Genomic DNA, 228,462 nt, shown 5'->3' with positions numbered 1-228,462 from the left:
GCGCATCGACTTCCATAGCAATGTGCCGGACACGCTGACATATGTCTGCCGTCTGGTTCGCAAGGCCTATGGGGCAGGGCAGAAGGTGGTGGTGCACGGCGCGCCGCAGCAGCTGGCGCAGCTCGACGCGCGGCTGTGGTCGTTTTCGCCGCTCGACTTCCTGCCGCACTGCGGGGTCGACAGCCCGAATGCGGCGGTGACGCCGATCATCCTGGCCGCCGCGCTCGACGCCGTACCGCACCATCAGTTGCTGGTGAACCTGGCGCCGGAGGCCCCGGCGCAGTTCGCCAGCTTCGAACGGTTGATCGAAGTGGTCGGCGCCACGCCCGAAGCCCGGGATTCCGGGCGGGAGCGGTATCGTTTCTATCGTGAGCGAGGCTATCCGCTCACGCACCATGACATTGGCCAGGCCAAGGGAGATGCGGCATGAGCGAACGCACGACTTCGCGGGTCATTCCGCGGCTGGATCCCAATGACAGCGTGCCGCTGCTGACCGAAGTGGTCGAGTTGCCGGACACCGTGTTCGATGCACCTGCGCCGGCACCCGCACCCGCGCCAGCCCAGGCCACGGTGATCGACACGGCGGACATGCCAGAATCTGGCGTGGTCACCGCGGTTGGCGATTTCGGATCGGCGGGAGAGGACGTGCCGGCTGCGACGTCCGACGTGGTCGACACGACCCCGTTCATGCCGGGCGCCGACGACCTGCGCGCGGTGCGCACCGAGTTGCTGACGCGCGTGATGATGCGCTTCCGCACCGAGTGGCCGCAGGTGGTGGAAGCCCATACCGAAGCCACGCTGCAGTCGCGGCTGGCGCCGCTGACGGCGCAACTGGCCAATGAACTGACCCAGGCGCTCGAGGCCCGGCTGGTGGAGTGGCTCGACGCGACGCTGGAGGAAATCGAGCGGGACCCGGGCGGGATGTGAGCCTGGGCCTTGCCACCGGCCCGCGCCGGTATCGGCACCCATGTAAAAAGGCCTGCGATTGAATCGCAGGCCTTTTGCATTGCAGGGGGCTATGCCAGCCGGATCAGTCCGTCACGGCACCCTTGCTGGCCGTGGAGGCCAGCCTCGCGAACTTCGCCAGCACGCCGCGCGTGTAACGCGGAGCCGGCTGCTTCCAGGCAGCGCGGCGGCGGGCCAGCTCTTCGTCGGCCACATTCAGTTGCAGCAGCAACTGGTGCGCGTCGATCGTGATCGAGTCGCCTTCCTGAACCAGTGCAATCGTGCCGCCCACATGGGCTTCCGGCGCAACGTGGCCAACCACCATGCCCCAGGTGCCGCCCGAGAAGCGGCCGTCAGTGATGAAACCAACCGATTCGCCGAGACCCTTGCCGATGATCGCCGACGTCGGCGCCAGCATTTCAGGCATGCCTGGGCCGCCCTTCGGGCCGAGGTAGCGCAGCACCAGGATGTCGCCAGCGTTGATCTTGTCCGCTAGGATCGCATCCATGGCGCTCTGCTCGTCCTCGAACACGCGGGCCGGGCCGGTGATGACAGGGTTCTTCAGGCCGGTGATCTTGGCCACCGCGCCTTCCTCGGCGAGGTTGCCCTTCAGGATGGCCAGGTGGCCTTGCTTGTACAGGGCCTGCGAGATCGGCAGGATCACGTCCTGGTCGGCGCGCGGCTCATTGGGAACGTGCTCGAGTTCTTCGGCCAGCGTGCGGCCCGTGATCGTCAGGCAGTCGCCGTGCAGCAGACCGGCGTTCAGCAGGATCTTCATCACTTGCGGAATGCCACCGGCGCGGTGCAGGTCGGTGGCCACGTAGGCGCCCGACGGCTTCAGGTTGCAGATCACCGGCACGCGGCGACGGATGCGCTCGAAATCGTCGATGGTCCATTCCACTTCGGCCGAGTGGGCGATGGCCAGGTAATGCAGCACCGCGTTGGTGGAGCCGCCCGTGGCCATGATCAGCGTCACGGCGTTCTCGATTGACTTGCGCGTGATGATGTCGCGCGGCTTGATGTCCTTCTTGATGGCTTCCACCAGCACGCGGGCCGATTCGGCGGCGCTGTCTACCTTCTCCTGGTCCGGGTTGGCCATCGTCGACGAATACAGCAGCGACATGCCCAGCGCCTCGAACGACGAGCTCATTGTGTTGGCGGTGTACATGCCACCGCACGAGCCGGTGCTCGGGCAGGCGTTCTTTTCCACGCCTTCGAAGTCTTCCTCGCTCATGCGGCCGGCGGTGAATTCGCCCACGGCCTCGAACGACGACACGATGGTCAGGTCCTTGCCCTTCCAGTTGCCCGGACGGATGGTGCCGCCGTAGACGTAGATGCCCGGCACATTGGTGCGCGCCAGCGCGATCATGCCGCCCGGCATGTTCTTGTCGCAGCCGCCGATCACGACCACGCCGTCCATCCACTGGCCCTGGGCGGCTGTCTCGATGCAGTCGGCAATGACTTCACGCGAGATCAGCGAGTACTTCATGCCTTCGGTGCCCATCGACATGCCGTCGGAGATCGTCGGTGTGCCGAAGATCTGTGGGTTGGCGTCCGAGGCCTTGATCGCATCCACGGCCGCGTCCGCCAGGCGCTGCAGGCCGGCGTTGCAGGGAGTGATCGTCGAGTGGCCGTTGGCGATGCCCACCATCGGCTTGTCGAAGTCTTCCTTCTTGTAGCCGAGCGCGTAGTACATCGAACGGTTGGGGGAGCGCGCCACGCCTTGCGTGATGTGCTGGGAACGTTTGTTGAAAGCCATGGCGGGTGTCTCCGGGGGGCTGGTGGCGGGTGGCCGTGTTGTGGTCAGAAGAATGGCGCTTGCGTTTTATCGTGTCAAATATATGATTCGACCTTTATTGAGTCGATAAAAATATCAAGCTACCCCGTGGACCTGCGCCAGCTACGTTATTTCGTCACAGTGGCCGAAGAGTTGCATTTCGGCCGCGCCGCGCGGCGGCTCGCCATGACGCAGCCGCCGCTGTCGCAGCAGATCCAGGCACTGGAGGAGGAGATCGGCGTCCAGTTGTTCGTGCGCACGCGCCGCTCGGTGATGCTTACGCCGGCCGGCCAGCAATGGCTGCCGGAGGTGCGCCGCGTGCTGGCCGATGCGGCCGCGTTGCCCGGGCTGGCCCAGCGGCTCGCGCGGGGGGAGGTTGGCTCGCTGGCGCTGGCGTTCGTCAGTACGGCCGATTACGGCATCCTGCCTGACCTTCTGCGGCATTTCCGCGCCCGGCATCCGGAAGTCCAGCTACAACTGCGCGAGGCCACCAGCGACGTCCAGCTCGAGGCGCTGGTCGAGGGGACGATCGACGCGGGTCTGGTCATCCGCCCGCAACTGACCGTGATGCCGCACGGGCTCTCCTATTTGCCACTGGTACGCGAACCGCTTGTGCTGGCCGTGCCCGATGGCTGGCGCCCGGCGGGGCAGGCCGATGGCGCGCCACCGCAGACCGTGGCCCTGCGCGACGCCGCGCACGAGCCGCTGATCATCTTCCCGCGCCGAAGCGCGCCAGCGTTTTATGACATCATTACGGGCTATTACGCGCGCGACGGGTTGACGCCGATGATTGCCCAGGAGGCGATACAGATGCAGACGATCGTCAGCCTGGTCTCCGCCGGCATGGGGGTGGCGCTGGTGCCCGCGTCGCTATGCAACCTGCGCCGGACTGGCGTGTCATATCTGGCGTTGCGCGATGCCGGGCCGGAAATCGAAACTGGTCTGGTCTGGCGTGAAGGCGCGGCTGGCGTGGCGCCCGTGCTGCGCTCTTTCATCGATATCGCCATGGACCTCGCCGGCGCCATCGGACTGACGCAAGACAATGGCATAAAGGCCTGACTCCGCTACTCCTCGCTGTCCAGAATACTTACCGATACTCACTCGATCCGACATGCTCGTTCATCCCCAATTCGACCCGGTCGCCATTCACCTCGGGCCGCTGGCCATCCGCTGGTACGGCCTGATGTACCTGGCCGGCTTCATCATGTTCCTGTGGTTCGGCCGACTGCGTATCCGCCAGCCGCATATCGCGGCGCGTGGCTGGGTGGCGCGGGACCTCGATGACATGCTGTTCTACGGGGTACTCGGGGTCATCCTGGGCGGCCGCCTGGGCTACGTGCTGTTTTACAAGCCGGGTTATTACCTCACGCACCCGCTCGAGATCTTCAAGGTCTGGGAGGGTGGCATGGCGTTCCACGGCGGATTCCTGGGCGTCCTGATCGCGATGTGGGTGTTCGCGAAAGTGCGCCGTCGCCACTGGATGGAGGTGACCGACTTCATCGCGCCGATGATTCCGTGCGGACTCGCGGCGGGGCGGATCGGCAACTTTATCAACGGCGAATTGTGGGGGCGTCCGACCGATCTGCCGTGGGGCATGATCTTCCCGCAGGCCGGCGACAACATCCCGCGCCATCCGTCGCAGCTTTACCAGTTCGCTGGCGAAGGCGTGGCGCTGTTCATCATCCTGTGGCTGTTCTCACGCAAGCCGCGGCCGATGGGCGCGGTATCGGGCGTGTTCCTGATCGGCTATGGCGCGTTCCGCTTCCTGGCCGAGTTTGCCCGCGAGCCGGACAACTTCCTGGGCCTGCTGGCGCTCAAGCTGTCGATGGGTCAGTGGCTGAGCCTGCCGATGATCGTGATCGGCGTCGTGATGGTGGTCTGGGCTTACCGTCGTGGCAATGGGGCGACGGCAGCGGCGCGCTGATCGTCAGGCCGTCAGGCTGACTCTCGGTTTGCTTCCCTCTTCCACAAGTGGAATAGGGAAGCATGAAAATCACTCCCCGCCATTCCTGATGGCTTCGATCCGCTCCCGCGTCAGCGGGTGGGTCGAGAAGAAGCCGCTCTCGTCGTCGTCGGCAGCCTGCTTGCCGGCGCCCGTGCGGTGCGCATCCTCGAGTTGCTGTAGCGCATCGGCCAGCGCGGTCACCGGTAGCCGGTTGTCCCGCAGGATTTTCACTGCATAGGCATCCGCCTCGCGTTCGTGCTCGCGCGAATAGCGCATCGACATCATCGCGGCGGGTACCGTGGCCAGCAGCGATGAAACATCGCCGACCATGTACGCCGCCAGCGCGCCGACCACCGATGCCTGGAACACCTGCTGCAGGCCGTGGCGCTCGGCCACGTGGCCGGCCTCGTGGGCCAGCACACCCATCATGCCCGCGCCCGTGCCAATCAGCTTGACCAGCTCGTCGGTGACGACGATCGTGCCGCCCGGTAGTGCCACGGCATTGGCGCCAAGCCGCCCGCCCTTGCGAAACAGGATCTGATAGTGGTGGCCCGGATCGTCCGGGCGGCGCAACGCGGCGAAGTTGTCACGAATGCGCTGCTGGTCGGCCTGTGGCAATTTCGTAGGTTCCACCAGCCCCTGGTCCAGGCTGTCGAGGGTGGCCTTTCCCAACTGAGCCTCGATCGACGGCGGCACAGATCGCGCCACCACTGTGGCCGTCCAAGGCAGCAGGTAGTAGTACGAAAACACCACGAACACGACCAGCCCGAGTAGCGACAGTCCGGCCAGACGCCAGCTGTTCTGCGCACGCGAAACCAGGCCTTCGCGATGTCCAGTTGCCGCGAGCATCGCATCGAACGTGGCCTGGTCCGAGATCTCGCAATAAGCGCCGTCGTCGAACGTGACAAGCCGTGGCGCGCGCTTGATGCGTTCCGACACGCGCAGTGCTGCGAGTGGCGCCCGTCGCAACTCAGCGCCATTCGCATCCTGCAGGATGGCCTCGCCGTTCGTGACGATCAGCATCACCGCGTGCGCGCGTGATGAGCGGGTGTCGAAGTATTGCGCGGCAACCATGACTGTTTTCGGGCGTGTCCGTTGGTGGTGGCTGTCAGAGCGCGATGTCGATGTCGTACCAGTCGACCGCAGCATCACCGAGCGCGCCAACGTTCTGCTGCTCGCCAGCCACGAACTCGTCGAGCGGCCCGACGGCGATCATCGTCATCGCTTCCACGCGATAGCGCGTCGAGCGCACGCGCGCGAATGGATAGAACAGGCCCAGCGTCAGTGCGATGAAGATGAAGTTGGTCAGCACGATGAAGAACAGCTTGCCGGCCCGCACGTCACTGCGAAAGCGGTGCGGCAGCAGGGTGGTGTTGTTCCACACCAGGTTCTGCAGCCGGGCCGTGAAATAGGGGCCGATCATCATCAGGCCGAAGTACAGGCCGATCATCATCATGCCAAAGACAACGCCGACCGCGCCTTTCGATTGCCCAACCGCGCTGGCCAGCGAGCCGCCCACCAGACCGCCGCCGATCAGGAAGATCGCGACCATGCCTGCGGTGCGCAGGTAGACACCGTAGAAAGCGCTGGCCGTGGCGTCGAATGCGAACGGCGCCGTGCCGAACAGCGTGTGGTTGTGCTGGTAGCGCTTGAAACGCTGGTGCGCGAACGGCGCCAGCAGATAGAGCGACAACACGGTCAGGATCGGCCAGAGCAGAAAGACCTGATAACCCTCGGCATCCTTGCCGATAAAGGCGAAACGCAGACCGCGATAGCTCGAGTTCGCCATGCGGAATCGCAGCGAGCGAACCAGCAGAAACGGAAACACGGCAGCCAGCACGACGGCCAGCCCGACAGCCAGTAGCGGCGACGCATGACTGGCCAGGTTGTACGCCAGGGCCAGGACGAACACGATCGCGCGGCCCTTGAGAATCGCGGTTGGACTGCCGTGGTAGTCGAACGTGGCGCCATCGAGCTGCGTATTGCGATAGAAGTACTGCAGCGTGCGGACCTTTGCCCACGCGGAGTAGATGCCCAGCGTGATGATCGACAGCAATGCGTTGACGATCCAGATGCGGAAGTACTCGGACCCCGAGCCAGTGAACGACAGGGGCAGATTGCGCGGCGCGGCCTGCGTTCCGTCGCCGATGTAGTGGCTTCCCTGAAAATTGTCTTCCATGCCTGACCTCTCCGAGAGTTTTGGCAGGGCCGGATGTCGCTTCCCGCCCATGTTTCATGTTTGCAACCGATTGAACACCGGCTTTCGTGCAGTGTGCGGCGCATTTTCGCATCGCGGCGTACCGCCGCCATCACTAATCGCTCGCTGCGGCATATTGGCGACAACCAGCAGGGTAGTCGCGGTCGTAACGAAGGAGAAACATCCTGTTACATGATCTGGCACTTGTAACAAGTCTCGGATCGTCCGCCTCAATAAAATCAATAACTTAGCCAGCGTGGCATGGTCCTCGCTATATAGTCTGTTACAAGAATCAGGTCGGGACAGGAAATGTCCACGGCCGCATCGAAGGGAGAGCGCGCACGACAGATGCGCGGATGCGACCGAAAACGACAGAAAAGCCAAACGGGAAAATCTGCACCCAGACTTGGGTGCTTGAACGGGGGCAGGCGCTGGGCCAGCGCCAGCATGTCAAATCTGACCCACGCGCGCCAGGCGCATCCAGTCCGGCGCCGATGATGTTGTCCAGTGGCGGTTCTTTCTGGCGCGGGCAATTTTCCTGTGGGAGGCAGGAACGTTGCCCGCCGCACCTCTATCCCCTCTATCCGCATCCCATCGTCTTCTTCCGCCTTCATCTCACGGGACTATCCGATATCACCGTGTGGCGCATGGTCGATTCACGACTTCGATGCCGCTTTGCAGCATCGAAACTCCTTGCGGCGCGCGCGTCCTTATTCATAATTATGAATTATTGCGGTGTATGCGCCGCTCGGTGATGTCATCGAAAGGGCTTCATGCGGATCGTCCAGCAGGCGCTTTACCTCGAAGTTGCCGATCGGCTGCGTGCCATGATCGACGATCACACGCTGTTGCCAGGCGCGTGGATCGACGAAGTGGCGCTTGCGGCCGCACTGGGCACATCGCGCACGCCTATGCGAGAGGCGCTGAAGGTCCTGGCCGCGGAAGGGCTGGTGCGGCTGGAGCCGCGTCGCGGATGTTTCGTCAATGCGCTCACCGAGCAGGATCTCGACGAAATCTTTCCGCTGATGGCCCTGCTCGAAGGGCGCTGCGCCTACGAGGCCGCGCGTAACGTCACCCAGGCCGATCTCGATGCGCTCGAAGGCTTGCACGCCGAGTTGGCCCATCATGCGGCGGCGGGCGATATCGACGCCTACTACGAGACCAACTACCAGATTCATGAGGCGATCCAGCGGCTGGCCGGCAACCGCTGGCTGTCGGGCGTGGTCAGCGACCTGCGCAAGGTGCTGCGCCTGTCGCGGCACAAGAGCCTGAAGCTGCCGGGCCGCATTCAGGAGTCATGCGCCGAGCACATGTCGGTGTTCTCCGCGCTCAAGGCCCACGATCCGGAAGGCGCGGAAGCACTGATGAAGACCCACGTGCTGCGCCAGCGCGGCGCGTTGAGCGCGCTGGATCGTGCCGATCCGGAGCCGCCCGCCGTGGCGCCGGGCCAGCTTCGCCTGGCCGGACAGGACTGAAGGTTTGTGATCGATCCGCTCGCCCCCTCCGCAGGAATCTCCATGACCGCCCTCGACACCTCAGATCAACAGAAAGTCAGCGCGCCGCTCGATGCCGCCGAACCCGTGTCCGACACCTTGCTGTCGCGCTTCGGCCGCTGGTGGAACCGGAAGGGCGAGGCGGATGCCACCGCGGCAGGCCCCGCGAAGGCGCAGGACACACCCGCCCTGTCCACGCGCGCAACCAAACGTCAGCGCGACCAGTTGCGGCAGTGCTTCGACGCGCGGCTGACCGATGTCGCCGCCAATGCTGCCGCCCAGGCGTGGCAGGACGAATACGAGGCCGCGGTGGAGCCGGTTCGCCAGGCGATGCTCGGCGTGCTGGCCGAGGTGGCCGCCGTCCGCGATGCGGCTAGCGGCCAGCCGGCTACCGCGTCCGGCTTGTCGCAGGCGCTGTCCAACGCACGCATCCGCTTCTTCAAGCGCTTTGCCGCACTGCATGGGCAGCGTGGCAACAGTGCTTGCGGGCTGCACTTCCTGATCCAGTTGCGCGCGGACATGCTGCGCTGGCACAAGCGCATTCCGGGCTTGCGCGAACTCGATGAGGATCTGGAGGCGCTGTTCTCGAACTGGTTCGACGTGGGTTTGCTCGAACTGCAGCCGATCACGTGGGACTCGCCCGCGTCGCTGCTCGAGAAGCTGATTCGCTACGAGGCCGTGCACGAGATCTCGTCGTGGACCGACCTGCGCAACCGGCTGGATTCGGATCGCCGCTGCTACGCGTTCTTCCACCCCCGCATTCCGCGCGAACCGCTGATCTTCGTCGAGGTTGCGTTCGTGCCCGAGATGGCCGCCAACGTGCAGGCATTGCTCGATGAAGCCGCACCGCTGGAAGACCTGCGGCGCGTGAAGTGGGCCATCTTCTATTCGATCTCGAACACGCAGGCGGGGTTGCGCGGCGTGAGCTTCGGCAACTTCCTGCTCAAGCGGGTGATCGAGGAATTGCAGCGCGAGCATCCCAAGCTCAAGCAGTTCGCCACGCTGTCGCCGATCCCCGGGTTTGCGGACTGGCTACGCAAGCGGGATGGTGAGTCCATCGGCCGCGTGCTCGGTGTCAAGCGCCTTGCGCGCTGGCGCGAGCAGCACGGTGAGGTGCCCGCCGATGGCGCCGCATGGTTCAGCGCGTTGTCAGCGGACACCGAAGACACCGTGATACGCGATACGGCCATGACACTGGCCGCGCACTACCTGGTGCGAGAGGGTGGCAAGGGCGTGCCCGCTGATCCTGTGGCGCGCTTCCACCTCGGCAATGGCGCATGCGTGGAGCGCGTGAACTGGGGCGCAGACATGTCACGCAAAGGGCGTGCGCAATCGTGCGGCATGATGGTCAACTACCTTTACGTGCCCGATGCGCTGGATGACAATCTGGCTCGCCTTGGCGACGGCAATCCCCGCATCAGTCGGGCGGTAGCAAAGCTTCTGTGACCGAGGGTCGAAAACGAGCGGACACGGAGACAGTCAGGGCAATTTTTCGTCGGGTGTATGAGTCGTAGCAAGCGGTACTTTTGATTGACTTTCCAAAGAGAAGAGAGAGGAGACAGTACATGAATCGTCGTCAGCGGAATCTGACCACATTTGCACGCGTGTTTGCAGTGGCTGGCCTGATGGCCGGGACCGGGGTCACCAGTCTTTACGCACCGGCCGCGCAGGCCGATACATGGCCGAGCAAGCCGGTCACCGTTATCGTGCCGTTCCCGGCCGGCGGCGGCACCGATGCGTTTGCGAGGCCGCTTACCGCGCAGTTGTCCAAGCAGCTCGGCAAGCAGTTCGTCATCGACAATCGTGGTGGCGCGGGCGGCACCGTTGGCGCGAGCATCGCCGCCAAGGCGGCCCCCGATGGCTACACGCTGTTCATTGGCGGCGCGCATCACGCGATCGCACCGTCGTTCTACAAGAAGCTCGACTACGACATCGAGAAGGACTTCATTCCCATCACGGTGATTGCCCAGCCGCCGCAGGTGATCGTAGTCAATTCTGGCAAGGTGCAGGCCACCAGCGTGAAGGACCTGATCGCCTATGCCAAGGCCAATCCGGGCAAGCTCAACTACGCCTCGGCCGGCAACGGTTCCTCGCACCATCTGGCGGGTGAGCTGTTCAAGCTGCAGACGCAGACCGATCTGATCCACGTGCCGTACAAGGGCGCGGGCCCTGCGCTGTCGGACCTGATCGCCGGCCAGGTGGATCTGATGTTCGATGGTCTTGGTTCATCGTCGCAACATATCCGCGCCGGCCGCATCAAGGCGCTGGCCGTGGCATCGAAGACGCGTTCCGCCGCGTTCCCGAACGTGCCGACCGCTGCCGAGGCCGGTTTGCCCAACTACGACGTGTCCACCTGGTATGCGCTGTGGGCGCCCAAGGGCACGCCTAAGGAAGTCGTCGACAGGCTCTACGCCGAGACCACCAAGGCGCTGAACAACCCGGAGATGAAGCAGATCTGGCTGCAGAACGGTTCGGACATCCCGCAGTACACGCCGGAGCAGTTCGCGCAATTCGAGCACGCCGAGATCAAGCGCTGGGCAGACGTGGTGCAGCGCTCGGGCGCGAAGATCGACTGATGAGCGGCACCGTCACGTTCTCGCGCGAAGGGTCGACGGCCATCGTCACGCTGTCGAATCCGGGCAAGCTCAATGCAATCTCGGTCGACATGTGGCAGGCGCTGGCCGCCGGATTCGCCACGCTGGCGGCGGACACGTCGTTGCGCTGCGTGCTGGTGCGCGGTGCCGACGGCAACTTCGCCGCCGGCGCCGACATTGCGGAGTTTCCGACCGTGCGCGGCGACGAGGCGGCTGTCCGCCGCTACCACACGGAGATCATCGCACCGGCGCTGCGCGCGATTTCAGAATGTCCGCATCCGACGCTGGCCGCCATCGAGGGCGTTTGCGTTGGCGGTGGCCTCGAGATCGCCTGCAATTGCGACCTGCGCGTGGCCGCTGCCGGCAGCCGCTTCGGCGTGCCGATCAACCGGCTCGGCTTTCCGATGGCGCCCGGCGAATTGCGCGGCCTGCTTGCGCTGGTGGGGCAGGCGGTGACGCTCGAGATCCTGCTCGAAGGCCGTGTGTTCGATGCCGTGGAGGCTGAGCGCAAGGGGCTGCTCACACGAGTGGTGCCTGCGGCAGCCATGCACGACGAAGTGACGGCAACCGTGCAACGGCTGAGCGCCGGCGCGCCGCTCGCGGCCCGCATCAACAAGACGACGATTCGCCGCCTGTCGCCAGATCCCACGCTGCTGACCGACGCCGAATTCGACGCCCATTTCCGTTACGCCACCAGTCGCGACCATGCCGAAGGCGTGGCTGCGTTCCTGGCGCATCGGCCTCCGGATTTCACCGGGGAGTAGCCGGGGGGCGGCCGGGCTATCATTACCGGCCGCACCGTATCGCCAAGGCTCCCTGGGTTCGCTTTTTCCAGCATTCCGTACCTGTCCCGTACTTGTTTCGTACTAGTCCTGCACCATGAACGCCAATCTGTTCACCCTGTTCGAATCCCGCTTTCCCGCCGACCGCACCGCGTGCTGCATCGAAACGCATGACGGGCTCTACTACTCGTGGGACGACCTCGATCGCGCCACGGCCAAGCTGGCCAACCTGCTGACCGCGCTGAAGCTGCCCGCTGGCTCGCGCGTGGCGGTGCAGGTCGAGAAGTCGCCGGAAGCACTGTTCCTGTACTTGGCCACGTTGCGCGCCGGCTATGTGTATCTGCCGCTGAACACCGCGTACCAGGAGGCCGAGATCGACTACTTTGTCGGCAACGCCGAGCCTGCCGTGGTGGTCTGCAGCAGCAACAACTTCGGCTGGGTGTCGAAAGTGGCGTTCCGGCACGGCACCGCTCATGTTTTCACGCTCGACGACAACCGCACGGGTTCGCTGCTGCAACGCGCGGCGGTGCAGCCTGACACGTTCGAGACGGTCGAATGTGCGGACGACGATCTGGCCGCGATTCTCTACACGTCGGGCACCACCGGCCGCAGCAAGGGCGCGATGCTGACGCATCGAAACCTGGCATCGAACGCGCAAACGCTGAACGAGTATTGGGGCTGGCGCAGCGATGATGTGCTGCTGCACATGCTGCCGATCTTCCACGTGCATGGCCTGTTCGTGGCCTCGCATGGCGCGCTGCTCGCGGGCGCCAAGATGATCTGGGCGCCGAAGCTCGACATGGGCCAGATCCTGAAGTACCTGCCGCGTACCACCGTAATGATGGGCGTGCCGACGTACTACGTGCGAATGCTGCAGGAGCCCCGGTTCGACAAGGATCTGTGCAGCAACATGCGCCTGTTCGTCTCGGGCTCGGCGCCGCTGCTGCTGGAGACGTTCGATGCATTCCGCGAGCGCACCGGCCAGGCAATCCTGGAGCGCTACGGCATGAGCGAGACCGTGATGCTGGTATCGAATCCGTATGACCCGGCGCTGGGTGAGCGGATCGGTGGCACCGTGGGCATGCCGCTGCCGGGCGTGTCGGTGCGCGTGACGGACAGCGAAGGCAAGTCGTGCGAACCGGGTGTGATCGGTAACGTCGAGGTCAAGGGCCCGAACGTGTTCAAGGGTTACTGGCGGATGCCCGAGAAGACGGCGGAGGAATTTACGGCCGACGGCTGGTTCAAGACTGGGGACGTGGGCCGCTTTGGTGGCGCGATCGTCAGCCAGGCAGGCGAGCGCATCGTGCCGGACAACTACCTGACCATCGTAGGCCGCAGCAAGGACCTGATCATCTCGGGCGGCTACAACGTGTATCCGAAGGAAATCGAGAGCTTTATCGACGAGATGCCGGGCGTGGTGGAGTCAGCCGTGATCGGCGTGCCGCATGTCGACTTCGGCGAGGCCGTGGTGGCCGTGGTCGTACGCAAGCCAGGCGTGGAGATTGATGAGGCTGGCATGATCGGCACGCTGAAGGGCCGCATCGCCAATTTCAAGGTACCCAAGCGTGTGCACGTGGTTGATGAGTTGCCGCGCAATACGATGGGCAAGGTGCAGAAGAACGTGCTGCGCCAGCAGTTCGGGGCGCTGTGAGTTGAGCCGAGAGGGGCTCGGCCCCCTCTCCCGTTTCCTGGTCTATACACCACGGGAGAGGGGAGTGACCCGCTTACTTCACCATCTGCACCGAGCCGTTCACGGAAACCGTGACCTGGCTCTTGCCACCTTCTACCGGAATCGGCGCGCCAGCGCTATCCGACATGGCCTTCGCGGCATACATGCGCGGCATTGGCATGACACCGCCGGACTCGTTCAGCGAGACTTCGCGGATCGTGTAGCCGCTATAGCCGAACAGCTTGGTCGTGGCCTGTGCCTTGTCGCGGAACGCGGCCACGGCCTGGTCGGCGAGCTTTTGCTCGGCAGCCAGGCGTGTCTCGCGTGACAGCGAGAACGCGATGTTCTGCACCTGCATCTGGCTGGCCAGTTCGCCGGCCAGCTTCGACACGGCGGCGAAATCCTTCGACTTCAGGATCACCTCCGAGCGGCCACGCCACGTGCTGATGCGGCCATTGCGGTCGGTATTCGGATGAATCGTGAAGCCGCCGGACTGGGCTTCCACGCCTGACGTGCGCTTGGCCTGTGCCAGCACGGCCTGCGTGCGCGAAGACAGTGCATTGGAGATGGCCGTCGGCTCGGGGCCTTCCTGTTCGGCAGCCAGGGTCAGGTGCACGACGTCGGTCGGCACCTCGGTCGCGGCTTGCGCGGACAGCGACAGAACGCCCGAGGGAGGTGCAACCGTCTGGGCGGCGGCCATGGCGGCGGTTGTACTCAGCAGCGAGGCAGCCAGCAGTTTCTTCATATTGTTCTCCCGATCAAAGTGATGGCTATCAGACGCACGTGGCGGGCGTTCGTTCCCTGGCTCGCCCGGACGTGACGCATTCGCGCGTGTCTCGCGCACTGGTTTCTGCAAATCAAAGTCGCCGGCGGCGTCGGTGCGCCCCAGTGTTGTTGGGCGCGCAGTGCCGCATTGCCGCGGCGGTGCTTACTTCATCAGCTTTTCGGTGATATAGCGCCACTCGGCCGGCGTGACCGGCGTGATCGACAGACGATTGCCGCGGCGGAGCACGACCATGTCGGCCAGCGCATCGTGCTCGCGCAGTGCCTGGAGGGGGATCAGCGTGCTCTTGCGGACGAAGCTCACGTCGACGAGCGACCAGCGCGGATTGTCCTGCTTCGACGCGCTGTCGTAATAGTCGCTCTTCGGATCGAACTGCGTGGAATCGGGGTAGGGCTGGGAGCAGACCTCGGCCAGGCCGGCGATGCCCGGCTCCGGGCATGACGAGTGATAGAACAGGACGCCGTCGCCGATGCGCATCTGGTCACGCATGAAGTTGCGTGCCTGGTAATTGCGAACCCCGGTCCACGGCAACGTGCCTTCACGGGCGAGATCATCGATGCTGGCTTCGTCCGGTTCGGACTTCATCAGCCAGTACTGGCGGGCACGCTGGGCGGAGGAGGGCATTGTGATACCGATCGGTCCGTCTATGAGCAGTCAAAGAAAAAGGCGGTGGTTCTATCAAACCACCGCCTTTTAGGGGGTCCCCGCCTCGGCCGCTGGGTCGGCATCCTGAACCCAAGTGAGGTTCAGAGTGGCTGCGGAAGTCGTATTTCGGGTACATCGCCCACTCAGGGAGTCCAAGCTAGGCCCAGACTATGAATGCGGTAACGCGCTCGCCCATACGACATGATCCCGCACCATGCAATGCATATCGGTTCAAGGAGTTTATGACCCTCACGAACCAGGCAGGGAAACTGTCAAACGTCTGACTTTTAGTTCCTGTGCGTGCAATACGCTCGGGATGTCAGACGTTTGCCGTTTCAACTAAGGATGGGATGGAAACGGCGGCCAGGCGCGATAACCCGACCATCCAACTGCATCGGTCGCATGCGCCGTGCAGTGGCTACACTATACACCGCGACGACAGTCATACCAAGCTGGACGTACGGCGTCGTTACATTTTCCACAACACTAGCGCGCGGCGCGCGCGATGCGCGGCATCGGCTTCACATCCGGGCAGATGGGGCCGTGGCCGCGCAATGCAAGGGCCGGCGCTTCCGGCCCGCGAAACAGAGCGCAAGCAGGCCGCAAGCAGGCGGCTCAGCGCGTGCCGACGTGCGCGTACTGGCGCAGTGCTTCGTCGGCGCGCTCGTTCAGTTCGCGAATGCGCGCGCGCACTGCGTCGACCGGAATCGCGCCTTCTTCCTCCTGCTTGCGGCGCATCGCCAGCAGGTCCGACGCGATGCTGATCGCCGCCATCACGGCCACCCGCTCCACGCCCTTCGCGGCGACGGTGCCCTTGAGCTTGTTCATCTTGTCATCGACCAATGCCACGGCTTCCAGCAGCGCGGCCTCGTTGTCCGGTGCGATCGCGAAGCGATACGGTTGGCCGGCGATGTTCACTTCTACTTGCTTGTTGCTCATGCGTGTTCTCCGGGGGCCTGCTGCGTACCTTCAGATGTAGCGCGCTTGCCGTCGCCGAGCAGGTCGAGCTGGCGCGCGTCGCTGGCCGTGGGCAGCTTGTCGAGAATCGATTGGATGCGAAGCTGAGCTTCCTCGATCTTGATATTGAGCAGTTCGCGGTCGGCTGCCATGGCTTCGCGATCCGCGCGCAACTGGCTCGCCTCGGCTTGCAGACGCTCGATCTCCGCACGCAGCCGCTGGTTTTCCGCCGCCAGGGTGTCTGCTTGATGCAGCACGCGCCCGATCTTGGCGGCCAGTTGTTCGAGTTCGTTGAGCATAGTGCCTGTCGTGTCCGGTAGGAGTGAAGGTCAGGTTTCGGGATTCTAGCCGATGCAGGCGGCTCGGCCACACCCAGCGAGCCGGTTAAGACGCCCGAGGTGCCACGAAGTTGCATCGTTCTGTAACGATCGGCCCGTCTCCAGATATCAAATCTCGGTTATCGGCAGCTTGACCCGCTGCATTGACGCCAAAGTTGAAACTCCATACACTCGCCCCCGTTCCAGGTGCTCGCGCCCTGCTCATACAGGGCTGCAGTTCAACGGGAAACAGGGAGCCGGGCGCCGAAATCCATATCGGGGCAGGCCAACCTGTGCTGCCCCCGCAACGGTAAGCGACCGCGAACGCCCGCCATGTGCGGCTCGCAGGGCCGGCCAAACGCCACTGAATCTGAATCGTCACGATCTGATCGGGAAGGCGGCCAGCCTGATGTCGTCAGCCCGGATACCGGCCTGCAGAACGAGGGTATGCCGCGCCGAAGGTGCCATGCCTCATCGCCATATGGCCCGCGGGGGAACGGGCTTGGCCGTTCTATTCCATCCCTGCTCATGCGTTCCACGCTATCCAGGTCGACCGCCGCGCTGAAGCCGTCGGTTCGCCCCTCCATGCCCGCCATCCTGGCGGCCATCGCCCTTTTCCCGTCCGCATCGGTCTTCGCACAGGACGCGACGCCCGATGAGTCGTCGACCAGCACGCCGGCCAGCGCATCGACCAGTGCTCCCGCTTCTGCACCGGCAGCCGCACCGGCGGCCGCGCAGGCGACCGGCGGGCAGACGCTGGCGCCCGTGGTCGTCACCGCCTCCCGAACCGCGCAATCGGTGACCGAGGCCCTGCCGCACACCACGGTGGTCACCCAGGAAGACATCGTCAACTCCCAGGCTCCGGACCTGCGCTCGCTGCTGCGCAACCAGGCGGGCGTGGAGTTCTCGACCAACGGCGGCATGGGTACCAACACCTCGCTGTTCATGCGCGGCGCCAATTCGAATCAGGTGCTGATCATGATCGACGGCGTGCGGATTTCCGGCGTCAGCAGCGGCAATGCGCAGATCGCCAATATCCTGCCCGACCAGATCGACCATATCGAAGTGGTGCGCGGCAACGTCTCGGCGCTCTATGGCTCGGACGCCGTTGGCGGCGTGGTGCAGATCTTCACGAAGAGTGGCGCGGGCCAGGCGCCTGCCGCCAACGCGCAGGTGGAGTACGGCAGCAACAATACCCGCCAGGGCACGGTGGGTTACGGTGGCCAGATCGGTGCCACCTCGTTCAACGTCACCGGCTCGATGTACAAGACCGATGGCTTCTCGGCCATCAATGCGGCGCAGTGGAACGCCGACAATCCGAAGAGCGCCGCGCGCGGTATCGGCCCGAATCCCGGCAACAACCCGTACGAGAACAAGAGCATCTCGGGCCAGATCAAGCACCAGTTCACGCAGGACTGGGACGCTGGCGTCGCGACCTACTACTCGAACAGCCAGCTTTCCTACGACAACGCCTACGGCAAGCCGACCGACGACTACCGCATGGACAGCAAGCTCTACACGCTGTCCGCGTTCGTCAACGGCAAGGTGCTACCTGACTGGACCACGCATTTCAAGGTGGCGCAGAGCGAAGACCGCAGCGAAGGTACGATCAACGGCCTGTTCGACAGCCTGTTCAGCACGCGCACCCGCCAGTTCAACTGGCAGAACGAGTACGCGCTGACACCCGACCATACGCTGATGTTTGGCACGGACTGGCTGCAGCAGGAGCTGGCTTCGAGCTCGTACAACGCGCCGTCGCGCAATGTGTTTTCGGTCTATGGTGGCTACGAGGGCCGTATCGGCAAGCACCAGATCCAGTTGAACGGCCGTAACGACCACTATTCCGATTTCGGCGACCAGGGCAGCTTCTACGCCGGCTACGGCTACTACCTGACCAGCGCGGTCAAGTTGCTTGCCAGTGTCAGCAATGCGTTCCGCGCGCCGACGTTCAACGAACTCTACTACCCGAACTACGGCCAGCCGAACCTGCAGCCCGAACGCGCCAAGTCGGCGGAGGTGGGGGTGCAGGTGGAGACGGCGTCGGCCGGCCTGCTGCGCGTGACTGCGTTCGAGACGCGCTACAACGACCTGATCGTCTCCGCGTTGCAGCCCAACGGCCTCTACCTGGCGCAGAACGTCAACAAGGCCAAGGTGCAGGGGATCGAGGCATCGTGGCGCGCCAGCCTGTGGGGCACCGACGTGGGCGCCAGCGTGACGTTCCAGAATCCGCTGGATGAAACCAACAATTCGCAGCTTCTGCGGCGTGCCCGGCGCCATGCGTCGTTCGACGTCGGCCGGAATTTCGGAAACTGGCGTTTCGGCGGCGAATGGCTGGTATCCTCGGCGCGACTCGACAGCGGTTCGCGCACGCTGGGCGGGTACGGTATCGTCAACCTGAACGCCCGCTACAACATCGACAAGCAATGGTTCGTCGCCGCCCGAGTGGAAAACCTGTTCGACAAGAACTACCAGTTGGCCTACCCGTACAACACGCAGGGCAGGGCCGGCTTCATCACGCTGGGATGGCGTCAGAAGTGATGCCGCGCGTGGATGGCCATGGCTGAGCTGCGGCGCGCGCTGATCGTCTGGGGTGTCCTCGCGCTGGCGGGGCTGGCCGTCTTTGGCCTGTCGCTGGCGATCGGCAGCGTGTCGCTCGATGCCGGGCAGCTCTGGCAGGCGCTGAGCGGCGCGGACAATGGCACCGCAGGCGCCATCGTGCGCGAACTGCGGCTGCCACGCGCCGCTGCCGCGTTTGCCTGTGGCGGGCTGCTGGCGCTTTCCGGCGCATTGATGCAGGTGTTGTTGCGCAATCCGCTGGCCGAACCCTACGTGCTCGGCGTCTCAGGCGGGGCGTCCACCGGCGCGCTGCTGTCGATGCTGCTGATGCTTCCGCAGTGGATCGTGCACACCAGCGCGGCGGGTGGTGCGCTGGTGTCCATGCTGCTCGTCGCCACACTTGCCCGCCGTGACCTGCTCAACCCCAAAGTGCAGGGCGGACACCAGGAGGCCGGCGCGCGGTTGCTGCTGACCGGTGTCATCCTGGCCGCGGGGTGGGGCGCGCTGATCACGCTGATCCTCGCCATCGCGCCGGAATCGCGCCTGCGCGGCATGTTGTTCTGGCTGACCGGCGACCTCGGTGGCACGGCCGCCTATGGCGCGGCGTTGGCCACCTTGATCGCCGCACTGCTGCTGGCCCTGCCGATGGCGCGGGCGCTAAACGTGATGCTGCTGGGCGAGACCGTGGCGCAATCGCTGGGTGTTCGCGTTGGCCGCGTGCGCCTGGCTACCTTCCTGATTTCCTCCATTTCGATTGCCGCCGCCATCACGACGGCCGGGTCGATTGGCTTCGTCGGCCTGGTGGTGCCACACATGGTGCGCCTAGCCTGGGGGAACGACCAGCGCCTGCTGCTGCCGGCGTCAGTGCTGCTGGGCGGCACCTTGCTGATGGCTGCCGACCTGATCGCGCGTACCGTGGTTGCCCCCACGCAACTGCCGGTGGGCGTCATCACGGCGCTGCTGGGCGTGCCGACCTTCCTCTACCTGCTGCTGCGGAGACCGCGATGAGCCATTGGTCCGAGCCGCTCACAGACTGTCCGCAGTTGACGCTGCGGCAACTCGGCCTGCACGCCGGGAGCCGCGTGCTGCTCGATGGCCTCTCGATGTCGATCGGCGCGGGGCAGCTCTGGTGCATCGTCGGCCCGAACGGGGTCGGCAAGTCCACGCTGATGGGCGTGCTGGCCGGTCTGCGCGCGCCCGACAGCGGCGCGGCCGAGGTCGACGACATTGCGGTCACGCAGATCGCCCCTGCCACGCTGGCGCGGCAGCGGGCCTATTTGCCCCAGGCTGTGCACGATACGTTCTCGATGCTCGTCGAGGACGCCGTGCGCATCGGCCGGCATCCGCATCTGAGCGGCTGGGGCTGGGGCCAGCGTGACGATGACCGGATCGTGGATGATGTCATCGACGCGCTCGATCTCGAGCCGCTGCGTGGCCGCGACGTGCTGACACTGTCCGGTGGCGAGCGCCAGCGCGTGTCGCTGGCTGCCGCGCTGGCGCAGCAGGCGCCGCTGCTGCTCCTGGACGAACCCGTGGCGCACCTGGACCTGCGGCACCAGATCATGGTGCTCGACCTGCTGCAGCGCCTGACCCGATCGGGCCGCCATGCAGTTGTCGTGATCGTGCATGACCTGACCCTCGCGCATCGCTATGCCACCCACGCGCTGCTGATGGCCGAGGATGGTCACGCGCTGCACGGCCCGGCGCACGAGGTCCTGACTCCCGCGCAGTGCTCCCATGCGCTGCGTACCCCGATTATCAGCATCAGCGACGGCACCCATACCGCGCTGATCCCAGATGGAAATCAGACATGAGCGATACCCCGAATACGAACGATGACGCCGGCCGCGATGCCCGTCACAAGGCACGCATGGTCCGCAAGAAGGAGGTGGTCGATTCCAAGATCGCCGCGGCGCAGACCGAGCGCGGCGTGATCGTGATCACCACGGGCAATGGCAAGGGCAAGTCGAGCTCGGGCTTTGGCATGGTGGTGCGCGCCATGGGTCATGGCATGCGTACCGGCGTGGTCCAGTTCATCAAGGGCGCATTCCCGAGCGGCGAGGAAATGTTCCTGCGGCGCTTTCCGGAGGAGTGCGAGTTCCACGTGATGGGCGAAGGCTACACGTGGGAAACCCAGGACCGCGCGCGTGACGTGGCCAAGGCAGAGGCCGCATGGGAGGTGGCGCGCCGGATGCTGCGCGATCCGTCGTTCGACCTGATCCTGTTCGACGAACTCAACATTGCGCTGAAGCTGCACTATCTTGATCTCGATACCGTCATCGCCGATCTGCGCGCGCGTCCGCCGAAGCAGCACGTGGTCATCACAGGCCGTGGCGCACCGTCCGCGCTGATCGAGGCCGCCGATACCGTGACCGACATGACACCGGTCAAGCACGCGTTCGAGCAGGGCATCAAGGCCCAGCCGGGCGTGGAAATGTAATTCGCGTCATTCGAATCAGCACCATGGCAACCGCAATTTCCGACTACGCACTGACCCTGCCACCGATCGCGCCGCTCGACGCATCGCTGCGCGCCGCGTTGCAGGCCGCAATCGACGACAAGACCAAGCCACCCGGCTCGCTGGGCCGGCTCGAGACGCTGGCCATGCAGATCGGGCTGATCCGTGGCGAGACCGTTCCTGATCTGACCCGCCCGGCAATCATCGTGTTTGCCGGCGACCACGGCGTGGCGGACACGGGCGTCAGCGCATTTCCGGCGGAGGTCACGGCGCAGATGGTGCTGAACTTCCTGAATGGCGGGGCGGCGATCAACGTCTTCACCCGCCTTCACGGGTTGGCGCTCGAGGTGGTGGATGTGGGCGTGCGCGCGCCGCTGCCGGCCTCGCCGAGCCTCGTGAACTGCCGCGTGGCCAACGGCACGCGCAACTTTGTCGAAGAGCCGGCCATGACGCCGGAGCAGGCCGGCGCGGCGATCAATGCCGGCATCGCACGGGTGCTGCGGCACGGCCAGCAAGGTACCAATGTGATCGGCTTTGGCGAGATGGGTATCGCCAACACGTCGGCCGCGGCCTGCGTGATGAGCCGCCTGACCGGCTTGCCGTTGGAGGCATGCATTGGCCGTGGCACGGGCCTCGACGATGCGGGCGTGGCCCGCAAGCAAGAGATCCTCTCGCGGGCGCTGGCCAGGCACTCGGACGTCACCGATCCGCTCGATGTGCTGGCCACGTTCGGCGGCTTCGAGATCGCAGCGATGACGGGCGCATACCTGGCTGCCGCGGCCAGCCGCATGGTGATTCTGGTGGATGGCTTCATTGCATCGGCGGCGTTGCTCGTGGCCGCGCGCATCGACCCGAACGTCCTGCAGTACTGCGTGTTCTCGCACTGCTCGCACGAGCATGGGCACCGCGCGCTGTTGGCCGAATTCAAGGCCGAGCCGCTGCTGGCACTGGACCTGCGGCTGGGCGAGGGTACCGGCGCGGCGCTGGCATGGCCGCTGGTGGCTTCGGCAGTGGCGTTCCTGCGGGAAATGGCCACGTTCAGCGGTGCGGGCGTCAGCAACGCATCGGCGACCTAAAGCGACCTGAAGCGACCTAAAGCGACCTGAGGCGTCATGATGGCCAACGAACTCCGCTTGTTTCTCACTGCCGTCGGCTACTTCACGCGCGTGCCGTTGCCGGCGCGGCTGGCGAGCTGGGTGGGGTTCGAGCCGCACTTCCTGAATGCCGCGTCGCGCTACTTCCCGCTGGTGGGGTTGATCGTTGGCGCGTTCGGCGCGCTGGTGACATGGGGCGCGCTGTCGTTCTGGTCCCCGTCGGTGGCGATCGTGCTCGGCATGGCGGCCACGTTGCTGTTCACCGGCGCGTTTCATGAGGATGGCCTGGCGGATTGCGTCGATGCCTTCGGTGGTGGCTATCGCCGTGAGGATGTGCTGAGGATCATGCACGACTCGCGCGTGGGCGCATTTGGCGCGATCGCCATTGTGGTGGCGCTGTTGCTGAAGTGGCAGCTGCTGGTATCGGTGGCGGAATCGGGCGGTGCGATGGTGCTGCTGGCGTCGCTGGTGGCGGCGCACGGAGCCAGCCGCGCGATGGCGATCACGTTCCTGGCCACGCATGACTATGTGCGTGCCGAGGGCAAGGCCAAGCCGGTGGCGCAGCGCCTGTTTGGTGTCGGACTGGTTTTCGCGCTGGCGTGCGGTGTCGTGCCGCTGCTATGGCTGTCGCCGGTGTTCGCGGGCGTGGCGATTCTGGTGCTGGCCGTGCTGCGTGCCGCGCTGGGTGCGTACTTCGTGCGCCGTATCGGCGGCTATACCGGTGACTGTCTCGGCATGGCGCAGCAGCTTGCCGAATTGTCGATCTACCTTGTGGCGGCGGCATGGAAGTGGTCCTGATCCGGCATGTCCGGCCCGATGTGGCGCCGGGCGTTTGCTATGGCGCGCTCGATCTGAAACTGGCGCAGCCGGTCAGCCCGGCGCCGGAGCGGATCGTGCGCCTGCTCGACGATTTACCGCCCTCACGTCTGGTGACGAGTCCGGCAGTGCGTGCGATGGAAACCGCGGCGCTACTGTCCGCGCATGTCGAGACGCCCATCCGTGAAATCGAGCCCCGGCTGCGAGAGCTGGATTTCGGCGCGTGGGAAGGCAAGGCGTGGAGCGACATTCCGCGCGATGCGCTCGACCTGTGGGCGGCGGACCTGATGGGCGCGCGCCCGCACGGCGGCGAAAGCGCGCAGCAGGTGATGGCGCGGGTGACGGCGTGGGCCGACACGCTCGACGCAAGGTCGGGTGATTGCCTCTGGGTCGTCTCCCATGCCGGGCCGATGCGGATGCTGGCCGCGCACTGGCTTGGGCTGACGCTGTCCCAGACGCTGCAGTGGGAGCTGGAGTTCGGGGCGACCTGTCACTTCCACCTGGGGAAGCGACAGGCCAGACTGGGGTGGTGGAACCGGAGCGCCAAGGCGTAGCGTGCCGGCATCAGCCCGGCCGCCGAGACCTCGCCACGTCCAGATCCTTGCAAATCTCCGCCGCGCCCTGGGCCACGCGCGGGCCAGCGCGATTGACCAGATCGCCGTCGATCACGAACAGATTGTTGCGTGCCACGGCCGTGACCTGCTTCCACTTCTCCCACATTGCAAAGTCCGCGAGCGGCTTGTCAGATCGCGTGGCACCCATGCCGGCGGTCAGCATGACCTCGGGGTTGCCCGCGACCACGGCTTCGACCGAGACCGTTGGCACCAGTGCCGCTTCCTTCCCGAACAGGTTGCGACCGCCGCATAGCGCGAGCAGGTCGCTGACCATGTGTTCGCCGTTCAGCGTCATCAGCGGCTGCTGCCAGACCTGATAGAACACGGTCACGGGCGGGCGGCCCGCGTAGGTTTTGCGCAGCGTGCTTACCTGCTGGCGGAAATCGGTGGCGGCGCGGTGGGCCACGGGCGTGGTGCCCATCAGCGTGCCGAGCTTTTCCAGATTGTCGGCGATGCCGTCGAGCTTGCGTGGCTCGCTGAAGAACAGCGGCATGCCGAGCGCGCGCAGGCGGTCGGTCTGCTTCTGCGCGTTACCGTGGCGCCAGACCACGATGAGGTCGGGTTTGAGCGCGGCGATCCGTTCGAGATCGAGCGCCTTGTTGTCACCCACGCGCGGAATATCGCGTGCCTGCGGCGGGTAGTCGCTGTAGCTGACCGTGCCGACGATGCGGTCTCCGCCGCCTGCCGCGAAGATCAGTTCGGTCACGTGCGGCGCCAGAGAGACGATGCGGCGTGCCGGCTGCGCCAGCGTGACGGTCTCGCCCGCATCGTCGACCACGGAGACCGCGGCATGCGCCGGCAGGGCGGCAATCAGCAGGGCACTTGCTGCACTCGCTACGTAGAAGGCTTTCATCGGAATTCAGGTCAGGGAAGGGAGTGCGTGGCGTGCGTGACCAAGCGCGGCATCCAGCCGTTGCCATGCCGCGTCGTCGTCAGGTGGCAAGCCAAAGCGCAGGCTGGTCGGGCATCCGCCGGCTGCGTCGAACAGGCGTGTCCAGACGCCTTGCCGAGCAAGGGCTTCATGCAGGCTGCCGGCCCGCGCGTCGGGCACCCAGCTGAACAATGGCTGCGACACGGGCGACAGGCCATGGTCGCGTAGCAGTATCGCCAGTCGTTGTCCTGCCGCGCTCAGCGATGTGCGTGTGGCGGCCTGCCACGCGGTGTCGGTCAGCGCGATGCGTGCCACGGCGCGTGCCGGGCCCGATACGGTCCAGTGGCCAAGCTGATCGGCCAGGGCGTCGAGCAGGGCCGGCTGCGCCAGCACGAAGCCGCAGCGCACACCCGCGAGACCATAGAATTTGCCAAGCGAACGCAGCACGATCAGTCCCGGTGCCGTGCTGCTTCCGGCCAGCGATGCCGCACCAGTGCAATCGATAAAGGCCTCATCGACGATCAGCGTGCCGCCGCGCGATGCCAGCCGCTCATGCCAGTGCCGCAGGGTGTCGATGGGCAGCAGCCGGGCCGTCGGGTTGTTCGGATTGACGACGACGAGGTGATCGAGCGCGTTGGCCAGATCGGCACGCTGGAAGTCGGCCTCGTCCAGCGGAGTGACGGTGTGCCCCGCCTGTGCGAAGGCCGGCGCGTATTCGCTGTATCCGAGCGCGGCGATGCCGACGCGTCCCGGGCGCAGCAGTCGCGGCAGGGTGCGGATGGCGGCCTGCGAGCCGGCCACGGGCAGCGCGTGCGCGGCGCCATAGGCCTGGGCAGCGATGCCGGTCAGGCCATCATCGTCCTGCGGCAGGCGCTGCCACGCGTCGGCGGGCAGGGGGGGCACCGGATAGCCGTCGGGATTGATGCCGGTCGACAGGTCGAGCCACGTTTCTGCCGGGCGGCCATAGCGGCGCACGGCGGCGAGCAGGTTGCCGCCGTGGCGGATCGGTGCGTGGGTCATGGCGTGCGCTCCAGCAGTCCGGCGAGCAGGTCGACCAGCGGCACGCTCAGCATCGCCAGACCGAGCCACAGCCACACCGTGCGCTGCACCAGCCGAAGACAGGCGCGGATGTGGATCGCGCCGGGCGCGTCACCGGCGCCGAGCGGCGGTCGCTCTTCCCACTCGCCGTGGTAGCGCGCGCCACCACCCAGGGCCACGCCCACGGCACCCGCGCCGGCTGCCATCACCGGACCGGCATTGGGGCTCGACCACGCGCGTGCCTGGGTGCGCCAGCAGCGCAGCGCCTGCGCCGTTGCGCCGAGCGATGCGTAGGAGAGCGCGGTCAGCCGCGCCGGAACGAAATTGAGCACGTCGTCGATGCGTGCCGCCGCCCAGCCGAACATCAGCCAGCGTGGCGTGCGATAGCCCCACATCGCGTCCAGCGTGTTGGCCAGACGGAACACGATCACGGCCGGTGCGCCGCCGACCAGGAACCAGAACAGCGCGCCGAAGATCGCATCGTTGCCGTTCTCCAGCGCCGACTCGCACGCGGCGCGGGCCAGCGCCTCGGCGTCGGCATCCTCGGTGTCACGCGAGACGATGCGCGCGGTAAGCCGGCGCGCGGCGTACAGGTCGCCGCGTGTCAGGGCGCCGGCGATCGGAGCGATGTGTTGAGAGAGGCTGCGGGCGCCAAGCGCCGCATAGAGCGCCACTGCATGGAGCGCCCAGGCCAGCGCGGGATGCACGGCTTGCGCCAGCGCGATCAGCAACGCCGCGATGGCGGCCGGCACGAGCACGACCACCGCCCACGCAATCAGGCCCGCCACGCGCTGGCGTAGCGCGCCACGTTCGGGACGATTGAGGCGATTGGCGACCGCCGTGGCCAAACGGCCAAAGCCGACCAGCGGATGCCAGCCGCGCGGCTCGCCCAGCCAGCGATCCAGCAGAACGCCGGCAATTGCAGCCGCCACGCAGGCCGGCCAGGACAGCATGATCATGCTGTGGGCGCGTCCTTGACGGCGACGGGGATGCCGGCCACGAGCAGACGCACGCGATCGGCGGTCGCGGCGAGCTTCTGGTTCAGGCGGCCTAGCTCGTCGACATAGAAGCGCGTGATGGCGCCCATCGGTACCACGCCGAAGCCGATTTCGTTGGTAACGAGGATCACGTGCCCCGGCAGCATCGGCAGCGCGGTCATCAGCGCGTCGATCTCCTCGGTGAAGGCCGGTGGCGGCGTGATGACACCGTGCTCGGGATAGTCGCGGCTTTCGCTGAAGATCAGGTTGTTGAGCCACAGCGTCACGCAGTCCACCAGAATGCAGCCGTCGTGACGGGCATGGCCGTAGAGCGCGTCGGCCAGATGCACCGGTTCTTCCACGAGGGTCCAGTCAGCCGGCCGTCGCGCGCGATGCAGCGCTATGCGCAATTCCATCTCTTCGTCGGTGGAATCGACATCGTGGCGCGCCGTGGCGATATAGGTGACCGGGCCACGCGTCAGTGCCGCATGGTCCGTGGCGAGCTGCTCCGCGAAATGGCTCTTGCCCGATCGCGCGCCGCCGATCACGAGTGTCAACTGGCGCGGCATCGACATGCTCGCGTGCGGCTCATGGGTGGGCTGGGCTTCCGGCTCGCCGGCCACGGTGGCGCCCGCCGATGCTGGTTCGGCGGAGGGCGAGATGTTGAGTGCCTGGGCGATGGCCTTGGTCTTCATGCGACGTATTGTAGCCGTCCGCATCGATCTTGCAGACTGGTGCGCCAGACCTCCCGCGCGCCAGGACGATGCTGCGATAATCGCGCGATGCGCGACGAACCTGCTTCCCGAACCGATTTCCTCCCGGCTGGGCGTGCCCTGCACGGCACCCTGATGATCCAGGGCACCACTTCCGACGCGGGCAAGAGCACCGTCGTGGCCGGCCTGTGCCGCGTGCTGGCGCGGGCCGGAGTGCCGGTGGCGCCGTTCAAGCCGCAGAACATGGCGCTGAACAGCGCGGTGACCGTCGATGGCGGCGAAATCGGCCGCGCGCAGGCGCTGCAGGCGCAGGCTGCCGGACTGGCGCCCCATACCGACATGAATCCCGTCCTGCTCAAACCCAGCAGCGATACCGGCGCGCAGGTCATCATCCATGGCCGCGCGCGCATGGATCTGGACGCGCGTGCCTATCACGACTACAAGCCACGGGCGATGGCCGCTGTGCTGGAAAGCCATGAGCGGCTGGCGCAGGCGTACGACGTGGTGCTGGTGGAGGGCGCGGGCAGTCCGGCGGAAGTGAACCTGCGCGATCGCGATATCGCCAACATGGGGTTCGCGGAGCGCGTCGACTGCCCGGTGGTGATCGTGGCCGATATCGACCGGGGCGGCGTGTTCGCGCACCTGGTCGGCACGCTCGATTGCCTGTCCGAGACAGAGCGTGCACGCGTGACCGGTTTCATCATCAACCGCTTCCGTGGCGATATCGCGCTGCTCGAACCCGGGCTGGACTGGCTCACGGCGCGAACCGGCAAACCCGTGTTCGGAGTGCTGCCGTATCTGCATGGCCTGCACCTCGATGCCGAGGATGCGATCGTCAGCGCCCAGGTGGCCGGGCAGGCGGGCGGGAGCGAAGTGCTTCGTGTGATTGTCCCGGTGCTGCCGCGGATTTCGAACCATACAGATTTTGACGCGCTGCGAGCCCACCCGGGCGTCGATCTCCAGTTCATCGGCCCGGGGATGCCGATTCCGCCTGCGGATCTCGTGATCCTGCCGGGCAGCAAGAGCGTGCGCGCGGATCTGGCCTTCCTGCGCGCCAATGGCTGGGATCGCGCGTTGCGGCGGCACCTGCGCTATGGCGGCAAGCTGATCGGCATCTGTGGTGGCATGCAAATGCTGGGCCGGAGCATTCACGACCCTGATGGACGGGAGGGGCCCGCTGGCACGAGCGACGGCCTCGCGCTGCTCGATTTCGAAACGACGCTGGCGCCAGAAAAGCAGTTACGGCGCGTGGCGGGGCGGCTTGCCGATGGCAATGACGCCACGGTGCGCGGCTACGAGATTCACCTCGGGGTTACCGAAGGCCCGGCGCTGGCCCGGCCAGCGCTGTGGCTAGAGGGCGACAAGCCGGACGGCGCCCGATCCGACGACGGTCAGGTACTGGCGACCTACGTCCACGGCCTGTTCGACGATCCCGCCGCGTGCGGCGCGCTGCTGCGCTGGGCCGGGCTCGGTCAGGCCGAAGGTGTCGACCTCGATGCGCTGCGCGAGGCGTCGCTGGACAGGCTGGCCGACAGCCTGGCCGCCAATCTCGATCTGGGAGCGCTGTTCGCGCCGCTGGGTCGTTAGCCCGGGCGGCACGCTACACTTGCGGAGTTGTCGGAGAGTCGGGACGGCCTGCCATGACGCCGTGCGCCCGATGAAGTCGAGAGTCTCGTTGTCGTTCATGGCACCCAATCGGACATTGGAGGACTTTCATGCCGGTAGTCGTGATCGCCAATCCAAAGGGGGGTGTGGGCAAGACCACGCTGGCCACCAACCTTGCCGGATACTTCGCCCGCAATGGGCACGCCGTGATGCTGGGCGATACCGATCGTCAGCAGTCGTCACGCGCCTGGCTGAACCTGCGGCCCGAATCGGCACCGCCGATTTCGACCTGGGACATCGACGCCGACAATATCGCCCGCCCGCCGAAGGGCACCACGCACGTGGTGCTGGACACGCCCGCCGGCCTGCATGGCTGGCGCTACGCCGATGTCATGAAACTGGCGCACCGCGTGGTGGTTCCCCTGCAGCCGTCCATGTTCGACATCCTGGCCACGCAGGACTTCCTGGCCAAGCTGGCCGGTGACAAGCGCGTGCGGCACGGCGAGGTGCCGGTGGGTGTGATCGGTATGCGCGTGGACATGCGCACCCGCGCAGCCGAGCAGCTCCAGCGCTTTGTCGAAGGCTTGGGCCTGCCGGTGCTTGGCTATCTGCGCGATACGCAGAACTACGTCCAGCTTGCCGCGCACGGCCTGACGCTGTGGGACGTGGCGCCGTCGCGCGTGGCGCGTGACTGGGAACAATGGCAGCCGATCCTGCGCTGGCTCGACGGCAAGGGTGGCGTCGTTACCGAGGGGCCGGCTGCAGTCGGCTGACCAGTACTGGCACGTCGTTCCAGGTCACGCGGCGGATCGTTACCATGATGTCGGTCCCCGGAAAGGGGTCGTCGAAACTGTCCGACTCCACACCTCCCAGGCGCCGGTAGAACTCCCGCGCCGATGTGTTGCCATCCAGCACGTACAGGAACAGCGGCTTGCCGGGCCACCGGCGCGCCGTGTATTCGGCCCAATGCGCCAGCAGCAGCTTGCCGTAGCCGTGTCCGTGATACGTTTTGCGCACATGCAGGTTATCCAGATAAATGCCGTAGCCCGGCTCCGCCAGCGGCATCAGACACGCGAAACCGGCGGCCTGACCATCCACACGCAGGATATTGACCTCCAGCGGAGCCTCCGCGCCGTCTACGAGCCGCGCGCGCCAGGTGGCGAGGCGCTCCGCTGGCGTGTGCTGTTCGAGATACTCGGCGGGTATCAGGCCGGCGTAGGTGTCGCGCCAGCTCTCGGCGTGCATGGTGGCAATCAGCGCTACGTCGGCTGGCGTCGCCTGAACAAGTTCGATCTGGTGGGGCATGGAACTGGGCGTCATGGGGCGGTGACGGGTTTGCGCTGCTAGAATCGCGAATCTTTCGCATTTGCGTTTGCGAAGGCTTGCGCCAGGCGGCATTCGGATTGTTTTCTGAAGTGCCTTGCGCGCCTCGTACAAGCATCTACAAATCCTACAATGCTCTCCGGTCGTTTGCGCACGTTTTTCGTAAAACTGCACCTATATATTGGCCTGGTCTTTGGCGTGCTCTTCATCCTGATGGGTCTGACCGGCACGGCCATCTCATGGCGTGACGAGATCGACAAGTGGCTGAATCCGGACCTGCTGCAGGCCGTTTCCGCCACACGCATCCCGGTGGGGGCCGCCACGGTGGAGTCCGTGACCGCGAAGCTGATGGCCGATCCGCACTTCGGCAAGCCCAACCTGCTGATGTTGCCCACCGACGAGCACGACGTGTTCGTGGCGTACTACCCGATAAAGGGGCCCGAGGCCGGCCCCGGACGTTTCCGCCAGGTGATGATCGACCCGATCACGCTGGCCGTAAAGGGCGAGCGACTGTGGGGCGTGCCGGGGCTGTCGCGGCAGGCGCTGATGCCGACGGTCTTCCATCTCCACCGCTACCTGCTGTCCGGCGATACGGGCAAGACGATCACCGGCGTGACCGGCATGATGCTGTTCATCAGCGTGCTGCTGGGCGTGGTGCTGTGGTGGCCCAAGTTCAAGTGGCGCTCGCTGAAGCAGTCGGTGCGCATCACGCATGGCGGCTCGTGGTCGCGGTTCATCTACACGAGCCATCGCGCGGGCGGGATCTTCGTGGCGCCGATCCTGGCGACCATCGCGTTTTCCGGCTGGTACCTGAACCTGCCGAAGTGGGTCACGCCGATCATCGCCAGCGTTGCGACGCTGAGCCCGCAGATCAAGCCGGTTTCGGATCCGGCCCCCGAGGGCACGCATGCCATCACGCCGGCTCAGGCGATGACAGCGGCGCAGAAGCAGTTCCCGGACGCGGCAGTGACGCGCATCAGCTTGCCGCGCAAGCCCGGCGACGCCTATGAGGTACGCCTGCGCCAGGAAGGCGAGGTACGCGCAGATACCGGGGCCACGCGGCTCTGGCTCGACGCCTACACCGGCCGCCCGCTGGCCGTGCGTGACCCGCGCAACGCCGCGTCTGGCGATACCATCATCAACTGGCTGTTCCCGCTGCACACGGGCGAGGCGTTTGGCTCGTGGGGGCGCGCGTTCATTACCGTGTTCGGTCTGGTGCCGCTGGCATTCGCGGTGACCGGCGTGCTGATCTGGTGGAAGCGCCGCAGCGGCCATCGCCGGCATCTGGAGCGCGAACGGCTGCGGCAGGCCTGAGGGTTCAGCCGTTCAAGAAGCCGTTCAAGAAGCAAAAAGCCTGCGGCAAGTGCGCAGGCTTTTCTTATTGCGGGGTCGGATTGCTCTTGCGTTCAGATTCGCGCTCAGATCTCCAGGTTGTCGATCAACCGGGTAGCGCCGAGCTTGGCCGCCGTCAGCACCACCAGCGGAGCGCCGGCCGCGAATTCCTCGCGGGTCGGAGGCTGCAGGTTGTCCTGCTTGCGAATCGACACATAGTCGGGCTTCCAGCCACGGGCCTGCAGGCGGGCCAGTGCGTCGGCCTCGACGGCCAGCAGGTCCACACTATCGCCGCCCAGCACGGTGTCCCGCACCTCGTGCAGCGTCTTGTAGAGCACCGGCGCCTCGGCGCGCTCGGTCTCGCTGAGGTAGCGGTTGCGCGATGAGAGGGCCAGTCCGTCCTCGGCACGGATGGTCTCGGCCGGAATGATGTCCACCGGCAGCGCGAACTGCTTGGCCATCCGGCGCACGATCATCAACTGCTGGTAGTCCTTCTTGCCGAACACCGCCACGCGCGGCTGCACGCAGCAGAACAGCTTCATCACCACCGTGCAGACGCCCTTGAAGAAGCCCGGGCGGAATTCACCCTCGAGGATGTCACCCAGGTCATGCGGCGGGTCCACGCGGTATTCCTGCGGCACCGGGTACATGTCCGACTCGGTCGGCGCGAACAGCACGTAGACGCCTTCGCTCTGCAGCTTCTCGATGTCGTCCTGCAGCGTGCGCGGGTATTTGTCGAAGTCCTCGTTCGGGCCAAACTGCAGGCGGTTGACGAAGATCGACGCCACCACGGGGTCTCCATGCTGGCGGGCCAGCCGCATCAGCGACAGATGGCCTTCGTGCAGGTTACCCATGGTCGGGACGAAAGCGACGCGGTTCTGTCCGCGCAACTGGTCCCGCAGCGCCTGGATGGAGGAGATGACTTTCATGAATGTCGTGTGCGGTCGTGGTAGGGGAGCGTCCCGAAGTCGGACTTCACCCGTGCCTGGCTCTCATGGCAGGCGTCGGCCGGGCTGTCGGCGGATTGTAGAGCATCATCGCGGCTTCAGGCCGCGCGACGCCCTTCGTATTGTCCGATATCCGGGTAAGTCTACGCGGGCGTGTACGCCAATCGCACATAGATTGGCGCGAACGGCTCGGCCTGCGTGATCTCGACCAGCGATTCGCGCGAGAGCTCGAGCATGGCGATGAAGTTCACCACCACCACGGGCACGCCCTTGCCGGACCGGATCGCGTCCTCGAACAGTTCGCTGAATTCCATGAACCGCGCGTGCTGCAGCCGGCGCAGGATCTGGCTCATGTGCTCGCGCACGGACAGTTCCTCGCGCGAGATCTTGTGGTGCTGGTTCAGCTTGGCGCGCCGGAGCACGTCGGCCCATGCGGACTGCAGGTCCACCGTCTCCACTTCGGGGAAGCGGGGCGCCAGGCTTTGCTCGATGAATACCTGCGAGCGCAGGAAGTCGCGGCCGAGCTGCGGCACCGTGTCCAGGCGCTGGGCGGCCAGCTTCATCTGCTCGTATTCCAGCAGGCGCCGCACCAGTTCGGCACGCGGATCCTCGGCTTCCTCGTCGCTGTCGGCCTTCTTCACCGGCAGCAGCATGCGGGACTTGATCTCGATGAGCATCGCTGCCATCAGCAGGTACTCGGCGGCCAGTTCCAGATTGCGCTTGCGGATCTGCTCGATGTACGAGAGATACTGACGCGTCACCTGGGCCATCGGGATGTCCAGCACGTTGAAATTCTGCTTGCGGATCAGGTACAGCAGCAGGTCCAGCGGGCCTTCGAAGGCCTCCAGGAACACCTCGAGCGCGTCCGGCGGGATGTACAGGTCCTGCGGCAGCTTGAACAGCGGCTCGCCGTACAGGCGCGCGAACGCCAGGCCGTCGACCATGTCGGCGGCGCTGGTGGCGGAACCGTCACCAGCCACGCTGGGCAGTTCGACCGGCAGGCTCAGCTTTTCCTGCGCGGCCTGTTCCCGCGGATCGCTTGGGTGCATCGGGGGCATCCCGGCGGGGGGATCAGTTCTCGGAGGCGTACACGTACGGCTTCTGGGCCACGCGCGACGCGTCGGCGCGAGCGCGCTCCTCCAGGTCGATCGGGGCCTTGTCCCACAGCAGGGCGCGGCCTTCGCGCTGTTCAGCGTCCAGCGACGGGCGCTCCTGCTTGAGCGTCTTCAGGAACTGGGTGATATCCGATTCGTACATGGCCATGGTGAAACCTTGTGCCCTTTGGGCGGCGTTAGGGATGTTGGGGCTGGATTTTACCGTATTGGAAGCCGCTAAAAGAATTTTGAAATTTGGTGTCGGACTGACGTGGCCCTTGCGACGGTGTGGTCAAATAGCGACTTTGCGGGTAGACACCGACAGGATGAGGATCGACTTGGGCCACCTGGCCGGAATGGTCGCTGCTGGCAGGACGCCGACTAGCCACCGGAGTGCCGGGCGGGTTGCGCGTCTGGCCGGGCTCGTCCTGACGCTCCTGCTGGCGCTGAACGCGCCCCTGGGCCATGCCGCCAAGGCGGCCTACAAGGTGGAGATCGACGCGCCGGATGCGCTCAAGGGCATCCTGCAGGAACACCTCGATCTGGCCCGCTATACCGATCGCACCGACATTTCCGACGACCAGTTCCAGTACATGGTGGAGACCGTCGATGACCAGGTGCGCCAGTTCGCGTCCACTGAGGGCTGGTTCGATCCGGTGACCAAGGCCACCGTGGAAGGCGAGGGCGACAAACGGGTGGTCCACATTTCGGTCGATCCCGGCGCGCGCACGCTGATCCGCGCCGTGGACGTGCAGGTGACCGGCCCGGCCGCCACGCAGTCGCCGGAGCAGGTGGAGCAGATGCGCGCCAAGTGGGGATTGCCCGTTGGCGAACCATTCCGGCAGTCCGCCTGGGACAAGGCCAAGGAAGACGCGCTCGTGACGCTGCAGAGCCGCAGCTACTACGGCGCGAAGCTGGCTGCTTCGCGCGCGCGGGTCGAACCCGACGAACAGGCCGCCGATCTGTCCGCCCGGTATGAGAGCGGGCCGGCCTATATCCTCGGGCCGCTGGTGGTCGAGGGCACACGGCGCTATCCGGAGCAGATCGTCCGCAACGTGAACCCGCTGAACGTTGGTGAGCCATATCGCGTGGAGCGGCTGCTCGAACTGCAGCGTGCGGTCCAGAACCAGCCTTATTTCTCGAACGTGCAGGTCGACCTGGTGGAGCCGGCCGATGCTGAGGCCGAGGCCAAGGCCAAGGGCGAAGCAGGGACTGCCTCCGATGCCGTGACCGAAGCCGATGGCGCCACGACGACCACCAAGACCACCAAGGCCACGCAGTCCGATACCATCACGACCCCGGTCCGAGTGCGGGTGCGCGAGCAACCGCTGCATCGCCTCAATACCGGCGTCGGTTACACGACCGACACTGGCGCGCAGGTGAGCGGACGGTACTCCTATTACAACCTGTTCAATCGCGCGTGGGTGTTCGACTCCCAGCTCAGCATCGAACAGAAGCGCCAGTACGCCTATCTGGAAACGGCGATGCCGCCGGACACGCGTACCTTCCGCAACAGCATCTACGGCAGCTACGAACGCACGATCGACGTCGAAAGCACCGATCTGACGAGCTGGCGCGCGGGTCTGAAGCGCTCGCGCTCGCGCGACAAGTACGACACCACGTTCTCGCTGGATTTCTACTACGACAACCTGTTGCCGTTCGGGGAACCGGCCCAGATCTCCAAGGCACTGGTGCCGGCGTTCGCCTGGACGCGCCGCGATGTGGACAACCCCGTGTTTCCGCGCCGGGGCAACGTGATCAGCACGCAGATCGGCGTGGCGGGCAAGGGCTTCCTGAGCGATGCCACGTTCCTGCGTCTTTATGGCCGCATCCGGCAGTACATGCCCGTCGGCAACCGCGACCTGTTCGTGGCCCGTCTGGAACTCGGCGCGGATCTGACCAAGGCCGATCCGGCGCAGGTGCCGGCGTCGCTGCGGTTCCGGGCCGGTGGTACCGACTCGATCCGCGGCTACAGCTTCCAGTCGATCGGCACGCCCGAGGGCGCCGCCGTGGTGCCGGCGCGCTACCTGGGCACCGGCAGTCTCGAATACCAGCACTGGTTCAAGCCGGACTGGGGTTTCGCCGTGTTCTGGGACGCGGGTACAGCGTCGAACAGCATCAAGGGCGTCACGATCTATAACGGCGTCGGCGTGGGCGCGCGCTGGCGCAGCCCGGTGGGCCCGGTGCAGCTCGATGTCGGCTACGGCATCCAGCAGAAGCAGTTCCGTCCGCATATCTCATTGGGAGTGGCGTTCTGATGAGTATCCCGGACATGCCCTCCGTCCCGCGCGAGACGCCGAATGCGCCGCGCCCACCACGTCCTCGCCGCCGCGTGTGGCGTGTGCTGGCATGGATCGTCGGTTTGCTGGTGTTCCTGGTGATCGCGGTTATCGGCACGGCCGTGTTCGCGCTGCATAACGAAGCCGGCACGCGCCATCTCTGGGGGCTGGCCACGCGGCTGTCGGCTGGAATGCTGACCGGGCAGTTCGATGGCGGCACCGTGGCGAGCGGGCTGCGTCTGCATGACGTGGTGTACGCCAGCGGCGACACGCGCGTCGCGATCGACCGTATCGACAGCAAATGGAAGATGACATGGTCGCCGATGCGGCTGCATGTGGAATGGCTGCGCGTGGGCAAGATCGACGCCCGACTGCCGGCTTCCGAACCCAACACGCCGCCCGCGCAAATGCCGGCGACGCTCGAGTTGCCGCTTGCGATCGATATCGACACCCTTACGCTGGGCGAACTGTCGCTGCTGCAGGGCCCGCCCGCTACGTCGAGTCCGCTGGTGCTGTCGGGCTTGTCGGGCGCGGTGCATTCGGACGGGCAGCGTCACCGCATCGTGATCGATCGACTGGTCACACCCTACGGCAAGTTGCAGGCGAACGGTCAGATCGCCGGCCGCAAGCCGTTCGCGCTGACCGTCGAGGCGTTGGCGGAGGGCCGCTGGCAGGATGAGTCGTATGAGATGACCGCGCGTGTCGATGGCTCGTTGGAGACGCTGCACGCGCAGGTCGAAGCTAACGGCGACCGGATTCGTGCCCGTGCCAGTGCCGATGTGACGCCGTTTGGCGAGGTGCCATTTACGCATCTGATGGTGGATGGCGAGCGCATCAATCCACGGCTGTTCAGCGCGACCGCGCCGCAGGCGAATCTGAGTGTCCATGCGGACCTGCGTCCGGTGGCGCCGGCCGCTTCCGCGTCAGCGCCAGCCGCGCCTGCTTCTGCCCCTGCATCTGCATCTGCTTCAGTGCCACCAGCCAGCGGCGCGCCCGCGAAGCCCACGTCAAGCGCGACGGCGCCGCTGACCGTGGCGGGCGAAGTGACCGTGAACAACCTCGAACCCGGGCCGCTCGACAAGGAACGCCTGCCTGTCCAGAGCGTGCAGGCCCGCGTCGAACTCAGCGAGGCGACGCAGATTCTGAGCGACCTTCGCATCGCGCTGCTGGGCAAGGCCGAGATCGTCGGCAAGGGATCGTTGCATGATGGGCGCGGCGGCTTCGACCTCGATGTGCGCCGGCTCGACGTGGCCGCGCTCTACACGAGCCTGATGCCGACGCGTCTGTCCGGCCCCGTGAGCCTGCGCCTCGAACCGGGACGCCAGAGCGTGGCCCTGGATGTGTCGGGCGGTGACATCAAGCTCTTTGCCAACGCGAGCGTCGACAAGGATGCGGTGACGCTATCCACACTGCGGGCCGGGCTCGGCAGCGGAACGCTGACCGCCGACGGCAAGCTTGGTCTCAAGGACGAGCAGGTGTTCAGCTTCAAGGGCAAGCTGGCCGATTTCGACCCCGCGCGGCTGGCCAAGGTGGCGCCCGGGCGCATCAATGCAGATTTCTCGACGACCGGATCGCTGGCGAAGGTGCTGCGCGTGGCGGTCGATTTCGCGCTCAAGGAGAGCGAGTACGCGGGCCTGCCGATGACCGGCAGCGGCAAGGTGCGGCTCGAAGGCGAGCGCCTGTTGCCCAGCGAGGCGTCGCTGCTGATGGCCGGCAACCAGGTCAACCTGAGTGGCAGCTTTGGCGCGCGCGGAGACCGGCTCAAGGTCAACGTCGACGCGCCGCAACTCGATCGGCTCAAGTTCGGTGTGGCGGGCCGGGCGAAGCTCGATGCCGAGATTACGGGCACGCTCAAGCGCCCCGAGATCGTTGGCGACTACAGCGCCCAGTCGCTGGTCATCGGCCCGCACAAGGTGGCGAGCGCCAGCGGCCATGCGGAACTGCGTGGTGGGCTCGATGGCACGCTGTCGGCGCAGCTTAGCGCGCGTGACTACAGTGGCCCGCAGGCCAGCCTTCGCACGCTCGACGCCAACCTTTCCGGCACGCAAGTCAATCACACCTTCGACGTGAAGGCCGCCGGCTCGCTGCATGAGCACCCCATGCAACTGACACTGGCCGGGCAGGGCGCGTGGCGGGGCGATCAGGGCTGGAACGGCACGATCCACACCTTCGAGGAACGCGGCACCGTCAATCTCCGACTGGCCGCGCCGACGCAGTTGCTGGTGGCGGACCAGCACATCCGACTCGGCCAGACCCGGCTGGTGCTGGACCGCTCGACGCTGAGTATCGACGGATTCGAGTTTGATCACGGGCGCATCCGCACGCAGGGCAACCTCGACGGCGTGCAGGTGGCCCATGTGCTTGAGGTGTTGGAGGCGCTGACGGGCGAGCCGCCACCGATCCGGTCGGATCTCGTGCTCGACGGCAAGTGGAATCTGAACCTCGCCGAGACCGCGACCGGGTTTGCCGAAATTCGTCGCCGCAGCGGCGACGTCTCGGTCAATGCGGGGCGGGGCTGGGCCACGCTCGGCCTGGGCGAAACCGCGCTGCGGGCGGAGTTCGCCGGCAATCGTATGACGCTGCGTGGCGGCACCACCTCGCAGCGGATTGGCAAGCTCGATGTCGATGCGTCGGCGGGGCTGATCAGCGAGCAGGGTCTGCTGACGATTGGGTCGGCGTCCACGCTGGCCGGCACGGTGACCGCCGACATTCCGCGCCTGAAATCGCTGGAGGCCCTGAGCGGACCGCAGTTCGCGTACGACGGCAAGATCGCCGCCGCGGTGCGCCTGGGCGGCTCGGTCGGCAGTCCGTTACTGACCGGGACGGTCGATGGCAGCGACATCGCTGTCACGCTCTACGACCTGGGCATCCGCCTGACGGATGGCGTGGTGCAGATCGCGCTGGACCAGAACACGGTGGAACTCAAGCAGGTGCGCTTCCGTGGCGGCGACGGCACGGTGACGGCGACAGGCGCGGTCAAGCTCGGCGAGGCTGATCCGAACCTGACGGCCAAGATCGTGGCCGACAAGCTGCAGTTGTTCGCCAGCCCTGAGCGCACGCTGATCGTGTCCGGCGAAGCCGGCATTGCCAACGAGAATCGGAAGATCGCGATTCGCGGTAAGTTCCGCGTCGACCGAGGCCTGTTCGACCTACCCAAGGCCGGCGCGCCGGTGCTTGGCGACGATGTCGTGGTGGTGCGCAGGCGCGACCAGCGCGAAGTGAAGACGGCTGCCACGCAGGCACCCGAGACCAAGCCAGCCAGTCGTTTCAGCCCGCTGATCGATCTTGCCGTGGATCTGGGCGACAACTTCCGCTTCCGTGGCGCCGGCGCCGACCTTTTGCTCGCCGGCCAGCTTGGCGTGCGCAGCGAACCGCTGACGCCAATGCGCGCCACCGGCACGGTTCGCGTGGTAACCGGCACGTACGAGGCCTTCGGCCGCAAGCTGGAAATCGAGTACGGCTATATCAACTTCAACGGCGCGGTAGACAACCCGGGCATGAATATCCGCGCGATGCGCCGCAACCAGGAGGTGGAGGCCGGTGTCGAGGTGACGGGAACGGTGCGGTTGCCGCGCGTGCGGCTGGTGTCGGAACCGAACGTGCCTGACGAGGACAAGTTGTCATGGCTGATGTTCGGCTACGGCGCCGAGGGCGCCGGGTCGAGCCAGCAGAAGCAACTGAGCGGCGGGGCGCTCGGCGGTGCGGCGCTCGGCATGATTGGCGGCAAGGCCGGCAAAAACGTGGTGTCGCACTTCGGCATCGATGAGTTCTCGATCGGGCCGAGCACGGCCGGCCTGAGCGACACGCAGGTGGTGAGCGTCGGCAAGGCCGTGACCGACAAGATATCGGTGGGCTACGAACAGAGCCTGACGTCGGCATCCAACGTGGTCAAGCTGACCTGGGCCTTCTCGCAACGATGGTCGTTGCTTGCCAAGGGCGGTTCGATCAACGGGCTCTCGGTGCTGTTCAACCGGCGCTTCAACAACTGGGGTAACCTGTTCTCCGGCGGTGGCGGGTCCGGCAGGCGCGCCGCCGAGGCAGCATCCGCGGCAGCTGCATCGGCCGCAGCAGCCGCAGCGGCCGCCGCCGCCTCAGCTCCCGATACGGGCAAGCCCGCCGAAGCCCAGGACGACGCTACCCAGCAATGACATCCATGAAACTCCGACTCACTGACGCGTCACGCCGACGCCTTGCCGCCATGGGACTGATAGCCAGCCTGCTTGCCCTGTTTGGTTGCGACCAGCAGAAGGTCGACGAAGCCATGAAGAAGGCCGGCGACGCCGCGCGCGGCACGTGGAACAGCGTGAAGCCCGACAGTCTGCTGTTCAAGGGCATCGAGATCGGCAAGTCCACCGAGGAAGATGTGCGCCGTCAGGCCGGCAAGCCCGAGATCGTGTGGGAAGAGGCAGACGGCGGACGCCGGCTGGAGTACCCGCGTGGCCCGGAAGGCACCACCACCTGGATGGTGACGACGGGCCCGGACGGTACCGTGCGCAAGATCGAACAGGTGCTGTCCGCCGAGTCGTTCTCGCAGGTGCGGACCGGCATGAACAAGGACCAGATCCGGCGGATGCTCGGCAAGCCGACCAAGGTCGAGGCGTTCGCGCTGAAGCAGGAAGAGGTGTGGGGATACCGCTGGTATGAGAACCCGACCGAACGCGCGTTCTTCAACGTCCACTTCAACAACGACGGCATCGTTACCACGACGTCGCGAAGTGACGATCCTTCGAAGATGGGTGGCGGCTAACCAGGTCTGAGGGGGGAGGTGGTGCCGGCGATCGGGGAGACCGCCGGCACGCGGGCCGGGAGGTTGCTACCGGTTAGCGGATACGCATGCCGGGCACGGCGCCGCTGTGCGGTTCGAGGATGTACAGACCCGGGTTGGCCTTTTCATCCGCGGCCGATGCAGCCAGGACCATGCCTTCGGACATGCCGAACTTCATCTTGCGCGGGGCCAGGTTGGCCACCACCACGGTCAGCTTGCCCACGAGTTGCTCGGGCGTGTAGGCCGACTGGATGCCCGAGAACACGTTGCGCGTCTTGCCTTCGCCCAGGTCCAGCGTCAACTGCAGCAGCTTGTTCGAACCTTCGACCTTGTCGCACGCCACGATCTTCGCCACGCGCAGGTCGATCTTCGCGAAGTCGTCGATCGTGATCGTGTCGGCAACCGGCTCGATGGCCGAAGCGCCCGCGGCGCCAGCTTCGGCGGCCGGCGCTGTAGCCTGCAGCGAGTCCCGGTTCGCAGCCAGCAGTGCATCGATCTGTTTGGCATCCACACGCGTCATCAGGTGCTGGTACGGCTGCACCGGGCGGTCGGCCGAAAGCTGCTTGTCGATGGCGCGCCAGTCGAGCGGATCGACGTTCAGGAAACGCTCGACGCCAGCGGCCATGGTCGGCACCACCGGCTTCAGATAGATCGTCAGCAGGCGGAAGGCTTCCAGCGACACCGAGCAGGCGGCGTGCAGCGCATCGCGCTTGCTTTCGTCCTTGGCCAGTTCCCACGGCTTGTTGGTGTCGACGAACGCGTTGACCGCGTCGGTCAGTTCCATCACCAGACGCAGTGCCTTGCTGTACTCGCGGCTTTCATAGTACTGGGCCAGTTGCGGTGCGGCCTGGCGCAGTTGCTCCAGCAGCGGGTTGGCCAGCGCGGCCTCGTTGACCTTGCCGTCGAAGCGTTTGACCAGGAAGCCGGCGGCGCGGCTGGCGATGTTCACGTACTTGCCAATCAGGTCGCTGTTCACGCGGGCGACGAAGTCGTCCAGGTTCAGGTCCAGGTCTTCCATGCTCGCATTGAGCTTGGCGGCGAAGTAGTAGCGCAGCCATTCCGGGTTCATGCCGGTATCGGTATAGCTCTGCGCGGTGATGAACGTGCCACGCGACTTGCTCATCTTGGCGCCGTCGACGGTCAGGAAGCCGTGCGCGAACACGTTGGTCGGGGTGCGATAGCCCGAGAAGCGGAGCATCGCCGGCCAGAACAGCGTGTGGAAGTACAGGATGTCCTTGCCGATGAAGTGGTACTGCTCGGCCGTCGAGTGCGGGCCGACCCAGGCGTCGAAATCGATGCCGCGCTTCTCGGCGAGGTTCTTGAAGCTCGCGTAGTAGCCGATCGGGGCGTCGAGCCACACGTAGAAATACTTGCCCGGCGCGCCGGGGATCTCGAAGCCGAAGTACGGGGCGTCGCGCGAGATGTCCCAGTCGGACAGCGTCGAGGCTTCGCCTTCGGCGCCCAGCCATTCCTGCATCTTGTTGCTGGCTTCCGGCTGGGCCAGATCGGCCACCCATTCGCGCAGGAACGTTTCGCAGCGCGGGTCGGAAAGCTTGAAGAAGAAGTGCGTCGACGACTTGCGCACCGGCGTTGCCCCGGACACCACCGAGTACGGATTTTTCAGATCCGTCGGGACGTAGGTTGTGCCGCAAACCTCACACGAGTCGCCGTACTGGTCCTTGGCACCGCACTTTGGGCACTCGCCCTTGATGAAGCGGTCCGGCAGGAACATGTTCTTGACCGGGTCGTAGAACTGCTCGACGTCGCGCTCGGTAATCAGATCCTCGGCCTTCAGGGCCAGGTAGATCTTCTCGCAAAGCTGGCGGTTTTCTTCGGCGTCGGTGCTGTAGTAGTTGTCGAACGACACCAGGAAGTTGTCGAAGTCGCGCTTGTGTTCGGTCCAGACGCGGTCGATCAGCTGCTTCGGGGTGATGCCTTCCTTTTCGGCGCGCAGCATGACCGGGGTGCCGTGGGTGTCATCGGCGCCCACGTAGTAGACCTCGTTGCCCATCATGCGCTGGAAGCGCACCCAGATGTCGGTCTGGATGTACTCCACCAGGTGGCCGATATGGATCTGGCCGTTGGCATATGGCAGGGCGGAAGTGACGAGGATGCGGCGTGCGGTCATGAAAAGAGCCGTTCAGAGGGGTTTTGCGCCAGGAGCGCCGGCGGTGACCGGCAGGAGGCACGGGGGTAAAGGCGCTATTTTAGCAATTGCCCCGCGTCGGTGCGCGGTTTGCGTGTGGATTGGGCGCGAACGGGGGGCGAACTTGGGCCGAATTGGGGCGAATATCGCCGAAAACAGCCCGGAAACCGTTAATTCACGAGGCAAATGGGCAAAAAAAAGCGCCGGTTAGTCACCGGCGCAGCTTTCCACAACGGAAAAGGAGGAGAAATCAGGTACCGCCCGGGAGGTCAGCCACCCATCGCGAGCCAGCAACGGTGGCAAGCGGTACCTGAACTCTATGACTGGTCACCCAGAAATTGGTTTCAAGAAAATTTCGACACGACGATTTTGGGCACGGCCAGCCTCGGTCGAATTGTCCGCGACGGGCTGGGTTTGGCCCCGGCCTTCGGCGCTCAGGCGGGTCCGGGCGACGCCGCGGTCACCCAGGTAGCCGGCCACGCTCTGGGCGCGGCGTTGCGAGAGCTGCATGTTGTATTGCGGGTTGCCGGTGCTGTCCGTATGGCCAACGACGTTGGCCGACACGTCCTGGTGCTGCGCCAGCGTCTGGGCCACCTGGTCGAGCACGTTGCGGAACGACGGCTTGATCGTCGAGCTGTCCGTGTCGAACGTGACCTGGCTCGGGATGTTGACCTTCAGGGAGCCGTCCGGCTGCTCGGTGATCTGGGTGCCGGTGCCCGCGGTGTCCTTGTTCAGCTTGCCGCGGATGGCATTCCAGTTGTAACCGGTGGCGCCGCCGAGCGCGCCGCCCACTGCCGCGCCGACCAGCGTGCCAGTGGTGTTGCCGCCGATCAGGTTACCGATCCCCGCGCCTACCGCCGCACCGACTCCGGTGCCGACCGCCGTATTGGTCTGTTGTTCGGTGGCGCAACCCGCCAGGGCCGCAGCCGCGACGAGCGAGACGGTGACGAGCTTGAAATTCATGCTTTCTCCTTCTGGTGATTCCCGTAAATGTTTTGCCAAAGCCATCCTGCATGTTAACGCCTGGCGCGTAATGCCGCGCACAGGCAGTACAACTTTCATCATGCAATCAAAAACACTCAGGACGATCCCGCATACCGCCTGTCGGCACGCGGGATCCCGGGATTGGCGCACTACAATAGGCATATGGCGGCGCGTGCACAAGCCCGAGACTGTGAGAGATGTAATTGTCTGTAATTCCGCACTCGGCAAAGGGGTTTCCCGGCGGCGCAGGCCACAAGACCATATCGTGTGGGCGACTTTGTTAGCATTGCGTGCCTCAACCCCACATATCCATATTAGAAGCGGAGTCTGTCTTGAGTCTCACCATTGAACAGGTAACCGAAGTCCTGCGGACCGTGATCGACCCCAACACGGGCAAGGACCTCGTGTCCACGCGCTCGGCGCGCAACGTGCGGGTCGATGGCGGCGACGTTTCCGTGGAAGTGGAGCTCGGATACCCCGGCAAGAGCCAGTTCGAGCCCATCCGCAAGCTCGTGATCGGCGCGCTGCGCAATCTGCCGGGCGTAACCAATGTCAGCGTGGCGATGTCGATGAAGATTGTCGCCCACGCGGTGCAGCGCGGCGTCAAGCTGCTGCCGGGCGTGCGTAATGTGATCGCCGTGGCCTCTGGCAAGGGCGGGGTGGGCAAGTCCACCACCGCCGTGAACCTGGCGCTGGCGCTGGCCGCCGAAGGCGCGCGCGTCGGCATGCTGGACGCCGATATCTACGGCCCGAGCCTGCCGATGATGCTGGGTATCGACGGCCGGCCCGAATCGACCGATGGCCAGACCATGGAGCCAATGGAGGGTCATGGCCTGCAGGCCAACTCGATCGGTTTCCTGATCGAACAGGATAATCCGATGGTATGGCGCGGCCCGATGGTCACGTCGGCCCTGGAACAACTGCTGCGCCAGACCAACTGGCACGACCTGGACTACCTGATCGTCGACATGCCCCCGGGCACCGGCGACATCCAGCTCACGTTGTCGCAGAAGGTGCCCGTCACGGGCGCCGTGATCGTGACGACCCCGCAGGACATCGCCCTGCTCGACGCCCGCAAGGGCCTGAAGATGTTCGAAAAGGTCGGCATTCCGATTCTCGGCATCGTCGAGAACATGGCGGTCTACTGCTGCCCGAACTGTGGCCATGTCGAACACATCTTCGGCGAAGGCGGCGCGGAGCGGATGAGCACCGAGTATGGCGTGGACCTCCTGGGCAGCCTGCCGCTGAACCTGTCGATCCGCGAGCAGGCCGACTCCGGACGCCCGACCGTCGTGGCCGAACCGGACAGCCCGATCTCGACGATCTACCGCGAAGTGGCGCGCAAGGTGGCGATCAAGGTTGCCGACAAGACGCGCGACATGAGCAACAAGTTCCCGAGCATCGTCGTTCAGAACACCTGACCTTCACCGGAGCCCGCCGTGGACCAACCCGCTGTTCCCGAGCCGGAAGCCTTGCCCGCTGGCAGGCCGTCGGTGACGATGGCGGTGGTCATGCGCCGTGTTGCGCTGACCAACCGCTGGCAACCCTGGAAGTGGGAGCTCGATGCCGTGCTGCCGGATCTCGGCGAGTTCGGCACGGCGCCGAAGCGGCTCGACGCGGACGAGCACGGTGAGCACTGGGCGCATCCCGGCTATGCGGTCACGCTGTACCGCGACGAGGGTGAGGGCTACTACCTGAACCTGACCTCCACCGCGCCATGCTGGTTCGTGCTCTGGCGCATGGCCGAGGAGCCCGACGAGGATGGCGAGACGCGCCCGGTGCCGGTTACGGTGAGCCTGTCGTATAACGAGGCGGGGCGCTGGCTCGACGCAGGCGAGAACGTCGAGAACGTGCCGCTGGAGCCGGAGCAGCGCGCGTGGCTCCAGGCGTTCACGGACCAGCACTATCGGCCCGAACCCAAGAAGCGGCGCCGGCCGGAATCGTTCAAGGCGCCCGAAGAACGTGCGCGCTATTGAGGGATGGCGATGAGCGACGGCGATAGCTCCTTCCTGTCCCGCTGGTCGCGCCGCAAGGCGGCGGTCCGCGAGGGCAAGCCCGTGCCGGAGGAACAGGTACAGGCGCCGGCTGCGTTGCCGTCCCCCGTCGCGACATCGCCGGACGTGGCAGCGGCTGTTCCAACGCCCGCCGCATCCCCAGTACCGATGCCGACGCTTGCGGACGTGGCCGTGCTGCGCCCGGGCGACAACATCGCCCGCTTCGTGGCACAGGGGGTCGACGAGTCCGTCAAACGTGCGGCATTGAAGACCTTGTTCGCCGATCCGCACTTCAACGTGATGGACGGACTGGACACTTACATCGACGACTACAGCAAGCCCGACCCGATTCCGCCCGAGATCCTGCGCAAGCTGCGGCAGTCGGAGACGCTGGGGCTGTTCGATCCGGTCGAGGAGGCCGAAGACGTCGCGGAAGTCGCGGAAGTCGCGGAAGTCGAAGAGGCTGGAAAGGCCGTGGATGACGCGGCGGCTTCCCAGGCACCGCAACCCGGGCAGGGACAGCAGGCAGCAGTGGCCGAGGAGCCCACGGCCTCGTCCGGGCCGGACGAAGATCCTGCTGCGGACAAACACGCGTAGCCGCTGACCCGGCACGAGCCTAGAATAGGCCACTCCCACAAATCCGCCGACGCATGATCCTTCCGCGACGAGAAGGCGCGCATCGGCCGCTGCGCAAGTCCAAATGCCGACGCTGATCTGCAATTGCAATGACACCATGCCGCTCGACGGCGCGGCGCTGGCCAAGGCCAGTGGCGGTAACCAGGATGCGACGCAGGGCACCGCGCCGCTGAAGGTGCATCGCCTGCTGTGCCGCCGCGAGATCGGCGATTTCCGGAAGGCGCTCGATGGCACGGACGACGTGATCGTCGCGTGCACGCAGGAAAGCCCGCTGTTCACCGAGGTGGCCGCGCAAACGGCCAGTGAGCAAGGTGTGATGACCGCGCCGGTCCGCTTCGTCAACATTCGCGAGACCGGTGGATGGTCGGCCGGGGCGCGGCGTGATCCGGCCACGGCCAACGCCAAGATCGCCGCGCTGCTTGCGGTGGCGGCGTTGCCCGATCCCGATCCGGTGGCCACGGTCGATTACCGCTCCGAAGGCACGGTACTGATCATGGGACCCGCCGCTCGCGCACTGCCGTGGGCGGGTCGCCTCAGTGAGGCGGGGCTCGATGTGACCGTGCTGCTGGGCCAGGCCGACGGCGTGGTGGACAGCGGCGCGAATCCGGCGGATCGCGCGTGGCCGGTTCACAGTGGCAGGCTCGCGTCGCTGGCTGGCTGGCTGGGCACGTTCACTGCCACCTGGGAGACCGGTGCCGGCAAGAGCAATCCGATCGACCTGGATCTGTGCACGCGCTGCAATGCCTGCATCGCGGCCTGCCCCGAGCAGGCGATCGACTTCAGCTACCAGATCGACCTCGACCGTTGCCGAGATCATCGCGAGTGCGTGAAAGCGTGCGGCGCGGCGGCGGCCATTGATTTCGATCGCCCGGCTGCGACCGAATCGGGCCGGTTCGACATCGTCTTCGATCTCAACGATTCACCGGCTTTCGCGATGCATCAGCCGCCGCAAGGCTATCTGCATGCGGGTGGAGATGTCGCGCGCCAGTACGCGCTGGCGCTGACCGCGCAACAGCTGGTCGGCGAATTCGAGAAACCGAAGTTCTTCCGCTACAAGGAAAGCCTCTGCGCCCACGGCCGCAACCAGACGACGGGCTGCACGACTTGCATCGACATCTGTTCGACGCAGGCGATCAGTTCGCACTGGCGCGACGGCAAGGGCCGTATCGAAGTCACGCCGAACCTGTGCATGGGCTGCGGCGCGTGCACGACGGTTTGCCCGAGCGGTGCCATCAGCTATGGCTACCCTGGCCCGGAGACGTTTGGCGAACGCCTGCGCACGCTGGTGACCACTTACAGCCGTGCCGGCGGCCGTGATGCCGTATTGCTGATCCACGGCGCGGAGCACGGTACGCCGGCCATCCTCGCACTGGGTCGCGCCGCGCGGGCCGGGCGGGCACGGGGCGTGCCGCCGAACGTGATTCCGGTTTCGGCATTCCATCCGGCCTCGACGGGCATCGAGTTGTGGCTGGCTGCCCTGTGCTGGGGTGCCGGCGGCGTGGCCGTGCTGCTGACTGGCGACGAAGCGCCGCAATACCGTGCGGCGCTGCTCGAGCAGATGGCTGTGGCCCGGGCCATCCTGGAGGGCTTCGGCTATCGTGGCCAGCGGCTGGCGCTGATCGAGGCGAGCGACGTTGCCGCGCTCGATGTGGGGCTGGGCGCGATTTCCACGCCGGCCGAACCGCTGAGTCCGCTGCCAGTCGCGGGATTCCGCGCCGCGCTGGCCAAGCGCGAGACTCTGGATTTCGTTGTGGATCACCTGGCGCGCAATGCTCCGGTGCCCGCCGAAACGATGGCGCTGCCTGCGGGCGCGCCGCTTGGGGCCGTGCAGGTCGACACCTCCCGCTGCACCCTGTGCATGGCCTGCGTGGGCGCGTGTCCGACGCAGGCACTGCGCGACAACGCCGAGCGGCCCGTGCTGGCCTTTGTCGAGCGCAACTGCGTGCAGTGCGGGCTATGCGAGAAGACTTGCCCCGAGGACGCGATCACGCTGGTGCCACGTCTGCTGGCGGGCGATGCCGCGCGCCGGCCCGTCACGCTCAACGAAACCCAGCCGTTCCATTGTGTCCGTTGCGGCAAACCATTTGGCACGGCGCAGATGGTGGAATCCATGCTGGTCCGGCTGGCTGGCCATCCGGCGTTTGCTGGTGCGGCGGCTGAGCGGCTGAAGATGTGCAGCGACTGCCGGGTCGTCGACATGGTGGAAAAGGATAGCGGCGCCGCCACGGGCGCGACGCTGCAATAGGGCAGCGCACGGCATAGAGCCCTACAGAAGGGATAAACGGAAGGGATGCATCACAATATGAGCGATTTCCAGCCGATTCAGCTTACCGCCCAGGCGCCGGCGCACGGCGAGCCCGATCCCGAGGACACCGCGCGCGCCGATCTCTACGGTCTGCTGGCCACGCTGTTCTATCAGGCGCCCGATGCGACGCTGTTGCACCATATCGCTGCCAATCGCGCGTCAGGTGCAGATGCCGATACCGTGCTTGGTCGCGCGTGGAATATGTTGTGCGACGCAGCATCGATCACGACCGCCGCGGAAGCCGCGGACGAATACGCGCAGCTGTTCGTCGGCGTCGGCAAGCAGGAGATCTTTCTCTACGGCTCGTTCTATCAGGCCGGCTTTCTCAACGAGCGGCCATTGGTGGCATTGCGTGACGATCTGGCCCGCTACGGGCTCACGCGGCACGATAACGTCAGCGAAACCGAGGACCACGTGGCCGCGCTGTGCGAGGTGATGCGCTATCTCGTGGCCGGCGATGACCTGGCGGTGTCGAATCTTGGCGAGCAGCAACGCTTCTTCGCCCGGCATCTGCAGCCTTGGGTGGACCGGTTGTGCGACGCCCTCGAGAACCATCCGCAGGCCCGCTTCTACCGCAGTGCCGCAGGACTGTTACGCGCGTTTTGCAGCGTCGAGGCTGTCGCGCTCGAGATGCACTGAGCGGGGGCGAGGTCGGGGTTTGTCCGATATTTACGGATTTTGCGGCCGCGTGCGTGGTCATTCGGTGGTGTTGCAACTAGAATATGCAAAACACGTCATAAATAAATCATCCATCGGTACGGCATAGCCGAGGAGTCCTCATGGAAGATAAACAACCCCGGGTCGCACGTCGCACCTTTCTGGCGGGTGCCGGCGTGGTTGCCGCAGCCGGCGCCGCCGTTGTGGCCACGCGCGGACAGCCCGCGCTTGCCGAGGCCGTCGCCGCCAAGGCCGATCCCGCGCCGGGCAGTGATGGCTACCGGGTCTCTGCCCATATCCGCAAGTACTACCGGACCACGCTGGTTTAGGCATGTTGCCCCGGGCGTGCTGGCGCGCGCCCGAGTTGTCGCACACGCCAACCGCTCTGATCGAGGCAAGCCATGACCCCCCTGACCCGCAAACGTGCGAACAACGGCGCGAACGACGGCGCCAACCATCGCGCGGACCAAGGCCAGACCGGCCGGCTCAGCAGCCGGCTCGCTGATTCCAGTTCGCAATCCCAGTCCCAGTCATCAGGACGCCTGTCCGCGCGCCTTGCCGCAGGTCTGGCCGGCGCCATGCCGACCATGGACCGCCGCAGCTTCCTCAAGCGTTCGGGCATCGGCGTTGGCGCGGGGCTGGCTGCCACGCAACTGACGATGATGCGTCGCGCCGATGCCGACGACGGCAAGAGCGGAGCAGGCGGCAAGGGCGATATCGTCGTGCGCCGCACGGTCTGCGGCCACTGCTCGGTGGGTTGCGCGGTCGACGCGGTGGTGCAGAACGGCGTGTGGGTGCGGCAGGAGCCCGTGTTCGATTCGCCGATCAACCTGGGCGCGCATTGCGCCAAGGGCGCCGCGCTGCGCGAGCATGGTCACGGCGAATACCGGCTGAAGTACCCGATGAAGCTGGTCAACGGCAAGTACCAGCGCATTTCCTGGGATCAGGCGCTCGACGAGATCAGCGCGAAGCTCAAGCAGATCCGCCAGGAAACCGGACCGGATTCGTTGTTCTTCATCGGCTCGTCCAAGCACAGCAACGAACAGTCCTACCTGCTGCGCAAGTGGGTCTCGTTCTTCGGCACCAACAATACCGACCACCAGGCGCGCATCTGCCATTCGACCACCGTGGCTGGCGTGGCGAACACCTGGGGCTACGGTGCGATGACCAATTCGTACAACGACATGCAGAACGCCAAGGCGGCGCTGTATATCGGTTCGAATGCGGCCGAGGCGCATCCGGTGTCGATGCTCCACCTGCTTCACGCCAAGGAGAGCGGCTGCAAGGTGATCGTGGTCGACCCGCGCTACACGCGCACGGCGGCCAAGTCCGATCACTATGTCCGCATCCGCTCGGGCACCGATATCGCGTTCCTGTTCGGCGTGCTGTATCACATCTTCCAGAACGGCTGGGAAGACAAGAAGTACCTGGCTGACCGCGTCTACGGCATGGACAAGGTCAAGGAGGAAGTGCTGGCCAAGTGGACGCCGGACAAGGTCGAGGAAGTCTGCGGCGTGCCCGAGGCCGAAGTCCGGTACGTGGCCGAGACGATGGCGAAGAACCGCCCGTCCACGCTGGTCTGGTGCATGGGCCAGACGCAGCACACAATCGGCAACGCCATCGTGCGGGCATCGTGCATCGTGCAACTGGCGCTCGGCAACATCGGTGTGTCGGGCGGCGGCGCCAACATCTTCCGTGGCCACGACAACGTGCAGGGCGCCACCGACGTGGGGCCGAACCCGGATTCGCTGCCGGGCTACTACGGCCTGGCTGCCGGCGCGTGGAAGCACTTCGCGACGGTCTGGGGCGTGGACTACGAATGGATCAAGAAGCAGTTCGCCTCGCAGGCGATGATGGAGAAGTCCGGCACCACGGTGTCGCGCTGGATCGACATCGTCACCGAGAAGCCGGAACTGATCGACCAGGACCACAACGTGCGTGGCGTGTTCTTCTGGGGCCACGCGCCGAACTCGCAGACGCGCGGCCTGGAGATGAAGCGCGCGCTCGACAAGCTCGACCTGCTGGTCGTGATCGACCCGTATCCGTCGGCTACGGCCGCCATGGCCAACATGCCGGCGACCGAAGGCGATACCCCCAACCCGAACCGTGCCGTGTACCTGCTGCCGGCCTGCACGCAGTTCGAGACCTCGGGTTCGTGCACGGCGTCGAATCGTTCGCTGCAATGGCGCGAGAAGGTGATCGAGCCGCTGTTCGAGTCGATGCCCGACCACGCAATCATGCAGGCGTTCGCCGAGAAGCTGGGCTTTGCCAACGAACTGTCGAAGAACTACAAGCTGGTCGAGGTCAAGCGCGCAGGACGCACGTGGCGGGAGCCCGAGACCGAATCGATCCTGCGCGAGATCAACGCCGGCAACTGGACCATCGGCTACACGGGCCAGTCACCCGAGCGACTGAAGGCCCACATGCGCAATATGCACATGTTCGATGTGCGCTCGTTGCGCTGCAAGGGCGGCAAGGACCCGGTCACCGGCTATGACATCACCGGTGATTACTTCGGCCTGCCATGGCCCTGCTACGGCACGCCGGAGCTGAAGCACCCGGGCTCGCCGAACCTCTACGACACCAGCAGGAACGTGATGGACGGTGGCGGTAATTTCCGCGCCAACTTCGGTGTGGAGCGTGATGGCGTGAGCCTGCTGGCGGCCGATGGATCGCACTCGCTGGGCGCGGACATCACCACCGGGTATCCGGAATTCGACGCGGTGCTGCTCAAGAAGCTCGGGTGGTGGGACGAACTGACCGACGCCGAGAAGAAGGCGGCCGATGGCAAGAACTGGAAGACCGACCTGTCGGGCGGCATCCAGCGCGTGGTGATGAAGAACCACGGCTGCCACCCGTTCGGCAATGCCCGCGCGCGGGCCGTGGTCTGGAACTTCCCGGACCCGATCCCGCAACACCGCGAGCCGCTGTACTCGACGCGCCCGGACATGGTCGCCAAGTACCCGACCCACGACGACAAGATGGCCTTCTGGCGCCTGCCCACGCTCTACAAGACCGTGCAGCAGCGCAACATCGAGAACAAGGTCTACGAGAAATTCCCGATCATCCTGACCTCGGGCCGTCTGGTCGAGTACGAGGGCGGTGGCGAGGAAACGCGCTCGAACCCGTGGCTGGCCGAGTTGCAGCAGGAGAACTTCGTCGAGATCAACCCGACGGCGGCATCCGAACGCGGCATCCGCAACGGTGACTACTGCTGGGTCAAGACGCCGACCGGCGCCAGGATCAAGGTGCGCGCGCTGGTGACCGAGCGCGTGGGCGTGGATACGGCGTTCATCCCGTTCCATTTCTCTGGCTGGTGGCAGGGCAAGGATCTCAAGCCCTACTACCCGGAGGGCGCGATGCCGATCGTGCGCGGGGAGGCGGTGAACACCGCCACCACCTACGGCTATGACTCGGTGACGATGATGCAGGAAACCAAGACCACCGTTTGCCAGATCGAGCGGTTCGCATAAGGACGGAGACGCAAATGGCCCGCATGAAATTCATCTGTGATGCCGAGCGTTGCATCGAGTGCAATAGCTGCGTCACCGCCTGCAAGAACGAGCACGAGGTGCCCTGGGGTGTGAACCGGCGCCGCGTGGTGACGGTCAACGATGGTGTGGTCGGCGCGGAGAAGTCGATCTCGGTGGCCTGCATGCACTGCTCCGATGCGCCGTGCATGGCGGTCTGCCCGGTCGATTGCTTCTATCGCACCGAAGACGGCGTGGTGCTGCACGACAAGGATGTCTGCATCGGCTGCGGCTACTGCTCATACGCCTGCCCATTCGGCGCGCCGCAGTTCCCGAGCGAAGGTACCTTCGGCGTGCGCGGCAAGATGGACAAGTGCACGTTCTGCAACGGCGGCCCGGAAGCCAACGGCAGCGAGGCAGAGTTCGAGAAGTACGGCCGCAACCGCCTGGCCGAAGGCAAGCTGCCGCTGTGCGCGGAAATGTGTTCGACCAAGGCGTTGCTCGGCGGCGATGGCGACGTGATCGCCGACATCCTGCGCAATCGCGTGATCAAGCGCGGCAAGGGCGGCGACGTCTTCGGCTGGGGCACGGCCTACGGCGGCGTCAAGGCGCAGCCGGCAGCGGGCACGCCGCCCGCGGCGCCGGGTGGCGCACCCACCGCGCCCGCCGCGCCAGCCAGCGAGGGGGGCGCATCATGAACCGCGCACTGCTGATTGCCCTGAGCCTCGCGGGCCTGCTGATCGCCGGCTGCGGCGAGAAGGCGCAGACATCGACCGCTTCGTTCAAGAAATCGGATACGCCGGCCTGGCAGGGCGCCCCCGGCGATCCGTTCGTCGCCAAGGGATGGACGCCGGGCGACAGGGATAGCTGGGTGCGCCAGATCCATGAGCGCAACCAGTACCAGAACGAGTACAACAAGACGCCGTGAGCGCCGGCAAGGAGGGCTTATGACGCGGCTTTCACGTACAGGACGGTGGCTAGCCGGCGCGCTGATGACGCTGGCGATGGCCGGCGCGTTCGCGCAGGCGCCAGCATCGGCACCGCAGGCGCAACAGGCCGCCGCGCAGTCCGCCTCGCAGTCCGATAACGCGAACAACCCGGCTACGCACCCCGCGCAGCCGCTCGCGGGCATCGCGAGCGAGAACATTTTCAATGTGCCGCGCCGCGACATGGCCGCCGAGGCGCGCGCGCAGCAGGAACGTTCGCAGACGCAGCCGGGCAACAATGCGCCGGTCTGGCGCGAGGTGAACTCCGACCAGCCGAACTACAGCAGCCTGCCTGCCAAGGAGGCCGGTGTGCTGATCCAGCGCACGGGCCAGAAGTGGCGCCTGTTCCGCAATGGCGTGATCACGGTGTGGGGTGGCTGGCTGGTGGTGGTCGTGCCGCTGGCGATCCTGGCGTTCTTCGCCTGGCGAGGCACGATTCCGCTCAAGACCCCGCGCACGGGCCGTTTGATCGAACGCTTCACGCCGCTGGAACGCATCGTGCACTGGACCATGGCGATCTCGTTCTCGATCCTGGCGATCTCGGGCCTCGTGATCCTGTTTGGCAAGCACGTCCTGCTGCCGATCTTCGGCCATACGCTGTTCGGATGGCTCACGTACATCCTCAAGAACCTGCATAACCTGAGCGGGCCGGTGTTCACGGTCGCGATCGTCGTTGCCTTCGTGCTCTTCGTGCGCGACAACCTGCCCAGCCGCGACGACCTGACGTGGATCGCGCGGGCAGGGGGGCTGCTCACGGGCAGCCACGTGCCGAGTCACCGTTTCAACGCCGGCGAAAAGCTCTGGTTCTGGATCGGACTGGTCTGTTTCGGACTGATCCTGTCTGCGTCGGGCTGGGTGCTCGACATGATCGTGCCGGGCCTGGAGTACTACCGCGCCACGATGCAGATCGCCAACGTCATCCACGCGATCGCCGCGGTGCTGATGATCGCGCTGGCCTGCGGCCATATCTACATGGGCACGATCGGCATGGAAGGCGCCTACCGCGCCATGCGCGATGGCTACGTGGACGAGGCCTGGGCCCAGGAGCACCATGAGCACTGGTACGACGATATCAAGGCCGGCAAGATCCCAGCGCAGCGTTCCACACCGCCGGAGGACGCGGGCCGTAGCCGCCAGCGTCCGGGGCAGGCTTGATCATGCGCATTGGTACGGGGTTGTAGTTTGAGGCACTCGCGTGTGCGGGTCGGGCGTACAATCGCCGGGCTCTTAACCGCAAGAGGAGGCTCGGCATGAAACGTGTACTTTTTGGTTTGACGATGGGCGCTGCCGCACTGGCTGTGGCGGGTTGCTCGAACTGGGGCTGGGGTTCGTCCAGCAGCAGTAGCAGCAGTGGCGCGGCGGCAACCAGCGCGTCCATGAAAGCCGCCGCGGCGCTGAGCCCCAAGAGCGGCACGAATACCGCGGGACGCGTCACGTTCGACCAGCAGGCCGGCGGTGGCGTGATGGTGGTGGTATCGGTGACCGGTCTGCCGCCAGGCACGACGCATGGCTTCCATGTCCACGAGAAGGGTGACTGCTCCGCGCCCGACGCGATGAGCGCGGGTGGGCACTTCAACCCAGCAGGCAAGCCGCACGGCCAGATGACGATGCCCGATCATCATGCCGGCGACATGAACAACCTCGTGGCGGACTCCAGCGGCAACGCGCGCGTCCAGTTCATCATGCCGGACGTGACCGTGGCGCCTGGCCCGAACAGCGTGGTTGGCCGCGCCGTCGTTGTCCACAAGGATCCCGACGACTACCGCACCCAGCCCACCGGCAACTCGGGCGGCCGCATCGCCTGCGGTGTGATCGCCGCCTCCTGATCCCTCCAGATAGCTTCCGCTGTAGCTGGCCCGACCTTCGGAAGGGCCAGCCCGCCTCCCCCACATGTCCCTGCGCCCCGAACTGACCCATGCCAGCGTACCCCTGATCGAAGAGGTGGCTGTCCTCGACGAGCAAGGCAGGGAACGTCCGGCCTGGCTGCCAGGCGAGCGTCCGCTGACGGTCTATCTGGACAAACGCGAACTGGTCACGCTGATGACGCTGGGCGGCGCGCCGGAGCATCTCGTCCTGGGTTATCTGCGTAATCAGCGACTGGTGGAGTCGATCGAGCAGATTGCTTCGGTCCAGGTGGACTGGGAAACCGAGTCGGTGGCCGTGACCACCCGTTCGGGGGTCGATCGCATCGAGGAGCGCACCGCGCGCCGCGTGGTGACCACGGGCTGCGGGCAGGGCACGGTGTTCGGCTCGCTGATGGACGAGGTCGACACCATCGCGCTCCCCCCGGACGCCCGGCTCGAGCAGGAAACGCTGTACGCGATCGTCGATACCATCCGGCTTCAGCAATCGGTCTACAAGCAGGCCGGCTCGGTTCACGGCTGCGCCTTGTTCCGGGGCAGCGAGTTGCTGACCTTCGTCGAGGACGTGGGCCGCCACAACGCGGTGGATGCCATCGCCGGGTGGATGTGGCTCGAGGACATGAGCGGCGCCGACAAGATTTTCTACACCACGGGCCGACTGACGTCGGAAATGGTCATCAAGGGCGCCCAGATGGGCATTCCGTTCCTGTTATCGCGTTCGGGTGTGACGCAAATGGGTTACCAGATGGCCAAGCGTGTCGGAATGACGCTATTCGCACGCTGCACCGGCAAGCATTTCCTGCTCTACACCGGGCGGGAGCGGTTCCGCCACACACCGGCCGAGACGCTGGCGCCTGCGGTCTAGGAATTCCGCTGCGCGGCACCAGATCGCAACAGAAGCCGGAACAAGAGCGCCAGAAGCGATTGGTTGTACAATGCGCCCCAATCCAGCGGCAGCCCGCCGCCCGACTTATCCGCCCACGCCTTTATGAGCATCAAATCCGACAAGTGGATCCGCCGCATGGCGGAGCAGCACGGCATGATCGAACCGTTCGAGCCCGGCCAGGTACGGGAGTCGGACGGCCGCAAGATCGTGTCCTACGGCACGTCGAGCTACGGCTACGACATCCGCTGCGCCGACGAATTCAAGATCTTCACGAACATCAACAGCACGATCGTCGATCCGAAGAATTTCGACGAGAAGTCGTTCGTGGACTTCAAGGGCGATGTCTGCATCATCCCGCCGAACTCGTTCGCGCTGGCCCGCACGATGGAATACTTCCGGATTCCGCGCAGCGTTCTGACGATCTGCCTGGGCAAGAGCACCTATGCCCGCTGCGGCATCATCGTCAACGTGACACCGTTCGAACCCGAGTGGGAAGGCTATGTGACGCTTGAGTTCTCCAACACCACGCCGCTGCCCGCCAAGATCTATGCCGGCGAAGGTTGTGCGCAGGTGCTGTTCTTCGAGAGCGACGAAATCTGCGAGACCTCGTACGCCGACCGTGGTGGCAAGTACCAGGGCCAGCAGGGTGTCACACTGCCGAAGACCTGATCGCATTACAATGCCGGCGTCCGTCGCCGGGGGCGCCGCCGGCCATGAACCGGTCAGGCGCCAGACCTGACGAAAGAGCCACATGCCGCCGTTTGCGGGGAAATCCCCGCCGGCCATGTGGCTCAAGTTCTTTCCAAGCACGCTCATCAAGGATGCCCGATGAAATTCCGCTTCCCCGTCATCATCATCGATGAAGACTTCCGCTCCGAGAACATCTCCGGCTCGGGCATTCGCGCGTTGGCCGAGGCCATCGAGAATGAAGGCATGGAAGTGATGGGTCTGACCAGCTATGGCGACTTGACGTCGTTCGCCCAGCAGTCCAGCCGGGCATCCACGTTCATCGTGTCGATCGACGACGACGAGTTCGTGCGCGCCGACGATCAGCCCGAAGCGGCCGCCATCGAGAAGCTGCGCGCGTTCGTGACCGAAGTGCGTCGCCGCAACACGGATCTGCCGATCTTCCTGTATGGCGAGACGCGCACGTCGCGCCATATTCCGAACGACATCCTGCGCGAGCTGCACGGCTTCATCCACATGTTCGAGGACACCCCCGAATTCGTGGCGCGCCACATCATCCGCGAAGCCAAGGTCTACCTGGATTCGCTGGCCCCGCCGTTCTTCAAGGCGCTGATCGACTACGCGCAGGACAGTTCGTACTCGTGGCACTGCCCGGGGCACTCGGGCGGCGTGGCGTTCCTGAAGAGCCCGGTGGGCCAGGTGTTCCACCAGTTCTTCGGCGAGAACATGCTGCGCGCCGACGTCTGCAACGCGGTCGAGGAACTTGGCCAGCTGCTGGACCACACTGGCCCGGTGGCGGCGTCGGAGCGCAACGCCGCGCGCATCTTCAATTCCGACCACATGTTCTTCGTGACCAACGGCACGTCGACGTCGAACAAGATGGTCTGGCACGCCAACGTGGCGCCGGGCGACATCGTGGTGGTGGACCGTAACTGCCACAAGTCGATCCTGCACGCGATCATGATGACGGGCGCAATTCCGGTGTTCCTGATGCCGACGCGCAACCACTACGGCATCATCGGCCCGATTCCGAAGAGCGAGTTCGACCCGGAGACGATCCGCAGGAAGATCGAGAACCATCCGTTCGCGAGCAAGGCGAAGAACCAGAAGCCGCGCATCCTGACGATCACGCAGGGTACGTACGACGGCGTGCTGTACAACGCCGAGCAGATCAAGGAAATGCTGACGTCGGAAATCGACACGCTGCATTTCGACGAGGCTTGGCTGCCGCACGCGGCGTTCCACGATTTCTATCGCGACATGCACGCGATCGGCCGTGACCGTCCGCGCAGCAAGGATGCGCTGGTGTTCGCCACGCAGTCCACGCACAAGCTGCTGGCTGGCCTGTCGCAGGCCTCGCAGATCCTCGTGCAGGATTCGGAAACGCGCAAGCTGGATCGCTACCGCTTCAACGAGGCGTATCTGATGCACACCTCGACGAGCCCGCAGTACTCGATCATTGCCTCGTGCGACGTGGCCGCAGCGATGATGGAAGCGCCGGGCGGCACCGCGCTGGTCGAGGAAAGCATCCAGGAAGCGCTGGACTTCCGCCGTGCCGTGCGCAAGGTGGAAGCCGACTACGACGTCGCCAACAATGGCGACTGGTGGTTCAAGGTGTGGGGCCCGGACGCGCTGGCCGAAGATGGCATTCCTGACCGCGAAGAGTGGATGCTCAAGGCCAACGAGCGCTGGCATGGCTTCGGCGATCTGGCCGATGGTTTCAACCTGCTGGATCCGATCAAGGCCACGATCATCACCCCGGGCCTCGACGTGGACGGCGAGTTCAGCGAGCGCGGCATCCCGGCGGCAATCGTTACGAAGTACCTGGCCGAGCACGGCATCATCATCGAGAAGACGGGTCTGTACTCGTTCTTCATCATGTTCACGATCGGCATCACCAAGGGCCGCTGGAACTCACTGGTGACCGAGCTGCAGCAGTTCAAGGACGACTACGACCAGAACCAGCCGCTGTGGCGCGTGCTGCCCGAGTTCGTGGGCAAGCACCCGCAGTACGAGCGACTGGGCCTGCGCGACCTGTGCGACGCGATCCACAGCGTCTACAAGGCCAACGATGTGGCGCGCGTGACCACCGAGATGTACCTGTCGGACATGGAACCGGCGATGAAGCCGTCGGATGCCTGGGCGATGATGGCGCACCGCGAAATCGAGCGTGTGCCCGTCGACGAACTGGAAGGCCGCGTGACTGCGATCCTGCTGACGCCGTACCCGCCGGGCATTCCGCTGCTGATCCCGGGCGAGCGCTTCAACCGCACGATCGTGAAGTACCTGAAGTTTGCACGCGAGTTCAACAAGCTCTTCCCGGGCTTCGAGACCGACATCCACGGCCTGGTCGAAGACGAGGTCGATGGCCAGAAGGCGTACTTCGTGGATTGCGTGAAGCAGTAAGGCTTCACAGCAAGGCTTCATTCGATCCAAACAAAAACCCCCGTGCCGCGAGGCCGGGGGTTTTTTGTGTCCTGCGTGATCTGTGGGGATAGGGTCAGCGCATCACCCTCCAGCCCCACTTCAATCCAGTTACTTGCTCTTCTCGAACTGGAACGAAGGCGCCACCGGTTCACTCGAGTCGCCGCCGCTCGGCAACTCCAGCGTGCCGGGCGAGGACGCCCCCCCGGGCTTGCCGTCGTCCTGTCCGCCAAGCGGGATACTGACCTCGGCGGAATTACTGTGCTTGAGCGATCCCTTGTCGAGCAGGCCAGTCACCATGCCCGGCCAGAACATCACCAGCAGCACCATGACGAGCTGCAGGCCCACCCACGGCAGGGCGCCCCAGTAGATGTCCGAGCTCTTGACTTCCTTCGGGGCGATGCCGCGCAGGTAGAACAGCGCGAAGCCGAACGGCGGGTGCATGAACGATGTCTGCATGTTCACGCACAGCATCACGCCGAACCAGACCAGCGCGGCCGTGGCGGCGGCTTCGGGGTTGCCGCCCATCGAATCGGCTACCACCGGGGCCAGCACCTTGACCGCAACCGGCGCCAGCATCGGCACGACGATGAACGCGATCTCGAAGAAGTCGAGGAAGAACGCCAGGAAGAAGATGAACAGGTTCACCACGATCAGGAAGCCGATCCAGCCACCCGGTAGCGAGGTGAACAGGTGCTCCACCCATGCGCCGCCGTCCACGCCCTGGAACACCACCGAGAAGCAGGTGGAGCCGATCAGGATGAACACGACCATGGCGGTGATGCGCGCGGTGGACTGGTAGGCATCCACGATCAGCAGCCGCAGGTCGGTCAGCTGGCCGGCGCGGATCAGGAGCCACAACACCACAAGGTAGGCAATCGCCAGCGGGATGCGGAACGCATGGGAGCCGAACGCGAAGACGCCCACCGCAGCGGCCACCAGCGTTGCCAAGAGGCCCAGTCGATAGATGTTGCGGTCGATCTTGTTGAAGCCCTTGTCGCGGATCACGGCTAGCACCAGGGCGCCAACCGCACCCATCGCTCCGGACTCGGTCGGCGTGGCGATGCCGAGCATGATCGTGCCGAGCACCAGGAAGATCAGCACGGCGCAGGGGATGATGCCGCGCAGGCAGGTGCGCCACAGCGCCCAGCCGCGCAGCGTGCGCGCTTCTTCCGGTACCGGCGGCAGCCAGTCAGGCTTGATGCGGGTCAGCACGAAGGTGTAGAGCGCGAACAGCGCGATCTGGATCACCGACGGGCCCCAGGCGCCCAGGTACATGCTGCCGACGTCGGCGCTACCGGCCGGGGTCTTCAGCTGGTCGGCCAGCACCACCAGCACCAGCGACGGCGGCACCAGCTGGGTGATCGTGCCCGATGCGGCCAGCACGCCCGTGGCGTACTTCATGTTGTAGCGGTAGCGCATCATCACGGGCAGCGAGATCATCGCCATGGCGATCACCTGCGCCGCCACCGTGCCGGTGATCGCACCCAGAATGAAACCGACGATGATGACCGAGTAGCCCAGGCCGCCACGAACCGGGCCGAACAACTGACCCATCGAGTCGAGCATGTCCTCCGCGAGTCCGCATTTCTCCAGGATCGCGCCCATGAAGGTGAAGAACGGAATCGCGAGCAGCAGTTCGTTGGACAGCACGCTGCCGAACACGCGGCTCGGCACGGCCTGCAGGAACTGCACGGGGAAGTAGCCCCATTCGATGGCCAGGAAGCCGAAGGCCAGACCTACGGCCGACAGCGAGAATGCGACCGGGAACCCGATCAGCATAAATACCACCAGGCCGCCGAACATGAGCGGCGGCATATATTCCAATGGAATCATTATTGCACCGGCCTTTCGTATTTCGATTCGATGCGCAGCAGGCCCTGCAGGGCGGCGAAGCGCTTGATCAGTTCGGAAATCCCCTGCAGCGTGAGCAGGGCAAAGCCGATGGGCACGACGAGCTTGATCGGATAACGGGGCAGGCCGCCCGAATTGCCCGATTGCTCGAGGATGCGCCACGAAGGCAGGAACAGCGATTCCCACGACAGCCACGTGAACAGGATCGTGGAGGGCAGCAGGAAAACGACGATGCCGAAGATGTCGATCCAGTGCTGCGCACGCTCGGACACGCTGCCGTAGATCAGATCCACACGCACGTGCTCATTGCGCTGGAACGTGTACGACGCGCCGAACATCACGGCAATGGCAAACATGTACCACTGCAATTCCAGTGGCCAGTTGTCGCTGAGGTTAAAGCCGTAGCGGAGCAGGGCGTTACCTGCACTGATCAGACACGACAGCAGGATCATGATGTTTGCAAGCCTGCCCGTATGCTGATTCAACCTGTCGATCTGTCGTGACAGACCAAGCAAGTAATTCATGGGTTGTCTCCCCGGTTTTTGCGCCAAATAGTGTATCTGTCACAATTTGTAAGGGCGCTAGGGGATTGTCCTAACAGGCGGACATGGCGTGGGTTCTCTTCTCTTTCTGCCCTTTCCCGCGCTTGGCCGGGCGAGGAAAGCTGGAAACAAAAAAGCCGCTGGCCTGACGGCACAGCGGCTTTTTTACGACAAAGACTTACGCGAAACTTACAGCGCCTTGCGTGCGGCGGCGATGGCGGCGCGTACCTGATCCGGCGCGGTGCCGCCGATATGGTTGCGCGATGCCACCGAGCCTTCGAGCGTCAGCACGCTGTGTACATCGTCGCCAATCAGCGAGGCCTTGTCGCCCAGACCCGAGACTTCGCGCAGTTGCTCGACGGTCAGGTCGGCCAGGTCGCAGTGGCGGTCGTCGCAGGCGCGCACGGCGTGGGCCACGGCCTCGTGCGCGTCGCGGAACGGCAGGCCGCGCTTGACCAGGTAATCGGCCAGGTCGGTGGCGGTGGCGTAGCCCTGCAGTGCGGCGGCGCGCATGTTGTCCGGCTTGACGCTGATGCCGGGCACCATGTCGGCGAAGATGCGCAACGTGTCGACCACGGTATCGACCGTATCGAACAGCGGCTCCTTGTCTTCCTGGTTGTCCTTGTTGTACGCCAGCGGCTGGCCCTTCATCAGCGTCAGCAGACCGGTCAGGTGGCCGTACACGCGGCCAGTCTTGCCGCGGGCCAGTTCGGGTACGTCCGGGTTCTTCTTCTGCGGCATGATCGAGCTGCCGGTGCAGAAGCGGTCGGCGATGTCGATGAAGCCGACGCGCGGGCTCATCCAGATCACCAGTTCTTCAGAGAAGCGCGAGACGTGCGTCATGATCAGCGACGCGGCGGCCAGGAATTCGATCGCGAAGTCGCGGTCGGACACGGCGTCGAGCGAGTTGCGGCACACGCCGTCAAAGCCCAGTTGCGCGGCCACGAACTCGCGGTCGATCGGATAGCTGGTGCCTGCCAGCGCGGCGGCGCCCAGCGGCAGGCGATTCACGCGGCGGCGGCAATCGGCCATGCGCTCGGCGTCGCGCGTAAACATTTCCACATAGGCCATGAGGTGATGGCCGAACGTGACCGGCTGGGCCACCTGCAGGTGGGTGAAGCCGGGCAGGATCGTGTCGGCGTTCTTCTCGGCCAGGTCGAGCAGCGCGCCGCGCAGGTCGCCCAGCAGGCCGACGATGCTGTCGATCTCGCTGCGCAGCCACAGGCGGATGTCGGTTGCCACCTGGTCGTTACGCGAACGGCCCGTGTGCAGGCGCTTGCCGGCGTCGCCCACCAGGGCGGTCAGGCGCGCCTCGATGTTCAGGTGCACGTCTTCGAGGTCCAGCTTCCACTCGAACGCGCCGGACTCGATCTCACCGCGGATCTGCGTCATGCCGCGCTCGATCTCGGCGCGGTCGGCTTCGGCGATGATGCCCTGCTTTGCCAGCATGGCCGCATGGGCCAGCGAGCCCTGGATATCGAACAGCGCCAGGCGCTTGTCGAAGAAGACCGACGCGGTGTAACGCTTCACCAGATCGGACATCGGTTCGGAGAAGCGGGCGGACCAGGCTTCGCCTTTCTTGGCTAGTTGGGAGGTCATGGCGGGGCAGGGCGGAAAATCGGAAACGGCGATTATATCGCCAGAGGCGGGCAGAACTGCTGCGGACCGGTTCCCCTCTCCCGCACGTGGGAGAGGAGTCAGGGGAGAGGGCAGGCCGTGCAAGGCACGTTAGCCGCATTCAGGGCCGCCGCACCCTCTCCCCCGCCCCTTCTCCCGCCTGCGAGAAAAGGGAGAAAACCGGCGGATACAGCACATGTCGGCGACGAATTAACCGCTATTACGCAACCCGGCCGCCACCCCGTTGATCGTCAGGTGGATTCCGCGTCGCACGCGCACGTCGTCGCCATCCTTGCCGGCCCGGTACCGCTTGAGCAGTTCCACCTGCAGGTGGTTCAGCGGATCCAGGTAGGCAAAGCGGTTCTTGATCGAGCGCGCCAGCAGCGGGTTGTCAGCCAGCCGTTCCTGCCGGCCGGTGATCAGCCCGAGCATGTCACTGGTCAGGTGCCATTCGGCGCTGATGCGTGAGAACACGGCCTTGCGTAGCGCGGTGTCCTCGCACAGCCCCGCGTAGCGCGACGCCACGGCCAGGTCGGTCTTGGCCAGCACCATATCCATGTTCGATAGCAGCGTGCTGAAGAACGGCCACGACTTCACCATCCGCTTCAGCGTGGCCACCGTGGCCTTGCGCGACTTTTCGTCCGACGCGGCGTCCAGCAGGGCCTGCACGGCACTGCCGAAACCGAACCAGCCTGGCAGCAGCAGACGGCACTGGCCCCACGAGAAGCCCCATGGAATCGCCCGCAGGTCTTCGATGCGGCGGTGCTTCTTGTCCATCAGCTTGCGCGATGCCGGCCGCGACCCGAGGTTCAGGTCCGCGATCTCGGTGATCGGGGTCGTGGCGAAGAAGTAGTCCTTGAAGCCCGGGGTCTCGTAGACCAGGTCACGGTACGCGGAGAACGCATGGTCGGACAGCTGCTGCATGACGCCTTCGAACGTCGCCAGGTCCTTCGGCGCGTTCTGGGTGGGCAGCAGCGATGCTTCCAGCGTGGCAGCGATCACCGTTTCCAGGTTGCGCCGGCCGATCTCGGCATTCGCGAACTTGCTGTTGATGATTTCGCCCTGTTCCGTCAGGCGGATCTGGCCGTTCACGGTGCCGGGCGGCTGCGACAGAATGGCCTGATAGGTCGGGCCACCGCCGCGACCCACCGTGCCGCCCCGGCCATGGAACAGGCGCAGCTTCACGCGGCGTTCCTCGAACAGTTTCACCAGCGCCAGTTCGGCCTTGTAGAGTTCCCAGTTCGACGTCAGGAAACCGCCATCCTTGTTCGAATCCGAATAGCCGAGCATCACTTCCTGCTCGACGCCATGGTGGGCGATCACCGAGTCGAAGCCCGGCAGATCCAGCAGCGACTGCATGATGCCGGCCGCATTGCGCAAATCCTCGATGGTTTCGAACAGCGGGATGACCATCAGCTCCATGCGCGCCGGATCGGTCTTGCTGCCCAGCGTGCCGCGCAACATGCCGGCTTCCTTCTGCAGCAGCATCACCTCGATGAGGTCGGACAGCGTCTCGGTGTGCGAGATGATGTAGTTGCGCGCGATGCGGGCGCCATAGCGGGCGCGCAGGTCGCGGGCCATCGCGAAGATCGCCAGTTCGCTGCGTGTCTGTTCCGTGTAGTCGTGCCACGGCAGCGTCAGCAGGCGCGGCTGGCGCAGTTCGGCCAGCAGCAGTTCCAGCTTGCGTGCTTCCGGCAGCGCAGCGTAGTCGGACTCGATGCCGGCTGTCGCGAACAGTTCGGCGATCACGGCCTCGTGCACGTCAGATACCTGGCGCATGTCGATCGAAGCCAGGTGGAAGCCGAAGACCGCGATCGCGCGCACCAGCGCGTCGACGCGGCCGCGGGCCAGCGCCTCGCCATGATGGGTGCGTAGCGAATCGACCACGATCTGCACGTCGGCTGCGAATGCTTCGGCGTTCTCGTAGGGAGCGACGTCGGCCACCGGATGGCGTTGCGCGATATGGCCAGTCAGCAACTGCGAGGTGGCCGCCAGGCGCGCATACATTCCGATCAGCGCGCGGCGGTAGGGCTCGTCCGCACGGTGTTCGGAGTGGTCCGGCGAGGCTTCGGCCAGCGCCAGCAGTTCGGGGCTGGCATCGACCATCAGCGACGACAGCGGCAGCTCGGCGCCCAGCGCGTGCAGTTCATCGAGGTACCAGTCGAACAGCAGGGTGGCTTGCTGGCGCGCCGCGTGCTCGAGCGTTTCGGCCGTGACGTTGGGATTGCCGTCGCGGTCGCCGCCGATCCACGAGCCCATCTGCAGGAACGGCGCCAGCGGCGCGGGCGTGGCGCCGGTCTTGGAACGGCGCGGGAAGACTTCGGCGATGTCCTCTTCCAGTTCGGCCATCAGGCGCGGAATACCCTGGAGGAACGTGGTGCGGTAGTACGAAAGCGCGTTCTCGATTTCATCGACCACCATCAAGCGCGTGTTCCGCAACATGCGGGTCTGCCACAGCGTGGTCACGCGCGCGCGGAGCTGGGCCGTGTTGTGGTCGCGCTCGCGGGCGGTCATCGGCAGGTCGCGCTCGGCCAGCAGGCGGGCGATCTCGCGCTCCGCGTCCAGGATGCTCTTGCGCTGGACTTCGGTCGGGTGCGCGGTCAGCACCGGCACGATCAATGCGTCGTCGAGGAATTCGCGAAGTTGCTTGCCAGTCACACCGGCGGCGTCAATGGCCTGCAGCGCACGCGCCAGGCTGCCCGGCTGCGGGGGAGATCCGGCCAGTGCGTGCACCCGGCGGCGGCGGTTGTGGTGCTGGTCTTCGGCGATATTGGCCAGATGCGAGAAGTAGCTGAAGGCGCGCACCACCGAATTGGTCTGGTCGCGCGACAGGCGTTTCAGCAGGCGGTCGAGTTCGGTGCCGGCGGCGCGGTCGTTCTCGCGCCGGAAGCGCACGGCGGTCTGGCGAATCGTCTCGACCAGGTCGAAGGCGGCATCGCCTTCCTGCTCGCGCACACAGTCGCCCAGCAGGCGGCCAAGGAAGCGGATGTCCTCGCGCAGCGGCAGGTCCTTGTCGGCGGTGCGGCGGGCGGGGGCAGTGGCGGCCGCGGCAGTTGCGGCCGTTGCGGCGGCGCCCTCGGCCGTCACGACCGCGAGCTTGGGCCTGACTGCCGCTTTGGTACGGGGTTTCGTGGCTTTCGGGGTCTTGGGGGATGCGCCTTTGGGGTCAAGCTGGCCTGAGGCTGGCATAACAGACTTGCGGCCGGTAGAGCGTGAACGGCCGGTGGGGCGCGCAGCAGGCTGCGTCATCAACAATCTCCTCTTTATCGCTTCGTAGCTTTTCTATATTGACCGGCCGCAAAGCCTTGCCGGATCGTACTTTTACGGCTGATCAGGGGCCAGAGGCTACCAGCCTGCGTGCTAACATGCGCGGATGCAAGCACCCGCCAATCCGTCTTCTTCGTCCGCTGCAGTATCAAGCAGCATGCCGCACAAGCTGGTCATCGCCTCGCGCGAAAGCCGGCTGGCGATGTGGCAGGCTGAACATGTTCGTGCTGCGTTGCAACAATACTATCCCTCCTGCGATGTGTCCATTCTGGGCATGACGACAAGGGGTGATCAAATTCTCGATAGGACCCTGTCCAAGGTAGGCGGCAAGGGCTTGTTCGTGAAGGAGCTGGAGGTCGCCATGGCCGAGGGACGCGCCGACCTGGCCGTTCACTCGCTCAAGGATGTGCCGATGGAGCTGCCCGAAGGCTTCACGCTGACGGCGGTGATGGAGCGCGAGGACCCGCGCGATGCGCTGGTTTCGGCGCAATTCGCCTCGCTTGAAGAGATGCCGGCCGGAACCGTGGTGGGCACTTCGAGCCTGCGCCGCGAAGCCGCGCTGCGCAGCCGCTTTCCGCATCTGGTGATCAAGCCGCTCCGGGGAAACCTGGACACGCGCCTGGGCAAGCTGGACCGTGGCGAGTACGGCGCCATCATCCTGGCCGCGGCCGGGCTCAAGCGACTGGGCCTGGGCGATCGCATCCGCGCGCTGATCGCGCCGGAAAGCTCGCTGCCGGCGGCCGGACAGGGCGCCCTGGGCATCGAGATCCGTGCGGATCGTCCCGAACTGGCCGAATGGCTGGCGCCGCTGAACCATCTGCCCACGCTGCTCGCCGTATCGGCCGAACGGGCCGTCTCGCGCCGCCTGGGCGGCTCGTGCCAGGTGCCCCTTGCCGCGCACGCGCGCTGGCGTGACGCCAGTCTTCAACTCGACGCCTTCGTGGCGCTGCCCGACGGTTCGCGTCAGGTGCGCGCCCATGCCACGGGACCCGTCGCCACGGTAGCCGACGCCGAAGCGATCGGAACTGCCGTCGCCGGCGACCTGCTGGCCCAGGGCGCGGACGGCGTGCTGGCCGCGCTTTCCACGGACTCCACCGCCGGACCTGTTTGAGGAACCCGCGATGCCTCGCCCGACCGTCGTAGTAACACGACCCGCCGGGCAGTCCCGGCAACTGACCGAAGCGTTGCAGGCCGCGGGGCTCGACGTGCTCAGTTTCCCGCTGCTGGCGATCGGGCCCGCGGCCGATGACGCGCCGCTGCGCACCGCGCTTGGCCGGATCCAGGACTACGCGCTGGTGGTGTTCGTGAGCCCGAACGCGGTGTCCTACGGACTGGACACCCTTGCCCAGGTCCAGAACGCTCCGGGCGGAGCCCGGTGGCCGGAAAGCGTGCCGGTGGCCGTGGTGGGGCCATCGAGCGTGGTCGCGTTGGCGGAACGGGGTATCGCCCCGCCCGCGTATCGTGTGATCGCGCCTGCTGGCGCTCAGGGCAATGACACGACCGGCGACGCAGCGCGCTTCGATTCAGAGGCGCTCTGGTCCGAACTCGACACCTCGCCGGGCGCGTTTGCCGACCGCAAGGTCCTGATCATCCGGGGCAGCGGCGGGCGCGAATGGCTAGCCGATCGTCTGCGCGACGCCGGCGCGACCGTCGAAGCCGTGGAAGCCTACAGCCGCACCCTGCCCGAGCCGAGCGGCATGCAATGGCAGGCCGTGCGCGACAGCCTCAAGCCCGATGCGCCGCCGTACGCGTGGCTGCTGACCAGTTCGGAAGCCGTGCGCAACCTGGACGGGCTGGTGCGTTTGCATCTGTCGCCTCAGGAACACGAACGTCTGAAGCAGATGCAGTGCATCGCACCACATGCGAGAATTGCCGCGCAGGCTCAGTCGCTGGGATTTGCCCACGTGCTGCCCGCCGCGCCCGGAGATGCCGGGCTGCTGGCCGCATGCACGCAATGGGGCGAAGCCTATGCTGGGCCGGCCACGCCAGCGCCCGCCCCCGTATCGCCTGCACCCGCCCCGGTGGCCGTGCAGCCGGAACCGGAGCCGACACCGGCGCCAATGGCACCCAAGGAACCCACGTCAACCAAAGTCGAACGCGTGACGACAGACACCACGTCCCCCTCGCCGAATCCGGGCGGTAACCCCGGTAGTTCCGGCATGTCCGGCGCATTTGTGACACCCGCGCGCCGAATGAATCCATGGTGGCTGCTTGTCGCCGTGCTGGTGGTCGCCGTTGCCGGGGGCTTCTGGTGGTTGCAGATGCGGGTCGAGCATCTGACCCAGGAACTGGCGCGTCGCCAGCAGAGCGCGGACACGCTCGTGCAGGAAACGCGGGTGCTGTCGCGCGATGCGCAGGAGACGGTCAAGGCGTTGCAGGGCAAGGTCGGTGCGCTCGACGGCCAAATCACGGAGACGCGCGACAAGCAGGCCGCGCTGGAACAGGTCTATCAGGACCTGATGCGCAACCGCGACGACTGGGAAATCGCCGAAATCCAGCAGTTGCTGACCAACGCCGGCCAGCAGCTTCAACTCACCGGCAACGTGCAGGTGGCGCTGGCCGCGCTGCAAAGCGCCGATGCGCGCCTGGCGCGTTCGGACAAGCCGCAATACAACCAGCTTCGCCGCGCCATTGCGCGGGATATCGGCCGGATGAAGGCCGTGCCGGATACCGACCTGACCGGGGCGGCGATCAAGCTTGACGAGGCGATCAACCAGATCGATTCACTGCCGCTGCTGTCGGGCGAGCGGATGCTTGACCGCACGCCGGGCGAGGGCAACAAGCCGGCACCGGCCGCGCCGAAGGGGGCCTCGACGCCCGCGGCGGCCAGCGCGGCGGGTGGCAATATCGTGTCGCGACTGTGGACGTACGTGCTCGACGAGCTTGGTCAGGTGATCCGCGTGCGCAAGGTCGATGACACCAACGCGCTGCTGCTCTCGGGTGACCAAGGCTGGTTCCTGCGCGAGAACATCAAGCTGCGCCTGCTCAACGCGCGGCTGGCGCTACTGTCGCGCAACGAACCCGTCTTCCGGAACGATCTCGCCGCCGCGCAGGGCATGATCGCGCGCTATTGCGATACCCGTTCGCGCCGCGTGCAGGGCGTGCTGACGATGCTCAAGCAGGCCCAGGCCAGCGCGGTGACGGTATCCCTGCCGACCATGGCGGAGAGCCTCGGCGCGCTGCACGCCCTGAAGAAGGAGTAGCCGCCATGCGACTCCTTTTCTGGGTAGCTGTTTTATTCGGCGGCGCCGTCGGCCTGGCACTGTTTACGCAGTTCAACCAGAGCAATGTGGTGCTGTTCTATCCGCCGTACCGGGTGGAAATGTCGCTGAACCTGACACTGGCGCTGCTGTTGCTGGCCTTCTTTATCGTCTGGACGGTGCTGTCGACCTTCCGGCACTTGTCGGAGATGCCGAAGCGTGCCGCCGCCTATCGCGAGCGCAGTCGCATGAGCAAGGCGCAGGCCGCGCTGCGCGAGTCGATCGAGAATCTGTTCGCGGGACGTTTCGCCCGTGCCGAACGCGCTGCCCACGAAGCCCAGGCGTGGCCCGAGCAGGCGCAGACCGCCGCGCTGGTGGGCGCCCGTGCCGCGCACCGGATGCAGGAGTCGGAACGCCGCGACGCCTGGATGGCGCAGGTCACCGACCCCGAGCGCGAACAGGCGCGACTGGTCTCGATGGCCGAACTGCTGGTCGACGCGCGCGACGCCGAAGGTGCCTTGGCGACGATCGCCCAGTTGCAGGAAAAGGGTGGCCGCCAGATCCACGTGCAGCGTATTGCACTGCGCGCGCATCAGCATCTGAAGAACTGGAGCGAGGTCCTGCGACTGGCGCGCTCGCTGGAGAAGCGCAACGCGCTGCACCCGGTGCTGGCGCTGCGCCTGAAGCAGATGGCCGTGGAAGCGATGCTCGAGGAGCGCCGCCACGACGCCGAGGCGCTGTTTCATTTCTGGCGCTCGCTGACGGCCGATGAACGCCACGCGGTGCGCATCGCCGAACTGGGGGCGCGCTACTTCTCGTCGCTCGGCAAGCAGAACGAGGCACGCCGCATCGTCGAGGAAGCACTCAAGGTCAACTGGGACAGCCGGCTGGTGCAGCGCTACGCCGACTGCGCGGAGCCGGGCAAGGCGCTGCCGCAGATCCAGCAGGCCGAGAAATGGCTGGTTGACCACCCGACCGATGCCGACCTGTACTACACGCTTGGCGTGCTGTGCCTGGGCGAACAGCTCTGGGGCAAGGCGCAATCGAACTTCGAACGCACCCTGAAATATGCGGATCGCGACGCGCAACGCCGCATCTGCATTCGCGCGCATCTGGCGCTGGCGCGGCTGTTCGAAGAAACCGACCGCGCCGAGGATGCGCAGCGGCACTATCGTGAAGGCGCGATGCTGGCGGCTTGAGGGGCCTCGGGTGTCCAAGGCATCTCAGACGTCCCCGTTGCCCCGGGTTTTCTCCTTCACCACGCCATACCTCTCCAGTGTTTCCTTCCGCGCCACATCGTGCTGAACGATCGGGCGCGGATAGTCTTCTCCAAGCTTCACGCCCGCTGCCCGTAGCACCTCTTCCGGCGCCGTCCACGGCGCATGGACGTATCTGTCGGGCAGCGCGGCCAGCATCGGTAGGTACTTCCGGATGAACTGCCCCTGCGGATCGAATTTCTCCGACTGCGTGACCGGATTGAAGATGCGGAAGTACGGTTGCGCGTCGCAGCCTGTCGACGCCGCCCACTGCCAGCCGCCGTTGTTGGCGGCAAGGTCGAAATCGTTGAGCTGGTCGGCGAAGTACTGTTCGCCACGGCGCCAATCCACGCCCAGGTCCTTGACCAGGAAGCTGGCGGTCACCATGCGCAGGCGGTTGTGCATGTAGCCGCTCTGGCGAATCTGGAGCATCGCGGCGTCGATCAGCGGATAGCCAGTCTGCGCGTCGCACCAGGCTGCGAAGTACCGGTCGCCCGTGGCTGGCGCGATCCACCGCAGCGCATCGTATTCGGGGTGGAACGACTTGCCTTCCGCCACGCGCGGATGGTGATGCAGGATCATGAAATAGAAGTCGCGCCAGATCAGTTCCGAGAGCCAGACGGCCGCGCCTTCGCTCGCGGCACCGCCGCGCAGCATGGCATCATGCGCGGCGCGGGCGAGTGTGCGGATCGAGATCGTGCCGAAGCGCAGGTGAACCGAGAGATAGCTTGGCCCCCGCACAGCCGGAAAATCGCGCCGACGGCCGTAGTCGCCAATGCGGGGCAGGAACTCGTCGAACAGCGCGTGGGCGCCGTCACTGCCCGTTGGCATGGCGATCCCCGCCAGGTTGGTGGCAGTGAAACCGAGGTCGGCCAGCGTCGGCCATTGCCCCCGGTATCGTTGCGGAACAGGTGCAAGCGCTTCCAGGTACTTCCCGATCGGATATGGCCGCAGGTCGAACGGCCGCACCGTGCGCAGCCAGGCGTTCTTGTAAGGCGTGAACACGCTGAAGGGGCGGCCCTGGCCAGTCAGGATCTCGTCGCGTTCGAAGATGACCTGGTCCTTGAACGTGAGCAGCACCCGGCTGTCGGCGGCCAGTGTCCGGCGCACGGCGTCGTCGCGAGCGTTGGCGGCCGGCTCGTAATCGTGATTGGCGAAGACGGCCTCCACTTCAAGCTCGGCGGCCAGCCTCGGAATCGCCTGCCGCGCGGTGCCGTCGAGCACGATCAGGCCGCCGCCCGAATCTTCCAGCGCCCGGCGCAATGGCGCCAGCGTGCGCAGGATGAACTCGACGCGGCGATCGGCGTGCAGCCCCCGCGCCAGCAGCGGCGCCAGGATTTCCCGGTCGAACACGAATACGCACCATACCTGCCGGCAGTGCTTGAGGGCATAATGCAGCGCCGCGTTGTCATCGGCGCGCAGGTCGCGCCGGAGCCAGACCAGGCCGCGGGTAAAATTCCGGTCGATCCGGTAGGGCAGGCGCGCGGCGTCGGCTTCAGATTCGGGGGAGGGCGATCCAGACATCGCCGTAACCTAACATAGCAACCGGGGCTCCAGCAGTCCCATCCAAGCAGCAGAAAGATATTCCCATGGCCACGACACTCGACCGCATCCTGCAATCCCAAGGCTTCGGCACCCGCCGCTATTGCGGCGATCTGGTGGCAGCCGGGCTCGTCGAGGTCAACGGTGAACTCTGCGAGGACCCGGGTGCGCGTTTCGAGGTGGACGGGCTGCGCCTGATGGTCGACGGCGAGGAGTGGCTGGCGTGCACCAAGGCCTACGTGATGCTGAACAAGCCGACGGGCTACGAATGCTCCCAGCGTCCGCGCCATCATCCAAGTGTGTACAACCTGCTGCCGGTGCCGCTGCGCCAGCGGGAGGTCCAGGCCGTGGGGCGGCTCGATCACGACACCACCGGATTGCTGCTGCTGACCGACGACGGCCAGTTCATCCACGCCCAGACCTCGCCGAAGAAGGAGGTGCCGAAGGTCTACGAAGTGACGACCTTCGATCCGGTCACGCCGGAACAGGTGGAAGCGTTGCGCACTGGCGTGAAGCTCGACGACGAACCGGCGCCGATCGCCGCCGATGCGTGTGAAGCGACCGGCGAGCGCAGCCTGCGTCTGACGCTGCTGCAGGGCAAGTACCATCAGGTCAAGCGGATGGTCGCTGCGGTGGGCAATCACGTGACCGCATTGCATCGCAGCGCGATCGGCGGGCTCGTGCTCGACCCCGCGCTGGGCCCCGGAGAATGGCGCTGGCTCACGCCGGAAGACCTGGCCGCGCTACGCGGCTGAGCGCGTTGAGGCAGCAACAAATGTTGCATTGCAGCATGTCGCCGGACGCCGAAGTTTTACGGGAAGTCGCAGCGGTGATTTGGTAGAATGCAAGCCATGGCGACGTCCGAAGCTCCAATCAATCTCACCAATCAGTTCCTGATTGCCATGCCTGGCATGGCCGATCCGACGTTTTCAGGTTCCGTCGTCTATCTTTGCGAGCACAACGAGCGCGGCGCGCTCGGCCTGGTGATCAACCGGCCGATCGACATCGACATGGCCACGCTCTTCGACAAGATCGATCTCAAGCTCGAAATCCAGCCAGTTGCCCACCAGCCGGTCTACTTCGGCGGCCCGGTGCAGACCGAACGCGGCTTCGTGTTGCATGACCCGGTCGGCATCTATGTGTCGTCGCTGGCGGTGCCCGGCGGGCTGGAAATGACCACCTCCAAGGACGTGCTCGAAGCTGTGGCCAATGGCAGCGGCCCGCACCGGTTCCTGCTCACACTCGGTTACGCGGGGTGGGGCGCCGGCCAGCTCGAGGACGAACTGAGCCGCAATGGCTGGCTGACCGTTCAGGCTGATCCCGAGATCATTTTCAGCGTGCCCCCCGAGGAACGTTTTGCAGCGGCCATTCGCCTGCTCGGCATCGACATCTCGATGCTTTCGGGTGACGCGGGACATGCCTGAGCAGCTGGGGCGCGAGACGCCCCGCGACGGCACGGTGCTTGCCTTCGACTATGGCGAGAAAAAAATCGGCGTGGCGCTTGGTAATTTCATCACCCGGCAAGCCAGCGCACTTACGATCCTTCCGAATGTGACGGTCGAGGCCCGCTTCGACGCCGTTGGCGAACTGATTCGCCAGTGGACGCCGGTGCGACTCGTGGTCGGGATGCCAGTCAATCCGGAAGCTGGCCCCGATGACGAGGAGCAGCCCTCGATGCGGCTTGCGCGCCGCTTTGGCAACCAGTTGAACGGACGCTTCAATCTGCCCGTGGAATGGGTGGACGAACGCTACTCCTCGCGCGCCGCCGCCATGGCGGGCGCCAAGCGAGGCGCGCTCGACGCCGAGGCAGCCCGGATCATCCTGCAACAGTATTTCGACGAACTCCCGCTATGACCCAGACCTCTACACCCGACGCCGAGGCGCTGTATCACGCGCTGCGCGACCAGGCCCAGGCCCTGATGCCCTCCAGCGAGCGTGCGCGCTGGTCCGTCGCGGGGATCTACTCCGGAGGCGCCTGGATCGCCGAGCGGCTGGCGTCCGACCTGCAACTGGGCGGGCACGGCGTGATCAACGTGGCCTTTCACCGCGACGACTATGCCAAGAAGGGCCTGCACAGCCAGGCGCAGTCGACCACGCTCCCGTTTGAGGTGGAAGACCGCAATATTCTGCTGATTGACGACGTGCTGGCCACGGGGCGTACGATTCGCGCCGCCGTCAACGAACTGTTCGACTACGGCCGTCCGGCCCGCGTGGCGCTGGCCGTGCTGGCCGATCGTGGTGGCCGGGAGTTGCCGATCGCCGCCGAATTTGCCGCTGTTACCGTCGCGCTGCCCCAGGACAAGACCCTGGTGCTGTCGCGCCAGGGCGAGGGTGCGGACACCCGCTTTGCCTTTGCCACTGAAGTCCGTAGCTGAACCCGCAAGCACGCAAGTACCACACAGATAGAACCCGCGCCCGACCTGCCATGACCAAGACGTTTCGCAACCCGCAGCTCACCAAGAACGGCGAACTGAAGCACCTGCTGTCGATCGAGGGGCTGTCGCGTGACATGATCACGCACATCCTCGATACCGCCAGCCAGTTCGTATCGCTCTCCGACTCCGACCGCGAGGTCAAGAAGGTGCCACTGCTGCGCGGCAAGAGCGTGTTCAATCTGTTCTTCGAGAACTCCACCCGGACTCGCACGACGTTCGAGATCGCGGCCAAGCGGCTGTCGGCGGACGTGCTGAACCTGAATATCAACGCGTCGTCCACGAGCAAGGGCGAATCGCTGCTCGATACGATCAACAACCTGTCGGCGATGTCGGCCGACATGTTCGTGGTGCGCCACGCCAGCTCGGGCGCGCCTTACCTGATCGCCGAACACGTGGCGCCGCACGTGCACGTGATCAACGCCGGCGATGGCCGCCACGCGCACCCGACGCAGGGCCTGCTGGACATGTACACGATCCGGCATTTCAAGAAGGACTTCACGAACCTGACGGTGGCGATCGTCGGCGACATCCTGCACTCGCGCGTGGCGCGCTCGGACATCCACGCGCTGACCACGCTGGGCGTGCCGGAAGTCCGCGCGATCGGGCCGCGCACGCTGCTGCCGTCCGGCCTGGAGCAGATGGGTGTGCGCGTCTTCCACAACATGGAAGAGGGCCTGAAGGGCGTGGACGTCGTGATCATGCTGCGCCTGCAGAACGAGCGGATGACCGGCGCGCTGCTGCCGTCGGCGCAGGAGTACTTCAAGGCCTACGGTCTGACCCCGGAGCGCCTGGCGTTGGCCAAGCCTGATGCCATTGTGATGCACCCGGGCCCGATGAACCGCGGCGTGGAGATCGACTCCGCCGTGGCAGACGGTCCGCAATCGGTGATCCTGAACCAGGTGACGTTCGGCATCGCCGTGCGCATGGCCGTGATGGGCATCGTCGCGGGCAATAACGATTGAGCCGAACCCCGGATACCACGAACCGCACACACCGACAGAACATGAAGATCCATATCCAGGGTGGCCGCCTGATCGACCCGGCCGCGAACGTCGATGCCGAACAGGACCTGTACATCGCCGCCGGCAAGATTGTCGGCGTGGGCCGCGCGCCCGCTGACTTCCATGCCAACAAGACCATCGATGCGAAGGGCATGATCGTGTGCCCGGGGCTGGTCGACCTGTCCGCCCGCCTGCGCGAGCCGGGCTACGAATACAAGGCGACGCTGGAATCCGAACTGGCCGCCGCCACTGCCGGTGGCGTGACCAGCCTGGTCTGCCCGCCTGACACCGACCCGGTACTCGATGAGCCGGGGCTGGTGGAGATGCTCAAGTTCCGCGCTCACAAGCTCAACCAGACGCATGTGTACCCGCTGGGGGCCCTGACCGTCGGCCTGAAGGGCGACGCGCTGACCGAGATGGGCCAACTGACCGAGGCGGGTTGTGTTGGCTTCAGCCAGGCCGAGGCGCCCATCCACGACACCAAGGTGCTGCAACGCGCGATGCAATACGCGCAGACGTTCGGCTTCACGCTGTGGCTGCGCCCCGAGGATCCGTTCCTCGGCGGAGGCGTTGCCGCGAGCGGCGCCGTGGCGTCGCGACTGGGTCTGTCTGGCGTGTCCGTCATCGCCGAAACCGTGCGTCTGCATACGATCTTCGAATTGATCCGTGCCACGGGCGCACGCGTGCACCTGTGCCGCTTGTCGTCGGCTGCCGGGCTGGAACTGGTGCGTCAGGCACGCAAGGAAGGCCTGCCGGTCACGTGCGACGTGAATATCCATCACGTCTCGCTGACCGACATGGACATCGGCTTCTTCAATAGCCAGATGCGCTTCACGCCGCCGCTGCGCGGCGCTCGCGATCGCGACGCAATCGTCGCCGCGCTGGCCGACGGCACTATCGACGCACTCTGCTCGGATCACACCCCGGTGGACGACGACGAAAAGCTCCTGCCTTTCGCCGAGGCCTCGCCGGGCGCTACAGGCTTGGAACTGCTGCTGCCGCTGACGCTGCGCTGGGCCAGCGAGCACAAGGTGCCGCTCGTGCGCGCGCTGGCTCGCATTACCAGTGAACCCGCGCGGGTTATCGGTCTGAATGCGGGATCGCTGACCACGGGCAGCATGGCCGACGTGTGCGTGTTCGACCCGAAGCAGCTCTGGAAGGTGGAGCGCAGCGCGTTGAAGAGTCAGGGCAAGAACTCGCCGTGGCTCGGCTACGAGATGGAAGGGCGTGTGCGTACGACGCTGGTCTGCGGCCAGGTCGTCTACGAGCAGCGCTGATTTACCCTCGCACAACATAACCGGGTTGCGGCGATGAATTGGGTACGCAAGGGACGTTTAGGGATACACCTGATGCGGGGCATGCTTTTTTGCTCCCTTGTATTTCCCTGGCTGGGTTCTGAGGCGCGACATCATCATATCCGGCGATGGTCAAGGATGCTCCTCGGCCTTTGCGGCATTACGGTGGAGATTCCAAAAGATATACATCCATCACATGGCGTGCTGGTGGTGGCGAACCATATTTCGTGGCTCGATATCTTTGTGCTGAATGTGTGGTGTCCGTTTCGATTTGTTGCAAAGTCGGAGATTCGCGCCTGGCCTTTGATAGGGTGGCTCTGCGTGCAGACAGGTACCCTTTTCCTCGAACGGGGGAAGAAGCGGGATACGCATCGGATTCTTCACCGTATTGCAGAGTGCCTCGGGCAAGGCGATACCGTGTGCGTGTTCCCGGAAGGGACCACAAGCGATGGCACTGCGGTCTTGCCATTTCACGCCAACCTTTTGCAGGCTGCTGTTTCTGCCAAAGCCCCCGTGTTACCGGTCGCACTGCGTTATTTGGATACGTCGACCAGAAGCTTGACGCTCGCGCCTGCATACATCGGCGACCTTTCGCTGATGGACTCGCTGAACAGCGTTCTTGATGCTTCGCCGATAACAGTGCAGGTCCTGTCGGGCACCGAGATTGCCCCCGGTGGTTGGGATCGCCGAGAGCTCAGTGGGGCATGCCAGATGGCTGTTGGACAACTGCTCGGTGAAGTCGCGAAGAGCGAAGTGGCAAAGAAAAGTGACGTTGGTGGGGGTTTCCCTGCGTGTCAGCCCAGTGTATCTTACGGCGCTGGTCGTGAAGCTGCTCCCATGAGCAATGAGTAACGTAATCTAGCTGATCTCTTTCCGGGAGTCGGTTTGCGCCCCCGACATCACGAAACCGTCGACATAAGGCGGTGAACATACCACATCATGATTCTTAGTGAGATCTACAATTATCGCCAGATCGTTTCACAGCTGGTGATGCAGCAATTGCTGACCCGTTATCGACGTACCATCTTCGGTTACCTGTGGACTGTACTGAATCCATTGCTGATGATGGGCATCACGGCGGTGGTTTTTTCACATATTTTCCGCTTCGGTCTGAGAGATTATGCGGTTTTCCTTCTCGCGGGCACGGTTCCCTGGACTCTGTTCTCTAGTACGCTGGTGCAGGCCGGTGCATCAATTGTTGGAAATGAAGGGCTGCTGAAGAAGATCTATATCCCCAAGATTGTTTTCCCGGTTGCGACGTCGACTGGCATCCTGTTTGATTCGCTTTTCAGCCTTTGTGCGCTTTTCGTCATTGCCTTTTTTGTCGGGGCAAAAATCAGCGTCGCGCTGATTTTTCTTCCAGTGGCATTCGCCTTGCTTTTTATATTCTCGCTCGGCCTTTCATTTGCGCTGGCGGTGATTATGGTTTACTTCCGTGATATGCAGCATCTGATTGGCGTAATGCTGCAAGCCTGGTTCTTCGTGACGCCGATTATGTATCAGATGGATGCAATTTCGCCGAAATTGCAGAAGGTGATTGTGCTGAATCCAATGCTCTATTTCATTGAGCTATTTCGTGCGCCGATCTATGCTTCTCAATTCCCCTCGCTGCATGCGGTGGGGATCGCAACCGCACTGGCTGCTCTCAGCTTTGTTATCGGTCTGAAAATCTTCCGCCTGTACGAAAACAAGTTAATTTTTAGGCTATAAGCGATGTCTCGAATCGAAGTGTCGGATGTCTCTCTCCGATTCCGTCTCTATCACGACAAGAGTCCCGCTTTAAAGGACTATGTTACCAATTTCTTGCGTGGCAAGAGTCACGGTGGCTACACAGATTTCTGGGCTCTGAAAAATGTTAGCCTGACCATTGAGCGTGGCGATCGTGTCGGTATCATTGGTCATAATGGTGCTGGCAAGAGTACGCTTTTGAAGACAATCTGCAGGATCTATTCTCCGCAGCAGGGTTCTGTTCACGTCGATGGGAGAGTTGCTCCATTGCTTGAAATTGGTGCTGGCTTTAATCTCGAATTCACCGGCCGCGAGAATATCTATTTCAGTGGCGGGATTTTGGGGTATAGCAAAAAGCAACTGGAGAATCTTGAGCAGGAAATCATCGATTTCACGGGATTGGAAGAATTCATCGATACGCCGGTTAAGTACTACTCGACCGGTATGTACATGAAGCTCGGCTTTGCGATTGCAACAGCTGTACATCCCGAGATCTTGATTCTTGATGAAGTGTTTGCTGGTGGCGATGCGACTTTTGTGCAACGTGCACAGAAGCGAATGACGGAGTTCATCGATCGTTCGAATATCATGGTTTGCGTATCACACGACATGAACCTCCTGCAATCGATCTGCAACCGGATGATCCTGCTGAAGCGTGGCGAGGTGATCGGGGATGGTTCGCCCGACGAGGTTATTGAACTTTACAAGCGGACACAGGGAGAGTCGGGGGCGAATGGATAATTGTCAGCGCCACAGGCAGGCTCCGGGGGCCCCACGACCGTTAAATCTGAAAAACAATGCGTAGTTTCTTTCACTGGATCAAAGGATGTCTTGAGGTTCGCTCCGAACCCCTGCCGCAACCCAGTGCAAGTGTCGTTGCGGAACTGGTTGATACCGAGTACTACCGGCGTCGGTATGGGGCCGAACTGGGTTCGGAGGCGCCACGTGAGCACTTTGTCCGAGTGGGCGCGCGGTCCGGCTTTGATCCTAATCCCGTGTTTGATTCTGCATTCTATTCTGCCCAACTGGAGACATCTCCCGCTCAACCCGGTCAGGCGCTCCTTGAGCACTATCTTGAGCTCGGCGAGAAATCTGGCCTGCGGCCATCTCCAATTTTCGATCCCAAGGCCTATCTGGCGATGAATCCCGACGTGGCTGCCGCCGGGGTCAATGCACTCGAGCATTTTGTTCGTTGGGGGTACAAGGAGGGACGGCAGTTCATAAACGTCGACGCTCCAGATCTCGATGAGGCGATTGCCCAGATACTGGCCAACGACCAGGGGAACCCCGTGGCGCTGGCATTGCGCACGATCCGGAACGTTGCCCAGGGCGATCTTGAAGCGGCCCGCTTGGCGGCTGACATGTTGCCGGCATCGTATTGCGAACAGATTCTACCGCCATTATTGAACTCTCTCGCCGAACGATTCTGGGTGCAGGGCGAGTTGAACAAGGCGGTCGCGGCCTGGCAGCAGAGCCGCCGCATCGCGCCCGCCAGCTTCTCGAGCAACGGGTATCTAGGGCTTGTCCTGCGTGCGTTGGGATATCTGGATGAAGCGCTTGCTGCATTGCAGGACGCAGTGGATCAGGGTGACCAAAGGCCAGCGATTTCCGACGCTCTACAGGCACTGCAAGCCGAGTTCGCTGCGATGGAGGCAACGGGAGGCGTATCCGGTGAGCCGGCGCCGATAGATGCAATTCAGCTATTTGATACGAGCTTCCCTTCGCGACTTTCCAGCTTCCGATTCGGAGAGTTCTCAGCCTATTTGCGGGAACTGCCAGGAAGTAGGATGTATTCATCGATCTGGGATATCAAACACCTGCATGGATCAGATACGTTCACAAGCATGGCGCACCGTTTTGCTGCTGATCAAGGCATGGCTCCCGGTCGCGTCCAGCTCCATGCCAAGCAGTCAGTAGCAGCCAGAGTCGGATATTGTGTATTCTTGAACAACGCAAATCTATTTTTCTCGGAGAATCGTCACCTCAATGTCGATGCATTCGCGTTCACCCTTTATCCAGGTGGTGGATTTGAGCTCGCGGATCCAAACTCGGATTACAAGCTTCGACGTCTCTGTGATGACTCTCGACTGGGCAAAATCATAACCACGCAGAATCTGACCTATCGATATCTGTTGGATAATCAGTTTTGTGAGCCTAACAGGCTATTGCATCTGTTTGGTGGTGTGGTGCCCATGTGTTTCGATCGCGTCGGCACGGAAGCGATTCTGACGACCCGGAATCCACAACGAGAAATCCTACGTGTCTGTTTTGTGGCGCAACGCTACAGCGCTACGGGCGTTGAGAAGGGATACGACGTCTTCGTCGCGCTTGCAGAGCAACTACGCGACAGGGATGATATTGAGTTTCACGTAGTAGGCGGATTCGACGCCGACACGATTCCTTTGAAAGTCGGCACGAATATTCGGTTCCATGGCATACAGCCGAGTGATTTCTTCCCTGGATTTTATAGGGAAATGGATATCATTGTCTCCCCGAATGTATCCGGGTTCCGCCTCAATGGAGGGAGGGGCTCCTTCGACGGTTTCCCTACGACTTGTTGCGTGGAAGCCAGTCTCTGCGGCGTGGCGATGTTCCTTTCCGATTTCGAGGGCTTGAACTCTGATCTGCGAGGTAAGCCAATATTTGAAATGGGGCGGGATTTCGAGAAAATCGATCGTGATGCGGAGGTGATTGCCGATAGGGTGCTTCACTACGCGGCCAACAGAGAGTCGCTTTGCATATTGGCGGGAAGAGGTAGAGATGTGATATTGCAAAGTATGAGCTACGAGGCTCAAATTTTGCCGCGAATCACCACATTGCAAGATCTCGGCGCGCGTGCGCGGCCACCCGCTCAATGAGAAAGTACATTGTTAGTATCGCGCGAAACTTGCGCAACGGGCTTCGCGTATTTGTAGCCTCGAAAGGAGCTGGCATCTGGCCGATTGATACCGCTTACTACAGAAGGCGGTACGGTGGCCTGCTGGCGGGAAAATCACCGAGCTACCACTACACGCTGAACGGGCGTGGTATTGCGTTCGACCCACTGCCTCTGTTCGATAGCGAGTTCTATGCAGCTCAATTGCGCGGGTGCCATATCCCCGTAGGTATGACCTTGCTTGATCACTACTTGGCGGAAGGTGCGGCGCAAGGGTTTGACCCTTCGCCGCTTTTCAGCACATCAGCGTATCTGATGTTCAACCCTGATGTCGCTGCTGCAGGAGTAAATCCACTGGAGCATTTCCTCAAGAGTGGGGAGCGCGAAGGCCGACGGTGGTTCGATAGCGAGGCACCGGAGATGCTCGCGATCGCGCGCGGCGTCTTGAACGGAGATCAGGGAAACCGCTACGCACGATGGATCATTGCGACGCGGCTCTCGTATTTTATTGATGAAGCATATTATCGGTCTCGCCATGGAGTAACTGAGTCGCCGCTGGCGCACTATGTCAACCACGGCGGCGATCCGGAGATGAGCCCGCATCCGATGTTCGATGCCAGGCACTACCGTATGGAAACGGGTCTGAACGAACTGCCGACAGGCGTCACATGGATCGAGCATTTCCTGACTGCCGAGATTACCAAGCGCCAGGCTCCGTCCCTGCTCTTTGATCAGGCTGATTATCTGGCGATGAATCCTGATGTGGCGATGTCCGGCGTCGACCCGTTTGAGCATTTTGTACGTTGGGGCGAGAGGGAAGGTCGTTTCCCGATCTCGCTCGAGCGTGCCGATCTAGAGGCTCGGATCTTGCAGGTGCTGACAGAAGTGCCCAATCATCCTTATGCACTACGCCTGTGGATCGAGTGCTTGCTGGCACGTGGTGAAGGATCCGGCGCCGTGGCGGCGCTTAATGAACTAGAAGACAAACTGCCGCGGCCGCTTCTGGAGAACCTGCTTGGCCAAGCTTTGCAGCAGACGGGGAACATCGACGCTGCCGTCACTTCATACTCGCTTTCGGAGTCGCTATCGGGTACAGACGCCCTTCATATCGATGCGAATGTCGCCTCGGTGCTTGCCCGTGAGGGCTATCGGGCGGAAATGCGTGGCGAGTTGAAGATCGCCGAGGCGAGCTACAGAATGGCGCTGACCAAGGGCCTCAAGGAAGCCCAGTTGATCCGCGAGCGCTTAGCAAATCTGGTGTTCGCCAGCGGGGACCGGGACATGGCCATGAACTTGCTGGCAGCGCGCGCAAAGGACGGTTCGACCCGGGTAATCGATATGCCGCTGACATCGGTCACGGAGCATTGCGCCCAAGGTATTGGGAGATACTTCGAATTGTTCCCGGAAAGGCCGATCGAACCGATTGAGCCAGAGTTTCTGCGTCCCCCGACCGCCCTCGAATCTGAGTCAGGCACGTTGACTGCCCCCCCGTTCTACCTTGCCGTACTTGATGAATGTACGGCTGCGAGCCGCTGCAATGTAGTCCTGCATCAAGGTACGTTAGTCTCGGACCAGGCAACGCACCCTCGAAGCGGGAAGGCGGTCTTCGGAGACCGGCTGAACGAGCATCAGGTAATCCGTGCGCGCCATGGCGGAAACGTTCTGATTGAGTGGCCGACCAAGGAGTCGCTGCACATTCCGTGCGGATTGATGATGTTCGGCGTCCAAAGTCGTAATTTTGGCCACTGGGGCTGCGAATACCTCCCACGGCTGCTCGCCTATGATTCTTTGCCCGAGCTTCGTGAATTCCCGATCATCGTTGATTCGGGAATGCCGAAGACCCATCTGGAAAGTCTGAGCCTTTTAAACGAGTTCGGGCGCGAGGTTATTACCTTGGAGCCGGAGCAGGTGGTGACGTTTGGCCAGCTTGCGATGGCGCCCGTACCCACCTACTTCCCCCTTGATGGTGTTGGTGGCTATTCATATGACGCGGTATGGCCGAGAGACGTGCTTCGGGCGATGAAAGAGATGGTGCTCAAAGCCGTGGAGCGACGTTTGGGCGTGCCAGCCAGACGCGGGCGGCGACTCTTCATCTCCCGGCACGCGTTTGCGAGCCGTCAAATGCTTAATGAAGCCGAGGTCCGCTCCATGTTGACTGATCATGGATTCGAAACCATATATCCGGAGGAAATGTCGTTCATTGAACAGGTCGATACCTTCCGGTCTGCATCCATGGTTGTGGGGTCGTGCAGTTCTGCGCTTTCAAATACGCTCTACTGTCCGGATCGCACGCCGGTGATCGGCCTCATCCATGACGAACCGAGCTTCAATTTTCGAGGCTACTCGAGCTATAGCGATGCTGGCGGCGCGTCGATATTGTTCGTTCAGAGTCCCGTGGCGCCTGGCCAGCACGCAGTGCATGCATTTCATCGCAGTTACAGCGTTGACACTGCCGTGCTTCGCGCGGCCTTGATCTGGGCGGAGCGCAGGGGGAACTCCAGAGCAGCGCTTACTCTTTGATCTCAATTGGCAGTCCTTCCTCACTGCAGTTGACCTGGATTGCGTTCCTGATCGAAGGATCGGTATCCAGGTTGACTGCCGTGAGTTTTCCACCCCAGACGCAGCCCGTATCAATCGCGATGATATTTGGACGAAGCATCAGGCCCAGGGCTGACCAGTGTCCGCACACTATCGTCGCATTTGACGATCGCCGGTTTTGGACGTCAAACCAGGGGACATAGCCTTGGGGCGCATCCGCGGGCGGACCATTGAAGGAAAACTCCATTTCCCCCGCTTCCGTGCAAAAGCGTAGGCGCGTGAGCGCATTAATCACGACCCGAAGACGTTCGGTACCCTTCAGCGTCCCTTTCCATTTGAACGGCTGATTCCCGAAAATGTCCCCAATCCGGGATTGCCAGTTTTCCGAGCGCAGCAGTTTCTCCGCTTCCCTGGCCAATTCCAGAGTCTGCTCCACGCTCCATTGAGGGAGCACGCCGGCATGGACTAAAAGAAACCCATTCTCCTCAATTGCAAGCGGCCGGTGCCGAATCCAGTCGAGAAGGTCGTCACGATCCGATGCGGCGAGAATGTCGTTGATGGTATCCCTCCGCCCGGGCTTTCGTACACCTGCGGCAACCGCGAGCAGATGAATATCATGATTGCCGAGAACGCATCTGGCGCGCTCACCGAGCGACATCAGGCGCCGCAGGCTTCCTAGTGAATCGGGTCCCCGATTGACGAGGTCGCCGACGAATCGCAGCGGTGCGTCAGCCAGCTGGGGAAGCTCGAGCAGTGCATCCAGTGAAGAGGCGCAACCTTGAACGTCGCCGATGGCATAGGGGGTTTTTCGTGTCATTTTGTAAAGGAGAGAAAGTGGCACCGTGCGCAGTGGTGCACTAGTCTACCTGTCGGGGGGAGCATTCTGCGAAAGCTCCTACCACAGACGCGGAAGGAGGCAATCCTCAGGAAGGGGCAGTTACACTTTTTTCTCATTCCCCTCCTTTTGAATGCAAGGCAGTGGCTGCTGTGCGATAGAATCCCGCTTCATTCAGATGCCGGAGCTCGCTTCGCGCCTACGATGTTTCGCACGGGCAAAGAGCGGTGATAAGAATAAAATTAAGTGCCCCATAGATCTCTTTTAAGAATTCCTGTTTGTCAGATGTTCCCCTCGGGAGAAGATGTTGAGTAAGGTCTTTGTTACTGGAGGCGCTGGCTTTATCGGCGCTAATTTCGTCCTGGACTGGCTGTCCGACGCGCATGGCGCAGTGGTGAACATCGACAAGCTCACCTATGCGGGGAACCTGAAGACCCTGGCGAGTGTTGCCGACAGCCCGAAACACGTTTTTTCGCGGACGGACATCAACGACCGTACCACGCTCGACCAGCTGTTTGCAGAGCACCGCCCCCGGGCCGTGGTGCATTTTGCGGCGGAGAGTCATGTTGATCGGTCAATTCACGGCCCCGCTGACTTCGTGCAGACGAATGTGGTGGGTACGTTCACGTTGCTGGAGGCTACACGCCAGTACTGGTCGGCCCTGGATGGCGCCGAGCGCGAGGCGTTCCGCTTCCTGCACGTGTCGACCGACGAAGTGTTCGGCTCGCTGGGGCCGACGGACCCGCAGTTTTCCGAGACCACCCCGTATGCACCGAATAGCCCTTATTCGGCGAGCAAGGCAGGGTCCGATCATCTCGTACGTGCTTACCACCATACTTATGGTTTGCCAGTACTGACCACGAACTGTTCCAACAACTACGGCCCGTATCAATTTCCCGAAAAGCTGATACCGCTGGTGATTGCCAATGCACTGGCTGGCAAGCCGCTGCCGATCTATGGAGATGGTCAGAATGTGCGGGATTGGTTGTATGTTGGGGATCACTGCACCGCTATCCGTACGGTTCTGGAGCGAGGTCGCCTCGGCGAGACCTATAACGTTGGTGGCTGGAACGAGAAGACCAACCTCGAAGTCGTTCACACAATCTGTGATCTGCTCGATGAGTTGAAGCCAACCCCGACCGGCAGTTATCGGGATCTGATTACCTTTGTGAAAGATCGCCCAGGTCACGACCGGCGCTATGCCATTGATGCACGCAAACTCGAACGCGAGTTGGGCTGGCGTCCCGCTGAGACTTTCGAAACCGGACTGCGCAAGACGGTCCAGTGGTACCTGTCGAATCAGAGCTGGGTGGCGGATGTCACCTCGGGCGAGTATCGCAAATGGGTAAGTGAGCAGTACAGTGCGTGAGTTGCCTGATCATCCAAGGATTCTGCTGATCGGTGCCACTGGCCAAGTCGGTTTCGAACTGGCCCGGAGCCTTGCACCGCTCGGCCGGTTAGTACTGGCTGATCGTGCCCGTTGCAACCTCCAGGACGCTGTGGCGATCGCCGGGCTTGTCAATTCGGAACGTCCGGATCTGATTGTCAACGCTGCCGCATACACGGCCGTGGACAAGGCAGAATCGGAAGCGGACCAGGCCTTTGCGATCAACGCGCGTGCGCCAGGGTATCTGGCACAGGCCGCCGCTCGAACGGGTGCACGGATGATTCACTATTCCACCGACTATGTCTTCGACGGAGACAAGGCCGGCTGGTATGTGGAGGAGGACCCGACGTCGCCACGCTCAGCCTATGGCCGCAGCAAGCTTGAGGGGGAGCGGGCGGTGGCGAATGCTGGGTGTCCTTACTGGATTTTCCGCACGAGCTGGGTGTTCGGACTGCACGGCGGAAACTTTGCGAAGACGATGTTGCGTCTCGCATCCGATCGCGACGTATTGCGGGTGGTGGCAGATCAATTTGGTGCTCCGACGTCGGCCGCGCTGATCGCGGATGTGACAGCGCAGGCAATCTCCCGTGGATGGTCGCGCTTCGCGCCAGCCCGCGCTGCCGACGGCGTCTATCACCTGTGTGCGGCGGGCGAAACGTCATGGCATGGGTATGCACAGACGTTGCTGGACAGGGCCGAACAGCGCGGGGCATCACTGCGCGTGACCGGCGGGCAAGTGCAGCCGATTCCTGCCTCCGAGTATCCGCTACCGGCGGCCCGTCCATTGAATTCGCGTTTGGACACGTCGAAGCTCAAGGCCACTTTTGGGCTGACCATTCCTGACTGGCGCGATGGTGTTCATCGCCTGGTTGACCAGATCTATTCCTGAGGGGCGCTCATCATGCGCAAGGGCATTATCCTGGCCGGTGGTTCCGGCACACGCTTGTATCCAATCACTCGGTCTGTCTCGAAGCAGTTGCTGCCAGTCTACGACAAGCCAATGATCTACTACCCGCTGAGCACGTTGATGCTGGCGGGCATCCGGGACATTCTCATCATCTCCACGCCCTCGGATACACCGCGGTTTCAGGAGATGCTTGGCGACGGCGCCCAGTGGGGCATGAATCTGAGTTATGCAGTGCAGCCGTCGCCTGACGGGCTGGCGCAGGCATTCATTATTGGCAAGGATTTCGTCGGCAACGATCCGTCCGCACTGATCCTCGGCGACAACATCTTCCATGGCCATGATCTGCAGGGCCAGTTGACGCGTGCGTGTGAACGGCAGGATGGTGCAACCGTGTTTGCCTATCACGTGCACGATCCTGAACGCTACGGCGTAGTGGAATTCGACAGTGCGTTTCGCGCGTTGTCGATTGAAGAGAAGCCTGTCAAGCCGCGTTCGAACTACGCGGTGACAGGTTTGTACTTCTATGACAATACGGTCTGCGATATCGCGGCCTCCATCCGCCCGTCCGCGCGAGGCGAGTTGGAGATCACGGATGTTAACAAGCACTACCTTCAGACCAACAAGCTCGATGTGGAAATCATGGGGCGTGGGTATGCCTGGCTAGATACAGGCACGCATGATTCGCTCCTAGAGGCCGCCACCTTCATTGCGACGCTGCAGCACCGCCAGGGGTTGATGGTGGCTTGTCCTGAAGAGATCGCGTACCGCAATCGCTGGATTGGTGTCGAACAGATCGAGGTTATGGCGGCCCAACTGGCAAAGAACGGATACGGTGCTTACCTCCGTCAGATTATCGAGGATGTCGCGCCATGAAGCTCAACGTGATCTCAACCAGCCTGGAAGGGGTCTTGGTACTTGAGCCGAAGGTTTTCGGCGATGCACGTGGGTTTTTTTTCGAGAGCTTTAATGCGCGCGAGTTTGCCATCGCTACCGGGATGGATGCTCCATTCGTGCAGGACAATCACTCTCGTTCGTCCCGCGGCGTCTTGCGTGGATTGCACTATCAAGTTCGCCAGGCACAGGGCAAGCTGGTTCGCGTGACTGCGGGCGAAGTTTTTGACGTTGCAGTCGACGTGCGGCGTTCGTCGCCTACATTCGGCAAATGGACCAGTGCGCTGCTGTCGGCGGAAAACAAGCGACAGATGTGGGTGCCCGAGGGATTCGCCCACGGTTTTGTTGTGACCTCGGAAGATGCCGAGGTGCAATACAAGACGACTGACTACTGGTATCCGGAGCATGAGCGAAGCATTCGCTGGAATGATCCGGCACTTGCCATCGCGTGGCCCAGCGTCGGGGAGTTGCTGCTGGCTGAAAAAGACCGTAATGCCCCCCTGCTCGAGGCAGCTGAGGTTTTCGAGTAACAACCCGCTAAGCGGACCCGCTGGCCGTCGGCTGCGGGTCTTCCTGAGGATGCTGGTGGATTTCACAGATGAACATTAACGTCACGAAACCTTTCTTGCCTGCCAAGGCAGATTATCAAAAATACGTCGACGAGATCTGGGCTCGCGAATGGCTGACCAACAATGGTCCGCTGGTCAATGAGCTTGAATTGCGTCTGAAGGAATGGCTCCAGCTCGATCACCTGTTGTTCGTCTCAAACGGTACGGTGGCCCTTCAGATCGCCATCAAGGCACTGAACCTGAGCGGCGAAATCATTACGACGCCCTTCAGCTACGTTGCCACCACCTCCAGCATTGTCTGGGAAAATTGTGTCCCGGTCATGGCGGATATTTGTCCGCATACGTTCAATATTGATCCGGCTCGTATCGAAGATCGCATCACCGAGAGAACATCCGCCATTCTTGCAACCCACGTGTATGGCACGCCATGCGATGTGGAAAAGATCGAGCGTATTGCGCAGCGTCACAATCTCAAGGTGATCTATGACGCTGCTCATGCCTTTGGTACGACATATCGTGGCAAATCGCTATTCGCGTTTGGAGACATATCCACGACGAGTTTCCATGCCACCAAACTTTTCCACACGATCGAAGGTGGTGCGGTTGTAACGCAGGATCCCGAGTTGCTGAAGGTGCTCGCCCGTATGAGGAATTTCGGGCATGTATCTCCGACTGCTTTTGATGGCGTGGGCATCAACGGAAAGAACTCCGAGTTCCATGCTGCGATGGGTTTGTGCAACCTGAACCATATCGAGGATATCCTTCAGTCGCGCCGGATTCTCTCTGAGCGATATGACGCAAACCTGCGCGGCCTGCCGGTTCGGCGTCCGCAGCTGCCGGACAACTGCGGCTACAACCATGCCTATTACCCGGTGGTATTTGAAAGCGAGGCGACGAACCTTGCCGTGATTGAAGCGCTCAATCTGCATAGCGTCTTCCCACGCAGGTATTTCTATCCGTCACTGGGGTCGCTGAACTACGTTGCGGACAAGGCGCCGACGCCGGTGTGCGACGACATCGCGTCACGTGTGCTTTGCCTGCCGCTCTATCACTCCCTGTCGTTCGAGGAGATCGATATGATCTCCCGGCTGATTCATCGTACGCTCAAGTATTGAGTGGGGGCATATTGCCCTACGTCGATTTGAAAAGGAGCACGGATTGAAGCTTAGCGTTCTGCTGATTACATATAACCACGCCAGGTACATTCGTGAGGCGCTGGACAGCGTGCTTTGGCAGGACATCGACTTCCCGTTCGAAGTTGTGGTGTGCGACGATGCGTCGACCGACAATACGCGCGAGCTTGTTGCCGAGTATGTCGGCAAGGATCCAAGGATAAGCTTCAGGTTTCTGGCCGATGCTCCAAACATGGGCGTGACCCGCAATTACCAGCGCGGATTCGCGGCCGTGGAATCGGAGTACGTGGCGACTCTCGAGGGTGACGACATCTGGTGCAGTCCGCAGAAGCTGTCTCAGCAACTGGCATTCCTGGAGGCGCACCGCGAATGTTCGGTTTGTGGCTGCAACTATTTCGTGTATCTGGAAGAGGAAGCTCGCTACACGGAACGCGTTGAGCGCGGAGAGGGGTTCCGCTATCTGGACAGTCGCCAGCTGATCGCGGACAACCTGATCGGAAATTTTTCGACCTGCATGTACCGTGCAGACTCGCTGAAGCGATTGCCGGCAAAGCTATTCGACATGCGCGCCTATGACTGGGCCGTCAATATCGTAATGGGCAGGTTCGGCCTGATTGGTTTCCTGAACACGCCAATGTCGATCTACCGCATTCATGGTGCCGGCACCTGGAGTCTCCTTTCGCATCGCCAGAAGCTGACCTCGCAGCTAGAAGTGCTGCCTCAGTACGATGCCATTACCGATGGCGTGTTCGCGGAGGATTTCAACGCACTCGCGGCGCGGCTACGTGCCGCCGGCGCCGGAGAGGGGCACGTTCCAGCTTTCCAGCTTCGGCGAATAGCTCGGCGGGGAACCAGTCTGCTGATTCAGTTCATTCCCCCTTTGCTCGTGACGATTCTGAAGCAACTGGTGCCGCCAGTCTGCTGGCGCGTGGTGTACAAGTTTATTGGAAGGCGTGCATGAAGTTGCCTACTGTTTCGGTCATCATGCCGGCGTATAACCATGCGCCGTTCGTGGTGGAGTCAGTTCGAAGTGTCCTGTCTCAGGATTTCGGTGACTTGGAGTTGCTGATTGGTGATGATGGCTCAAGCGATGGAACCGCGGATGCAATCCGCACTGTTTCAGATCCGCGTCTCCAGCTGTTTGCCCACGAGGTGAACCGTGGTGCGGGCGTTGTGACCAATGACCTCATCTCCCGCTGTCGGGGCAAGTACATTGCGTTGATCAACTCGGATGACGCCTGGCTGCCAGGAAAGCTGTCGTTTCAGGTTGGGATGCTCGAGGAGAATCCTGAGTTGGGCGCTGTCTTTGGTCGTGCCAGATATGTCGATCGAGACGGTACGCCGATCGACAAATCGACCATGCAGTTCGGCCACATTTTCGATCAGGAGAACCGGTCACGCGGTGAATGGCTGAAGCGGTTTTTCGATCACGGTAACTGCCTTTGCCACCCGTCAATGCTGATTCGCAGCGAGGTGTACCGACAGGTAGGCGCTTACGACAATCGGTACCGCCAACTTCCGGACTTCGAAATGTGGGTGAGATTCATCCGCCACTGGCAACTCCACATTTCGCAGGAGGAGCTTGTTTTATTCCGCATTCTCCCGGGAGAGAATGCCAGCAGTCACACGCCTGCGAATTCGATCCGCACGATGAATGAGCATTACATGATTGCGCGGAGCTTTTTCGAGGGGGTCTCTGCTGACTTGCTGAAGGAAGCATTCGCGGATCGCCTTGTTTGTGACCCGACGACGTCGCCCGAGCACGCCGATATCGAGAAGGCGCTGATGTTCTTCGGTTACAACCAGTGGCTCGGGCACATGTACCGGATCGTTGGCATCGACAAGATTTTCGATCTGCTGGCCAGCCAGCCGCATTGTGCTGTGCTCAAGCGCGACTATGGCATTGATGATCGCTCGTTCCATCGGATGACGGGGGAGGCGGATGCATTCCGACCGGGTAATCCACTGCAGACGGTGTCCGGCAGGGATCTGCTGCGAGAGTTGAAGCAGCGGATTCGCAAGCGGTTTGCATGATGTCTGAGGCATCCTCTTCCAACCGCGAGACGCATGCTGTACCGGAAGTCGTGACTATGGCGGTTCACGAGGAAGCCGGCGCTGAGGAGTCGGCAATCAGTTCGGTAGGCGCGGTTGTCGTAACGTACAACCCGGATGTGTTGCATCTGATGCGGCTCCTGCAAGCGCTGGGTCCGCAAGTTGCACAGATCGTGGTGGTGGACAACGGCTCGAGCGTTGTACCTGACATAAGTGGGGGGAGCTTCGGTGCACCCGTCACGCTGATCGAGTGCGGCGGCAACCTTGGCATTGCGGCCGCGCACAACAAGGGCTTGATGCGCCTGAAAGCCAACGGCGTTTCGTATGGGCTATTGATGGACCATGACAGCTTGCCATTGGATGGCATGGTCGAGAATTTGTTGTCCGCCGACAAGGCGTTGAGGCTTGAGGGAGTCAAGCTTGCGGCCGTGGGGCCGGTCACAATTGATCGGCGTACCCATGCTCGCTCAAAGTTTGTCAAGATTCGCGGCGGCATCGTTGGCCGGGTGGAATGTGCCGAAGGCAAGAGGTGGGTGGAGGCAGATTTCCTGATCTCCTCGGGGACCCTTATTCGCCTAGATGTTCTCGCCGACATTGGGCTCATGAACGAGGCGTATTTCATCGATCATGTTGATACGGAGTGGTGCTTACGGGCGTTGAACAAGGGGTACCGCATCTTCGGTATCTGCGATGCGCTGCTGGACCATTCTTTGGGGGATCACGTGGTTCGCGTCTGGTTTGGCCGGATGCGCGAAGTGCCCGTGCATTCGCCGTTGCGTAACTATTACATCTTCCGGAACACGATCGCGATGTTGCGAGACGTGCCGATGCCACTAGGCTGGCAGAGTGCGCACCTGTATCGGCTGCTGCAGTTCATGGTGTTCTTCGTGATCGGCATACCGCCACGCGGTTTGCGCGCACGTTTGATGATGAAGGGAATTGGGCATGGCATCGCGGGGCGTACAGGCAAGCTCTGACGCGGCGACTCTAGCGTCGAATGCGCAAATCACTGTATCCGTTATCAGTCACGGGCAGGGTGATCTCGTGTTGCCGTTGTTACAGCAACTCGCCGAGCTTGAGGGCGAGATAGCACTGCGTGTAATTGTGACCGAGAACCTGCCAGCATCCGTAGGGGCTTTCAAACCAACGGCGTTGCCACTTTACGATGCACTGATCGTTAATCCGGAGCCCAAGGGATTCGGTGAGAACCATAACGCAGCGTTCGCAAACTGCGACACTCCGTTCTTCTGCGTCATCAATCCTGACATCCGGCTCGGCCCCGTGGAGCCATTCAGCGCCCTTGTGGCCGCCTTGCAAAGGGCATCTGGTGTTGCAGCCCCGTGCGTGAGGAATTCCACAGGTGGGCTCGAGGACAGCGCGCGCCAGGTTCCGACGCTGTGGCGCCTCGCCCGACGGGCGATCCTTCGAAAGCGGGAAGCGGATTATGCGCCAGGCGGCGCAGAGAAAACCGTGGACTGGGTAGCCGGCATGTTGATGCTTTTCGATGTGGAGGTTTTCCGGAGGCTTGGGGGATTTGACGAGCGATTTCACCTCTATTGCGAGGACGTTGACATATGCCTGCGTACGCACCTGGAGGGTTTCACGGTGCACTGGGTGACCGCTGCCTGCGTTTTGCATGACGCGCAGCGCGATAGCCGAAGGAAGTGGAAATACCTGGCTTGGCATGTCGAAAGCATGACGCGCCTGTTCCTGTCACGTAGTTACTCTGCCTTCCTACGCCAGCGTGCTGGCGCAAGGCAGGCTGCCACGTAAGCCTTCATTGTTATGTTTGACTACTTCTGGGTGCCCGCATCCTGCGGGTTGATTTGCCTGGTCGCGCTGCTGGTGCTGAGGCCGTACGCTGTCAGGATTGGTCTGGTCGATAGTCCGGGCGGGCGCAAACGCCATGTCGGAGAAGTTCCGCTGATCGGCGGCGTCGCGGTCCTTGTCGCTGTCTGGGTCGGGTCACTGATGTATCTGCGAACCTTTGACCGGTACGTTGCGCTGTACGCCGGGGTAACCCTGCTCGCAATCGTCGGATTGGTCGACGACCTGCGTGGCATGCGCCCATTGACCAAGCTGGCGTTCCAGTTCTTTGCTGCGATCCTGATGACGTCATGGGGCAACGTCTACCTGTCGTCGTTGGGCGACCTGTTTGGCCGTCGCGAGATCGAGCTGCTTAACTGGGGTATTCCACTGACCATCTTCGCGGTCTTGTCAGTGGTCAATGCGCTCAATATGAGCGATGGCCTTGATGGACTGGCCGGCGGTCTCAGCGTGATCGTCCTCGGATGGATGGCATATCTTGCGGGAGTCGTCGGCAACATGATGGCTTTGCGTATCGCAATGATCTTCTGCGGTGCGCTGGTCGGCTTTCTCTTGTTGAACGTGAACCATCCGCTGCGTGGCGCCAGACGTGTTTTCCTCGGTGACGCGGGCAGTCTCTTGCTTGGCTACGTCATGGTGTGGTTTGCAGTCGAACTTTCCCAAACCACATACAACCCGTCGGGGCATGTGCCGCCCGTAGTCATGCTGTGGGTACTCGGCCTGATTCTTGTGGATCTTCTGGCGGTTGTCCTCAGGCGAATGATCAAGGGGCGCAATCCGTTGGCTGCAGACCGCACGCACCTGCATCACGTACTGGTGCGTCTGGGGCTCAATCCCACTCAGGTGGTTTGTGTGATCTGGCTGGCAAATGCGCTGTTTGGTCTGGTTGGCGTCACCGCGTGGAGGCTCGGCATGCCGGAGCAGTGGATGTTCCTGCTCTTTCTGGGGATGAGTGCCGGGCATTTTCTGATGGTACGCAACGCCTGGAAACTGTTGCGGATTGGTCGGCGATTTACGCGGCAGCGAGGCCTGTAACATTTGCTGGTGCCATACGGGGTGTTACCTGCTGTAAGGATTGTTGCCGTTGGCGGCGTCGGACTTCGAGGCTTACTGAATAGATTACAATTGCGAGTCCATTGCGCCTCTTGCGTGCCGGGGTTGTGAGCCGGCGCGTCGGGTGGCGCTGCCGATGGCGTTTCAAAGTCAAGCCGATAATTAATCAAGTCATGAACAACAGCGAGAAGCTCTACAGCGTATTTGCGCAATCACTCAACATTGGCCTGGACAAGGTCACTGATGAACTGACCTATAACACGATCCCCGAGTGGGATTCGGTTGCACACATGGCGCTCGTGGCTGAAATCGAGAATGCTTTCGAGATCATGATGGACACCGATGACATCGTGGATATGAGCTCCGTGGGCAAGGCCAAGGAAATTCTTGCCAAGTACAACGTAACCTTTTGAAGGACGTCATGCTGCTCAAGGACAAGATCGCGCTGGTGACGGGGGCCGCCCGCGGTATCGGTTATGCGACCGCGGAACTGTTCGCCCATGAGGGAGCCCATGTGGTGCTGTCTGGCCGGTCAGTCGAGCATCTTGAAGCTGCGCAAGCTCGCTTGGGCGAGGCGGTGCCTGGTGTTCAGACTACTTTGCTGCAGCTTGATGTTGCGCGCCCGGACAGCGTGCGCGACGCATTCCAGGCGCTGTTCAAGCAGACCAAGCGACTTGATGTGCTGGTTTCCAATGCAGGAGTCTTGGACGATGCGTTGATCAGCATGGTGACCGAAGCGCAGATCCAGCGGGTGTTTGAGCCGAATACTTACGGTGTGCTGTATTGTTCGCAATACGCAAGTCGTCTGATGGCGCGCAACAAGGGTGGCAGCATCATCAACTTGGCATCGATCATCGGCACGAATGGCAATGTTGGACAGGCGGTGTATGCCGGCAGCAAGGCGGCGGTGATTGGTATCACCAAATCGCTCGCGAAGGAACTTGCCCCACAGAACATCCGTGTCAATGCAATCGCGCCGGGTTTTATCGACACGGACATGGCGCGTTCCATTGGCGCGGAAAAGTTCGCTGAACGAGTCGCGTCTGTACGCATGGGGCGCGTCGGTACACCTGAAGAAATTGCCAAGGTTGCGTTGTTCCTGGCATCTGACCTTTCGTCATACGTTACTGGCCAGGTCATTGGCGTCGATGGTGGGATGCTGATCTGATGTTCGCAAAGAGCTTAGAGTCGTTCGGGGATCGCACCGCACTTATAGCCGAAGATGGGCAGAGTCTGGCCTACTCAGAACTGGCTGCCCGTGCGGATGGCCTCTTCACTGAGGCGACATTCGCACCACGCCAGCTGCTCGCGCTGGAATGCGAAAATAGCGTCGACTCCGTACTGGCCTATCTTGGGGCCCTGCGCAACGACTTCCCGGTCTTGCTGGTAGATGGGCAATTGGATGCTGCCCTGCGTGAACGGCTCTACTCGCATTTTTCCGTGTCATGTGTTCGAAGGGCAGGTGAATGGAAGACGCTGGGTCATGCTACGCCCGTAGTGCATCCTGATGTCGCTATCCTGCTCTCGACGTCGGGGAGCACGGGTTCGCCGAAGCTCGTCAAGCTTACGGCGGGGAGTCTTGATGCCAATGCGCGTTCCATTGCGCAGTACCTTGAGCTCGACGAACACGAGCGACCCATTACGACGCTCCCCATGCATTACTCGTATGGGCTTTCTGTGCTCAACAGCCACCTCTCCGTTGGCGCAACTATCGTGCTGACGGGGCAACCAGTCACCGCACGCAAGTTCTGGGATATGTTCCGGGAGCATGAGGCCACTAGCCTTGCTGGCGTGCCGACGATCTATACGATGCTCAAGCAGTTGCGATTCGAACGCATGAATTTGCCGTCGCTGCGCACCATGACGCAGGCTGGCGGCCGCCTCGCACCGGAAACCATCCGTTGGTACGCCGAGCTCGCCGCCTCGCGTGAGCAGCGCTTTTTCGTCATGTACGGCCAGACCGAAGCGACCGCGCGTATGTCGTATGTTCCCGCGCACAGGGCACTGGAGAAGTCTGGCTCGATCGGCATCTCCATCCCCGGGGGTTGCTTCGATCTGGTTGGTGAAGATGGGCGCCCTGTCGACACGGCTGGTGAAACCGGTGAGCTTCGCTACAGGGGCCCGAACGTCATGATGGGGTATGCGGCCTGCGCCGCTGATCTGGCGGATGCGGATGGTCAAGGCGGTGTTCTGTTGACGGGTGACCTAGCACGTCGTGATGATGATGGCTATTACCACATCGTGGGTCGCCTCAAGCGTTTCATCAAGGTGTTCGGCAATCGTGTCGGCCTGGACGAGGTTGAAGCCCAGTTGCGTGAGGACGGCTATGACGTCGCCGTCACGGGCCGCGATGACTTGATGGTTGTTGCCTGGCTTGGTGAAGGTAACGACACAGGTGCGCTTGGGTCGCATATCAGCGCGAAGTATCGGCTGCATCTTTCGGCAATCCGGGTGTATGCAGTAGACAAGTTCCCGCTGTCGACATCAGGCAAGGTCCAGTACGCTGAATTGCTCAAGACCCTTTGTCCTTGAGGTCCAAGACACTACAAACGACATGACAACCGAACGCCCGTACTTCAATTGGCCTGTTTATGGCATGGCGCACGGCGACAAGTCTCGCTATCTTGCCGAATCGCTGACTTCGCTGACTTGGCAGCATGCAGGTCGCTGTGAGCCATATGGCCGGATCCTGCGCGCACATGGCTACCAGGAGGGGCAGCAGTTCGAGCTTGAAGAGATTCCATTCATCCCCGTTCGGCTGTTCAAGGAATACGAGCTCAGCTCCGTTGCAAAGGATGACGAGTTCAAGGTGCTGACATCGTCCGGTACGACGTCGCAGCGCGTTTCGCGGATTATCCTGGATCGCGATACCGCTATGGCACAAACCAAGACGCTGGTGCTGATTCTGCAGCAGTTCCTTGGTAAGGCACGGCTGCCCATGCTGATCATCGACCATCCGGGCGTAATCAAGAACCGTCAGTCGTTTTCTGCTCGCGGCGCGGGGATCCTGGGGCTCTCGAATTTTGGGCGTGATCACACATACGCCTTGCGTGACGAGGACATGGCTCCCGACGTCGAGGTGATTCGCGCATTTCTTGAGCGGCATCGGGGTCAGCGTGTCTTTATCTTCGGCTTCACCTTCATGGTCTGGAAGTACTTCTACCAAGCGCTGAAAGACATGCCGGATGCGCCGTGTTTCGACGACGCTATCCTGATCCACAGTGGCGGATGGAAGAAGCTGCTGGAAGAAGCAGTCGATAACGACACATTCAAGGCAGCACTCGCGGACAAGCTGAACATTCGTGCCGTGCACAATTTCTATGGCATGGTGGAGCAGGTCGGTTCGGTATTCATGGAATGCGAGCATGGGCGGCTGCATGCTCCCGTGTTTGCCGATGTGCTGATTCGTGACGCTCGTACCTGGGAGGTGCGGCCGAAAGGCAAGACAGGCTTGATCCAGGTGCTGTCGGTACTACCCACGAGCTATCCCGGCCATAGTCTGCTGACTGAAGATATCGGCGAGTGGACTGGCGTCGATGATTGCCCATGCGGGCGTCTCGGACGTACGTTCCGCGTGCACGGACGTGTCGCCAAAGCTGAATTGCGCGGATGCAGTGACACCCATGCGGCCGACGCGCAAATGCAGAAAGTGAGTGCCTGATGGCTGACTACGAATCGTTGATCCCGAGGGCGCCAGAGCCTGAGGCTCTGGCCGACGTGCCGCCGCTGTCCGCCTTCGCGCAGGCATCGCTTGATTTCGTGGAGGCGTTGTCGGGCCTGCTGGTACGGATGCCCGAAGCACGGACGTTTCCCGAGCTTACCGCTCTGGGTTTCTGGATGCGGCGTGCGAACCTTGTGCGTCTGCGTGCCGAGATGGAGCAACGCGCAGGTGGTGCGTTGCTGGTCCCCCGCGGCACGGTGCTTCACATTGCGCCGTCCAACGTCGACACCATTTTCGTGTACTCGTGGTTCCTGTCGCTGCTGACGGGGAATCGGAATATTGTCCGTCTCTCGTCGAAGCCTTCGCCGCAAGCCGATCTACTAATCGGGGCGATTGCCAAGCTATTGCAGGAACCGGCACATTGTGAGATTGCTCGTCGAACCCTATTGGTACGCTATGCTCCGGACGACCGTGTCACGACGCGCTTCTCTTCCGTGTGCGATGTCCGGGTGATCTGGGGCGGTAACTCGACGGTGGAGCAGATTCGCAGGCTGCCGCTACCGGGCACGGCTACCGAGGTCGCATTTGCGAACAAGTACTCACTGGCGCTGATTGGTGCAGCAGGCTGGACCGAGGCAACGGAAAGCAAGCGGGCCCAGTGGATCGAGGCGTTTTACAACGATGCCTACTGGTTTGACCAGATGGCGTGCTCGTCACCGCGGCTCGTGCTTTGGCTTGGAGACTCGACACTTGTCAAATCTGCCTCCGCAGACTTCTGGGCGCGCTTCGAGCAATATCTGGCTGGCAATCAGGAGCGGTTTGGGGATGCCGACTATGTGAACAAGCGCGTAGCCGAGGATGCGCTCGCAATCGAGGCCGATGTGTCCATCCAGGCCACGTCGAGCAACGATCTGGTGCGGGTCTGGCTTGACAAGCCTGCTCTGCACGATGCACTGCATTGCGGCGCTGGCTTGTTTTTCGAGTCTTCAATCGACAGGCTCGAGGCAATGCGACCGTTGTTGAGCCGGACGGTGCAGACGCTTTCCTATGCTGGAATCGAGACTCGGGCGTTGAGCGAGTTTGTTGCCGCGGAACCGCTGGCGGGCATCGACCGGATTGTTCCGTTCGGTCGTGCGCTCGATTTCGCACCCGTATGGGATGGCTTTGATTTGCTTCGCGTGTTTATGCGCGAGATTACTGTTGCCTGACGGCACACCTGGCAACCTTTTTCTGTCGACAGTTGTCGCATTTCGCTATGCCTTTGATTCACTCCTCGCCGATCTCCTCCGTTGTAATCGCTGGCGCCGGTGGTTTTGGACTGGAACTGTTTGATTACCTGCAGGAAGAAGCCGCCAAGGGTGGCGTGCCTATCGCTGGTTTCATCGATGACACGCCTGGTGGAAAAGTGCCTGCCGGTATCGACGTGCCGCACCTGGGTGGCATCGGCGATTTCCGTTCGGCTGCGGGGCAGGTCGTTGTCGTCGCCATCGGTTCGGTGAAGGGCCGCAAGCTCGTGCTCGGAAAACTGGCCGAGAACGGCGTTGCCACGCCCGCATATGTCCACGGGTCAGCCATTGTGTCGCCAGCCGCGAAGCTTGGATCGGCCGTTCTGATCTGCCCCTATACGATTGTCAATCGCGACGCAATCATGGACGATGCATCGGTGGCCAACGTGCATTGCAGCATTGGCCACGGCGCGCGCGTGGGTGCTTATTCAGTGCTTTCACCGTATGCTGCGCTCAACGGCGATGCCGTTGTTGGCGCGGGCTGCTTCCTTGGGACCCGGGCAACAATCTATCCGCGTATCAGTATTGGTGACGATTGCATCGTGGATTCGCACACGGGTGTACGGGCGAATGCGGAAGCCCGGCATTTGATCTCGTCACGTGGCACCTACCAGGTCAGTGCGCTTCGCGTTCGCTGAGGTTGTAAACTCGATTCAGTAACACCTCCCATCGGTCCACTATACCGTTCAATTCGAACGACATGGCGCATGCCAGTGCACCGCTTGAAAGCTGGGCGGCGAGCTTTTCATCGCGCATGAGCGTTAGCAGAGCCTTTGCTAGGGCTTGTGCATCGTCGACAGGAACGACCAGCGCGTTCCTTCCGTCTTCCAGCAGGGCCCGAGGACCTGTTTCGCAATCGGTCGACACCACGGGCAGGCCAAACGCCATTGCTTCAATGAGCACGAGGCCGAATCCCTCGTAGCGCGAACTCAGGCAAAATATCGACGCTTGCTGATAGGCATCACGGATATCGCTACGCGCGCCCGGTAATTGGACGAATCCAGTCATGCCAAGTGACTCGCGAAGCGCTTCCAACATGGGGCGGGCTTCACCCTCTCCAACGATGACCAGCGTCCAGTCTGGCGCTAGCGGTGCAATCTCGGCCCACGCGCGTATCAGAATATCGAACCCTTTTGCGTCGACCAGCCGGCCTACCGCCAGCACCTGCTTGGCAGAGCGAATCGACGGCGAGTCGGGAAGCGGAAATGGCAGTGGATTGGGCAGCGCGAGTACGTCACCGCGAGGACGTGCGGCATCAATCCAGCGCTTCCGATCCGACTCAGTCAGTACGATGACGGCATCGTGAAAGCGCGCGGTCAGGTGTCGGGCCACTCGGCGGGCCCGATGCCCCAGGTCTTCGTCGTAATGGCAGTGCTCCCAGCCGATACGGCGGATGCCTAACCCCAGTGTTGCTGGCAGGGTGAACCAGGCCAGCATGGTGTCGACTTCGATCAGCGTGTGAACGTGATGCTTGCGCAATAATGCGCGAAGCTTGCGAAGCGTCGCAGGATACTGTGCCCGGAGCGACGGGCGTTGCGCGAACAGTGCAATGTGCGTGACCGCTGGATGAAGCGGAAAGGCACTACGCGCATCCCATAGGCTGATGATAATGATGCGGTGCCCACGTTCGGCAAGTGCATTGCCAATTGTTGCGGTCATGCGCTCGGCGCCGGCTAACGCATTGAGGGTGCCGGTCAGGAAGGCAATCGAATCTTTCATGAATTCGTGCGGAGCTCAGCGGTACCTGGTTGCCTGGCAACTATAAGCCAGAGAATCACGCCGAAGGCAACGGCCACGCTGTTGGCGATGGCGTAGCCGAGCACCGCGCCAGTGGTTCCCAGGTGCGGAATGGCGATGACGTCCACAATAATCGTGGTCAGCAGCACCGATACCCATTTCAGGGCAATCCAGCGGGGCTTGCGCAAATAGACCGGCAGCAGGCTCAGGCCGACGTCGGCGAAGACCAGGGTCGAGGCCAGCGCCGCCAGCCGCAACAGGTCGGCGGTGGCGCCGAATGCGGAGCCATACAGCAGCCTGACCACCCATTCGGCGGACAGTGCGAGAGCAACGGCGCCGAAGAGCCCGACAGCCGTCATGGCACCTGCGACGTAGAGGATGTTGCGGCGCGCAGCCGCAGCGCTTGTCTGTGCATATACATACATAGGCGCGAGGCCTGCCGCCAGAATCGCGGCCACAGTGGTGAAGTTGTCCATTATCTGCATCGTCGCCGAATAGGCGCCGAGATCAGCCACATGTACGAGTGGCTTCAGGATCAGCTGATCCGCGCGACGTGCCGCAAACATCAGTATGAAGCTGATCCAGAACAGGGCGCCATCGCGAACGAGCTCTCGCGTCAGCCTGGGCGCAAGGAGCGGGAAGCTCCTCGATGCACGGGAGAGGTAGTACCAAGTTAGCAGCAGGGCGGCGATAACTGCCTCAAGCGCAAACGCACTCGCGTAGGGGGCAGTGGACCGAATGCCCAGGATAAACAACGTGCCCACCATGGCGGCCTTGGCGGCAAGTGCAATGAGATTGAAGACGACGTTCGGCCGGTTATGCGTCCGAGCCTGCATCCACGCGGTCACGACGCCAAATGGCTCGCGCAGCATGATCATGGTGCCGAGAATCATGGCAGGCACCCATGTATCGACGGACTGCCGTGTCAGGAACAGATAGGCGCCGATCAGTGCGTATCCGCATACGCCAGCCGCGAACCTGATCATGAATGCATGCGCGATGAGCGAATGCTTGTCTTCGGCCGTCTGCGATGCAACCAGTCGCGGCACAACCACTTCTGCTGAGCAAATCAGTGGTATCGCTGCTGCAATATAAACCAGTGACTGCGCGTACTGGAAATGCCCAAAGCCTTCGGTCCCCAGTGCCCGGGCCAGCATGCCGACTACAGCGATTCCCACGCCGACCTGAATGCCACGGTCAGCGAGCATCCAGAGAAGATTGCTTGCAACTACGCGGCGCATCTGCAACCTTCCATCAATCGTCGGTACTGTGCCAGCCAACGTCGGGCGATGGTGGTGACGTCGAAATTTTCAATGATGCGTTCGCGATAGCGTGCGCGCATGCCGGGTGCGGTGGGCAATCGCGAGATCGCTCGCTGCAGTGCCTGGGCGAGTGTTATCCGATCGCCGACCGGAGTGATGATCGCCAGATCGCCAGCGATCTCCCTGACGCCCGCGGCGTCAGTAGCCACCACGGGCAAGCCAGTCGCCATGGCCTCGCAGACCACCAGCGGCATGCCCTCGATGTTTGATGAAAGCACAAAAACGTCCGCAGAGCGCAGGAGGTCCGGAATATCTTCTCGGGATCCGAGCAATTGCACGGAGTGACCCAGCTGCAGCCGCCCTATCTGCGCCTGCAGTTCGTTACGCAAAGGGCCGTCCCCAGCGATCAGCAGGCGGATCTGGAGATCGGTGCGCAGCACCTCGGCAAATGCATCGATCAACAGCGCATGATCTTTCTCGGCCACCAGCCGGCCGACACTAAGCAGGACGATCTCGCTCGCATCAAGCCCAAGACTTTGCCGGACGCGTTGGCGCGCCGAGGGTTCGGGCGCAAAGCGCGATGTGTCGATACCATTGGGCATCACGGTAATGCGATCCGCGCGAATCGCGCCGCCCTGGACCATGGCGTTGCGACCTGCCTGGCTAACGTGCGTTGTCAATGCGCACCACCGATCCGTAAGGCGATACGCGAGCGCACGCAGTCGGCCGCCCTCGCGTGCACTATGCGCGGAGCAGACGAGCGGAGGCATCGAACCGAAGCTTGTCAGTGCGCGCGCGAAGAGATTGCCATGAATCATGTGCGCGTGAATGATGTCTGGACACCATTGGCGTATGAAGCGTCTGGCGCGGCCGATTGCATGGAGCATCGATAGAGGTGATTTGCGCATTCCCAGCGAAATGACAGTCACTTCCGATGGCAGTTTGACTTCGCACCCGTCTGTCAGACTTAAGACCGCAATCTTGTGGCCGAGATTGACAAATGCTTGTGCCAGCGCGGCAATCTGCTGCTCCGCGCCGCCTAATTTCAGACCTGTGGTGATGAACAAAATTCGCATCTGACAATCAGCAGAGGTGTTCGCTCTCTTGAGTATGTCAGCGAGCCCCATAGCCGGTGACAAGTGTTCTCACCGTTTTCACTGCAATCAACAGATCCAGCGCGATGGAGCAGTGCTTGACGTAGTACAGGTCGTAGCTCAGCTTGGTCACAGTCTCTTGTTCCGATCCCACATATCCTTGCTGTACCTGAGCCCAGCCCGACAACCCCGGACGTACCAGGTGACGGTACGGATAGTACGGGATTGATTCCGTGAACGCCTCTACCATAGGCACCTGTTCTGGGCGCGGGCCGATAAAGCTCATGTCACCCACAAACACGTTCCAGAGCTGCGGAATCTCATCGAGCCTGTACTTGCGGATGAAGCGACCCACGCGAGTGACGCGCGGGTCCATGCGGCTAGCGAACTGTGCTGGGGCCTGATTGTCAACGCTCATGCTCCGAAACTTGAGCATCGTGAATGGCTTGCCCAACAGGCCCACGCGGCGCTGACGGAACAGGGCGCCGCCCTCTGTTTCCATGAGGACGACCAGTGCCACGATAACCCCGATCGGCAACGCGAACGGCGCCAGCACTATGACACCAACGATGTCGATCAGCCGCTTGGCAAAGCCGTAGAGATAGTGGTCGGCGTAATCGTCAAAAAAATTCTCGTCGATGTGGTCCAGCCCGACACGGCCGGTCAACATCTCGCCGATACGCTCCACGGAATACATTCGCAGGTGTCCAAGCTTATATTGGGTCAGCATCCGGGTGCGCGCCGGGTCCGCAGTCACTCCACGTTCGACCATGATACCGTCACAATGCAATGCATCTTCGATCGACCGGATGTGTTCGAAGCGGGTTACGTTTGGCGGATTGGCACCTGGCATCGAGACTATCTTGTCGAGCTGCGTCAGTATGGCCGGATCCATGTAGCCATAAACAGGCACATACTTTTGCACATAGCGACGGTATCCGAACCAGATCCAGGCAAGCGTGGTGACGTAACTGATCAACACGGCGCCGCGCGAGTATTCGATATGGAATCCGGCATAAACGATCAGCAATAGCGCAAACGGCAAAGTTGCGGCCAAGCCGACGATGCTATTGCCCTCCATGGGCGGAAGATGTAGCGAGCGGTGCAACAAGACAAAAGCCGCGAGGTAGGGGAGGGCGGACCAGAGCAACGTGCGCGGGAAGACGTGCGTCACAAGGCCAGCATGGTGTGCAATTTCGGATAGCGCCGCATTGATGCCAAACAATGCGAGGCCTATCACCGCCCATCCGATCATTCGGCTCGCTCTGCGGATTGTCTCCGACCTAGCGGTGCGGGCATGACGCAAGTTGCGTCGAATGGGGGTGCTGTCGGTGGAGCTCATAATACGGATGTTCGCATGCGTTGGGGCTTGCGTTCGGCGAGCACTTGCTCGTAGACATTCCAGGTTGCACTCACCATTGGCGTCAGGCCGAATTGCTCCTCCCAGCGAACCCGAGCCGCATTTGCCAGTGCCGCACGTTGTTGGGTGTCTTCGGCCAGTCGTTCCAAAGCCTGGGCGAATGCTTGGGGTTCGTTGCCTTGCACCAGTATTCCGCAACGTCCGCCGGCGAGCTGCTCGCGGATGCCTGGCAGATCGCTGGCGACTACCGGGAGTTCAGCCCGCATGGCCTCAAGAACTGATATTGGGAAGCCTTCGTGGTCGGACGCCAGCAAAAAGACCTGTGCGCTAGCAAGCAGATTCGGAATCTCGCTGACGCTTCCTACAAAACGGACTCGCCCTGGTACCAGTTGACCGGCCTGTTCCTCCAGCGTGTCACGAAGCGGGCCGTCCCCGGCAATGACAAGTTCGCAATCCGGTAGTTGCGCGGCGAAAAATGCACTAATGACGACATCCGGGCGTTTGGGGGCAGCCAGGCGCATCACTGTCACGATCCGGTTCACATGCTCTGTCGGCGTGCTGCGGATCGCGACATCGGCAATGCCGTTCGGGATGACAATGATCCGCTCGCTGGGAATAGGAAGGCCGGCTGCCAGTGCGCGTTCGGCGTCGGCAACACAAATGACGCGGCTGGTAAGAGGCGCCAGACACCATTCGACGATTCTGGCAATGGTGCGCTGCTTCCATGGCGCTTCGGGTTTGAATGCGAACCCATGAACCGTGTAAATCACGGGGATGCGGAGCAACCAACCAGCGACGCGTCCGAGCGCGCTTGCCTTGGCGCTGTGCGTATGTATGACATCCGGCGAGATTTGCCGTAGTGCCCGCATTAGCTCCTGCATGGCCATGATGGCCTTGACCGGCGACAAGGCATTGTCCATCGTTGCCAGCCGTACCGTCGGAATCCCCAGATCCACGGCGAGATCAAATAATGGCCCTCCGCCTCCCGCGAGCAGCGTGACGTCCGCCCGATCGTGCATCGCGCGCAATAATTCCGCGACATGGGCCTGAGCGCCGCCGATCTCGGAATTCGTTATTAGGTAGGCGATGCGTGGCCGTCTGGGCAACGTGGGCAAGGGCAATGGTGGGTGGTGGAAGTGTTGAACAGGGAAGTCCCGTCGCAAAGCAACTGCTTCCAATCAGCCGCCAGTCAGGTAGGGCGCATGTGGCGCATGCTCAGACAGTCCGAAAGCGGGGAGGAGAGCGCGAACAACCCACGGTTGGGTGGCGGCTTCGCATTATACCGCCTGTGTCGCCCGCAATCCGGCACAATACGAGTTTTTGGCGCCCTGCCCGCGCCCCGTCCGGCTAGCTGTTGCCGGTCGGTATCGCATCGTGAACTTCAGACATGGGAAGCCATATGCAAATTGAACCTTCGATCTTCAAGGCCTACGACATCCGCGGCATCGTGGGCAAGACGCTGACCCCGGAAGTGGCCCGTTTCATCGGCCTGTCGTTTGGGTCTGCCGCAGCCGAGCAAGGCGAGCGCGCAGTCGTTGTCGGCCGCGACGGCCGTCTGTCGGGCCCTGACCTGCTTGGCGGGCTCGTCGAAGGCCTGCGCGCCGCCGGGCTCGACGTGATCGATCTGGGCATGGTCGCCACGCCGATGGTCTACTTCGGCACCAATATCGAGCTGGACGGCCGCCGCGCCACGTCCGGCATCATGGTCACGGGCAGCCACAACCCGCCCGACTACAACGGTTTCAAGATGGTGCTCGGCGGCAAGGCGATCTACGGCGAGCAGATCCAGGCGTTGCGCCAACGCATCGAGGCGGGCAACTTCACCAAGGGCAACGGCGGCTACAAGCTCGTCGATGTGCGTCAGCAGTACCTGGACCGCATCGTTGGCGACGTGAAACTGGCGCGCCCGATGAAGATCGCGCTCGATGCTGGCAACGGCGTGGCCGGCGCGTTCGTGGGCGACCTGTTCCGCGCGCTCGGTTGCGAAGTGACCGAACTGTTCTGCGACGTCGACGGCCATTTCCCGAACCACCATCCTGACCCCGCCCACGTGGAGAATCTGCAGGACCTGATGCAGTGCCTGCGCGACACGGATTGCGAGCTGGGTCTGGCGTTCGATGGTGACGGCGACCGCCTGGGCGTGGTCACCAAGGACGGGCAGGTCATCTTCCCGGACCGGCAACTGATGCTGTTCGCGGAGGAGATCCTCTCGCGCAATCCCGGCGCGCAGGTGATTTACGACGTCAAATGCACGGGCAAGCTGGCCCCGTGGATCCGCCAGCACGGTGGCGAACCGCTGATGTGGAAGACGGGCCATTCGCTGGTCAAGGCCAAACTCAAGGAAACGGGCGCGCCGATCGCCGGCGAAATGAGCGGTCACGTGTTCTTCAAGGATCGCTGGTACGGCTTCGACGATGGCCTGTACACGGGCGCGCGGCTGCTCGAGATCCTGTCGCGCCATGCCGACGCCAGCGCCGTGCTCAACGCACTGCCGAACTCGAATTGCACGCCCGAGCTGCAGCTCAAGTGCGCCGAGGGCGAGGCGTTCACGCTGCTCGACAAGATCCGCGCCAATGCGAAGTTCGACGGGGCGAAGGAAGTCATCACGATCGACGGCGTTCGCGTCGAGTACCCGGACGGCTTTGGCCTGGCGCGTCCGTCCAACACCACGCCGGTGGTGGTGATGCGTTTCGAGGCCGACAACGATGCTGCGCTGGCCCGAATCCAGGCCGAATTCAAGCGTGTGATCCTGGCTGAGAAACCGGATGCGAAGCTCCCGTTCTGACGTAGTGCAGGCATCGAACCAGGAGACACCGTCGCCGCAAGCGGCGGTGTCTCCGTTTGGGCTGCCCGCGCGGCCTCGTATCCTGATCGTCAAGGTGTCGTCGCTGGGCGATGTGGTGCACAACATGCCGCTCGTGCACGATCTGCGCGCGCGCTGGCCCGATGCCGAGATCGACTGGGTGGTCGAGGAAGGCTATGTCGATCTGGTGCGGCTGCTGCCCGATGTGGGCCGCGTGATTCCGTTCGCGCTGCGCCGCTGGCGCAAGCGCTTCTGGCGTGGCGAGACCTGGGCGGAGATCGGCGCGCTGCGCGATGCCATCCAGGCGAGGCCATATGACGCCGTGCTCGAGACGCAGGGGCTTCTGAAGACCGCCATCGTGGCCCGCACCGCCGCGCGCGCGGCCGGGGCACCGGTGATCGGCCTGGGCAACGCCACGCAAGGATCGGGCTACGAGCCGGCCGCCCGGTTGTTCTACACGGCCCCCGTCAAGGTACCGCGCCAGACCCACTCGGTGCGGCGCTCGCGACTGCTTGGCGCCGCGCTGACCGGCATCACCCCGCCCGAGCCGCCACGCTTTTTCGGCCCCGCGGCCAATACGTTGAGCGTCGATGATCCGCTGTGGGCGGACCTGCCCGCGCGTTATGCGGTCTGCTTCCATGCGACGGCTGGCGCGAAGAAGCGCTGGGCGGTGGAGAACTGGCATGCGCTGGGGCGGAGGCTCGAAGCGGAGGGGCTGGCCGTGCTGCTGCCGTGGGGCAGTGAGTCGGAGCGCCGCGACGCCGAGGCGCTGGCCGCCGGTATTCCCGGCGCGCGCGTGCTGCCGCGCTTCTCGGTCATGCAGGGATTCGGACTGATCAATCGCGCCGAGGTTGTCATCGGCGTCGACACGGGGCTCGTGCATATCGCCGCCGCCTTGTGCCGCCCGACCGTCGAGATCTACACGGCCACATGGCGCTGGAAAACTGAAGGCTACTGGTCCGATCGTATTGCCAATGTCGGTGACGATGGCATCGTGCCGACCGTCGACGAAGTCCATGAGGCAGCGATGCGCGTGCGCGGAGTGACTGCGTGATGCTGCGTTTCGTCTATTCATTGCTGTGGCTGCTGATCTTGCCACTGGCGTTGTTGCGGCTGGTCTGGCGTTCGCGCAAGGAGTCCGGCTACACCCAGCATGTTGGCGAGCGACTGGGGCGCTATGGCGATCTATCGGCTGCCGGCCCATGGCTGTGGGTCCACGCGGTGTCCGTTGGCGAAACGCGGGCGGCGCAACCGTTGATCGACGCGCTGCTGGCGGCCTATCCGCGGCACCGGCTGCTGCTGACGCACATGACGCCGACCGGCCGCCAGACTGGCGCGCAGCTCTACGGTGCCAACCCACGCGTCCAGCAGTGCTATCTGCCGTATGACCTGCCCTGGCTGGTCCGACGCTTTCTGGCCTACTTCCAACCGGATGCCGGCCTGATCATGGAAACGGAAGTCTGGCCGAACCTGGTGCACGTCACGCGCCGCGTGGGCGTGCCGTTGTTCCTGGTCAACGCTCGGCTGTCGCCGCGCAGCTATCGGCGTACCGCGCGATTCGGTAGCGCCGCCGCAGCGCTGTACAACGACTTCACGATGGTGCTGGCCCAGACCGCTGGCGACGCCGAACGCTATCGCGCGCTGGGTGTGAAGTCGGTACAGGTCACGGGCAACCTGAAGTTCGATATGCAGCCGCCCGAGGCCGGCGTGGCACGCGGACAGCTTCTGCGGCAGGCCTTCGGCAACCGGCATGTGCTGGCGGCAGCGAGCACGCGCGAGGGCGAGGAGCCGTTGATTCTGGAGGCGTTCTCGCGCTGGCCGGGCACGGATCGCCCCGCATTGCTGCTGGTGCCGCGTCATCCTCAGCGCTTTGACGAGGTGGCCGCGATGGCGACGCGCGCCGGCTTCAGCGTGCAGCGGCGCAGCGCGCTCGACGTCGAACATCTGGCGGGGCCGATCACCGCCGACGTCGTGCTCGGTGACTCGATGGGCGAGATGGCGATGTACTACGCTGCCTCGGACATTGCGTATATCGGCGGCAGCCTGATCCCGCTCGGCGGTCAGAATCTGATCGAGGCCTGCGCCGTGGGCACACCGGTGCTGATGGGGCCGCACACGTTCAACTTCGCGCAGGCGACCGAGGACGCGATTGCCGCGGGCGCGTGCCAGCGCGTGGCTGACGCGGACGAACTGATAGTCGCCGCTGCTGCCATCCTCGGAGACGCAACGCGGCTTGCGGACATGCGCGAGCACGCGCTGACCTTCGCCGGCCTCCATCGTGGCGCAACCGCACGCACACTGGGTGCGCTGGCACCGGTGTTGCGCTGATGCGGCATAAGCGCCGTTCCACTAGACTGAGTGTTGCCTGAGGCTCTTCAAGCGCTTGCGTTCTCTCCCGGATGTCTCCCATTCGGCGAGAAGCGCGCAAGGCATTCGAGCCACAGGCGTTTCAAGCAAAGGAGTCGACCCATGCAGAAGATTCTTCGTCCCCTGGCCATGACTTTGGCCCTTGCTTCCGCCACGATCATGTCAGCTTGCGCTAGCGGCCAACCTCCCGATACGCCATCGGCCAATACCAGCCTCAGTGAAACGCGCTCGGGCGGTCCGAGCCGCTGGGAACTTGTGCGGTGGCAGCGTCCCGACGGCACGTTGCGCGATATTCCCCACGGCGACAATGGCCAGCCGATCATCTTCGACTTCAACGACGGCATCGATTCCCCACAAGGCACGGTAAGCGGCACCAGCGGCTGCAACCGCTTCACGGGCGGCTATGGCAAGACCAGCACCGGCATTCGCTTTGATCGCATTGCCGGCACGCGAATGGCTTGCCCGGGGCCGCGTATGGAGCTCGAATCGGCGCTGCTCAAGGCGATGGCGTCGCCGTTCACCACGGTCGGCACGCAGCCGTCGGCGGGCTCGACCGGGCGGCAGATCGTCTGGAAGACGGCCGATGGCGATCTGCTGCAGTTCGTCGAGCGTGAAGGCGTGGGCCGGCGCGGTGCGAAGATCGATGCGGCATCCGGCAAGGAAAAGATCGTCTATATCGATTCGCAGCGCGTGGAATGCTCGGGCGTGGGCAAGATGCAGTGCTATCGCTGGCGCGAGTCGCCCGATGCCCCGTGGCAGCTCTGGTACGGGGCGATCGAGGGGCTCGATTTCGAGCCCGGCGTCAGCTACAAGCTGCGCGTGCGGGAGTATCAGGTGCCGAATCCACCCGCAGATGCCTCGTCGATCCGCTGGCAATTGATCGATGTGGAAGAGCGCACGCGGGCAAAGTGATTGGCTCAGGGCCGGTCGGATGAGACGCCTGCTGGGGGGCGGGGCGCCTGATCAGATAGAATCCGGCCTGTTTTCAGGAACGCCACGGCGCAGTGGCGATACCGGCGCATCAAGTATCCCACTATGACCGATAGCAGCAAGCTCCTGTCGAGGATGGCTACCATCCTCGTCTTCGCCTTCCCCGTGTTGATCCTATGCGTGCCGCGAGGCGCGGGCGTGTTCCTGGCGGGGGTCGGCGTACTGGCGCTGCTCGGCTGGCGGGGCATGGGACGGGCATGGCGCGAGTATTCCAAGGTCCTGACACCGCTGGCCATCGCCGTGCTGGCCTTCATGCTTGTCTACGTCGGCTCGAAGCTCTACTTCCACACACCGTGGAACGTTATCGACAATCCCTCGCGGATGTTGCTGGCTATTCTGACGTGCTGGGTGATCGTGCGCGCGGCGCCGAATTCGACGTGGCTCTGGCGCGGGATTACCGTCGGCTTGTGCTTGGCACTGGTGATTGTTACTTATCAGTATTTCATGCTGGCTGATGGACGGCCGTCAGCGTTTGTTCAAGCCATTGCGTTTGCTAACATTGTGGCCGCGCTCGCGTTGGTTGGTTTCTCACGCCCTGGGTGTAGTTTCGGAACGCATGCGGAGGCTTGGTTCAACGTGCTTTGTGCCGTACCAATCCTGGTCATGAATAGCACTCGGGGTGGCATGGTCGCGCTGCTCGTGACGCTATTCCCGCTACTACTTGTCCGTTATCGGCGGTTCAGTTTGCGCATGTTCCTGATAGCAGCCCTTGGGATCGTTGTGCTGGTGACTGGCCTGTACATGCTTCCTGGGGGCCCGGTAGCAAAACGTGTCGACCAGGCGGTTTTGGAGGTCCAGCATTTCCGGCAAGGGGACGCGGAAACTTCGGTAGGTGCTCGGCTACAGATTTGGGAGATCGGTTTCAAATACTTCGCTGACCACCCATGGACGGGCGTGGGTGTAGGACAATTCGCCCGAATCTTGCATGCCGCGCCGTATTGCGAGCACCGTACCGAGTCTGTTGCATGTGTTCTCGAACATGCTCATAACGACGTGGTCGAGGCTGCGTCCACGACCGGGATTCCGGGACTCTTAGTCATGCTGGGACTCTTCCTGGTGCCAGCGGCGTTGTTCTGGCGGATTCTGCGTGCTTGCCGAACTGACCACAGCGATTCGGGTACGAGTCTGGCCGGCGCCGGCTTGGGGGTGGTACTCGCTTCGCTGATTTCTGGTCTGACACAGGTGACGATGGCGCATCAGGCCAACGTTGTGTTCTACGCTGGCCTGATCGGTCTGTTGCTAGGCATGGCAGGGCGCGAAGCTCGAGCGGCATATCGCGGTGCGACTCTGGCTCCTTCTGATACGTCTGCCGTCGTCAAGAACGGGGCGTAGCCACCGGCGCCAGACTCTCGCGCCGACCGCGTTCGCCGCGTGCGGACTTGGTGGGAGCGGGTGCGGCACCCAAGCTCGTTTTCCGCGGCAACTTGTACATTGCTCCTGGCGCCAACGTCAGCAGCGTATTGATCTGCACCACGTCGTCTTCCGACAGCGCGCCGGTGGAAGCTTTCAGGCGCATGCCATTCATGATCGTGTCGTAGCGCGCCTTGGCCAGGTCGCGGCGGGTCTGGAACAGTTGCGCCTCCGCGTTCAGCACGTCGATATTGATGCGCACGCCCACTTCATAGCCAAGCTGGTTCGATTCCACCGCGCTTTGCGCCGAGCGTTCGGCTGCCTCGAGCGCCTTGACCTGCGCCAGCCCGTTGTACACACCCGAGTAGGTCTGCCGGGCGGTCTGCGCCGCGGTACGGCGAGCGAATTCGAGATCGCTTGCGGCCTTGTCGGCAAGCGCCAGGGTTTCGCGCACGCGCGACTGGATCTGGCCACCGGTGAAGATCGGGATGCTCAACTGCACGCCCACCACGCCCGAGTTGTAGCGGCTGCCCACGTTACTGAGCTGCGTGGCCGTGCCCTGGGCGTTGGTGTAACCGTATGACGCGACGAGGTCGACGGAAGGCAGGTGGCCGGCCTTGGCCTTGTTCGTTTCGCGCTGCGCGGTTTCGAGGTTGTATCCGGCCAGGCTGACTTGCGGATTGGCCTGTTCGGCCTGGGCCGCCCATGCGTTGACATCGGCCGGCGCCGGGCCCGGAATCGCTGCTTCTGAGCGCAGTCCCATCAGTTCGTCGACGGATTTGCCGGTGATCTGTTGCAGCGTGGCGCGGGACACCTCGAGCGCGCTTTGTGAAGCAATCTCCGTGGAGGTGGCCAGATCGTAGCGCGCCTGGGCATCGTTGGCGTCGGTAATGGTGGCGGTGCCTACCTCGAAATTGCGCTTGGCCTGCTCGAGTTGCTCGCCAATGGCCTTCTTCTGGGCACCTGCCAGGTAGAGGTTGTCCTGCGCGGCCAACACATCGAAATACGCCTGCGAGGCGCGTGTGATCAGATCGAGCTGTGCCTGCTGGAAGGTGATCTCGCCCGCCAGTGCGGCCAATTCTCCCTGCTTGTAGGTTTCCCACCGATCCCAGCGGAACAGCGGCTGTGTCAGCTGCAGCTGCCAGGTGTTGGCGTTGAAGTAGCGGGTGACGTCGACCGGCGACGTGTAGTCTGCCTGGGTCCGCTGCGCACCTGCCGTGCCAAAGATCTGCGGCAACAGGCCGGAGCGCGCCTGGGGCAGCTTCTCGCGCGTGGCGACGAGCTGCGCGCGTGCGCTGGCGAACTGGGCGTCATTGGATTGCGCATCGCGAAACACCTGCAGCAGATCGGCTGACTCCGCGGCCGGCAAGTGCAGCAGGGCCACAAGAGCAGCCGCGAGCGGCAGGGATCTCCTGGCCGCACCGGGCACGGCGGAAAGCGGAAAACTCATGACATCTCCAGCGCGGCCTGCGACGCGGCGCGGCCAATGTTCGGTTACATCGACGGGTGGTACGGCAAGGACTGCGGAGGTGCTGCAGGGCGGGATGGTCCCGGGGCGGTGTTGCCGTCCCGGGGCCGGTTCCCGGGTCAGTACTGCGGGACTGACGGGTCGACTTGCGTCGACCAGGCGTGAATGCCGCCGGTCAGGTTGTAGACCTTGGCATAACCCTGGCGCTCAAGGAAGTTCGCCACCTGCATGCTGCGCGCGCCGTGATGGCAAATGCAGACGATTTCGGCGTCTTCGTCGAGTTCGTTCAGCCGGCCAGGAATCTGGCCCATCGGGATATGCGTGATGCCGGGCATTGCGGCGGTCCGGATCTCGATGTCCTCGCGTACGTCGAGCAGCACCGGTTTCGCGCGGGCGGCATCCGCCAGCCATTGGGCGAGTTCGGGAGCGGTAATGACTTGCATGTCTGGCGTCTGATCAGAACTTGAAGCGCGACGGCTGGACGGCGCCTTCCAGCGGCTTGGCCAGCGTCTCGAACAGGTCGACAACCTGGTACTCGGTCTCGGAGGCGCGCGTGATGATGCGGGCTTCCATGACCGGAGCCGTGCCGACGATGGCAGCGATACGACCGCCGACCTTCACCTGGGACAGGATCGCGCTCGGAATTTCCGGCACGGACGCCGAGATGCAGATCACGTCGTACGGCGCGGCGACCGCCCAGCCTTCGGCGGCGTTGCCTTCTGCCACGTCCACGTTGGTGATGCCGGCGTTGGTCAGGTTCTGGCGAGCCAGGGCAACCAGTTCGGGATGAACGTCCACGGTGAGCACGTGACGGGCGCGGTTGGCCAACAGGGCGGCCATGTAGCCGGAGCCCGCGCCGATTTCGAGCACATTCTCATGCTTGCGCACGTTCAGGTCCTGCAGGAGTCGGGCCTCGACGCGCGGGGGCAGCATGTTCTCGCCGCACGGCAGCGGAATCTCCATGTCGACGAAAGCCAATGCGGCGTAGGCCTGCGGTACGAACTGCTCACGCTTGACCACGGCCAGCAGGTCCAGGATTTCCTGGTCCAGCACGTCCCATGGGCGGATTTGCTGTTCGATCATGTTGAAGCGGGCTTTTTCGAGATCCATCTTGCCTTTCCTTCCAAATGCTTGCGGGGTTGCGCTGCCGGTTAGCGGGTGATGCTGCCGTCAGCGCTGTCGTTGCGGTTGATGCCGGGTGACGTCCCGACGGGTGCCGAAGCCGCCGCCTGCCGGGAAGTTACGCAAAAGCCCACTATTTTACCCTCTTGCACCCGAATGGCATGTTTACAAAACATTAGAAGCGAGCGGCGGGATGCGTTTGCGCCACGGTGGTGTCGAGACGCCATCTTGCGGGCGACAAGGTCGGTCATTGGCCCCTCTCCGCAGGTGGCGCCAGGTCCGCTGCGCGTTCGGCCAGCAGCTCGTCGCGGATCCTTTCCCATATGTATGGGCCCTGGACCGGCGGTAGCGGCGTATCGCGCGATGGCCCGGTGGTCAGGCCGAACAGCAGTACCTGGAGCAACTGGTCGACGAACGCCTCGGGGTCGATGACCCGGCAGTCCAGTTGTCCGAATGCGCTCCGCCAGAGCATCAGGAATACCAGCGGGGCGCAGATCAGCGTGGTGGTGGGGTTTGCCGGCGCGGCGCGGAACTCGCCGCGCGCCACGCCACGGGCCAGCACGCGAGCGAACAGTTCGTCGCCGGGTCCCATGACCTCGTCCTGGTAGAACTGGGCGATATCGGGGAAATTGTGCGATTCGGCCATGATCAGCTTGGTCAGGCCGGCCACGGGCGTGGCGCCGATCAGGCCCCACCAGCCAAGCAGCAATTCGCGCAATAACTCGGGCGTGGAGCCCTCGTAGCGATCGACCAGATCCGTGCCGCGCACGAGCGCGGGCACCATGTTCTCCCGGACCACGGTCTTGAACAGCTCTTCCTTGTTGGCGAAGTAGAGGTAGACCGTGCCCTTGGATACGCCCGCGGCGGCGGCGACATCCTCGAGCCGTGTTGCCGCGTAGCCGCGCTCGACGAAGAGGTCCAGCGCCGCGGCAACCAGTTCCTGGGGGCGGGCAGCCTTGCGCCGGCTCCAGCGCCGGGTGTCAGGGTCTTTCTTTGGCAGGGCGGCGGTCACGGTGTGCGGGAATGGCAGGGGCCCCAGGCGGAGCGAGGCGTCGCGGGGACCGATATTAATAACCTATGGGTCAGTAATGTAGGGGGGCGCTTACGTATGGTCAAGCAGACAATATGGACAAGGCGACGGCTTGTTTAAAAGTGACCCATTGGATACATTCGATCGAAGTTGCCCTGTGTTTCAGGTACTCGCGCCAGCCTGGGGCACAATTGCGGCTTTCTTAGGTCTGATCGGCTTCGAATGCTGTTTTTCGGCAGTTGCCGCAGAAATCTTCACCATGACGTGCCAATCCGCTTTGACCTGCCGCGAAGGCTGTGGCGCCTGCTGCATCGCGCCGTCGATCACGTCCCCGTTGCCGGGAATGCCCGCTGGCAAGGCCGCAGGGCAGGCATGCGCCCAGTTGCTGCCCGACATGCGTTGCGCGGTGTTTGGGCGGCCCGAGAGGCCGGATTTCTGCGGCGGGCTGCGTCCCTCGCACGAGATGTGCGGCGAATCGCGTGAGGCGGCGCTGCTGTGGCTGACGCAGCTGGAAGCGATGACGGCGCCGGCATCCCGTTCGGATGGTGGCCATGCTTGACGGAGGTAAATCGATGATTGGCATAACGCGCCGGCGCTGGCTGGCGGCTGCAGGTGTCGCGGCGCTTGCCACGGCCGGATGGCTGGGTGGATGTAGTGTGTTCCGCGACGAATACACCTTCTCGCAAAGCCAGTTGCAGTCGGCGCTGGAGAAGAAATTTCCGTTCAACAAGCGGTATATGGAGTTGTTCGATATCCAGCTTGCCAATCCGCAGCTCATGCTCGACGCCACGCGCAATCGTGTGACGGTGGCATTCGATGCGACGATCGACAATCGCCTGTTCTTCCGGCAGCCGCTGACCGGGCGCTTCGCGCTTGACAGCGCCCTGCGGTACGACCAGCCAACGCGGTCCCTGGTCCTGCAGGACCCCGAGGTCAAACAGTTCGACGTGCAGGGGCTGCCAAGCCAGTTTTCTCGCCAGCTCAATGCGCTTGGCGGTATTCTCTCGGAGCAGTTGCTGCAGGGCTATCCGCTCTATACGTTCAAGCCGGAACAGCTTCGGCTGGCCGGCACTAACGTCGAGCCCGGTACAATCACGGTCCTGCCGGACGGTATCAACGTCAAGATTAATCGGCCATAAATCCGAATCAACAATAATGCTCGTGCCCGCGCCCATACCGGCGGGTCTTGCGCAGACTTTTCGCGCCTCCCTCTCCTGATTCCGCATGGATATTGCACTCGCCCTGAAAGCCGTCATCCTTGGCATTGTCGAAGGACTGACAGAGTTCCTTCCCATCTCCAGTACTGGCCACCTGATCCTCGCGGGTCAGTTGCTCGATTTCAACGACGAGAAGGGCAAGATTTTCGAGATCGTGATCCAGTTCGGCGCCATCCTGGCTGTTTGCTGGGAATTCCGACAGCGCATCGGCACCGTGATCAGCGGCCTGGCCAGCGATGTCAAGTCGCAGCGCTTTGCGATCAACGTGATCGTGGCCACGGTACCGGCCATCGTGCTGGCTCTGGTCTTCGGCAAATGGATCAAGGCCCATCTGTTCAATCCGATCACCGTGGCGACGGCGTTCATCATCGGTGGCGTGGTGATCCTGCTGGCTGAATGGCGCGAGGCGCGTCGCGGCACGGTGTCAGCCCCGCAAGGCAATGCGTTGCTGGAGGCCGCCAAGGCGGGCGCGCCGCGCATCGAATCGGTGGATGACCTGAACTGGCGCGATGCGCTGAAGGTGGGTCTGGCCCAGTGCTTCGCGCTGGTGCCTGGTACCTCGCGCTCCGGTGCGACGATCATCGGCGGCATGCTGTTCGGTCTGTCGCGCCAGGTGGCCACGGAGTTCTCGTTCTTCCTGGCGATTCCGGTGATTTTCGGCGCCACGGTCTACGAACTCTACAAGGCGCGCGCGCTGTTGTCCGCTGACGATCTCGGCATCTTCGCAGTGGGCTTCGTTTTCGCGTTCCTGTCGGCGTTCCTTTGTGTGCGCTGGCTGCTGCGTTTCGTGGCCACGCATGATTTCAAGCCATTCGCGTGGTACCGCATCGCCTTTGGCATCATCGTGCTCCTGACCGCGTGGACCGGGGTCATTTCCTGGCACGCCTGATCGCTGCCGGGCTTGTCCCGGCATCGGAAATGCAAAGAGGGGCGATTGCCCCTCTTTTGCTTTGTTGCGATTCGATGGTCGATATCCGCTTACTTCTTCCGGAATACGACGTCCCACACGCCATGGCCAAGGCGCAGGCCGCGCTTTTCGAATTTGGTCACAGGCCGGTAATCGGGCCGTTCCGCGAATCCGCCATCGGCCTTCGAGGTGTTTTCGAGGGCCGGCTCGCCGGATAGCACTTCCACCATCTGGTGGGCGTACTCTTCCCAATCGGTCGCGCAGTGAATGTAGCCCCCCGGCTTGAGCCGGCTGGCCAGCAGCTTCACCAGCGGCGGTTGCACCAGCCGACGCTTGTTGTGGCGCTTCTTGTGCCACGGGTCGGGAAAGTAGATGTGCACGCCATCGAGCGAGTTCTCGGTGAGCATGTGCGCGGCGACTTCGACGGCATCGTGCTGCATGATGCGCACGTTCTGAAGGCCACGTTCCCCGATCAGCTTGAGCAGGGCGCCAACGCCGGGCTCATGCACCTCGCAGCCCAGGAAGTTGTCCTGTGACCGGAGGCCGGCGATATGCGCCGTCGTCTCGCCCATGCCAAATCCGATTTCGAGTATCGAGGGCGCCTCGCGTCCAAACGTGGCCGTCCAGTCCAGTGGCTCGGGCTGGTAGGGAACGATATAGGTCGGTCCCAGCTCGTCCATCGCCCGCTGCTGTCCGGTCGAGGTGCGGCCGGCACGCCTGACGAACGAGCGGATTCTGCGCGGATGCGCGACTTCGTCGCCCGGGTTGGGGGTGCCTTGGGAGGCGTCGGCGGGCTTTCCAGAAGCGCTTTCGGCATCGTCGCCCGGCAGCGGATCGGTGTTCATGTCTTGGGGAAGCATGGCAACAAAAAGCCGCCGGGCGGATCGCCGATCATCGTTTTGACCGGGTGCCAGAGGCGGCTTGCGTAGTGAGAGTGGAGCGGGCGATGGGAATCGAACCCACGTCTTTAGCTTGGGAAGCTAAGGTAATGGCCATTATACGACGCCCGCTATGGCTTACTGGGGGCGGATTGTAGCATGACGGGGCCGAGAGGCCAGCCCGCGCCGCGATCTATGGCCGCGCAGTAGATAGCCCCCGGCACACAGCCGGCACCTATTGTTCAGCCGAGTAGATATCTCAGCCGCTCATCGATGTGTGGTCCCCGGAGGTGCCTGCGCGCAAGCTCGATCTCAGCGTTTCGGGCGGCGATATCTGCAAGCCGGCCTCTTTCATCTAGCGCCTGTCGATAGATTGCCCGCCGCTCGGCCAACTCGAAGATTCGTTGGGTGATTCCAGGCTGCAGGCGCTTGCATTCGGCAAGGGTATCGGGGGCCGGCATGGGTCCGTGATGAAGTGTCGTTTGCGGCGCATGGCTGATGGCTGGCGAATGGAGGAGGGCGGTCCTGTGTCCATGGGAAGACTGGTCCATCCAGGCCGTTCAAGAGTTCGCGCACGAAGGCGGCGTGGAACACTGCCATCAGGAGATCCTTCGGTCGCCCGATTCCTTCGGCCGCCCGACTTTGCCGAATCATTGCCCGGCACGATCTCGCCCAGTTCGCGACTCAATCTCGTCCTTATCAAAAACCTTACTGTCACGGCCAACCCAGCGCACAATACCGCCTACCTCTACGCAAGCGCCCCCGCTCCCGTGCATCCGATTCCTGCCCATCGCTTCAACGCGGAGTTCCTGCCCCGCATCGCCGAGCGCGTGCAATCGATATTCCATGGCACGCTGAATGTCGAACTGGTTCCTCACACATCGGCAGACCAACCCGCGCGGCTTCGTATCTGGGCCATGGCGCGTGCTGGTGGCGGGCGCTACGCGTGCCCGCTCGATATCACGTTGTCGTGGGATAGCTACGAAGTCGACCGCTTGTTTGCCTCGGGTGGCGATCAGCGGTTTGCCGAGTACCTGGGCGCCTTGGCGGGCAAGCTCAATGCGTGGCAGGACGCGCGACAGATCGACTTCAATTCGCGTACGCAAGCCGACCCCACCGTGCTGCTTGGCGGACTCGATTTCGAGCACCTGCTTCGGTAACCACCGCCAGATTCTTGCGTCAGATGTGCGCTGAGGGGCCGTTCAGTGGGTGTCCAAATGCCACTCTTCTGATGCGATTGGCTCAGTGCCTCACGTCCAGCCTGCAGGTCGCGCGGGCTTCAGTGTTGGCGTCGAGCCAACGCAGTCCTTGCCCGTGGGCGATTGCGTTCGGCAGGCCGAGCCACGGCTCCACGCAATAGAAGTCGGATGCGTTGTGTTCGGTCCATGTGGTGACCGCATACCAGGGCGTGTCGCTTTCCCTTTCAGTGACCAGTTCGATATCAATCGTGCGGGATGGCATCGCGAGACAAACGGACCCCGCCGCCTGGAGGAGGTGAAAGGTGTCCTGCAGGTGCGGGTCGGCGATGGAGTAGGTGCTATCGCCAGCTTCGGTGGCGGTTAGGTTTCCATCGTCCTTCTGGCGCACACGTGCGGACGGTGGCATCGACAGGCGGCTTTGCGCGCGTTGCTCGTGTGGCAGGGCGAAGTAGAAGTGGTGACCTGCGTAATAGGGCAGGGGGTGGCTGCCCAGATTGCGTGTGGTGAGTGTGACCTCGAGCCCGTTGGTCGTCAGGCGATAGGTGACTGTGAACGCGAAATCGTAGGGATATCCCGCGTGGGTGGCGTCGGATGACGTCAATGTCAGGCTGATGGACGAGTCCGAGTGCGCGGTCACCGTGAACGGCAGATCGCGGGCGAAACCGTGCTGGGGCAGGCTGTGCACCGTGCCGTCGGGGTCGCGCCACTTGCCCGCTTCGCCGTCGACGAAATGGCGTCCGATAAATGGAAACAGCAACGGATTGCCACCACGGATCTTGGCTACGCGCGACCAGTCGGCGTCATCGGGCCAGAACAGGATGTCCTGCCCATGATGGACCCAGCGCACCAGCCGGCCACCATGCTCGGGGGCGAGCAGCAGATAGCTGTGGTCGTTACCGATCCTGAGAAGATCCTGGCCCTGGTATCGCTGCGTGGAGGTGGTGGGCATGTCGACTGCGGAAGATAGGGGGAAAACCAAAGGTTAGCACCCTGCCTCTTCGGCCCATTTCGTCGGCCCATGCAGGCGCCATCGCTCAACCAAACATCTCGTCGCTCATGTGGATGGTCTCTCTCAGCAGCGGGTAGACCTGCGATTCCCAGCGTTTGCCGTTGAACACGCCGTAGTGGCCCACGCCGGTCTGGATGTGGTGCATCCGCATATACGGGCGCAGGCTGGCGCAGAGGTCCTGCGCGGCCATGGTCTGGCCGATCGCGCAGATGTCGTCGCGCTCTCCTTCCACGGTTAGCAGGGTGGTGCGGCGGATCGCGTCGGTCGATACGCGCCGGCCCGCCACGTCGAGCAGCTTCTGGGCCAGCAGAAAGCGCTGGAAGACCAGGCTGATGGTCTCGAGATAGAACTCGGCCGTCAGGTCCATGGTCGCGAAGTACTCGCTATAGAACGTCTGGATTTCGTCGGCCTTGCCATGCTCGCCGCGAGCCCGCAGGTCATACAGATCACGCAGCGCCTGTTCGTGACGCTCGCGGTTCATGCTCATGAACGCGATGAGCTGGACGAAGCCCGGATACACGCGTCGCAGCGCGCCGGCGAAACGCAGCGGCACGTATCCGATCAACGTGTTTTCGAACCACTCGATTGGGCGGCTCGTAGCCAGCGCGTTGACGCGGGTGGGATTCACGCGCGCATCGATCGGGCCCGCCATCAACGTCAGGCTCGGCGGCTGTGCCGGGTCGCTGTCCTCGGCCATCAGCGCGACGGCTGCCAGCGCCGCCACAGTCGGCTGGCACACGGCCACGACATGCGTGTTGCCACCCAATACGTGGAGGAACGTGATCAGGTGATGCACGAATTCGTCGAAACCGAATCGGCCACAGACGAGCGGGATGTCACGAGGGTTATGCCAGTCGGTAATGTAGACGTCATGGTCGCGGAGCATCGTTTCCACGGTACCGCGCAGCAGCGTTGCGAAGTGGCCGGACATCGGCGCCACCAGCAGCACACGCGGTTGCTGGGGCGCGCCCTCGCGGCGAAAACGCAGCAATGTGCAGAACGGCGTACGTATGACGATTTCTTCGGTCACGGGCACATACTCGCCACGACCATTGATACGCACGCGGTCGATGCCGAAAGGAGGGCGGTAGTGAGTCAGACGTGCCAGTGCCAGCACTTCGCACCAGGCGCGTAGCGCGCGCAGCGTCTCGCTGTTGTCGGCGCGACGGTATCCCGAGATGAGCGTGGAGGCGATGTCGGCCAGCGAGCAGGCCGGCTGCATCATATCCGCGTAGAGCTGATAGGTCTGGTAGAGCATGGCTCGGTCCCCCCACGTCCGTCGAGCCCCATTGCCGCAATATATATGCCACGGGCGTCGATGTTGGCACGCCGTTTGCAAATTTTGTCTGGCTTGGTGGGTGAGGGCACGCAAAGGGTGCGGAGTGGCGGAGCGGCCCCGTAGCGGCGGCGACAGGCGGCCTCGCACTGGTGCCGGACGCGCCGGCGGCACGCACCGCGCGGGTGCGTGCTGGCATTAGGTCCGCACGCCGCCGATACTGCAAGCGAACATCGCACAATGCCCCGGGGGCAGAGGAGGCACGATGTCGAAGACAACGCTGACGATCAGCAGCAAGACGTATTCGTCCTGGTCACTGCGCGGATGGTTGCTGGCCCGGTTTGCGGGGCTTGAATTCGAGGAAGTGCTGGTGCCGCCGGATGACCCGGCCGCGCGGGCGGAGATCCTGCTGCTGTCGCCGTCGATCCTGGTGCCGTGCCTGCGCCATGAGGGCGTGACCGTCTGGGACACGATGGCGATTGCGGAGTACCTCAACGAGATCCGGCCCAAGGCGAAGCTGTTGCCGGACGATCTGGTCGCGCGCGCCCACTGCCGCGCGATCTGCGGCGAAATGCACTCCGGCTTTGCAGCCATGCGCGCGGCGCTGCCGATGAATCTGAAGGGGCATTTCCCGGGGCTGAAGGTCTGGTCGCGCGCGCAGGCCGATATCGACCGCATTACCGCGATCTGGGCGGAGTGCCTGCAACGCTACGGCGGCCCTTACCTGTTCGGCAAGCGCCGCACCATTGCCGATGCGATGTACGCGCCGGTGGTGACGCGTTTCATCACGTACGGCGTGAAGCTCGACGCGCCACTCGTCGAGTTCTGCAAAACGATCCTGGCCATGCCCGAGATGCAGGAATGGATCCATGCCGCCCGCGAGGAGCCCGACGAGATCAGCGAGCTCGACGTCGAGTTCTGACGTAGCGCCTTACGCCGGCTGCGCCGCGCGCGTCAGGTAGTCCTCCGCATACGCGAAGTACCACGTCAGGCACTCGGGATTCGCCATGGCATCGCGGTTGGCGATCTTCTCGGGTGCATGACCGAGCAGCAGCTTCTTGATCGGCACTTCCATCTTTTTGCCCGAGAGCGTGCGCGGCACGCCGGGCACCTGCAGGATCTCGTTCGGCACGTGCCGAGACGACAACGCAACGCGAATGCGCGCGCGCAGGGTGTCACGCAGGGCATCGTCCAGCGCCATGCCCTCTCGCAGCACCACGAACAGTGGCATATACGATTCGCGGCCGAGGTATTCGAGATCGACCACCATGCTGTCGAGCACTTCGGGCAACTCTTCCACCACGCGATACAGCTCGCTCGTGCCCATGCGAATGCCGTATCGGTTGATCGTCGCATCGGAGCGACCGTAGATGATGGCGCCGCCGCGCGGCGTGATGCGAATCCAGTCGCCGTGGCGCCACGCGTTCGGATAGGTGTCGAAGTAGCTGTCGCGGTAGCGCTTGCCGTCGGCATCGCCCCACAGGAACAGTGGCATAGATGGCATCGGCTCGGTGCAGACCAGTTCGCCCACTTCGTCGATCAGTGGCTTGCCGTTGTCGTCAAAGGCTTCGACCTTGGCGCCCAGGCAACGGCACTGCATTTCGCCCTGATAGACCGGCAGCAGGGGGCATCCGGCCACGAACGATCCGGCGAAGTCAGTACCGCCGGACATCGGCGCTAGCCAGATGTCGGCGCGCACGTGCCCGTAGATCCAGTCGTACGCTTCCTCCGGCAGTGGCGATCCCGTCGAGCCCAGACCGCGCAGGCGTGACAGATCGGCGATCTGCGCCGGTTCTACGCCAGCCTTCATGCAATTGGTGAAGAATGCGGCGCCAGCGCCGAACATCGTCACACGCGCCTGATCCACGAATCGCCAGAGCACGCCGGCATCGGGCCACGCCGGGTTGCCGTCGTAGAGCGCGATGGTGGTACCCAGCAGCAGGCCAGCCACCTGCGCATTCCACATGATCCAGCCGCTGCTGCTGTACCAGTGAAACACGTCTTCTGTGCCCAGGTTGTTGTGGAATGCCATCAGCTTGAGCTGCTCGATCACGATGCCGCCGTGCCCGTGGACGATTGGCTTTGGCATACCGGTGGTGCCGGATGAATAGACGATCCACAAGGGATGATCGAACGGCACCGGCGTGATCTCGAGCGGCACGTCGTGCGCCAGCACGTCGGTCCAGGTGTGGCGCCGGGCATGTGGCTCGGGCGTGACGTTGCTGCCGATCGACGGCACGATCACGAGGTCGGTCAGCGAGGGCAGCGCGGCAACCAGATCGGCGACCACAGGCGCTCGATCGTACGTCTTGCCGCCGTATCGGTAGCCATCAACAGCGATCAACACCTTTGGTTCGATCTGGCGGAAGCGGTCGATCACAGCCACCTGGCCCATGTCCGGCGCGCAGCCGGACCAGATCGCGCCTACGCTGACGGTTGCCAGGAATGCGACGATCGTTTCCGGCACGTTGGGCAGGTAGCCAGCCACGCGGTCACCGCGCGTTACGCCCATCTGGCGCAAGGCGTGGGAAACCGAGGCGACTTGTGATTCCAGCGTGTCCCAACTGATATCGGCTAGCGGTTGCGCCTCGCCGGCATGGCGAATGGCGGTGCGCTGGCGTGCCAGGCCAGTGCCGGCGTGGCGGAAGATCTGCTGCGCGTAGTTGAGCGTCGCGCCCTCGAACCAGCGCGCGCCCGGCATGGTGCGGCGATCCAGCACACGCTGCGCGGGCGTGTCGAAGCGTACGTCGAAGTAATCGACGATGGTCTGCCAGAACGCTTCGATGTCGGTGACCGACCATTGCCAGAGGCTGGCGTAGTCACGGAAGTCGAGGCCGCGCGCGCCGCGCAACCACTTCATATAGGCGGCCAGATGGCTGCTTTCGGTGAATGCCGCGGACGGCGTCCATGCCGGCTGTCCGGCCTGGGTTGCAAGCGTCATTTGTCTCCTCCGGAGCCCGTCTGCGCGGGCCATGAGAGTGTTGTCCTGGATTGCCGGTCAAAAAGCGATGATAGCGGGCAATCGCGCTACTTGCCGGGGCCTTCCTCGAACAGCGAGCCCCACATCTGATCCACGCGGGCCTTGATCTCCGGGGTCATGGTGATCGGCGTACCCCATTCGCGCGTGGTTTCGCCGGGCCACTTGTCGGTGGCGTCGATACCCATCTTCGATCCCAGGCCCGAGACCGGCGAGGCAAAGTCGAGGTAGTCGATCGGCGTGTTGTCGACCATCACGGTGTCGCGGGTCGGGTCCACACGCGTGGTGATCGCCCAGATCACTTCCTTCCAGTCACGCACGTCGATGTCGTCATCCACCACGACGATGAACTTCGTATACATGAACTGGCGCAGGAAGCTCCACACCCCGAACATCACGCGCTTGGCGTGGCCGGCGTACTGCTTCTTCATGCGGACCAGTGCCATGCGGTAGCTGCAGCCCTCCGGCGGCAGGTAGAAGTCGGTGATCTCGGGAAACTGCTTCTGCAGCAGCGGCACGAACACCTCATTCAGCGCCACGCCGAGCACTGCCGGCTCGTCGGGCGGCTTGCCCGTATAGGTGGAGTGGTAGACCGGGTCACGGCGCATCGTGATGCGATCGATCGTGAAGACCGGGAACCAGTCCTGCTCGTTGTAATAGCCAGTGTGATCGCCATACGGGCCTTCCAGCGCGTGCTGGTAGCCAGACGGGTGGTTCGGATCGGGCTGGATGTGGCCCTCGAGGATGATCTCCGCCGATGCGGGCACCGACAGTTCGGACAGCGTAGGCGTGATGCAGCTGGCCAGCGCAGTGCGGCTGCCGCGCAGCAGGCCGGCGAATTGGTACTCGGAGAGCGTATCGGGCACGGGTGTGACGGCGCCGAGGATCGTGGCCGGATCGGCGCCCAGCGCCACGGCGATCGGGAACGGCTTGCCCGGGTTGGCCAGCGCGTGCTCGCGGAAATCGAGCGCGCCGCCACGGTGGGCGAGCCAGCGCATGATGACCTGGTTACGGCTGATGACCTGCTGGCGATAGATGCCCAGGTTCTGGCGCTTCTTGTGCGGGCCCTTCGTCACGACCAGGCCCCATGTAATTAGTGGTGCCGCATCACCGGGCCAGCACGTCTGGATCGGCAGGCGCGCGAGATCGACGTCGTTGCCTTCCCAGACGATCTCCTGGCACGCGGGGCTGTTCACGCGCTTGGGCGCCATGTCCCATACGGACTTGGCCAGCGTAAACAGTTTGCCGGCTTCACGCAGGCCGCGCGGCGGCTCCGGTTCCTTGAGGGCCGAGAGCACGCGACCAATGTCGCGAAGATCCTCAAGCGACGATGCGCCCATGCCCTGCGCCACCCTCTGTGTCGTGCCGAACAGATTTGCCAGGACAGGCACTTTATAGATATCGCCATTGTCACGGCGCGGTTGCTCGAACAGGACGGCCGGGCCGTTTGCGCGTAGCAGGCGGTCGCAGATCTCGGTCATTTCGAGGTTCGGTGACACCGGTGCTGCCACGCGTTTCAGCTCGCCACGCTGCTCGAGCTGGCTCATGAAATCGCGCAAGTCTTTGTATTGCATAGTGAAATCGATTTGGGGTGCGGTGTCGCGAGGGGTCATGGCGCGACGTTTCCAATGTGTGTGACGATACACACGCCACCGCAAAGGCGCAAAAAAATCGTGCCAGCGACTGAGTTGAAATTGTAAGTAAATTGCGAGTTCGGTCAGGTCGGGGAGGGGGAGCAATACTAGGCCCGGCTTATGATTCCGGGTTTGCGGGTGCGCTGACGGCCGCCCGGAGGCCGCTGTTACATATATATAAAAGTAGTGTTAATTTGTTTTGTTATGCTTGACGGGTTATAAAAGCGTTCCTACAATCCGGTCTGCTCTTCGAGGTGTTGCGCCGCAACATGGCTTTTTGTCCTCTGTCAATAGGATGTCTGCCGAATCGCTGCGAATACAACACCTCAATTGATTGCGATCACGAGGCTGCCGGGAGTGGCCCGATCGACGATCACCCTGGCGGGATGCCGGGGCATGAATGAGTGCTTAGTGGCAGGGTGCGGCTCCCCAGGTTCGTACCCTGTTTCTCGTTGGGCGCATGGGGAGCGCCCGCCAACAGGTGCTGGACACCCCTGCTAGGTGACGCAGCATCCTTACTTGAGTACGTTGAGATCGGGCTCGCGCAGTTGTCAGGCGCGCGCAGCGGGCAGCGGATGGAGGTAAGCATGAGCGGTTGGAAAACCCTTCATCTTCCCGGTATCGGGCGGGCATTGCAGGTCCGCTTCAGACAACCGGTTCCCGGTGTGAGCCGCGCACTGCAAGTGCGACTGGCCCATCCGGTGGCAGGCCGCGCGTTGCTGCGCGGCAGCCGCACAACCTTGAAATACACCCTGAACAGTCTCGGGGTGCTGTCGGTGGCCGCAGCGGTCACCTTGACCGTCAGCCAGCAATGGCGGACCTCGCTCGCCGGTGCGCTGGCAGGCAACGAAGCCCCTGCCGTGCTGGTGGATGCTGCCATGTCGAAGGATTCGATCAGCCATGTGCCGCCCATGTCGGCGGATGTGGCCGCGTCGCGCCTGATGGCCGCCGTAGCCAGCCATGGCAGCTCGGGCCTGCCGACCGTGTCGGGCGTGGACGAATGGAGCCAGACGGCTGCCGGCAAGGTGCCGTCCGTGGCGCATCTGGCCGCGCAGATTCCGGTCCAGCGCGTGGCGCTGGACGCCCGCAACACGGCTGCGCTTGGCTCCGCGCGTGAGCAGGCTGCCGTGGCCGAGTACATCGCCCGCAAGTACCGCGTGGCGACGCAGGCGACTGCGCAGCTCGTGAAGGCCGCCTATATGACGGGGCGCGAGGTCGGTATCGATCCGCTGCTGATCCTGGGCGTGATCGCGATCGAGTCGAGCTTCAATCCGTACGCGGAAAGCGGCGTTGGCGCGCAGGGCCTGATGCAGGTCATGACGAAGGTCCACCAGGACAAGTACGAGGCCGTGGGCGGCGTGTCCGCCGCGCTGAATCCGTACGCCAACATCAAGATTGGCGCGCTGGTGCTCAAGGATTGCATCGCGCGTGCCGGTTCGATCGAAGGCGGGCTGAAGTACTACGTGGGTGCCACGACCAATACCGACGGCGGCTATGGCGCAAAGGTGCTGGCCGAGCGCGCGCGTCTGCGTGCCCTGCTGGGTCTGCCGAGCACGGAGAAGGCACCGGCCGTTCCCGACACCAAGACGCAGGCCGAGCATCATCAAGGCACCGAGAAGCTCGAGGCGTCCGGCAATACGGCCCAGTCGGCCTGAGCCGCGGATTCTCGTCGCTCATGAAAAAGGCACCCCTTGGGGTGCCTTTTTCGTTTGATGCCTGTGGAACGGTGAGCAACCCAGGCAATCCGCGCAGGCGCTACCTCTACCTCTACCGCAGGAAATGATGCAGTCGCTGCATCGCCTCCTCGATGTTCTGCATCGACGTCGCGTATGAAATCCGGATGTAGTCGTTGGCGGTATGCGGGCCGAAGTCCGTGCCAGGCACCATGACCACGCCGGCATCGTGCAGGATGGCCTGCGTCAGACGGTCGGCGTTGCCGGCAGCCGGATGATTGACGTGGCGGCAGTTGGCGTAGACGTAGAACGCGCCGTCCGGCTTGACCGGTACGCGCAGGCCGAGTGCTTCGAGCGCGGGGACGATGGCATCGCGGCGGCGGCGGAATTCCGCCTTGCGCTCGTCATAGATCGCCAGCGCCTCGGGCGTGAAGCAGGCCAGCGCGGCGTGCTGCGCCACGGCCGACGCGCAGATGAACAGGTTCTGCGCGACCTTTTCGAATGCCGGCACCAGCGAGTCGGGCACCACGAGCCAGCCCAGGCGCCAGCCGGTCATATTGAAGTACTTCGAAAAGCTGTTAACGGTCACGACGTTGTCGTCGAGCGAGAGCGCCGAGACCGGCGGCGCGTCGTACGACAGCCCCTGGTAGATCTCGTCGAGAATTGCGAAGCCTTGGCGCTTGCGAACCTCGGCCAGGATGGCCTTGAGTTCGTCGGGCAGAATCGACGTGCCGGTCGGGTTCGACGGCGATGCCAACAGCACGCCCCGCGTGTTCTCGCCCCAGTGCTCGACCACCTGGGCCGCCGTGAGCTGGAAACGTTCTTCCGGGCCGCTCGGGATCATCTTCGCGTGGCCGTCAAACGCCGCCACGAAATGCCGGTTGCACGGGTAGCTCGGATCCGGCATCAGTACCTCGGCGCCGATCTCGACGAGCACGGCGCAGGCCAGCAACAGCGCGCCCGAGGCGCCGGCCGTGACAATCACGCGCCGGGCCGGGACATCGATTCCATAGGCCGTCTTGTAATAGCCGGCGATCGCCTCACGCAGCGCGTGGATGCCAAGCGCGCCCGTGTACTGCGTGACACCGCGGCGCATCGCGGCTTCGGCAGCGTGAATGACCGGCGCGGCAGCCGTGAAGTCCGGCTCGCCGATACCCATATGGATGATGTGGCGCCCGGCGCGTTCGAGTTCGGCGGCCTGCTTGGCCAACTCCATCACGTGGAAGGCGTCGATGTTGGCGAGGCGGGAAGCGGTGGCAAGGCGCTGGAGATCCATGGCAATCGGGACTGGCCCGTCAGAGAGTCAGAGAAGGGGTGGCATGGCGCATCGTCATCGGCTACGCCCGCCGAACATCGGGTGACCAAACAAAAACACCCGCCGGGGCGGGTGTCTTGCCGGTGCTGAGCATATTCGAATGCCACGCACCGAAATGCAACATCTGTTTTAAATGCTCGAATTAACGACGAGCTGATACTTCCGGCGCCCGCACCTGCGCGGCCAGCTTGTCGAGCACGCCGTTGACGTACTTGTAACCTTCCACGCCGCCGAAGGTCTTGGTCAGTTCGACAGCTTCGTTGATCACGACCTTGTACGGAATGTCCAGGCAGTGCACGAGTTCGTAGCTGCCAACCAGCAGCGCGGCGCGCTCAACCGGCGACAGTTCGTCGACGGTGCGGTCCAGGAACGGCTCGAAGGCCGCCGTCAGACGTGCTTCCTCGCGCACGGCGCCACCCAGCAGGGCGTCGAAGTGCTCGCGGTCGGCCTTGTTGAAGCCTTGGGCATCGTGCAGATGGGCCTGGATGGCGCCGATATCGTTGCGATTCAGCAGCCACTGGTACAGGCCCTGCAAGGCCAGTTCGCGCGAACGGCGACGCGCGCTCTTCGGCGGTGCCTTCGGCTCGGTGCGCGGCTTGGCGCCAGCCGGCTTGCCGGCTGCCTCGCCCTTGTCGCCGGTGTCGGGCGCGTCACTCATCATCTTCCTCGTCTTCTGCGTCTTCGGCGCCATGCTCGCGAAGCGAATCGAGCGCGACCACCAGGTTGGCCATTTCCACTGCGGCGCGGGCGCAATCGCGGCCCTTCTCGCGGGTGCGGGCATGGGCCTGGGCGTCGGTGTCGACGGTCAGGATGCCGTTGGCGATGGGCACGTTGAAATCGAGGCCCACGCGGGTGATACCGGCGCCGGATTCATTCGAGACCAGCTCGAAGTGATAGGTTTCGCCACGCACCACCGCGCCCAGCGCGACCAGCGCGTCGAACTGGCCGCTCTCGGCCATCTTCTGCAGCGCCAGCGGCACTTCCAGTGCGCCCGGCACGGTCACCAGCAGCGTGTCTTCGCCTTCGACGCCCAGCTTTTCCAGTTCCGCCATGCAGGCCTCGCGCAGTTCGTCGCAGACGGGCTCGTTGAAGCGTGCCTGCACGATGCCGATACGCAGGCCTTCACCGTCGAGGTTGCTCTCGTAGAAGCCGTGATCCATTGTTATTTCTCCAGTGATTCGGTCAGGCAGCCGCGCGGATGCGCCGCTGCCGGGTCAATCGGTACGATCCGTTCCCGGTCAGCCGCGATTCGACTCGCCGCTCATCGGCTGGCAGCCAACGATCTCGAGTTCGTAACCGGTCATGCTCGGCATCTTCTGCGGCGAACCCAGCACGCGCATCTTGCCCACGCCGACGTCGCGCAGGATCTGCGCGCCCACGCCGTAGGTGCGCAAGTCCGGCTTGCGGCGCGGACGGTTCTCCGGGGCCTCCAGCGCGGCGAATTGCTCGAACAGCATTTCCGGCGAGTCGCCGCAGTTCAGCAGCACCATCACGCCATGTTCGGCGCCATGCAGCACTTCCAGCGCGGCGGGCAGGCTCCACGAATGGGTGGTGTGGCCGGCTTCCAGCAGGTCGAGCACCGACAACGGCTCGTGCACGCGCACCAGCGTCTCGCGCTCAGGCTGGGGCTTGCCCTTGATCAACGCCACATGGGCGCGGCCGGACGGCTTGTCGCGATACAGCACGCTGTGGAACGTGCCCCACGGCGTTTGCATGTCGCGCTCGCCCACTCGTTCGATGATGCTTTCGGTGCGGCTGCGGTAGTGGATCAGGTCGGCAATCGTTCCGATCTTGAGGTCGTGCTCGCGCGCGAACTCGATCAGGTCCGGCAGCCGGGCCATCGTACCGTCGTCCTTCATGATTTCGCAGATCACCGCGGCGGGCGTCAGGCCAGCCAGGGTGCCAAGGTCGCAGCCGGCCTCGGTATGGCCGGCGCGGATCAGCACGCCGCCGGGCTGGGCCGTCAGCGGGAAGATGTGGCCGGGCTGCACCAGGTCGCTCGCGCGGGCGTCACGGGCCACGGCGGCCTGGACGGTGCGGGAACGGTCGGCTGCCGAGATGCCGGTGGTCACGCCTTCGGCGGCTTCGATGGATACCGTGAAGTTGGTGCCATGCACGGTGCCGTTGCGCGACACCATCGGATACAGCTCGAGCTGGCGGCAGCGTTCGGCGGTCAGCGTCAGGCAGATCAGGCCGCGGCCGTACTTGGCCATGAAGTTGATGGCTTCCGGCGTGACGAAATCGGCCGCCAGGACAAGGTCGCCCTCGTTTTCACGATCTTCCTCGTCCACAAGGATGACCATGCGGCCGGCACGAATGTCGGCAATGATGTCTTCGATACGAGAGATAGTCATGGTTGGGGCGACGTATGAATGGCGAGCGGGATGCTTTTCGGCGGGCAGGGCCGGCGGCGGGATGCGACGATGCCGGCGAAATCAAGGCCGCTATTGTACGCCAAGCCGTGCATGGCGGGCCGGCTCCGGCCCCGGGCGCCCCGACGCCACCGCATCCGGGTTGGTCCCGGTTGCATCGGTGTGCGCGAAGCGCCATACCTAGAGCCATGATTTTTGCCATCCAAGGAGATCGCGCATGACACCGCCGCTGCAGGGCATCCGCATTGTCGAATTTGAAGGAATCGGCCCTGGGCCGCTGGCGGGCCGGATGCTGGCCGACATGGGGGCGGAAGTGACGGTCATCGCGCGGCGCCAGCGTGTGGCCGTGGCCGACCAGCTAGGCGGTGACAAGCCCAGCCCGCTGCGGCGCGGCAAGGTCATCGTGCCACTCGATCTGAAGCAGCCCGACGATCTGGCCGAGGCAATGCGGTTGGTGGACGGCGCCGATGCCCTGATCGAAGGAAATCGTCCGGGTGTGATGGAGCGGCTGGGCCTGGGCCCGGCCGACTGCGCCGCCCGCAATCCGAAGCTGGTCTATGGGCGCATGACGGGGTGGGGCCAGTCCGGCCCGCTCGCGCAGACCGCCGGACACGACCTCAACTACGTGGCGCTGACGGGCATGTTGTCGCTCTCGGCCCGCCCGGGTGAGGCGCCGATGATCCCGCCCACCGTGGTCGGCGATGCGGGCGGCGCGCTGGGGCTGGCGTTCGGTATCGTCTGCGCCCTGCTTGACGCCCGTGCCTCGGGGCGCGGGCGTGTGGTCGATGGCGCCATCGTCGACATGGTGGCGATGCTCGGCAGCATCGCGATGTGGGTGCGCAATAACGGCCAGCTCGATGGCCCGACACCCAGCCCGTTCCATCAATCGCCGTTCTATGATGTGTATGGCTGTGCCGATGGTGGATTCATCACGATCGGCGCGCTGGAGCCGCAGTTCTATGCGTTGTTGCTGGAGCGGCTCGGCATGACCGACGTCGATCCCGCCGCGCAGTATGACCACGCGGCCTGGCCCGCGTTGAAGCAGCGTTTCACCAGGCTCTTCGCGAGCGAGCCGCGCGCGCACTGGGACGCGCTGCTTGGCGGCACGGACGTTTGCTATGCACCGGTGCTGAGCGTCGCGGAAGCGGCGCGGCACCCACACAATGTGGCGCGCGGCGTGTTCATCGCCCAGGAGGATGGGGCGCTGGACGTGGCGGGCGCGCCGAGGTTTGCGCCGTCAGGGGCGGCCTGACTGGAGCGAATGCGCACGGCGCGCATCGAGCGGAGAGGGGGAGAACATGAGATACGTAATGACGATCGTCGCACTGTGTCTGGGTGTCTTCATGAGCCCCTGCACGATGGCGCAGGAAGCCGCGCTCGATGAGAGCGTCACGACGGTAAGCCTGCCGCGAGGCACCGAGCTGAGTCTCGTGGTCAGCAAGAAGCCCGGCTCCAGCCCTTCGACGGCGGCGCTACTGTTCCCGGGCTATCCCGGCGTATTGCGGGTCGAAGTCCAGAACGGGGCGCCGGTCTATCAGCTTCGCGGCAACTTCCTGGTGCGCGCGCGCCGGCATCTGGTGAGCGATCAGGTGATGACGGTGATGGTCGACTGCCCGAAGGACCACTGGAGCAACTGCGATGACGAATACCGGACGTCGGACCAGTATGCGGTCGACGTAGGTGCGGCGATCGACAAGCTCAAGGCGAACTTTGGCATTGGCAAGGTCTATCTGGTCGGCACGAGCTATGGCACCGTGTCGAGCGCCTTCCTGGCGCGCAAGCTCGACGGTCGCATCGACGGCGCGGTGCACACGTCCACCATTACTGACCCTCGCGCAGGCCGCAATCGCAATGCGCACGGTCTGCCGATGTGGAACTTTGACTGGACGGCGACGCATGTCGATCAGTTGTTTGTCCATCATCAGGATGACCCGTGTCCGCTGACGCAGTACCGGAGTATCGCGGCCCGGCGTGGAAACATTCCATTGATCACGGTGCAGGGGTCGAAGGGGGCGCGCGGAGAGCCTTGCGAGGCGTTCTCGCAGCACGGCTTCGTAGGGCGCGAACAGGTGGTCATGCGGGCGATTGGCGACTGGATTAGCACGCGCAAGGTTGTGGAGACGGTGGGCGAGAAGGGCGACGAGTGAAAGACCCGCGCTCAAGTCATGCCGGAATTCTGCCGACAACATGGATGCGGCTGAATGGCGCAAGTGCTTGTGCCTGCCGTGCCGCACTTGTCAAACTTGAATCAGGCAGAACCCAATGATCAATTCCATCGTCAGTTCGCTGAACGCCTCAGACCCAGGTAGCGATCCCGTCGGGATCACGATGTTGCGCAAGACGCTCGACATGCAGTCGCAGGGCGTGGCTCAACTGCTGCAATCCATGCCCGGTGTTGGATCGGCTGGCAGCAATCCGCCGCATCTGGGTCAGAACATCGACATCAAGGTCTGAGCCTCAGGCAGCGCAGCAAGTGCGAACGGCCACTGGCAATCGAATTGCCAGTGGCCGTTCTGCATTGCGCCGGTGGCCGTCGAGTGGGCGCCGGGAGGAGGCGCCGGCAGCTACCGGCGCCATCGATTGTCAGACGAGCGGTTGTCCCGCCTCGGCGGAGGCCGACAGCATTCGCTCCACGTACCGCGCGATCAGGTCGATCTCGAGGTTCACGCGCTTGCCCGGTGCCAGTTCGTTGAGCGTGGTGACTTCCACGGTATGCGGAATCAGGTTGATCGAGAACACGCAGCCGTCGGCTTCATCGCTGACGCTGTTGACGGTCAGCGACACGCCGTTGACCACCACCGATCCCTTGTAGGCCAGATAGCGGCCCAGCTCGCGCGGCGCACGGATACGGAGTTCATGCGATTCGCCCACCGGTGCAAAGCGAACGACCTCGCCAAGTCCGTCCACGTGACCCGACACCAGGTGCCCGCCCAGGCGGTCGGCCAGACGCAGCGCCTTTTCCAGATTGACGCGGCCTGGCTGGTCGAGGCCGACGGTCTTGTCGAGCGATTCGCGTGAGACGTCGACGTCGAATTGGCCCGCGCCCAGCGTTACCACGGTCATGCACGCGCCCTGGATGGCGATACTGTCGCCGATGCCGACGTCTGTCAGGTCGAGGTCGCCGGCCGCCACGCGCAGGCGCACGCCTGCGTTGACGTCACCGAGCGGGGAGACGGATTCGATGCGGCCAACCGCCGCCACGATGCCAGTAAACATGCTTGCCTCTTCGATGTGTGTGTGTTTGTTCAGCGTTGGGTGTCGGCGCGGCGCGCGATCAGGCGCAGATCGTCGCCAATCTGGCGCACTTCGTGCCAGCGGAATTCGGTCGCGTCTTCAAGCTTCGACAGCGGCGGCAGATTGAACATGCCCTGCGCGTCGCCAAGCAGCTTCGGCGCCAGGTAGACCAGCAGTTCGTCCGCGCAGCCTTCGCGGATCAGTGAGCCATTGAGCTTGAAACCCGCTTCCACGTGGAGTTCGTTGATGCCTCGCCGCGCGAGTTCTTCCAGCATGCGGCGCAGTTCCACCTTGCCATGCGGATTGGGCAGCACCACGACTTCGGCGCCACGTGCCTCGAGCGCGCGCTGGCGGGCCTTGTCTTCGATGGCGCAGAAGACCAGCACGGGTTTGGCGAAGTCGCCGGTATCGCGGTTGAGGATCTGCGCGTCGAGCGGCACTTCAAGCCGTGAGTCGACAAGCACGCGCTGCGGCTGTCGCGGCGTCGGGATGGCACGCACGGTCAGTGCCGGATTGTCGTCGCGGACGGTGCCAATACCGGTCAGGATGGCACAGGCCCGGGCGCGCCAGGCGTGCCCGTCGTCGCGTGCCGGCTGGCCGGTGATCCATTGGCTTGTGCCATCGTGCAGCGCAGTGCCGCCGTCGAGGGATGCAGCTACCTTGACTCGCACCCAGGGAAGTCCGCGCGTCATGCGCGAGATAAAGCCGATATTGAGATCCCGCGCTTCCTTTTCCAGCAGCCCGCAGCGGACGTCGATGCCCGCGTCGCGCAAGCGCTGCAGGCCACGGCCGGATACGGTGGGATTTGGGTCTTCCATGGCAGCCACCACGCGCGCGATACCTGCGCGCACCAGCGCGTCGGCACATGGTGGCGTGCGGCCGAAGTGGCTGCACGGCTCCAGCGTGACGTAGGCGGTGGCGCCAGCGGGATCATGGCCGCGCGAGATCGCGTCCTTCATGGCCTGGATCTCGGCATGATCCTGGCCGGCCGGTTGCGTGTAGCCTTCCCCGATGACCATTCCGTCCTTCATCAGCACGCAGCCGACACGAGGGTTCGGCGTGGTGGTGAACATGCCACGCGCGGCGAGCGCGAGGGCCTGTTCCATGGCGGTGTAGTCAGCGGCGGAAAACATGGCGTGGGATTCTGGCCAAAGGGTTTGTCGGGAATCCGGTCCGGTCAGTCGCAATCGACATCGATGCCGGGCCGGCAGATCCGGATGCGCCCCTGGGCACCGAGCCGGACCTGACGCTGCGCGCGGTAGCAGCGCAACTGGAACGTGGCGGCCAGAAAGCCGCCTTGCTCAGACCGTGAGTATCCCACAGGTGTCAAGCGCAGGCTTTGTGCGCCGGCATGGCCCGCCGTGCTACGGAGCGTGATCCGCAGGCACGGGTCGCTGGCTCTGACGACTGCGAGCGAAGGCTCCGTGTCGCTGTCTAACTGCCAGCCGCCATCCAGCGTCTGGGCGCCTGCGAGGGGGCTGATACGCACTTCAAGACGGCGACTGGCCGCGATTGTGCGTGCCAGCGCCAGTGACGCGGCCAGCCGGTCAGCGGCATGGGCCACTGTCTGCTCCGCAGTCAGGTCGCGAAGCACCGGCCACGCGGCGATCGCCAGGATCGCGCTGACGGCCAACGAGATCAGCAGTTCGGGCAAGGTGGCGCCGCGTTTGGCGTTTCGGGACGCATGGCCGGTAATTCGCATGTCAGCACTCCCAGGGCAGGGGAATGGCGGTGGCATCCGCCGTGGGCATCGAAAGCCACTCGCCATTGCTGCGCAGGATCAGCGTGCCACACGCTTTGTCCACATGGACTGGGGTGGCGCGTATCTCCACACAACGCGACAGATCGAGTCCGGCACAGCTTGTGGCAGTCAGCCAGTGGCGCGTGCGGGCTGGTGGGGGCGGTACGGGACGCGGCCACTGGCCGGCTGGTGTCGCCGCGCCCGGTGTGCTGGCGAACGAGGTGGTGAGCAAAGCGTGCCGCTCGAGTGCGAGCATCGCGGAAACCAGCTCGGCCCGTGCCTGTACGCGCCACGCGCGTTCCAGATGATGCCGCCATGCGGGCATCGCCAGCATCGACAGGATCGCGGCGATCAGCAGGGTCACCAGCAGTTCGGCAAGACTGTAGCCGGTCTGGCGGCGACTGATGCGTCTGAGGGGAGCGAGATGAGCAAGATGAGCGAGGTTCATGGCTCGGTTCGGATCAGTTCGCGCCAGCCAAGGCGTCCGCGCCGGCGCCGATAGTGCGTGTTCTGCGCGAGATGCGCGGTGTTGCCGTCGACCTGCCACATGCCGAGCTCGAACGTGTCGAAGGTCGACTTGCCGGGCACGACCGGCCCCCCGTTCAAGGTTGGCGATACCACGGCGATTGGCGTGCCGAACCGGTCATCGAACGGCACACCGGTTACGGTGCGCACGAGCGTGCCATCCGGGTCCGTCTGCATGACTGACTCTCCGCTGGCCGCTTCGATCAGGTAGCTGCGAGTGCGCCCGTCGGGTGTTAGCGTGGTGAAGCTCAGATGCGCCGGGCCAACGTTGTCCAGCGTCGTGATCGATTCCCCAGGATGGGGGAGTGGCAGAGTCCAGCCATTCGCACCGGTGTCCAACTGGGGCTGGCCCGCACGGAGGATCACGCCATTGCCTGACACGATGGCGTCGATCCGTGAGGGGGTGCCGCGCGGACCGCGCCCATCGGGAATTGCGGAAAGCTCGCCACCGCCCGCGTAGATGACGAGCGGTCCGCTGGACGGATGCATGATGATTGGCGCCTCGGCGGTGGCACTTCCGCGCTGACGATGCAGGCATCGTGCTGGCTCCGCCTGCTGCGCGGCGCCGAGGTGATCGAGTCCGAATCGCCAGAGTCTGCCGGTGTCGTCGACGACGTATGCGGCACGGGCGTGGCCACTTGCGTTGGCAAGCACGCCGGCTGCGAGCAGCCGAGTCCTGGTGGTGTCTGCACCGCATCCGGTCGAGGGCAGATATAGCCTTGGCACCGTGCCGGATGGGAGTCCATTCACGATGGACCGATCAAGCGGCAGCAGTGCAATCCCGGCAGGTGAGCCGGTTTCCGGTGCCGCGGTGAGGATGGTCAGCGCGGCCCAGCGACGTGCGCCGTGTTCGATCCACATGAGTGCGCGGATCGGGCCCTGACCTGTCAATGGCAACGTCTCGGAAGCAGGAATTTCCCAGAGCAGCCGGATCGGCGCTTCGCTTTCCGGTGACGAGACATCCAGGGCGAACACGGCGGCCGGCCGCCTGTCCGTCGACGGGATGCCGCACAACAACAGCGTTCGCCAGACGCCGGATGGATCCGCATCGATGCTATCCGGGCGCGGGCAAGGCGCCACGGGCATGGCGCTGCCCGGTACGGTGAGGGCGGCGGAACCGGCCAGCGCGGCGCGCGGGAGGAATCCTGCAAGTTCCTTGCCGGTCACGGCATCGAACCCATGCACGATGCCGTCGCGCGTACCGATCCAGACGGTGACCGCGCGGTTTGCGTGACGCAGGCGAAATTGGGCGTGGCCCGGTTGCATCGGCAGCCAGGCTGGGGCTGCCACAACGCGCACGCGGGCGCCAGCGCCGCTGGCCAATCGCGTGTCGCGCGGGCGAAGTGTGGCGTCCGTCCTGTCGCCTCGCAACCATGCGAGCCGTCTCGTGCCATTGCCACTGGGCTCGGGGGTGTGAAGTTCTGCCTGGGCGTCGGCGTCGATGGAGCGCCAATGGAATGGCACGAGACGATCGCCACCGAGGTATAGCCTGCGCGAGGCGGTATCGCGCAGGTCAAGCTCGGCGCCCGCCTCCCATTTCGTGAGCACGGTGGAAGTGTGGATGCGCGCGGTGCGGAAGACGATTGCATGGAGCCGGCCGGTCCATGGAAAACTGCCTGCCGAGATGCGGTAGCTGAGCGGAAGCTGACCGGTCGTGGAGCCATGGCTGGGGGCGGTCATGCTCAGCCAAAGTGCAAGGATGACGATGCCGTCGAAGCATGTGCGATGGCGCATCACGGCTGAAACTCCGTCTGGAGCAGAGCCCGGACGCCGGTGTCGCGCCCAAAGCCTAGCGCCGTGATGCGAAAGCGCGGCCAGGCGTCGGCTGTCAGGCCGGTTCGATCATCAAGGGGTTCGATCACGTAACGAGGTGCCGTGGTCGCTCCGATGACATCGGCGGGCAGGATTGGCATGGTGATACGCGTGAACGTGCCGGCTTCGATGCCGAGATCTGCGGGCAAATTGCCCTCGAGCCATGGCATCCATGCCGTCATGTCGCCATCGGCCATGCACAGTCCGCGTTGTGCTCCCGTCCCACACGTTCCGGGCGTTGGCCATGACGCCAGTCGCCCGCCGCCGACGTCCGCGATGGCGGCGATCAGATCTGCTTCCGCGTCGAGCAGCGCCACCTCGGCCGCGCGGAAGGCGATCTCGCGGTCCAGCCACTGGCTCGTCATGCTTCGCCCGGCAAACAGCAGGTGCGCGGCGGCGGCGCCGATGCTACCCATCATCAGTAGCAGGCTGGAGAGGAATGCCAGTAGCGCCGCACCGGAATGTGGGCGGAGGTTCAGCATAGGGCTTCCCGGCATGGAGACGGATTGCGTAGACGAACGGTCGTGGTGAAGGTTCGTTGTCTCGGCGCGCGACTGACAGTCGGGCGGTGTCCCTGGACGACGAGCGTGACCTGTACCGCTCGCACGTGATGCCAGGCGAGTTGTCGCTGTCGCGCCACGTCTTGAGCGTCGAGCAGAGCGGGGACGCGATCGCTCTCGCCCTGGCCATCGCCCTCATCGACCATGCCGAAACGCAATTGCATCGACTCGACGCCGCGCACAAGGGTGCCGGATGTGTAGGCGTGTGCCTGCGCGCGGTTGTCGCTGCGGCGCGGGTAACGGCACAGCAACTGGGGAACGCCATCGCTACCGTTGCCGATATAGAAGACGTTGGTCGCGGCATGGTGTGCTGGCGGCGCGATGCCGTCGCCAACTGTTTTTGCAGGCAGCGCGTAGCCACTGCAGTCAGTCATCGTGCCGTCGGCCAGGCTTGGGTCGGTTGCCCGGCCGCTGCCGGAAAATCGCACCAGCAGTGCATCGCTGCCACGGACGCCGCGTCGCCCACATTCCAGCCCGTCATCGATCGACGGCGCACCACAATCGTCATGGCCTTCAAGCGGCCCCTGTGGGGCGGGGTGTGCGGGCTCCAGCGCAACCTGCGCGGGAATCCAGCCCGCATGCCGGATCGCATGCGCGATGATGGCCAATGCGCGCTGACCGCGCTCTTCGATCTCGATCCCGTCTGCCACACTGGCATAGGCGTCCCGCATGACCTGCCACATGGTCAGCGCAGCGAGCATTGCAATCGTGCCAAGCGCGACACCGATCATCATGCCCACCAAGGTGAAGCCGTGTTGCTGCGATCTTGGCCTCATGGTGCTACCCACAATGCCAGCCGGGTAGGCATGGTGTCAATTCCGGCTGCATCCGTCGGAGAACGGCTCTCGATGGTCGCGATCGCGAGGCGTTTGTCTGGCACGCAACGCTCTTGCTGCCCGGCCAATCCGCAAAGCGGGATCGGGAGCGCGTCGTTGCCGGGTGGCTGCAGTGCCATTGCACTTGCTTCGGCCAGTTCAGCGGCCCGCATCAGGGCGGTGGTCAGGTGTTCCTGTTCACCGGTCCAGCGCAGGCAGACCGTGCCGAGCATCCCCAGCGGTATCGCGCCGAGGCCGATGACGGCCAGGCTCAGCAATGCCTCGAACAGGACGTGACCTCGGCACGAAGTCAATGAAGGGGAACGGGGGTGAAGGCGGGCAACCATGGCGTATCGGTTCGATTGGAACGGAAGGCCACGATAACGGCGGGGATGGTGTCAGGACGTGTCTGGCTGTGGAGGATTGGTGTCAGTGTGTTTCCGAGTCGAGCCCGGAAACATCCGAGTCAGTGCCAGAGTCGTCAGGGGCGTGACATCACGCAAGTCTGGCTTTCGAGGTCCGGGTTGCACACAGGCCGTGAGGCGGACCTGCAAGCGCGCTCGCTTGCCTCGCTCTACCCAAGAGCAGCAAGTGGTGATGAGACAGCGCTTCTGCGGTCCTTCCTACCCCTTTCGCGGGGTGGATGACGAGAATTCGTCGAGCATGTCCCGGAATTCGGAAACGTCCTCGAAGCTGCGATACACGGATGCAAAGCGGATATAGGCGATCTTGTCGAGCTTGCGAAGCTCGCGCATGACCAGCTCGCCGACCTGGCTGCTCGGGATTTCCTTCTCGCCCAGAGCCAGCAGTTTTTCTTCGATGCGAGTGATCGCTTCGTCGATGGCCTCGGCGGAAACTGGCCGCTTGCGCAGTGCCAGCCGCATCGAATCCTTGAGCTTGGCGCGCGCGTAGTCCACGCGCGAGCCATTTTTCTTGACGATGGCGGGAAAGAACAGCTCGATCCGCTCGTAGGTGGTGAAGCGGCGGTCGCAGGCTTCGCAGCGGCGTCGGCGGCGCACGGTATCGCCATCTTCCGAGACGCGGCTGTCAAGAACCTGGGTGCTGGAATGACCGCAGAAGGGGCATTTCATGCCTGACCACCTGAATGTAAGAGCCTGACCGCATTTTGCATCTTCGATTTCTGTTGCGGTCCTGCGGTTGTTGAAACGGCGCTGTCACCATAGAGGTGACAGCGCCGTTCGTGTGCGCTAACTATAGCGCGATCGACTGGCGAATCAGCCGTAGACCGGGAAGCGACGGGTCAGTGCGGCAACCTGTTCGCGCACGGCGGCGATGTTGGCCTCGTCGTGCGGGTTGTCCAGCACGTCGGCGAGCAGGTTGGCCACCTGGCGGGCTTCTTCTTCCTTGAAGCCGCGCGTGGTCATGGCCGGCGAGCCCAGGCGGATGCCCGAGGTGACGAACGGCTTTTCCGGATCGTTCGGGATCGCGTTCTTGTTCACCGTGATATGGGCGTCGCCGAGGATCTTCTCGGCTTCCTTGCCGGTGATCTTCTTGGCGCGCAGGTCAACCAGCATCACGTGGCTTTCCGTACGGCCCGACACGATGCGCAGACCGCGGGCGATCAGCGTTTCGGCCAGTGCGGCGGCGTTCTTGACCACCTGTTCCTGATACGCCTTGAAGTCCGGCTGCAGCGCTTCCTTGAAGGCTACGGCCTTGCCGGCGATCACGTGCATCAGCGGGCCACCCTGGATGCCCGGGAAGATGGCCGAGTTGATGGCCTTCTCATGCTCGGCCTTCATCAGGATCACGCCGCCGCGCGGGCCGCGCAGGCTCTTGTGGGTGGTGGTGGTCACGAAGTCGGCGTGCGGCACCGGGTTCGGGTACACACCGGCGGCGATCAGGCCGGCGTAGTGGGCCATATCCACCATGAAGTAGGCGCCAACTGCCTTGGCAACCTTGGCGATGCGTTCGAAGTCGATGCGCAGCGCGAAAGCCGATGCGCCGGCGATGATCAGCTTCGGCTTCTTCTCGTGGGCCAGCTTTTCCAGCGCGTCGTAGTCGATGTCTTCCTGCGCGTTCAGGCCGTAGCTGACCACGTTGAACCACTTGCCGCTCATGTTCAGCGCCATGCCGTGGGTCAGGTGACCGCCTTCGGCCAGGCTCATGCCCATGATCGTGTCGCCCGGCTTGAGCATGGCGAAGAACACGCCCTGGTTGGCCTGCGAGCCCGAGTTCGGCTGCACGTTGGCGGCTTCGGCGCCAAACAGTTGCTTCACGCGGTCGATGGCGAGCTGCTCCACCACGTCCACATACTCGCAACCGCCGTAGTAGCGCTTGCCGGGATAGCCTTCGGCGTACTTGTTGGTGAGCTGCGAACCCTGGGCGGCCATCACGGCCGGCGAGGTGTAGTTCTCGGAAGCGATCAGTTCGATGTGATCTTCCTGACGCTGATTTTCCTTCTGGATCGCGGCAAAGACTTCGGGGTCGATTTGCTCGATCGTGAAGCGGCTACGTTCAAACATGGCGTGACTCGTCTGTTTAAAAGGGAGAGCGGATGGCACGGCCGGTACGGAAACCGGATGCCTGTCGACGCTACTCTGTATTGCGGAATTTTCGCGTATTAGGGCGCGCGGGGAAGGCACTGGCGTCCAGCACCGGGGGCGCGAAAACGCGACCAGCCGGTGCAGGGCGCACCCTGCTTCCCATTCGCTGCCCAGGCGAGCGGCAGGCGCATCGAATATCACGCCCAATGAACTTGCGCTTCCTCGTGGTAGTACCCACTGACTTCGCCAGTCGCGCAAGGTGGAATGGTTGCCGCAGAGTTTACGCGAGCAAGCGGCTTGCCGCAAGACGATGGCGGGCCCGGATGCGCGCTCGGCCTTGATCCGGCAAGGCCTGGCGAGGATTGGCTCGCAACTTGCTGTTGCAAAGTCACACACGGGTTTACCAGTGCACTCCGTTACAATGCCCGCCATGCCAAATTTCGTATGGCCGCTGCGCGTGTATTGGGAAGATACCGACGCAGGCGGCGTGGTGTTCTACGCCAACTACCTCAAATTCTTCGAACGGGCCAGGACCGAATGGCTGCGCTCGCTCGGCGTCGAACAGCAGAGCCTCGCGGATTCGTCCGGCGTGGTCTTCATCGTCCGCAGCACGACTGTGGAATACAATGCGCCCGCCCGGCTGGACGACCAGCTCGAGATCCGTACGCATATCGAACGCGTCGGACCGGCGTCGGTCCAATTTGCCCAGGAAGCCTGGCGTGGCGAGCTGATGCTGGCCGCCGGCCAAATTCGAGTCGGATGTGTCGATAAAAGCACGTTCCGGCCGACCCCGATTCCTGCCCCTGTTCTCGCCACTATCAAAAACGCTCGATGAATCCAGTGACCGTCACGCAAGACCTGTCGATCATTTCGCTGGTACTTCACGCCAGTCTGCTGGCACAGGCCGTCATGGCCCTGCTGCTGGTGATGTCCCTGTTCTCGTGGACCTACATTTTCCGCAAGCACCTGGCACTGCGCGCCGCGCGCACGCAGACCGAGGGCTTCGAGCGCGATTTCTGGGCAGGCGGCGACCTGCAGGCGCTCTATAACAGTGCGGTCAACAATCGTCACAACACCGGCGCCCTGGAGCGGATCTTCGAATCGGGCATGGGCGAGTTCCTGAAGGCACGCGAGCGTGGCAACGAGGCCGGCGCGCTGCTCGACGCCGCCCGCCGCGCGATGCGCGCCGCGTACCAGCGTGAAATGGACGTGCTCGAATCGCACCTGCCGTTCCTGGCGTCGGTCGGTTCGGTCAGCCCTTATATCGGCCTGTTCGGCACGGTCTGGGGGATCATGAACGCATTCCGCGGTCTGTCGAATGTGCAGCAGGCAACGCTTGCATCGGTGGCGCCCGGTATCGCCGAGGCACTCGTGGCCACCGCGATCGGCCTGTTTGCAGCTATCCCGGCCGTGATCGCCTACAACCGGTATGCCACGGAAATCGACCGTCTGGCCATCCGGTTCGAAAGCTTCATGGAAGAATTCCTGAACATCCTTCAGCGCCAGACGCGTTAAACCGAGAGCGGGGGAGCACCAGTCATGGCAGCCATTCAGCGCCGCGGCGGATCACGCCGTCGGGCCAGTGCGGAAATCAACGTCGTGCCGTATATCGACGTGATGCTCGTGCTGCTCGTTATCTTCATGGTGGCAGCACCAATCGTGAACCCGGCCGTGGTGGACCTGCCGTCAGTGGCCAATGCCACGCCGCAGCAACAGACGCCGCCGATCATCGTCACCGTGCACGAGGACGGCGAGCTGACCGCGCGTGGCAAGGACAACGCCGGCAACGCGTTCGAGCGCAAGCTCGACAAGCGTGGCCTGATCGATTTCGTGCACCAGCGTCAGAATGAAAATCCGGACCAGCCGGTGGTGATTGCCGCCGACCGCTCCGTCAAGTACGAAGCCGTGCTCGACGTGATGTCCGTGTTGAAGGCCGATGGCGTCAAGCGCGTCGGCCTGATGGTGAAGTCCAAGTAAGCGCCTCAACGTCGCAACTCAAAGTGGCCAGCCTTTCGTCCCGTCATCCGCATCAACGGCCCGCGCGCGCGGTGGAAGCCGCCGCCTATCCGTACCAGCCAGTCAAGGAACGTGGCACGCTTCGCTCGTTCCTGCTGGCGCTGGTGATGCATCTGCTGCTCGGTATCGTGCTGTACTACGGTGTGCACTGGCAGAGCAGCACGCCGGTGGGAGCCGAGGCGGAGCTTTGGGAAGAGGTGCCGGACGTCGCGCCTGCACCACCGCCTCCGCCGCGCCCGGTGGAGCAGCCGCGTCCCACGCCGCCCGAGCCTGCCGTGCGCAGCAAGGTCGAGGAAGCGGCCGATATCGCCCTGGAACGCCAGAAGCGCAAGCAGGCCGAAGAGGCCGCCGAGCGCGAAGCGGCGAAGCAGGAGGCCGCGCGCAAGGAGCAGGAGCGCAAGGACCAGGCGAAAAAGGAACAGGAAAAGAAAGACCAGGAAAAGAAGGAAGCCCAGCGCAAGGAAGACCTGCGTCAGCAGCAACTCGAGGCGCAGCACAAGGAAGACGCGAAGAAAAAGGCCGACCAGGAACGCAAGGAAGCCGCGGACGCCAAGGCGAAGGCAGAGGCTGATCAGAAGGCGAAGGCCAAGGCTGACGCGGATGCCAAGGCGAAGGCCGATGCCGAGCAGAAAGCCAAGGCGAAGGCCGACGCCGATGCCAAGGCCAAGCGTGACGCCGCGGCCAACGCCCAGCGCAAGAGCGAACTGGCCCGCTTGCAGGCAATGGCAGGTGGCGGCGTTTCGTCCGGCGGTGGAGTCGGCAGCGCCGCGGGTTCGGGCGCCGGATCGGGAGGCAAGGCTTCTCCGGGCTACGCCGACCGCGTGCGTCGCCTCGTGAAGCCCAACATCATTTTTGGTGGCGATGTCGAGGGCAATCCTGCAGCCGTGGTGTCGGTCTCGCTGGCGCCGGATGGTTCGCTGCTGTCGGCGCGGCTGACCAAGTCGAGCGGCAATTCGGACTGGGACAACGCCGTGCTGCGTGCAGTGCACCGCTCCGACCCGCTGCCGCGCGATGAGGACGGCAAAGCACCCGCGAACTTCACGATTACGTTCAGGCCGAAGGGTTGAACGGCGAACCGTGTCGATAGCGCCATGTTTTGCAACATAATGCAACCTTCATCGTGGGCGTTAGGTCCCACCGCTACCATGAATGGTTGCCTGACGCGGCCGGCAGCGTGCAATACGTACGCTTGTGGGGCCATGCCAAGCCGCATGTCGCCCGTCTCGCCGTGTTTGCTGTGCCGCCGCAACGATGAAACCTGAAATCGACTGAGGAGCAGCATGCGAAAGCTTTGGGCCCCCAACTGGCTATCCCGACGCCAGAACGCCAATCCCACCCGCGACCAGAGCCGCCATGCCTTGATGGCGTGGCTGGCTGCGGCATTGATGTCGGCGGGCGCGGCGCACGCGCAACTGAACGTGGAGATCACCGGAGTTGGCTCGAACCAGTTCCCGGTAGCGACCGCCAACTTCCAGGGCGAGGCCCAGGCCCCGCAGAACCTGACCGCCATCATTCGCAGCGACCTGACGAACAGCGGACGCTTCCGCAACGTCGATCCCGCAGGTGCCACCGTGGCCGAATCGGCCCAGGTGGACCTGGGCAGCTGGAAGGCGAAGGGCGCCGACGCGTTCGTGGCCGGCAGCGTGACGCCGACCAGCAATGGCCAGTACGAGGTGCGTTTCCGCCTGTATGACACCGCCAAGGGGCAGAGCCTTGGCGGTCTGGCATTCACCGTCACGCAGGGCCAGCTCCGCGTGACCGCGCACAAGATCGCCGACTACATCTACGAGAAGCTGCTCGGCGAGCGCGGTGTGTTTGCCACGCGCCTGTCGTATGTGTCGAAGGTGGGCAATCGCTACCAGCTTCTGATCTCCGATTCGGATGGCCAGAACGCCCAGATCGCGCTGACCAGCACCGAACCGATCATCTCCCCCGCGTGGTCGCCCGATGGCCGCCGTGTGGCCTATGTCTCGTTCGAAGCCAGGAAACCGGTGGTCTACGTGCATGACCTGGCGACGGGCAAGCGTGTTGTGGTGTCGAATCAGAAGGGCAATAACAGCGCGCCGTCCTGGTCGCCCGATGGCCAGCACCTGGCCGTGTCGCTCTCCCGCGACGGCAACACGCAGATCTACCAGGTCAACGCCGATGGCTCAGGCCTGCGTCGCCTGACCCGCAGCAGCGCCATCGATACGGAGCCGCAGTTCTCCCCGGATGGCCGCAGCATTTATTTCACCAGCGATCGCGGCGGCGCGCCGCAGATCTACCGTATGCCGGCGTCTGGCGAGGAATCCGGCGCAGCGCAGCGCGTGACCTTCAAGGGCAGCTACAACGTCAGCCCGCGTATCTCGCCGGACGGCAAGTACCTGGCCTACATTTCGCGCAGCGGTGGCTTCAGGCTGCAACTACAGGACCTGTCGAACGGTGATGTGACGTCGCTCACCGATACGACCAACGATGAATCCCCGAGCTTCGCGGCCAACGGCAAGTACATTCTCTATGCCACCCGCGTGGGCGGCCGCTCCGTACTGGCGGCAGTCTCCACGGACGGACGCACCAAGCAGGTTCTGTCTCTCCAGTCCGGCGCTGTTCGAGAGCCGTCCTGGGGGCCTTTCATGCAGTAAAAAAGAGGAGTCTCTCGCCATGTCCCAAATGATGACCAAATCGCTCGCCATTGCTGCTCTGCTGGCTCTGGGCGCCTGCAGCTCGGGTGTGAAGCTCGACGACGCATCGAAGTCCGGCGCCGGCACCGGCGCGACCACCGACGCACGCAATGTGGCGCCGGTTGATGTTTCGCGTGACCCGCTGAACGACCCGAACGGCCCGCTGGCCAAGCGCAGCGTGTACTTCGATTTCGACAGCTACTCGGTGAAGCAGGACTACCAAGGCATGCTGCAAGCCCACTCGCAGTACCTGGGCAGCAACAAGAGCCGCAAGATCCTGATCCAGGGCAACACCGACGAGCGTGGCACCAGCGAGTACAACCTGGCACTGGGCCAGAAGCGTGCCGAAGCCGTGCGCCGTTCGCTGGCTGCGATGGGCGTGCCTGACTCGCAGATGGAAGCTGTGAGCCTGGGCAAGGAAAAGCCGAAGGCAACCGGGCACGATGATGCCTCGTGGGCCGAGAACCGTCGCGCCGATATCGTTTACTGATCCACGGATAATTCTTCATGAATGCTCGCGTTTCCACGCTGCTATGGCTGGCCGCTGTATCCGGCGGTGGCCTGCTGGCAGCCATTCCCGCGCACGCCGGCGTCTTTGACGACGACGAGGCGCGCCGTGCGGTGATCCAGATCCGGGACCAGTTCAACGGTTTCCAGGCCACGGCATCCCAGCGTATCGACCAGAACAGCCGGACCCTGCTCGACGCGCAGAACCAGCTCGAAGGTCTGCGCCAGGAGGTTGCCCGACTGCGCGGTCAGAATGAAGTGCTGCAAAACACGGTGGATACGCTGCAGAAGCAGCAGAAGGATTACTACGCTGACCTGGATGCGCGCCTGAAGAAATTCGAGCCGCAGCAGGTGACCGTGGAAGGGCGCGAGGGCATCGCCCAACCGACCGAGAAGCCGGAGTACGACGCAGCGCTGAAGCAGTTCCAGTCGGGCGACTTCAAGGGCGCGGGCAATGCCTTCTCGGCGTTTGCGAAGAAGTATCCGCAAAGCCCGTACTTGCCGCTGGCGCAGTTCTGGCTCGGCAATTCGCTCTACGCGCAGCGCGACTACAAGGGGTCGACCTACGTGCTGGATACCATGGTGAAGAACTTCCCGACGCACCCTAAGGCGCCGGACGCCATGATCGCCATCGCCAACAACCAGTTCGAATCTGGCCAGAAGGCCGCAGCCAAGAAGACACTGGAAGCCGTGGTGGCGAAATATCCGGGGACTGAAGGTGCCCAGGCCGCGAGCAACCGGCTGAAGACGCTGAAGTAACCGATACCGGTATGTAGTCCAGGAAAGGGTCCGCGCGAGCGGGCCTTTTTCTTTGGGCTGGCGCTTATCAATTGCCGTGGGATTCAGGCCATCAGCCGTGCCTGATCCTGCTGATCCGGCCACCGCGCTAAAATACGCGCTTCGCCCAATCCGGGCGTATTACAGCGCGCTTGTTCCGCGCGCAATCATCATGACCAAACGCGCCATCGTTCTGCTCTCCGGCGGCCTTGATTCCGCCACCGTCCTCGCCATGGCCAACGCGGCCGGCTTCGAAACCTATGCGCTGTCCATGCGCTATGGCCAGCGCCATTCATCCGAGCTTGAAGCGGCCAAACGCGTGGCGGCCGAACTCGGCGCGAAGCGCCACGAAATCATCGACCTCGACCTGCGCCGTTTCGGGGGGTCAGCTCTGACCGATGACGCGCTAGACGTGCCCACCGACGGCACCGCAGGCGGAATTCCGATCACTTACGTGCCGGCGCGCAATACGATTATGCTGTCGCTGGCGCTTGGCTGGGCCGAGGCAATTGGCGGACGCGACCTGTTTTTCGGCGCGAATGCCGTCGACTACTCCGGCTATCCGGACTGCCGGCCCGAATATGTCGCCGCCTATGAGGCGCTGGCCAACCTGGCTACGAAGGCTGGCGTAGAAGGCGATCGTTTTCACGTGCATGCGCCGATCATCGACATGACCAAGGCCGAGATCATTCTCGCGGGCGTGAAGCTCGGCGTCGACTACGGCTTGACCGTCTCGTGCTACAAGGCAGATGACGATGGCCGCGCGTGCGGCGTATGCGATTCGTGCCGGATTCGCCGGGCAGGGTTCGAGGCCGCCGGCGTGCCCGACCCGACCCGTTACCAGACCTCCAACTGATTGAAGAAGAGAGGGGCGCCGCCAGAGTGCCCCCTCCAGACAGAAATCCACGAGCCACCCCCGGTCCGACATGCCCGATATCGATATCCCAGCGCTTACGCGCACCGTGCTGCTGAGCACTTTCGTTCTGACCTTCCTGTTTGGCGCGATCCTGCAGCGCACGCATTTCTGCACGATGGGCGCCGTCTCCGACATCGTCAACATCGGTGACTGGAGCCGGATGCGTATGTGGATCATGGCCATTGGCGTGGCAATGATCGGCACTGGCGTACTGGCCTGGGCTGGCCTGATCGATCCGACCAAGACGATCTACACCTCGGCCAGGCTCGGCTGGCTGTCTGCGGCAGTGGGCGGCTTGATGTTCGGCTTCGGCATGGTGCTGGCGTCGGGCTGCGGCAGCAAGACGCTTGTACGGATTGGCGCCGGCAACCTGAAGTCGCTGGTGGTGTTCGTCTTCCTGGGGCTCTCGGCCTATATGACGTTGCGTGGCCTGTTCGGCGTGGTGCGAGTGAGCACGGTCGATACCGTGGCTGTCACACTGCCGGCGACGCAGGATCTGCCGTCGCTTATCGCGCATGGCACCGGCCTGGCGCGCGGCACGTTGCAACTGGCGCTGGGTGTGGTGATCGGCGCCGTGCTGGTTATCTGGGCGCTGCTCGGCAACGGCTTTCGCACGTTCGACAACCTGCTGGGCGGGCTGGCGGTTGGGTTGATCATCGTCGGCATGTGGTATGTATCGGGCCATATCGGCTATGTGTCCGAGGACCCGAACACGCTCGAGGAACTGTTCGTGGCCAGCAACAGCGGTCGCATGGAAAGCCTGAGCTTCGTGGCGCCGTATGCGTACACCCTGGACTGGCTGATGATGTTCAGCGACAAGAGCAAGGTGCTGACGATCGGCATTGTCAGCGTGTTCGGCGTAATCGCTGGCGCGGCAGCCTATGCGTTGGCCTCGCGCACGTTCCGCTGGGAGGGATTCGGCAATGCCGAGGACGTGGCCAACCATATGGTCGGAGGCATCCTGATGGGGGCAGGCGGCGTCACGGCGCTGGGCTGCACCGTGGGGCAGGGGCTGTCGGGTGTGTCGACGCTGGCAGTCGGCTCGTTCATCGCTTTCGCCGCGATCATCGTCGGGGCAGTGCTGGCGTTCAAGTACCAGATCTGGCGGCTCGAACGCATGGCCTAAAGCGCCGGGCGAGCCGTCATGCTTGACAGTCAGTAGGAGTATCCCTATAATCGCCGATTCAGTTTTTGCGGGTCGTTAGCTCAGTCGGTAGAGCAGCGGACTTTTAATCCGTTGGTCGCGTGTTCGAGTCACGCACGACCCACCAGTATTACGAAGGGCCTGTGGCGAAAGTCACAGGCCCTTTTTGTTTTTATACCCCCGCAATGGGGGGTAATTAATCGGGCTCCCTGTGCTACGTGTTCTCCATCTCATAAGTACAGATTGCAGGGCGACGCCCTGAGTACAGTGAATACGATGGCCGTCCCGGTTATTCTCCGGCATCGTTTGATGGTCGATAAAACGTAATTTCCAGGTCGGGAACGGCTTGACATCAAGATAATCCATGACGAGGAGCGGACTCGCTCCAGAGCGGCTGTGGCCTATTCTCCATCGCTGTGTCCAATGTCGCCATTTCTTAGCGAATATTCCGCCGGTACATTGGCCATTTATGCGGATTTAGTCCATAATAATCAATGACTTAAATAATGATGAGCGCTCTGGTTGTTCATCTGTTCCCCCGTAAAGGTGCGCGCAATACCCTCATTATAAATTCGCATTATCGCCGGTATTGCCTGATGTCCCTTGGTAATCAGTGGCAGCGTCGGAATTCATTGCCTGAATTTCGTTGATTCATCAACATAATCGCAAATCGCGATCACTGCCATGTATGCGGAAGAGAGGTGTCAAGCCTCATATGGGGGATATGTCAAATTGTCAGTTTTTGTTGCACTTTAATCAATTCGTGCATTAGCATTGCGGCCGTTGTCGTAGTGGATATAGCCATCAAGTCTCGGATCGTTCAGGAAACTTGAGGAATGGGGAAGGTGCTTGGGACAGTCCTGTCTAGACAGGACTGTCGTGTGCATTGGAAAAAGCGATTGGAAGTCCGTAGTCTTTGCCGGTCAGGCAGGCTGCTGCCATGGCCAAATGAAGTAGGCACGTCAAAAGGAGCGCGCTGCTCCTTGCTGGAGCCTGCCTGCCATTCTAGGCGTGGCCAGGACCGGCTCCTGTCTGTTCCTCCGTTCTCTCACCCGGTTTCTGATCATCAGCCTTCGCGCGCTTTCTGCTGCGATGGGCGCGTCCTGTGCCGACCTCCTCGTCCCCGGGGAGTCAGGCGTCCGCTCGGCGTTGCTTCGCCTTTGGTGAAGCCGCATCACTGGTGAACACAACACAAAAATACGAACAATGAACCGGACATCGGTCCGCACCGACTTCTCCGTTGCTTTTTCCGTCTGGCAGGCGCTGTTCCTGCGCGAGGCGAACGGCCGCCTGGCGGCTGGTCGTTCCGCGTGGCTGTGGATCCTGCTCGAACCGGCGGCACACCTCGTTTTTCTGATGGTGGTGATCGGCGTGCTGAGACATGCCGTGGTTCGGGGCGCCAATATCGAGGTGTTCGTGCTGGTTGGTGTGTGGAGCTTTTTCCTGGTGCGGAATATCGCGCAGCGCGGCATGGATGCGATTCAGGCGAACGCTGCGCTGTTCTCCTACCGGCAGGTGCGGCCCGTGGACACTGTGCTGGTGCGCGCCGCTGTCGAGGCATTCCTGTACCTCATCGTTGGCGCGATTCTGTTGACTGCGCTGGCGCTGTTCGACATCGACATACGGCCCTCGAATCCGTTGCTGGTCATCGGTGCGGGTGGCCTGCTCTGGACGTTCGGACTCGGTCTCGGGCTGATTCTCTCGGTGGTCGAGACGCTATTGCCCGAGGTCGGCAAGATCGTCCGGCTTCTGTTCACGCCGCTATATTTCCTGTCCGCCGTCATGTACTCGGTGTCGAACCTGCCGCAAGGCGGGATGCGTGACACGGTGCTCGCCAATCCGATCACGCATGGCGTGGAAGCAATGCGCATTGGATGGTTCGCCGCGTATCACGGCGCAACACAGATCAGTCTGGGTTACCTGGGCTTTTGTGCTTTGTCGACGATGTTCCTGGGGCTGGCCTTGCACGTGCGATACGCGACAAGGCTGACGGCGCAATGATCGAGGTCTCCGACGTTCACAAGCGCTATCGCACCTCACATGGCTCGAAGTGGGTGCTCAAGGGCGTGTCGCTCAAGATCGCCCGGCATAGCCGGGTGGCGCTGATCGGTGCTAACGGCGCGGGCAAATCGACGCTGCTGCGCCTGGTGGGCGGCATCGATCAGCCAAACGGCGGAAAGATTGTCCGCAATTGCCGCGTGTCCTGGCCGCTTGGGTTGAGTGGTGGATTCCAGGGGTCGCTCAGCGGACGGCAGAACACCAAGTTCGTCTGCCGCATTCACGGCGTCAGGGACGAACTGAACGAGAAGCTTGAGTTCGTGCGCGAGTTCTCCGAACTCAACGACGCCTTTGATGACCCGGTGAAGACCTACTCGTCGGGTATGCGGTCGCGACTCGCCTTCGCGCTGTCGCTCGCTTTCGACTTCGACACCTATCTGGTCGACGAACTGACGTCGGTGGGCGACGCGGCGTTCAAGCGCAAGTCCCAGAAGGCCTTCGAGGACCTTGTCGGGCGAGCGGGCCTGGTCATGGTTTCGCACAGCGAATCCACGTTGAAAAATTTCTGCCAATCGGCGGTCTGGCTGCATCAGGGCCGCGCGCATTGGTTCGATTCCGTCGAGGAGGCTCTGCGGGAGTACAGGGGAAGTATTTCGGGATGATGAAGACGATTACGTCGGGCGCGGTCGGCCAGGTTGGCCGCATTACGCGCCTGAACCGCATTTGGCAGTTGGCCTTCGGCGCCTGCCTGTTGGCTGTTGTGTACTGGAGCGTAATTGCCTCCGACCGCTATGTGTCTGAAGCGCGCGTCGTGGTGGAGCGCAGCGATGGCGTGGGCGCTAGCGCTTCTGACTTCACGTCGCTGTTGACCGGCACGTCCTCCGCGCCGCAGGACCTGTTGTTGCTGCGCGAATACCTGCTCTCCGTGGACATGCTCAAGAAGCTGGACGCGCGTCTCGGCCTGCGCAAGCACTACGCGGATAGCCATCGTGACCCGTTGTCGCGGCTGTGGTTTGAGGATGCTTCGCTGGAGCGCTTTCATGATTACTACCTTAAACGCGTGAGCGTCGATTACGATGACTTCGCGCGCGTGTTGGTGATCCGGGTCGAGGGCTTCAGCGCTGACATGGCCCACGACATCGCCCAGGAACTGGTGTCCGAAGGCGAGCGCTTCATGAACGAGATGACCCATCGCATCGCCAGCGAGCAGGTGGTCTACATCGAGAAACAGGTGCACGACCAGGGCGAGCGGCTGAAAGCGGCGCGTCAGGCGCTGGTGGCCTACCAGAACGCCAACGGTCTGGTGTCGCCGCGTGGCGAAGTCGAAAGCCTCTCCGGCGTGGTGGCAAACGCGGAAGCCACGCTTGCCGAGCTCAACGTCAAGCGGAACTCCCTCAAGGAAATCTACACGGCACAGTCGCCGACCATCCAGCACCTGGATGCGCAGATCGCCGCCGTGGAGCGGCAGATTGCCGAGCAGCATGGCCGGATGGTGTCGACCAAGGGACGTGGCCTGAACCGCGTGGTCGAAGAGCACGATCGCCTGCAGGCGGCAGCCGAATTCGCGTTCGACATCTACAAGACGGCCATCGGCGCCCTTGAAAAGGCGCGTATCGAAGCTACCCGCAAACTCAAGAACGTTGCCGTGGTGCAGAGCCCGACCCGGCCGGAGTACCCGCTCCAGCCCCGACGGCTCTACAACATTGTGGTGTTCGTGCTGGCGACCTCAATGCTGGCAGGTGTAGTGCAACTGCTGAGCGCCATCATCCGCGACCACCGAGACTGACATGCTCAGAAGAATCATCGCCACTGGCGCGGTTGCCGCCAGCCTCGCAATCATGCCGGTACACGCGCAGACTTCGTCGCGCTCGCTCGGTGTCGGACAAATGGAATACGCCGCCCTGGCAGCGCAAGGTGGCACGTTGCTGACAGGAATGCCGGTCAGCGGCGGCGTGCCTGCGGTGCCTGCCGCCGCGCCGGTGGTGCCCGCCCGCCTGGACACGGCAGCGCCGGCCAACGCGCCGCAGAACAATGACTACGCGGCCAATATGGCGAGCGACGCCTTTGGCGCGCAACTGTTCACGGGGGCGTTCAGTCGAGACAGCTCGGCGCTCTTCAATCCAAGCCATGTGATTTCGGTCGGGGACCGCATCCAGCTGCGCATGTGGAACGGCTACAACCTTGACACCGTGCTTGTGGTGGATGCCGGCGGCAACATCCTGCTGCCCGAGGTTGGCCCCTTCCACGTCCAGGGCACGACCAACGGCAACCTGCAGACCGCCGTCGGCAATGCACTGCGCCGCGCGTTTGCCAGCAAGGTATCGATCTACGCCAGCCTGCTGGCCGCGCAGCCGGTGCGGGTGTACGTGACCGGCGCCGTGCGTCGCCCTGGCATGTACGACGGCACATCGAGCGACAGCGTGCTGCGCTATCTCGATCAGGCGGGCGGCATCGACCCGGATCGTGGATCGTTCCTGGACGTTGCGATCAAGCGGGCCAACCAGACGCTGGACGTCGTGAATCTCTACGACTTCCTGCTCAAGGGGGACCTCACGGCACGGCAACTCAACAACGGCGACGTGATCTTCGTGCAGGCCCGCAAGAAAACCGTAAAGGTGAGCGGCTTGGCCGAGAACGCAAAGCGCTTCGAGTTCATGGGCGATATCGCCCGTCTCGACCAGTTCGTTCGGCTAGCCAGGCCCTTGCCGTCGGCCACCAACGTGCGGGTGGTCCGCAATACCGGAACGGTGAAGAACGTCGAGTACTTCCGGATCTCCGAAGGTCATCAGATCGTGCTGCATGACGGCGACGAGATTGATTTCACAGCCGACAAACGTCCCGGCACGATCACGGTGCGCGTCGAGGGGGAGCACACTGGCCCGCAAGAGTTCGTGTTGCCCTATGGCAGCCGCATGGGGCAACTGCTGAAGCAGGTGCAATTCACGCCGGAATCGGATGCCGCAAGCATTCAGCTGTTCCGTCTGAGCGTGAAGGATCGCCAGCAGACATTGCTGGCCACCACCCTGAAGAGCCTGGAGTCGAGCGTGCTGACCGCCCGTTCGGGCACCGCCGAAGAGGCCCAACTGCGCAAGGAAGAAGCCGCGCTGGTGCTGCAGTGGGTGGAACGCGCCAAGAAGATTGAAGCGTCCGGCCAGACCCTGATCTCGAAATCCGCCGCGCGGGATGACCTGTTGCTTGAAAACGGCGACGTCCTGCGTGTGCCGGTCAAGGATGGGCTCGTGCTGGTGAGCGGGGAAGTGCTCTTCCCGAACGCCATCGCCTTCGACGGGCGCATGGATCTGGACGACCTGATTCAACAGGCTGGCGGCTTCTCACAGAACGCCGATACGTCGCGAATCATCATCGCGCATCGCGACGGCAGTTTCTCGGACGGCAAGAAGGACGGCACAGTTTATCCGGGCGATGAAATCATGGTGTTGCCGAAAATCGATTTCAAGACGCGCCAGTTCGCCAAGGACGTGTTCCAGATTCTTTATCAGATTGCGATTAGTGCCAAGGTGGTTCTGGGTTTGTAGCAATTGAACGCATAAATTGAAATTTAAGGGACTTGAATAAATGCTCAGCAATATGAATTCAATTGATACGCCAGATTTCTCTGTCGACGTAATTATTGCGGTTCGTTCCAGGGATGAATATGACGTCATCGAACGGCTTCGGTGGCGAACGACTTATCGACTTCCTGGAAATATCAGGTTCTTGGTCGTCGACTACGGATCGAGCCCGGAAGAGAGCGCAAAGATTAGCGAAGTATGCCGGAATGGTGGCTTCACGTACATTTACGTTGATGCGCGAGGTGAAATCTGGAATGCATCGGAGGCACGAAACGCGGCAATTCTGGAATCCACGGCTGAATATCTTCTGTTCGAAGACGTTGATCTTGTGAATCACGTGGATTTCTATAACTGGCTAAATATTCAGATCAAGTCTCTCATTATTAAGGGCGGTTGGCCATTCATCGTTGCGCCGGTGTCTTACCTGACTCAGGAGGCTGCTGAATCCTTCTCCGGTGCTGCATTTGATGATGAAACCTATGCAGATCTGACGACGGAGATCAACGATCCTGATTCGACGGTTATCGAATTTCATGCACCAGTGTCGTCGTATATGCTCTGCCGTCGTCAGGATGTCATCAGTATCGGCGGCCACGATCCAGCATTCGAAGGCTGGGGGCTCGAGGATTCTGATTTCGCTTTGAAGTTGCTGAGGGCAACTGAGACTCAGAAGCCAAGAGAGTTCTATCGTCTCGATACCCGAAAATATAGCGATCAGGTCCAGTGGCGTGGCTGGCGGGCGCTTTTTCGTGTGTACGGCGATCTCCTCGCAAACAAGGGCATCTACTCCTTTCATATCTGGCATCCGATTGCATCCCATCGATCCGTAGCTGTTCGGGAGCGAAATCTCAAGATTTTCAAGCATAACTCGCAATTGTACGGAGATCAGAAGTTCACGCCCACGCCGCTTTGGAACAGCAAGAAGCCGACGCATCTCTTCTTGGGCAAGAATCCGCACTCCTTCAATACCGCGGTCTTTGAAGTCTTCAATAATCCTTTACTTATTGAAGAGCATGATATCGAACCACGCAATGTAGGAGAGTTGATCGAAAAATATTCAATCGAATCGATCATCTTCAACAATCCTTATGCAACACCCAGACGCCAGGCGATTTACGAGAAATGTAAAGAGCTTGGGGTAGCAACATATGTGGTGGAACGTGGTGCGCTTCCCTGGTCAATCTATATTGATCGGCACGGGTTCTGTGCGGAAAGCACGGCATATCAGGAGTCGAACTGGCCGGTAGATCTGTCGGACGAAAGGCGCGCCAATACCATTGACTATATTAGTTCGCTCAAGATCGAGGGCGTTGCCTTGGAGCCGCAGTCCAATATGATTGGTGGCAAGAATCTGAAGCGAACACTGTTCGGGGAGTCCATTGAGACGAAGATACTCTTTGTCGCAATGCAGTCCCCTAGCGACACAACGACGAACTTCTTCTGCGGTCAGATTAAAACCTATCAGGACTTCGTAAATGAGGTTCGATTGTTGCCAGAATTTCTGGGTCCCGAGTGGCGTGTTGTCTACAAAAATCACCCCCTTACTCTGGACAAAGAGAAATTCGCTGGTGCCGTAAATGTGGACGATTACCATATTGGCGATATCCTGGAAATGGCGGATGCGGTCACCCTCATTAATAGTGGTGTGGGTGTGCTATCGGCTGCTTATGGAAAGCCAGTGTTCTATTTTGGTGAGGCCTTCTACGCCTGCGATGGCCTAAATGCTCACGTCGCGTCCGCGATGGATCTTGCCGGGAAGATCAGTGAATTCAAGACAGTGGATTCCGAGAAAATGATCCGATTCTTCTCGTACCTGATCCACGATTTCTATTCTTTTGCAAAATGGGAAAGAAAGGAGCGGAAGCACACGGATAAAGCAAAGTTGTCCATTTCCGAGAACATCAAATATGAAGTGGTCAGGGTTCCTGGCCGAGCTGAGTCGATCGTACGTTCGCGAAAGATCGTCGACCTTCAGAGAAGCATGCTGTTCGACCGCTATCGTCTCGACGAGTACATGTCGAGGCAGGCACCTGTGTCGAGAAGTGCAGTAAATGCTGCATCCGAGAAGTCAGCAGTACCAATCGTCGTGGCAAGAACTGAAATTCGACCTAAAACGCAGGGGTCGGCGTTCGGGCGGAAATGGAGAAAACTGGTGCGCGATCCGAAGTTGTTTATCGCTGATGCACTCCTGAAGCGGCGAGCCTCGCAATAAGTCTCCTATCGCATCGGTGAGCGCGATTGTGCTTGCTCGTCCTTTGCCGACTTACGAATTCAAGGCACTCGAATTTGGAGAGTGATCCTTTGAGCGTGAAGAAGCGTTGGCAATGGCATACCCCGAATCCACGGAGAATCTGATGCTCGATATCGACAATATTCAAAACACCGCCCCGTTCACCCTCTTCGGCGGCATCAACGTTCTCGAATCGCGCGATCTCGCCATGCGGGCGTGCGAGGAATACGTGCGCGTGACGCAGAAGCTCGGCATTCCCTACGTTTTCAAGGCCAGCTTCGACAAGGCCAACCGTTCCTCGATCCATTCCTATCGAGGGCCTGGGCTGGAAGAGGGCATGAAGATCTTCGAGGCGGTCAAGGCGGCGTTCGGGGTACCGGTGATCACCGATGTCCATGAGCCGTGGCAAGCGGCCCCGGTGGCCGAGGTGGTTGACGTGCTCCAGTTGCCGGCGTTCCTGGCGCGGCAGACCGATCTTGTCGTCGCGCTGGCCAAGACGGGCAAGCCGATCAACATCAAGAAGCCGCAGTTCCTGAGCCCGTCGCAAATCCTGAACATCGTCGAGAAGTTCAAGGAGGCGGGTAACGATCAGTTGATGCTGTGCGACCGCGGCACCTGTTTCGGCTATGACAACCTCGTGGTTGACATGCTTGGCTTTGGCGTCATGAAGCGCGTGACGAACAACTTGCCGATCATCTTCGACGTGACACACGCGCTGCAGCAGCGCGATCCGGGCGGTGCGGCGTCGGGCGGCCGGCGGCAGCAGGTGGTGGATCTGGCGCGCGCCGGCATGGCGGTGGGTCTTGCGGGTCTGTTCCTGGAAGCGCATCCGGACCCGGACAACGCCAAGTGCGATGGTCCGAGCGCGTTGCCGCTGGACAAGCTGGAGCCGTTCCTCGCGCAGATCAAGGCGGTGGATGACCTCGTCAAGTCGTTCACGCCACTGGTCATCGACTGAAGCCGCCGTCGGGATGACAGAGGCTGGAACTCCGGCATGAAGGGGCCGGCTGTAGTCGCGTGAGCAGAGCAAAGACAAACAGCACAAGTACAAGCAACACAAATACAAGCAGAACAAAGAAGAGCAGGAGTAGAAGTCATGGAAGGGGTCATCTCGCTGGCACGCAATGTTGTTGCCACGGAGATTCAGGCGCTGGATCGCATGTCCAGTCGCATCGGTGCGGCGTTCGAAGCCGCCATCGACATCGTGTTGGGCGCACGCGGCCGCGTGGTCGTGGTGGGCATGGGCAAATCTGGACTGATCGGGAAGAAGATCGCGGCGACGATGGCATCGACGGGTACGCCGGCATTCTCGGTGCATCCGGGTGAAGCGTTCCACGGTGATCTCGGCATGATCAAGCCGATCGACGTGGTGTTGATGATCTCGAACAGCGGCGAAACCGAGGAACTGATTCGTATCCTGCCGTTCCTCGAGTATCAGAAGAATCCTGTGATCGCCATGACAGGGCGTCCGGATTCGACGCTCGGACGACACGCGGACGTCGTGCTCGACGTTTCAGTCGAAAAAGAGGCCTGCAACAACAACCTGGCGCCAACCAGTTCGACGACGGCGGCGCTGGTCATGGGCGATGCGCTGGCCGTGGTGCTCTCGATGAAGCGCAACTTCCAGCCCGAGGACTTCGCGCGGTTCCATCCGGGCGGTAGTCTGGGGCGCCGATTACTGACGCGCGTGGCCGATGTCATGCACAAGGAGAACCTCCCGGTCTGCGCTGCCGACGCGACGTTCCGCGACGTGGTGCATGTGGTCAACCGTGGCCGTCTGGGTATGGCGCTCGTGATGCAGGGTGAAGCGTTGCTGGGCATCATTACCGATGGCGATATCCGCCGTGCGTTCGATTCCGATCGTGACTACCGGTCGATCCTGGCCAGGGACATCATGTCCGTCGATCCGAAGGTGGCGTCGCCTGATGAGCGCTTCGCGGACGCCGAGGCGCGCATACATGCCGCACGCATCGGTGGTCTGGTGGTGAAGAACGATGTGGGCCGCGTGGTCGGCATTCTTCAGATCCACGACCTTGGCGCCGATGAGCCGGCCGTGTGACGGTGCCATCGGTATCCTTTCCCGCGGGATACTTGGCATCGAGCATCTGCAGACGCTGCTGGGCGAGAACGTAGTCATGGTTTCGTCCGTGCGGCGCACGGCTGAGGGGCTGACAGGCGTTGCCGCCTGGGGGCGGCGTCCGACCGCGCGCAAGGCGTGGGCGTTCGCGCGCGCGCGCGGCATCGAACGCATGCTCTGCCTTGAAGATGGTTTCCTCCGCTCGATGCATCCCGGTGCTTCGTCGCCGACCTGCTCGCTCGTGGTCGACGACCTCGGCATCTTCTATGACGCCACGACGCCGTCACGTCTGGAGTCGATGATCGCCGCGCCGCTTTCCGCGGAGGAAAACGAACGTGCGCTGCGATTGATCGCGCAATGGCGTGCGGCTGGGGTATCGAAGTACAACTACGCTCCGGACCCGACGCAATTGGCTGATACGACGGATACGCCCTATGTGCTCGTGATCGACCAGACTGCGAACGATGCCTCCGTGCAATACGGTCTTGCGGATGCGGAGAGCTTTCAGACGATGCTCGGTGCCGCGATGCGGCTGTATCCCGGCTGCAAGGTTGTGGTCAAGGAGCACCCGGAGGTCAAGTTGGGGCGCAAGCAGGGCTATGTCGGCGCCATGCTCGATCGTGGCGAGTATCGGGACGTGCTGCGTCTGCAGGAAGATGTTCATGTCGTCCCGCTGCTTCGGCAGGCAACCGCCGTGTTCGTGGTCACGTCGCAGGTGGGCTTCGAGGCCTTGCTGCACGGCAAGCCGGTGCACACGTTCGGCATGCCGTTCTATGCGGGATGGGGACTGACGCAGGACGCCCTGCGCGCGCCAGAGCGCCGAATCCCGGTTTCCCTGCCGCAACTGGCCTTTGCCGCGCTGGTGCGCTACACGCGATATGTATCGCCGCACACCGGGCAGCGTTGCGATGTGGAGGACGCGATCGAGTATCTGGCACTTCAGCGTCGCACGCGGCAACAGTTGCCCGCACATGTGCACGCCATCGGCTTCTCCCGATGGAAGCGTCCCATCCTCCGGCAATTCCTCCAGGGTCACACCGTTCGCTTTCATCGCCGTGAACGCACGATTCCGCCACAGGCGACCGTGCTGCGCTGGGGCAGGGGACAACTGCCTTGCCCGCGTGCGGACTGGTCCGTCGTCACGGTCGAGGACGGATTCCTCCGTTCCGTTGGCCTGGGCGCGCAACTCGTGCGTCCGGTGTCATGGGTGTTCGACGACGTCGGCATCTACTACGACGCGACGCAGCCCTCGGTGCTGGAGCGGTTGCTGGCGGAGACGTCGTTCGATGCCGCAACGCTGGCGCGCGCGGCACGGCTACGCGACGCCATCGTGCGGACTGGCATCACCAAGTACAACGTCGGCGGTGGCACGTGGCAACGGCCCGCGCACGTGGGGGACGTTGTGCTGGTGGTGGGGCAGGTGGAAAGCGACGCATCGCTGCGTTTCGGCGCGCCGGGCATTCACACCAATCGGGCGTTGCTTGAAGCGGCCCGTCGGGAAGCGCCGGATGCCTACATCGTCTACAAGCCTCATCCGGATGTGATGGCGGGCCTTCGCGGCAGCCGCGATGCGGAGTTGGGGCTTGGCACGCTGTGCGACGAGCTGGTGTCCGACTATCCCATGCACCAGTTGATCGAGTCAGTGGACAGGCTGCATGTCCTCACCTCGCTTGCCGGATTCGAGGCGCTGCTGCGTGGCAAGCCGGTGACCACGCATGGGATGCCGTTCTACGCGGGATGGGGCCTGACCGATGATCGCTGCGTCAATCCGCGCCGTCAGCGCGTCTTGACGCTGGAAGCACTGGTTGCGGGTGCGCTGATTCTGTATCCGCGCTACGTGTCGCGCTACCCGGGTGCAGGCTTTGCATCGCCGGAGCAGGTGATCGCGGACCTGCTGACATGGAAGCACGAACGCCAGAGGACCGGTGGGCGGCTACTGCGAACGCTCATGCAGCCGCTTTTGCGGCGATGGGCGAGACCAGCGGCCAGGGGGCTCGCCAATCCAAGACCCGACTGACGGGCGACGATCCAGAAAACAAGAACATACCAGTTACCACAAGAATTCGAGGCGAGCATGATTTCGTCATTGGACGGGAAGTCCGCAATCTACGGAAGAGAACCAGCCGTCGTGCCGCAGCAAGGGGGCAGCGTTGCCTCCGAGCTTCAGCGCGTCGGCGGGGGCGCGCCGTTTGACCGGCTGGCTTGCTATCGCCGCGTGTTATTGCTCCAGGGGCCGAATGGTCCGTTCTTCGCGCGCCTGCGTGATTACCTGACTGGCCGTGGCAGTCAGGTGGTGAAGGTGAACTTCAATGGTGGCGACGATCTTTTCTATCGCAGTGGCGATATCGTGCGCTTCACCGATCCGATGGTGATCTGGGAGGCTACGCTGCGCCGGCTGCTGGCCGAACGTCGAATCGAAGCCATCGTCGTGTTCGGCTCCGGTCGTCGACAGCATCGCATCGCCGCTCGCGTGGCCCAGTCCCTTGGGATGCCATTCTGGGTGTTCGAGGAAGGCTACGTGCGTCCGGACTACATCACGCTGGAGCGGGGAGGCGTCAATGCCGATTCACCGCTGTCCGCCGTCACGATGGAAGAGCTTCCCGCCACGACGCTGCCGACCAGGCCGCGTCGGTTCGCACATGCGTTCCGCAACATGGCGCTGTACTCCTTCTGGTATTTCGTCGGCGGTATGCTCGGCGCGCGCCGCTACCCGGACTATCGGCATCACAAGCCGTTCGGCTTGCATGAACTGGCGTTATGGACGCGTGCGTGGTACCGGAAGCACGCCTACCGGTGGCAGGAGCGTGGCGTTCGCCAGCGCTTGCTGAATAGCGATCATCCGCATTTCTTCATGGTCGCCCTGCAGGTTCACAACGACAGTCAGATCCGCGTGCACAGCCCGTGGCGGCGCATGGAAGAGTTCATCGAGTGGACCATTCAATCGTTTTCCGCGGATGCGCCTGCCGATAGCCTGCTGGTGGTGAAGCATCACCCGATGGACCGCGGGCATACCGACTACGGCAAGGTGGTCGCGGCATCCGCAGTGCAGTATGGCGTGACCGACCGCGTCGTGTATATCCACGATGCGCATCTGCCGTCGTTGCTGCATCGCTGCCTGGGTCTGGTCACAGTCAACTCCACCAGCGGGCTGCAGGCGCTGTTCCATCGCGTGCCCGTCATTGCGCTGGGACGCTGCTTTTATGCCAAGCGCGGCCTGACGTTCCAGGGTTCCCTGGGTGCCTTCTGGAATAACCCCGGTGCAGTGGATATGAGCGTCTTCACGCGCTTCCGCAACTACCTGGTGCGCAATTCACAGATCAATTCGTCGTTCTATGCGGACGATGCGCTGCTGCCCGCACTGGAGAACAAGCGTTGGCGACTAGCCGCATCGGCACCGGCCCGTATCGTCTGCATGACGATGCTGATTCTGGCGGACGCCTACAGCGGCCGCCCCTGGGATATCACGACCACGATCAGTTTCGTTGCGGAGCTGGTGGTTGGATGACGAGCGCGATACCGATCATCGAGATTCAATGTTTGTCATATGAGAGAACGCATCGCTGGATTCCTGCTGATGACTTTTATCGTGCCGCTCGCGGTTGTTGGCTATCTGCTGATCGTCTATGTCGGATTCTTCGGCAAGACGGAGCGTGGCCGCGCTGGCGTGAGGGCGCTCGATCAGTTCGTCAATGCCACGCTGTTCAACGGCTATGCATGGGAGTCGGTATCGTCCCACGCCTGGCGCGCGCAGCATCGCTGGTGGGCTCGCGCCATCATCTGGGTCACCGATCTTTTTCAGAAGGACCATTGTCGGCGTGCCAACAAGCGCGAGCAGGCCGTGGTGGATCTGGTACTGAAGAAGAAGCTGCATGAGCGGACGCAATGAACCAGACGACCAAAGCGAAACATACCGCGTCGGCAACGATTCCGAAGGATGTCACGCGCCGCAAGGTGTATTACGTCGCCGGCTTCGACCCACGTGGCGCTGGCTACTATCACCGCCTGTATCGCGAAGAGTCGGCCAAGCAGGCCGCGCATCATGATGGGGCGTCGATCTCGGTGGGCCAACGTGCGAAGCTCGATCCTCTGGTTAGCGCCTGGAATGTGGATAGCCGTTGGGACGGGCACGACGTGGAGACGACCTACCACTACCTGCACTGGGACGATCTGGTGCGCCGCCACTGGCAGGGGAGCCTGCTGCGCGTGATCATGGCGGCGGTACGGGACTACGGGTACTACATCCGCTGCGGCGCGCTGGGCCGGCTGAAGAAAACGTTTCGCGGGCCGTTCTTCAGCGCGGTGTATCCAATGGCTTATCTTGCTCTGTTGTTATTGCTCGCGATCGCTTGCGGCGTCGGCGTCGGCAGCTTGCTTGGTGTGATAGGACTTGCATCCGGATGGGCGTGGGCGGGTGGCATTGCCGCCGGCGCGGCGCTGGGCGCGGGCGGCATCGCGCTGGCCAACCGGCTGGCGGTGTTCTGGCTATTGCGGACCTACTGCTTCGTGCAGGCATGGGGGGCGCGGGAACCCATCGACGTCATGGCAAGAGTGGATGCGCTGGCCGAATGGATTCGTCTGGACCAGCAAGCGTCACCGTCGGACGAGGTCCTGCTTGTGGGCCACAGCGTCGGGTCGATCCTGGCGGTATCCATCGCGGCGCGGCTGACGGCGCTGTTGTCGGACGAACAACGCGGCAGGATCACGCTTGTCACGCTGGGGCAGTGCATTCCGCTGCTGAGCCTGATGCCGACGGCGAAGCCGTTCCACCACGATCTGGGTCGCCTTGCCGACGAGCGGGCGATGTCGTGGCTCGACATGAATGCCAGGGCAGACGCCCTGTGCTTCTCGCAGGCGAATCCGCTCGATGTCTCGGGCATCCGCGGCGGTGGCCGTCCAACTGCCCAGGTGGTGCGCCCGTTCAAGATGTTCGACAAGCGTACCTATGCGCGGATGAAGCTCAATCGTCAGCGCATGCATTTTCAGTACCTGATGGCGAGCGCGTTGCCGAACGAGTACGACTACTTTCGCATGACGGCTGGTCCTAGCCGCATCCAACCATTCTGACTTTCTGAAGCTGAACCCGACGTCATGAGTTTCCAGCCGCCGTATCCCAAGCCGCATGTGCGCAAGAGTTCGTTCATTCTGCGTTTCCTGCGTGGCTGGAATTCGTGGATCGATGTGCTCTTCGAGCGCAGCTACTCGATGAAGATGGGCAAGATATCCCAGCCCGGCATGGATATCTTCATGGTCAACGATGCTGACTGGGTGCGCCGCATTTTGGGCGATACCCACCAGTATCCCAAGCACGAGCTGATGCAACGGGCATTGGAACCGCTGCTGGGGTCAAGCATTTTCACGACCAACGGCGATGAGTGGGAACGCCAGCGCCGACTGGTGGAGCCGGCGTTCGCGCAGGCCCGTCTGAAGCTGGTGTTCTCGCTGATGGCGGACGCGGCGGCGTCGATGCTGCAGCGTCTGGACGCGGTGGCGGACGGGCGCAGCCATGAAGTCGATGGCGAGATGAGCTACGTTACCGCCGACATCATCTTTCGCACGATCCTTTCCGACAATCTCGAGGCCTCCACGGCGCAGGAGATCTACGACGCGTTCCTCGAGTTCCAGCATCATGCCCAGCGGGCGATGATCCTGATGATCTATAGGTTGCCGCCGGTGCTGTCGACCTGGGGCAGCCGGCGCGCGGCGCGGAAGATTCGTGCGATTCTCTCCGGCATCATCGCGCGGCGGATGGCTGAAAGGGACGAAGCGAAGCTTTCCGATCGTCAGGACATTCTCTCCGGCATGATGGACGCGGTGGACCCGGTCACGGGTGACAGTCTCTCGTACGAGGAACTGGTGGATCAGGTCTGCACGCTGTTCCTTGCCGGCCACGAGACATCGGCCAGCGCGCTGACATGGGCGCTCTATCTGCTGTCGCAATGCCCGCATCTGCAAGACAAGATCGTGGCGGAGATCGAGGCAGTGGTCGGCGATCGGGAGTTTGTGGCCGGAGATATCAAGGACCTGCCTGCGCTGGGGAACGTGTTTCGCGAGACGCTGCGGCTGTATCCGCCGGTCGGCTTCTTCGTACGTGAAGCCACGCAATCGCAGTGCATACGCAAGAAGGACGTCAAGGCGGGGTCGCCGATCCTGATCTCGCCGTGGCTGCTGCATCGGCACCGGACGCTGTGGGAACGCCCCGACGACTTTGCGCCGGAACGTTTCGAAACGGAAGCCGGAAAGGCCTCGGCAAAGTGCGCCTATATCCCCTTCAGCAAGGGGCCACGTGTTTGCATCGGCGCGGCTTATGCGACGCAGGAAGCCGTGCTGATCCTGGCCAGCATCGTGCGTCGTTATCGGGTGGATGCGGACCCCATGCACGTGCCCAAGGTGGTAGGGCGCGTCACTGTCCGCTCGGGCAATGGGGTGCGAGTCCGATTGCATCGCCGATGATGGGGCTTCGGGCGTAATGGGCGTAATGGGCGTGATAGGCGTGATAGGCGTGATAGGCGTCCGTGTGCCAACGATGGCCGGGAGCTTGCTGGGCAGGCCGCGTCACAAGTGATCGTTGCGCCGATTGCGCGCAACTTGCGTGGCAGCGTCTCGGGCTTTGGCGCGCAGTCGATCATGGTATTTAATCCGGATATCTCCAGGCTGGTCGTCGCACGCAACATGGCGAAGGACCGATGAGAGGATGTCATGAAGCGGCTTGCAGGCCGGCTGGCCATTCTTCTTGCCCTGGGCCTCGCAGCCATCAGCAGCGCGCGGGCGTCCGAGATCGTTTGTCCGCCGAACTATCAGGCCAGTACCGTCCGATGTGTCGATCCGTCGGTCAGTTACTGCGCGCGCCCGGCTGCCCGGCTGGCGTCAGGCGAGCGGCTGATCTGCGAGTACGCGATGCTCAATGTTGCCTACGAACGCATCTACGCGGACCAGCAGCGGATGCTGCATGCGGGCACGCTGAGCACGGCCGATCTTGCGGCCTGGCGCAGGAAGCGCAATGGCTGCGAGACGGTCACGTGCGTCGACGAGGTGTTCGCGGACTGGCGGCGAATGCCTGCGAGGCGACCTGTCGAGCATCCCGTGACCGCGCGAACCATGGCTTCGACGGCGAACCGTCCGCCGACTATCGCACCTGCACCTGCACCTGCACCTGCACCTGCACTTGCACTTGCACCCACACCCGCGCCGGCCCCGATGTTGTCGCCAGCGATCAAGGCATTGTCCGTCGCGTCGACGGCGCCGCCCCCGGCGCTCTCGCCTCCTGTCCGCAGCGAGCCTGTGACGATTGCGACATCTGCCGTCCCGGCACGTGCGGCGCGTGACGTTCCGCCCTGGGTGCTCGCCTGGCTGATCCTGCCGGTGGCCGTTCTCTGCATGTGCGCCTGGGTACTGGCACACGGCAGGGGCCGCAACGTGGCGCCAACATCGGTTCGGTTGCTGGCCGACCGGTTGCACCACGTGTCACATGCGGCGTTCGTCCTCGGCGCGCTCGCCGTCGTCAATGGCGTCATGCTGTTGATCGTCTTGATGGGCTGACGTGCCGGTTGAACCGTTTCAATTACCCAGTCTGAGTTAGAGACACCCCGGGCGGGCTCGCTGACAATGGCTACGCTGCGCCACATCTGGCGCGACGTAGTCGTTTGATGGTGCCGGAACGTCCGGCACGGGAAGTCTCCAATGCAGCGAGCTGGTGAGGGTAGCCTGCCGGTCGGTGAGCACGTATCGAACCTCATCTGGCCGTTCGTTCCGGTGGTTGTGGCGCTGGCCTTGTTCTGCGTTGCCAGCGTGGACGTGCTATCCGCCGCGCGCAGCTTCGTCGCCGGGGAAAGCCTCTGGACCAAGGGACAGAAGGCCGCGGTCCTGCACCTGCTCAACTATTCGCGCAGCCAGCTCGATACCGATTACGACGCATACCTTGCCGCCATCGCCGTGCCGCTTGGCGATCGTCAGGCGCGTATCGAACTGGAAAAGCATCCGCGCTATGACCATACGCGGGCCGTCGAAGGGCTGCTGATCGGCGGCAATCATACCGACGACATTTCCGGAATGATCCGGCTCTACCGCACGTTCCGCGATGTCGCGGAGATTGACGAAGCTATCGAGATCTGGGCGGCGGCCGATGTCGATATCGCCCGGCTCGACACGCTGTCCCGGACATTGCGCGAGCGCTTTCGTGCTGGCGACTGCGATGCTCGCTGTGTGGCGCCTATCCAGCGCGAGATCGTCGATATCGACAATCGGCTGACACCCCAGGAGGCGGCGTTCTCCTCGACTCTCGGCAGAGCTTCGCGGCGCGTGCGCGCGCTGCTGACGTGGAGCTCGATTGCGGTGGCGGTGGCGTTGCTTGCGTGGGTCACGTGGGTGTCACGCAGCATGATGATCAAGGAGCGGCAGCTACGCGCCGCACTTGCGACTAGCGAGGAACGCCTGCAACTAGCGGTGGCCGGTAGCAACGATGGCCTGTGGGACTGGCATCCGCATCGCGGAGAACTCTATTTTTCCCCTCGGTGCGCGGAAATGCTCGGCTATCGCGCCACCGAACTCCCGCACGCGGTCGAGACCCTGATGGCGCTGACCCATCCCGACGACGTCACCGAACTGGGGCGCCGCCTGTCGGGGCACATGCGCGAGGGCACGCCGTACGACATCGAACTGCGACTACGGAAGAAGGCGGGGGGATATCTTTGGACGCGGGCGCGGGGCCGCATGGTGCGCAGCGCGGTTGGCAAGGCCGTGCGCATGGCAGGCTCGCTCAGCGACATCTCGGACCGGAAGCGCTTCGAGGCGCAATTGCATGCGGAGAAGGAGCGGGCGCAGGTCACGCTTCAGGCAATTGGCGAGGCAGTAATCACGACCGATGTCTGGGGACGGATCGAATCGCTCAACCCGGTGGCCGAGGCGATGACGGGCTGGACCGAGGCTGAAGCCGCCGGTTGCTTCCTGCCTCAGGTTTGTCCGTTGACCGATGAAGTCACGTGCGATCTGGTTACTGATCTGGTGCCACGTGCGCTGGGCGGGACGTGGCCGAGCCAGACCGTCACGGTCCTGAGCCGGCGTTCGGCGGGCGAGTCTTCGGCGAGAGTGGTCGTCAAGCCCTCCGTGGCGCTGATCCGGGACAAGGTTGGGCAAGCCATTGGCGTGGTGGTCGTGCTCCACGACGTCAGCCTGGAACGCGCGCACGCGGCCCAGCTGGCCTATGAAGCCAGCCATGATCCATTGACCGGTCTGGTGAATCGGCCCGAGTTCGAGCGCAGGCTCGAAACGGCAATTGCACGGGCCCGGCAGGAGGGCTGCACGCACACGCTGATGTACCTCGATCTGGATCGGTTCAAGGCTGTCAACGATACGTGTGGCCATGCCGCCGGGGACGAACTGCTCTGCCAGATCGCCGATCTCATGCGCCAGCAGCTACGCCGTAGCGATACGCTGGCGCGGTTGGGTGGCGACGAATTCGCGGTGCTGCTCGAACACTGCTTGCCGAGTGATGGCGAACGGGTGGCGGAATCCTTGCGTCAGGCGATTGCTGCGTTCCGCTTTACCTGTCGGGGGCACGTGTTCTCGGTCGCCGTCAGCGTGGGGCTGATCCGGCTCGATGAGCGGACCTCCAGCACGGAAGACGCGCTCGGCGCCGCCGATGTGGCCTGCTATCGGGCCAAGCGTGCCGGACGTAATCGCGTGGAGGTCAGCTAGTCAGGATTGGGGTGGGGTGGAGGTTGCCGGTGGGGATTTCACCAGCGGATCGCGGAAGCCGGTGTCGACGACCTCGGTCGGTGCGGTCGGTGCAGTCGGGGTGGACGCTTTTGATGCACCAGCATTCGCCGGTACGCCCCGCACGGACTGCCAGGTCTTGATGGCCCAATAGCCGGCGCCGGCCACGACCCCAAGCTTCGAGACCTTCCAGGCGACACGGCCGATCGGTGTGCGCCGCAGCAGCGGTAGCGCCAGCGTGATCGCCGTGCTGACCATTGGATATTCGCGCGTCAGACCCAGCAGTTTGAGCCAGCCGGGTGTGTGGGTCAGGTTTGGCAGCCAGTTGCCGAGGCTGGTCATCCGGCGCACGCCGCCCTTGACGTTGTGCAGCGCCTGCACGGCGTCGTAGCGTTCCAGCGCCGCGCGGGTGATCAGCAGTTCCTTGCGGATCTCCAGCGGCAGTCGGACTTCCTTGGAGAATCGGACCGGGCGCGCATGCTCGTGGCGCTGGCCCAGGTTGGTCGAATCGTCGGCGGGCGTGGTCATCGGCGCAGCATCTCCCTGTCTTTGTCGAGCTCGGCCAGCGTGGCTTCGAACAGCGGCGGCGCGCGTCGGACCATGCGGCGCGCCAGCAGCAGGCAGATCGCGGCGCAGGCGAGGTAGGCCAGGATGATGATGCCGAGGGCCTGCCAGCGGTAGCTTTCCCAGAATACGATGGCGACCAGCAGCGTGAACGTCATCAGCGCCATGCTGAAGAAGACGAGTCCGAAGCACGCCAGCAGCGCAACCTTCATCAGCCGGCCGCGCTCCTCGGCCAATTCCACACTGGCCAGTTCCAGGCGCGTCTGGAGCATCGACACCACGGAACTGGCGAGGTTGCGAACGGACTCCAGGAACTTGGGGGAAGGGGATTCGCTCATGCGGCTCCGGCGAAGGATCGATGCGCTCGCAGTGGCGGCATCTGCAATGGAAAGGTCCCGGTGCGGCGGGCGGTGCCGCGGACCGGGCCTCAGGCCAGGGCGTCCGGCGCAGATGCGCGGCCAGGACGCCGTGCTGCGATGGGTATTACTTGCGGTTCAGCAGCAGACCGATCAGCAGGCCCACGCCGGCTGCCACGCCCACGGCGCGCCACGGGTGGTCATGCACGTAGTCGTCGGTGGCGCGTGCGGCGGCCTTGCTCTTGGTGACCACGGCGTCTTGCAGATCCTGGGCCTTTTCCTTGGCTTGCTTCAGCAGGCCCATGCCACGCTCGCGCAGTTCGGCAGCTTTTTCCCCGGTGGTCGAGGCCGCTTGCTTCAGCAGTTCCTCGGCATCGGACAGAACGGTCTTGACATCGCTCATTAGTTTCTCCTGTTTGCGGGCGGTTGGTTCAAGTGGTGACATTTTGCCTTGCCAGCCCTGGCTTGTGGCGTTTCTTGTCGTCCAAGTAGCATATGTGGCGGCCTGCCATCGTTTCAAGCCTGAATCCGCAAATCCATGCTGCTGTCACTTGCCACGCCCCCGTTTCGGCCGTAGCGCGCCAAGGCAGGGGACGTCAAAGCGTGGTCACCACAAGTCTTTATGACTTCGAGTGATTTTGTAGTGACTTTATATTCGTTTGGGTTGGAAGGCAATCCAACTAAGCTCGGTTCCCTGTGTTTACACGTCGTTCCTTACGTTTATTTACTGTTGTTTCAGGAGACCCCCGATGGCACTGCGTCTTGGCGATATCGCACCGGATTTTGAACAGGAATCGAGCGAAGGCCGTATCCGCTTCCATGATTGGCTCGGCGATGGCTGGGGTGTCCTGTTTTCGCACCCGGCGGACTACACCCCGGTGTGCACGACCGAGCTGGGCCTGACCGCCCGGCTGAAAGAGGAATTCGCAAAGCGCAACGTCAAGGCGATCGCCCTGTCGGTGGATAGTGTGGAATCGCATCACGGCTGGATCCAGGACATCAACGACACCCAGTCGACCTCGGTCAATTTCCCGATCCTGGCCGATGGCGACCGCAAGGTGTCCGAGCTGTACGACATGATTCACCCGAACGCCAACGAAACCCTGACGGTGCGCTCCCTGTTCGTCATCGACCCGAAGAAGAAGGTCCGCCTGATCATTACATACCCGGCCAGCACCGGCCGCAACTTCAACGAGATCCTGCGCGTCATCGATTCGCTGCAGCTCACCGACAATCACAGCGTGGCCACGCCGGGCAACTGGCAGGACGGCGACGATGTGGTGATCGTGCCCTCGCTGAAGGACGAAGAGGTCATCCGCCAGAAATTCCCGAAGGGTTACAAGGCCGTACGTCCGTACCTGCGTCTGACGCCGCAGCCCAACAAGTGAAAAAAACCGGGCCCGGGGTTTGCCCCTGGCCCGGTTCAGTGCCACTGACCTTTCGAATGATGTCGTAAAACGGCGGGCTCGCCCGTCGTCTCCTTGGTAGTGTGCTTCCGCCCGGCTTGATGACTCAAGACCGGGCTTTTTTCATGCTTCCGGCTTCAGAAGAATGCCTGGAGGCCGGTTTGCGCGCGACCCAGGATCAGCGCGTGGATGTCGTGCGTGCCTTCGTAGGTGTTGACCACCTCGAGGTTGACCACGTGGCGGATCACGCCGAACTCGTCGGAAATGCCGTTGCCGCCGAGCATGTCACGCGCCACGCGGGCGATGTCGAGCGACTTGCCGCACGAGTTGCGCTTCATGATCGAGGTGATTTCCACCGCGGCGGTGCCTTCGTCCTTCATGCGGCCCAGGCGCAGGCAGCCTTGCAGGCCCAGCGTGATCTCGGTCTGCATGTCGGCCAGCTTCTTTTGCACCAGCTGGGTGGCGGCCAGCGGGCGGCCGAACTGCTTGCGGTCCAGCGTGTACTGGCGTGCGGTATGCCAGCAGAATTCGGCAGCACCGAGCGCACCCCAGGCAATGCCATATCGGGCCGAGTTCAGGCAGGTGAACGGACCCTTCAGGCCGCTGACGCTCGGCATGATGTTCTCTTCCGGCACGAATACCTGATCCAGCACGATTTCACCGGTGATCGACGTGCGCAGGCCAACCTTGCCGTGGATGGCCGGGGCCGACAGACCCTTCCAGCCCTTCTCCAGGATGAAGCCGCGGATGGCTTCCTTGCCATCGTCGCCCATCAGCTTGGCCCACACCACGAACACGTCGGCGATCGGCGAGTTGGTGATCCACATCTTGGCGCCGGTCAGCTCGTAGCCGCCAGCCACCTTCTTGGCGCGCGTGACCATCGAGCCCGGGTCCGAGCCATGGTTGGGTTCGGTCAGGCCGAAGCAGCCGATCCACTCGCCGGTGGCCAGCTTGGGCAGGTACTTCTGCTTCTGGGCTTCGGTGCCGAATTCGTAGATCGGGACCATGACCAGCGACGACTGCACGCTCATCATCGAACGGTAGCCCGAATCCACGCGCTCCACTTCACGCGCGATCAGGCCGTAGCTGACGTAGTTCAGGCCGGGGCCGCCGTACTGCTCGGGGATGGTCGGGCCGAGCAGGCCCAGTTCGCCCATCTCGCGGAAGATCTCCACATCGGTCTTCTCGTTGCGGAAGGACTGCAGCACGCGCGGCATCAGCTTGTCCTGGCAGTAAGCCGCGGCGGCGTCACGCACCATGCGTTCGTCGGCGGTCAGTTGCTGGTCGAGCAACAGCGGGTCAGCCCAGTTGAATTCGGCGTTGGCAGCCATGGAGGTCTCCTTCTTTGATGTGGCGAGGAAGGCCTGGAGCCTTCACACAATCCGGGAAAAACGACACGAAGTGGGAATCGGGTGGAATTTCTTTGGTTCCGCATTGCGGAACCTTGTTCCGATGAGCTAGTATAGCCGAACCGATCCGCGGCGCAACAGGGGAAATCTCGCGCCCCGGAGATTTGCGTTCGGCAATCGACCAACCCCATCTGGAGTTTCGCCTTGGACATTTCATCCAATTCCGTCGCGCCAGCCGCAGAGCCGGCCCCGCGTGAACGCGAAAGCGATCCGAACTTCGTTACTGCGCTGGCGCGCGGACTGGAGCTGCTGCGCTGTTTCCGCACGGGCGAGACCATGCTCGGCAATCAGGATTTCGTGCGCCGCACCGGCTTCCCGAAGGCGACGGTCAGCCGCCTGGCCGGCACGCTGGTGCAGCTTGGCTACCTTCGCTATGACGACAGCCTGGGCAAGTATGCGCTCGATGCCGGCGTGCTGGCACTCGGGTTCTCGTACCTGTCGGCCTCCGGCGTGGTGGCGCTGGCGCGTCCGCACATGCTGGCATTCGCGCAGCAGCACGGTGTCTCGGTGTCACTGGGCAAGCGCGAGCGGCTGGAAGTCATCTATCTGGAGTCGATCCGGAACGACGCGGGCGCGATGCTCGGCCTGGGCGTGGGATCGCGCCTGTCGCTGGTATCGAGTTCGATGGGGCGGGCTTATCTGGCTGCGCTGCCGCAGGCCCGGCGCGATCGCGTGCTGGCCGAGTTCGCGCAGGCGTTCCCGGAACAATGGAAGGCACAGGAAGCGCCGACGCGCGCTGCATTGGCGACGGCGGAGCGTGACGGCTATGCGGCGTCGTTCCGTGACTGGCATCCCGCCATTCACGCGTGCGCGGTGGCGTTTCGTCCGGTGGGGGAGAAGGACTTGCACATGCTCAGCTGCAGCGCATCGTATGGCGCCGTCGGCGAGGAGGTGTTTCGGGAGAAGCTGGCGCCTGCGTTGCAGGCGTTGGCCACGCGGTTGTCGGACCCGGCCGGGCGACAAGTCTGAGTGCCGCCGCTATGCGCTCCCCTCGCCCATGAATTGGGGGGAGGGGAGCAAACCAGCAGGCATTACAGGTCTGTCCGCAGTTTCCACAGTTCCGGAAACAGCACCACGTCCAGCATCCTGCGCAGATAGCTGACGCCTTCGGTACCGCCGGTGCCGCGCTTGAATCCGATCACGCGCTCGACCGTGGTCACGTGGCGGAAGCGCCATTGCCGGAACGCGTCTTCCAGATCGACGAACTTCTCGCCGAGTTCGTAAAGCTCCCAGTGGGCCGACGGGTTGCGATAGACCTCGAGCCAGGCCGCTTCCACCGATGCGTTGTACTGCGTCGGCTGGGTCCAGTCGCGTTCCACGACCTCGGGGTCAATCTGGAAGCCGCGCCGTGCCATCAGCCGGATGGCCTCGTCGTACATCGACGGCGTATGCAGCGCGGTCTCCACCAGTTCGAGATGTTCGGGCCGATGCGCGTGCGGACGCAGCATGGCTGCGTTCTTGTTGCCGAGGATGAACTCGATCTCGCGATACTGGTATGACTGGAAGCCGGACGACGCCCCCAGGTACGGCCGCATCGCCGAGTACTCGGGCGGCGTCATCGTCGCCAGCACATTCCACGCCTGCACAAGCTGATCCATGATGCGCGAGACGCGCGCCAGCATCTTGAATGCCGGCTGGAGCTGATCGGACTTGACGCCGTCACGCGCTGCACGCAGCTCGTGCAGCATCAGCTTCATCCAGAGTTCGGTGGTCTGGTGCTGGACGATGAACAGCATCTCGTTGTGATCCGGAGACAGCGGATGCTGGGCGCTCAGGATCTGGTCCAGGCCCAGGTAGTCCCCATAGCTCATGTCGCGCGCGAAATCCATCTGCGCGCCGTGCCAGCCATCGCCGCTATCACCGCCATCACCGTTTTGCGGGGCGGTTCCGTGCCCCATCGGGCATCCCTTGAATTCGCTCATGATCGACTCCCGCTCAGGTCACCGCCGTCCGCACGGCAAAGCGCGCGTCACGATAGACGCCGCTGTCGAGCACGTCGCGGATGATCTCGACGGCGTCCCACACTTCAGTAAAGCTCGTGTAGAGCGGCGTGAAGCCGAATCGCGCGATGCCCGGCTCGCGATAGTCGCCGATGACGCCGCGCTCGATCAGCGCGGTCACCAGCGCGTAGGCGTCGGGGTGCGCGAAGCTGACCTGGCTGCCGCGCTTCGTGTGGTCGCGCGGTGTGACCAGTGAGAGCGGGTGCGTGGCGCAGCGGGCCTCGACCAGCTCGATAAACAGATCGGTCAGCTTCAGCGACTTGGCGCGCAGCACGGTCATGCTGGTCTGCGCGAAGATATCCAGGCCGCATTCGACCATGGCCAGTGACGTCATCGGCTGCGTGCCGCACAGGAAGCGGCCGATGCCCTGCGCCGGTTCGTACTGCGGCGACATCGCGAACGGCGCGCCGTGGCCCCACCAGCCCGACAGCGGCTGCCAGAACTGGTCGCGCAGCGCGGGTGCTACCCAGACGAAAGCCGGGGAGCCCGGGCCGCCGTTGAGGTACTTGTAGGTGCAGCCGATCGCGTAATCGGCCTTGGCCACGTTGAGTGCCACGGGCACGGCGCCGGCCGAATGGGCCAGATCCCAAACGGTCAGCACGCCGCGTGCGTGCGCCAGCTCGGTCAGGCCGGCCATGTCGAGCATCTCGCCGGTCTTGTAGTTGACATGCGTGAGCATCAGCACCGCGGTGTCTGCGCCTACGGCGGCGTCGATCTCGTCCGGGCTGTTGACCAGCCGGACCTCGTAGCCTTGCTGCAGCAGATCGGCCAGGCCCTGGGCGATATAGAGATCGGTCGGGAAGTTGCTGGCTTCGGACACGATCACGCGCCGGGCCGGATCGCGCAGGCGCTGCACGCGCAGCGCGGCCGCCAGCACCTTGAACAGGTTGATCGATGTCGTGTCGGTGACCACTACCTCGTCATTGCCGGCGCCGATCAGCGGAGCCAGCAGATTGCCCAGGCGGCGCGGCAGGTCGAACCAGCCCGCGGTGTTCCAGCTGCGGATCAGGCCATTGCCCCATTCCTCGCTCACGACCTCCGCGGCGCGCGCGGCGGCGGCGCGCGGGCGTGCGCCCAGCGAGTTGCCATCGAGGTAGATCACGCCCTCGGGCAGGGCGAACTGTTCGCGCAGTGCGCGGAGCGGGTCGTCCCGGTCCAGCGTCTGGCAGTGTGCTCGGGTCAGCGTTGTCATGCGGTCTTCGTCCGTTCGAAATCGGTTCGTGAATGTCAGGGGAGCTCGCGCAGCACGGCGCGCACCGGGCTCGCGTCGAGCGTGGCCAGGCGCAGCGGCAGCGCGATCAGTTCGTAGTCGCCGGCCGGCACCTCGTCGAGGACGATGCCTTCGAGAATGGCAAGCTGGTGGTCACGCACGGCGTGGTGCGCGTCCATCGTCTTCGAGGTTTCGGGATCGAGCGACGGCGTGTCGATGCCGATCAGCTGGACCCCATGGCGGGCTAGCAGCGAGATCGTCTCCGGCGCCACGGCGCAGAAAGCGGAATCCCATATGCCTTGCGGCGCCTGCGTGTAGGTGCGCAAGAGCACACGCGGCGGCGTGCCGGCCAATGCGTGCGCGATGTGATGCGGTTCCACGCGCGGTGCCGCGCCAATACAGTGGATCACCCGGCACGGGCCCAGGTAGGCGTCCAGCGGAACGGCTCCGATCGGCGCGCCATCCGCCGCGTAGTGCAGCGGGGCGTCGGCATGGGCGCCAGTGTGCGGCGACATCGTGATGCGGCCGACGTTCACCGGGCAGTGCTCGTCGAGTTGCCAGGCCGGGTCATGCTGGAACGGTGTGTCGCCAGGCCAGACTGGCGTGGCGGGCGAAACGGCCGGGGAAATATCCCAGATGCGGCGACCGTCGTGTCTGTGGGGGGCTTGGGGCATGGTGTCTCGCGTCTGCGCTTTTTCTCGGGCGCGGTGTGTGTGGGCATCATAGTCAAACTGCCCGAAAAAAGCCTTGCGAAATGGGCCGTCGATTTGGCCTTCTTTCGCATAAAATTGCGTATCAATTCTGGAAATTCGTGGATTCTGCGAAATGAACCTTGATCCGATCGATCTGCGCATCCTGACGTGCCTGCAGGAGAACGGCCGCATCAGCAACCAGGACCTGGCCGACCGCGTGGCGCTGTCGCCGTCGGCGTGCCTGCGGCGCGTGCGGTTGCTGGAAGAGAGTGGCGTAATCGGCGGCTACCACGCGTGGTTCGACGCCGAAAAGCTCGGGCTGGAGATCGAGGCCATCGTGCAGGTGTCGATGCGGCACGACGTGGAGGGGTGGCACGACACGTTCAACGCGGTCGTGCAGACGTGGCCGGAAGTGCTCACGGCCTATGTGATCACGGGGGACAGCAACTACATCCTTCGCGTTCAGGCGCGCAACCTGAAGCACTACTCGGATTTCATCGTGAACCGGCTCTATCGCACGCCGGGTGTCATGGATATCCGCTCGAACATCGTCCTGCAGCGGATCAAGACCGACGGATCGCCGCTGGCGATCGTGAAGGAAGCGGGCGGCTAGCCTAGCGGTCGAGCGGCGAAAGCGTGGAGAACTGGGCGCCCTGGAACACCAGCGGCTGTCCGCCGGTATCGAAAATGCCGCAACGTTCGACCTCGCCGACGAAGATCACGTGATCGCCTTCGTCATAGCGGCTGCGGTTGTGGCATTCGAACCATGCCAGCGCGTTGGCAAGGATGGGCAATCCGGTGGCGGAAAGGCGATAGTCGACGCCGGCGAACCGGTCGCCCTTGAGCGTGGCAAAGCGCTGGCAGAGGTCGAGTTGCGACGCCGCCAGCACGTTGATGATGTAGTGCGAGCCGTCACGGAACATCGGCAGGCTGTTGGCGCGGGTGGCCATGCTCCACAGTACCAGCGGCGGATCGAGCGATACCGAGTTGAACGAACTCGCGGTGATGCCGACGAAAGGAGCGCCGTTGGCGTGCGGGTGGCCGGCCGCGCGCGTCGTGATCACGGTCACACCGGTGGCGAACTGCGACAGCGCCCGCTTGAAATGCTGGCTGTCGAAATCGGGGGCGGTGGCCTTGCGCGCCATGATCGGGGTCTCGGCCTCGGGTATGCCCATGTCTCGGGCTTCACACAAATCCATGATCTTCATATCGGGATGGCCGCCTTGCATTCAACGCGTATCAACCTAAACCGCGTTTGCGATGTTTTCGGTGGTTTTTCGCACAAAGCAGGCGAGCCAACGTTGTCTGCGATTGTAGCGGAGTCCAGCCAATCACCGCTGAAGTGACGTTGGAAGCCGTCCGGGCGCGTTAAAGTCGGCAGCAAGCGCGGCCAGTGCTTATCCTAGACAGGACGCCTGCGCGAGCCAGCGTGGCGTCCGCGACTGGAAGGGGACGAGCAAATGGACCATGGCCTTGAAATCGCCACGCTCGGTGGCGGCTGCTTCTGGTGTCTGGAGGCGGTCTACCAACAGGTCGCCGGTGTGCGCGCGGTGGAATCGGGATACACGGGCGGACACGTCAGCCAGCCCACCTATCACGAGGTTTGCGCGGGAGATACCGGGCACGCCGAAGTGGTGCGGGTGACATTCGACCCGTCCGCGATCAACTATCGCGAGATCCTTGAAATCTTCTTTTCGATCCACGATCCGACGCAACTGAACCGGCAGGGTAACGATGTCGGCACACAGTACCGCTCCAGCATCTTCACGCACTCAGAGGCGCAGCGTGCGGTCGCCGAGTATGTGATTGGCAAGCTGGTTGCCGAGCATGTCTACGATGCGCCGATCGTGACACAGGTGGAGCCGGAGCAACCCTATTGGCCCGCCGAGGCCAGCCACCAGAATTACTACCAGGAGCACCCGGCGCAAGGGTACTGCGCGTTTGTGATCTCGCCGAAGCTGACGAAATTCCGGCGCGATTTCTCGCACCGGATGCGGCGCTAGGTCGTCAGCTTCCCGGCGATTACCTCAGCGAGCCGCGCGATGCTCAACGGCGCGCAGCCTTCGGCATTATTGCTGACGATGACATAGGCGGGCTGGCCGGCGCGCAGCGTGCGCACGATCACGTCAGCGATGGCGTGGCGCGTCTCGGCGTCTTCGTCCACGAGCTTGTCGAACGGCGAGAATGCCTGCTCGGCCATCGAATAGGACCGGCCATCACGCAGCATCCAGCGCAAGACCAGCGGGCCGGGCGCGCCATCGTCCATCAATGCCTGCGCCGCAGCCTGACGTTGCACGGGCGGCAGACGGTCACGCGCGGCCAGGCAGAAACGCACGCCGCGCTCGCGCAGCATTCGGATGTAGCGTGGCGTCAGCAGCGCCGCGTCACGGATCTCCACGGCATAGCAGGCATTTGGCGTCACCGCGCGGTCCAGCGCGGGCAGTTCGGCAAGGAAGGCGTCCAGCCGTGCCAGGAAAGCGGGGCCGTCATCCGCCATGCCAGCCAGCGGTGAAAGCTGGAACAGCAGAGGGCCGCAGCGCGGGCCGAGCCCGCTCGTGGCCGGCTCGATGAAGTCACGGATTGCGATCTCGGCATTGAGGAACGCGGCGTTCTGCAGCCGACCGGCGCCATCGGGGCCGCGCAGCCATGCGTCGCACACGCTGGCGGGCGCCTTGACCAGAAAGCGAAAGTCTTCGGGCACCTGCGAGGCGTAGTTCAGGTAATCGGCCAATGGAATCGGGCCGTAGAAACCGCGGTCGATGCCAGCCGCGCGCAGCAGCGGATGCTGGCCACAGGCACTCAGACCTTTGCGTGAGAGCAGGCTCTCGGTGTACTGGCCGTCGTAGGTAATGCCGTGCCAGCCGGGATAGGACCAGGACGAGGTGCCGAAGTAGAGATTTGGCGGCAGTTGCTTCGCGAGCGCCTGCAACGCGGCGTCGGGCGTCCAAGGCTGGACGATCTTGCCAACGGGCTTTTTCTTTTCGGGATCGCCCGCCGCAGGTCGGGCGGCGGGCTTCGCAACGGGCGGCGATGCCGGGGCATCGCCGAATAGGTCGAGGTTCTCAGTCAAGCGTCAGGAAGGCGTACCGATCGGAGACGCGTAAATATAACGCCGCGACGTCGGGAATGTGTCGGCATTGCGATCGGCCTTCTGGCATACCACCTGGTAGATCGACATCTTCCCGCTTGTGAATGCGTGCGAGCAGCCCGCCAGATAGATGCGCCAGATGCGGAACTTCTTCTCGCCGACCATCTCGCGGATGGTATCGGCATTGGTCTCGAAATTCTCCGCCCAGTGACGCAGCGTCTGCGCATAGTGGCGGCGCAGCAGTTCCACGTCGAAGGCTTCGAGGCCGCCTTTCTGCATCGTGGTCAGCACCATGCCGATATGCGGCAACTCGCCCTGTGGGAACACATAGCGATCCATGAAGCCCGAGCCATCCATCGGTATCTCGCCGCTGTCTGGGTCGGTGGCGGTAATGCCGTGGTTCATCGCCACGCCACCTTCGGCCAGCAGGTCGCGCATACGGGCGAAATAACCCGGCAAGTTATCCTTGCCGACGTGTTCGAACATGCCGACGCTCGTGATGCGGTCGAATTGCCCGCTGATGTCGCGATAGTCCTGCAGGCGGATCTCGATGCGGTCCTGCAGGCCCGCAGCCCTCACGCGCGCGGTCGCCAGATCGAACTGGTTCTGTGACAGCGTGATGCCCACGCACCTGGCGCCAAATTTTTGCGCGGCTCGCAGCACCAGCGCGCCCCAGCCGCAACCGATGTCGAGCAGCGTCTGCCCAGGTTCCAAGCGGATCTTGGTCAGGATATGGTCGATCTTCTTGAGCTGCGCGGTGGCCAGGTCTTCGTTGCCGTTCTCGAAGTACGCACATGAATAGACCATGTTCGGATCGAGCCAGAGCTTGTAGAAGTCGTTGGAAACGTCGTAGTGATACTGGATCGACGCCTTGTCCTCGGCCTTGGTGTGCGTGAAATGCTGCGCCACCTTGTTCAGCACGCCGCCCGCACGGCGGGCGGCGGCGGCGGAGAGACCGTATCCCACCTTGATGATGTCGGCCAGGCGCCCATCGAGGTCGATCTTCTCCTGGACATACGCTTCACTGAGGTTGTCCAGGCTGGGTACTAGCAAGAATGGCAGCGCGGAGGCTTCGCGCACGGTCAGCGTGACGGCGGGTCTGTCAAAGCTGCCGAGCTGATATTCGCTGCCATTCCAGAGTCGGAGCTTGACGGGCAAATTCGAGTGCTCGCGCACATCGGCAATCCAGCTATCGAGTTGCTTGTCCAGGGTCTGCTTGAAAAACATGCGGCTTTCTCCCGATTGGTTGGTTATCCCTCTCGAACGAATGCCCCACGGTCTGCTGCGATCACTGCGCGTTCATACGCAGCGCTGGCCTTGGGGTGCGCACCGGTGCATAGCCGGTGCAGCAACCGTCAAACTTTACGCCAATTTTTGAAATTGTGCAGTGCAGGTCCTTCATTGGACAAATGTCTATCAGACCTCGCAGACGCTGATGGCGTCAGGGCGAGAGCCGCACGATTTGCCAGTTTCCATCGGCGTTCTGGCGATAGGCGATTCGATCGTGCAGGCGCGAAGGGCGGCCTTGCCAGAACTCGATCCAAGTCGGTTTGAGCCTGTAGCCGCCCCAGTGCGGCGGGCGCGGCGGGTTCTCGCCGAACTTGCTGCGGAAATCCGCTTCGCGCGCTTCGATCACGTCGCGCCCTGCAACCTCGCGGCTCTGTTCGGATGCCCAGGCACCCAGGCGCGAGCCGAGCGGCCGCGACGCGTAGTAGGCGTCGCTCTCCGCGTCCTCGACCTTCTCGACGATACCTTCGACTCGGACCTGCCGCTCGAGCTGCACCCAATGGAACAACAGCGCCGCGCGCGGGTTGGCCAGCAGGTCCACGCCCTTGCGGCTTTCGTAATTGGTGAAGAATGTGAAACCGTCGGCATCCATGCCCTTGAGCAGCACGATGCGCGCGGACGGCTGGCCGTCTGCGCCCACGGTAGCCAGCGTCATGGCGTTCGGCTCGGGCAGCTTGGCCTGCATGGCTTCGTCGAACCACGACTGGAACTGGCGAATCGGGTCGGGAGCGACGTCGGTTTCGGAAAGCGCGCTCAGCATGTAGTTGCGGCGCAGGTCTGCGAGTTGGGTCATGTCGCGTATCAGGAAGGTTTGCGTTCCGCGCACGAATCGCGCGGATAAGCGTACTTCGAGTATAGCGAATGCGCTGCACGCTGCATTTGCGTTGCCGCAACGCGCTCAGGGCACCCCGGGGGGCGCACCGGGTGCTTCAGTCGGGCAGGGCGATCTTGCGCGACTGTTTGCGCGAGTAGTAACCCGCCATGCCCATCGCGCCGGCCATCGACAGGAAGATCGGCAACATGCCAAGCGCCGTGCCGACCACGCCAAAGGTCAGCGGCCACACCACCTGGCTCGTGTTCAGTACCGCCGAACGCAGGCCAAGCGCCTCGCCGGCGCGGCCCGACGGCGACACCGTGTGCAGGATGTTCATGACGTTCGGCTGGGCGCTGCCCAGCGCGAGGCCGAGCACGAATGCCAGGCTGCACATGAGCCAGAAGTGCGACACGAACGGATAGACCAGATACGCCATCGCGCCCACGGTCAGCGCCAGGCGGATGATCCGCCATTCCGAAAAGTGGCGCGACACCATCGGCATGGCCACGCGGATCGCCAGCGTGGCGATCGAGAACGCACCGAGCACCCAGCCGATCGACGACGGAGACAGGCCGATATGCGTGCCCTGGATCGGAATCAGGAACGCGTGGAGATCCCACGCGGCCGAAAGCACGGCGCTGGCGATGAACACCGCGCGCAACTCGGGGTGCTGGAGCAGATCCAGCGTCGAGCGGCGCGAGCCGTCCTCGATGGCGATCCTGCCTGCGTTGCCGCCTTGGGCCGGCAGGCGCGGACGCACGTACTGCAGGCCAGCCTGGCCAACCAGCGCGATGACCACCAGCACGCAGAATGCCGCACGGTATCCGGCGTGCTCGATCATGTAGCCCATCGCCACGGGACCCAGCGTGCCAGAGATGGACAGGCCCAGTGCGTGCAGCGTGTAGTTGCGCAGGCGGGTCTCGTTGGTCGATACCTGCCCGATCAGAAGTTGCATGGCCACCTGCACGAGCATGAAGCCCACGCCGATCAGCGCACAGGCTCCGTACAGCGAGGTGATGTCATGCCAGACCGCCGGCAGCAGCGTGCCGGCCACCACCATCAGCGAGCCCGCCGTCATCGGCAGGCGTGGCCCGATCTCGTCAATGCGCTTGCCGGCGCGAATCGCCAGGAACATCGGCAATAGCGCGTAGAGCGACATGAGGATGCCCAGCGTCACGGTGGACGCCTTCAGCGAGATGGCAAAGAGGGAAACGACGACGCGACTGGCGTTGAACGCCAAATGGTTGCACACCGTCAGCGCGATCAGCCAACTGATCGGGGGGACGGCGGCGTGGGGCAACGTCATGGGGGCGCGGTGGCAATGGGGTGGTTCGCGCCGCCGGCAATGATTCGGGGGCCCAGGCGATAAGACGCGCGAAAGAAAAACCAGTGCGGCGCGAGGCCGCACCAGACAAGGTCGTCAATGGCTGGACTGGACCAGCAACGGCAACCGTTGTTCGCCATTGTGTTAAATGCTTGCTTAGTCAATGGCCGTCTGATTATGCGACTGACGTCGGGCATGCACAACGTTGGTGAAGGGGGGAAGTGCAAATCCGCAACAGATTCTTTCAACGATCTGTTGCGTGGAAGCTATGCGGAATCCATGGTCGGTCTTCAGCCCCCCTGATAGAGCTGCGCATCGTTGGCAGGACGCGACGGATTGTGCGGTGCGGCGGAGGCAGGCGGGCTGGATGCGGGCTGCCGGTTCTTTGGACCGGGCTTGCCCGGCGGCGTGGCAATGACGGGCCGCTTTTTCAGGTTCGCCAGCAGCTTGCCGCACTGGCTGTCCTCGGGCGGCGAGATGTCGAGCAGGGGGACCACCAGCGCGACAGGCGCCGTGAATGCCAGCGCCAGCGCGCTGCCGGCGCGCAGTGCCAGGATGGCGTAGTTCGGACTGACGGACGGCTTCTTGAATGTTCCTCCGACGTAGAGCGGCGAGCGCAGCGAGAAGATGCGTAACCCCTTGGAATCGGGATGAATCGTCAGTGCCAGCTGCTCTTCCTTGAAGTCGATCGCGCCATCAGTCTTGACCACGGCATCCTGCGTGTCGAGCACAAACGTCTGCGCCTGGGCCACGCCATTGGTGAAGCCGAACGCGCTGACGCCGCAATTGATCTGCACCGGCTTGTCGCCGAAGAGCTTCGAAATCACCACGCTGCCGACGTTCAGGCCGATTGCCTCGAGGATGAACTTGCTGACCGTGCCATTCTCGACCAGCAGCCGGGCTTCGCCGTTCGCCGAGCCGAGCAGCGCCGCGACCGAGTTGCCGGTGGCGGTCAGCCTGGCACCGCCGTTGACCTCGCCGACGCTCGCGTGCATCGATTCGATCTTCGGGAAAAGCTGCCGGATCTGCAGATGGCGTGCGTGCATGTCGACCATGGCGGCCATCGGCTCGCGCTTGCCATCGAGCTGGATCGTCGAGACGAGGTTGCCGCCGGCCAGGCCGAAATTGAGGGGATCGAGCCGCAACACACCATCGGTCAGCTTGACGTGCGTGGCCAGTTTCGTGATCGGCAGCGTTTCGTCGCGAACGATGCGCTCTCCCGTGAACGTCACGTCAGCATCGATGGCATCCCAGCGCTCGGTATGAAAGGGCGCCACTGGCAGCACCTTGTTCGCGGGCTGCTTGACCGTGCTTTCCGCGGCGGCCTGGCCGGGCTTGGCCTCGGCGCCGATGATCGGCGCGAGGTCGGCGAACAGCAGCTGTTTCGACACCAGCTCACCGGACAGCAGCGGTCGTGGCGCGCGCTGCGCGAACGTCAGCGTGCCACCGAGGTCACTGCTGCCAACCTTGCCCGTGAAATTTCGGTATGTATAGGACGATGCGCCTTTCTTGAGTGTGGCCACCAGCCGGCCGCGTGTTTCGTACGGCGGCGTGGATGGCAGCACCACGCCGGTCAGCGCGTAGAGCCGCGCCATGTTGTCGCCGGACAGCACCAGACTCACGTCCAGCGCACCCAGTTCCGCCGGATTGGTCAGCGTTCCCTCGATTCGGGCCCGCGTGCCGCCGACGCGTACATCGGCCTGGAGTGGGAAAGGCTTGCTGGTGTCGCGCAGACTCAGCGCGGTGCCGGCCTTGCCCGTCGCATTGATCGTGGCCTGGTTGTAATGGCCGACGACCTTCCAGCGGATGCCATAACGGCTCTCGGGTTTGCTTTCCGTCTTGTTTGGCGCGCCCGCGAGCGCGGAAGCCGCCGAGGCGTCAGCGGACGGGGCGAGCGCGCCGTCGCGTTCCTGATCATAGAGTGGCTGGTCGCCGATGGTGTCGAGCGTGGCCTGCAACTCGATCTTCTCCGCGCCGTCGTTCAGGGACAGGTTGCCGCGTTCCAGCACGATTTCGCCAACATCGAGATGCCACGGCGACTCGCCGGTTTCCGGTCCGGTATCGAATGTCCAGTTGTTACGGCGGTCGGCCAGGCGTTCGAGCCAGACCGCCGGGCTGTCCACCACGATCGTTGGCACGCTGATCTCGTGCGTCAGGAGGGGGGCTGGCCGCAGGATAAAGATCAGCTCGCGGATGGTGGCGAGGCTCGGCTGCTTGGCCCAGTCCGGGTTGCCGACCGTGATGTCCTTGGCCGACAGACGGGGCCACGGCACCAGCGCGCGCCAGCCGGCCTCGCCCTCGGCACGTTTCCAGGTCACCGTCAGGTCACCGTTGATGGCGAATGGGCGGCCGATGGCCTGTGTGACCTTGTCGTCGAGCCACGGCTTGATGCGGTTCCAGTCGAAGGTCAGGACGACGACGACCACCAGCGCGATCAGCGCCAGTGGCGTGAACAGGCTCCAGAGAGCGATCTTGCGGCGGCGGTGCGAGGCGGGCATGGGAAGGCTATCTCCTGGTGTCAGCCATGCGGCGGATCAACCACTATGCCTATTGTAGGGAGGCAATGCCAATGCGTTTGTCCGCCTTTGACTGACTTTCAGAATCCTGGCGCCGACCCGCAGGCGGCGGCTGGCATAAAATGCCGGCACGGTTCGTCGGCAGCCGGTGCCGGCAGACACAGCAACAAGAACGCATGACCCTTACCCCCACGCCTCTCGCGGCGCAGGACTTGCCTGCGCCGTTGTCTCACGAAAGCCCCGAAGACGATGATTATCATCGCCGCTTTGGCGGCGTCGCGCGCCTGTATGGCGCCGAAGGCCTGGTGCGGCTCGAAGCGGCCAATGTCTGTGTGATCGGCATCGGCGGGGTGGGAAGCTGGGCAGCGGAGGCTTTGGCCCGCAACGCCGTGGGCCGCCTGACGCTGATCGACCTGGACCATATCGCGGCATCGAATACGAACCGGCAGATCCATGCACTGGGCGACGCCTATGGCCGTGCCAAGGTGGACGCGATGGCCGAACGTATCGTGGCGATCAATCCGCGCTGCCGCGTGACGGCCGTGGACGACTTCGTGACCGAGGACAACGTGCAGGCCCTGTTGTCGGGGTTTGACTACGTGATCGACGCTATTGACGCCGTGAAGGTCAAGACCGCGATCCTCGGGTGGGCGCGCCGCGAGGACGTTCGCGTGATCACGTGTGGCGGGGCGGGCGGTCAGCTCGACCCGACGCGCGTGCGCATCGAGGATCTGGCCCGCACGATCCAGGACCCGCTGCTGGCCAAGGTTCGTGGCAACCTGCGGCGCCAGTGGGGCTTTCCGCGTGATCCGAAGAAGAAGTTCGGCATCCAGGCTGTCTACTCTGACGAACCGCTGCGCTATCCCGAGCCCGAACAGCAGGCGTGCGAGATCGACGAGGTGCCGCCCGCGCCACGCCAGGGCCCGCAGGGGCTGGCCTGCGCGGGTTTTGGCTCCTCGGTGGCCGTGACTGCCGTGTTCGGCTTCGTGGCTGCTTCGGCCGTGATCGGGGCGATTGCCTCAGGCGGCTAATGCCGCGAGCAGCCGCTTGATGTCCGCCTCTTGGGGCGCGACGTTGCCGAAGTAGATCAATTCGGGATATTCGGCCGGCTCAGGCAGGAAGCGGCGCGTGCGATAGGCGTCCCAGTGGGCAAGCTTGTAGGCGTCGTTGGGGTTGCCGCGCCGGACGATCCGGGCCTGGGCTTCGCTTTCGGGCAGGTGCACCCAGACGACATGGGTCCGCGTGCCTTCGGGTACACGCAGCCACGCGGGGTCGGTGAGCTGGTGCGCGCGGACTTCGCGCGAGAGCGGGCCGACCACGATCACGCTGATACCGAGCATCAGGTTTTCACGAGCAGTATCGAGCAGGCCTTCGTATTCGGGGTCCCGCAGGTTGTCGAGATAGGCGGGGCTGTCGCGATCATTCGGATCGCCAGTGATCGCCCGCATTGCGGCGGCGCTGTAGCGGCCGTAGAGCGTGTCCTTGTCCAGCAGACAGAAGGGTTCGCCGGTGGCCTGCATCAGCGGGCCGATCAGCTTGTGGGCGAGGGTGGTCTTACCGGTACCGGCATGGCCGCAGAAGAAAATCAATCGTGGCATCGCACGTGTCCAGCGTGAGGCATGAGCCGCAAGGATAGCGTCATTTGCCGCGCCGTTTGCGGGAAATCAGACCAGACTGGTGCGGAATGGGTATGCTTGCCGACAGTTCACGGCTTCCTTATCCTGCGGTTCCATGACCAATACCGACTCCTACGCCGACCCCTACGCCGGCCTTTCGGCCGAAGGCCTGCCCGACGATCTGCGCCTTGGCGAGCCCGTCACCGATGCCACGCACGCCGAATTCCTCCAGTTGCTCGCCGCCATGGAAAAAGCCGACGATGCCGGTTTCCTGGCCGCTTTCGAGGAGTGGATCGAGCATACGCACCACCACTTCGAGCAGGAGGAGCAGTGGATGGAAGCGATGCAGTTCGGCCCGCGCTTCTGCCACACCAACGAGCATCAGGGTGTGATGTCCGTGGCCAAGGCCGTGCGCGACAAGATCGTGGAGGAACGGGCTGACCCCGAGGGTCCGGGCAAGGGCGCGCTGTCGCTGGGCCGCCGCCTGACGGGTGAGTTGTCGGGGTGGTTCGACAATCACGTGAAGTCGATGGACACGATGATGGTCGAGCACATGAAAGCCAACGGCTTCTCGCTGGTCGAGGCGCCAGCGGCCTGACGGTCCGGCTGGACCGTCAGCTACCTCAAACTCAGTTCAGGACAGTGGCGAGCTGGCGGCGCCACCGTGATACCGCCGGGTCGTCGCCCATGAGCTCGAACACCGAGAGCATGGTCTTGCGGCCGACGTCGTCTTCGAACCCGCGGTCGCTCCGCACGATTTCCAGCAGTTGCTCAAGCGCGGCTTCGTACTCGCGCCGGGCGATCAGCAGATGCGCCAGATCCAGTCGCGCTGGCAGATCGGCCGGATTCGCCGCCACCCGCGCCTTCAGTTCGGCGCCATCGGGCAGATCGCCCACTCCCTTCATGGCTTCAAGGCGCGTTTGCAGCGCGGCATACGCATCTTCCTGCGTGGCACGCGGAGAGAGCAGACCGAACTCGGTTTCCGCATCGGCGATCTTGTTGCCGTCCAGCAGGAACCCGATGTACGTCAGGCGTGCGGTGTCTGCGCCCGGATCGTAGGCCAGTGCCGCCTGGAACGACGCCTGCGCGGCTTCGCGGTCGCCGGCGGCGGCCAGTTCGACGGCTTCGCGCAGCGCCAACTCGCCCGGATTCGGCGTCAGGCGATCCAGGAATTCCCGCAGTTGCGATTCCGGTAGCACGCCGATGAACTGGTCGACGGCCTGCCCGTCAGCAAATGCCACCACATGCGGAATGCTGCGCACGCCGAAATGGGCGGCCAGCTCCTGGTTCTCGTCGACGTTGACCTTTGCCAGTCGCCACTTGCCGCCAGATTCCGCCTCCAGCTTTTCCAGCATCGGTCCCAACGTGCGGCACGGGCCGCACCACGGCGCCCAGAAGTCGACTAGCACGGGGACCTGGCGCGACATCTCAATGACATCGGCTTCAAAGTTCTGCAGGGTGACGTCGCTCATTGTTCTGCACCTCGGAATTGAAAAGACCGTCGGGTACGGCCTGCCTTCTTATTGTGAGGGCGTAAGCGCCGAAAACAACCTCAGCAACCCCACGTGGGGGAGGGGTGGGAAAACATCCTGTTGAAAATAGAACGGTCGTTCAGTTATATTGCTTGACCGATACGCGAGGCCTACCTCGCGACGCTAGCGATTCCAGAAATCCGGTCGACGTCCGACCGTCCGCAGGAGACACCATGACCACAACGCCGTCCGTTCGCCCCCATTTCCAGTTCTGGCCCAAGCGGGTGCCGACGAGCATCGTGCTGCCGGAGACTTCGCTCTGGTACAACCTCGAAGTCTCGGCGCACCGTTATGCGGACAAGGCGGCGATTCGCTATTTCGGCAATGCGATCACGTTCCGTGAGCTGGAGGCGCAAGCCACCGCGCTGGCAGGCTGGCTGCAGCAGAAGGCAGGGGTGAAGAAGGGCGACCGCGTGTTGCTCTACATGCAGAACTGCCCGCAGTTCATCATCAGCTACTACGCGATCCTGCGTGCCGATGCCGTGGTGGTGCCGGTCAATCCGATGAACCGGTCCGAGGAATTCAAGCATTACGTGACCGACGGCCAGGCGCGCGTGGCCATCTGCACGGCGGATCTGGCCGCGGGCGTGATGCAGGCCGACGCCGAGCTGCCAGCCGATGAGCGCCTCCAGCATCTGCTCGTGACCCAATACGCCGATGCCCTGCCGCCGACCCACGAGCATCCCGAGGACGCGCCGCCGGCCTGGCTCACCGCCGAGCATCCGCTGCCGGACAACGCCACGCCGTGGGCCAAGGCGCTTGCCGCCGGCCTGAAGCCAGGCCCGCATACCGCCGGACCGGATGACATGGCCGTGATGCCGTACACCTCTGGCACCACCGGCTTCCCGAAAGGTTGCATTCATACCCATCGCTCCGTGATGCACAACATCGTCGGCGGCTCGACGTGGTCTGGCAGCGGCGCGGAATCGGTGATCCTGTCGGTGCTGCCGCTGTTCCATGTGACGGGGATGCAGTACGGCATGAACGGCCCGATCTATAGCGGCGCGACGGTGGTGATGCTGCCGCGCTGGGATCGCGAAGTGGCTGGCCACCTGATCTCCCGCTACCAGGTCACGCACTGGACCAACATCCCGACGATGGTGATCGACTTCCTGGGCAGCCCGAACCTGGCGTCGTTCGACATGAGCAGCCTGCGCTATATCGGCGGGGGCGGTGCGGCGATGCCGCAGGCCGTGGCGGAGCGCCTGAAGACCCAGTTCGGCCTGAACTATCTGGAAGGCTACGGCCTGTCGGAAACGATGGCGCCGACGCACAGCAACCCGGCCGATCGCCCGAAGCTGCAGTGCCTGGGCGTGCCGACGTTCAACACCGACGCGCGCGTGGTCGATCCGGTCACGCTGAAGGAACTGGCGCCGAACGAGGTGGGCGAGATCATCGTGCGCGGTCCGCAGGTGTTCAAGGGTTACTGGGGCAAGCCTGACGCCACGCGCGATGCGTTCATCGAGTTCGAGGGCCAGACGTACTTCCGCACCGGCGACCTCGGCCGCATGGACGAGGAAGGCTACTTTTTCATCACCGATCGTCTGAAGCGCATGATCAATGCCTCTGGCTTCAAGGTGTGGCCGGCGGAAGTGGAAAACCTGCTGTACAAGCATCCGGCCGTGCAGGAAGCCTGCATCATCGGCACGCGCGATGCCTATCGCGGCGAAACGGTGAAGGCGGTGGTGGTGCTGCGCGCGGATGCCAAGGGCAAGACCCAGCCGGAAGACATCATCGAATGGGCCAAGGAGCACATGGCCGCGTACAAGTATCCGCGCGTGGTCGAGTTCGTCGATGCCCTGCCGAAGTCCGGCACCGGCAAGGTGATGTGGCGCCAACTGCAGGAAACGGAAAACGCGCGTCAGGCTGGCTGATCAGGTGAGGCGTAACACCCCGCGGCACTGGAAACTCAGTGGCCGCGGGCCCGCATCAGCATCCGCACCATCGTCTTGTAGCCACGCTCCCTCGCATGGCGCGACGGCGTGACGCCTTCGCGATCGGCCAGGTTGGCATCGGCCCCGGCGTCCAGCAATGCCTGGACGATATCCTCGTAGCGCGAACTGCCGTCGCCGAGGATGATGGCTTCCAGCAGTGCCGTCCAGCCCAACTGGTTCACCCGGTCCACCGGGACGCCCGCGCTGAGCAGCAGCTTCACGATTTCCACATTGCCGTGCTGGCTTGCGGCGATCAGCGCCGTGCCGTCGTAGCGGTCGGTGCTGTTCAGGTCCGCGCCATGCGACAGGGCCAGCCGTACCACGTCGATCTGGTTCGTGGCCGCCGCCAGCAGGAATGGGCTGTTGCCTTCATCGTCCTTGCGGTTGACGTCCGCCCCAGCCTGAACCAGCACCCGCGTGACATCGCCGCGACGGTTGTAGACCGCCGCGAGCAGAGCGGTACGTCCGCGTTCGTCCGTGGCCTGGGCCGATGCGCCGGCCTTGAGCAGCCGATTGACCAGGTCGAGGTCGCCGATACTGGCTGCCGTGATCAGGTTGTGGTCGAGGGCGGCCATGCCGTCCCCGCGCGACGGCAGGGGTGTGTGATTGCTGCCGTGCCACGGGCGAGAAGGCATCGGCGCGGATGCGCCGCCCAGTCCACCCACCGAGCGGGCCAGCGTCTGCCCGCCCTGGCCGGCCAGCAACCCCCCAGCGACCAGCAATCCCATCAGCCCAAGTATCTCGGCAAGTGCCTGGCGGCGGGGACGGGTCTGGGAGCGCGTCATGTTGGCAGGTGACAGGATCGATCAGACAGTTTCGTGAGGCTGGGTAATGGACTCGACGGCGTCAGCGCTGGCGACACTCGCCCGCGTTGCGGCGCCGTTGGACTCGGCGGCATCGCTTTCCTGGAGCTGGCGCCACAGGCGTCCCAGGTACGGATCGTCCACGCCATTCGTTGTCAGGCCAAGCAGGGTTTGCTGGAGATACTCGCGCGCCGGGCCATATAGACCACAGGCATGGCGCAGGCAGGCCACCACGCGTTCGTCTGGCAGGCGGCCAGCGTAGGCCGAATGCTCGCGGTTCATGACAAAGGCCAGCGCGCGCTGCTCGGGTGCGTCCGGCGCATTGCCGACTCTCACGCGCAGCCAGCGCGGATGATAGGCGCCGGTCAGCATCTCGCGGCGCCACAGCACGCGGAATTCCTGCTCGATCACGTGCCCGGGGATGCGGAATACCATGCCGGTGCAGCAACCGCCACGATCCAGGCCGAGCACGAGGCCCGGATTGTCCCATGTGCCCCGATTGATGCGGGAATAGAGATAGAAGCCTCGATGGTAGCCATGCACGGTGGCCAGCCTGCGATCCGTATGGACCACCATCGGATTCCAGATCAGAGAGCCATAGCCAAACAGCCAGACATCGCCGTTCAGACCGGGTGTCTCGGGCCGGGCGCCGAGCGCGTCGCAGAGCGAACGCTCCACATCGGCTTCTGGCAATAACGAGGACGCGACCGGCGTGCTGCACAACGATGTGCGCAGCCTGTCCGATTCGAGGTCCTGTCGCGTAATGGCCATGTTTGACAGCATAATCCAAAGCGCATTGATGCGTCGCAAGGAAACCACAGATGCCAGCAGGGGTGTGTGTACAAGGCAACGGTCGGCAACGGCTTGTTCCAACAGCCTAGTTCTTCCGCCCGCCCCGATCCGGCGGCAAGTCACTACAATGGGGGCCTCATCCTCGGAGATTTTCGGAGAACCGGCAATGGCGCGTACCCTGACCGTAGTGTTCGGCAGTGGCAAGGAATTTGAATTCACGCTGGGCGACAGTGAACTCGCCGCGGTGACCGAGGATGCCGCCTGGCGCTGGTTTGACCGTGAATACGCCGAGCTGGATTGCCAGGCGTCGAGTCCGGTCGGCAAGGTCCTGGTGATCGACAAGATCCTGAACGTGGCGAAGTTCTCGGGCGAAAATCGCTTTGCCACCCATCCGGAATGGGCGCAGGACTATGCCCGGCACGCCGGCCGGCTGCTCGATCGCGACAAGGTGCGCGTGGATGTTGGCAGCGCGGCAATCGGTTTCTGACCGCCCCGGAATAAAGAAAAACCCCGCTTCGGTAACAAAGCGGGGTTTTTTTCTGCCTTCCTGCCGAAGCCACCTCTTCCGGGGCGGTTTCGTTTTTTCAGGCGGATGTCAGGCGGGTACGCTCGACGGGCTGGTGCAGCGCTGCGACAGATAGGCGCTGAACTCGTCGCGCACCTCGGGGTGCCTGAGGGCGAATTCGACGGTCGCCTTCAGATAGCCGAGCTTGCTGCCGCAGTCGTACCGCACGCCTTTGTAGCGATAGGCCAGCACCTGTTCCTGGTCGAGCATCGACTGGATGGCGTCGGTGAGCTGGATCTCGCCGCCGGCGCCCGGCTTCAGCTCGCGGATATGGTCGAAGATGCGCGGGGTGAGAATATAGCGACCCACCACGCCCAAGTTCGACGGCGCATTCTCGGGTGCCGGCTTCTCGACGATGGCGGACATCTTGATCACGCGGTCGTCCCACTCGCGGCCGTCGATCACGCCATACGAGCGGCTTTGCTCGGGTGCGATCTCTTCCACGCCGAGTACCGAGCAGTTGTAGTGGTTGTAGATATCCACCATCTGCTTCATCACGGGCAGGTCCTTGCCACCGTCGAGCAAGTCGTCGGCCAGCATCACGGCAAACGGCGTGTCGCCCACGAGCTTGGCGGCGCAAAGCACCGCGTGGCCCAGGCCCAGCGCCTCGGGCTGGCGCACGTAATAGCACTCGACGTTCGCTGGCTTGATCGAGCGCACCACATCGAGCAGTGCCTGCTTGTTCTTGGCCTCGAGTTCCGCTTCCAGTTCGTAAGCCTTGTCGAAGTGATCCTCGATGGCGCGCTTGGAGCGCCCGGTGACGAAGATCATCTCGGTAATGCCTGCGGCCATGGCTTCTTCCACGGCGTACTGGATCAGTGGCTTGTCGACCACGGGCAGCATTTCCTTGGGGCTCGCCTTGGTGGCGGGCAGAAACCGGGTGCCTAGCCCTGCAACGGGAAAGACGGCCTTGGTGACGCGGTTTTCCATTTCAGCCTTCCTTGTTTATCCGGAGTGATACCGTGCCGTAACGGTAGGGGTGCCGTCTGTCCGGTTCCGTCCGACGCTGCAGTCGGCACGAAACCGGGGAAGCACTTTTTACGCTCAGGCAGGCAATCGCTGTAGTTGATCCTGAAGCTTGACCAGCGTCTGTTCGAAATCGGACAAACGCTGCGTTTCCTGAGCCACGACGGCCGGCGGTGCCTTGGCGACGAAGCTCTCATTGGACAGCTTGCCACGGCATTTGCCGATTTCGCCGGAGATACGGTCGATCTCCTTGCCCAGGCGCACGCGTTCGGCAGCCACATCGATCTCGATCTTGAGAAGCAGGTGGTTGCCGTCGGCGATCGCCACAGGGGCGCCGGCGCCTTCCTTCTGCAGCGTGGCCTCGTCTTCGAACACCTTGACCTCGGAAAGTTTCGCCAGCGCCTGGATTTGCGCCGCCGCTTCCTTCAGGAACGTGCTGTCTCCCTGAGCATAGAGCGGGATGCGCTGGGCCGGCGAGATATTCATCTCGCCGCGCAGGTTGCGGCAGGCGTCGACCACCGACTTGAGGCGGGCCACCCAGGCTTCGGCGGCCTCGTCGATCTTGGCCGCGGCGCTCAGCGGGTAATCCTGCGTGGCGATCGACTCGCTGCCATCGCCCTTGGCGCGGCCGGCCAGCGGGGCCACCTTCTGCCACAGTTCCTCGGTGATGAACGGGATGATCGGGTGGGCCAGACGCAGCACCGTTTCCAGCACGCGCAGCAGCGTGCGGCGCGTGGCGCGTTGCTGGGCTTCGGTCCCGGTCTGGATCTGGACCTTGGCCATCTCCAGGTACCAGTCGCAGTATTCGTCCCAGACAAACTTGTAGATCGCGCTGGCGATGTTGTCGAAGCGGTACTCGGCGAAGCCCTTCTCGACTTCCGCTTCCACGCGCTGCAGCAGCGATACGATCCAGCGGTCGGCCTGCGAGAAGTGCAGGTAGCCGTCCGGGCCGCAATCGTTGTTGCACGGGCCCATGCCGCAGTCATGGCCCTCGGTGTTCATCAGCACGAAACGCGTGGCGTTCCAGAGCTTGTTGCAGAAGTTGCGATAGCCCTCGCAGCGGCCAGTGTCGAAGTTGATGTTGCGACCCAGCGTGGCCAGCGACGCAAACGTGAAGCGCAGCGCGTCGGCGCCGAATGCGGGAATGCCGTCCGGGAATTCCTTCTTCGTCTTCGATTCGATCTTCGGCGCATCCTTCGGACGACGCAGGCCGGTGGTGCGCTTCTTGAGCAGCGGCTCGAGCGAGATACCGTCGATCAGGTCGACCGGATCGAGCGTGTTGCCCTCGGACTTGCTCATCTTCTTGCCTTCGGAGTCCCGCACCAGACCGTGCACGTACACGGTGTGGAACGGCACCTTGCCGGTGAAGTGCTTGGTCATCATGACCATGCGCGCCACCCAGAAGAAGATGATGTCGTAGCCGGTCACAAGCACCGACGACGGCAGGAAGTGCTGGATCTCAGGCGTGTTCTCGGGCCAGCCCAGCGACGAGAACGGAACCAGGGCGGACGAGAACCACGTGTCGAGCACGTCTTCCTCGCGGCGCAGCGCGCCGGTGCTGCCGGCGGCCTGGGCCTTCGCGCGTGCTTCCTCTTCGGTGCGCGCCACGAAACAGTTGCCGGCATCGTCGTACCAGGCGGGAATCTGGTGGCCCCACCAGAGTTGGCGGCTGATACACCAGTCCTGGATGTTCGACAGCCACTGGTTGTACGTGCTGATCCAGTTTTCCGGTACGAGCTTGATTTCACCGCTCTGCACGGCCTCGAGCGCGACTTCGGCGATCGAGCGGCCCGGGTTGAATGTGCCTTCCGGGGCGGGCTTGCTCATGGCCACGAACCACTGGTCCGTCAGCATCGGTTCGATCACGCTGCTGGTGCGCTCGCTGCGCGGCACCATCAGCTTGTGCTTCTTGACCTCGCCCAGCAGGCCCTGCGCCTCAAGGTCTGCCACCATCTTCTTGCGCGCGTCGAAGCGGTCCATGCCGGCGTAGGCGGCCGGCGCATCGGCGACGATCTTCGCGTCGAGCGTCAGGATCGACAGTTGCGGCAGGTTGTGGCGCTGACCCACGGCGTAGTCGTTGAAGTCGTGGCCCGGGGTCACCTTGACCACACCGGTGCCGAACTCGCGATCCACGTATTCGTCGGCGATGACCGGGATCTTGCGATCGGTCAGCGGCAGATGCACGAACTTGCCGATCAGGTGGGCGTAGCGTTCATCCTCTGGGTGCACCATCACGGCCGTGTCGCCGAGCATCGTCTCGGGACGGGTGGTGGCCACGGTCAGGTGGGTCAGGCCGCGCACGGTGTCCGGCTCGGCCAGCGGGTAATGGATGTGCCACAGCGAACCGTCTTCTTCGACGCTGTCGACTTCCAGATCGGACACGGCGGTGCCAAGCACCGGATCCCAGTTCACCAGCCGTTTGCCACGGTAGATCAGGCCTTGCTCATGCAGGCGGACGAACACCTCGGTCACGGCCTTCGACATCTCGGGCGACATCGTGAAGTACTCGCGCGTCCAGTCGATCGACGCGCCCATACGGCGCACTTGGCGTGTGATCGTCGAGCCCGATTCTTCTTTCCACTCCCAGACCTTCTCGGTGAACTTGGCGCGGCCCAGGTCGTGGCGCGATACGCCTTGCGCCTCGAGCTGGCGTTCCACGACGATCTGCGTGGCGATGCCGGCGTGGTCGGTGCCCGGCACCCACAGCGTGTTGGCGCCGCGCATACGTGCATGGCGGGTCAGGCCGTCCATGATCGTCTGGTTGAAGGCATGGCCCATGTGCAGCGTGCCGGTCACATTGGGCGGCGGCAGCTGGATGGCGAAATCGGGGCGATTGGCGTCGAACGTGGGCTGGGCAATGCCGCGCCGCTCCCATTCTGGGCCCCATTTCGCCTCGATGGCGGCGGGTTCGAAGCTCTTGGCTAGGGACTGGTCTTCTGCGGTCATGCTGGGATGTCGAGATGTGCGGGTCAGGGCTCTGGCCGGCAGGCGGATCGGCGCGCCGCGGCATTGGGCCGGGAAAACGTCAAATTATAGGGGAGGCGGGGTTCCGGTGCGCATTTCGGCGCCGGAAGGTGGCCCGGGCGGGCGGATGCTGTCCTTGCTGCCAGGGCGCGGCGGGGGCCATCGGTATAATTGCGGCCTATCCTTCCGGCCCTGCTCCGATGTCCAGTCTGCTCGTCAATCTCAATGCTGAACAACTCGCCGCCGTCACATTACCTGACGAGCCGGCCCTGATCCTGGCCGGTGCGGGCAGTGGCAAGACCCGTGTGCTGACCACGCGGATCGCGTGGCTGATCCAGAACGGCCGTGTGTCCCCGGCCGGCATCCTGGCGGTGACCTTCACGAACAAGGCCGCCAAGGAGATGCAGACCCGGTTGTCGTCGATGTTGCCGATCAACACCCGGGGCATGTGGATCGGCACGTTCCATGGCCTGTGCAACCGGATGCTGCGCGCGCATTTCCGTGACGCCGGCCTGCCGCAGACATTTGCGATCCTGGACTCGCAGGACCAGCTCTCGGCGATCAAGCGGCTGCTCAAGGGGCTGAACGTCGATGACGAGAAGTACCCGCCCAAGAATCTCCAGTATTTCATCAACAACGCCAAGGAGCAGGGCCTGCGCCCGGCCGACGTCGAAGCCAATGACGATTTCAATCGTCGCTTCGTCGACCTGTACGCGGCCTACGACGAGCAGTGCCAGCGCGAGGGTGTGGTCGACTTCGCCGAGTTGTTGCTGCGCTGCTACGAACTGCTGCGTTACAACGACGCGATCCGCCAGCACTACCAGCACCGTTTCCGCCACGTGCTCGTCGACGAGTTCCAGGACACCAACGTGCTGCAGTACCAGTGGCTCAAGCTGCTGGCCGGCTACGGCTCGGGCAATGCCGCGGCGGTGTTCGCCGTGGGCGACGACGACCAGAGCATCTACGCGTTCCGTGGCGCCAACGTCGGCAATATGCGCGACTTCGAGCAGGAATTCCGCGTTCGCCACCTGATCAAGCTCGAGCAGAACTACCGCTCGCACGGGCATATCCTCGATTCGGCCAACCACCTGATCTCGCACAATGCGCGCCGACTGGGCAAGAATCTGCGCACCGACGCCGGGCACGGCGAGCCGGTGCGCGTGTTCCAGGCAGGTTCGGACGGCCAGGAAGCCTCTTGGATCGTCGAAGAAATCCGCGACCAGATTGCGCAGGGCATGTCGCGCTCGGAGATCGCGATCCTCTATCGCAGCAATGCGCAGTCGCGGGTCATCGAACACGCGCTGTTCTCGTCGGGTATCCCGTACCGGGTGTACGGCGGCCTGCGTTTCTTCGAGCGCGCCGAAGTGAAGCACGCGCTGGCCTACCTGCAGTTGATCGAGAACCCGCGCAATGACGCCGCATTCGGGCGGGTGGTCAATTTCCCCACGCGCGGCATCGGCGCGAAGTCGCTCGAAGTGCTGCAGGACGCGGCGCGGCAATACAACTGTTCGTTGGCCGAAGCAGTGGCCTACGTGCCCGGCAAGGCCGGTAGCTCGTTGGGCGCCTTCATCCGGTTGATCGAGCAGATGCGTGCCGAGACCAGCCGGATGACGCTGGCGCAAACGGTCGAATACGTGACCAACACCAGCGGCCTGATGACGCACTACCAGACCGAGAAGGAAGGTCAGGACCGCATCGAGAACTTGCAGGAACTGGTGACGGCCGCGCAGGCATTCGTGGTCGAGGAAGGCTACGGGCTCGAGGCGCTGGGCCGCATGCTGCCGGCGAACCGCGATGCCACGCCGGCGCTGGCGCAGGGCGAACAGGACCAGCAGGTGCTGGACCCCGAACAGTTGCCCGTGGTGATGACGCCGCTGGTGGCGTTCCTGACCCACGCGTCGCTGGAGGCGGGAGACAACCAGGCGCAGGCCGGCCAGGATGCGGTGCAGATGATGACCGTGCACGCGGCCAAGGGGCTCGAGTTCAATGTGGTGTTCATCACCGGGCTCGAGGAAGGCCTGTTCCCGCACGAGAACAGCGCGATGGAGGCCGACGGTCTGGAGGAAGAGCGCCGCCTGATGTATGTGGCCATCACCCGCGCGCGGGAACGGCTTTATCTGTCGTTCGCCCAAAGTCGCGTGCTGCACGGCCAGATGCGCTATCACGTGCGGTCGCGCTTCTTCGAGGAGCTTCCCGAGGCCTCGCTGAAGTGGATCACTCCGCAGGGCCAGGCCTACGGTACCTATGGCTCGGGCAGCGGACGCCAGTCATCCGAGCGCGAAAGCGCGTGGGGCCGCGACTGGTTCAAGCGTGCCGAGGACGTGCCCTATACGGGCGTCAAGCCGACCGGCGGCATGGACACCGGCAAAAACTACGCCGAAGAAAAGCGCGCCGCGGCCACTGGATTCCGCGTGGGCCAGAGCGTGTTCCACAACAAGTTTGGGGAAGGCAAGATCAAGGCGCTGGAAGGCGAGGGCGCCGATGCGCGCGCGAACATCGACTTCAAGCGCCACGGCACCAAGTGGCTGGCGCTGTCGGTGGCGAAGCTGGACGCGATCGATTGATGAGGGGGGTCTCCCCACTTCCGCACGTGGAAGCGGGGAGAAAAGAGGATCAGGACTGCGCCACGCTATCGTTCGCCGTCTCACCCGGCGGCGCGATGTTGAAGCAGCCGCGGTACGTCGCGTAGAACGAGCAGTAGAGGATCGCCAGCATCAGCAGCGAGTACGGCGTGATCAGGAACGACAGCACGGTATCCGCGCCGATCGAGGCGAACACTACCTCGAGGAACAGCGGCACTACCACCAGCAACAGCGCGAACAGCAGGGCGTAGGTGAAGAACGCGCCACGGTTGCGCCAGCAGGCGGTCCAGCTGAAGAACAGCGCCTTGACGGGCGGCACGCCATGCCAGGCGGCGAGCATCGGCGCAAACCAGAACATCATTGCCACCGGTGTGTACAGCAGCGCGCCGATCAACAGTGCGTAATACAGTTGCCGTACCGCTTCGCCGGAGGGCTCCTCGCCCTTGAGCACCATCGGCGCCAGTGCGCTGATGTCGACCACGGCCGTGGCGATGAAGCTCAGCGCGAACACCAGCACCGCGTAAATGCCACCCAGCACCAGCAGGTTGCGGGTGGCCTGTTTCCCGTTCGTGCGGAAGCCCGATAGCAATATCGTGGGCAATACACGCTTGTTCTGGATGACGTCGCGGCAGGCGGTCATCACGCCCACAGACAGGCCTGGGGTGAACACCAGCAGCGCGATGATGCCGAACAGCGGCACGAAGATCGCCAACTGCGCGGCAATCAGATAGATAAACAACAGCATCAGGAATGCCAGCGGGTTCTTGCGGAACAGCCAGATGCCCTGGCGGAACCAGACGTAGCCTTCCTTGGCGGAAACTTCCAGTAGTTGCATGGCGAATCAGATCCAGGGGAGCGCTGCGGCGTCGTCGATGCGGCGGCGCAGGATGCGTTCGAAGTGGGTCGGATCGTGCGGCTGGAGCATATCGGCCTCGCGCGGCAGGTAGAAGTCCCACAGGCGCGATACCCAGAAGCGCAGCGCGCCGGCGCGCAGCATATCTTGCCAGTGCGCCGCCTCCACTGCCGTCAGGGGCCTGACCGCATGATAAGCCCGCAGCATGGCCTGCGCACGTTCCATGTCGATGGTGCCGGTCGCGAGGTCGATGCACCAGTCGTTGACGGTGACGGCCAGGTCGAATAGCCATTTGTCGTCGCCGGCAAAGTAGAAATCGAAGAAGCCGCCGAGCCGGTGGTTGCCGGCGCTGTCAGTGTCGAACAGCGCGTTGTCGCGGAACAGGTCGCAGTGGCAAGGGCCACCCTGCAGCGCGGCGTAGTCACCGCCGTCGAAAAACGCGGTCTGGTGCGCGATTTCCTCGGTCAGCAGCTTGCGCTGCGCGGCATCGAGGAAAGGCGTGATTTCCGGGGTGGTCTGCTGCCACCACGCCAGGCTGCGCAGATTCGGCTGCTTGCGTGGATAGTCCTGGCCGGCGATATGCATGCGCGCCAGCATTGCGCCGACTTCGGCGCAATGGTCGGGCTGCGGTGCAAGTTGCGAGGCGCCGGGCAGGCGCGTGACGATGGTCGCCGGCTTGCCCTTCAGTTCGCGCAGGATCTCGCCGTCGCGGGCTGGCATCGGCGCCGGCACGCAGATGCCGTGCCGTGCCAGATGGTCCATCAGGTGCAGGTAATACGGCAGCTGGTCGAATTGCAGCCGTTCAAAGATCGTCAGTACGTACTCACGTGTGACGCCATCCTGCTCCATGGTCAGGAAAAAGTTGCTGTTCTCGATGCCCGAGGCAATGCCGCGCAGCGCGCGCACTTCGCCAAGGTCATAGTCAAGCAGCCAGCGGGCGATCTCGTCCTGCGAGACCGTGGTGAAAACGGCCATACTGTTCTGTTGGTGCAATTCGGGACGCGACGAACCGAGGGCGGATGGCAATGGCGGTTCGCCGCCGCGGCATCACTGCCGGAGGGCCGGCGCGACCTTCGCCAGGCGCGAGCGCCCGGCGAGGATCGTGGGTAAAAAGACAATCAGGATAACGGGAAAGGCTGCCGTATCAGAACTTCAGGTTCACGGACGGCACGCGGTTCACGTCATGGTCACGAATCTTGGGCGAGCTGTCTTCGGGCTTGCTCATTTCGTACTTGGTGCCGAAACCGGACTGAACCTGGATATCGGTGGCCCGACCCTTGTTGCGGTACTCGGTCACCTGCGTGCCATCGCGCTCGCGCAGCACGAAGCTCGGCTCGCGCGGTTTGTTGATCTCGCTCTTCGCGGCAGGGGCGATCGGTTGGTTGTTGATTTCGTTCAGTTCCTGCTGGGTCAGCGCATTGCTTTCCGCGTTGTCCTGGGCCACGGCATGGGTGGTCACAGTCAGTGCAAGCGCAGCTGCAGCAAGCGCAAGAAGGTAGCCATGACGGCCAATGGCCGTCGGGACATTGGCGAGCCTGGCACCCGTATGCGAAGGGGAAGTCATCTGGGGCTCCTGTGCGTGCGGGCCAGCTGCCCAGCGACGCGGATTTGGCCTGCAAGGACCCGGCGGTGCCGGATCTGGCAGGAGAATGCTTCCATTCTAGCAATTCCTGTCGGTTCCGGGCCGCTCTCGTGCCCTAGCGTCCACCCGCCAGCGCCGCCGGCGGGCGTCCATGCCTTACAGATAGAACATTTCTTCCTTGGGCGGAATCGGATGCTCTCCGCCGCGCTTTTCGTAGTACTCGTAGACGGCTTCGAGCACTTCCTGCGGCTCGTCGACGATCTTCATCAGGTCCAGATCGTGCTCGGCGATCAGGCCCATCGGCAGCAGCGTGAAACGGAACCAGTCGAGCAGGCCCTTCCAGAAGCGGCTGCCATACATCACCACGGGCACGGAACGAGACTTGCCGGTTTGTACCAGCGTCAGCACTTCGGCCAGTTCGTCCAGGGTGCCGAAGCCGCCCGGCATGACGATGAATGCGTCCGAATTCTTCACGAACGTGACCTTGCGCGTGAAGAAGTGGCGGAACCGCATGGCGATGTCCTGGTACGGATTGCCCTGTTGCTCGTGGGGCAATTCGATATTCAGGCCGACACTGGCGGACTTGCCCGCGTGCGCGCCCTTGTTGGCCGCTTCCATGATGCCGGGGCCTCCGCCGGAGATGACGGCAAAGCCGGCATCCGAGAACAGCCGGGCGATTTCGATGGTCTTCTGGTAGTAAGGCGAGTCCTCGCGCAGGCGCGCGCTGCCGTAGATCGAGACGGCCGGGCGGATCTCCGAAAGGTACTCGGTCGCCTCGATGAACTCTGCCATAATCGTGAACATTTGCCACGAGGCGCGCGCCTTCTTGGCCGTGGCGCGGTCTTCATCGGCCAACGCGCGCAGGCTTGGAATCATCTTGCGCGGATTCGCGCGCGCTGCCGCATCGCGTGCGGCAGCTTCCTGCTCGTCGGGGCCTTTGCCTGCCTCGGCGGCATCGGCCATGGCGGCAATGGCAGCAGCATGTGCGGCCGCTTTGTCGGCCCGCTGGTCTGCCTTGTTACCGGCAACGTCAGCAATGTCTGTAGCGGCAAGGGGGGCGGCGTCAGCACCGCCTGCGGGGGCACCAGTCAATTTTGAGTCCATGGGAATGTCGGATAGTCCAAAAACACTCTTGCTCGTCGATGGATCGAGCTATCTATATCGCGCGTATCACGCTCTGCCGGACCTGAGGAATGGCGAAGGTCTGCCCACCGGGGCAATCTACGGCATGATCAATATGCTGCGCAAGCTGCGCAATGATTACCCGGCACAGTATATCGCCTGTGTGTTCGACGCCAAGGGCAAGACGTTCCGGGATGACATGTATCCGGCATACAAGGAGCATCGCCCGTCGATGCCTGAGGACCTTGCGAAGCAGATCGAGCCGATCCACGAGGCCGTGCGCGCGCTTGGCTGGCCGATCGTGGTCGTGGAAGGCGTGGAGGCCGACGACGTGATCGGCACGCTCGCGCTCCAGGCGTCGCAGCAGGGCGTGAACACGGTCGTTTCTACGGGCGACAAGGATCTTGCGCAGCTCGTCAATGACACCGTCACGCTGGTCAACACCATGAGCGGCGAGGTCCTCGATCCGCCGGGTGTGGTGGCGAAGTTCGGCGTGCCGCCCGAGCGCATCGTCGACTACCTGTCGCTGATCGGTGACGCGGTGGACAACGTGCCTGGCGTGCCGAAGGTCGGTCCGAAGACCGCCGTCAAATGGCTGACCGAATACGGCACGCTGGACGAGATCATGGGCAACGCCGAGAAGATCAAGGGCGTGGTGGGCGAGAACCTGCGCAACACGCTCGAATGGCTCCCGCGCGCGCGGGAACTGGTCACGGTCAAGACCGATTGCGACCTGAGCGGTGCCGTTGCCGATTTCCAGGCGCTGCACGACCTTGGCGAAGACAAGGAAAAGCTGATCGCGTTCTTCCAGCGCTACGGATTCAAGTCGTGGCTGCGCGAGGCAACCGGTGAGTCGCTGCCGAACGCACGCGCGGCAGCGCGCGCGGTGCCGAAGCCCGCGCCGGCGCAGGGCGGGCTGTTCGATGCGCCGGCCCAGGCCGACGCCCCAGTCGAAGATGTGCCCCCGGCCGAGATCAACTACGAGACCGTGACCACCGAGGCCGCGCTCGACGAATGGCTGCGCAAGATCGCCGATGCGCCGATCGTCGCCGTCGACACCGAAACGACCTCGCTCGATCCGATGCTGGCGCAGCTCGTCGGCATCTCGCTGTCGGTCGAACCGGGCGCGGCTGCCTATATTCCCGTGGCGCATCGCGGCCCGGACGTCGCGGGCCTCGAGAACCATGGCCAGCTCTCGCGCGAGTACGTGCTCGAGCGTATGCGCGGCTGGCTCGAGGATCCGGCGCGTCCGAAGCTCGGTCAGCACCTGAAGTACGACTCGCACGTGTTTGCCAACCACGGCGTGGCGCTGCGCGGCATCGCGCATGACACGATGCTGGAAAGCTACGTGCTGGCTTCGTACCGCAATCACGGCATGGATAGCCTGGCCGAGCGCCTGCTGAGCCTGAAGACGATCACGTATGAGGAAGTTTGTGGCAAGGGTGCGAACCAGATCGGCTTCGACCAGATCGACCTGCCGCGCGCCACGGAATACGCGGCCGAGGATGCCGACGTGACGCTGCGCCTGCATCGCAAGATGCTGCCGCAGCTCGAGGCATCGGAAGGGCTGAAGTACGTCTACGAACAGATTGAGATCCCGGTCTCGGTGGTGCTGCAGAAGATCGAGCGCAACGGCGTGCTGATCGATGCCGACCGCCTGGCCGCGCAGAGCGCCGAGCTGGGTCTACGCATGATGGACCTCGAGCGCGCCGCGCACGATGCGGCGGGCCAGCCGTTCAATCTCGGATCGCCAAAGCAGATCGGCGAGATCCTGTTCAACCAGATGAAGCTGCCGGTGGTCAAGAAGACCGCCAGCGGCGCGCCGTCGACCGATGAAGAGGTGCTGCAGAAGCTGGCGGACGACTATCCGCTGCCCAAGCTGCTGCTGGACTACCGGGGCCTGTCGAAGCTGAAGTCCACCTACACGGACAAGCTGCCGAAGATGGTCAACCCGAATACCGGGCGCGTGCATACGAGCTACGGGCAAGCCACTGCGGTGACGGGCCGCCTGGCATCGACCGACCCGAACCTGCAGAACATTCCGGTGCGCACCGAGGAAGGTCGCCGCATTCGCGAGGCGTTCATCGCCGCGCCCGGCAACGTGATCGTCTCGGCCGACTATTCGCAGATCGAACTGCGCATCATGGCGCATATCTCGGGCGACGAGAACCTGCTGCGCGCGTTCGCCAATGGTGAGGATATTCACCGTGCCACGGCCGGCGAAATCTTCGGCGTCGAGCGCGAGGCCGTCAACAGCGAGCAGCGCCGCTATGCGAAGGTGATCAACTTCGGTCTGATCTATGGCATGAGCGCGTTCGGGCTGGCCAGCAACCTTGGCATCGAGCGCGAGGCGGCCAAGCACTATATCGACCGCTACTTCATGCGTTACCCCGGCGTGGCGCACTACATGGAGCAGACGCGCCAGACGGCGCGCGAGCAGGGCTATGTCGAGACTGTGTTCGGCCGCCGCCTCTGGCTGCCGGACATCAACGGCGGCAATGGCCCGCGCCGTCAGGCCGCAGAACGCGCGGCCATCAACGCGCCGATGCAGGGCACCGCGGCCGATCTGATCAAGCTGTCGATGATCGCCGTGCAGGACTGGCTCGAAGGCGAGAGTCTCGGCACGCGCCAGATCATGCAGGTGCATGATGAACTGGTGCTCGAAGTGCCGCAGGCCGAACTCGAACTTGTCCGCGTGAAGCTGCCCGAGCTGATGTGCGCGGTGGCCACCCTCAATGTGCCGCTGGTTGCCGAAGTGGGTAGTGGCGCGAACTGGGAAGAGGCCCACTGATCCTCGCGAAGAGGATGTCCTCAACGCGATGCCGATGTATGCATAAGAGTACGGATTGAAGCGACTGCGGAAGGCTTGTCAGGGGTGCTGCTCTGCAGCACACTGGCAACAATGAACGCATTTGCGGTACATCAAGAAATGCTGCAAGAACATCGGCTTCGCGGCGCAAGACGACAATAGAAAGTCGCCGACGAGGCCTGCCGGTTTTCAAATTGAAAACATCGGGTAGACCATGAGTCACGCATACGACAAAGAGGACAGCACGCAGAGGGAGGCGGCAACCGTAAGTACCCAGCCCAGCACGGTGGCACGATCGGAGAAGCAGGCACACCGGATCATCGTGGTCGGCGGCGGAGCCGGCGGGCTCGAGCTTGTCACGCGGTTGGGCGACAAGCTTGGCAAGTCTGGTACGGCGCAAGTGACGCTGGTCGACCGCTCGCCCACGCACATCTGGAAGCCGCTGCTGCACGAGGTGGCGGCGGGCAGCATGGACCCGAACACGCATCAGCTCGAGTACGTGGCCCAGGCGCGTTGGCACTACTTCGAATTCCAGCAAGGTGAACTGACCGGCATCGATCGGGAGCGCAAGCTTGTCAAGGTGGCGGCGTGTCTCGATCAGGATGGCGCGGAGTTGCTGCCTGCCCGGGAGTTGCCGTATGACACGCTCGTGCTCGCCATCGGTTGCGTCACGCATTTCTTCAGTGTGCCTGGAGCCGCTGAGAACGCGATCGCGCTCGATACGGTCGATCAGGCAGAGCGCTTCCGGCGCAAGCTGATTGCCGCGTGCGTGCGCGCGCAGAACGGCCGGGGCCGAGTCGGTGAGGATGGCCGTCCACGGGTCGACGTGGCGATCATCGGCGCCGGCGCGACGGGGGTCGAACTGTCAGCGGAGTTGCGCAATACGGCGCACGTGCTCAATGCGTACGGGCTGCACCAGCTCGATCCGCGTCGCGACGTACGCATCCATATTGTCGAGGCGGGCCCGCGCATCCTGCCGGCGCTGTCGGAGCGGGTATCGGCCGAGACGACCAAGCTGCTGCGCAAGCTCGATGTCGACGTGTTCACCTCGGAACGCGTGACCGAAGTCACGAAGGACGCCGTGCTGACCGCCAGCGGCAAGCATGTCGATGCCGATCTGACGGTGTGGGCGGCGGGTATTACCGCGCCGGGTGTGTTGCGCACGCTCGGCCTGCCAGTCAGCAAGATGGGCCAGATCGTCGTGGGCCCGACGCTGCAGTGCGAGACGGATCCGGACATCTTCGCGTTCGGCGATTGCGCTGCCGCGCCGTGGCCCGAGAAGCAGACCACCGTGCCGCCGCGCGCTCAGGCCGCGCACCAGCAGGCAACCTTCCTCTATGACGCGATTCGTGCGCGGCTGGCTGGCAAGCCGCTGCCAAAGTTCGGCTTCAAGGATTTCGGCTCGCTGGTGTCGTTGGGCCACTTCAGCGCAGTGGGCAGTCTGATGGGTGGCCTGATCGGTGGTTCGATGTTCATCGAGGGGCTGTTCGCGCGCTTCATGTACACGTCGCTGTACCGGATGCACGTAATGGCGCTGCATGGAGCCATTGGCATGGGGCTGGACACCATCACGCACTGGCTGCGCAGCAAGACCAGCCCGCGCGTGAAGCTGCATTAGGCGCAGCGGGCGGAGGCCGGCGCCACCCAGGATGCGTGCCGCCGGCCCCACTTGTTCCAGGATTGCTTAGAATTGGCGGCGATGTCTGCATCACTTATCCGATTTTCCGTGATCAAGGAGACCGCCCCATGCTGAAGCCCGAAGTCGAAAGCCTCGTTCCTGGTCAGACGTTCGACCGCCGCAGTTTCGTCAAGACCGCACTCGGATCGGCTTTCGCGGCCGCCGTGCTGCCGGTTCACGCCACGACCATCAAGACCGATTTCAAGGGCCTGACGGCTGGAGAGGTCACGGTCGAGTCGAATGGTTTCAAGATGCCGGTCTACCGCGCACAGCCCGAAGGCAAGACAAACCTGCCGGTGGTGCTGGTGATCAGCGAGATCTTCGGCGTGCACGAACACATCGCGGATATCTGCCGCCGCTTCGCCAAGCTGGGCTATCTGGCGATTGCGCCCGAGCTGTTCGCGCGTCAGGGTGACCCGAGCAGCTACGGCACGATCCAGGAGTTGCAGGCCAATATCATCCAGAAGGTGCCCGACGCCCAAGTGATGGGCGATCTCGACGCCTGCGTGGCCTGGGCCGGCGCCAATGGTGGCGACCTGAGCCGTCTGGCCATTACCGGGTTCTGCTGGGGAGGTCGCATCACGTGGCTTTACACGGCGCACAACAATCGGGTGAAGGCCGGCGTGGCGTGGTATGGGCAGCTTGTGGGCGAGCCGACAACGCTCAAGCCGCGCAATTCGGTCGATATCGTCAACGAACTCGATGCGCCGGTGCTGGGTCTGTATGGCGGCAAGGACACTGGTATTACGCAGGAGCAGGTGGAGCGGATGAAGGCCGCGCTGGCCGCCTCTTCCAATCCGAACGCCAAGGCGTCGCGGTTCGTGGTCTACCCGGAAGCCGGGCACGCCTTCAACGCCGACTATCGCGCCAGCTATGTGGAGTCGGCTGCCAAGGACGGCTGGCAGCGCTGCCTCGACTGGTTCCGTCAACACAAGGTCGCCTGACCTGACTCGCCGGAAGGGCCATCAGGTCCATCTGGCCCTTCCGGCGTTGCGGTCATTGCAAAGACTGTGCGGACGTACGTACAATGCCGCTTTCACGTTTTTGCAACATTGTTGCGTTAATCGGTGGCGCCTGCCCGACTCCGGGCGGACACCGGTTCCGGGGAGCCCATCATCCATTCCACGCTTCTTTACATCCTGCTGGCCGCGACAATCTCGGGCGTCGGCAGCATTTTTGGCGCGGCGCTGCTCTCGCTGACTGTCGCGTCGCGTGTGGTGGAGCGCATGGTGAGCTTTTCGGTCGGAGTGCTGCTGGCCACCGCGCTGCTGCATTCGCTGCCCGAGGCTTTCGAATCCGGTGCCGATCCGCGTGCTCTGTTCGGCACATTGTTGGCGGGGCTTCTTGGCTTCTTCCTGCTGGAGAAAATCTCGCTGCTGCGTCATTCGCATCACCACGAGGGCGACGGGCATCATCACCATCACGGGCATGACCGCGAGGAAGCGGGGCGCAGCGGCCTGACGATCCTGGTGGGCGACACCTTCCACAACTTTGCCGATGGCATCGTGATTGCCGCCGCGTTCCTTGCCAATCCGCATATCGGCATCGTCACCGCACTGGCGATCGCCGCGCACGAAATCCCGCAGGAAGTGGGCGACTTCATCGTGCTGCTGAATGCCGGGTTCTCGAAGGCGCGCGCGTTTGCGTTCAACCTGCTGTCGAGCCTGGCGGCCATCATCGGCGGGCTGGTCGGATATTTCCTGCTCGACCAGCTCACGGCCTGGATTCCATACGTGCTGGTGATCGCGTCGAGCAGCTTCCTCTACATCGCCGTGAGCGATCTGATGCCGCAGATGCAGCGCAAGCCGCGACTCAAGGAGTCGGCGGTGCAGGTGGTGCTGGTGGCGGCCGGCATTGCGGCCATCGTCTTCATCACGAATGGCGTGCACGAGCAACACGGGCATCGCCACTCGCGCACCGCCGCCGGGGTGACATCGAACTGATGTCGCTGGCGGGAATTCCGGCTTAGCTGCCGGTGGCGACTGGCCGCTTCGGGTCAGCGCACCATTCGCTCCAAGAGCCCGGATAGAGCGCCGCGCCGGTCAGGCCGGCGACTTCCAATGCCAGAAGATTGTGGCAGGCCGTGACGCCCGAGCCGCACTGCATCACCGTCTGCGCCGGGGCCTTGCCCGCGAACACCTGTCCGAAGTCGGCGCGCAACTGATCGGCCGGCTTGAAGTAGCCGTCAGCCGTCAGGTTGTCCTTGAAGAAACGATTGGCGGCGCCGGGAATATGGCCGCCCACCGGGTCGAGCGTTTCGTTTTCGCCACGGAAGCGGTCGGCGGCGCGGGCGTCGACGACCAGCAGCGAAGGCTGGCTCAGGTTCGCCACCAGCGCGTCGGCATCCACGGTCTTCACCAGTGACGCACGGCGCGTCAGGTTACCTCCGATCTCCGGCTCGGTCGTTGCGCCATGCTCCAGCGGCAGCCCAGCCGCCACCCACGCATTGCGTCCGCCATCGAGCACGAGCGCCGCGGCATGGCCGACCCAGCGCAGCATCCACCAGAGCCGTGCGGCATACATGCTGCCTTGTCCGTCATAGGCCACGACCAGCGTATCGTCATCAACGCCCAGCACGCGCAGGCGCGCCGCGAACAGTTCGGCATCAGGCAGCGGGTGGCGACCGCTGAGGCCCGTCTTCGGTCCGGAGAGTTCGTTGTCGAGGTGGAGGTAATACGCGCCGGGGATATGGCCCTGTTGATAGCTATCGCGGCCGGCGGCGGGGTTGGTCAGGTCGAACGAGCAGTCGAAGACGACCACGCGCGGCTTGCCGGCGGCGCGCAGTTGGTCGAGTTCGGTGGCGGTGATCAGCGGAGTCGGCATGAAAGTCCTGTCTGCGTTACGTGTCGGGAACATGCCGCCAATGCTACACCGGCCTACACCTCCGGATGCACCTCGGCCTCGAGTGACTTGACCGGGGTGGCCGGCGTGGGGTGTTTGTCTGTAGCGCGTGCGCGGGTGAGCGTGGTGGCGATGCCGCTGGCTACGATCAGTGCCATGCCCAGCCACGAGATCCAGTTGAGCTTGTCGCTCCACACCAGGATGCCCCACAGGCTGGAAAACACGATGCCCGCGTACTGCAGGTTGGCGGTCAGCAGCGTGTTGCCGCGCTTGTAGGCGCGCGTCATCGACGTCTGGCCAAGCGTGGCGAGGATGCCAATCGCCAGGAGCAGGCCCGCGCTATGCCACGTGTGCGGGCTCACGCCGGTAAACAGCATCCAGACCAGGCCGCACACCAGCCCCACGGCCGAGAAGTAGAACACGATGCGGCCTTCCGGCTCGCCCAGTTGGCCGAGTTGGCGCACTTCGACATAGGCCAGCGCCGTGAACACGCCCGAGATCAGGCCGATCAGGCCGCCAGTGAGCTGGTCCTGGCCAACCGAGGGTTGCAGCAGACAGATCACGCCGGCAAACGACAGCAGGATTGCGCCGATCAGCTTGCGATCCGCCGCCCCGGCCGTACCGGCAAGCGCGGCGCTGGCGCCGAGGATCAGGGCGATCCAGACCGGCGACATGTAATTGAGCGTCATGGCCGTGGCCAGCGGCAGCATCGAGATCGAGGTGAACCAGAGCAGCAGTGCCGTCACGCCGAACACGCTGCGCTTGATGTGAGTGGCCATGTGCGGCGTGCTCACCGGTACTCCGCGCGAGGCCAGCATGATCCACATGATCGTCACGCCGATGAGGCTGCGATAGAAGACGATCTCGCCCGTGGTGTAGAACTCGGCCGCCAGCTTGACACCCACCCCCATCAACGAGAACGAGAAGGCGGCGAACAACATCCAGAGCGATTGCATGATGGCGGGGAGGGCGAGGGGGCGGAACGGAAGCGTGTGCCGGTGTCGGCACGGCGCCAAAGGCAGGCAAACCGTTGTAAAAGCAACGAATAAGAGACGGATTCTAGCAGTGCTCCGGCGGCCGCACCAATGCAAAACGGACCGCTCTCGCGGTCCGTTTGCTGGCATCCACCGATAACGGGCGATCAGCGCACGCCTGTTACCTGTTGTAGTCCATCACGCGGCGGTACCACTCGTGGAAGTGCTGCATGCCGTCTTCCATCGGAGACTGGTAGGGGCCGGTCTCGCTGATACCGCGCTTCATCAGCGCCAGGCGGCCAGCGTCCATGCGCTCAGCGATCTCGTCGTCCTCGATGCACGTTTCCATATAGGCAGCGCGCTCGGCCTCGACGAAATCGCGCTCGAACAGCGCGATTTCCTCGGGGTAGTAGAACTCGACGATATTGCGCGTCTTGCGCGGGCCCAACGGGTGCAGCGTCGAAATGCAGAGCACGTTCGGGTACCACTCCACCATGATGTTGGGGAAGTAGGTCAGCCAGATCGCGCCGTGCTTCGGCAGTTGCCCGTTGTTGAAGCGCAACACGGCCTCGTGCCACTTCTCGTACGTAGGGGTGCCCGGGCGCTTCAGGCCAGCATGCAGGCCCACGGTCTGCACGCTATGCCAGTCGCCGAATTCCCACGTGAGGTCGTCGCAGGAGACAAAGCTGCCCAGGCCCGGGTGGAACGGCACGACGTGATAGTCCTCCAGGTAGACCTCGATGAAGGTCTTCCAGTTGTAATCACAGTCGTGGACTTCCACGTGGTCGAGCTTGTAACCGTCGAAGTTCAGGTCCTGCGCCACGCCGAGCTTTGCCAGGTCGGCGCGCACGTCGCGCTTGCCCTCGAACAGCAGGCCGTTCCAGTTCTGCAGCGGCGAGCGGTTCAGGTGCGTGCAGGGTTGCTTCTCGAAGTGCGGCGCGCCGAGCAGGCCACCCTTGAGATCGTATGTCCAGCGATGCAGCGGGCAGACGATGTTCCTGGCATTGCCGCGGCCGTTGAGCATGATGGCCTGGCGATGGCGGCACACGTTCGACAGCAGTTCGATGCCGTCAGGATTGCGCACCAGCATACGGCCTTCGTCCTCGGCGGCCAGTGTCTGAAAGTCGCCGGTCTCCGGCACCATCAGTTCGTGACCGACGTAGCCGGGGCCATTCTTGAACAGCAGTTCCAGTTCTTGTTGATGCAGTGCCTCGTCAAAGTAGACATTCACGGGCAACTGCGAATCAGCCGGCGCCAGCTTGAGCGCGGTGCTGAGATTGGACATTATCCCCACTCCCTATAACAGGCGAAAGCAGTGAACAACCCAACCATCGAAATATGAATCGATTTGGGAAACCGTGTCAGACGAGCAGGATCCGGCCAGGTTCCCCCGGGGTTAGTGATGGGGAAAATGTGCCCGCCGACACACCGCGTATGAGCGGTCATGTTGGTGCGGACGCAACGGCCTGGAACTCGCTGACGAGCCCGGGATTGTACCCGAGCCAAAAAGTTAAGGGCCTGATTTTTTTGCCTTTTTAGCGAAAAAGTCGACCCGGGTCGTCATGGAGGTGCCCTTTCGGGCGCATTCCGAATGACGACCCGGCCGCACACGTCACTTCCCTGTCAAAACCCGGTGCCAGGTAGATATCCACATGGACGATATGGCTATTGCGCCGGTCAGGCGATTCTGCGACCAAGCTCAGGATTGGCGTAAAATCCCGGATTCCCCTGATGAAGGCCTGACATGCCAAGAACCACGACCGCCCCGGTCCAGCCTGAAGATACGCCGGCCGCCAGCGTGCCGCCGGCTTCCTATGAGGCCGCAATGGCCGAGCTGGAAACGCTGGTGGCGAGCATGGAAAGCGGCGATCTGCCGCTCGAGGCATCGCTTGCCGCCTACCGCCGCGGTGCCGAGCTGGTGCGTTTTTGCCAGCAGAGCCTGGAGCGCGTGGCGCAGCAGGTCAAGGTACTCGAAGGTGACGCACTGAAGCCGCTTGCCGGCGAGTCGCGCACCCAGAACAACGCAGATAGCAACAGCGCAGATTTCGAATGAGCGATTTCGCCACCTGGATGCGGGCGCAGGGCGCCCGCACCGAAGCCGCTTTGGAAGCGGCCCTACCGTCCACGGACACAATTCCACACACCCTCCATGAGGCGATGCGCTATGCTGTGCTCGGCGGTGGCAAGCGTGTGCGCCCCCTGTTAGTGCACGCTGCGGGCGAGGTGGTCGGTGCGACACCCGAGGCTTGCGATGCCGCAGCATGTGCCGTCGAGATGATTCACGCCTATTCGCTGGTCCACGACGACATGCCCTGCATGGACGACGACGATCTGCGCCGCGGACGTCCCACGGTCCACAAGGCCTATGACGAGGCCACGGCCCTGCTGGTGGGTGACGCATTGCAGAGCCAGGCGTTCATCGTGCTGGCCCAGACCCCGGCACTGGCCGCGGAAGCGCGCCTGAAAGTGGTGGCGGAACTGGCCGTGGCATCGGGCTCGGTGGGCATGTGCGGTGGACAAGCCATCGATCTCCAGAACGTCGGCAAGGCCATGACCCGTGAGGCACTCGAAGGCATGCACCGCATGAAGACTGGCGCCCTGTTGCGCGCCAGCGTGCGCATGGGTGCGTTGTGCGGAAACATCGACCAGGCCGGCCTTGTGGCGCTTGATCGATATGCCGCGGCCGTGGGATTGGCGTTCCAGGTCGTGGACGATATTCTCGACGTCACTGCCGACACGGCAACGCTTGGCAAGACGGCGGGCAAGGATGCCGCGAACGACAAGCCGACCTACGTGTCGCTGCTTGGCCTGGATGCCGCACGCGAACTGGCTGCCCAGCTTCGCACCGACGCCCACGAGGCGCTGGAGGGATTCGGCGCACGCGCTGGCCGGCTCGCCGAACTGGCCGACCTGATCGTGCTGCGCTCAAACTGAACTGAAAAGCCGGACGCACAGAATCCGGCGGCCGAACGGACACCATGACCTACACGCTGCTCAATAAAATCGACGACCCCGCGGACCTGCGCAAGCTGGACCGTCGCCAGCTCGACACGCTGGCCGAGGAACTCCGCGCCTACGTGCTCGAATCGGTCTCGCAAACCGGCGGGCACCTGTCGTCCAACCTCGGCACGGTGGAGCTGACGATCGCGCTGCACTATGTCTTCGACACACCGAACGATCGCGTGGTCTGGGACGTGGGTCACCAGAGCTATCCCCACAAGATCCTGACTGGCCGCCGTGACCGCATGTCGACGCTGCGCCAGTACGGTGGCATCTCCGGCTTTCCGCGCCGTGCCGAGAGCGAGTACGACACCTTCGGTACTGCGCATTCGTCGACGTCGATTTCCGCGGCGCTGGGCATGGCGCTCGGTGCCCGTACCCGGGGCGAGAAGCGCGTGGGTATCGCCGTGATCGGCGATGGCGCGATGACCGCCGGCATGGCTTTCGAAGCCATGAACAATGCGGGCGTCTACAAGGACCTGCCGATGCTGGTGGTGCTGAACGACAACGACATGTCGATCTCCCCGCCGGTGGGCATGCTGAACAAGCACCTGGCGCGCCTGATGTCGGGCCAGTTCTACGCGGCCACGAAGAAGGGCATCGAGAAGGTGCTGTCGGTGGCGCCGCCGGTGCTCGAATTCGCCAAGCGTCTGGAAGAACATGCCAAGGGCATGGTCGTGCCGGCCACGCTGTTCGAGGAATTCGGTTTCGACTACGTCGGCCCGATCGACGGCCACGACCTCGAGTCGCTGGTCCCGACGCTGCAGAACATCCGCCAGCGCGCGCTGGAAGGCCACGGCCCGCAGTTCCTGCACGTGGTGACCAAGAAGGGCCAGGGCTACAAGCTGGCCGAGGCCGATCCGATCCTCTACCACGGCCCGGGCAAGTTCAATCCGGCCGAGGGTATCCGTCCGTCGGCCAAACCGTCGCGCAAGACCTACACGCAGGTGTTTGGCGAGTGGCTGTGCGACATGGCCGCGGCCGACAAGCGCCTGATCGGCGTGACGCCGGCCATGCGCGAAGGCTCGGGCATGGTCGAGTTTGAAAAACGCTTCCCGGACCGTTACTACGACGTCGGTATCGCAGAGCAGCACGCGGTGACCTTCGCCGGCGGCCTGGCCTGTGAGGGCCTGAAGCCGGTGGTGGCGATCTACTCGACGTTCCTGCAACGTGGTTACGACCAGCTTATTCACGACGTGGCGCTGCAGAACCTGCCAGTGGTGTTCGCGCTGGACCGCGCTGGTCTGGTAGGCGCGGATGGCGCCACGCACGCCGGTGTGTACGACATCCCGTTCCTGCGCTGCATCCCGAACATGATGGTGATGGCGCCGGCAGACGAGAACGAGTGCCGTCAGTTGCTGACGACCGCGTTCCAGCAGGACTGCCCGACCGCCGTGCGCTATCCGCGCGGCGCCGGCGTCGGCGTGGCCACGCAGCCCGAACTGACCGCGCTGCCGGTGGGCAAGGGCGAGATCCGCCGCGAAGGCCATGCCCGCGCAGGTCAGCGTGTGGCGATCATGGCGTTCGGTTCAATGGTGCATCCGGCCCTGACCGCGGCTGAGCAACTCGATGCCACGGTGGCCAACATGCGTTTCGTGAAGCCGCTCGATGTGGAACTGGTCAAGCAACTGGCCGCCAATCACGACTTCCTGGTCACGGTGGAAGAGGGCGCCACGATGGGCGGTGCTGGTAGCGCCGTGCTCGAAGCGCTGGCCGATGCGGATATCGCACTGCCGACGTTGGTGCTGGGCCTGCCCGACAAGTTCATCGACCATGGCGATCCGGCGCATCTGCTGTCGCTGTGCGGTCTCGACGCGGCCGGCATCGAGCGTTCGGTGCGCGAGCGCTTCGGCCTGGCGGCGCAACCGGTCAAGGTGGCGAGCGTGGCCTGACGCCAACCGATACAGGTCATACGCGGTACTGAAAACCGGCGCGGCAACCCCGCGCCGGTTTGTTTTTTGGCGCGCGGGAATGGCATTTTTCTGCAGCGCTGCGGCATTATCCGCATGAAATATGCGGATTCACGGCGGGCGGGAACATGACTGTCCAATATCCCGTAAAATCGCCTTTCCGTTTTTGTGTTCGCAGCTGCGGGCCGGCGCCCCCATCCAGCCTGGACCCGTCGTTTCACACTCGTTGCGCGGCGTAGAGATGTTCTGCGAAATCGCCGCGACCGTAAGGATGGCCGCGCCCCCTTTGTCGGCCTCCTGGAGGAAACCGTAGATGAATGACATCAATCCCGCCTTCGTCATGCCCGACGTGCAGTCGAGCGTCGATACCCGCCAGATCGTGATCCAGCGCGTCGGCGTGAAGGGCGTGCGATATCCGCTAACGCTGAAGACGCCTGCCGGCGCAGTGGGCACGGTCGGTACGTTCAATATGGACGTGCGCCTGCCGGCCGACCAGAAGGGCACGCACATGTCGCGCTTCGTGGCGCTGCTCGAGGAAAACCGCGCGCCGCTGGACCTGGCCGCTTTCCGCGCGCTGGTCGACGACATGCTGGTTCGCCTGGAAGCCGATGCGGGCCGTATCGAAGTGTCGTTCCCGTACTTCATCACGAAGACCGCGCCGGTGTCGGGCGTGCAGTCGCTGCTGGACTACGAAGTCACGCTCGTGGCTGAGGCGCGTGACGGCCAGACACGCATGTTCATGACCGCGCTGGTGCCGGTGACGAGCCTGTGCCCGTGCTCGAAGAAGATCTCGCAGTACGGCGCGCACAACCAGCGCTCGCATATCACGATGCGCGTGGAGCTTGCCGGTGACCTCGATGTCGAGGCGCTGGTGCGCATGGCCGAGGAAGAGGCATCGTGCGAACTGTGGGGTCTGCTCAAGCGCCCCGACGAGAAGTTCGTGACCGAGCGTGCCTACGAGAATCCGAAGTTCGTGGAAGACCTGGTGCGCGATATCGCGATGCGGCTGAACGCGGACGATCGCATCGTCGCATACACGCTGGAAGCCGAGAATTTCGAATCGATCCACAATCACAGCGCCTATGCTGTGATCGAGCACGACAAGCGGCATCAGTAACGGTTGCTTGTTTTTCGCCCCTCGCCCACGTGTGGGAGAGGGGCGCATTGCCGCATCGGACTGGTATCAGACCAGCGTCACCGCAGGCGTTCCCGCCGCAACCTCCACCACCTGCACACTGGCTGTCGCCGGCATCGCCGGGGCCACGCCGCCCGCGATCGGCTTGAGCTTGTGAAAGCTGCAACTCAGCTTCGAAGCTGTCAGCGTCACCACCGCGTAACCCTGCGCGTCGGAGTTCACATACGTTAGCCACGGATTGAACGACGTCAGCGTCGTGTTGAACGTGTTCACCATCGCCCCGTTGCCATCGGTCGTGTAGACCAGCGGTTTTGCGTCCGCGAATGCCGCGTCGCTGTCTACCACGCTCTTGAAGTAGCTTTGGAACGAGTTGCTCGACAGACCCGCCGTGACCAGATCCACCATGACCGGGACCGGCGTCGCGGCGTCGTAGTCGTCCATGACCGGGCCCGCGAAGAACGCGTGAATGTCGCCGGTCAGCGCCACCACATTGCTGATGCGCTGCGTCTTCAGGAAGGCCATCATGGCCTTGCGCTCGGCGTTGTAGCCATCCCACTGGTCGGCGTTGAGAATGAACTGGTCGATCAGCATCGCAGGTGGCAGACCACCGGTCAGCGCGGCCACGATGGCGTTGATCTGGAGCGCGGGCACGGTCAGCCCCGTCAGCAGGCCGCGCAACTGGGTAAAGGCCGGCGCCTGGTAGCTGTTGGCGGCCTTTGCGTCCTTCAGATCCTGCGCAATGGCGCCGGTCAGGGGCCGCTTCTGCGATGCCAGCGCGGGAATTTGCGCGATCACGGCGTCGGCCAGCAACGATCCGACCGCCAGCGCCCCGTCAATCTGCATGCGTAGCAACGAGACCTCGTTGCCCCACAGCTTCCACGTGGTCGTGGCATTGCCAATCTGCTGTTGCCACCAGCCGCGTTGGGTGTCGCCAAGGATCGACACCGGCGTCAGCGCGCCACCAGCGGTGGCCAGCTTGCTGCCTTCCAGCCCGGCCAGCGTGGTCTTCGGCACGAAGTAGCGGCTGCCGATTTCGCTGCCCGCCGCCTGTTCCGGAATCACATGATCGGCGCGATAGAGCCGCTCGTCCGTCATCACCAGCGTGGCCAGGTTGCCGAACGTGAAGGAACGGTAGATCTGGATGTTGTGGAACGACGTATCCGCCTGGTCGAAGCTGACGTCGGCTGGCATGAACTCGAACCACGCCTGGTTCGCCGCGCGCCGGCGCGCGGTGCGCGGCGTGGCATCGTCATTGGCGGTATAGGTCTGGTGGTCCTGCCAGCAGTCGTCGGAGAATTCGTGATCGTCCCAGATCGCGATCACGGGAAAGCGCGCGTGCAGCGCCTGCAGGCGCGGATCGCTGCGATATGACTTGTAGAGGTAGCGATAGTCGTCGATTGTGGTCGCGTAGTGAGCGCCATCGTCGCGCAGCGTGCCGTTGGGCAACGTCAATTGCGCATGGCGCGTTTCCACCTTGCCGGTCTGGAACGCCGCGCCGACGGTCTCGTAGATGTAGTCGCCCATGTGGACCACGAAATCGAGGTCTTCGTTGACAAGCTCCTCCATGCCGGCCCAGTGATTCACGCTCCAGTCCTGGCAGGTGATGAAGGCGAACTTCAGTTGCGACAGTGGCGTGCCGGCGGTGGGCGCGGTCTTGGTGCGGCCCACGGGGCTGGTCTGATTGCCAACCTGGAAACGGTAGTAGTACGTGGTGCCGGCGGACAGACCCGTCACCTTGTTGCGCAGCGTGTAGTCCCAGTCAGGCGAGGCAGCCAGTGTGCTGTTGACGATCAGCGTGCTGAAGTCCGCCTGTGTCGACACCTGCAGTTGCACGTTGACGGGCTTGCTGCCGTTGTTGCCGTCCACGCGCGTCCAGAGCATGACGCTATCGGGTTTCGGGTCGCCGGATGCCACGCCTTGCTGGAACGTGAACGTGTTGCCCGGCTCGTTGGCGGGCGGCGTCGTGGGCGGATTGGTCGAGGGGGTGGCGGGCGAGGCGTTGTCGTCACCACCGCAGCCGGCCAGGCCGGTGGTGGCCACCGTCACGGTGACGAAACTTCCCCATTGCAGAAATTTGCGGCGATCCACTTTGCGTTCCCTTCCTTGTTATGTGATGCAGGAATCGCAAATTGTTCGGTGGTCCCGTGACCACCATGTGTCTGGATGTCAGCTCGATTAGAGCTTTTCTACGAAGTCCGGGCCTCGGGCAGGCGGATATCGGCCAGATCCCACCGTGGCGTCACGCCATAGTCGTAGCCGTGCCGGGCAAGCTCCGGCGCGGCCTTCAGGCGCATCGCGCCGGCAAACGCGATCATCGCGCCATTGTCAGTGCAGAACGCCAGATCGGGGTAGAACACCTCGACCTTGCGGCGCTTGCCCATCTCATTGAGCCGTTCGCGCAGTTGCCGATTCGCGCCCACGCCGCCCGCAACCACGAGCCGCTTGTCGCCGGTCTGCTTGAGCGCGGCGAACGACTTGGCGGCCAGTACGTCGACGATCGCATCGACGAACGCGCGCGCCAGATTGGCGCGGTCCTGCTCACAGGCATTGCTGAGCTTGCGTGTCTGCGTCAGCACGGCGGTCTTGAGGCCAGCGAACGAGAAATCGAGATTGCCAGAATGCAGCATCGGCCGCGGCAGTTCGAAGGCGCCGGGGTTGCCGAATTCCGCCAGCCGCGACACTTCCGGGCCGCCCGGATACCCGAGGCCCAGCAGCTTGGCGGTCTTGTCGAATGCTTCGCCGGCGGCGTCGTCGAGCGTTTCGCCGAGCAGCTTGTAGTCGCCGATGCCCTTTACTTCCATGAGCTGGGTGTGCCCACCAGACACCAGCAGCGCCACGAACGGGAACGGCGGCGGGGCACTCGTCAGCAGTGGCGAGAGCAGATGGCCTTCCAGGTGGTGCACGCCGATCATCGGCACGCCGAGCGCGAAGCCCAGCGCATTGGCCACCGATGCGCCCACCAGCAGCGCGCCGGCCAGTCCGGGGCCCTGCGTGTAAGCGATGGCGTCGATGTCCGCGCGCGTGCGGCCCGCATCGTCCAGTACCTGCTGCAACAGCGGCAGCACGCGCCGGATATGGTCGCGTGATGCGAGTTCGGGCACCACGCCGCCGTATTCGCGATGCATGGCGATCTGCGAGTGCAGCGCGTGCGCGAGCAGGCCGGCCTCGGTGTCGTAGAGGGCCAGCCCGGTTTCGTCACAGGAGGATTCGATACCGAGGACAAGCATGGCGTTTCTGGTGCGGCTGGCAGCGCCCGTGCAGGCATCTGCAGCGATCGTGCCGGCAAAATCTGAAGGCCAGCAGGGTAGCACACCGGGGCCAGGCGCGCTCGCGGGCCCGCATTTCGATACAATCCGGGCTTCGTTGAAGGGGTGGCATGACTCAGGGCAGACAAGACCGGTTCGATGTGGCGGTGCTGGGCGCGGGAGCCGCCGGCATGATGTGTGCCGCCGTGGCCGGGCAGCGCGGCGCGCGCGTGGTGTTGATCGACCACGCCACGAAGCTGGCGGAGAAGATCCGTATTTCCGGCGGCGGGCGGTGCAATTTCACGAATCTCCAGGCCAGCCCGGCCAACTATTTGTCGTCCAACCCCCATTTCTGCCGCTCGGCGCTGGCGCGCTACACGCCGCAAGATTTCCTGGCGCTGATGCGCCGCTACGACATTGGTTGGCACGAGAAGCATCGCGGCCAACTGTTCTGCAATGACAGCGCCGAAGACGTGATCAACCTGCTGCGCGCTGAGTGCGAGGCTGGCGGCGTGCGCTGGCAGACCGGCTGCAGCATCCATGAGATCCGCCGCGAGGGTGCCGACTACCTGTTGCTGACATCCCAGGGCACGGTGCGAGCCGGCGCGCTGGTGGTCGCTACCGGCGGGCTGTCGATCCCGAAGATCGGCGCAACGGACTTCGGCTATGCCATCGCCCGTCAGTTCGGCCTGAAAATCATCGACACGCGACCGGCCCTGGTACCGCTGACGTTCGACGGCCAGGCGTGGCAGCCGTTCGTGCCCTTGGCGGGGGTGTCGATGGAAGTCGATATATCCACGGGCAGCGGCAAGACCGCGGGCACGTTCAAGGAAGACCTGCTGTGGACGCATCGGGGCTTGTCCGGGCCGGCGGTGCTGCAGATCTCCAGCTACTGGCGCCCCGGAACGCCGATCGAGATTGACCTGTTCGATGGCGAGGACGCCGCCGCGTGGTTGATCGGGCACAAGAAGAGCAGCCGTAAGCATCTGAACAATCTGCTGGGCGAGCGTCTGCCGTCGCGACTGGCCGACGCATGGTGCGCGGCGGTGGGGCTGCAAGGCACGCAATCCGTGGCCGATATGCCGGACAAGGCACTGCGCCAACTGGGCGAATCGCTGAATCGTTGGCGCCTAGTGCCGTCCGGCACCGAGGGCTACAAGAAGGCCGAAGTGACACTGGGTGGTGTCGATACGCGCGGACTGTCGTCGAACACGATGATGGCGCGGGAAGTCGACGGACTTTATTTCATTGGCGAGGTCGTGGACGTGACCGGATGGCTCGGCGGCTACAACTTCCAGTGGGCCTGGGCATCGGCGGTGGCGGCTGGGGAAGCCGTGGCCGAGGCGGCTCGCGGCGCAGGCGCTGTTGCGTAGGCAGCATGTGTCGGCCCGCATGTTGGCCCTCGTGCCGGCCCTCATGTGCGGCTTGGCAGACCTTGCGCTAGAATCGTCGCTCTCGTAAAGCCGCCGGCGCGGTGCCGGCGCAATCCCACCCGGTTTTCTCATTGCATTTCGGCCGCCATATGACGACGATTCGCCTTAAGGAAAATGAACCGTTTGAAGTTGCGCTGCGTCGCTTCAAGCGCACCATCGAGAAGAATGGCCTGCTCCCCGAACTGCGGGCGCGGGAGTTTTACGAGAAGCCCACCGCCGAACGCAAACGCAAGCGCGACGCCGCCGTCAAGCGCAATTACAAGCGCCTGCGCAGCCAGATGCTGCCGAAGAAGCTATACTGACCGTGTCTTAGCGTCAGCACGAAACCCGCTGTGAGCATGGCTCCGGCGGGTTTTTGCGTTATGGTCGGGTTTGCCCCGCTCGCGTCCGTTGCTGGCGCGTAATCCAACTTTTCGGAAGATTGCCATGTCCCTCAAAGCCCGCATCAACGATGACATGAAGGCCGCCATGCGTGCCCGTGAAGCCGAGCGTCTCGGCACCGTCCGCCTGCTGCTGGCGGCCATCAAGCAGCGCGAGGTGGACGAACGCATCGAACTGGACGACGCTGGCATCACCGCCGTGATCGACAAGATGATCAAGCAGCGCAAGGACTCGATCTCCCAGTTCGAGCAGGCGGGCCGCGATGATCTGGTTGCCAAGGAAAAGGCCGAACTCGACGTGCTGGTAGCCTATATGCCGGCACAGCTCTCCGACGCGGAAGTGGCTGCCGAGGTTCAGAAGGCCGTGACCGAAAGCGGCGCAGCCGGTCCGCAGGACATGGGCAAGGTCATGGGCCTGGTGAAGGCCCGCCTGGCCGGCCGTGCCGACATGACCGCGGTTTCCGGGCTGGTGAAGGCCGCGCTCGCGCCGAAGTAAGCCTCTCATCGGTCAGAATCATTGCCGTCAGCAGATGTAATGCGTGATGTTGTCTGCGCGTTGATGAAAATTGCGCGTAGATGTCAGCAATCCCAAGTGGCGCGTTGCATCTGCACTACAATGATTCGATAGCCGCCGGGCGACGCCCCGGTCACGTATTCCAGAAAACTTCGAAACGGCCGCCGGCGTTTTGCCCGGCAGGCCGTGCCATCAGGACGGTCAGTCGGGTGATTCCGCAATCCTTTATTCAGGACCTGCTCAACCGCGTCGACATTGTCGATGTGGTGGGCAAGTACGTGCAGTTGAAGAAGGGCGGCGCCAACTTCATGGGCCTGTGCCCGTTCCATAACGAGAAGTCCCCGTCCTTTACCGTATCGCCGACCAAACAGTTCTATCACTGCTTCGGCTGCGGCGCGCATGGATCCGCCATCGGGTTCCTGATGGAGTACTCGGGGCAGTCCTACCCGGACGCGGTGCGCGAGCTGGCCCAGTCGGTCGGCCTGTCCGTGCCGGAGGAGCGCAATAGCCTGCCACCCGCCCAGCGGGCAGAGCAGCAAGCCAGGTCGTTGGCGCTGACCGATGCCATGACGCGTGCCACTGACTTCTACAAGAAGCAGTTGCGCGGTGCCCCGCAGGCCATCCAGTACCTCAAGGGTCGTGGCCTGACCGGCGAGATTGCCGCTCACTTCGGTCTTGGCTACGCGCCCGACGATTGGCAAGGGCTGGAGACCGTGTTCGGAAGCTATCGCGATGACGCCATCGCCGGCCCGCTGGTGGAGGCCGGGCTGCTGATCGAATCTCAGGACAAACGTGATGCCGATGGCAAGCCGCGTCGCTACGACCGCTTCCGCGATCGGATCATGTTCCCGATCCGCAATACGAAGGGCAATGTGATCGGATTTGGCGGCCGCGTGATGGGGCAGGGCGAGCCAAAGTACCTGAATTCCCCGGAAACGCCGCTCTTCAGCAAGGGAACGGAGCTCTACGGTCTGTTCGAGGCGCGTCACGCAATCCGCGAAAATGGCTACGTGTTGGTGGTAGAAGGCTACATGGATGTGGTCGCGCTGGCTCAGCTCGGGTTTGCCAATGCCGTCGCCACACTTGGCACGGCCTGCACGCCGGTTCATGTGCAGAAGCTGATGCGCCAGACCGACGCCGTGGTGTTCTCGTTCGATGGTGACGCCGCTGGCCGCCGTGCCGCGCGCCGCGCGCTGGAAGCCTGCCTGCCGCACGTGGCGGATAACAAGACGATCCGCTTCCTTTTCCTGCCGGCCGAACACGACCCGGATAGCTACGTCCGCGAGGAGGGAACCGACGCGTTCGCGCGCCAGGTTCAGAACGCGATGCCTTTGTCGCGCTTCTTGCTGCAAATCGTCACGGAAGATCAGGATCTGCGCCAGCCCGAAGGCCGTGCCCGCGCGCAGTACGAGGCCAAGCCGCTGCTCCAGGCGATGCCTGCCGGTGGCTTGCGGCTGCAGATCGTGCGCGAACTTGCCGATACCACAAGCACCACGCCGGCCGAGATCGAGGCGATTTGTGGCCTGGGCAGCGATTCCTCACGGGTTGGTCGATTCGCTCAGCCGCGCCCGCGCGCGCGGCGTCAGGCGCCGACGGGGCTCGAACAGCGCGTGATCCAGTTGCTGATGTGCTACCCGTCGCTGGCGGCCCGGCTCGATGGGGACGCACGCGCATTGCTGCTTGACCCCCAGCACTCCGGATCCGAGGCGCTGGGCTACCTGGTGTCCGCTTGCGACGGCATTCAGGGTGAGGTGAACTTCGCGGCCTTCAGCGAGCAGTTGGCGCAAACGCCCTACGCCGATGTCTACGCGAGCGCACGCACGGCGGTACTGCGCGAGGAAATCGAAGAGGAGCCGGCGACGCATGAGTTCGACGGCGCCGTCCACAAGTTGCTGGCCGAGCCGCTGGAGCGCGAGCAGAAGGCGCTCGAGACCATGGTGAGCGCGGGCACGGCCGACGAAGAGACCAAGGCGCGATATCTCTGGCTATCGCGCGAAGTGCAGCGGCGCAGGCAAATGGGCTGGCGGCCCGCCGCCATGGAGGATAGTTGAACCGATTTTCGGCGTGAGCAGTTGAGCACGTGGCCTGAACCGATGGAAAAATTGGCGGCCAAACTGCTTAAGCCTTGATTTTTCAGGTGAAAACACAACCTGACAGGAAGCCGGGGGTTGGTGACGTGCTACAATGCCCGGTTTGGATTGCGAAATCTTTCTTCCCATTACTGGCGAAAGTGAGCGTGCCAATGGCAAAGGCCAAAGCAACCGAAGGGGTAGCCGTGAAGGCGCCCTCCAAAGCTCCCCAATCAGGGAGCGGCAAGGCGTCCGTGAAAACAACGGCGGCGAAGACATCGACCGC

General features: G+C 63.5%; 204 protein-coding genes, 2 tRNA genes, 1 other RNA gene and 2 riboswitches (2 of these 209 running past the window's edge). Of the genes, 125 read left to right on the top strand and 82 right to left on the bottom strand.

Annotated features, from left to right (window positions below; all coding sequences use genetic code 11):
• Together K6G35_RS12805 and K6G35_RS12800 are read left to right on the top strand one after the other, a co-directional pair.
• Positions 1-430: the 3' portion of a DNA polymerase III subunit chi gene (locus K6G35_RS12805; RefSeq protein ID WP_008644100.1), read on the top strand. Its footprint begins 5 nt before the window's first position; only the last 430 of its 435 coding nucleotides appear in the window; its start codon lies off the left edge, out of view; it ends in the stop codon at positions 428-430.
• Positions 427-927, top strand: a complete 501-nt coding sequence (locus K6G35_RS12800; RefSeq protein ID WP_495675804.1) for a hypothetical protein — start codon at positions 427-429, stop codon at positions 925-927. Before K6G35_RS12805 ends, K6G35_RS12800 begins: the two co-directional genes overlap by 4 nt.
• Before the next feature lie 103 nt (positions 928-1,030).
• Here K6G35_RS12800 and ilvD read toward each other — a convergent pair whose 3' ends face one another.
• Entirely contained in the window at positions 1,031-2,704 is a 1,674-nt protein-coding gene (gene ilvD, locus K6G35_RS12795) for a dihydroxy-acid dehydratase (protein ID WP_495675803.1), read from the bottom strand.
• A gap of 126 nt (positions 2,705-2,830) precedes the next feature.
• On the opposite strand from ilvD, the gene K6G35_RS12790 reads away from it, so the two are divergent.
• Positions 2,831-3,781 (top strand): LysR family transcriptional regulator, encoded by a 951-nt coding sequence (locus tag K6G35_RS12790; RefSeq protein WP_008644095.1) that lies wholly within the window; start codon positions 2,831-2,833, stop codon positions 3,779-3,781.
• Positions 3,782-3,833: 52 nt separating this feature from the next.
• Positions 3,834-4,646, top strand: coding sequence for a prolipoprotein diacylglyceryl transferase (gene lgt, locus K6G35_RS12785; RefSeq protein WP_186424799.1), 813 nt, complete (start codon positions 3,834-3,836; stop codon positions 4,644-4,646).
• A 69-nt stretch (positions 4,647-4,715) separates the two neighbouring features.
• On the opposite strand, the gene K6G35_RS12780 is transcribed toward lgt, so the two are convergent.
• Together K6G35_RS12780 and K6G35_RS12775 are read right to left on the bottom strand one after the other, a co-directional pair.
• Positions 4,716-5,741: a M48 family metallopeptidase gene (locus K6G35_RS12780; protein ID WP_495675802.1), complete on the bottom strand. Its 1,026-nt coding sequence runs from the start codon at positions 5,739-5,741 to the stop codon at positions 4,716-4,718.
• 34 nt (positions 5,742-5,775) lie between these two features.
• Entirely contained in the window at positions 5,776-6,846 is a 1,071-nt protein-coding gene (locus tag K6G35_RS12775; protein WP_008644092.1) for a YjgN family protein, read from the bottom strand.
• A 791-nt stretch (positions 6,847-7,637) separates the two neighbouring features.
• On the opposite strand from K6G35_RS12775, the gene K6G35_RS12770 reads away from it, so the two are divergent.
• From K6G35_RS12770 to K6G35_RS12750, 5 genes are all read left to right on the top strand, one after another.
• Positions 7,638-8,339 carry a GntR family transcriptional regulator gene (locus tag K6G35_RS12770; RefSeq protein ID WP_008644091.1) on the top strand — a complete coding sequence of 234 codons (702 nt, stop codon included), beginning with the start codon at positions 7,638-7,640 and terminating at the stop codon, positions 8,337-8,339.
• 42 nt (positions 8,340-8,381) lie between these two features.
• Positions 8,382-9,803, top strand: coding sequence for a malonyl-CoA decarboxylase domain-containing protein (locus K6G35_RS12765; RefSeq protein ID WP_495675801.1), 1,422 nt, complete (start codon positions 8,382-8,384; stop codon positions 9,801-9,803).
• Positions 9,804-9,922: 119 nt separating this feature from the next.
• On the top strand, positions 9,923-10,933 hold the full coding sequence (locus K6G35_RS12760; RefSeq protein ID WP_008644089.1) for a Bug family tripartite tricarboxylate transporter substrate binding protein: 1,011 nt from the start codon (positions 9,923-9,925) through the stop codon (positions 10,931-10,933).
• Positions 10,933-11,715, top strand: coding sequence for an enoyl-CoA hydratase/isomerase family protein (locus K6G35_RS12755; protein WP_495675800.1), 783 nt, complete (start codon positions 10,933-10,935; stop codon positions 11,713-11,715). The genes K6G35_RS12760 and K6G35_RS12755 overlap by 1 nt, the downstream gene beginning before the upstream one ends.
• A 115-nt stretch (positions 11,716-11,830) precedes the next feature.
• Positions 11,831-13,384 carry a malonate--CoA ligase gene (locus tag K6G35_RS12750; RefSeq protein WP_008644087.1) on the top strand — a complete coding sequence of 518 codons (1,554 nt, stop codon included), beginning with the start codon at positions 11,831-11,833 and terminating at the stop codon, positions 13,382-13,384.
• Between the two features lie 73 nt (positions 13,385-13,457).
• Here the strand turns inward: K6G35_RS12750 and K6G35_RS12745 are convergent, their stop codons facing one another.
• The 5 genes from K6G35_RS12745 to K6G35_RS12725 form a co-directional block, all read right to left on the bottom strand.
• A complete protein-coding gene (locus tag K6G35_RS12745; RefSeq protein WP_008644086.1) occupies positions 13,458-14,147 on the bottom strand; it encodes an SIMPL domain-containing protein in 690 nt (229 codons plus the stop codon).
• A gap of 183 nt (positions 14,148-14,330) precedes the next feature.
• Positions 14,331-14,810: an EVE domain-containing protein gene (locus K6G35_RS12740; protein ID WP_008644085.1), complete on the bottom strand. Its 480-nt coding sequence runs from the start codon at positions 14,808-14,810 to the stop codon at positions 14,331-14,333.
• 73 nt (positions 14,811-14,883) lie between these two features.
• Positions 14,884-15,101: non-coding RNA, 6S RNA (gene ssrS, locus K6G35_RS12735), on the bottom strand.
• 345 nt (positions 15,102-15,446) lie between these two features.
• Complete coding sequence (locus K6G35_RS12730) at positions 15,447-15,770, bottom strand: cell division protein ZapA (RefSeq protein WP_008644084.1); 324 nt, start codon at positions 15,768-15,770, stop codon at positions 15,447-15,449.
• Positions 15,767-16,087: a hypothetical protein gene (locus K6G35_RS12725; RefSeq protein WP_008644078.1), complete on the bottom strand. Its 321-nt coding sequence runs from the start codon at positions 16,085-16,087 to the stop codon at positions 15,767-15,769. The genes K6G35_RS12730 and K6G35_RS12725 overlap by 4 nt, the downstream gene beginning before the upstream one ends.
• Positions 16,088-16,293: 206 nt before the next feature.
• Positions 16,294-16,555, top strand: a riboswitch (cobalamin riboswitch).
• Between the two features lie 78 nt (positions 16,556-16,633).
• Here K6G35_RS12725 and K6G35_RS12720 point away from each other — a divergent pair.
• The 7 genes from K6G35_RS12720 to cobC are packed head-to-tail and all read left to right on the top strand — an operon-like array spanning position 16,634 to position 23,583.
• Positions 16,634-18,643, top strand: a complete 2,010-nt coding sequence (locus K6G35_RS12720; RefSeq protein ID WP_495675799.1) for a TonB-dependent receptor plug domain-containing protein — start codon at positions 16,634-16,636, stop codon at positions 18,641-18,643.
• 18 nt (positions 18,644-18,661) lie between these two features.
• Positions 18,662-19,669, top strand: a complete 1,008-nt coding sequence (locus tag K6G35_RS12715; protein ID WP_186424804.1) for a FecCD family ABC transporter permease — start codon at positions 18,662-18,664, stop codon at positions 19,667-19,669.
• Positions 19,666-20,475 carry an ABC transporter ATP-binding protein gene (locus K6G35_RS12710; RefSeq protein ID WP_017512420.1) on the top strand — a complete coding sequence of 270 codons (810 nt, stop codon included), beginning with the start codon at positions 19,666-19,668 and terminating at the stop codon, positions 20,473-20,475. Before K6G35_RS12715 ends, K6G35_RS12710 begins: the two co-directional genes overlap by 4 nt.
• Positions 20,472-21,101 (top strand): cob(I)yrinic acid a,c-diamide adenosyltransferase, encoded by a 630-nt coding sequence (gene cobO, locus K6G35_RS12705; protein ID WP_008644069.1) that lies wholly within the window; start codon positions 20,472-20,474, stop codon positions 21,099-21,101. Before K6G35_RS12710 ends, cobO begins: the two co-directional genes overlap by 4 nt.
• A gap of 23 nt (positions 21,102-21,124) precedes the next feature.
• Positions 21,125-22,195, top strand: coding sequence for a nicotinate-nucleotide--dimethylbenzimidazole phosphoribosyltransferase (cobT, locus tag K6G35_RS12700; RefSeq protein ID WP_008644067.1), 1,071 nt, complete (start codon positions 21,125-21,127; stop codon positions 22,193-22,195).
• Between the two features lie 36 nt (positions 22,196-22,231).
• Complete coding sequence (locus K6G35_RS12695; protein WP_495675798.1) at positions 22,232-23,011, top strand: adenosylcobinamide-GDP ribazoletransferase; 780 nt, start codon at positions 22,232-22,234, stop codon at positions 23,009-23,011.
• Entirely contained in the window at positions 22,996-23,583 is a 588-nt protein-coding gene (cobC, locus tag K6G35_RS12690; protein ID WP_008644063.1) for an alpha-ribazole phosphatase, read from the top strand. The genes K6G35_RS12695 and cobC overlap by 16 nt, the downstream gene beginning before the upstream one ends.
• Before the next feature lie 10 nt (positions 23,584-23,593).
• Here cobC and K6G35_RS12685 read toward each other — a convergent pair whose 3' ends face one another.
• The 4 genes from K6G35_RS12685 to cobU are packed head-to-tail and all read right to left on the bottom strand — an operon-like array spanning position 23,594 to position 27,224.
• Complete coding sequence (locus tag K6G35_RS12685) at positions 23,594-24,496, bottom strand: cobalamin-binding protein (protein WP_317915274.1); 903 nt, start codon at positions 24,494-24,496, stop codon at positions 23,594-23,596.
• A 6-nt stretch (positions 24,497-24,502) separates the two neighbouring features.
• Positions 24,503-25,534, bottom strand: coding sequence for a threonine-phosphate decarboxylase CobD (gene cobD / locus K6G35_RS12680; protein WP_495675797.1), 1,032 nt, complete (start codon positions 25,532-25,534; stop codon positions 24,503-24,505).
• Positions 25,531-26,511 carry an adenosylcobinamide-phosphate synthase CbiB gene (gene cbiB / locus K6G35_RS12675; protein ID WP_495675796.1) on the bottom strand — a complete coding sequence of 327 codons (981 nt, stop codon included), beginning with the start codon at positions 26,509-26,511 and terminating at the stop codon, positions 25,531-25,533. The genes cobD and cbiB overlap by 4 nt, the downstream gene beginning before the upstream one ends.
• Positions 26,508-27,224, bottom strand: coding sequence for a bifunctional adenosylcobinamide kinase/adenosylcobinamide-phosphate guanylyltransferase (gene cobU / locus K6G35_RS12670; protein WP_420093509.1), 717 nt, complete (start codon positions 27,222-27,224; stop codon positions 26,508-26,510). Before cobU ends, cbiB begins: the two co-directional genes overlap by 4 nt.
• A gap of 153 nt (positions 27,225-27,377) precedes the next feature.
• Between cobU and K6G35_RS12665 the strand changes: the two genes are divergently transcribed.
• A complete protein-coding gene (locus tag K6G35_RS12665; RefSeq protein ID WP_008651752.1) occupies positions 27,378-28,829 on the top strand; it encodes a cobyric acid synthase in 1,452 nt (483 codons plus the stop codon).
• A 128-nt stretch (positions 28,830-28,957) separates the two neighbouring features.
• Positions 28,958-29,620 (top strand): nucleotide-binding protein, encoded by a 663-nt coding sequence (locus K6G35_RS12660; protein ID WP_008651755.1) that lies wholly within the window; start codon positions 28,958-28,960, stop codon positions 29,618-29,620.
• On the opposite strand, the gene K6G35_RS12655 is transcribed toward K6G35_RS12660, so the two are convergent.
• A complete protein-coding gene (locus tag K6G35_RS12655) occupies positions 29,592-30,167 on the bottom strand; it encodes a GNAT family N-acetyltransferase (protein ID WP_008651757.1) in 576 nt (191 codons plus the stop codon). The genes K6G35_RS12660 and K6G35_RS12655 overlap by 29 nt on opposite strands.
• A 135-nt stretch (positions 30,168-30,302) precedes the next feature.
• Here K6G35_RS12655 and K6G35_RS12650 point away from each other — a divergent pair, with 135 nt between their 5' ends.
• Positions 30,303-31,484: a PepSY-associated TM helix domain-containing protein gene (locus tag K6G35_RS12650; protein ID WP_008651759.1), complete on the top strand. Its 1,182-nt coding sequence runs from the start codon at positions 30,303-30,305 to the stop codon at positions 31,482-31,484.
• Positions 31,485-31,588: 104 nt separating this feature from the next.
• Here K6G35_RS12650 and panC read toward each other — a convergent pair whose 3' ends face one another.
• The 3 genes from panC to K6G35_RS12635 all read right to left on the bottom strand — a co-directional run bounded on the left by panC (position 31,589) and on the right by K6G35_RS12635 (position 33,712).
• On the bottom strand, positions 31,589-32,431 hold the full coding sequence (gene panC, locus K6G35_RS12645; protein WP_495675795.1) for a pantoate--beta-alanine ligase: 843 nt from the start codon (positions 32,429-32,431) through the stop codon (positions 31,589-31,591).
• 161 nt (positions 32,432-32,592) lie between these two features.
• Positions 32,593-33,498 (bottom strand): segregation and condensation protein A, encoded by a 906-nt coding sequence (locus tag K6G35_RS12640; RefSeq protein ID WP_186424813.1) that lies wholly within the window; start codon positions 33,496-33,498, stop codon positions 32,593-32,595.
• Positions 33,499-33,520: 22 nt separating this feature from the next.
• Positions 33,521-33,712 (bottom strand): DUF3460 family protein, encoded by a 192-nt coding sequence (locus K6G35_RS12635; protein ID WP_011517343.1) that lies wholly within the window; start codon positions 33,710-33,712, stop codon positions 33,521-33,523.
• Positions 33,713-33,869: 157 nt separating this feature from the next.
• On the opposite strand from K6G35_RS12635, the gene K6G35_RS12630 reads away from it, so the two are divergent.
• From K6G35_RS12630 to bamE, 3 genes are read left to right on the top strand one after another with little or no spacing between them, the layout of a single operon-like run.
• The gene (locus tag K6G35_RS12630) at positions 33,870-35,801 is read left to right on the top strand and encodes an autotransporter assembly complex protein TamA (protein WP_317915268.1); all 1,932 of its coding nucleotides are present in this window, start codon (positions 33,870-33,872) and stop codon (positions 35,799-35,801) included.
• Positions 35,801-39,970 (top strand): translocation/assembly module TamB domain-containing protein, encoded by a 4,170-nt coding sequence (locus K6G35_RS12625; protein WP_495675794.1) that lies wholly within the window; start codon positions 35,801-35,803, stop codon positions 39,968-39,970. Before K6G35_RS12630 ends, K6G35_RS12625 begins: the two co-directional genes overlap by 1 nt.
• Before the next feature lie 50 nt (positions 39,971-40,020).
• Complete coding sequence (gene bamE / locus K6G35_RS12620; protein WP_495676349.1) at positions 40,021-40,569, top strand: outer membrane protein assembly factor BamE domain-containing protein; 549 nt, start codon at positions 40,021-40,023, stop codon at positions 40,567-40,569.
• 73 nt (positions 40,570-40,642) lie between these two features.
• On the opposite strand, the gene metG is transcribed toward bamE, so the two are convergent.
• Together metG and K6G35_RS12610 are read right to left on the bottom strand one after the other, a co-directional pair.
• On the bottom strand, positions 40,643-42,715 hold the full coding sequence (metG, locus tag K6G35_RS12615) for a methionine--tRNA ligase (protein ID WP_008651771.1): 2,073 nt from the start codon (positions 42,713-42,715) through the stop codon (positions 40,643-40,645).
• Between the two features lie 345 nt (positions 42,716-43,060).
• Positions 43,061-43,696, bottom strand: coding sequence for a YiaD family glycine zipper/OmpA-like lipoprotein (locus K6G35_RS12610; RefSeq protein ID WP_008651772.1), 636 nt, complete (start codon positions 43,694-43,696; stop codon positions 43,061-43,063).
• Positions 43,697-44,049: 353 nt separating this feature from the next.
• Between K6G35_RS12610 and apbC the strand changes: the two genes are divergently transcribed.
• The 14 genes from apbC to K6G35_RS12540 all read left to right on the top strand — a co-directional run bounded on the left by apbC (position 44,050) and on the right by K6G35_RS12540 (position 59,606).
• Positions 44,050-45,138: an iron-sulfur cluster carrier protein ApbC gene (apbC, locus tag K6G35_RS12605; protein ID WP_008651774.1), complete on the top strand. Its 1,089-nt coding sequence runs from the start codon at positions 44,050-44,052 to the stop codon at positions 45,136-45,138.
• Between the two features lie 18 nt (positions 45,139-45,156).
• Positions 45,157-45,693 (top strand): DUF3305 domain-containing protein, encoded by a 537-nt coding sequence (locus tag K6G35_RS12600; protein ID WP_011517337.1) that lies wholly within the window; start codon positions 45,157-45,159, stop codon positions 45,691-45,693.
• 9 nt (positions 45,694-45,702) lie between these two features.
• Complete coding sequence (locus K6G35_RS12595) at positions 45,703-46,308, top strand: DUF3306 domain-containing protein (RefSeq protein WP_495675793.1); 606 nt, start codon at positions 45,703-45,705, stop codon at positions 46,306-46,308.
• Positions 46,309-46,411: 103 nt separating this feature from the next.
• On the top strand, positions 46,412-48,592 hold the full coding sequence (locus K6G35_RS12590) for a 4Fe-4S binding protein (RefSeq protein ID WP_495675792.1): 2,181 nt from the start codon (positions 46,412-46,414) through the stop codon (positions 48,590-48,592).
• A gap of 57 nt (positions 48,593-48,649) precedes the next feature.
• Positions 48,650-49,291, top strand: coding sequence for a TorD/DmsD family molecular chaperone (locus K6G35_RS12585; RefSeq protein WP_187192247.1), 642 nt, complete (start codon positions 48,650-48,652; stop codon positions 49,289-49,291).
• A gap of 140 nt (positions 49,292-49,431) precedes the next feature.
• Positions 49,432-49,638, top strand: coding sequence for a formate dehydrogenase (locus tag K6G35_RS12580; protein WP_495675791.1), 207 nt, complete (start codon positions 49,432-49,434; stop codon positions 49,636-49,638).
• 72 nt (positions 49,639-49,710) lie between these two features.
• Positions 49,711-52,782, top strand: a complete 3,072-nt coding sequence (locus tag K6G35_RS12575; RefSeq protein WP_317915263.1) for a molybdopterin-dependent oxidoreductase — start codon at positions 49,711-49,713, stop codon at positions 52,780-52,782.
• 14 nt (positions 52,783-52,796) lie between these two features.
• Positions 52,797-53,477 carry a formate dehydrogenase FDH3 subunit beta gene (gene fdh3B / locus K6G35_RS12570; protein WP_186424822.1) on the top strand — a complete coding sequence of 227 codons (681 nt, stop codon included), beginning with the start codon at positions 52,797-52,799 and terminating at the stop codon, positions 53,475-53,477.
• The gene (locus tag K6G35_RS12565; protein WP_011517331.1) at positions 53,474-53,707 is read left to right on the top strand and encodes a hypothetical protein; all 234 of its coding nucleotides are present in this window, start codon (positions 53,474-53,476) and stop codon (positions 53,705-53,707) included. Before fdh3B ends, K6G35_RS12565 begins: the two co-directional genes overlap by 4 nt.
• Positions 53,708-53,726: 19 nt before the next feature.
• A complete protein-coding gene (locus K6G35_RS12560) occupies positions 53,727-54,920 on the top strand; it encodes a formate dehydrogenase subunit gamma (protein ID WP_495675790.1) in 1,194 nt (397 codons plus the stop codon).
• Positions 54,921-55,015: 95 nt separating this feature from the next.
• Complete coding sequence (locus tag K6G35_RS12555; RefSeq protein ID WP_495675789.1) at positions 55,016-55,591, top strand: superoxide dismutase family protein; 576 nt, start codon at positions 55,016-55,018, stop codon at positions 55,589-55,591.
• Positions 55,592-55,655: 64 nt separating this feature from the next.
• A complete protein-coding gene (locus K6G35_RS12550) occupies positions 55,656-56,492 on the top strand; it encodes a formate dehydrogenase accessory sulfurtransferase FdhD (protein WP_495675788.1) in 837 nt (278 codons plus the stop codon).
• Positions 56,493-56,615: 123 nt separating this feature from the next.
• Positions 56,616-57,182 carry a dCTP deaminase gene (dcd, locus tag K6G35_RS12545; protein WP_008646296.1) on the top strand — a complete coding sequence of 189 codons (567 nt, stop codon included), beginning with the start codon at positions 56,616-56,618 and terminating at the stop codon, positions 57,180-57,182.
• Positions 57,183-57,341: 159 nt separating this feature from the next.
• Positions 57,342-59,606 carry an arginine/lysine/ornithine decarboxylase gene (locus tag K6G35_RS12540; protein ID WP_008646295.1) on the top strand — a complete coding sequence of 755 codons (2,265 nt, stop codon included), beginning with the start codon at positions 57,342-57,344 and terminating at the stop codon, positions 59,604-59,606.
• Between the two features lie 129 nt (positions 59,607-59,735).
• On the opposite strand, the gene K6G35_RS12535 is transcribed toward K6G35_RS12540, so the two are convergent.
• The 4 genes from K6G35_RS12535 to ppc all read right to left on the bottom strand — a co-directional run bounded on the left by K6G35_RS12535 (position 59,736) and on the right by ppc (position 66,886).
• Positions 59,736-61,460 carry a TRAP transporter large permease gene (locus K6G35_RS12535; protein ID WP_008646294.1) on the bottom strand — a complete coding sequence of 575 codons (1,725 nt, stop codon included), beginning with the start codon at positions 61,458-61,460 and terminating at the stop codon, positions 59,736-59,738.
• Positions 61,460-62,002, bottom strand: coding sequence for a TRAP transporter small permease subunit (locus K6G35_RS12530; protein WP_008646293.1), 543 nt, complete (start codon positions 62,000-62,002; stop codon positions 61,460-61,462). Before K6G35_RS12530 ends, K6G35_RS12535 begins: the two co-directional genes overlap by 1 nt.
• Positions 62,003-62,209: 207 nt before the next feature.
• Positions 62,210-63,619: an argininosuccinate lyase gene (argH, locus tag K6G35_RS12525; protein WP_008646292.1), complete on the bottom strand. Its 1,410-nt coding sequence runs from the start codon at positions 63,617-63,619 to the stop codon at positions 62,210-62,212.
• 228 nt (positions 63,620-63,847) lie between these two features.
• Complete coding sequence (gene ppc, locus K6G35_RS12520) at positions 63,848-66,886, bottom strand: phosphoenolpyruvate carboxylase (protein ID WP_495675787.1); 3,039 nt, start codon at positions 66,884-66,886, stop codon at positions 63,848-63,850.
• A gap of 124 nt (positions 66,887-67,010) precedes the next feature.
• On the opposite strand from ppc, the gene hemC reads away from it, so the two are divergent.
• Genes hemC through K6G35_RS12505 form a run of 3 tightly spaced genes read left to right on the top strand, consistent with a single transcriptional unit; the run spans position 67,011 to position 71,303 of the window.
• Positions 67,011-68,015, top strand: a complete 1,005-nt coding sequence (gene hemC, locus K6G35_RS12515; RefSeq protein WP_495675786.1) for a hydroxymethylbilane synthase — start codon at positions 67,011-67,013, stop codon at positions 68,013-68,015.
• A gap of 10 nt (positions 68,016-68,025) precedes the next feature.
• On the top strand, positions 68,026-70,107 hold the full coding sequence (gene hemDX / locus K6G35_RS12510) for a fused uroporphyrinogen-III synthase HemD/membrane protein HemX (protein ID WP_495675785.1): 2,082 nt from the start codon (positions 68,026-68,028) through the stop codon (positions 70,105-70,107).
• Positions 70,108-70,112: 5 nt separating this feature from the next.
• Entirely contained in the window at positions 70,113-71,303 is a 1,191-nt protein-coding gene (locus K6G35_RS12505) for a heme biosynthesis protein HemY (protein ID WP_008646288.1), read from the top strand.
• Positions 71,304-71,327: 24 nt separating this feature from the next.
• Here K6G35_RS12505 and K6G35_RS12500 read toward each other — a convergent pair whose 3' ends face one another.
• Positions 71,328-72,884: a cryptochrome/photolyase family protein gene (locus K6G35_RS12500; protein ID WP_495675784.1), complete on the bottom strand. Its 1,557-nt coding sequence runs from the start codon at positions 72,882-72,884 to the stop codon at positions 71,328-71,330.
• 65 nt (positions 72,885-72,949) lie between these two features.
• Here K6G35_RS12500 and K6G35_RS12495 point away from each other — a divergent pair, with 65 nt between their 5' ends.
• The 11 genes from K6G35_RS12495 to K6G35_RS12445 all read left to right on the top strand — a co-directional run bounded on the left by K6G35_RS12495 (position 72,950) and on the right by K6G35_RS12445 (position 84,756).
• Positions 72,950-73,657: a pseudouridine synthase gene (locus K6G35_RS12495; protein ID WP_495675783.1), complete on the top strand. Its 708-nt coding sequence runs from the start codon at positions 72,950-72,952 to the stop codon at positions 73,655-73,657.
• A gap of 96 nt (positions 73,658-73,753) precedes the next feature.
• Positions 73,754-74,326 (top strand): YqgE/AlgH family protein, encoded by a 573-nt coding sequence (locus tag K6G35_RS12490; RefSeq protein ID WP_008646285.1) that lies wholly within the window; start codon positions 73,754-73,756, stop codon positions 74,324-74,326.
• Positions 74,319-74,756, top strand: a complete 438-nt coding sequence (gene ruvX / locus K6G35_RS12485) for a Holliday junction resolvase RuvX (protein ID WP_008646283.1) — start codon at positions 74,319-74,321, stop codon at positions 74,754-74,756. Before K6G35_RS12490 ends, ruvX begins: the two co-directional genes overlap by 8 nt.
• Complete coding sequence (gene pyrR / locus K6G35_RS12480) at positions 74,753-75,277, top strand: bifunctional pyr operon transcriptional regulator/uracil phosphoribosyltransferase PyrR (RefSeq protein ID WP_011517314.1); 525 nt, start codon at positions 74,753-74,755, stop codon at positions 75,275-75,277. The genes ruvX and pyrR overlap by 4 nt, the downstream gene beginning before the upstream one ends.
• A 50-nt stretch (positions 75,278-75,327) precedes the next feature.
• On the top strand, positions 75,328-76,299 hold the full coding sequence (locus K6G35_RS12475) for an aspartate carbamoyltransferase catalytic subunit (RefSeq protein WP_008646281.1): 972 nt from the start codon (positions 75,328-75,330) through the stop codon (positions 76,297-76,299).
• A gap of 41 nt (positions 76,300-76,340) precedes the next feature.
• Positions 76,341-77,615: a dihydroorotase gene (locus K6G35_RS12470; protein WP_008646280.1), complete on the top strand. Its 1,275-nt coding sequence runs from the start codon at positions 76,341-76,343 to the stop codon at positions 77,613-77,615.
• A 156-nt stretch (positions 77,616-77,771) separates the two neighbouring features.
• Positions 77,772-78,485 (top strand): lysophospholipid acyltransferase family protein, encoded by a 714-nt coding sequence (locus tag K6G35_RS12465; RefSeq protein WP_008646279.1) that lies wholly within the window; start codon positions 77,772-77,774, stop codon positions 78,483-78,485.
• 87 nt (positions 78,486-78,572) lie between these two features.
• The gene (locus K6G35_RS12460; protein WP_008646278.1) at positions 78,573-79,343 is read left to right on the top strand and encodes an ABC transporter permease; all 771 of its coding nucleotides are present in this window, start codon (positions 78,573-78,575) and stop codon (positions 79,341-79,343) included.
• Positions 79,344-79,346: 3 nt separating this feature from the next.
• Positions 79,347-80,102, top strand: a complete 756-nt coding sequence (locus K6G35_RS12455) for an ABC transporter ATP-binding protein (RefSeq protein ID WP_040011061.1) — start codon at positions 79,347-79,349, stop codon at positions 80,100-80,102.
• Between the two features lie 56 nt (positions 80,103-80,158).
• Positions 80,159-82,219 carry an LPS biosynthesis protein RfbU gene (locus K6G35_RS12450; protein WP_008646276.1) on the top strand — a complete coding sequence of 687 codons (2,061 nt, stop codon included), beginning with the start codon at positions 80,159-80,161 and terminating at the stop codon, positions 82,217-82,219.
• Positions 82,216-84,756, top strand: coding sequence for a glycosyltransferase 61 family protein (locus K6G35_RS12445; protein WP_495675782.1), 2,541 nt, complete (start codon positions 82,216-82,218; stop codon positions 84,754-84,756). Before K6G35_RS12450 ends, K6G35_RS12445 begins: the two co-directional genes overlap by 4 nt.
• On the opposite strand, the gene K6G35_RS12440 is transcribed toward K6G35_RS12445, so the two are convergent.
• Entirely contained in the window at positions 84,746-85,591 is an 846-nt protein-coding gene (locus K6G35_RS12440) for a symmetrical bis(5'-nucleosyl)-tetraphosphatase (protein WP_040010854.1), read from the bottom strand. The genes K6G35_RS12445 and K6G35_RS12440 overlap by 11 nt on opposite strands.
• 322 nt (positions 85,592-85,913) lie before the next feature.
• Here K6G35_RS12440 and rfbB point away from each other — a divergent pair, with 322 nt between their 5' ends.
• The 16 genes from rfbB to K6G35_RS12360 all read left to right on the top strand — a co-directional run bounded on the left by rfbB (position 85,914) and on the right by K6G35_RS12360 (position 101,013).
• The gene (gene rfbB, locus K6G35_RS12435) at positions 85,914-86,978 is read left to right on the top strand and encodes a dTDP-glucose 4,6-dehydratase (RefSeq protein ID WP_040010855.1); all 1,065 of its coding nucleotides are present in this window, start codon (positions 85,914-85,916) and stop codon (positions 86,976-86,978) included.
• Positions 86,971-87,885 carry a dTDP-4-dehydrorhamnose reductase gene (rfbD, locus tag K6G35_RS12430; RefSeq protein ID WP_008642169.1) on the top strand — a complete coding sequence of 305 codons (915 nt, stop codon included), beginning with the start codon at positions 86,971-86,973 and terminating at the stop codon, positions 87,883-87,885. Before rfbB ends, rfbD begins: the two co-directional genes overlap by 8 nt.
• 12 nt (positions 87,886-87,897) lie before the next feature.
• On the top strand, positions 87,898-88,776 hold the full coding sequence (rfbA, locus tag K6G35_RS12425) for a glucose-1-phosphate thymidylyltransferase RfbA (protein ID WP_008642171.1): 879 nt from the start codon (positions 87,898-87,900) through the stop codon (positions 88,774-88,776).
• Complete coding sequence (gene rfbC / locus K6G35_RS12420) at positions 88,773-89,324, top strand: dTDP-4-dehydrorhamnose 3,5-epimerase (RefSeq protein ID WP_008642173.1); 552 nt, start codon at positions 88,773-88,775, stop codon at positions 89,322-89,324. The genes rfbA and rfbC overlap by 4 nt, the downstream gene beginning before the upstream one ends.
• Positions 89,325-89,392: 68 nt before the next feature.
• Positions 89,393-90,478 (top strand): DegT/DnrJ/EryC1/StrS family aminotransferase, encoded by a 1,086-nt coding sequence (locus K6G35_RS12415; RefSeq protein WP_008642175.1) that lies wholly within the window; start codon positions 89,393-89,395, stop codon positions 90,476-90,478.
• A gap of 109 nt (positions 90,479-90,587) precedes the next feature.
• Positions 90,588-91,457, top strand: a complete 870-nt coding sequence (locus tag K6G35_RS12410; RefSeq protein WP_495675781.1) for a glycosyltransferase — start codon at positions 90,588-90,590, stop codon at positions 91,455-91,457.
• On the top strand, positions 91,454-92,530 hold the full coding sequence (locus K6G35_RS12405) for a glycosyltransferase (RefSeq protein ID WP_008642178.1): 1,077 nt from the start codon (positions 91,454-91,456) through the stop codon (positions 92,528-92,530). Before K6G35_RS12410 ends, K6G35_RS12405 begins: the two co-directional genes overlap by 4 nt.
• Positions 92,527-93,525, top strand: a complete 999-nt coding sequence (locus K6G35_RS12400; protein ID WP_008642181.1) for a glycosyltransferase family 2 protein — start codon at positions 92,527-92,529, stop codon at positions 93,523-93,525. Before K6G35_RS12405 ends, K6G35_RS12400 begins: the two co-directional genes overlap by 4 nt.
• A complete protein-coding gene (locus tag K6G35_RS12395) occupies positions 93,494-94,321 on the top strand; it encodes a glycosyltransferase (protein ID WP_008642183.1) in 828 nt (275 codons plus the stop codon). Before K6G35_RS12400 ends, K6G35_RS12395 begins: the two co-directional genes overlap by 32 nt.
• A 12-nt stretch (positions 94,322-94,333) precedes the next feature.
• Positions 94,334-95,410: an MraY family glycosyltransferase gene (locus K6G35_RS12390; protein ID WP_008642185.1), complete on the top strand. Its 1,077-nt coding sequence runs from the start codon at positions 94,334-94,336 to the stop codon at positions 95,408-95,410.
• A gap of 191 nt (positions 95,411-95,601) precedes the next feature.
• Positions 95,602-95,841 carry an acyl carrier protein gene (locus tag K6G35_RS12385; RefSeq protein WP_008642187.1) on the top strand — a complete coding sequence of 80 codons (240 nt, stop codon included), beginning with the start codon at positions 95,602-95,604 and terminating at the stop codon, positions 95,839-95,841.
• An 8-nt stretch (positions 95,842-95,849) separates the two neighbouring features.
• Positions 95,850-96,596 (top strand): SDR family NAD(P)-dependent oxidoreductase, encoded by a 747-nt coding sequence (locus K6G35_RS12380; RefSeq protein ID WP_008642189.1) that lies wholly within the window; start codon positions 95,850-95,852, stop codon positions 96,594-96,596.
• Positions 96,596-97,960 carry an AMP-binding protein gene (locus tag K6G35_RS12375; protein ID WP_040010857.1) on the top strand — a complete coding sequence of 455 codons (1,365 nt, stop codon included), beginning with the start codon at positions 96,596-96,598 and terminating at the stop codon, positions 97,958-97,960. The genes K6G35_RS12380 and K6G35_RS12375 overlap by 1 nt, the downstream gene beginning before the upstream one ends.
• 22 nt (positions 97,961-97,982) lie before the next feature.
• Positions 97,983-99,089: a LuxE/PaaK family acyltransferase gene (locus K6G35_RS12370; protein WP_008642196.1), complete on the top strand. Its 1,107-nt coding sequence runs from the start codon at positions 97,983-97,985 to the stop codon at positions 99,087-99,089.
• Positions 99,089-100,297, top strand: coding sequence for an acyl-CoA reductase (locus K6G35_RS12365; RefSeq protein WP_008642198.1), 1,209 nt, complete (start codon positions 99,089-99,091; stop codon positions 100,295-100,297). The genes K6G35_RS12370 and K6G35_RS12365 overlap by 1 nt, the downstream gene beginning before the upstream one ends.
• A gap of 47 nt (positions 100,298-100,344) precedes the next feature.
• Positions 100,345-101,013 carry a PglD-related sugar-binding protein gene (locus tag K6G35_RS12360; protein WP_008642200.1) on the top strand — a complete coding sequence of 223 codons (669 nt, stop codon included), beginning with the start codon at positions 100,345-100,347 and terminating at the stop codon, positions 101,011-101,013.
• Here the strand turns inward: K6G35_RS12360 and K6G35_RS12355 are convergent.
• From K6G35_RS12355 to K6G35_RS12335, 5 genes are all read right to left on the bottom strand, one after another.
• Positions 100,991-102,094, bottom strand: coding sequence for a glycosyltransferase family 4 protein (locus tag K6G35_RS12355; protein ID WP_008642202.1), 1,104 nt, complete (start codon positions 102,092-102,094; stop codon positions 100,991-100,993). The genes K6G35_RS12360 and K6G35_RS12355 overlap by 23 nt on opposite strands.
• Complete coding sequence (locus tag K6G35_RS12350; RefSeq protein WP_008642205.1) at positions 102,091-103,353, bottom strand: oligosaccharide flippase family protein; 1,263 nt, start codon at positions 103,351-103,353, stop codon at positions 102,091-102,093. Before K6G35_RS12350 ends, K6G35_RS12355 begins: the two co-directional genes overlap by 4 nt.
• Positions 103,341-104,450 (bottom strand): glycosyltransferase, encoded by a 1,110-nt coding sequence (locus K6G35_RS12345; RefSeq protein WP_040010858.1) that lies wholly within the window; start codon positions 104,448-104,450, stop codon positions 103,341-103,343. Before K6G35_RS12345 ends, K6G35_RS12350 begins: the two co-directional genes overlap by 13 nt.
• Positions 104,451-104,487: 37 nt before the next feature.
• On the bottom strand, positions 104,488-105,723 hold the full coding sequence (locus tag K6G35_RS12340; RefSeq protein WP_008642211.1) for a sugar transferase: 1,236 nt from the start codon (positions 105,721-105,723) through the stop codon (positions 104,488-104,490).
• A gap of 83 nt (positions 105,724-105,806) precedes the next feature.
• The gene (locus K6G35_RS12335) at positions 105,807-106,847 is read right to left on the bottom strand and encodes a glycosyltransferase family 4 protein (RefSeq protein WP_008642213.1); all 1,041 of its coding nucleotides are present in this window, start codon (positions 106,845-106,847) and stop codon (positions 105,807-105,809) included.
• 380 nt (positions 106,848-107,227) lie between these two features.
• Between K6G35_RS12335 and K6G35_RS12330 the strand changes: the two genes are divergently transcribed.
• From K6G35_RS12330 to K6G35_RS12310, 5 genes are all read left to right on the top strand, one after another.
• Positions 107,228-108,613, top strand: coding sequence for a phosphomannomutase/phosphoglucomutase (locus tag K6G35_RS12330; RefSeq protein ID WP_495675780.1), 1,386 nt, complete (start codon positions 107,228-107,230; stop codon positions 108,611-108,613).
• The gene (waaC, locus tag K6G35_RS12325; RefSeq protein ID WP_495675779.1) at positions 108,594-109,685 is read left to right on the top strand and encodes a lipopolysaccharide heptosyltransferase I; all 1,092 of its coding nucleotides are present in this window, start codon (positions 108,594-108,596) and stop codon (positions 109,683-109,685) included. Before K6G35_RS12330 ends, waaC begins: the two co-directional genes overlap by 20 nt.
• Positions 109,685-110,959, top strand: coding sequence for a lipid IV(A) 3-deoxy-D-manno-octulosonic acid transferase (gene waaA / locus K6G35_RS12320; RefSeq protein ID WP_495676348.1), 1,275 nt, complete (start codon positions 109,685-109,687; stop codon positions 110,957-110,959). Before waaC ends, waaA begins: the two co-directional genes overlap by 1 nt.
• A gap of 141 nt (positions 110,960-111,100) precedes the next feature.
• Complete coding sequence (locus K6G35_RS12315) at positions 111,101-111,910, top strand: META and DUF4377 domain-containing protein (RefSeq protein ID WP_008642217.1); 810 nt, start codon at positions 111,101-111,103, stop codon at positions 111,908-111,910.
• A gap of 123 nt (positions 111,911-112,033) precedes the next feature.
• Positions 112,034-113,320, top strand: a complete 1,287-nt coding sequence (locus K6G35_RS12310) for an O-antigen ligase family protein (RefSeq protein WP_008642218.1) — start codon at positions 112,034-112,036, stop codon at positions 113,318-113,320.
• Here the strand turns inward: K6G35_RS12310 and K6G35_RS12305 are convergent.
• The 4 genes from K6G35_RS12305 to K6G35_RS12290 all read right to left on the bottom strand — a co-directional run bounded on the left by K6G35_RS12305 (position 113,304) and on the right by K6G35_RS12290 (position 116,940).
• Positions 113,304-114,788, bottom strand: coding sequence for a TolC family outer membrane protein (locus K6G35_RS12305; RefSeq protein WP_008642219.1), 1,485 nt, complete (start codon positions 114,786-114,788; stop codon positions 113,304-113,306). The genes K6G35_RS12310 and K6G35_RS12305 overlap by 17 nt on opposite strands.
• 137 nt (positions 114,789-114,925) lie before the next feature.
• A complete protein-coding gene (locus K6G35_RS12300; protein ID WP_008642220.1) occupies positions 114,926-115,249 on the bottom strand; it encodes a rhodanese-like domain-containing protein in 324 nt (107 codons plus the stop codon).
• Positions 115,250-115,262: 13 nt separating this feature from the next.
• A complete protein-coding gene (locus K6G35_RS12295) occupies positions 115,263-115,916 on the bottom strand; it encodes a protein-L-isoaspartate O-methyltransferase family protein (protein WP_008642221.1) in 654 nt (217 codons plus the stop codon).
• Between the two features lie 259 nt (positions 115,917-116,175).
• A complete protein-coding gene (locus tag K6G35_RS12290) occupies positions 116,176-116,940 on the bottom strand; it encodes a TetR/AcrR family transcriptional regulator (protein WP_008642223.1) in 765 nt (254 codons plus the stop codon).
• A 277-nt stretch (positions 116,941-117,217) separates the two neighbouring features.
• On the opposite strand from K6G35_RS12290, the gene K6G35_RS12285 reads away from it, so the two are divergent.
• The 3 genes from K6G35_RS12285 (at position 117,218) to K6G35_RS12275 (ending at position 119,064) form a co-directional block, all read left to right on the top strand.
• Entirely contained in the window at positions 117,218-117,517 is a 300-nt protein-coding gene (locus K6G35_RS12285; RefSeq protein ID WP_040010860.1) for a YkgJ family cysteine cluster protein, read from the top strand.
• Between the two features lie 13 nt (positions 117,518-117,530).
• Entirely contained in the window at positions 117,531-118,097 is a 567-nt protein-coding gene (locus K6G35_RS12280) for a DUF1439 domain-containing protein (RefSeq protein ID WP_186424868.1), read from the top strand.
• A gap of 85 nt (positions 118,098-118,182) precedes the next feature.
• Positions 118,183-119,064 carry an undecaprenyl-diphosphate phosphatase gene (locus tag K6G35_RS12275; protein WP_008642228.1) on the top strand — a complete coding sequence of 294 codons (882 nt, stop codon included), beginning with the start codon at positions 118,183-118,185 and terminating at the stop codon, positions 119,062-119,064.
• Between the two features lie 89 nt (positions 119,065-119,153).
• On the opposite strand, the gene trmB is transcribed toward K6G35_RS12275, so the two are convergent.
• Together trmB and K6G35_RS12265 are read right to left on the bottom strand one after the other, a co-directional pair.
• The gene (gene trmB / locus K6G35_RS12270) at positions 119,154-119,942 is read right to left on the bottom strand and encodes a tRNA (guanosine(46)-N7)-methyltransferase TrmB (RefSeq protein WP_495675778.1); all 789 of its coding nucleotides are present in this window, start codon (positions 119,940-119,942) and stop codon (positions 119,154-119,156) included.
• Between the two features lie 75 nt (positions 119,943-120,017).
• A tRNA-Gly gene (locus tag K6G35_RS12265) sits at positions 120,018-120,092 on the bottom strand.
• A gap of 638 nt (positions 120,093-120,730) precedes the next feature.
• Here K6G35_RS12265 and K6G35_RS12260 point away from each other — a divergent pair.
• Positions 120,731-121,120, top strand: a complete 390-nt coding sequence (locus tag K6G35_RS12260) for a DUF5594 family protein (RefSeq protein ID WP_040010873.1) — start codon at positions 120,731-120,733, stop codon at positions 121,118-121,120.
• Positions 121,121-121,202: 82 nt separating this feature from the next.
• Here K6G35_RS12260 and K6G35_RS12255 read toward each other — a convergent pair whose 3' ends face one another.
• Both K6G35_RS12255 and K6G35_RS12250 read right to left on the bottom strand, forming a co-directional pair.
• A complete protein-coding gene (locus K6G35_RS12255; RefSeq protein ID WP_495675777.1) occupies positions 121,203-122,108 on the bottom strand; it encodes an aldose epimerase family protein in 906 nt (301 codons plus the stop codon).
• Between the two features lie 85 nt (positions 122,109-122,193).
• A complete protein-coding gene (locus K6G35_RS12250; protein WP_008642237.1) occupies positions 122,194-123,426 on the bottom strand; it encodes a polyhydroxyalkanoate depolymerase in 1,233 nt (410 codons plus the stop codon).
• Between the two features lie 283 nt (positions 123,427-123,709).
• Here K6G35_RS12250 and K6G35_RS12245 point away from each other — a divergent pair, with 283 nt between their 5' ends.
• On the top strand, positions 123,710-124,366 hold the full coding sequence (locus tag K6G35_RS12245; RefSeq protein WP_008642239.1) for a glutathione S-transferase family protein: 657 nt from the start codon (positions 123,710-123,712) through the stop codon (positions 124,364-124,366).
• A gap of 9 nt (positions 124,367-124,375) precedes the next feature.
• Here K6G35_RS12245 and K6G35_RS12240 read toward each other — a convergent pair whose 3' ends face one another.
• Positions 124,376-126,385: an acetoacetate--CoA ligase gene (locus tag K6G35_RS12240; RefSeq protein ID WP_495675776.1), complete on the bottom strand. Its 2,010-nt coding sequence runs from the start codon at positions 126,383-126,385 to the stop codon at positions 124,376-124,378.
• A gap of 86 nt (positions 126,386-126,471) precedes the next feature.
• A complete protein-coding gene (ubiD, locus tag K6G35_RS12235) occupies positions 126,472-127,995 on the bottom strand; it encodes a 4-hydroxy-3-polyprenylbenzoate decarboxylase (protein WP_008642241.1) in 1,524 nt (507 codons plus the stop codon).
• Positions 127,996-128,642: 647 nt separating this feature from the next.
• Here ubiD and K6G35_RS12230 point away from each other — a divergent pair.
• Complete coding sequence (locus tag K6G35_RS12230) at positions 128,643-129,710, top strand: lytic transglycosylase domain-containing protein (protein ID WP_035884768.1); 1,068 nt, start codon at positions 128,643-128,645, stop codon at positions 129,708-129,710.
• Between the two features lie 112 nt (positions 129,711-129,822).
• Here K6G35_RS12230 and K6G35_RS12225 read toward each other — a convergent pair whose 3' ends face one another.
• The 4 genes from K6G35_RS12225 to ribBA all read right to left on the bottom strand — a co-directional run bounded on the left by K6G35_RS12225 (position 129,823) and on the right by ribBA (position 133,397).
• The gene (locus K6G35_RS12225; RefSeq protein WP_008642243.1) at positions 129,823-131,004 is read right to left on the bottom strand and encodes a pyridoxal phosphate-dependent aminotransferase; all 1,182 of its coding nucleotides are present in this window, start codon (positions 131,002-131,004) and stop codon (positions 129,823-129,825) included.
• Positions 131,005-131,185: 181 nt separating this feature from the next.
• Positions 131,186-131,701 carry a transcription antitermination factor NusB gene (nusB, locus tag K6G35_RS12220; protein ID WP_008642244.1) on the bottom strand — a complete coding sequence of 172 codons (516 nt, stop codon included), beginning with the start codon at positions 131,699-131,701 and terminating at the stop codon, positions 131,186-131,188.
• Positions 131,694-132,203, bottom strand: coding sequence for a 6,7-dimethyl-8-ribityllumazine synthase (gene ribH / locus K6G35_RS12215; RefSeq protein ID WP_008642245.1), 510 nt, complete (start codon positions 132,201-132,203; stop codon positions 131,694-131,696). Before ribH ends, nusB begins: the two co-directional genes overlap by 8 nt.
• Positions 132,204-132,281: 78 nt before the next feature.
• A complete protein-coding gene (gene ribBA, locus K6G35_RS12210) occupies positions 132,282-133,397 on the bottom strand; it encodes a bifunctional 3,4-dihydroxy-2-butanone-4-phosphate synthase/GTP cyclohydrolase II (RefSeq protein WP_008642246.1) in 1,116 nt (371 codons plus the stop codon).
• Between the two features lie 235 nt (positions 133,398-133,632).
• On the opposite strand from ribBA, the gene K6G35_RS12205 reads away from it, so the two are divergent.
• The 3 genes from K6G35_RS12205 (at position 133,633) to K6G35_RS12195 (ending at position 135,869) form a co-directional block, all read left to right on the top strand.
• Entirely contained in the window at positions 133,633-134,667 is a 1,035-nt protein-coding gene (locus K6G35_RS12205) for a CaiB/BaiF CoA transferase family protein (RefSeq protein ID WP_286881600.1), read from the top strand.
• 58 nt (positions 134,668-134,725) lie between these two features.
• Positions 134,726-135,562 carry an alpha/beta fold hydrolase gene (locus K6G35_RS12200; RefSeq protein WP_008642248.1) on the top strand — a complete coding sequence of 279 codons (837 nt, stop codon included), beginning with the start codon at positions 134,726-134,728 and terminating at the stop codon, positions 135,560-135,562.
• A gap of 115 nt (positions 135,563-135,677) precedes the next feature.
• The gene (locus K6G35_RS12195) at positions 135,678-135,869 is read left to right on the top strand and encodes a YjfB family protein (protein ID WP_035884771.1); all 192 of its coding nucleotides are present in this window, start codon (positions 135,678-135,680) and stop codon (positions 135,867-135,869) included.
• A gap of 129 nt (positions 135,870-135,998) precedes the next feature.
• Here the strand turns inward: K6G35_RS12195 and K6G35_RS12190 are convergent, their stop codons facing one another.
• The 10 genes from K6G35_RS12190 to glyA all read right to left on the bottom strand — a co-directional run bounded on the left by K6G35_RS12190 (position 135,999) and on the right by glyA (position 144,585).
• Positions 135,999-136,631, bottom strand: coding sequence for a riboflavin synthase (locus K6G35_RS12190; RefSeq protein ID WP_008642251.1), 633 nt, complete (start codon positions 136,629-136,631; stop codon positions 135,999-136,001).
• 29 nt (positions 136,632-136,660) lie between these two features.
• Positions 136,661-137,782, bottom strand: coding sequence for a bifunctional diaminohydroxyphosphoribosylaminopyrimidine deaminase/5-amino-6-(5-phosphoribosylamino)uracil reductase RibD (ribD, locus tag K6G35_RS12185; protein ID WP_008642252.1), 1,122 nt, complete (start codon positions 137,780-137,782; stop codon positions 136,661-136,663).
• A 44-nt stretch (positions 137,783-137,826) separates the two neighbouring features.
• Positions 137,827-138,351, bottom strand: a complete 525-nt coding sequence (locus tag K6G35_RS12180; protein WP_008642254.1) for a GspH/FimT family pseudopilin — start codon at positions 138,349-138,351, stop codon at positions 137,827-137,829.
• Position 138,352: 1 nt separating this feature from the next.
• Positions 138,353-138,838, bottom strand: coding sequence for a type IV pilin protein (locus K6G35_RS12175; RefSeq protein ID WP_008642255.1), 486 nt, complete (start codon positions 138,836-138,838; stop codon positions 138,353-138,355).
• Positions 138,835-140,649, bottom strand: a complete 1,815-nt coding sequence (locus K6G35_RS12170) for a pilus assembly protein (RefSeq protein WP_495675775.1) — start codon at positions 140,647-140,649, stop codon at positions 138,835-138,837. The genes K6G35_RS12175 and K6G35_RS12170 overlap by 4 nt, the downstream gene beginning before the upstream one ends.
• Positions 140,649-141,209 carry a pilus assembly PilX family protein gene (locus K6G35_RS12165; RefSeq protein WP_035884773.1) on the bottom strand — a complete coding sequence of 187 codons (561 nt, stop codon included), beginning with the start codon at positions 141,207-141,209 and terminating at the stop codon, positions 140,649-140,651. The genes K6G35_RS12170 and K6G35_RS12165 overlap by 1 nt, the downstream gene beginning before the upstream one ends.
• Positions 141,203-142,063, bottom strand: coding sequence for a PilW family protein (locus K6G35_RS12160; protein WP_035884774.1), 861 nt, complete (start codon positions 142,061-142,063; stop codon positions 141,203-141,205). Before K6G35_RS12160 ends, K6G35_RS12165 begins: the two co-directional genes overlap by 7 nt.
• A complete protein-coding gene (locus K6G35_RS12155) occupies positions 142,060-142,449 on the bottom strand; it encodes a hypothetical protein (protein ID WP_080709907.1) in 390 nt (129 codons plus the stop codon). Before K6G35_RS12155 ends, K6G35_RS12160 begins: the two co-directional genes overlap by 4 nt.
• A gap of 276 nt (positions 142,450-142,725) precedes the next feature.
• Positions 142,726-143,193, bottom strand: a complete 468-nt coding sequence (nrdR, locus tag K6G35_RS12150) for a transcriptional regulator NrdR (RefSeq protein ID WP_008642265.1) — start codon at positions 143,191-143,193, stop codon at positions 142,726-142,728.
• 144 nt (positions 143,194-143,337) lie between these two features.
• Entirely contained in the window at positions 143,338-144,585 is a 1,248-nt protein-coding gene (glyA, locus tag K6G35_RS12145) for a serine hydroxymethyltransferase (RefSeq protein ID WP_008642266.1), read from the bottom strand.
• Between the two features lie 182 nt (positions 144,586-144,767).
• Positions 144,768-144,870, bottom strand: a riboswitch (ZMP/ZTP riboswitch).
• A gap of 166 nt (positions 144,871-145,036) precedes the next feature.
• On the opposite strand from glyA, the gene ybgC reads away from it, so the two are divergent.
• The 24 genes from ybgC to K6G35_RS12025 all read left to right on the top strand — a co-directional run bounded on the left by ybgC (position 145,037) and on the right by K6G35_RS12025 (position 172,193).
• Positions 145,037-145,441 carry a tol-pal system-associated acyl-CoA thioesterase gene (gene ybgC / locus K6G35_RS12140; RefSeq protein ID WP_008642267.1) on the top strand — a complete coding sequence of 135 codons (405 nt, stop codon included), beginning with the start codon at positions 145,037-145,039 and terminating at the stop codon, positions 145,439-145,441.
• Complete coding sequence (tolQ, locus tag K6G35_RS12135) at positions 145,438-146,121, top strand: protein TolQ (protein ID WP_011517252.1); 684 nt, start codon at positions 145,438-145,440, stop codon at positions 146,119-146,121. Before ybgC ends, tolQ begins: the two co-directional genes overlap by 4 nt.
• Positions 146,122-146,145: 24 nt before the next feature.
• Positions 146,146-146,583, top strand: a complete 438-nt coding sequence (gene tolR / locus K6G35_RS12130) for a protein TolR (RefSeq protein ID WP_008642269.1) — start codon at positions 146,146-146,148, stop codon at positions 146,581-146,583.
• A gap of 23 nt (positions 146,584-146,606) precedes the next feature.
• Positions 146,607-147,689 (top strand): cell envelope integrity protein TolA, encoded by a 1,083-nt coding sequence (tolA, locus tag K6G35_RS12125; RefSeq protein WP_495675774.1) that lies wholly within the window; start codon positions 146,607-146,609, stop codon positions 147,687-147,689.
• A gap of 213 nt (positions 147,690-147,902) precedes the next feature.
• A complete protein-coding gene (gene tolB, locus K6G35_RS12120) occupies positions 147,903-149,243 on the top strand; it encodes a Tol-Pal system beta propeller repeat protein TolB (RefSeq protein WP_035884775.1) in 1,341 nt (446 codons plus the stop codon).
• Positions 149,244-149,262: 19 nt separating this feature from the next.
• Positions 149,263-149,772: a peptidoglycan-associated lipoprotein Pal gene (pal, locus tag K6G35_RS12115; RefSeq protein WP_011517248.1), complete on the top strand. Its 510-nt coding sequence runs from the start codon at positions 149,263-149,265 to the stop codon at positions 149,770-149,772.
• Positions 149,773-149,789: 17 nt separating this feature from the next.
• On the top strand, positions 149,790-150,548 hold the full coding sequence (gene ybgF, locus K6G35_RS12110; RefSeq protein ID WP_008642274.1) for a tol-pal system protein YbgF: 759 nt from the start codon (positions 149,790-149,792) through the stop codon (positions 150,546-150,548).
• A gap of 190 nt (positions 150,549-150,738) precedes the next feature.
• Positions 150,739-151,422: a 7-cyano-7-deazaguanine synthase QueC gene (gene queC / locus K6G35_RS12105; protein WP_008642275.1), complete on the top strand. Its 684-nt coding sequence runs from the start codon at positions 150,739-150,741 to the stop codon at positions 151,420-151,422.
• Positions 151,423-151,492: 70 nt separating this feature from the next.
• Positions 151,493-152,608 (top strand): YeeE/YedE family protein, encoded by a 1,116-nt coding sequence (locus K6G35_RS12100; RefSeq protein ID WP_495675773.1) that lies wholly within the window; start codon positions 151,493-151,495, stop codon positions 152,606-152,608.
• A gap of 69 nt (positions 152,609-152,677) precedes the next feature.
• Positions 152,678-152,753 (top strand) — tRNA-Lys (locus K6G35_RS12095).
• A 1,079-nt stretch (positions 152,754-153,832) separates the two neighbouring features.
• On the top strand, positions 153,833-154,627 hold the full coding sequence (locus tag K6G35_RS12090) for an ABC transporter permease (protein ID WP_008642277.1): 795 nt from the start codon (positions 153,833-153,835) through the stop codon (positions 154,625-154,627).
• Entirely contained in the window at positions 154,624-155,286 is a 663-nt protein-coding gene (locus tag K6G35_RS12085; RefSeq protein ID WP_008642278.1) for an ABC transporter ATP-binding protein, read from the top strand. Before K6G35_RS12090 ends, K6G35_RS12085 begins: the two co-directional genes overlap by 4 nt.
• The gene (locus K6G35_RS12080; protein WP_008642279.1) at positions 155,283-156,410 is read left to right on the top strand and encodes a KpsE/RkpR family capsule polysaccharide export protein; all 1,128 of its coding nucleotides are present in this window, start codon (positions 155,283-155,285) and stop codon (positions 156,408-156,410) included. The genes K6G35_RS12085 and K6G35_RS12080 overlap by 4 nt, the downstream gene beginning before the upstream one ends.
• 1 nt (position 156,411) lies before the next feature.
• Positions 156,412-158,160, top strand: coding sequence for a polysaccharide biosynthesis/export family protein (locus K6G35_RS12075; RefSeq protein ID WP_008642280.1), 1,749 nt, complete (start codon positions 156,412-156,414; stop codon positions 158,158-158,160).
• Between the two features lie 40 nt (positions 158,161-158,200).
• Positions 158,201-160,408: a galactosyltransferase-related protein gene (locus tag K6G35_RS12070; RefSeq protein ID WP_495675772.1), complete on the top strand. Its 2,208-nt coding sequence runs from the start codon at positions 158,201-158,203 to the stop codon at positions 160,406-160,408.
• 112 nt (positions 160,409-160,520) lie between these two features.
• Positions 160,521-161,384 (top strand): 3-deoxy-8-phosphooctulonate synthase, encoded by an 864-nt coding sequence (gene kdsA / locus K6G35_RS12065; RefSeq protein WP_495675771.1) that lies wholly within the window; start codon positions 160,521-160,523, stop codon positions 161,382-161,384.
• A 138-nt stretch (positions 161,385-161,522) separates the two neighbouring features.
• Positions 161,523-162,485 carry a KpsF/GutQ family sugar-phosphate isomerase gene (locus K6G35_RS12060; protein WP_186424882.1) on the top strand — a complete coding sequence of 321 codons (963 nt, stop codon included), beginning with the start codon at positions 161,523-161,525 and terminating at the stop codon, positions 162,483-162,485.
• Positions 162,469-164,520, top strand: coding sequence for a capsule polysaccharide biogenesis protein (locus K6G35_RS12055; RefSeq protein ID WP_495675770.1), 2,052 nt, complete (start codon positions 162,469-162,471; stop codon positions 164,518-164,520). The genes K6G35_RS12060 and K6G35_RS12055 overlap by 17 nt, the downstream gene beginning before the upstream one ends.
• A 57-nt stretch (positions 164,521-164,577) precedes the next feature.
• Positions 164,578-166,008 carry a capsule polysaccharide biogenesis protein gene (locus tag K6G35_RS12050; protein WP_495675769.1) on the top strand — a complete coding sequence of 477 codons (1,431 nt, stop codon included), beginning with the start codon at positions 164,578-164,580 and terminating at the stop codon, positions 166,006-166,008.
• A gap of 39 nt (positions 166,009-166,047) precedes the next feature.
• Entirely contained in the window at positions 166,048-166,389 is a 342-nt protein-coding gene (locus tag K6G35_RS12045; RefSeq protein ID WP_008642285.1) for a hypothetical protein, read from the top strand.
• On the top strand, positions 166,386-167,567 hold the full coding sequence (locus tag K6G35_RS12040) for a hypothetical protein (RefSeq protein WP_495675768.1): 1,182 nt from the start codon (positions 166,386-166,388) through the stop codon (positions 167,565-167,567). Before K6G35_RS12045 ends, K6G35_RS12040 begins: the two co-directional genes overlap by 4 nt.
• A 24-nt stretch (positions 167,568-167,591) precedes the next feature.
• Positions 167,592-168,953, top strand: a complete 1,362-nt coding sequence (locus K6G35_RS12035; protein WP_495675767.1) for a cytochrome P450 — start codon at positions 167,592-167,594, stop codon at positions 168,951-168,953.
• Between the two features lie 246 nt (positions 168,954-169,199).
• Entirely contained in the window at positions 169,200-170,039 is an 840-nt protein-coding gene (locus K6G35_RS12030; protein ID WP_495675766.1) for a hypothetical protein, read from the top strand.
• Between the two features lie 141 nt (positions 170,040-170,180).
• Positions 170,181-172,193, top strand: a complete 2,013-nt coding sequence (locus K6G35_RS12025) for a diguanylate cyclase domain-containing protein (RefSeq protein WP_286881576.1) — start codon at positions 170,181-170,183, stop codon at positions 172,191-172,193.
• Here the strand turns inward: K6G35_RS12025 and K6G35_RS12020 are convergent, their stop codons facing one another.
• From K6G35_RS12020 to K6G35_RS12010, 3 genes are all read right to left on the bottom strand, one after another.
• Entirely contained in the window at positions 172,194-172,739 is a 546-nt protein-coding gene (locus tag K6G35_RS12020; RefSeq protein WP_186424888.1) for a DUF3318 domain-containing protein, read from the bottom strand.
• The gene (locus tag K6G35_RS12015) at positions 172,736-173,113 is read right to left on the bottom strand and encodes a phage holin family protein (RefSeq protein WP_024569953.1); all 378 of its coding nucleotides are present in this window, start codon (positions 173,111-173,113) and stop codon (positions 172,736-172,738) included. Before K6G35_RS12015 ends, K6G35_RS12020 begins: the two co-directional genes overlap by 4 nt.
• A gap of 145 nt (positions 173,114-173,258) precedes the next feature.
• Positions 173,259-173,576 carry an ElaB/YgaM/YqjD family protein gene (locus tag K6G35_RS12010; RefSeq protein ID WP_317915246.1) on the bottom strand — a complete coding sequence of 106 codons (318 nt, stop codon included), beginning with the start codon at positions 173,574-173,576 and terminating at the stop codon, positions 173,259-173,261.
• A gap of 304 nt (positions 173,577-173,880) precedes the next feature.
• Between K6G35_RS12010 and K6G35_RS12005 the strand changes: the two genes are divergently transcribed.
• Positions 173,881-174,519, top strand: coding sequence for a peroxiredoxin (locus tag K6G35_RS12005; protein ID WP_008642307.1), 639 nt, complete (start codon positions 173,881-173,883; stop codon positions 174,517-174,519).
• Between the two features lie 155 nt (positions 174,520-174,674).
• Here K6G35_RS12005 and K6G35_RS12000 read toward each other — a convergent pair whose 3' ends face one another.
• Positions 174,675-175,868 (bottom strand): acyl-CoA dehydrogenase, encoded by a 1,194-nt coding sequence (locus tag K6G35_RS12000; RefSeq protein ID WP_017510704.1) that lies wholly within the window; start codon positions 175,866-175,868, stop codon positions 174,675-174,677.
• Positions 175,869-176,090: 222 nt separating this feature from the next.
• Between K6G35_RS12000 and K6G35_RS11995 the strand changes: the two genes are divergently transcribed.
• Positions 176,091-176,915, top strand: a complete 825-nt coding sequence (locus K6G35_RS11995) for an IclR family transcriptional regulator (RefSeq protein ID WP_035884788.1) — start codon at positions 176,091-176,093, stop codon at positions 176,913-176,915.
• A gap of 62 nt (positions 176,916-176,977) precedes the next feature.
• Here the strand turns inward: K6G35_RS11995 and kynA are convergent, their stop codons facing one another.
• The 3 genes from kynA to kynB are packed head-to-tail and all read right to left on the bottom strand — an operon-like array spanning position 176,978 to position 179,830.
• The gene (gene kynA / locus K6G35_RS11990; protein ID WP_008642313.1) at positions 176,978-177,868 is read right to left on the bottom strand and encodes a tryptophan 2,3-dioxygenase; all 891 of its coding nucleotides are present in this window, start codon (positions 177,866-177,868) and stop codon (positions 176,978-176,980) included.
• Positions 177,869-177,881: 13 nt separating this feature from the next.
• Complete coding sequence (gene kynU, locus K6G35_RS11985) at positions 177,882-179,138, bottom strand: kynureninase (RefSeq protein WP_495675765.1); 1,257 nt, start codon at positions 179,136-179,138, stop codon at positions 177,882-177,884.
• Positions 179,139-179,173: 35 nt separating this feature from the next.
• Positions 179,174-179,830 carry an arylformamidase gene (gene kynB / locus K6G35_RS11980; protein ID WP_008646267.1) on the bottom strand — a complete coding sequence of 219 codons (657 nt, stop codon included), beginning with the start codon at positions 179,828-179,830 and terminating at the stop codon, positions 179,174-179,176.
• A 151-nt stretch (positions 179,831-179,981) separates the two neighbouring features.
• On the opposite strand from kynB, the gene K6G35_RS11975 reads away from it, so the two are divergent.
• The gene (locus K6G35_RS11975) at positions 179,982-180,461 is read left to right on the top strand and encodes an Lrp/AsnC family transcriptional regulator (protein WP_008646266.1); all 480 of its coding nucleotides are present in this window, start codon (positions 179,982-179,984) and stop codon (positions 180,459-180,461) included.
• Between the two features lies 1 nt (position 180,462).
• Here the strand turns inward: K6G35_RS11975 and K6G35_RS11970 are convergent, their stop codons facing one another.
• Positions 180,463-181,023 carry a flavin reductase family protein gene (locus K6G35_RS11970; RefSeq protein ID WP_024569952.1) on the bottom strand — a complete coding sequence of 187 codons (561 nt, stop codon included), beginning with the start codon at positions 181,021-181,023 and terminating at the stop codon, positions 180,463-180,465.
• 285 nt (positions 181,024-181,308) lie between these two features.
• Here K6G35_RS11970 and msrA point away from each other — a divergent pair, with 285 nt between their 5' ends.
• On the top strand, positions 181,309-181,851 hold the full coding sequence (msrA, locus tag K6G35_RS11965) for a peptide-methionine (S)-S-oxide reductase MsrA (protein WP_008646264.1): 543 nt from the start codon (positions 181,309-181,311) through the stop codon (positions 181,849-181,851).
• Here the strand turns inward: msrA and K6G35_RS11960 are convergent.
• From K6G35_RS11960 to K6G35_RS11940, 5 genes are all read right to left on the bottom strand, one after another.
• Positions 181,848-182,918 (bottom strand): DUF72 domain-containing protein, encoded by a 1,071-nt coding sequence (locus K6G35_RS11960; RefSeq protein ID WP_035884791.1) that lies wholly within the window; start codon positions 182,916-182,918, stop codon positions 181,848-181,850. The two genes, msrA and K6G35_RS11960, sit on opposite strands and share 4 nt — an antisense overlap.
• A gap of 3 nt (positions 182,919-182,921) precedes the next feature.
• Entirely contained in the window at positions 182,922-184,163 is a 1,242-nt protein-coding gene (locus tag K6G35_RS11955) for a class I SAM-dependent methyltransferase (RefSeq protein ID WP_035884792.1), read from the bottom strand.
• 214 nt (positions 184,164-184,377) lie between these two features.
• Complete coding sequence (pdxH, locus tag K6G35_RS11950; RefSeq protein WP_495675764.1) at positions 184,378-185,016, bottom strand: pyridoxamine 5'-phosphate oxidase; 639 nt, start codon at positions 185,014-185,016, stop codon at positions 184,378-184,380.
• 136 nt (positions 185,017-185,152) lie between these two features.
• Positions 185,153-186,343 carry an MFS transporter gene (locus K6G35_RS11945; RefSeq protein ID WP_495675763.1) on the bottom strand — a complete coding sequence of 397 codons (1,191 nt, stop codon included), beginning with the start codon at positions 186,341-186,343 and terminating at the stop codon, positions 185,153-185,155.
• Between the two features lie 308 nt (positions 186,344-186,651).
• Positions 186,652-188,859, bottom strand: a complete 2,208-nt coding sequence (locus K6G35_RS11940; RefSeq protein WP_495675762.1) for an AsmA family protein — start codon at positions 188,857-188,859, stop codon at positions 186,652-186,654.
• Positions 188,860-189,053: 194 nt separating this feature from the next.
• On the opposite strand from K6G35_RS11940, the gene tcdA reads away from it, so the two are divergent.
• Positions 189,054-189,908, top strand: coding sequence for a tRNA cyclic N6-threonylcarbamoyladenosine(37) synthase TcdA (tcdA, locus tag K6G35_RS11935; RefSeq protein ID WP_495675761.1), 855 nt, complete (start codon positions 189,054-189,056; stop codon positions 189,906-189,908).
• Here tcdA and K6G35_RS11930 read toward each other — a convergent pair.
• Positions 189,897-190,475, bottom strand: coding sequence for a P-loop nucleotide/nucleoside kinase family protein (locus tag K6G35_RS11930; protein ID WP_495675760.1), 579 nt, complete (start codon positions 190,473-190,475; stop codon positions 189,897-189,899). The genes tcdA and K6G35_RS11930 overlap by 12 nt on opposite strands.
• A gap of 133 nt (positions 190,476-190,608) precedes the next feature.
• Here K6G35_RS11930 and K6G35_RS11925 point away from each other — a divergent pair, with 133 nt between their 5' ends.
• Entirely contained in the window at positions 190,609-191,091 is a 483-nt protein-coding gene (locus K6G35_RS11925) for a bacteriohemerythrin (protein WP_008646248.1), read from the top strand.
• A gap of 31 nt (positions 191,092-191,122) precedes the next feature.
• Here the strand turns inward: K6G35_RS11925 and trxA are convergent, their stop codons facing one another.
• Complete coding sequence (gene trxA, locus K6G35_RS11920; protein ID WP_286881552.1) at positions 191,123-191,965, bottom strand: thioredoxin; 843 nt, start codon at positions 191,963-191,965, stop codon at positions 191,123-191,125.
• Positions 191,966-192,198: 233 nt separating this feature from the next.
• Between trxA and K6G35_RS11915 the strand changes: the two genes are divergently transcribed.
• A complete protein-coding gene (locus tag K6G35_RS11915; protein WP_186424894.1) occupies positions 192,199-193,899 on the top strand; it encodes a long-chain fatty acid--CoA ligase in 1,701 nt (566 codons plus the stop codon).
• Between the two features lie 35 nt (positions 193,900-193,934).
• On the opposite strand, the gene K6G35_RS11910 is transcribed toward K6G35_RS11915, so the two are convergent.
• On the bottom strand, positions 193,935-194,744 hold the full coding sequence (locus K6G35_RS11910) for an ankyrin repeat domain-containing protein (protein WP_152415051.1): 810 nt from the start codon (positions 194,742-194,744) through the stop codon (positions 193,935-193,937).
• 21 nt (positions 194,745-194,765) lie between these two features.
• A complete protein-coding gene (locus K6G35_RS11905) occupies positions 194,766-195,533 on the bottom strand; it encodes a gamma-glutamylcyclotransferase (RefSeq protein WP_286881546.1) in 768 nt (255 codons plus the stop codon).
• A gap of 187 nt (positions 195,534-195,720) precedes the next feature.
• Between K6G35_RS11905 and K6G35_RS11900 the strand changes: the two genes are divergently transcribed.
• On the top strand, positions 195,721-196,041 hold the full coding sequence (locus K6G35_RS11900; RefSeq protein ID WP_008649808.1) for a hypothetical protein: 321 nt from the start codon (positions 195,721-195,723) through the stop codon (positions 196,039-196,041).
• Between the two features lie 108 nt (positions 196,042-196,149).
• On the opposite strand, the gene galU is transcribed toward K6G35_RS11900, so the two are convergent.
• A complete protein-coding gene (gene galU, locus K6G35_RS11895; RefSeq protein WP_008649809.1) occupies positions 196,150-197,049 on the bottom strand; it encodes a UTP--glucose-1-phosphate uridylyltransferase GalU in 900 nt (299 codons plus the stop codon).
• A 114-nt stretch (positions 197,050-197,163) separates the two neighbouring features.
• Complete coding sequence (locus K6G35_RS11890; protein WP_008649810.1) at positions 197,164-200,031, bottom strand: valine--tRNA ligase; 2,868 nt, start codon at positions 200,029-200,031, stop codon at positions 197,164-197,166.
• 218 nt (positions 200,032-200,249) lie between these two features.
• Here K6G35_RS11890 and K6G35_RS11885 point away from each other — a divergent pair, with 218 nt between their 5' ends.
• Positions 200,250-202,613, top strand: coding sequence for a UvrD-helicase domain-containing protein (locus tag K6G35_RS11885; RefSeq protein ID WP_495675759.1), 2,364 nt, complete (start codon positions 200,250-200,252; stop codon positions 202,611-202,613).
• Positions 202,614-202,662: 49 nt separating this feature from the next.
• On the opposite strand, the gene K6G35_RS11880 is transcribed toward K6G35_RS11885, so the two are convergent.
• The 4 genes from K6G35_RS11880 to K6G35_RS11865 all read right to left on the bottom strand — a co-directional run bounded on the left by K6G35_RS11880 (position 202,663) and on the right by K6G35_RS11865 (position 206,029).
• Complete coding sequence (locus tag K6G35_RS11880; RefSeq protein ID WP_008649812.1) at positions 202,663-203,466, bottom strand: BPSS1780 family membrane protein; 804 nt, start codon at positions 203,464-203,466, stop codon at positions 202,663-202,665.
• 6 nt (positions 203,467-203,472) lie between these two features.
• Complete coding sequence (locus K6G35_RS11875; RefSeq protein ID WP_495675758.1) at positions 203,473-204,459, bottom strand: homoserine kinase; 987 nt, start codon at positions 204,457-204,459, stop codon at positions 203,473-203,475.
• Positions 204,460-204,628: 169 nt separating this feature from the next.
• Positions 204,629-205,048 (bottom strand): DUF2782 domain-containing protein, encoded by a 420-nt coding sequence (locus tag K6G35_RS11870; RefSeq protein ID WP_008649820.1) that lies wholly within the window; start codon positions 205,046-205,048, stop codon positions 204,629-204,631.
• A gap of 174 nt (positions 205,049-205,222) precedes the next feature.
• On the bottom strand, positions 205,223-206,029 hold the full coding sequence (locus tag K6G35_RS11865) for an LOG family protein (protein ID WP_411431813.1): 807 nt from the start codon (positions 206,027-206,029) through the stop codon (positions 205,223-205,225).
• A gap of 145 nt (positions 206,030-206,174) precedes the next feature.
• Between K6G35_RS11865 and polA the strand changes: the two genes are divergently transcribed.
• The 4 genes from polA (at position 206,175) to K6G35_RS11845 (ending at position 212,618) form a co-directional block, all read left to right on the top strand.
• The gene (gene polA / locus K6G35_RS11860) at positions 206,175-208,979 is read left to right on the top strand and encodes a DNA polymerase I (RefSeq protein WP_035884804.1); all 2,805 of its coding nucleotides are present in this window, start codon (positions 206,175-206,177) and stop codon (positions 208,977-208,979) included.
• A 232-nt stretch (positions 208,980-209,211) separates the two neighbouring features.
• Positions 209,212-210,615, top strand: coding sequence for an NAD(P)/FAD-dependent oxidoreductase (locus tag K6G35_RS11855; RefSeq protein ID WP_286881532.1), 1,404 nt, complete (start codon positions 209,212-209,214; stop codon positions 210,613-210,615).
• Positions 210,616-210,743: 128 nt separating this feature from the next.
• Positions 210,744-211,619, top strand: coding sequence for a dienelactone hydrolase family protein (locus tag K6G35_RS11850; protein WP_008649833.1), 876 nt, complete (start codon positions 210,744-210,746; stop codon positions 211,617-211,619).
• Positions 211,620-211,742: 123 nt separating this feature from the next.
• Positions 211,743-212,618, top strand: coding sequence for a ZIP family metal transporter (locus K6G35_RS11845; RefSeq protein ID WP_186424897.1), 876 nt, complete (start codon positions 211,743-211,745; stop codon positions 212,616-212,618).
• 22 nt (positions 212,619-212,640) lie between these two features.
• On the opposite strand, the gene K6G35_RS11840 is transcribed toward K6G35_RS11845, so the two are convergent.
• The 3 genes from K6G35_RS11840 to K6G35_RS11830 all read right to left on the bottom strand — a co-directional run bounded on the left by K6G35_RS11840 (position 212,641) and on the right by K6G35_RS11830 (position 215,775).
• Positions 212,641-213,498 (bottom strand): sulfurtransferase, encoded by an 858-nt coding sequence (locus tag K6G35_RS11840; protein WP_035884808.1) that lies wholly within the window; start codon positions 213,496-213,498, stop codon positions 212,641-212,643.
• Positions 213,499-213,551: 53 nt separating this feature from the next.
• Positions 213,552-214,472 (bottom strand): DMT family transporter, encoded by a 921-nt coding sequence (locus K6G35_RS11835; protein ID WP_008649840.1) that lies wholly within the window; start codon positions 214,470-214,472, stop codon positions 213,552-213,554.
• 199 nt (positions 214,473-214,671) lie between these two features.
• Entirely contained in the window at positions 214,672-215,775 is a 1,104-nt protein-coding gene (locus tag K6G35_RS11830) for an aromatic ring-hydroxylating oxygenase subunit alpha (RefSeq protein WP_495675757.1), read from the bottom strand.
• 459 nt (positions 215,776-216,234) lie between these two features.
• Between K6G35_RS11830 and K6G35_RS11825 the strand changes: the two genes are divergently transcribed.
• From K6G35_RS11825 to folE2, 4 genes are all read left to right on the top strand, one after another.
• Complete coding sequence (locus tag K6G35_RS11825) at positions 216,235-216,543, top strand: exodeoxyribonuclease VII small subunit (protein ID WP_008649843.1); 309 nt, start codon at positions 216,235-216,237, stop codon at positions 216,541-216,543.
• On the top strand, positions 216,540-217,424 hold the full coding sequence (locus K6G35_RS11820) for a polyprenyl synthetase family protein (RefSeq protein ID WP_008649845.1): 885 nt from the start codon (positions 216,540-216,542) through the stop codon (positions 217,422-217,424). Before K6G35_RS11825 ends, K6G35_RS11820 begins: the two co-directional genes overlap by 4 nt.
• A gap of 44 nt (positions 217,425-217,468) precedes the next feature.
• A complete protein-coding gene (gene dxs, locus K6G35_RS11815) occupies positions 217,469-219,382 on the top strand; it encodes a 1-deoxy-D-xylulose-5-phosphate synthase (protein ID WP_186424900.1) in 1,914 nt (637 codons plus the stop codon).
• Between the two features lie 331 nt (positions 219,383-219,713).
• Positions 219,714-220,517 (top strand): GTP cyclohydrolase FolE2, encoded by an 804-nt coding sequence (gene folE2, locus K6G35_RS11810; protein ID WP_008649847.1) that lies wholly within the window; start codon positions 219,714-219,716, stop codon positions 220,515-220,517.
• 66 nt (positions 220,518-220,583) lie between these two features.
• Here folE2 and K6G35_RS11805 read toward each other — a convergent pair whose 3' ends face one another.
• Both K6G35_RS11805 and tsaD read right to left on the bottom strand, forming a co-directional pair.
• On the bottom strand, positions 220,584-222,623 hold the full coding sequence (locus K6G35_RS11805) for an alkaline phosphatase D family protein (protein WP_495675756.1): 2,040 nt from the start codon (positions 222,621-222,623) through the stop codon (positions 220,584-220,586).
• Positions 222,624-222,721: 98 nt separating this feature from the next.
• Positions 222,722-223,762 carry a tRNA (adenosine(37)-N6)-threonylcarbamoyltransferase complex transferase subunit TsaD gene (gene tsaD, locus K6G35_RS11800; protein ID WP_008649849.1) on the bottom strand — a complete coding sequence of 347 codons (1,041 nt, stop codon included), beginning with the start codon at positions 223,760-223,762 and terminating at the stop codon, positions 222,722-222,724.
• Positions 223,763-223,911: 149 nt separating this feature from the next.
• Here tsaD and K6G35_RS11795 point away from each other — a divergent pair, with 149 nt between their 5' ends.
• The 4 genes from K6G35_RS11795 to dnaG all read left to right on the top strand — a co-directional run bounded on the left by K6G35_RS11795 (position 223,912) and on the right by dnaG (position 228,158).
• Positions 223,912-225,153, top strand: coding sequence for a BaiN/RdsA family NAD(P)/FAD-dependent oxidoreductase (locus K6G35_RS11795; protein ID WP_008649851.1), 1,242 nt, complete (start codon positions 223,912-223,914; stop codon positions 225,151-225,153).
• 149 nt (positions 225,154-225,302) lie between these two features.
• Positions 225,303-225,515, top strand: coding sequence for a 30S ribosomal protein S21 (gene rpsU, locus K6G35_RS11790; protein ID WP_008649856.1), 213 nt, complete (start codon positions 225,303-225,305; stop codon positions 225,513-225,515).
• A gap of 124 nt (positions 225,516-225,639) precedes the next feature.
• Entirely contained in the window at positions 225,640-226,089 is a 450-nt protein-coding gene (locus tag K6G35_RS11785; RefSeq protein WP_008649861.1) for a GatB/YqeY domain-containing protein, read from the top strand.
• Positions 226,090-226,316: 227 nt separating this feature from the next.
• Positions 226,317-228,158, top strand: coding sequence for a DNA primase (dnaG, locus tag K6G35_RS11780; RefSeq protein WP_035884811.1), 1,842 nt, complete (start codon positions 226,317-226,319; stop codon positions 228,156-228,158).
• 82 nt (positions 228,159-228,240) lie between these two features.
• Here the strand turns inward: dnaG and K6G35_RS11775 are convergent, their stop codons facing one another.
• On the bottom strand, positions 228,241-228,462 hold the 3' portion of the coding sequence (locus K6G35_RS11775) for a hypothetical protein (RefSeq protein WP_223277285.1). It continues 186 nt past the right edge of the window; only the last 222 of its 408 coding nucleotides appear in the window; the start codon falls outside the window, past its right edge; the stop codon is at positions 228,241-228,243.

It is taken from the genome of Cupriavidus sp. HY129, from assembly GCF_059492215.1.
The sequence above is the reverse complement of the archived record's forward strand: the minus strand, read 5'-3'. Positions and strand labels throughout refer to the sequence as shown.

Excerpts from the sequence above, each read along its gene's own strand:
- K6G35_RS12765 (WP_495675801.1), top strand. The coding sequence starts at position 8,382 with ATGACCGCCCTCGACACCTCAGATCAACAGAAAGTCAGCGCGCCGCTC.
- K6G35_RS12240 (WP_495675776.1), bottom strand. The coding sequence starts at position 126,385 with ATGACGCTTGCAACCCAGGCCGGACAGCCGGCATGGACGCCGTCCGCG.
- K6G35_RS11945 (WP_495675763.1), bottom strand. The coding sequence starts at position 186,343 with ATGACGTTGCCCCACGCCGCCGTCCCCCCGATCAGTTGGCTGATCGCG.
- folE2 (WP_008649847.1), top strand. The coding sequence starts at position 219,714 with ATGAATGACATCAATCCCGCCTTCGTCATGCCCGACGTGCAGTCGAGC.
- K6G35_RS12070 (WP_495675772.1), top strand. The coding sequence starts at position 158,201 with ATGCTCAGCAATATGAATTCAATTGATACGCCAGATTTCTCTGTCGAC.
- K6G35_RS12045 (WP_008642285.1), top strand. The coding sequence starts at position 166,048 with ATGAGAGAACGCATCGCTGGATTCCTGCTGATGACTTTTATCGTGCCG.
- K6G35_RS11925 (WP_008646248.1), top strand. The coding sequence starts at position 190,609 with ATGACCAATACCGACTCCTACGCCGACCCCTACGCCGGCCTTTCGGCC.
- K6G35_RS12755 (WP_495675800.1), top strand. The coding sequence starts at position 10,933 with ATGAGCGGCACCGTCACGTTCTCGCGCGAAGGGTCGACGGCCATCGTC.
- K6G35_RS12445 (WP_495675782.1), top strand. The coding sequence starts at position 82,216 with ATGAGAAAGTACATTGTTAGTATCGCGCGAAACTTGCGCAACGGGCTT.
- K6G35_RS12625 (WP_495675794.1), top strand. The coding sequence starts at position 35,801 with ATGAGTATCCCGGACATGCCCTCCGTCCCGCGCGAGACGCCGAATGCG.
- K6G35_RS12030 (WP_495675766.1), top strand. The coding sequence starts at position 169,200 with ATGAAGCGGCTTGCAGGCCGGCTGGCCATTCTTCTTGCCCTGGGCCTC.
- K6G35_RS11915 (WP_186424894.1), top strand. The coding sequence starts at position 192,199 with ATGACCACAACGCCGTCCGTTCGCCCCCATTTCCAGTTCTGGCCCAAG.
- K6G35_RS12085 (WP_008642278.1), top strand. The coding sequence starts at position 154,624 with ATGATCGAGGTCTCCGACGTTCACAAGCGCTATCGCACCTCACATGGC.
- K6G35_RS12090 (WP_008642277.1), top strand. The coding sequence starts at position 153,833 with ATGAACCGGACATCGGTCCGCACCGACTTCTCCGTTGCTTTTTCCGTC.
- K6G35_RS12255 (WP_495675777.1), bottom strand. The coding sequence starts at position 122,108 with ATGCCCACCACCTCCACGCAGCGATACCAGGGCCAGGATCTTCTCAGG.
- K6G35_RS12375 (WP_040010857.1), top strand. The coding sequence starts at position 96,596 with ATGTTCGCAAAGAGCTTAGAGTCGTTCGGGGATCGCACCGCACTTATA.
- K6G35_RS11855 (WP_286881532.1), top strand. The coding sequence starts at position 209,212 with ATGAGTCACGCATACGACAAAGAGGACAGCACGCAGAGGGAGGCGGCA.
- K6G35_RS12345 (WP_040010858.1), bottom strand. The coding sequence starts at position 104,450 with ATGCGAATTTTGTTCATCACCACAGGTCTGAAATTAGGCGGCGCGGAG.
- K6G35_RS12585 (WP_187192247.1), top strand. The coding sequence starts at position 48,650 with ATGAGCGATTTCCAGCCGATTCAGCTTACCGCCCAGGCGCCGGCGCAC.
- K6G35_RS12500 (WP_495675784.1), bottom strand. The coding sequence starts at position 72,884 with ATGTCTGGATCGCCCTCCCCCGAATCTGAAGCCGACGCCGCGCGCCTG.
- panC (WP_495675795.1), bottom strand. The coding sequence starts at position 32,431 with ATGAAAGTCATCTCCTCCATCCAGGCGCTGCGGGACCAGTTGCGCGGA.
- K6G35_RS12565 (WP_011517331.1), top strand. The coding sequence starts at position 53,474 with ATGAACCGCGCACTGCTGATTGCCCTGAGCCTCGCGGGCCTGCTGATC.
- K6G35_RS12050 (WP_495675769.1), top strand. The coding sequence starts at position 164,578 with ATGATTTCGTCATTGGACGGGAAGTCCGCAATCTACGGAAGAGAACCA.
- K6G35_RS12745 (WP_008644086.1), bottom strand. The coding sequence starts at position 14,147 with ATGAAGAAACTGCTGGCTGCCTCGCTGCTGAGTACAACCGCCGCCATG.
- metG (WP_008651771.1), bottom strand. The coding sequence starts at position 42,715 with ATGACCGCACGCCGCATCCTCGTCACTTCCGCCCTGCCATATGCCAAC.
- K6G35_RS12380 (WP_008642189.1), top strand. The coding sequence starts at position 95,850 with ATGCTGCTCAAGGACAAGATCGCGCTGGTGACGGGGGCCGCCCGCGGT.
- K6G35_RS12640 (WP_186424813.1), bottom strand. The coding sequence starts at position 33,498 with ATGCACCCAAGCGATCCGCGGGAACAGGCCGCGCAGGAAAAGCTGAGC.
- K6G35_RS12440 (WP_040010854.1), bottom strand. The coding sequence starts at position 85,591 with ATGACACGAAAAACCCCCTATGCCATCGGCGACGTTCAAGGTTGCGCC.
- K6G35_RS12075 (WP_008642280.1), top strand. The coding sequence starts at position 156,412 with ATGCTCAGAAGAATCATCGCCACTGGCGCGGTTGCCGCCAGCCTCGCA.
- K6G35_RS12490 (WP_008646285.1), top strand. The coding sequence starts at position 73,754 with ATGGCGACGTCCGAAGCTCCAATCAATCTCACCAATCAGTTCCTGATT.
- K6G35_RS11930 (WP_495675760.1), bottom strand. The coding sequence starts at position 190,475 with ATGCCACGATTGATTTTCTTCTGCGGCCATGCCGGTACCGGTAAGACC.
- K6G35_RS12390 (WP_008642185.1), top strand. The coding sequence starts at position 94,334 with ATGTTTGACTACTTCTGGGTGCCCGCATCCTGCGGGTTGATTTGCCTG.
- K6G35_RS12250 (WP_008642237.1), bottom strand. The coding sequence starts at position 123,426 with ATGCTCTACCAGACCTATCAGCTCTACGCGGATATGATGCAGCCGGCC.
- K6G35_RS12055 (WP_495675770.1), top strand. The coding sequence starts at position 162,469 with ATGAGCCGGCCGTGTGACGGTGCCATCGGTATCCTTTCCCGCGGGATA.
- K6G35_RS12505 (WP_008646288.1), top strand. The coding sequence starts at position 70,113 with ATGCGACTCCTTTTCTGGGTAGCTGTTTTATTCGGCGGCGCCGTCGGC.
- K6G35_RS12080 (WP_008642279.1), top strand. The coding sequence starts at position 155,283 with ATGATGAAGACGATTACGTCGGGCGCGGTCGGCCAGGTTGGCCGCATT.
- K6G35_RS12370 (WP_008642196.1), top strand. The coding sequence starts at position 97,983 with ATGACAACCGAACGCCCGTACTTCAATTGGCCTGTTTATGGCATGGCG.
- ribBA (WP_008642246.1), bottom strand. The coding sequence starts at position 133,397 with ATGACTATCTCTCGTATCGAAGACATCATTGCCGACATTCGTGCCGGC.
- trmB (WP_495675778.1), bottom strand. The coding sequence starts at position 119,942 with ATGCTTCCCCAAGACATGAACACCGATCCGCTGCCGGGCGACGATGCC.
- K6G35_RS12200 (WP_008642248.1), top strand. The coding sequence starts at position 134,726 with ATGACGATCGTCGCACTGTGTCTGGGTGTCTTCATGAGCCCCTGCACG.
- K6G35_RS11900 (WP_008649808.1), top strand. The coding sequence starts at position 195,721 with ATGGCGCGTACCCTGACCGTAGTGTTCGGCAGTGGCAAGGAATTTGAA.
- K6G35_RS12195 (WP_035884771.1), top strand. The coding sequence starts at position 135,678 with ATGATCAATTCCATCGTCAGTTCGCTGAACGCCTCAGACCCAGGTAGC.
- dxs (WP_186424900.1), top strand. The coding sequence starts at position 217,469 with ATGACCTACACGCTGCTCAATAAAATCGACGACCCCGCGGACCTGCGC.
- queC (WP_008642275.1), top strand. The coding sequence starts at position 150,739 with ATGACCAAACGCGCCATCGTTCTGCTCTCCGGCGGCCTTGATTCCGCC.
- hemDX (WP_495675785.1), top strand. The coding sequence starts at position 68,026 with ATGCCTCGCCCGACCGTCGTAGTAACACGACCCGCCGGGCAGTCCCGG.
- K6G35_RS12710 (WP_017512420.1), top strand. The coding sequence starts at position 19,666 with ATGAGCCATTGGTCCGAGCCGCTCACAGACTGTCCGCAGTTGACGCTG.
- K6G35_RS12155 (WP_080709907.1), bottom strand. The coding sequence starts at position 142,449 with ATGGTTGCCCGCCTTCACCCCCGTTCCCCTTCATTGACTTCGTGCCGA.
- K6G35_RS12530 (WP_008646293.1), bottom strand. The coding sequence starts at position 62,002 with ATGAATTACTTGCTTGGTCTGTCACGACAGATCGACAGGTTGAATCAG.
- K6G35_RS12315 (WP_008642217.1), top strand. The coding sequence starts at position 111,101 with ATGCAGAAGATTCTTCGTCCCCTGGCCATGACTTTGGCCCTTGCTTCC.
- K6G35_RS12475 (WP_008646281.1), top strand. The coding sequence starts at position 75,328 with ATGACCAAGACGTTTCGCAACCCGCAGCTCACCAAGAACGGCGAACTG.
- pdxH (WP_495675764.1), bottom strand. The coding sequence starts at position 185,016 with ATGACCCAACTCGCAGACCTGCGCCGCAACTACATGCTGAGCGCGCTT.
- K6G35_RS11975 (WP_008646266.1), top strand. The coding sequence starts at position 179,982 with ATGAACCTTGATCCGATCGATCTGCGCATCCTGACGTGCCTGCAGGAG.
- K6G35_RS12450 (WP_008646276.1), top strand. The coding sequence starts at position 80,159 with ATGCGTAGTTTCTTTCACTGGATCAAAGGATGTCTTGAGGTTCGCTCC.
- K6G35_RS12355 (WP_008642202.1), bottom strand. The coding sequence starts at position 102,094 with ATGAAAGATTCGATTGCCTTCCTGACCGGCACCCTCAATGCGTTAGCC.
- rpsU (WP_008649856.1), top strand. The coding sequence starts at position 225,303 with ATGACGACGATTCGCCTTAAGGAAAATGAACCGTTTGAAGTTGCGCTG.
- K6G35_RS12610 (WP_008651772.1), bottom strand. The coding sequence starts at position 43,696 with ATGAATTTCAAGCTCGTCACCGTCTCGCTCGTCGCGGCTGCGGCCCTG.
- bamE (WP_495676349.1), top strand. The coding sequence starts at position 40,021 with ATGGGACTGATAGCCAGCCTGCTTGCCCTGTTTGGTTGCGACCAGCAG.
- cbiB (WP_495675796.1), bottom strand. The coding sequence starts at position 26,511 with ATGATCATGCTGTCCTGGCCGGCCTGCGTGGCGGCTGCAATTGCCGGC.
- K6G35_RS11820 (WP_008649845.1), top strand. The coding sequence starts at position 216,540 with ATGAGCGATTTCGCCACCTGGATGCGGGCGCAGGGCGCCCGCACCGAA.
- ybgF (WP_008642274.1), top strand. The coding sequence starts at position 149,790 with ATGAATGCTCGCGTTTCCACGCTGCTATGGCTGGCCGCTGTATCCGGC.
- hemC (WP_495675786.1), top strand. The coding sequence starts at position 67,011 with ATGCAAGCACCCGCCAATCCGTCTTCTTCGTCCGCTGCAGTATCAAGC.
- kdsA (WP_495675771.1), top strand. The coding sequence starts at position 160,521 with ATGGCATACCCCGAATCCACGGAGAATCTGATGCTCGATATCGACAAT.
- fdh3B (WP_186424822.1), top strand. The coding sequence starts at position 52,797 with ATGGCCCGCATGAAATTCATCTGTGATGCCGAGCGTTGCATCGAGTGC.
- K6G35_RS12630 (WP_317915268.1), top strand. The coding sequence starts at position 33,870 with ATGAGGATCGACTTGGGCCACCTGGCCGGAATGGTCGCTGCTGGCAGG.
- ribD (WP_008642252.1), bottom strand. The coding sequence starts at position 137,782 with ATGTTTTCCGCCGCTGACTACACCGCCATGGAACAGGCCCTCGCGCTC.
- K6G35_RS11785 (WP_008649861.1), top strand. The coding sequence starts at position 225,640 with ATGTCCCTCAAAGCCCGCATCAACGATGACATGAAGGCCGCCATGCGT.
- K6G35_RS12660 (WP_008651755.1), top strand. The coding sequence starts at position 28,958 with ATGCCGGTAGTCGTGATCGCCAATCCAAAGGGGGGTGTGGGCAAGACC.
- K6G35_RS11865 (WP_411431813.1), bottom strand. The coding sequence starts at position 206,029 with ATGGCCGATGCCGCCGAGGCAGGCAAAGGCCCCGACGAGCAGGAAGCT.
- K6G35_RS12555 (WP_495675789.1), top strand. The coding sequence starts at position 55,016 with ATGAAACGTGTACTTTTTGGTTTGACGATGGGCGCTGCCGCACTGGCT.
- msrA (WP_008646264.1), top strand. The coding sequence starts at position 181,309 with ATGGACCATGGCCTTGAAATCGCCACGCTCGGTGGCGGCTGCTTCTGG.
- K6G35_RS12300 (WP_008642220.1), bottom strand. The coding sequence starts at position 115,249 with ATGCAAGTCATTACCGCTCCCGAACTCGCCCAATGGCTGGCGGATGCC.
- K6G35_RS12800 (WP_495675804.1), top strand. The coding sequence starts at position 427 with ATGAGCGAACGCACGACTTCGCGGGTCATTCCGCGGCTGGATCCCAAT.
- K6G35_RS12695 (WP_495675798.1), top strand. The coding sequence starts at position 22,232 with ATGATGGCCAACGAACTCCGCTTGTTTCTCACTGCCGTCGGCTACTTC.
- K6G35_RS11905 (WP_286881546.1), bottom strand. The coding sequence starts at position 195,533 with ATGGCCATTACGCGACAGGACCTCGAATCGGACAGGCTGCGCACATCG.
- K6G35_RS12760 (WP_008644089.1), top strand. The coding sequence starts at position 9,923 with ATGAATCGTCGTCAGCGGAATCTGACCACATTTGCACGCGTGTTTGCA.
- ribH (WP_008642245.1), bottom strand. The coding sequence starts at position 132,203 with ATGGATCACGGCTTCTACGAGAGCAACCTCGACGGTGAAGGCCTGCGT.
- K6G35_RS12685 (WP_317915274.1), bottom strand. The coding sequence starts at position 24,496 with ATGAAAGCCTTCTACGTAGCGAGTGCAGCAAGTGCCCTGCTGATTGCC.
- K6G35_RS12230 (WP_035884768.1), top strand. The coding sequence starts at position 128,643 with ATGAGCGGTTGGAAAACCCTTCATCTTCCCGGTATCGGGCGGGCATTG.
- K6G35_RS12740 (WP_008644085.1), bottom strand. The coding sequence starts at position 14,810 with ATGCCCTCCTCCGCCCAGCGTGCCCGCCAGTACTGGCTGATGAAGTCC.
- pal (WP_011517248.1), top strand. The coding sequence starts at position 149,263 with ATGTCCCAAATGATGACCAAATCGCTCGCCATTGCTGCTCTGCTGGCT.
- glyA (WP_008642266.1), bottom strand. The coding sequence starts at position 144,585 with ATGTTTGAACGTAGCCGCTTCACGATCGAGCAAATCGACCCCGAAGTC.
- ruvX (WP_008646283.1), top strand. The coding sequence starts at position 74,319 with ATGCCTGAGCAGCTGGGGCGCGAGACGCCCCGCGACGGCACGGTGCTT.
- K6G35_RS12365 (WP_008642198.1), top strand. The coding sequence starts at position 99,089 with ATGGCTGACTACGAATCGTTGATCCCGAGGGCGCCAGAGCCTGAGGCT.
- K6G35_RS11840 (WP_035884808.1), bottom strand. The coding sequence starts at position 213,498 with ATGCCGACTCCGCTGATCACCGCCACCGAACTCGACCAACTGCGCGCC.
- kynA (WP_008642313.1), bottom strand. The coding sequence starts at position 177,868 with ATGAGCGAATTCAAGGGATGCCCGATGGGGCACGGAACCGCCCCGCAA.
- K6G35_RS11940 (WP_495675762.1), bottom strand. The coding sequence starts at position 188,859 with ATGCCCGCCTCGCACCGCCGCCGCAAGATCGCTCTCTGGAGCCTGTTC.
- rfbA (WP_008642171.1), top strand. The coding sequence starts at position 87,898 with ATGCGCAAGGGCATTATCCTGGCCGGTGGTTCCGGCACACGCTTGTAT.
- K6G35_RS12650 (WP_008651759.1), top strand. The coding sequence starts at position 30,303 with ATGCTCTCCGGTCGTTTGCGCACGTTTTTCGTAAAACTGCACCTATAT.
- K6G35_RS12395 (WP_008642183.1), top strand. The coding sequence starts at position 93,494 with ATGGCATCGCGGGGCGTACAGGCAAGCTCTGACGCGGCGACTCTAGCG.
- K6G35_RS12405 (WP_008642178.1), top strand. The coding sequence starts at position 91,454 with ATGAAGTTGCCTACTGTTTCGGTCATCATGCCGGCGTATAACCATGCG.
- K6G35_RS11795 (WP_008649851.1), top strand. The coding sequence starts at position 223,912 with ATGACTCAGGGCAGACAAGACCGGTTCGATGTGGCGGTGCTGGGCGCG.
- K6G35_RS12730 (WP_008644084.1), bottom strand. The coding sequence starts at position 15,770 with ATGAGCAACAAGCAAGTAGAAGTGAACATCGCCGGCCAACCGTATCGC.
- K6G35_RS12465 (WP_008646279.1), top strand. The coding sequence starts at position 77,772 with ATGCTCCTCGGCCTTTGCGGCATTACGGTGGAGATTCCAAAAGATATA.
- K6G35_RS12595 (WP_495675793.1), top strand. The coding sequence starts at position 45,703 with ATGAGCGACGGCGATAGCTCCTTCCTGTCCCGCTGGTCGCGCCGCAAG.
- cobD (WP_495675797.1), bottom strand. The coding sequence starts at position 25,534 with ATGACCCACGCACCGATCCGCCACGGCGGCAACCTGCTCGCCGCCGTG.
- K6G35_RS11910 (WP_152415051.1), bottom strand. The coding sequence starts at position 194,744 with ATGACGCGCTCCCAGACCCGTCCCCGCCGCCAGGCACTTGCCGAGATA.
- K6G35_RS11880 (WP_008649812.1), bottom strand. The coding sequence starts at position 203,466 with ATGCAACTACTGGAAGTTTCCGCCAAGGAAGGCTACGTCTGGTTCCGC.
- K6G35_RS12495 (WP_495675783.1), top strand. The coding sequence starts at position 72,950 with ATGGCCACGACACTCGACCGCATCCTGCAATCCCAAGGCTTCGGCACC.
- K6G35_RS12580 (WP_495675791.1), top strand. The coding sequence starts at position 49,432 with ATGGAAGATAAACAACCCCGGGTCGCACGTCGCACCTTTCTGGCGGGT.
- K6G35_RS12635 (WP_011517343.1), bottom strand. The coding sequence starts at position 33,712 with ATGGCCATGTACGAATCGGATATCACCCAGTTCCTGAAGACGCTCAAG.
- tsaD (WP_008649849.1), bottom strand. The coding sequence starts at position 223,762 with ATGCTTGTCCTCGGTATCGAATCCTCCTGTGACGAAACCGGGCTGGCC.
- rfbB (WP_040010855.1), top strand. The coding sequence starts at position 85,914 with ATGTTGAGTAAGGTCTTTGTTACTGGAGGCGCTGGCTTTATCGGCGCT.
- pyrR (WP_011517314.1), top strand. The coding sequence starts at position 74,753 with ATGACCCAGACCTCTACACCCGACGCCGAGGCGCTGTATCACGCGCTG.
- rfbC (WP_008642173.1), top strand. The coding sequence starts at position 88,773 with ATGAAGCTCAACGTGATCTCAACCAGCCTGGAAGGGGTCTTGGTACTT.
- galU (WP_008649809.1), bottom strand. The coding sequence starts at position 197,049 with ATGGAAAACCGCGTCACCAAGGCCGTCTTTCCCGTTGCAGGGCTAGGC.
- K6G35_RS11970 (WP_024569952.1), bottom strand. The coding sequence starts at position 181,023 with ATGGGCATACCCGAGGCCGAGACCCCGATCATGGCGCGCAAGGCCACC.
- K6G35_RS12335 (WP_008642213.1), bottom strand. The coding sequence starts at position 106,847 with ATGCACGATCGGGCGGACGTCACGCTGCTCGCGGGAGGCGGAGGGCCA.
- K6G35_RS12100 (WP_495675773.1), top strand. The coding sequence starts at position 151,493 with ATGCCCGATATCGATATCCCAGCGCTTACGCGCACCGTGCTGCTGAGC.
- K6G35_RS11835 (WP_008649840.1), bottom strand. The coding sequence starts at position 214,472 with ATGCAATCGCTCTGGATGTTGTTCGCCGCCTTCTCGTTCTCGTTGATG.
- cobO (WP_008644069.1), top strand. The coding sequence starts at position 20,472 with ATGAGCGATACCCCGAATACGAACGATGACGCCGGCCGCGATGCCCGT.
- K6G35_RS12780 (WP_495675802.1), bottom strand. The coding sequence starts at position 5,741 with ATGGTTGCCGCGCAATACTTCGACACCCGCTCATCACGCGCGCACGCG.
- K6G35_RS12470 (WP_008646280.1), top strand. The coding sequence starts at position 76,341 with ATGAAGATCCATATCCAGGGTGGCCGCCTGATCGACCCGGCCGCGAAC.
- tolR (WP_008642269.1), top strand. The coding sequence starts at position 146,146 with ATGGCAGCCATTCAGCGCCGCGGCGGATCACGCCGTCGGGCCAGTGCG.
- K6G35_RS12165 (WP_035884773.1), bottom strand. The coding sequence starts at position 141,209 with ATGCTGAACCTCCGCCCACATTCCGGTGCGGCGCTACTGGCATTCCTC.
- K6G35_RS12360 (WP_008642200.1), top strand. The coding sequence starts at position 100,345 with ATGCCTTTGATTCACTCCTCGCCGATCTCCTCCGTTGTAATCGCTGGC.
- K6G35_RS12005 (WP_008642307.1), top strand. The coding sequence starts at position 173,881 with ATGGCACTGCGTCTTGGCGATATCGCACCGGATTTTGAACAGGAATCG.
- K6G35_RS12285 (WP_040010860.1), top strand. The coding sequence starts at position 117,218 with ATGACGTGCCAATCCGCTTTGACCTGCCGCGAAGGCTGTGGCGCCTGC.
- K6G35_RS12205 (WP_286881600.1), top strand. The coding sequence starts at position 133,633 with ATGACACCGCCGCTGCAGGGCATCCGCATTGTCGAATTTGAAGGAATC.
- K6G35_RS12775 (WP_008644092.1), bottom strand. The coding sequence starts at position 6,846 with ATGGAAGACAATTTTCAGGGAAGCCACTACATCGGCGACGGAACGCAG.
- waaA (WP_495676348.1), top strand. The coding sequence starts at position 109,685 with ATGCTGCGTTTCGTCTATTCATTGCTGTGGCTGCTGATCTTGCCACTG.
- K6G35_RS12415 (WP_008642175.1), top strand. The coding sequence starts at position 89,393 with ATGAACATTAACGTCACGAAACCTTTCTTGCCTGCCAAGGCAGATTAT.
- K6G35_RS12000 (WP_017510704.1), bottom strand. The coding sequence starts at position 175,868 with ATGGCTGCCAACGCCGAATTCAACTGGGCTGACCCGCTGTTGCTCGAC.
- K6G35_RS12175 (WP_008642255.1), bottom strand. The coding sequence starts at position 138,838 with ATGAACCTCGCTCATCTTGCTCATCTCGCTCCCCTCAGACGCATCAGT.
- K6G35_RS12655 (WP_008651757.1), bottom strand. The coding sequence starts at position 30,167 with ATGACGCCCAGTTCCATGCCCCACCAGATCGAACTTGTTCAGGCGACG.
- cobT (WP_008644067.1), top strand. The coding sequence starts at position 21,125 with ATGGCAACCGCAATTTCCGACTACGCACTGACCCTGCCACCGATCGCG.
- nrdR (WP_008642265.1), bottom strand. The coding sequence starts at position 143,193 with ATGAAATGCCCCTTCTGCGGTCATTCCAGCACCCAGGTTCTTGACAGC.
- argH (WP_008646292.1), bottom strand. The coding sequence starts at position 63,619 with ATGACCTCCCAACTAGCCAAGAAAGGCGAAGCCTGGTCCGCCCGCTTC.
- tcdA (WP_495675761.1), top strand. The coding sequence starts at position 189,054 with ATGACCCTTACCCCCACGCCTCTCGCGGCGCAGGACTTGCCTGCGCCG.
- K6G35_RS12190 (WP_008642251.1), bottom strand. The coding sequence starts at position 136,631 with ATGTTTACTGGCATCGTGGCGGCGGTTGGCCGCATCGAATCCGTCTCC.
- K6G35_RS11875 (WP_495675758.1), bottom strand. The coding sequence starts at position 204,459 with ATGGCCGTTTTCACCACGGTCTCGCAGGACGAGATCGCCCGCTGGCTG.
- K6G35_RS12725 (WP_008644078.1), bottom strand. The coding sequence starts at position 16,087 with ATGCTCAACGAACTCGAACAACTGGCCGCCAAGATCGGGCGCGTGCTG.
- K6G35_RS12170 (WP_495675775.1), bottom strand. The coding sequence starts at position 140,649 with ATGCGCCATCGCACATGCTTCGACGGCATCGTCATCCTTGCACTTTGG.
- K6G35_RS12455 (WP_040011061.1), top strand. The coding sequence starts at position 79,347 with ATGTCTCGAATCGAAGTGTCGGATGTCTCTCTCCGATTCCGTCTCTAT.
- K6G35_RS12305 (WP_008642219.1), bottom strand. The coding sequence starts at position 114,788 with ATGAGTTTTCCGCTTTCCGCCGTGCCCGGTGCGGCCAGGAGATCCCTG.
- dcd (WP_008646296.1), top strand. The coding sequence starts at position 56,616 with ATGAGCATCAAATCCGACAAGTGGATCCGCCGCATGGCGGAGCAGCAC.
- lgt (WP_186424799.1), top strand. The coding sequence starts at position 3,834 with ATGCTCGTTCATCCCCAATTCGACCCGGTCGCCATTCACCTCGGGCCG.
- K6G35_RS12025 (WP_286881576.1), top strand. The coding sequence starts at position 170,181 with ATGCAGCGAGCTGGTGAGGGTAGCCTGCCGGTCGGTGAGCACGTATCG.
- K6G35_RS12225 (WP_008642243.1), bottom strand. The coding sequence starts at position 131,004 with ATGGATCTCCAGCGCCTTGCCACCGCTTCCCGCCTCGCCAACATCGAC.
- K6G35_RS12720 (WP_495675799.1), top strand. The coding sequence starts at position 16,634 with ATGCGTTCCACGCTATCCAGGTCGACCGCCGCGCTGAAGCCGTCGGTT.
- K6G35_RS12275 (WP_008642228.1), top strand. The coding sequence starts at position 118,183 with ATGGATATTGCACTCGCCCTGAAAGCCGTCATCCTTGGCATTGTCGAA.
- K6G35_RS12665 (WP_008651752.1), top strand. The coding sequence starts at position 27,378 with ATGATCCAGGGCACCACTTCCGACGCGGGCAAGAGCACCGTCGTGGCC.
- K6G35_RS12540 (WP_008646295.1), top strand. The coding sequence starts at position 57,342 with ATGAAATTCCGCTTCCCCGTCATCATCATCGATGAAGACTTCCGCTCC.
- ppc (WP_495675787.1), bottom strand. The coding sequence starts at position 66,886 with ATGACGCAGCCTGCTGCGCGCCCCACCGGCCGTTCACGCTCTACCGGC.
- K6G35_RS12715 (WP_186424804.1), top strand. The coding sequence starts at position 18,662 with ATGGCTGAGCTGCGGCGCGCGCTGATCGTCTGGGGTGTCCTCGCGCTG.
- K6G35_RS12015 (WP_024569953.1), bottom strand. The coding sequence starts at position 173,113 with ATGAGCGAATCCCCTTCCCCCAAGTTCCTGGAGTCCGTTCGCAACCTC.
- K6G35_RS12280 (WP_186424868.1), top strand. The coding sequence starts at position 117,531 with ATGATTGGCATAACGCGCCGGCGCTGGCTGGCGGCTGCAGGTGTCGCG.
- cobC (WP_008644063.1), top strand. The coding sequence starts at position 22,996 with ATGGAAGTGGTCCTGATCCGGCATGTCCGGCCCGATGTGGCGCCGGGC.
- K6G35_RS11870 (WP_008649820.1), bottom strand. The coding sequence starts at position 205,048 with ATGACTTCCCCTTCGCATACGGGTGCCAGGCTCGCCAATGTCCCGACG.
- K6G35_RS11890 (WP_008649810.1), bottom strand. The coding sequence starts at position 200,031 with ATGACCGCAGAAGACCAGTCCCTAGCCAAGAGCTTCGAACCCGCCGCC.
- K6G35_RS12460 (WP_008646278.1), top strand. The coding sequence starts at position 78,573 with ATGATTCTTAGTGAGATCTACAATTATCGCCAGATCGTTTCACAGCTG.
- K6G35_RS11830 (WP_495675757.1), bottom strand. The coding sequence starts at position 215,775 with ATGTCCAATCTCAGCACCGCGCTCAAGCTGGCGCCGGCTGATTCGCAG.
- polA (WP_035884804.1), top strand. The coding sequence starts at position 206,175 with ATGTCGGATAGTCCAAAAACACTCTTGCTCGTCGATGGATCGAGCTAT.
- K6G35_RS12160 (WP_035884774.1), bottom strand. The coding sequence starts at position 142,063 with ATGAGGCCAAGATCGCAGCAACACGGCTTCACCTTGGTGGGCATGATG.
- K6G35_RS12535 (WP_008646294.1), bottom strand. The coding sequence starts at position 61,460 with ATGATTCCATTGGAATATATGCCGCCGCTCATGTTCGGCGGCCTGGTG.
- K6G35_RS11885 (WP_495675759.1), top strand. The coding sequence starts at position 200,250 with ATGTCCAGTCTGCTCGTCAATCTCAATGCTGAACAACTCGCCGCCGTC.
- K6G35_RS12550 (WP_495675788.1), top strand. The coding sequence starts at position 55,656 with ATGTCCCTGCGCCCCGAACTGACCCATGCCAGCGTACCCCTGATCGAA.
- tolB (WP_035884775.1), top strand. The coding sequence starts at position 147,903 with ATGCGAAAGCTTTGGGCCCCCAACTGGCTATCCCGACGCCAGAACGCC.
- K6G35_RS12560 (WP_495675790.1), top strand. The coding sequence starts at position 53,727 with ATGACGCGGCTTTCACGTACAGGACGGTGGCTAGCCGGCGCGCTGATG.
- K6G35_RS12750 (WP_008644087.1), top strand. The coding sequence starts at position 11,831 with ATGAACGCCAATCTGTTCACCCTGTTCGAATCCCGCTTTCCCGCCGAC.
- kynU (WP_495675765.1), bottom strand. The coding sequence starts at position 179,138 with ATGACAACGCTGACCCGAGCACACTGCCAGACGCTGGACCGGGACGAC.
- K6G35_RS12575 (WP_317915263.1), top strand. The coding sequence starts at position 49,711 with ATGACCCCCCTGACCCGCAAACGTGCGAACAACGGCGCGAACGACGGC.
- K6G35_RS12350 (WP_008642205.1), bottom strand. The coding sequence starts at position 103,353 with ATGCGCCGCGTAGTTGCAAGCAATCTTCTCTGGATGCTCGCTGACCGT.
- K6G35_RS12295 (WP_008642221.1), bottom strand. The coding sequence starts at position 115,916 with ATGGATCTCGAAAAAGCCCGCTTCAACATGATCGAACAGCAAATCCGC.
- K6G35_RS12385 (WP_008642187.1), top strand. The coding sequence starts at position 95,602 with ATGAACAACAGCGAGAAGCTCTACAGCGTATTTGCGCAATCACTCAAC.
- cobU (WP_420093509.1), bottom strand. The coding sequence starts at position 27,224 with ATGAAGACCAAGGCCATCGCCCAGGCACTCAACATCTCGCCCTCCGCC.
- K6G35_RS12340 (WP_008642211.1), bottom strand. The coding sequence starts at position 105,723 with ATGATCGGATGGGCGGTGATAGGCCTCGCATTGTTTGGCATCAATGCG.
- K6G35_RS12040 (WP_495675768.1), top strand. The coding sequence starts at position 166,386 with ATGAACCAGACGACCAAAGCGAAACATACCGCGTCGGCAACGATTCCG.
- ubiD (WP_008642241.1), bottom strand. The coding sequence starts at position 127,995 with ATGCAATACAAAGACTTGCGCGATTTCATGAGCCAGCTCGAGCAGCGT.
- trxA (WP_286881552.1), bottom strand. The coding sequence starts at position 191,965 with ATGAGCGACGTCACCCTGCAGAACTTTGAAGCCGATGTCATTGAGATG.
- K6G35_RS12020 (WP_186424888.1), bottom strand. The coding sequence starts at position 172,739 with ATGACCACGCCCGCCGACGATTCGACCAACCTGGGCCAGCGCCACGAG.
- ybgC (WP_008642267.1), top strand. The coding sequence starts at position 145,037 with ATGCCAAATTTCGTATGGCCGCTGCGCGTGTATTGGGAAGATACCGAC.
- kynB (WP_008646267.1), bottom strand. The coding sequence starts at position 179,830 with ATGCCCCAAGCCCCCCACAGACACGACGGTCGCCGCATCTGGGATATT.
- K6G35_RS12010 (WP_317915246.1), bottom strand. The coding sequence starts at position 173,576 with ATGTCACCACTTGAACCAACCGCCCGCAAACAGGAGAAACTAATGAGC.
- tolQ (WP_011517252.1), top strand. The coding sequence starts at position 145,438 with ATGAATCCAGTGACCGTCACGCAAGACCTGTCGATCATTTCGCTGGTA.
- waaC (WP_495675779.1), top strand. The coding sequence starts at position 108,594 with ATGCGAAGCTCCCGTTCTGACGTAGTGCAGGCATCGAACCAGGAGACA.
- K6G35_RS12310 (WP_008642218.1), top strand. The coding sequence starts at position 112,034 with ATGACCGATAGCAGCAAGCTCCTGTCGAGGATGGCTACCATCCTCGTC.
- ilvD (WP_495675803.1), bottom strand. The coding sequence starts at position 2,704 with ATGGCTTTCAACAAACGTTCCCAGCACATCACGCAAGGCGTGGCGCGC.
- K6G35_RS12400 (WP_008642181.1), top strand. The coding sequence starts at position 92,527 with ATGATGTCTGAGGCATCCTCTTCCAACCGCGAGACGCATGCTGTACCG.
- K6G35_RS12330 (WP_495675780.1), top strand. The coding sequence starts at position 107,228 with ATGCAAATTGAACCTTCGATCTTCAAGGCCTACGACATCCGCGGCATC.
- K6G35_RS12590 (WP_495675792.1), top strand. The coding sequence starts at position 46,412 with ATGCCGACGCTGATCTGCAATTGCAATGACACCATGCCGCTCGACGGC.
- K6G35_RS11850 (WP_008649833.1), top strand. The coding sequence starts at position 210,744 with ATGCTGAAGCCCGAAGTCGAAAGCCTCGTTCCTGGTCAGACGTTCGAC.
- K6G35_RS12245 (WP_008642239.1), top strand. The coding sequence starts at position 123,710 with ATGTCGAAGACAACGCTGACGATCAGCAGCAAGACGTATTCGTCCTGG.
- K6G35_RS12060 (WP_186424882.1), top strand. The coding sequence starts at position 161,523 with ATGGAAGGGGTCATCTCGCTGGCACGCAATGTTGTTGCCACGGAGATT.
- nusB (WP_008642244.1), bottom strand. The coding sequence starts at position 131,701 with ATGAGTGACGCGCCCGACACCGGCGACAAGGGCGAGGCAGCCGGCAAG.
- K6G35_RS11825 (WP_008649843.1), top strand. The coding sequence starts at position 216,235 with ATGCCAAGAACCACGACCGCCCCGGTCCAGCCTGAAGATACGCCGGCC.
- K6G35_RS12035 (WP_495675767.1), top strand. The coding sequence starts at position 167,592 with ATGAGTTTCCAGCCGCCGTATCCCAAGCCGCATGTGCGCAAGAGTTCG.
- K6G35_RS12770 (WP_008644091.1), top strand. The coding sequence starts at position 7,638 with ATGCGGATCGTCCAGCAGGCGCTTTACCTCGAAGTTGCCGATCGGCTG.
- K6G35_RS11955 (WP_035884792.1), bottom strand. The coding sequence starts at position 184,163 with ATGTTTTTCAAGCAGACCCTGGACAAGCAACTCGATAGCTGGATTGCC.
- K6G35_RS12180 (WP_008642254.1), bottom strand. The coding sequence starts at position 138,351 with ATGCGAATTACCGGCCATGCGTCCCGAAACGCCAAACGCGGCGCCACC.